Below are 230,686 nucleotides of genomic sequence, written 5' to 3'. Positions count from 1 at the left end.
TACCGATAGTCATACGACGATGATCAATGGTATCGGCGTACTCGGTTGGGGCGTGGGCGGTATTGAAGCCGAAGCTGCGATGCTGGGTCAACCGTCATCTATGCTCATCCCGCAAGTAGTCGGTTTTGAGATGACAGGTAAGCTCAATGAGGGCGTAACGGCGACAGATTTAGTACTGCGTGTCGTTGAGATGTTACGCGCACACGGCGTTGTCGGTAAGTTCGTTGAATTTTATGGCGAAGGCTTACATCAGATGCCGCTTGCAGATCGTGCGACGATTGCCAATATGTCGCCTGAGTATGGTGCAACTTGTGGTATCTTCCCAATTGACCAAATGGCGATTGATTATCTACGTCTATCAGGCCGCAGCGATGATCAAATTGAGCTGGTCGAAAAGTATGCCAAAGCCCAAGGCATGTGGCACGATGCTGACACGCCAGCGGCGACTTATTCGAGCAACTTGCACTTAGATCTATCCTCGGTGCAGCCTGCACTAGCTGGTCCTAACTTGCCACAGCAGCGTATCAATCTATCTGATATGCATGAAAAATTTGGCGAGACATTAGCGAAGATGACTAAAGATCGCAAATCAGAAGTCGAGGGCAAAGTACGCTTTGATCAAGAAGGCGGTGAGCAAGAGCAAGCTGATAGACTCTATGCTAAGCCTAATGTCTACTCTGACGTCAATATCAATGATAAAAAGCACAAATTACGTGACGGTTCAGTGGTTATCGCTGCGATTACCTCTTGTACCAACACCTCAAACCCTGCGGTTATGATTGGTGCAGGTCTTGTGGCCAAAAAGGCCGCTGCCAAAGGCTTAAAAGCTAAGCCGTGGGTCAAGACCTCATTAGCGCCAGGTTCAAAAGTGGTCACAGACTATTTAGAGAAATCTAAATTAATGGAAGAGCTAGAGAAAACAGGCTTTTACTTAGTAGGTTATGGTTGTACCACTTGTATTGGTAACTCAGGGCCACTTTTAGAGGCAATCGAGGACGGCATTGAAGAAAATGATCTCGTTGCCGCCGCCGTACTCTCTGGTAACCGTAACTTTGAAGGTCGTATCCACTCACACGTAAAGGCCAGCTACTTAGCATCACCACCGCTAGTTGTTGCTTATGCGCTGGCAGGTACGGTTGATATCGATCTAACGACGCAGCCGTTAGGACAAGATCAGGAAGGCGAAGACGTCTATCTAAAAGACATCTGGCCGACCTCTGATGAGATCAATGAGCTGATTGCCAATAACATCGATGCTGATATGTTCCGCAAAAACTACGGCGAAGTATTCGATGGTAGCAAAGCTTGGAACGCGATTAGCTCAGCCGATAGTCAGCTATATCCTTGGGATGAGGGTTCTACTTACATCAAAAACCCGCCGTTCTTTGATGGTATGACTATGGAGCCAGAAGGTATTCCTGATATCGAAGGCGCGCGCATCTTAGGTCTGTTCGGTGACTCTATTACTACCGATCATATCTCACCAGCCGGTAATATCGATCCTGACTCGCCAGCAGGCAAGTACTTGCAAGAGCGCGGCGTTATGGAAGCGGACTTCAACAGCTATGGCTCGCGCCGTGGTAATGATGCGGTCATGACTCGCGGTACCTTTGCCAATATCCGTATCAAAAACTCGATGATGGATGGCCGCGAGGGTGGCTATACTTACTACTTTAAAGACGACAAAGCGACACTTGCAGACGGCAAAGAGATGGCCATCTATGACGCCGCTATGAAGTATAAAGAAGATAAGCGTCCACTCGTTGTCCTTGGCGGCGCGGAGTATGGTTCAGGCTCTAGCCGTGACTGGGCTGCAAAGGGTACGATATTGCTGGGTGTAAAAGCCGTGTTAACCAGCTCGTTCGAGCGTATTCACCGCTCAAACCTAGTCGGCATGGGTGTATTGCCATTGACCTTTAAAGAGGGCGAGAACGCTGAGACCTTTAACCTTGACGGTTCAGAAGTGCTAAGCATTACTGGTCTGAACAATGGCGAGAGCAAAACTGCTCAAGTTACTGCAACTCGCGCTGATGGCTCAAACGAAACCTTTGAGGTAAACGTAGGCTTACAAACGCCAAAAGAGCGCGAATACGTGCGTCATGGCGGGGTATTGCATTATGTACTACGTCAACTCGCAAGCGATCACAAAGACGCTGCGTAATGATTGATTAGAGCTAGGATGAGAGAAAGCCCAATCGTTATGGTTGGGCTTTTTTGTGTTTGTTTGAAGATGGTTTCTAATTTAGATAGCGGTCTTTAATTTATCATTGCTCATAAACAAAAATTACTCGTTCTCAGTAAGCAATCTAACTCCCAAACCAATAAATACCGCACCGCTTATTTTATTCAACACAGACACAATCGCTGGGTTCTCTCGCAGTTTCTGACTAAATCGTGATGCCAGTAGCGCCAAACATACGCACCATATCAAACCCGTCAGCGCAAAAGTAAGCCCCAATACCAAAAAAGATAGCGTGCTATGTGCGTAACTAGGATCGATAAACTGCGGAAAAAACGCGAGGAAGAACAACGCAACTTTTGGGTTAAAGGTATTGGTCAGTACGCCTTGTTTGTATATTTGAGCGTAGTCCAAAGACTTAGCTTGAGCTTTGCTTTTATTATTAGGCAAATTGTCTGCTATGACGGCACTAGATTTGCTAGTTAGCATCTTAAAGCCTAGATAGCACAAATAACTAGCACCGATGTATTTTACGATAGTAAAGGCAAGTGGCGACTTGGCTAAAATGATCGATAATCCGAGTGCTGCCAATACGGTATGCACTAAGATGCCTGAAACGATACCGAGCACGGAATATAGCCCCGCTTTTTTGCCTTGAGAGACGCTGCGAGTAATGATATACATCGTGTCAATACCAGGGGTCACATTGAGCAAAATGGCTGCTAAGACAAATCCCAAATAGTTATCCACACCAAACATCGCTTGTATCCTCGTTGATAGCGCTTTTGTTGTTTTAGTAAAGAGTCTCATTATAAAGCGGCAGATAGCTTTGAGCGACCTATCAGTCTAAGCTTATTGTAGAGATTATCCAATGACGAATTCTGTACTTACTTGCTCTTATCAAAAATAGACTACAGACACACAAATAAACCCCTTTTAAAAGCAGCAACGCGGTATCATCACGATATTTTTAAGCGCAAAGCCTGCGATAGTTGATTATTGACTGATGGCTGAGCAAGTCACTATTAAATTGAGCCAACTATGAGCAGACGCGACCTTATTATCTTTATCAGCTTGTCCTTTATGTGGTCGTTATCCTTTATTTTTTATAGAGTAGGCGTGCCTGAGTTTGGCTCGATGTCATTTGCCAGCTTGCGGGTGATATTTGCAGGTCTCACTATGCTGGCCTTTTTGGCCTTTAACCCCACTCATCTAAAGATAGTGGGTAAGCATTGGAAGCTACTTACAGTAGTCGGTCTGGTTTCAACATCTATCCCCTTTGTACTATTCTCTTATGCTGCGCAGTCAGTGAACGCCGGCGTGCTTGCAGTACTCAACGCTTCTGTGCCGATGATGAGCGGTTTTATCGCCAGTACATTCTTTAATGATAAGCTCTCAAAAAAGCAAATGCTCGGCTTGATGATCGGCATTATAGGCGTTGTAATCTTGATGAGTGAGAGCTTGTTTGGCGGCGCAGCGTCGGGGTTGAGTTCAAGTCTTTTAGCTATGGGTTATGCTCTGCTCGGCTGTGTGGGCTATGCTATTGGCGCGAACGTGACCAAGAACTATCTACATGACACCTCACCTGTCGCCATTACTATTGGTGCTATGCTGATTGCAAGTGTCGTCATGCTGCCTGTCGCTATCTACGAGTTCCCTTATGGACAGAGTATCAGTCTAAAAGCTTGGGTCTCGGTGGTTTGTATTGGCGTATTCTCAACGGCGATTGCTTTTATCTTTATCAATGAGCTGATCAAAAGTATCGGTCCTATGCGCGCAACGAGTATTACCTTGGTCATACCTATATTTGCGATTATCTTTGGTTATATTTTATTAGGTGAGGCTTTAGATACCGCTGCTATTGTCGGTTCAGCGGTGATACTGGTAGGGACTTATTTATCCTTAAATTTGTCGTTAAAGAGTTTTACTGGGTCTCATTAATTATTCAATGGATAACAAACCCTAATAAAACTGAGCACAAAAAAAGCCTAATCGTTAAGACTAGGCTTTTTTATTACTTAACTTTTAGGGCAATAGATTAACGAACATTATCACCATAAGTAACAATTGGACGATCTAAGCGATGTTTAGTAGCGGCGCTTTTAGCACCAGCAATAGCGGCGACAAAAGTGAGTAGCGCACTGATTAACCAGAATAGACCACTGTACAAGGCTGCTTTACGAGCCACATCTTCAGCTTGTTGCAAGTTTTGGTCAACAGTCTGCTGTGCTTGAGCAATATATTGCTCCGTCTTCATTTTGTACTCATTGAATGATTGCGTGACCTCGGTACGTACTTCAAGCGCTTGAGCTTCAGTGAGTCCTTCAGCTTGCAGACGATTGATAAGCTCATCACTCTTTAAGGTTTGTTCTATAGATGCCATACGCTGCTTAGCGTAGTCATCGATGTTGCGCCATGTATCGATATTGGTAAAGTCCATATCAGCTACATCACCGCGAGTATTATTGATCATCTCTTCAATTACATTGGTGGTTGCTGCAATTTGCTCTTGGTTTAGACCTTGAGTGTTTTTGGCAACTAAAGCGTTCAAGTCCTCTTTACTAATGTTGCCTGAGACTGTTTGATAGGCTTCTTGAGCTCTTTGTTGGAGCTGCTCAATGGTGCTATCTGGCGCGGCAACGGCTGCCGTACCGACCGCCGAGGTTCCTGCTGCTGCAACGCCGCCTGCTGTCTTGGCTACGGTGCTGACCGTGCCGCCAATAGCGTTACCAGCAGATGCCAAGATACCAGTGGCACTACTTAGCGTAAAAAACGTTGTAAACAAGATGATAAGTGCTGCAGTTAACATACCTGTTAGGCTGGCATCCTTTGGATCAACATCAGTACCGTCACCAAATAGTGCTTCTGGTGCTGAGAATTTGATAGCAAAGTAACCTGCGATAAAGGCGCTGACTAAAGCAGTAATAGCGGCATATATACCGCCTGCGATACTTGTACCCTTTAAGTCAAAAGGGAGAAAAGAGCTGAGGACGAGCGCTAGGGCAATCATTGCCATAACGACAATCAATCCCATAACGAGACCAGCTAGAACGCCGCGCCACGATGGACGACGCTGAGATGAGTAAGTAGGGGTCATAATCATTCCTTTTAAGGATTACATATCAATTGTTATAGGCTAAATACTTCACTAATATTTGTGATATAAAAGTTACACGACACAAAGCTTAGTGAATATACGGCAAGCTTAGTCAAATGCATTTGATATTAGTAATACTATTAGGTAGAAAATAACAAGCATCTTGTATACAAGTGTTAACCTATGTCATCAAAACCTATAAATGTAAAATCATGTAAAGTTTAAAAGCTAGGTCATTGATAAAAAAGACAATTTATAGGATATGGTGGACGCTTGAGCAAAAGCTTATCGTGCTAAAATAAATAAGGATCTAAAGTGCAGACAACAAAAAGCCCAGTCACAAAATTGTGACTGGGCTTTTTGTTGTGCTTACTAGTCTTATCTCATGCAAAGCAGAAGAGCTAATAATTGACACCAAATAGTGGCGTCCCCAGGGGGATTCGAACCCCCGTTACCGCCGTGAAAGGGCGGTGTCCTAGGCCTCTAGACGATGGGGACGCATAGAGTGTCATATTCAATGAATATAACGGTACTTCACAATATCAGAGAACTTATTACAGATAACATAAAAAGTCTTGCCTAGGTGCTGATACTGCCTCTTAACTGTTTCATCTAAGATAAAAAATCCAACGATAAAAATATGGTGGAGCTAAACGGAGTCGAACCGTTGACCCCTTGCATGCCATGCAAGTGCTCTACCAACTGAGCTATAGCCCCTCGTTAAGAGTGAGCGTATTTTAGGGAATAGCTAGGAGGTTGTCAATAGGTAATTTGGGGAATCGTGATAAATAGTCTGGCATGAGCGTTATTAGTAGGGTGCGCCTCGCGCACCGATTATTACTTTTAACAATAACTATAATTCGCAGTTCAACATACGCTACTTTCACAATGTTAATTGATTATAGGAAATCCTATTTAAAGGACTTCCTTTGCAAGCCTAAAAGTGACAGGCAGCTTTTTAACGGTTCTCATCAGCCAACAAATCAGGCAAATCTGCTGCTGTTTTCTCTAACTTCTTTAGCTTTTTCTTACCCAAACCACCAAGCACATCGATGGCGTGACGCAAGCGGGTCATCGTCATGTCCGCACCGATAATCCACATGGAGTTCATCACTGGCGTGGATGAGGAGCTGCCTGCAATAGCGATAAAGAACGGGGCGATAAAGTCGCGCATCTTGATATCTAGCGCGGCTGCCATGCCTTTAACAATGGCATAAATGTTGTCTTCCGACCATTCTGGCAGTGCTTCTAATTGCCATAATGTCAGCTGCAAGATTTCCATGATTTGCTCAGGGGTAAGCGTTTTGTGCACAAAATCCTCGCTAGTGATTTCAGGTAAGTTTTGAAAGTAAAAACCGCCCCAATTAACTGCGTCAGAGAGTAGCTCAATACGAGGTTGTATCGCGGCTGCCATTGCCGTCAGCTTATCGCTATTATTGGCCCAGTCGAGGATTTTATTCTTTAATTCTTCAGGTGTCAGTGCGCGTAGCCACTCACTATTGAGCCAATACAGCTTTTCGATATCAAAGATAGGCCCGCCCAAAGACACGCGCTGGATATCGAAACTGGCTATCATCTCATCAAGAGTGAATTTTTCTTCGTCGTTGGGCATAGAGTAGCCCATACGCCCTAGATAATTGAGCAACGCCTCGGCTATTACGCCAGCGTCACGATAGTAGGTGATGGAAGTTGGATTTTTGCGTTTTGACAGCTTGGATTTGTCAGGGTTGCGCAGTAGCGGCATATGGCACAAAACGGGCATCTCCCAGCCGAAGTACTCGTATAATAATTGATGCTTGGGCGCGGAATTGAGCCATTCCTCACCGCGCATGACGTGCGTGATCTCCATCAAGTGGTCATCGACGACATTGGCGAGATGATAGGTTGGCAGGCCGTCAGTTTTGAGCAGCACTTGCATATCGACTTGTTCCCACGGAATCTCAACCGTACCACGTAGCATATCCTCAACCTTGCACACACCATCTTTAGGTACACGCATACGAATGACAAAAGGTTTGCCATCAGCGACCATTTTATCGGATTCAGGACGCGGCAAATCAGCATAGCGACCGTCATAGCGCGGCGTCTCACCGCGCGCCATTTGCTCCGCGCGCATAGCGTCTAATTCCTCAGGGGTACAAAAACAGCGAAAGGCATGATCTGCATCTAGCAGTTTTTGGGCATGATCTTTATAGATATCCGCGCGCTCGCTTTGACGATAAGGCGCATGGGGCCCGCCAACATCAGGACCCTCTGCCCAATCTAAACCCACCCAACGCAGCGCGTCCAAAATCATCTGCTCGGAAGCTTTGGTTGAGCGCGCTTGATCGGTGTCCTCAATACGCAAAATAAACTCACCACCGTTTGCCTTGGCAAAAGCCAGATTAAACAGGGCGATATAAGCGGTGCCGACATGCGGGAAGCCAGTAGGCGAGGGAGCGATACGGGTACGAACAGGGCGCTTGATGGATCTACTAGTCTGGGTCATAAGGGTCTCGGGATGTTGTTGCTGGTTAAAAAGTTGCCAGCTAAAAAATAGGCAATTAAAGAGTAGAAATAGCGTAAAATATAGCGCTAGTATAACAGAGCGTTTCGATATTTTTAACGAAAAGCCCTTCTAGCGCTTGACTCACCGTGTATCCTTGCGATAATAACGCAAGTTGTCTGATAACTTGTTTGTTTTTATACTATTACTGGCCGCCTAGGTCGTCATTTACTGAGTGATTTGTGTCTTTATTAGATTCTAAGCCCAACGCCGATCTCGATTCTGTATCAAGTGCCACGCAGACGCCAAAACACCATGAACCAGTATTTGTGCATGACGCCGTATTATTAAACGAAACGGTTGCCGCGGTGCTAGGCGTCAAGTCCTTGCCAAAAGCAGCTCGTTTGCAAGCGGGCGGTATCTATGTCGACGCAACCTTTGGACGCGGTGGTCATAGCCGCTTGCTGCTCTCGCACTTAGCTGATGATGCCAAGCTTACCGTCTTTGATAAAGACCCGACCGCGATTGCAGTCGCTCACGAATTGGCGGCGACAGACAGCCGCGTACAGGTTATTCATGATAGCTTTGCTACTTTGACGGGCAGCTTAAATGCTTTGGGTATCGCTAAAGTAGACGGACTTATGGCAGATCTGGGGATATCCTCGCCGCAGATCGATGATGGCACGCGCGGCTTTAGTTTTATGCGTGATGGCGTGGTCGATATGCGCATGGACACAACTCGCGGGCAGTCTGTTGGACAGTGGCTTGAGCAGGTCGATGATGAGACTCTTGCTAACGTACTCTATGAGTTCGGTGAAGAGCGTCATAGCCGCCGTATTGCCCGCGCCATCAAACAAATGGACAGTTATGAGTCGACACTTGAGTTGGCTGAAGTGATAAAAGTGGCGCACCCAAACTGGCAGCGCGGCAAGCATCCAGCGACCCAAAGCTTTCAGGCGATGCGTATCTTTATCAACAATGAGCTTGGCGATGTCGATAGCTTTTTGGCGCAAAGTATTGAGATGTTAAAAACAGGCGGGCAGCTTGCGGTGATTAGCTTTCACTCGTTAGAAGATCGCCGTATCAAGCAGTTTTTGCAGCGTCATAGTAAGGGTCAGTATCCAGAGGATGAAAACCTACCCATGCCGCCTAAACGCCCGCGGTACTTTAGTAAGCCCAGACGCATTGGACCTAGCAAGACTGAGATCGCTGATAATCCGCGCGCGCGTAGTGCGTGGCTACGCGCCGCGACTCGTAGTGACGTGATAGTTAGTACGAACTAACAGCCACTGCAAACTAACTGCACAAAAGCTTGATTTAACGATGCCAAGGCATGAATAGCTACGCGCCTGTTAAGAACCTGTAAATATTCTCTGTTAAGCTGCTTCACTTTTAGCAGTATTCTTTTTTATTTTTATTTTGAGAGCGTCATGGCACCTTCTGGCAAACCGACCAAGCAGCAGCATACTTCTACAGCTCATACAGATGTCGGTGAACTGTTTGCCAAACGTTTTAATGTGGTTAGTATTTATGTGGTGATACTGCTCTTATTAGCGGGCGCTATCATCTGGAGTGGTATCAAAACTGCCCAAAACGTGCAGCAATATCATCAGGACTACAAAACCTTGCAAGACATGAAAAAACAAGAGCGCAAATTGCAAATTGAGCACCAGCGTTTATTGATTGAGCAGCAAACTTTTAGCGCTACCCCGCAAATTGCCAGCCGCGCGGTTGCAGAGCTAGGTATGTACTCGCCTACGCTCAAAGACAAGCTCATCATTCAGCCAGGTGTTGCCGCTGTATTATCGAGTGCCGCGCCAAATCCGCAGAAACCCTTAGCTGAGCAAGAGTCCTTGAGCGATACGCTACTAGAGAACGCACCACAGGCGAGCACAGACGTATCGGAGGCGGCGCTATGAGTACTAAAAAACCTGACTCCAAAGCTAATAAGAATAAAAAACCTGCTAGCGGTAAGGTTATCAAACCCCTTCGCCGTGCTAGTACCGCCAAATCAGGTAGTGTTAATACTCGCAAAGCAAAATTATTTGGTCGCCTAAAGAAGAATGAGAGCGAGGGCGCTTACACCAGCGTCAAAAACCGTAAAAAACTTGCTTTTAATAAAGCCTCAGGCGCGTCCACTCGCGGCGGCTTTGAGGATGACAAAGACCGGTTTCGCATGATTTGGGGCATTGCCTTTGTTATCTTAATACTTTTAATCGCACGCGCCTACTATGTGCAAGTCATCAACGCACAGTTCTATCAAGCCAAAGGCGATGAGCTGATCACCAGCACTCGCACGCAAAAGTCTTATCGCGGTATGATTACTGATCGTAATGACTTACCGCTCGCCGTTAGTGCGCCACTTGCGACAGTCTCTTTTAGCCCGCATGATTATGCGCGCGAATACTACGAGATCAAGCGCATTATTCTGACCAATCCAAACAGCCCGCAACTGCGTGCACGGATGGAGCAGCGCCTAAAAGACATGGATCTAACTATTTTGGCTGCTGCTGCCAATATTCCTGTTACTGAATTACAAAAAGTGACGGCTATTGATGACAGTATTGACGTCACTGATCCTGATGCGGTGAAAGCGGCGCTACCCTCTGGTGCAGGCTCACACTATCTACCGCTACTGAACAAAGTCACCCCTGAGATTGCACAAAGTGTGAGCTCACTTGACTTTACTGCGGTATACGAAAAGAACTTCTTTCAGCGCTATTATCCGCAGCCCCAGCCCAACTCGCAGCTACTTGGCTTTATGGGTCAAAACTCCGCTGATCCTGAGGGCGGCTATGAGGGACGTGCGGGTATCGAGCGCCAGTATGAGACGATGCTCGCTGGTGATGATGGCAAAGTCTTAGTGCTAAAAGACGCCAAACAAAACAGTTTAAAAGAGATCAAGCAGCTTGAACCTGAGATTGCAGGTAAAGATGTGGCATTGACGATAGATTCGCGCTTGCAGTATTTATTATATAAAGAGCTAGAAAAGGCAGGACGCTTGCAGCGCGCGCGTTGGTCGACGGGTATGGTCGTTGATGTCCAGACAGGCGAGGTGCTTGCGCTCTCAACATGGCCCTCATTTAACTCCAATGATCTCAACGAGATGACGGGTGAAAACCAGCGTAACCGTGCGGTGCTTGATGTCTTTGAGCCAGGCTCGGTGATGAAGCCGTTTACCGTTGCTGCCGCTTTAGATTCAGGCAAGTACACCGCTAATTCTCTAATCGATACCAATCCTGGCTCCATTCGGGTGCGCGGCTATACCATTCGCGATCATAACAATTTGGGTATGATCAATATGGCAACGCTACTTCAAAAATCGAGCAACGTCGCCTCAACCAAGATTGCTTTATCCTTGCCGCCTGATGCCATTACCAATATGCAAAGACAGTTCGGCTTTGGGACCAAAACGCCCCTGCAGTTCCCAGGTGAGGGTAGTGGCCTTGTCGTTACGCCAAAAGAAAAAGAAACGGCAAGACGAGCCACGGTCAGTTATGGCTATGGTCTACAAGTGACGCTCGCGCAAGTGGCACAGGCTTATGCAGCGCTAGCGGCAGGCGGGGTTATGCATCCGCTTACCTTGATCAAAGATAACGAAGCAACGCCAAGTAAGCGCATTATGGAACACGAGCAAGCGATGGCTATTGTAAAAATGCTTGAGTCCGTGACTGAGGCTGGTGGTACGGCAAAAGCGGCAGCGATTGATGGCTACCGCGTCGCTGGCAAGACAGGAACCTCGCGCCGGATCAATCCTGATGGTGGCTACTATACGGATCAATACCGTAACGTATTCGCTGGTATGGCGCCTGCCTCTAATCCGAGACTGGTCGGTGTTATGCTAATCGAAGACCCGCGCGGTCAGATTTACGCCGGTTTGACGGTAGCGCCTGTTTTTCACAATGTGATGAAAGAGGCACTACGCTTGTATAATGTGCCTCTTGATAAACCTTTGCAGACCACAGAACCCTAAACAAAAATAAAACCCTGTGTTGTCTCTCATTTTCTTTAGGAGTTGTCCATGACTGAGTCAAATTATAACCTTGTTACTTTGCAGCAGTTGATGGACGGTTCTCAAAGCGGTGATAAGGATCAAGGTAGGTTACGTCAACACCTGCTAGATATGCTAGTACAAGACCAATCAGTCGCTGATATCGCATTCCACCAGTTTCAATTAGACAGCCGGCAAGTGGGTGCGCAGGATGTCTTTGTCCTGCTAAAAAGCCAAATACCGAACTGCCAAAAAAGCCGTCACTACATCGAACAAGCCGCGCAAAATGCAGCCTTCATCTTATCTGAGATTGACCCGCAAGCTTTGTTTGCTACTGCTCATGTTCCGCCGCACCGTCATATCCAACTCGGTAACCACCAAGATACTGACTTGGCTTTATCAGATCTGCCTTGTCCTGTTCTTTATGTGCCTGATATTCGGGATTTTTTGGGTGATTTGGTTCAGAGCCGTATGCAATATCAGCAGCCTACCGCTTTGCCTACAGTAGTCGCGGTGACAGGCACCAATGGCAAAACGACGATTAGTCAACTGGTCGCGCAGCTCACGCAATTGGTCGGTATGAGTAGTGCGGTGATGGGTACGGCAGGCAATGGACGCTTGGGCGCACTGGTACAAGCGAGTCATACCACAGGCGACGCGCTGGCGGTGCAGCAATTTTTATATAAAATGGGTCAAGAGCAAGCGCAGATATTGGCACTTGAGGCCAGCTCGCATGGACTTGATCAGCAGCGTTTGCAAGGCATACCTGTGAGCGTTGCTATCTATACCAATCTCTCTCGCGATCATCTAGATTATCATGCTGATATGAGCGAGTATGCACAGGCAAAAGCAAGATTGTTTGACAAAGCACACTTTCCAGCGCTGACTCATGCCATTATCAACAGCGATGATGAGCATGCGCAAATTATGATAGATACAGCGCAAGCGAGTGATCTTATTGTATGGACGTATAGCTTGCAGCCTGAAAAGTCAGCAACTTTTATGGCAACTCGCATTGAGCCTAGCCTTGAGGGTGTACAAATTGCCTTGCATAGCGAGTTTGGGGATATTACTATTATCAGCCCATTACTAGGGCTTTTTAATGTGGCCAATTTGCTTGCCGCTATTGCTGCCGCTGTCGCTTTAGGTGTGGATATCGAGCGTGTAGCTAGCGTCGTACCTAAGTTGCAAGGCGCTATCGGACGTATGCAGCGCGTACCGTCGACTGATGGCTGCTTTATCGTGGATTATGCGCATACTCCTGATGCGCTCAGCCAAGTGCTCGCTAGCCTAAGAACGCATTGCGACGGGCAGCTATGGGCAGTGTTTGGCTGCGGCGGTGACCGAGATGCGGGCAAGCGACCACTGATGGCGCAAGCAGGACTATCAGGTGCTGATAAAGTGATATTGACCGCTGACAATCCGCGCACCGAAGACCCGAGTGTCATATTGCAAGATATGCAATCAGGTATGACAGATGAGCAATACAAGCGCACGCACATAGAGCCTGCACGCCAGCGTGCTATTGACTATGCAGTGACCCACGCCAAGGCTGATGACATTGTGGTTATCGCAGGCAAAGGTCACGAAACGTACCAAGAGATTAATCATGTGCGCCATGACTTTGATGACAGTGTTGTTTTAGCGCAAGCCCTCAAAAAAGCGCAACGTCTCTGATTTTATAACCTTTAGATACGATAACTACTATTACGACAACCATTAGTAAGATAATGAAAGCCCTACAAGGTAACCCCTATGACAGCTGACAACGATAATACCCTTCAGTCGCAAGGACTCTACGTCTGGCAAGCGGACAATCTGCTCGCTGCTACCAATGCACTCGATGGTCATTGGCAGCTACCAGACTCTGATCAAGCAGATCAAACCCAAAGCCCTCAACTGACAAGTAATCGTATCGCTACCGATACGCGCACAATAAAGACGGGTGATATCTTTTTGGCGCTCAGCGGTGACAACTTTGATGGTCATGATTATATCAATCTAGCGGCCACTCAAGGCGCTGTCGCTGCTATCGTCTCACGTCCGATCTCAACCAGTATCCCGCAATTAGTCGTCACTGATACGCGCCTGACACTTGGGCATCTGGCCGCTCATCGTCGTCAGCAGCATACTGATTTAACGGTAATTGCTATTACAGGCTCTAGCGGCAAGACCACTTGTAAAGAGATGCTTGGTAGCATTTTTGGGCGCTTAGCGCCAACGCTGATCACGCGTGGCAACTTAAATAATGATTTGGGCGTACCCATGATGCTCCTTGAGCTGTCCGATCATCATCGTTATGCCATCATGGAGCTAGGCGCGAATCACATTGGCGAGATCGCTTATACCACCGAGATTGTCCGTCCTGATGTGGCTTGTATCTTAAATATCGGCACTGCGCATTTAGGCGAGTTTGGTAGCCGCGAGGGTATCTGTCAGACCAAAGCTGAGATTTATCACACTTTAAATGATACTCAGTTTGCCATTGTTCCAGACAAAGACGATTTTACCAACCAACTGCGCCGTATCGCTGAGACGCATACCTCCAATGTCATCGGTTTTGGTAATACTGATGTCAGCGCCAGTCACCTAGACGTCGAGCCTGAGCGCAGTGAGTTTAAATTGCATATCGGTACGCAGGTGCAGGATATCAATTTGCCATTAGCAGGCGAGCACAATGTCAAAAATGCCCTAGCTGCCGCCGCATGCGCTTATGCTTTAAACATTCCTATTGAAGACATCGTGACAGGCCTCGAAAATTCGCGCCCTGCTAAAGGTCGCCTTGATAGTCAAATGCTCGGCAACCACCGCTTGATCGATGACACTTATAATGCCAATCCGCATTCAGTACGTGCAGGCGCTAAGGTGCTCGCCGCGCAAACAGGGACGCAAATCATGGTGCTAGGCGATATCGGTGAGCTTGGCGATGCGGCGGTAAGTGAGCATCAAAGCCTTGGACGCACGATTGCCGCGACAGGTATCGATGTGCTGCTCTGCGTTGGTGAATACGCCCGCTATACTGTCGCTGGTGCCAAAGAAGTGAGTGATATCAATGCCCATGCTTTTGATGACAAAGACAGTCTGCTTAAGTATTTGCAATCGTTTTTACAAGCGCAGCAAGCACAGCCGTGTACCGTTTTATTCAAAGGGTCGCGCTTTATGGCGATGGAAACCCTTATCAATGCGCTAGTCGAGGAGTAGGCGGTGTTAGTTTGGTTGTTTGAATGGCTTAGCCAATATTACTCACCGTTTTCTGCGGTATCCTCTTTGACTTTGCGCGCGCTACTAGCGGTGGTAACTGCGCTTGGGCTTAGCTTAGCACTGGGTGGCCCTGTTATTCGCCATCTGCGTACCCTTAAATATGGTCAGGCGGTTCGTGATGATGGGCCGCAGTCACATATCATCAAGACAGGTACGCCGACGATGGGCGGGGTGCTGATACTTAGCACTATTGGGGTGTCGACCCTACTGTGGGCGCGTCTTGGTAACCCCTATATTTGGATTTTGCTCATCGTCATGATTATTTTTGGCGCGGTAGGCTGGGCGGATGATTGGCTCAAGATTAAGCACAAAAACCCAACAGGACTTATCGCTCGCAAAAAATACTTTTGGCTGTCTGTTGGCGCGATATTCGTTGGCGCCTCACTATACTATATTGCTACTTTGCAGCCAGATATAGCGACGACGCGCAGTATGGTAGATTTACTACTGCCTGTATTTAAAGACTGGGTTGTGCCTTTTTCAGTTGTGCCCTTTGGTATTGCTTTTATTATCTTTACCTATTTTGTGATCAATGGTGCCTCAAACGCGGTGAACTTGACCGATGGCCTAGATGGTTTAGCGATCTTGCCTGTCGTCTTAGTTGCCGCAGGTTTAGGCGCTATGGCCTATGTGTCAGGAGATATTCGATTCTCAGAGTATCTACATGTGCCTTATATTCCCTACAATTCAGAAGTGATTGTCGTTTGCGGGGCAATGGTGGGCGCAGGTCTTGGCTTTTTGTGGTTCAACGCTCATCCTGCGCAGGTGTTTATGGGCGATGTTGGCGCATTATCCTTAGGCGCTATGCTCGGCACTATCGCGGTTATGACCCGTCAAGAGATTGCCTTTGCTATTATGGGCGGTCTATTCGTCGCCGAAGCGGTGTCTGTTATCTTACAAGTAGGCTCGTATAAGCTACGCAAAAAACGTATCTTTCGTATGGCGCCGCTTCATCATCATTTTGAAGAGATTGGTTGGAAAGAGACGCAAGTGGTGGTCAGATTTTGGATTATCGCTATTTTGCTGGTGATACTGGGTCTTATGACACTAAAATTACGTTAGACTTCAATAGCAAAAAGGCCATCTTAGAGACGACTAAGGTGGCTTTTTTATCGGCTATCAATCACAAATTTTGTTAAGATAAGCGCCATATTGCGCCGATTTTGAGAACCCTGTGTCTTTATTTATTTGTCCTATCTGTCAGTCACCGCTAACATCTGCCGCAGATACTTGGCGCTGTGATGGCAGCTTGCACCAAAAGCAAGTCTCGCACCCGTTTGATGTTGCGCGTCAAGGCTACGTCAATCTATTGCCCGTACAACAAAAAAAGTCCAAGATGCCAGGGGACTCTCAGCACTCTATTGATGCCCGTAAGCGTTTTTTGCAAGCAGGCTATTATGAGCCGCTACAGACGCTTATTTGTGAGCAGATAAGCGCATTAAATCAAAAGACAAATAGCCAAGCAGGCAAGAGTCGCTGGTTAGATATTGGCTGCGGCGAGGGTTACTATACGCAGGCGATAGCGCAGACAGGGGTGGATACTTTGATAGCTGCTGATATTAGTAAGCCTGCTGTCATCCGCTTAGCAAAAGCGAGTAAAGTAGCAGGTCAACTCTGGTATCAGCAAGATAAAAACGCGCGTGTAGCGACTATCTACCCTATCGTTACCAGCGCTGCACATTTACCTTTAAGCGAGCAAAGTTTAACTGGTATTAGTAGTATTTTTAGTCCGATATTGCCAGCCGCTTTTGCCAAGGTATTGCAAAAAGACGGCTACCTTATCATTGCTAAGCCTGATATAGAGCATTTAGCCTCGATACGCGAAGCTTTATTCGATGAGGTGCGCGCTCATGATTCAGATAAGTTTTTGCTAGAGGTTGCGCCTTATTTCACCTTACTAAAAACGCATCAGATCAGTACCGATTTGCACTTATCGACATCTGCGCTCGATGATTTATTGACTATGACGCCCTATGCCTACCGCGCTCGCGTCCATAAGCGTCAAGCGCTGCTGGATATAAGCCAAGATCAGCCATTTGCGACCACGGCTAGATTTGTGGTGTATGTCTTGCAAAAACGTGTTGCTGGTTTAGAGTCATGATAATTCTGCTAGCAAATAAGTCGTTATATAGTCAGTCCAATATAAAAAAGAGACAGCGGGGCTGAAATGAATTTTTTGCAGCCTCTGTCTGCGTAGGCACAGCAAGCCAGAAAAATTTATACTAGTCCCGCGTTTTTGAATAACGTATCCATTTTATCTAGTGTTAACTATAGGACAGGCCCCATAGTCGCGACGATGTTGTTCCAAATTCTATATAGCAAAGACCAGTTCTCGACCTGTTCACGGGTAACCTCTTCAGAGTCTGCCAGATATTCATGCTGGCGCTCGATGATCTCAGCGCTCAAAGTTTTGTCGCTGAAGATGACGTTGTTCTCATAATTTAGATCAAAACTACGCAAGTCCAGATTGGTCGAGCCGATCAAGCTTATCTCGCCATCGACGGTCAAAGTCTTGGCATGCAATAGGCCTGGTTTGTACTCATAGATTTTGACGCCAGCTTCTAGTAATTCCCAATAGTAGCTGCGCGACGTGGCGGCAACGATAAAAGAGTCATTGTATTTAGGAAATATCATCGTGACATCAACGCCGCGATAGGCTGCGGCGCACAGACTACTGACCAAAGAGTAATCGGGAACAAAATAGGGCGTCGATATAATTAAGCTATGTTTGGCTTGACCAATAAGCGTCGTCAAAAACTGCGGCGTGGTGCCGCGTCGCTGCGTCGGCCCGTCCGAGAAGACTTGCGCGGCACAGGCATCATCCTTTGGCTCAGTGTAATAAGCAAAGCTCTCAAGCGCAGTATCAGGGTTCTTCATCAGCCAGTCGCTAGCAAATAGCATCTGATTCTGCGCGACGATAGGCCCCTCAAGTCGTAGCATGATATCGACCCACGGCGCGTATTTAGGCTTGACCCGAAACTCAGGGTCGGCGCAGTTACGGCTACCGCTATAGCCGATTTTGCCATCGATGACAGTAATCTTGCGGTGATTACGCAGGTCAATACGGCTAAAGAGTAGCACCTTGATAATATTGCTGATCGGCAACGCTACGCTGACCTCCACGCCAGCTTCCTTCATCTCGCGCCAAATTTTGGAGCGCACCATCTTGCGCGAACCCATACCATCGACCATCGCCCGACAAGTCACGCCGCGCCGTGCTGCTCGCATCAGCGCCTGCGCGGTATCGATACCCATACCATCGATAAGCCAAATATAGTACAGCACATGGATATGATCGGTTGCCGCATCAAAGTCTGCAATCATGCGCCGGCTAGTCTCAGCAGCGTCGCTCATCAGCTCAGCACGATTACCGACTGTGGTACAAAAGCCTGTGGCATTGGCAGAGTAGGCAAACGGCGCTTGGTATTCAGGGTCGATAGCGGCGCGCATCGTCTCCTCAGAGCCGAGTACTTCAGGGTTATTACGGTACAGCTCATTTTTGATGTGCTCGTAGTCTTGGGTAAATTTGCGCCCCAGATGAATCTCACCAAACAACCAGTAAATCACGACGCCGATATATGGCAGTATAAATAGGACAACTAGCCAAGCTAAGCGCGCAGGCGCTGTTAGATCATGACGAGCAAGCACCCGTAGCGAGATAAGCACTAGCAGTATAAAATGTAGCGTCAAGAGCACATCTAACAACATATAGGCATCCATGGTCACTAAAAATCGTATTTGTCTTAGTATACCTACTCCTATTTTGAGTGTATTGAGACATTATGTTGTACCTATCAGTGACAAAATAAAAAGCAATGGATAATCGACTCATTCTTATGAGATACTCAAACCATAGAACACAAAAGCACAGTAGGAGGAGGACATGAATAAGAATAATAGACTAAAGGCTTACATGTTCACTCTGGTGCTGTTGACAGGATGCACGCCTCAACAAGACCCCAACGTTACCTTATCTGAGCATCAGCAAGACCCAATAGAAGAGCTTGAGATCACAACGGACGTCGATCGTAGCCAGTTTGGTTATAAGCAAACCTTTTATGTGCCAATCTATTCTGACATCTATACCGATAGAGACAATCGCAAAGTGTTACTTTCGGCTACCTTAAGTATCCGCAATACGACACTCAAAAACTCACTTTTCATCAATAAAATCGACTATTACGATACCGATGGTGCTTTTGTAAAGTCCTATTTAGATAAGCCGATTGAGCTACCAGCGATGGGTACGCTCAACTATATCGTCGAAAAAGAAGAGGATAAAGGCGGCTCAGGTGCCAATTTTATTATCGAAGTCGAAGGCATGAATCAGACGGTCAGACCCGTTATAGAAGCGGTGATGATCGGTAATTTTAGCAATAAAGGTTTTGCATTTACGACGCAAGGAACGCCAGTTGCTCACGAATAAAGATCACCAAGCAATATCATCAATACTCACCCAACAGCCAACTGCTGACAAAGGCAAAATACTCACGAAACCATGCATTATATCGAATCGATAACGGCGTCGTACTCGCTACCGTTATCGGCTGCCTATAACCTTGATGGCGGGCAATGCTAGCCGCGCGAATAGTATGAAAGTCGCTGGTCACGATGGCGATAGGCTGCGAGAGGCAGACGCCTTTGGCAGCTAATAGCGGCTTGCTTAGACTTAAGTTCTCCTCAGTGCTAGTGCTCAGACCTTCTTGTATGATGCGCTTAAATGCAATGCCGTGCGCTTCACTAAGATAGGTCGCCATAATATCGGCTTCACTACGACTGCGCCCAAAACCAACACCGCCGCTAGTGATAGCGATAGCATCAGGCTGCGCTTTAATAACAGGGGCAGCCGCGTCTAAACGTTTGGCGAGGGTCGGCGTGGGCTCACCATCGACTGTTCCTGATCCTAATACGATGACGGCGGCGATATCTGGCAATGGCTGACGACTGCGCTCAATCTGCTGCTGTAAAGAACCGATAAACACCCCAAAGCTGACCAGCCATACTGCAAATGCGCCCCATAATGCGCCCCAAACTCGCTTATACAGACGTCTACGTCCAATAAATTCGCGAATGTGCCGCCAGTACAGACCATGAGCGACAAAGATGATGCCAATAGCAAACGGCACTACAGTACCAAAGTTAACTTTGCCCACCATCATAAGCGCTACGCAATCGACAATGATAACGATACCCATGACGGTTAATACAATACGAGCAGTGACTAAGACACGAGTAGGAACTAAGAGCTTGGGCATAGAGTTATGATTTAGCAAGGAAGTGATGGTATTAAAAGAATAAGTGCCGATTATCTACGTAAGAACCCACATGATAGATGAGTTCTATGTAGAAGATAAGACTTAACGACTGGTATAAGTAACAGTTTCGATACCATTGGCTGTAGGGATAGAGGCCGTAGCCTTGCTACTTAAGATATCGCCCTTAGCATCGATGTTATAGCATTCTACAGTACTGCTATCTGATACTGGAGACAACAGATTTTGTGAGGTACTAATACAGAACCAAGCGGTCGTTGGGCTGGCCTGCGTAAGCGACCATGACTGCTGGTAGCGGCTGATTTGATTGCGTTTGCTGCTATCGCTATAGACGTTTTCGGTAATCAATGTGCCTTTATCGCCAACGCGAGCGACTTTAGGTAGGTCAGCGGTTTGGGTCGCTACCGAATACGCGCCTGAGCTGTCGGTATAACCATAAAAACGCGCAGGGTTTAGGGTAAAGTAATTGATACTGGTCGAACGACTGACTACGTTACCGCCTACTTTAGTGACAGTGGCGTACTCAGCGCCTTGTACACGCTTGCCCTCAAATTCCATGATGCCTTTAGGAGTCACTTTGGTGTCAATAGTTCTATTTTGGGTACTATTGACCTCAGTGAGCGTCTCAGTGCGCGGCTGGGTATAGATATTGAGTAGAGCCGTCTCAACAGGGTACTGCGTGATGATAGGCTCGCCGCCCAGTGCTACCTCATTATTGGTTATTGTGACGCAAGCGCTTAGCATCGTTATCAGGCTCAGTCCCAAGCCCATTTTTAGTGTCTTCATAAAATACTCCTTTATTATCACATGAGAATGATCGCTATCTACTATAGTCGAATTTTTCATCAATAACATCTGTCTTATGACAAGAGCAGTACGATAGAGTAAGGGAGTAATTGACTTATATAAGGGTAGAGAATATTGTAGGAAAGGATAGAAGTATAATAGTCTAAAGTCATACAAGACTTTGCAAAAGCAGAGTTTTATCTTATAGAAATAATTCTTTATTAAGAAATCACATCATACTTAAACAGTAAAATCGCTACAGAAAAGCAAATTAATACGCTCAAAAATATATAGAACAAAACATGATTACTAGCTAGTTTTTTTCTAAAATCAGAATACCCTAGCGTATCAAAGGTAATATAGTCCTGATTAATACTGGAGTAATCAATGGTTTTTACAGTTTCAATAAAATGCTCAACGAACCAAGAAGGCCAGTGCTGTGGTTCAAACGGGGAGATATCAGTGAGCTGAGTACGAGCTGAAAATTTATCCCAATTGCTAGTACTTAGATTAAGACTGTGCATGCGCCAATCGGTAAAGCTATAACGGCTTACTCTTTGGGTAAAAACGACATCGACGTCTTTATGGTTGTTATCTTTAAAGATTCTTTGCATAAGCGCAAAGATCGTGCTCTTTGTGCCTTCTAGACACTGCAAAAAGTTTTGATTGTTATTGCACAAAAACCCCATAATATGATTATCTTTATTAAAGGATTTTGAATGATTCTGTATATGTTCAAATACAGAGCTTTCAGTCGTATTTATGCCGCTGACATATATCAACCTTATGAGAGAGTCTGCAGGAGTTTCTCTCATAGATTTCTCTAACATGTGGTGAGTGACTATATGGGTTTTGATAGTGATATTCCTAATATTATCTTTTGCTTCTTGTTAGCGTGCTAACGATTATCTTACCGTTTTTCTATATATTTATCCAAGTTTACCTTATGAAAAATACCTTTAAACGTCCATATTAAAAGGCACTTTATCAAAGTTAAGTAGTATCAAAGTTAAGTAGATAGTTTTTAAAAGAACACACACCAGTGAGTAAAACCCCGTATCATAACCGTTTAAATGATAAGTTGAGCTTACAACAGCAGTAGTCACGCATAAGGAGCATGTATGTCTGCCACCAAAGATGAGATCGTCGCCTTTATGGCGCAAGAGTTTCCGCAAGTTGGGTATCAGGTTGAACAAGTTAATGAGAAGGGCGCGATACTATCGCGTGAAATAGGGGTGAACGAGCTACGCCCTGGTGGCACGGTCTCTGGGCCTGTTATGATGAGTATTGCTGACGTCGCTATCTATGTAGCGATACTAGGTAGAATTGGCATCGTACCGCTCACTGTAACAACCAGCCTTAGCATTAATTTTTTGCGCAAACCGTCCAGTGACGCACGTATTATCGCAGATTGCACCTTAATGAAAGTAGGGCGCACGCTGATCATTGGTGAGGTGTCTCTGTACTCAGAAGGCTCTGATGATATGGTCGCTCATGTTGTCGGTACTTATTCTGTGCCGCCTGCATCTGTCACGCACGGACTCAGCAAAGCAACGACTTAGCAGTCGGTTTATAATCAAAAAGGTTTTGGAGGGGTGTGAATGCAAAGCTAGAGGCAATAACTAAGCTAATAGTATAGGCTAATAGTATAAGCTAAAAATAAATGGCGGTGACGGAGAGATTCGAACTCTCGATACGCTATGAACGTATACACACTTTCCAGGCGTGCGGTTTCAGCCACTCACCCACGTCACCTTTTTTGATACGCTAAAATTTGTTTAAAATAAAGCGCTCGTCTATTTCAGACGGCTTATTATAGCTCACGCGCACCCAGATGTCACTGGTAAATCAGTCTCTTATTACTTTTACTACTAGGTTTTGGCAGCTAAACTTTCTTTATCAGCGAGCGCCTGCTAGGATAGCGTACAAAGAGTTGCTAGCAAAAATGATAGGTAAACGATGAGCGCCACAGAATATTATCCTAGTTCTAAAGAGTGCCAAAAAAGGCATATTGCGCGCGCGATAAGCGGTTGGCTAGTAGTGATTGTCGCCTCAGTCACGCCCGCATATGCCGATGAGCTATCTAAGTGTAGCGAGTCCTTTTACGGTGGTATTTATCCTGAGTTTATCAATGATAAGCTAAGCCAAAAGACTCAGCCACTTTGTATGGATGGTTTTGGGGTCATGTACTCAGGCGTCTCGCGTACGCCGCTGTGGTCAGCTGAGTATCTGACGCGCGCGCGTCTTAATCAAGCCAAAGAGATCGATCGTGAGGACAGCTTTCACGAAGAGAGCCGCTTGCCTAAATCCGCTCGCGCCTCTTTAGATGACTATTCAGGCTCAGGCTATGATCGCGGGCATCTAGCGCCTAACGCGGACATGGCAACGCGCTCTCAGCAGTACGATAGCTTTAGCCTTGCCAATATCGCTCCACAGTCGCCGCGTAACAATCGCTATATCTGGCGCAATATTGAGTCCGCGACGCGTTACCTCACTCAGCAATATGGCGAAGTGTATACGCTTACAGGTGTCGCTTTTACAGACAAAAAAGCCAAACAGCTAAATGGACAAGTCCTTGTACCGAGCCACTTTTTTAAGGCCGTTTATATTCCCGCGATCAATCAAGCAGGTGTTTATTATGCGCCAAACGATGAGTCAGAGCGTATCGATATCATTAGTGTCGATGAGCTGGCGCAACAGACAGGTATCGATGTGCTACCTATGCTCGATTATCAAGTCAAAGCAGAGGCTATGGCATTACCGCTCAAGGCTGGGGAGAGTATAGATGAGTCAGAATTGCCGAGCGATGAGCCTATATGGATGCTATTTGTCTGGGCGATTATTGATTGGCTAGTCGCGCAATTGCAGGCCTAACCGATAGTTATCATCAGGAGATATTATGATTGAACCCTTTGCCAATAATCACCAAAGCATGCAAATTGGTGAGCTAGTTATTGAGAATCAAAAAGATAAAGTTATCATTTACGGTGACATAGATCTAAGACTTACCAAAATTGGACATGAGCAAGCGCTGAGACTACATGAGCTCACCACTCAGATTCTACAAGCGTTTGAGGACGATAATATCTACAGTAATAAAGAGGAAGAGTCAAAACAAATAAGTGACCAATCAGATAGAGATATAGACAATCCTTTTTTGTAACTATTTGATATAGTTCTGATTTTACAGCAATAATTATCTATAAAAAAATTACTATCCAAAGTTTTAAAAATGCTTATAATAAGCCAAGTCATCACTATGGTGCCGAATCTTTGATAAGTGATTTGAGAACAAAGTTCAAATCTAAAGATTTATAGCAAGGATAAGCACAAAACCATAGCGTTTTGAAACATCATCGTATGAAGGGAGTCGATATATGAAATTATTTACCAAAACTGCAATAGCAGCAGCTGGTCTCAGTATGGCAACTATGGCATTTGCCGCTGATCCATTGCACAACACTTCTTGGCAGACTTATGACGAAGGCAAACCAAAAGGCGTCGTCAAAATTACTGAATCTAACGGTGTGTTGACAGGTAAGCTTGTCAGCACAGTATCAGATAAAGGCCAAAAGCACGTTGGCAAAACCATCATTAAAGGCCTAAAAGCCGATGGCGGCGGCAAATATAGCGGTGGTACGATTACTGATCCTGAAAAAGGTAAAGACTATCGTATGACAGCCAATCTAAGTGGTAACACTTTAGATCTTAAAGGCTATATTGGACCGTTCTCACGTAGCCAAACGTGGAAAAAGAAATAAACTTATAGTTTATTGTTAGGTTCAAAAATCCCGCATTACTGAAAGGTTTTGCGGGATTTTTATTGGCTGTACTATAAACATTTTTGATTAAATAACAAATTCAGGATAGGCCTCCATACCGCATTCGGCGATATCAGCACCTTCATATTCTTCCTCTTCTGAGATGCGTAGACCTATAGTCGCCTTGATAATCACCCAAACGATGAGGCTTACGATGTAGACCCAAGCAAATATCGTTAGCGCACCGACCAGCTGACCGATAAAAGTCGCTGCAGAGTTGGTAATCGGTACGATAAGCAGTCCAAACAGACCGACTACACCGTGCACTGATATAGCTCCGACAGGATCATCAATCTTTATTCTATCTAATGCCAGTATCGAGATGACGACTATGAGACCGGCGATAAAACCAAAGAGTGTCGCTTGTAGCGCTGATGGCGTAGAGGGTTCGGCAGTAATAGCCACCAGACCTGCCAATGCACCATTTAAGAGCATGGTCAAATCTGCCTTACCAAATATCAAACGTGCTAATAGTAAAGAGCCAATAGCACCGCCGGCAGCAGCAGCATTGGTATTTAAAAACACCATAGCAACTGTATTGGCGCTAGCAATATCGCCTAGCTTGAGCACTGAGCCGCCATTAAAGCCAAACCAGCCCATCCAGAGGATCAAAGTACCAAGCGCTGCTAATGGCAGATTAGCACCAGGAATAGCTCGTATCTCACCACGGCTACCATATTTGCCTTTACGCGCACCTAGTAGTAATACCCCTGCCAATGCTGCTGCTGCCCCTGCCATGTGCACGATACCAGAACCTGCAAAATCAGAAAATCCAATTTCGCTCAAACTGTATAATCCAAAGACGTCTTGTCCGCCCCAAGTCCAGCTACCCTCCATTGGATAAATGAAGCCGGTCATAACCACCGCAAACAACAAGAACGCCCAGAGCTTCATGCGCTCAGCGACTGCGCCTGATACGATAGACATACAGGTAGCGACAAAGACAACTTGAAAGAAAAAGTCAGAGGCTTTGGAGTAGACTGAATCCCCACCAAAGCCGTTCTCGGTGGAAGCAGCTAGGGCATCTGTAACTAAGCGCTCACCGCCTGCGATACCGCTTAAAAATAGCTCATCACCATACATGATGGCGTAACCGCATACCATGTACATAATGCAAGCAACCGCAAAAAGTGAAATGTTCTTAGTTAATATCTCGACGGTATTCTTTGATCGTACTAGGCCTGCTTCCAACATCGTGAAGCCTGCTGCCATCCACATGACGAGCGCTCCACACATCAAAAAATAAAACGTGTCAATTGCGTACTGAAGCTCAAAAATTTGGCTTTGCATGTTAATTCCCCCTTGAATTTATGCAATATAGATCTTTATATCCTCTACAACTTTATGTTTGTAGGGTAGTCATGCGCTCTAAATAGCGTCAGGACCAGTCTCACCTGTGCGAATACGTATCACCTGCTCAAGGGCTGTGACAAATATCTTGCCATCACCAATTTTGCCTGTGCTTGCGATACGAGTAATGGCTTCGATAGCAGGCTCAACCATCTCGTCGATGACCGCTACTTCTACTTTAACCTTAGGTAAAAAGTCCACCACATATTCTGCGCCGCGATAGAGCTCGGTATGGCCTTTTTGACGACCAAAGCCTTTGACCTCAGTTACGGTGACACCTTTGACACCGATGTCAGAGAGTGCTTCACGCACATCGTCTAGCTTGAATGGTTTTAAAATCGCAGTGATTAGCTTCATAAAAAATTCCTTATATGAGTAATGCCGTCAGCTGATAGTGTTATAGCGTTACGCCATATCTATAATCTGTAAGTAGACATTCAAGAACCGTGCCAAGCCTACTCAAGGAGGAGGTAGGATTGTGGCTTAGTCTTATGAATAACCCTGTTATGACAAGATATAATGCTTGTATAGATAGCACCTGCGATACTATAACAAGCGTGATAAATACAAGCATAATGAATCAGATGCCGACGTAAAAAAAACGAGTCGTTTATTATAACCAACTTTTTGAACGCATGGGGAGGCTATCGAGTGACGATTTGCTAAAACATCACAGACCCTAACCTTATACATACGAGGGTAGAGATTGCTAGATAAGAGAATACGCTTAGCCAATAACCACAGCCACGATATCGCTATGACAGCGATAGGCTTTAGAGATTAGAGCTAAGCTTTAGGATAGAGGAGGTACGGGGTTTTGGTGCTAATAAGTAGCTTTTCGGTATCGCTACCGCGTAGCAATTCGCGCAGGCGCGATTGACCAAAGGCTCCGCTCATAAGCAAACCAATATCATGCTCGCTTTGATAGTAGTTCAAGGCGGCGCTGACATCTCGGCTATCTAGTAGGGCTTTTTTGCAGCTGATACCTGCTTGTTTTAGACGCGCGTAAGCTTCACGCAGCGCATCACAGTTGGTAGTGTTTTCTTTGCCGACCATAACGATATGGATAGTCAATGCGCGCACAAGTGGCGTTTTGCATAGCCAATCTAGTAATTTATGAGAGGTGGCGCGATTATCAAAAGCAAAAAGCGCGGTGGTAGGGGGCAAAAATGGTGCATGAGTCACCAAGATGGGGCAGTGACTGAGTCGAATCAGTTGACTAAGCGTTGATTTACACGTCACATGGTGACCGATGACGATCAATTGTGACTTTTCATCGACATAGTCAATACTTTGATTGAGGTTCTCGTGCCGATGCAGAGTATAAGTTTTACGCTTATGATGCTGCTGCTCACAATAAGCAGTAGCTTGATGCAAAAGAAGCTTGCCTTGTGCTTTGAGCTCGCAATTACTTAAGTGCTCGTGGCTTGTGAACTGATCGAGCATAGCGCTTTCATTGTCAATAGTTAAGCAGCCTGAGTAATTCACTGCCGCTTTTTGTTGCAAGGTTGGCGCGGCATGCAATAGACCAATAGGCGCTTGCATACGCGAGGACGCCCACATACTGGCGTCCAATACCGCTTGCACATGATCAGGACAATCTAGGCAAGCGATGACACTGTCAGGTTTCAAATTACTCATAAGACAACCACATCATTTTAATAAAATACGGTTAGGCTTCAGATATGTTTTGGATAGGCTCTAAGTACGTTTTAGGTTCTAATCGAGCAAGCCAATATCGCGTCTATCATGCACCGAGAAGCGATCAATTAGGGTGCGACTGGCATTGTTTAATCCAACTACTTTGACATCTATACCCTCGCGTTGCAAGCGCATCACTAGCTTATCTAAAGTATCGACCGCGCTAACATCCCAAAAATGCGCTTGGCTGACATCAATCTCGATATTATCGAGCGCCTCTTTGCTATCAAAGCTATCGATAAACTGCGTGGTTGAAGCAAAGAATACCTGTCCTTGAACATAATAGTAGCGAGTGTTACTAGAGTCATCGTACTCACTATATATGGTTAAGAATTGACCGATCTTGTTAGCAAAGGCAAGTGCAGATAACAGTACGCCAACACCGACCCCATAAGCTAAGTTATGAGTAAATACAGTCGTCAAAACTGTCGCTAACATCACAATATTAAAAGATATTGGATGAGTTTTGAACTCGCGGATAGACTGCCAGTTAAAGGTACCGATAGAGACCATAATCATAACCGCTACAAGTGCGGCCATCGGAATCAGACTGACCCAATCACTCAAAAACACCACCATAATCAGCAGCACAACACCTGCAATCAACGCCGATAGACGCGTACGTCCTCCTGACTTTACATTGATCACTGACTGCCCAATCATCGCACAGCCTGCCATACCGCCAAACGAGCCTGCTACGACGTTCGCAATACCTTGTCCACGGCACTCGCGGTTTTTATCACTTGGGGTATCTGTTAGCTCATCGACAATAGTCGCTGTCATCATAGACTCAAGCAGACCGACGATAGCTAAAGCGACAGAGTAAGGAGCAATAATAAGTAAAGTATTTAGGTTAAGTGGAATGTCAGGCAGCAAAAACATTGGCAGTGTATCGGGTAGATCGCCCATATCACCAACGTTACGAATATCAAGACCCATGTACATTGCCACTGCGGTTAGACCTACGATACAGATAAGCGGCGAGGGAATAATGCGACCAATCTTTGGAATCAGAGGAAATAAGTAAATGATAGCAAGGCCAGCTGCGGTCATCATATATACCGTCAAGCCGACGCGTTCGGTTGCAGGGTTTAGCTCTGGTATTTGCGCGGCAAAAATCAAAATCGCCAAAGCATTGACAAAGCCGATGACCACAGAGCGCGAGACAAAACGCATCAGATTACCCAGCTTTAAGATACCCATCACGATCTGAATCGCGCCGCATAATAACGTCGCTGCCAGTAAATATTGCAGGCCATGATCAGCAACCAGATCGACCATAAGTAGCGCCATTGCTCCTGTTGCTGCCGAAATCATTCCTGGTCGACCACCGACAAAACTGATGACCACCGCAATACAAAACGAGGCATACAACCCTACTTTGGGGTCAACGCCTGCGATGATAGAAAAAGCGATAGCTTCAGGAATCAATGCCAACGCCACCACTACACCTGATAGGATGTCGCCGCGAACGTTAGAGAACCATTCATCATGTACATTGGTATAAAAAGAGGTCATAGGTCAACTACATACATTTGGAGGTAAAAAAGCACTCATCGAGTCAGAGTGAGGCAGTTTAGGGATCAAAACAATAGCGCTCAAAATCAGCGTCAAAAGATGATTAGATAGTGTCTGAAAAAAGTTGTGATGTGCTAAGATAAGCGCCTAAGCTTTCGCCCCAAATAGTACATAGGGACGTCAATACAAAAAATATGCGCATAATAGCATAAAGTGATGACGTAGCTGTACCGAAATATGAACGACTGCGTTATCTCACCAAGCGTCGTTATAGACAAGGCGTTGTCTTCTAAGTGGTCAAATTATCGTTGTTAAACTACCTTTGTGAAATTACTTTTGTTAAATTACTCTTGTTAAATTATTGAGGATTCTCTATGAGCGCTGTTGCCGCCACCAAAAACTTACTTCATAAGGGCAGCGGCTTGCAAGTCGTCGTCGGTTTGGGACAGTCAGGATTATCCGCCGCGCGCTACCTAGCAGAGCAAGGCTATCAAGTGGCGGTGACCGATGCTCAAGCTACGCCTGCGCTTGCCGATCAGTTGCCTAAGACAATTGAGATACGTCAGTTTGGTGCGATCGATGGCGAGCTATTGCTACAAGCGGCACGTATTATTATTAGTCCAGGTATTGCTTTGGACATAGAGGCTGTTGCTGCCGCGCGCCGTGCCAATATCCCTGTGGTTAGTGATATTCAGCTGTTTTGTGAGGCGTGTAGCGTACCGATTGTGGCGATTACCGGCTCTAATGCCAAGAGCACTGTGACCACTTTGGTTGGACAAATGGCAAGTGATGCTGGCATCAATGTCGGCGTTGGCGGTAATATTGGTGTACCAGCACTTAGTTTGCTTAGCAATACAGATATGGCACTCGCTGTCCTTGAGCTCTCAAGCTTTCAACTAGAGACGGTCACCAACCTAAGCGCGCAAGTCGCTACGGTACTCAATATGTCACCTGATCATCTTGACCGTCACGGCGATATGCTGGGTTATCATCAGGCCAAGCACCGCATTTTTCAAGGCGCAAAGTCGGTGGTCATCAGCCGCGAAGATGCGCTCACTCGTCCGCTAGTAGCAGATAACTTGCCGCGTATTAGCACGGGTATTCATGCTCCTGACAAAGGCCAGTACGGTCTGATTACTGATCCTGATGGTCAAATTCATTTGGCGCGTGGCACTGAGCGCCTGTTACCTGCTGATAAATTACTCATCAAAGGTCGCCATAATTTACTCAACGCACAATCGGCTCTAGCACTCGGTGAGCTGGCAGGTATACCGTTAGAGAGTATGCTTAATACCTTGCAGCAATTTGGCGGCTTAGCGCATCGTTGTGAGTATATCGCTCAAGTTGCTGATATCGACTACTTTAACGATTCAAAGGGGACTAATATCGGCTCAACCATGGCAGCCATCGAAGGCTTGGGTGCAGTATATGCCACAAAAGATGGCAAACTGCTATTGATATTAGGCGGTCAAGGTAAGGGTCAGCAGTTCGGCGAATTACGTCCTTTAATTAACAAGTATGTCAGTCAAATACTCTTTATCGGAGAGGACGCGGCGCTTATCGAAAAAGATTTACGCGCTGCAGGCTTAAATGAGGGAGTTGCCTTGCATCAGTGCCAAACCTTAGCAGGGGCTTTTAAGTGTATAGAGCCGATTACCCAGAGTAGTTTGTCACAAGTCCAAGCGGTATTATTGTCGCCTGCCTGTGCTAGTTTTGATCAGTTTAGCGGTTATGCTGATCGCGGCGAGCAGTTTGTCCATCTGGTTCATGCACTAGATCACGGTCTTGTTTGAGTATGACTAATTGCGTATCGTTTAACGTCTTAGTGATTCATGCGATAAATAATTGTTTTGCCTGTAGATTATGTCTGCGGTCAGTTATAATCAAAAGCTTATAGCTAAGTTGTGTTTTTAATTGAGCTATGTTCCTAGTCTCAACGATGTTTTAATCTTATTGTTAAACGGTGGCGTGTCTTTGCGTCGTGTTTTTTGTTTGTTTGTGTACCCCAATATTATGGCGCTCTCTTTTCTCCCTCGATCAAACCGTCAATCATCAGCTACGCGCTCGGATGGTGTTTTATCTATGCCCTCAGCGGGAGCGATTTTGCTGGCAAGTGTCGGCTGTATGCTGGTGTTTAGTTTATTAATGGTCGCTTCAGCCTCTATTCCTTATGCACTCAGCCGCGGCATGACAGAACTTTACTTTTTTACCAATCAATTGACGTATATCGGTATCGGCTTAGTTGCCGCCGCTCTACCTTATTATCTTGTACCGCTCAAAACCTTGTACAAGACTGAGACGCAGTTTATGCTGCTTGCGATTACAGGTTTGTTGCTTTTAGCAACCTTATTTAGTACGCCTGTGAACGGCGCCAAACGCTGGCTGGATTTGGGTGTGATCAACTTTCAGGTCGCAGAGCTTGCCAAACTGGTGATGATTGTCTTTGTGTCAGATTTTGTAGTGCGTCGCTCCTTTGAAGTGCGCAACGGTTGGGATGGCTTTTTACGTATTATTTTAGTCGTTGGGATGATCACGATATTCTTGTTATTACAGCCAGATTTTGGCTCCTTTGTGGTTATTTTAGGCACAGTATTCGCGATTTTTTATATTGCAGGCGCGCCTTACAAGCAGTTTTTGGCGCTAGGGGCTGTCGCTGTTGGCGGTGTTATTTTGATGGTGACGACAGCTCAGTATCGTTTGGTACGGGTCATGTCGTTTCTTGATCCATTTGATGACGTGCAAGATACGGATTACCAATTGGCGCGTAGTTTGATCGCTTTTGGCCGTGGTCAGTTCACAGGGGTCGGCTACGGCGAAAGCGTGCAAAAGCTGTCGCATTTACCCGAAGCCCATACCGACTTTTTATTAGCCATTACGGGTGAGGAACTTGGTTTTGTTGGCGTTACAATGATTTTGTTGTTAGAGGCATTGATTATTGGTAGCGCGATGCGTATTAGCTACAATGCGCTTAAACGCAATCAGATGCGTATGAGTTATACGGCGTTCGGTATTGGGGTGGTGTTTATTGCGCAGACCATTATCAATGCGGCGATGAATATGGGCGCGATTCCAACCAAAGGTTTGACTATGCCATTTTTTAGTTATGGTGGCTCCTCTATGCTTATCAGCTTAGTGATGGTCGCTTTGTTGCTTAAAATTCATAGAGAAAGCCCGAATATCGAAAAGAGTCAGGGACGTTATTATTAAGCGCGATCAAATCACTAAGGTCAATCAAATATCGAGAAAGTCGCAATAAGCGACGTTTTTTGTTTAATAGTAGAGCAGTTATGATAAGTAAGACGTTCGGTCGGTGTGTAAAGGCAGAGCTATATGCTGCTGACCATGCAGGGCTGCATTGTCCCATTGAGCGATGGCTTGTTTAAGCATACGATCTGACGTATCGACGTCTACAGGTTGTTGCTTTAACAGCTGCAAGGCAAGTGTAATCAGAGCACTAGGATTGCGAGTGTCAATAGGCTGGGCAAGGTTTTGTTTGGAGAGTTTTTGTCCATCAGCATGACAGATTAGCGGCAGATGATACCACTGCTCGATAGCGGGCAGATTTGCTGCATTTAAAATACTAATTTGAGCACTCGTCATCGGTAGAATATCTAAGCCGCGCATAATATGAGTGACGCCTTGCAATCCATCATCGATACTCGCCGCCAAAATATAATTAATCATCCCATTCTGGCGCCGCGCTACCATATCTCCAAGCACCTGCTGCGGATTGGCCCACTGCATACCTTGAATACCATCTCTAAAGCCTATGGCATAATTAGGCAGTTGCAGGCGCAGCTTATGCTGATCGCGCGCAAGATTGGCAGTGATGCAGCACCGTGGGTAGCGTTGTCTATAATGCAGTTTGTCATTAGCATCAAAGTTATCATTTTGACTAGCTTGCTCTTTTAATGATATCTGCTCTTGCCAGTAGTGCTCTAATGTCTTACGAGAACACTGGCAACCGTAGGTGAGCGGCTTTAGCGACGAGGATAAGTAGTCGTTGTATATATCAATACGCTCAGATTGATAAACAATGTCACCGTCCCACAGCATTCCGAGCATTTCAAGATCCATGATAATCTGCTCACTAAACTGAGTAGAGCAGCGCGCAGTATCGGTATCTTCAATACGCAGCAGCCATTTGCCGCCTAGCGACTTAATATGGCAATAGCTGGCTAGTGCAGTCGTCAATGAACCTAAATGCAGCTCACCTGTTGGTGAGGGCGCAAAGCGTCCAATAGGGGGTATGGACGGTAAATCAAGCATAGTCAATACTCAAAATATAGAAGTGATTGTCTGATAAAGCAAAAGTAGAAGCATGCAGCGCAAACGAGCGACTAATCATATAGTCGCTCGCTCTTTAGGGTTTAGTTACTTTAGGGTTTGGATGCTATAAGAGAGTTAAACGCGTTACACGTGCCCCTGATTTTGGCGCTCTTTGATCTCTGAGAGCGTTTTGCAATCGATACACTGAGTCGCTGTCGGACGTGCCTCTAAGCGGCGCAGGCCAATCTCAACACCGCAGGTATCACAGAATCCATAATCGTCATTTTCGATTTCAGCCATGGATTTGTCTATTTTGCGAATCAGCTTGCGCTCACGGTCGCGAGTACGTAGCGCTAGGGCGAACTCCTCTTCTTGAGTGGCGCGATCGTTAATATCTGGCATAGCGCTTGACTCATCTTGGATATAAGTCTTAGTGCGATCCGCTTCACCGATAAGCTGGCTTTTCCAATCTAACAAAATAGCTTTAAAATGCTCTAACTGAGCATCGGACATGTATTCTTCATCTTTTGCAGGTACATAAGGGGTGAATTTTACATCACTTTGATCTGTGGGCAGAGTGGTCATATAAGTATCCTACTTATCCAAATTGATTCAATAAAACGGCTTGTCATACAAGGCGTTATAAACTTGCCAAACGTTATCTATCTTCCATTACAAAACGTTTTGTATCTATGCACAAGGTGCAAGAGTTAGCGGTATAAATGAGGCCTAATAATCAAGTCTCAATAGTGCTTTAACTTATTCTTTTTATTGAAGCTGTTTTATTTAAGCCGATTGTAACCAAAATACAGTAAGCGGCGGTGTTACTTTTTATAGTGTTTTTTAGACAAAATTATTGTCAGCAAATCAAGTATCTAATCTTTTCACCCAGCTTACAAGCCGCCCATTGTTATCAAGTTGCAACCAGCGATAACCAGGCATTGTCTGTGTATCATAAGCAAAATCATCATTGAATGGTTTGAACTGATAGCAAGTAGAGGGCGTACTATAAACAGTAACCTCTTGATGATAGCGAATCTGCTCTTGATGATTATGACCGCTAATAACAGCCTGTATGTGTCTAAAAGCAGCTAAGCTGTCCCAAAACGCCTTTGTGTTTTGTGCCATATGCGCGTCTATCCACTGAGATTGAATAGGCAGAACATGATGATGTACAGCAATAACTGCAGGCTTAGAACAACGAGCTAATTGCTCCGACACCCAAGCGATATCTGTATCATCAATATAACCCGCTACTTGACCGGGCACTGACGAGTCTAGTAGCAGTAGCTGCCAATATTCTGACTCGATTAAATGACGACTAAGTAGTCGTGGATCAGCAGGTTGAGCGATAAGTTTACGCTCATAAAAGGGCAGGTCATGACCGAGCTCATTGGTCACATCATGGTTGCCTGCGATGCACGCAAATGGAATATCAGTCGCTTGCAATACATCAAAGATATGATCGTATGTCGCCGTTTTGACTTCACTAACCAAATCGCCAGTCACCACAATCAAGTCGCAGCGTATCGCTTCACCAAGCGCCTGTTTGACAACGGCCTCAAAGCTTTGTTTACAAGTAAGATGACTTTTAGATGCGGTGTTTTGAACCTCAGTATTCGCTGTTGCAGAGACATCTGATAAATGTAGGTCAGTAATCTGCAGCACATTTAGAGTATCATCTGGGGTGCTGATCTTACGAGCAGGGTAGCTTGGCATAGCGTCAGTCCCATTGAGGATAAATATCATTTGTCTAAATAAAGGTCTATATTCTTTAAACAGAAATTTATAACATATCAGGCAATAAACCTCTAGTAGTATCTATCAAATAAAGTTGGTTACACTATACGCTTAGCTAAAATGAACTTATTCATAAACCATCTTATTACGACTTTGAAAGTGTAAACTTTGAGACAACTAACGCTAAAAAGAACAGGATCGCTAGTATCAAAACAATCGACAGTCCTGTCTGTATATCGAGCCATATGCTGCCCCAAACGCCCAGTGTAACGCCTACTTGCGCAATGATGAGTGACAAGATAACCATTTGCTTGGGCGTTGCTGACCATAGGCGCGCGGTTAATGCTGGCAATACCAATAAACCGCTAATTAACAGGCTACCGACCGCTTGCAAGGCAATAGCGCAAAACCCTGCTAATAATCCCATAAAGAATAAGCGCTGGCGAGTAGGGTTAATGCCTTGAATGCGAGCGAGTGCTTCGTGTGTTGCCAGCTTAATTTGGGCAGGCCAGATATAGCTAAGTAGCGCAAGTCCAATAACGACGCTACCGCCAATCACAGGTAAATCACGCCAATCAAGCTCCAGCAAATTACCAAATAAGAATCCTAATACATTGGCCTGCTGATCGGTCATTTGAGTCAGCGTCAGCAGCCCCAAGCATAGTAGCGATACTGCAACTACTGCTAGTACCGCATCCACTGGCAAGCGCTCATCATCAATGAGCACCAACCCTATAACGACTAGCACACTCACCAGAGCAATACCTACGCCCATAGGCAGCTGCCACAGCACCGCAAGCGCTACGCCAAGCAAGGTACCATGCGCTAAGGCATCAGCAAAGAATGCCATACGCCGCCATAGCACTAAGCAACCGAGCGGCGCTGACAAGAGCGCTAATATACTACCAGCAATCCAAGCAGGAGCAATAATGGCCAACCAAGCAGTCATAAGCGATGTCCATTAATAAGGGGTAAGTAGTTTTAAAAAGGTATTTTAAATACAAAAAACACTACATCTCATGCGGAGCGTGATGCTCACAAGCATGTGGTTTGTGCACATAAGGCTGCTCGTAATGATGACCAAAGAGTCTTTGAAATTCAGTAGTAACCGCAAGCTCGCTAGGCTGACCCTCACAGCAAATGTGCTTATTGAGGCAAATGACCCGCCTGCTGCCTTTCATTACCCAATGCAAATCATGCGAGACCACTAGCATAGCGCAGCGCAAAAAATCTGGCAGCTCATCGATAAATTGATAGAGCCAAACCTCTGTCTCTGGATCAAGACCTTGCATCGGCTCATCTAATATCAGCAAATTGGGCTTATCAAGCAAAGCGCGCGCCAATAATACGCGCTGAGTTTCGCCACCAGATAAATTACGCATCTGCCGCGTCAGCAAAGACGTCAAGGACAAATTATCAAAAATAAAGTCACGCTGCGTAGGTGTCAGGCGTTTTTTGTCAGCTTGTGCCAGCAGATCTTGTACCCGTAGCGGCAGTATAGGCGGCACTGAAAAACGCTGCGGCACATAGCTTAGCTGCAGCGGCTGATGCGCGGTAATATGACCATGAGTAGGCGTAATGAGACCCAAGATGAGCTTGACTAAGGTGGACTTGCCAGCGCCGTTAGGCCCGATCAAACTCACAGTTTCGTTCACGGCGATGTCGATAGTGATATCAGATAACAACCGCAGCTGATCGATATCGTAGCTGACGCTGTTTAAGCTTAATAGCTTTTGGTCACTCATAGGGGTTGTTGTCTTCTTATGATTGGGTTTATGAATAATTCAATAGTGATTATCACTGGCAATCTGAGCAGCGGCCACTGAGCTCAATGACGCTACGAGTGACGCTAAAGCCGACATCTTGCTCAGCAAAACTCATTATCTCTTGCACCGGCAAGCTGCTGCACTCTTGCACTCGCAGACAAGTATCACAAATCAAAAATGCGGCGGTATGCTGCGCTCGCGGATGACAACAAGGCACATAGGCATTAATAGAGGTTAACTGATGGATAAGACCTTGCTCAAGTAAAAACTCTAAACTGCGATAAACCGTAGGTGGTGCAACATTTTTACTTGTTGATGGGTTTTGATTGACTGAGGTATCAGACTCAGACGAGCGCCTATGCTGCAACTGAGTGATGAGATCATAAGCACCTACTGGTTTATTGGCTTGCAATACCAGCTCATATATCTGCTCACGCAGCGGCGTAAAGCGTACCGAGCGCTTGCGGCATTGCTCTTTAGCTGCATTTATGCGTGCTGCGATATCAGATACTGTAAAATCCTGTACATCGTGTGGATGCATGCAAGTTGTCACAATACCAACTCCTAAGTCAGTTTGATGTTTTAAGGTAGCGTTCTTTATTGTTATAGTATAACATAATGAAAATTAGAAGCTAATCGCTTTTTTGGCTGTCTTTGTGCTACTTAGTTTTTGATATAGTCAGTTCAAAGTAAAATTGTCATAAATTTAGACGAGCTACTGGTATAAATTTTACTGGCGTGCTATTACCTTTCAACGCTGCGCAACTTCACGTAAAAATAGCATCCCAGCAGCGCTATATCATTTTTAGAGTAAATCAACTATAGCTACTTTTGCGATAGCCCAGACTTTTATAGGATTGCAATATGAGTACGTTTTTTTTAACTATTAGACGGATTAATTTTTTCATTGTACATAAATCTTTAGCTAGTGTACTAAGAACGTTCTCTCAGCTGGCTAAGCGTTATTTTTTCGCTACCGCTATAATGATGCTTGGATTTATGGCAATAAGCGTACAAGCTGCTACAGTCGCAGTCAGTAATTATCCGCTATTTTTACTAAGCCAAGCGGTAACCGCAGGCGCGCCGCCTGCCAAGCAGCTGCTACAAGCAGGGGAGGTCGGTCATCACGGCAGTATCAGTCCGCGCGATATAAAAGCCATTCAAGACAGCAAATTTGTGGTTTGGTTTGGCGAGCCTCTAGAGAATAATTTGGCCAGCAGCTTAAATAGTGCACCCAATGCCATTGCGCTTTTTAAATTTGATGCTTTTAAGCGTTATCCGCTACGTGATGCGCAAGCCAAATCTATCCCTAATACTTTAGACCCCCATATTTGGCTTGATCCGCAAAATGCCAAAGCGATCACGCGCGCCTTAGCCGTCATACATAGCCACGCCAATCCGCAGTACAAGAATCTATATCAGGCCAATGCGCAAAAATTCGCTCAACGTATGGATAGGGCAGTGGCAAGCGTACAATCAGGCTCAAAAACCACTCAACCGTATTGGGCGTATCATGATGCATATCATTATATCGAGAATAGCTTAAACCTACAGCTCGTCGGTAGTCTAACAACCGATCATCACCTGTCACCAAAGGCCAGTCAGTTGCGTAAGTTGAACGAGCAGCGCCCTAACTCGACTATGTGCCTAGTCACTCAAAGCGATCCTGCCAAAGGCTTACTCGCCAAACTCCAACCAGTCAAAACGACGGTGCAAGCAGAAGACATGAGCAGCAGTACAGACTTTGTTATAGGTTGGCAACAAATGGCGGAGCAGATGCGCCGTTGTATTGATTAATTGCTGTAACGGCTTGATGGCCTAGCTGTTGTAGCAGTCAAACAGTGGAGCACAGCGTTTATCTTGCCAAAGTAACGCATGGTTATTACAATAAGCGGCTGATACAAGGCAAGTGATGTTTTATAGAAAAGTCATACCGTTTAAATAAGCACGATACTCTACTTAGTAAGACTCTACTTAGCAAGGTAACTAATGACCCAGCCTGCCAAACGCAATCAAAAAGATCAGATAGGGCGCCATATCAAACGTCAAGTTTGGATACTGCTGATTTTGATTATTCTAGCTTGGCTGTTAGATATCGTTTGGCTACGAAGCGATCTTTTGATCGTTCAAGGAGTAGCTCTTGGTGCAGTCCTAAGTTTTGCAACTCAAATGATCTTTACCTTGTTTGTGTTTAGGCATACTGGATTTCGTGCGCGTGAGCATATTGTTAGACAGCTTTACCGCGGTCAGGCGGTCAAATGGGTATTGACGGCCTTTGGCTTTGCTTTAATCTTTATACTTATAAAACCGTTGTCAGCGCCTGCACTATTTGCAGGCTTTATTGTTATGCAAATGAGCTACAATTGGATGCTGGTACGACTAAACTAACTAGTACGTTTGTACTGATAAGTTAATATCTAACGAGATACCAATTAGGCGCTAGATACTCGCAGTAATGTTGGTATTTATTTTGAAAATGTTGTAAAATCTAACAAATATTTAGCAGTTATAAAGTACTTACAAATAATATTTATCGCTTTATTATCGCTGTACCCTCACATTTATATACGTTCCCTATCACAATCAAGTATTTATCACAAACAAAAAGTTCACAATTTGCTTTACATGAATACAACGCTGCATTACTATATGCAGCTAAATATTTTGCTTAGGCGCATGTCTCTAATATAGACAAAGCAGACGCAAAATATCTATGTGTAGGTCTCAAGGGCTGGTAATGTTTACTCATAAGCCCTTTTTTGATAGCTAGAATTTATAAAACTGTATCAAAATCAGATATTTACATAGGTGCTACTTACTTAGGTGCTACGGGTTGGATGTTATCTGCTAAGTGATTTAAGTTGAACCTAAATCAAACCACTTAACAGATGACAACTATATTTTTGGTAGTTGATTAAATCGTTGATTAATAAGAAGCTTACATTATGGCATCCGAACAAACATCATCAGAATATATCTCTCACCATTTAACGCATTGGACGTATGGCTATCTGCCTGGGGAGGGCTGGAAAGTTGCTTACAGCGCAGAAGAAGCTGGGCAGATGGGCTTTAATGCCATTCATCTTGACTCTATGCTATGGTCAATCGGTCTAGGTATTTTGTTCTGTGTCATGTTTTGGATGGTGGCTAAAAAAGTCACCTCAGGTGTTCCTAGCAAAACTCAAGCAGCGGTTGAACTGATCGTTGAGTTTGTGGACAACAACGTTCGTGACTCTTATAGCGGTACCTCAAAACTGATTGCGCCACTGGCTTTGACTATCTTTGTCTGGATCTTTTTGATGAACTTGATGGACTTAGTGCCCATTGACTTTATCCCGTCTCTAGCAGGGCAAGTTGGTGCGGCGATGGGCTATGACCCACATCATGTCTTCTTCAAAATCGTACCAACAACTGATCCTAATATTACGCTAGGTATGTCATTTGCAGTCTTTGCTTTGATTATTTACTACAGTATTAAAGCCAAAGGCGTTGGCGGATTTATTGGTGAATTGACGCTACATCCCTTTAGTGCCAAAAACCCAATCGTACAAATTATTTTAATCCCAATCAACTTTATCCTCGAGTTTGTTACTTTGATTGCAAAGCCTGTGTCACTAGGTTTGCGACTCTTTGGTAACATGTATGCTGGTGAGTTGATCTTTATTCTGATTGCGCTGATGCCGTTTTGGATTCAGTGGGCGCTGTCAGTACCGTGGGCTATCTTCCACATCTTAATCATTACCCTTCAAGCGTTCGTATTTATGATGTTGACAATCGTTTATATGTCACTTGCATCATCAACTGAACATTAATTTTTCTATAGGTAAAAGAGGATACATCAATGGATCCAGTATTAGCAGTATTAAACGGCTACACGGTTATCGCAGTAGCACTTCTTATCGGTCTAGGTGCACTAGGTACAGGTATTGGCTTTGCAATTTTAGGTGGTAAGTTCCTAGAAGGCGTTGCCCGTCAGCCAGAGCTTGGTTCACAATTGCAAACTCGTATGTTCATCGTCGCAGGTCTACTTGATGCGATTCCAATGATCGGTGTTGGTATTGCTATGCTATTGTTATTTGCAAGCCCTCTAGCAGGTTAATCAGAAAGCTCAGTTGTAAATGTTTGGCTTTTGATATTGGTAAGCTCAGTAGATCGTCAAAACTAGTAGACTTATAAGAGCCAAACATGATCAATGAAACTGATTTTTCATTAACAAAGAGGTGATCACGTGAATATCAATTTTACTATCGTCGGTCAGGCTATCTCTTTTGCAATTTTTGTAATTTTCTGCATGAAGTTCGTATGGCCACCGCTTATCGGTGCTATCAACGAGCGACAACGCAAAATTGCTGATGGCTTAAATGCCGCAGAAAAAGCAAAAGCAGATTTGGCTTCCGCAGAGCAAGACGTCGAGCAAGAGCTTAATCTTGCAAAGACTAAAGCAGCTGCCTTGATAGAGCAAGCGAACAAAAGCGCCAACCAGCTCGTTGAAGATGCAAAAACACAAGCCCAAGTGGAAGGTGAGCGCATCCGTCAGCAAGCACAAGCGGCCATCGACCAAGAGATCAATCAGGCGCGTGAATCACTACGTGCTCAAGTGGCTGAACTTTCTGTACTTGGTGCCGAAAAGATTCTGCAAGATAGAGTCGATGCACAAAAACATGCCAGCATGTTAGAACAACTGGCGGCGAAGCTGTAACTGTGAGGATATAATGGCTGACTTATCAACCTTAGCACGACCCTACGCAAAAGCGGCGTTTGACTATGCCAATGATAACGGTGCGGTCAACGAGTGGGAAGACTTCCTGTTTGTTGCTAGCACCATTGTCCATGACAAATCGTTTCACGCCTTGCTAGAGAACCCAGCTGTTACGGCTGAGCACAAGTCAGCCGCTTTAATCGATCTTTACGATACACAAGTAGCTGGCGCAAGCGACTCTGCCCTAAAGCAATTACTAGGTGAGAGTAAAGGCACACGTTACGATAGCAGCACAAGCTACCCTAAAGTATCTCTCGCGCTTAGCAACTTTATAAATCAGTTAGCGCAGCAAGAGCGTCTGGCACTGCTTCCTGAAGTTTATGAGCACTATCGTCGCCATAAAGCACTCAGCTTAAAGCAACTTGACGCCTATGTGACTTCTGCCTACCCACTGACTGACGCGCAGCGTGAAATGTTCCAATCGCGCCTTGCAGCATCACTAAATGCAAGCGTAGTGATTCACGAAACGGTCGACCCTAGTCTCTTGGCAGGCGCTACAATCAAAGTCGGTGACAAGATTATCGACGATTCTATGCGCGGTAAGTTACAACAGTTAAAAACACAGCTAATGGCTTAGTATGTTTGTAGGTACCAACCGATTGAGTTTGGGCCTCAAGGGACGTATTTGAGTCAATAGGCGAGTTATCATAAATTAAAGGAAACAAGGCAATGCAACAATTGAATCCAGCGGAAATCAGTAATCTGATTAAGCAGCGTATTCAAGACCTTGATGCAGGTGCAACTGCAAAAAATGAAGGCACAATTGTCAAAGTATCTGACGGTATTGTGCAGATTCATGGTCTTGAAGATGCCATGTACGGCGAAATGATTGAGTTTGAAGGCGAAATCTACGGAATGGCGCTTAACTTAGAGCGTGATTCTGTTGGCGCAGTCGTGCTTGGTGACTTCCTAAAACTACAAGAAGGTCAAAAAGCCTATTGTACTGGTCGTATTTTAGAAGTACCAGTAGGTCCTGAGTTGCTCGGCCGTGTTGTTGATGCCTTGGGTAATCCTATTGATGGCAAAGGTCCTATCAATGCCAAGATGACGGATAAAGTCGAAAAAATCGCCCCAGGCGTTATCGACCGTCAATCCGTAGATCAGCCAGTAATGACCGGTTATAAAGCCGTTGACACCATGATTCCAATCGGTCGTGGTCAGCGTGAGCTTATCATTGGTGACCGTCAGACGGGTAAAACCGCGATGGCTATCGATGCGATCATCGCTCAGAAATCCTCTGGTATTAAGTGTGTCTATGTCGCTATCGGTCAAAAACGCTCGACGATTGCGAACGTTGTACGTAAGCTTGAGCAAACAGGCGCGCTAGAATATACCACGGTTGTTGTTGCATCAGCTTCAGAGCCTGCAGCGCTACAGTACATTGCGCCGTACTCAGGTTGTACGATGGGTGAGTACTTCCGTGACCGCGGTGAAGATGCACTGATTGTATTTGATGACTTATCAAAGCAGGCAGTCGCTTATCGTCAAATTTCACTACTATTACGTCGTCCACCAGGCCGCGAAGCCTATCCAGGTGATGTCTTCTATTTACATTCACGCCTGCTTGAGCGTGCATCACGCGTCAACGCGGATTATGTAGAGAAGTTCACCAATGGTGAAGTCGTTGGCAAAACTGGGTCTTTGACTGCTCTACCTATTATTGAAACCCAAGCCGGTGACGTCTCAGCATTCGTACCGACTAATGTGATTTCAATTACTGATGGTCAGATCTTCTTAGAGTCAAGCCTATTTAACTCAGGTATCCGTCCTGCAGTGAACGCTGGTATCTCGGTATCACGTGTTGGTGGCGCCGCTCAGACTAAGATCATTAAGAAACTCTCTGGTGGTATCCGTACCGCTCTTGCTCAGTATCGTGAACTTGCAGCCTTTGCTCAGTTTGCCTCTGATCTTGATGACGCCACACGCGAGCAGCTTGATCATGGTGAACGTGTTACAGAACTTATGAAGCAAAAGCAGTATCAGCCGATGTCAATCTCTGAGCAAGCGGCCGTTATCTATGCTTCTAACGAAGGATACTTATCGGATGTGCCTGTAGAGAAGATCGGTGCATTTGAAGAAGCTTACTTGCGTTATTTGCATGATGAGAAAAGTGACTTGATGAACGAAATTGATGACACTGCAAACTACAATGATGATATTGCTTCTCGCTTGAAGGTTGCAGTTGAGACTTTTAAACAAAACCACAGTTACTAATTAATTAGCGACTAAGTTAATAAAACTAAGTTAATAAAACTAAGTTAACGGGTTAGGCTGATTTGGTTGGTTGTATCAAGCGATGCAGCCAACTTCATATGACTATATTGTGCTACAAAATGCTAAGATACTGTTTATAAGTAACTTAATTATAAACATAGCATTGACGATATATCGTTATATTTGCTAATGCTTTTAACCCATTTATATTGGAATCATTATGGCAAGCTTAAAAGAAATACGTGCCAAAGTCACCAGTATTAAAAGCACCCAGAAGATTACTCGCGCCATGCAAATGGTCGCTGCAAGTAAGATGCGCCGTGCTCAAGAGCGCATGGACGTAGGTCGCCCGTATGCTGACAGTATGCGCCGGGTTATCTCACATTTAGTACATGCCTCATCAGATTACAAACACCCTTATATGGTCTCGCGTCCCGTTGAAAAAGTGGGATACATCGTCATTACCTCTGATCGTGGTCTTGCTGGTGGTTTGAACATTAACTTGTTCAAAGCGTTATCTAAAAGTATTCAAGAGTATCAAAATCAGTCTGTACAGGCCGAGTTTGCAGTCATTGGCGCAAAAGGCGTCAGTTTCTTCAAAAACTTTGGCGGTAAAGTAACTTCAGCGGTGACTGATTACGGTGACAAGCCTACTTTTGAGCAGATCAACTCTCCAGTACAAGCGATGCTTGATGATTATAGCAATGGCAAAATAGATCGCATTTATGTGGTTTATAATAAGTTTGTCAATGCGATGACGCAAAAGCCGACGATCAATCAACTGGTACCTCTACCAGAGGGCTCGTTTGGGGATGAAGAGAGCGGTATACAAACAGAGCTAAGCTGGGATTATATTTACGAGCCTGACATCAAAACTTTGATTGATGATCTGCTTGGTCGCTACATTGAGTCAATTGTTTATCAAGCAGTTATGGAAAACGTGGCCTCCGAGCAATCCTCACGTATGGTTGCGATGAAAGCGGCGACAGATAATGCTGGCGACTTAATTAACGATTTACAGTTGGTTTATAACAAGCTGCGTCAAGCGGCGATTACCCGAGAGATCTCGGAAATCGTTGGCGGTGCTGCCGCTGTTTCATAAGTGAAACCCTTTATAAAACCTACTATATACAGAAGTTCAAGGAGAACGCAATGAGTAGCGGTCGTATTGTACAGATTATTGGCGCGGTTCTCGACGTTGAGTTCAACCGTGACGAAGTACCCTCAATCTACGATGCTTTGCAAGTAGACGGTACTGAAACCACTTTAGAAGTCCAGCAGCAGCTGGGTGATGGTATCGTACGTACCATCGCAATGGGTTCAACCGAAGGCCTTAAGCGTAACTTGCCAGTGACAAACACTGGTGGTCCGATTGCTGTACCTGTAGGTATTGGTACTTTGGGCCGTATTATGGATGTTCTTGGTCGTCCTATCGATGAAGAAGGCCCAGTTGCAGCCGATGAGCGCTGGTCTATTCACCGTGAAGCGCCAAGCTATGCGGATCAGTCAAACAGTACTGAATTGCTAGAGACGGGTATCAAGGTTATTGATTTACTTTGCCCGTTTGCTAAAGGGGGTAAAGTTGGTCTGTTTGGTGGTGCCGGCGTTGGTAAAACGGTCAACATGATGGAGCTGATTAACAACATCGCTCTAAAGCATGAAGGTCTATCAGTATTTGCTGGTGTTGGTGAGCGTACTCGTGAAGGTAATGACTTTTATCACGAGATGCAAGAAGCGGGCGTTGTCAACGTTGAGGACTTTAGCAAATCTAAAGTTGCGATGGTATACGGTCAGATGAATGAGCCACCGGGTAACCGTCTACGTGTTGCACTGTCAGGCCTGACTATGGCTGAGTACTTCCGTGATACCAAAGATCCTGCTACTGGCAAAGGTCGTGACGTCTTATTGTTCGTTGATAATATCTACCGCTATACGCTAGCGGGTACAGAAGTCTCTGCACTACTAGGCCGTATGCCATCAGCGGTTGGTTATCAGCCAACACTTGCTGAAGAGATGGGTCTACTTCAAGAACGTATTACCTCAACGCAATCAGGTTCGATTACATCTGTTCAAGCCGTTTATGTTCCAGCGGATGACTTGACGGATCCTTCACCTGCAACGACATTTGCTCACTTAGATGCAACCGTCGTACTAAGCCGTGATATTGCCTCACAAGGTATCTATCCTGCTGTTGATCCACTAGATTCAACCTCGCGTCAGCTTGATCCACAAGTCATTGGTGAAGAGCATTATAATGTCGCTCGTGGCGTGCAGGAAGTCTTGCAGCGCTATAAAGAGCTCAAAGACATCATCGCTATCTTAGGTATGGATGAGCTATCAGAAGAAGATAAGCTAGTGGTTTACCGCGCTCGTAAGATTCAGCGCTTCTTATCACAGCCCTTCCACGTAGCTGAAGTCTTTACTGGTGCACCTGGTAAGTATGTTTCATTACGCGATACTATTGCGAGCTTTAAGGCTATTATCGCAGGTGAGTATGATGATCTTCCAGAGCAAGCCTTCTATATGGCTGGTGGTATCGATGAAGTAGTGGCAAAAGCTGAAAAAATGAAGTCTTCTGCTGCATAATCTACTTTAGACTATGAGTGAGTAGGGAGATTGACTACTCACTTATCAAGTAGCTACTTTTATAATAAGGAATTAGGTATGGCAACATTACAATGCCGCGTCGTAAGCGCTCGTGAAGAGTTATACTCAGGCGATATCAGTATGCTAATCGCAACGGGTATTGAAGGCGAGATTGGTGTATTGCCAGGTCATACGCCACTGATTACTTTATTAAAGCCAGGTCCGATGCGCGTACAAGCGGCAAATGGCGAAGAAGAAGTTATCTACGTCTCAGGCGGCGTACTTGAGATTCAGCCAAAAATGGTTACTGTACTAGCTGATACGGCTATGCGTGCAAATAACCTTGATGAGAGCAAAATCGTTGAAGCTCGCAAAAAGGCAGAGCAAATGCTAGTGAATCAATCTGATACGGTGCAAACCAATGCAGCTTTGGCATCATTAGCAGAATCAGTAGCACAGCTACAAACGATTCGTAAATTTAAGAATCGCGTCTAGTATTCTTATTAATAAAAAACAGTCCACTATGGGCTGTTTTTTTTGTCTAAAGTTTATGCAGCCTTGTCATAAAATAAAAGATATGGTTTGTACTGAATTTTTAATGACAACTATTAGTACAAAAATAGTTAAAATCATATTGAATCTGCCATTATATGAAGTGTCTTAAAGTCTTCACAAGTTATTGTCTTGTCGTAGGTATCAAGGTTTGTATCTGCGCATCACTAATAGTTAGATTATAAAATGATAAATAAGACAACAAGGCTCGCGCTAGGTTATAAATAAATTAATCTTGGACGTTAACTAAAATTTTAATAGGTATTATTTATAGGTTTTGTTAACGTCTATAAGCTATAGTATAGGAAGCTTAGAGTTTGGTAGTATACTGTGCTACCACACTTGCAATACTTAAACTAAGATAAGTCAAGCCGCTTTATTGGCATTTAATTTTGATCATTTACCATTTTTAATTTAGATGTATTAGAGGACACCAAAATGACCACGAATGAAGAAGACAACACCCCGCGAATTTTGATCGTTGAGGATGATGAGCGTCTGGCCATGCTGACCCAAGACTATTTGGTCAAAAATGGCTTGGAAGTCGCTATAGAAACAGACGGGAATCGCGCTATTCGCCGTATCGTCAATGAACAACCAGATCTAGTAGTACTCGATGTGATGCTACCAGGTAGTGATGGCTTGACGGTATGCCGTGAAGTACGTCCGCATTATCAAAATCCTATCTTGATGCTAACCGCTCGTACTGAGGATATGGATCAAGTATTGGGTCTTGAGATGGGCGCCGATGATTACGTTGCCAAACCTGCTCAGCCTCGTGTATTGCTTGCGCGTATTCGTGCGCTACTGCGCCGCTCAGAGAATGCGCCATCAGAGGATGTGCCGCAGCGCCTTGAGTTTGGTGAATTGGTTATAGACAATGGCGGACGTTCGGTTACCCTAAGTGATGAGTTGGTTGACTTTACTAGTGCTGAATATGATTTGCTATGGCTATTGGCTTCTAATGCAGGTCGTATCTTGTCTCGCGAGGATATCTTTGAGCGTCTGCGCGGTATTGAGTATGATGGTCAAGATAGATCTATCGATGTTCGCATCTCGCGTATTCGTCCAAAAATCGGCGATGATCCTGAAAACCCAAAACGTATCAAAACCGTTCGAAGCAAAGGCTATCTATTCGTAAAAGAAGGCAACTAGTTGGTTAAACTTATAGTAGCTTTCAACAAAAAACCAGCGTCAAGCTGGTTTTTTTATGGCACAGGTTTTAATTTTTAAACTTATTTATCTGATTATATGGTTTAATTAGCGATGATTGTGGGTAGTAGATCAGCATTTATCGTTTTGCTCCGTTATCTAAGTTTGATTGTCAGTAGTTGTATTGGTGTTTAACAGTTATTAGCGCCTTAGTATTTATCTCGATTTATAATGAGTGGTCATCGCACGTATGTCATTAGTTTCTTCTTTAAAGCATAGTATTTTTGTACGTATTTACGCCGGTCTTTTGATAGTCTGTTTGTGCGTGGCGTTATTTGCGCAGCTGCTCATGGATACTATTAATAAAGAGCGCGTACAGTCTTATCGCGAAGATATGGCAACAGGCGCTTTTTATCTTATTAGCGAAGGCATAGATCATCAAAAGGATGAGATACAACGAGACTATTGGCTCTCTGACGCCAGTAGTTTATTTGGCACTACTTTTAAAATAGTACCTATTGATACTATTGATTTTAATTCAAATGAGCTGCGCCGCCTCGATGATATTCAGACTATCGTGCGTTATAACAATCAACCGACTTATGCAGATATCTATCACAAGCTACCAGATGGTAGCGGTGTTTTGACCGCGAGGGTATCGCAAGTTACTGAGCAGCAAGTGCGTGCGATAGCAGTGTTTTTGTTAGATGATTTGTCTTATTACACGACTCTTTCTGAGAAGCGTGCGCGCCTAAACGTTTTGGAAGAAAAGTTTCCTTTTCCTTTGAGTTTTCAAGGTGTCAATGCGCTTGATTTAGATAGCGATCAGATGGCACGCCTTAGCCGTGATGAAGTCGTTATTTTATTGCAAGATACCAATAATAGCCAAAGTAACTCTTCAATCAAGATTGTTGTACCCTCTGAAATTAATGATATGGCGATTTTGATAGGGCCAGTACCGCTGTTTAATTGGTTCCCGCTCAATCTAATTGTTAGTATGGTTTTGATCAGTATGTTTTTGATAAGCCTTGGGGTCTATGCTCTAATTTTCCCACTTGAGCGCAAGTTGCAACTGATTCAAGTCGGGGTCAACGAGGTTAGTCAGGGCAACCTAGATATTCAAGTGCAAGTGATCGGTCAAGATGAGATTGCACGGCTATCAGCGACATTTAACGCGATGACTGAACATATCAAGCGTCTTATTGAATCACAACGGGAGTTGACTCGCGCCGTCTCTCATGAGCTGCGTACGCCTGTTGCACGTATTCGTTTTGCAGTCGATATGCTAGCTGATACCGAGGATGAAGATTCGCGGTTTATGCAGCGTGATTATATCGATGAAGACATTGAGTCTCTAAACGGCTTGATTGATGAGATTTTGACTTATGCAAAACTAGAGGAGGGCTCACCCAAACTAGATCTTGAACCTGTTAATCTCAAAGAGCTCGTAGAGCAGATCGTACGAGAGACCAATGCGCTGGGCAAAGACATCAAAGTCGTCGGGAATCCGCCGAGCAGTAAAATCACAGCTATTGCTGATCGCCGCTATTTACACCGCGTGATTCAAAACTTAGCAGGTAATGCCCTGCGTTATGCGGAGACAACGATTACCATCAGTGCAGGTGTCAAAAAAGGCGATGCTTTTGTCAGCGTCGAGGACGATGGACAAGGCATTCCAGAGGCCGATCGCGAAAAGGTGTTTATTCCTTTTGCACGCCTAGATGATAGCCGTACGCGCGCCTCAGGAGGCTATGGTTTGGGTCTATCTATCGTATCGCGCATTGCTTTTTGGTTTAGTGGTAGTATGAGTGTGGATGAAAGCCCAGAGCTTGGCGGCGCCCGCTTTGTGATGACTTGGCCAATCAAGCCACTCACTCAGACGATCGCCGCCGATCAAATCACGCAAGAAAAAAGCGACCGTACTTTTGAGAGCTAAATAAAACGCAAAGATTCATCTGAAACATTAAGGCTTGAACAACAAGGCTTGAACAACAAGGCTTGAAAATCGACGCTTGAACCTGAAGGCTTGGATAAAAAGGAGATTAACTATGCCTTATCTATTTGGTGGCTTGGTATTATTAAATGCGCTCACGCTCGGCTACTTTTTATTTGTCAAGCAGCCTACAACGACCCAAAGTTTGCAAGAGGCTCAGGCGCAGATTACGCAGCCTTTAGCCTTTACCAATAGCGCAAAATACATTCCACCGCCTATCGGCAGCAAAGAGTAGAGAGAATCTACTGCTAGTAGAGCTGTTTACTTTTAGAGCTATTTACTTTGTGTCCTCTGCTGTCTCAGTTGACGCGCGCTCATCCCCAGTAACTTTTGAGATGAGAGGTATACGTATACAGACCTGCAAGCCGCCCTCAGGATGATTGATGGCTTCAACCGTACCATGATGTAAGCGGGCGATTCGATTGACAATCGCCAAACCCAGTCCACTACCTTGAGTGGTACGCGCCGTTTCACCGCGCTCAAACGGCTGCATAATGCGCTCTAATTGATCCTCGGCCACGCCGTCGCCGCAGTCTCGTACGCATATTACCAGCTGCTCTTGGGCCTCTGTATTGATTTCGCTCTCACTGACAACATCCGCATCCTCTACTACAGCCGTCTCTATAAAGGTCGGCACGACTGTCGCTGAGAGGTATATAGGCGGCTTGCCATAACGTTTGGCGTTGTTGACCAGATTGATAACTAAGCGCTTGATAGAAAGAGGTCTGACCGGCACCTGCTTATGACATTGTGATTCATAGATAAAGCGCATAGGGGCGAATTGAACCATCACTTCATTAAATATCGTATCTAGATTCGTCAAACGCACAGGTTCATCAGAACCATCTTTCATATAAGAGATGAACTGCTCTAAGATAGCGTCCATATCCTCGACATCATAGATAAGACCTTCCCGAAAAAAGTCATCAGGTAGCATCTCAGCGGTCAGGCGCATACGGGTCAGCGGCGTGCGCAAGTCATGAGAGATGCCAGCTAGCATAATCGTACGCTCTTTTTGCGCTTGACTTAGAGTAGTAAACAGACGATTAAACGCTGTGTTGACCTGCCTGATTTCAGTAGGGCCAGTAGTTGTTGGCAAAGTAGTAGCGTGACCTAGACGAATGTAGTTAGTCGCGGCACGTTGCAAATAGCGCAGTGGCCGGTTGAGCTGCTGCACTAGTAAGATAATAGTCAGTAGGGTCAATATCGGCAGACCAATCAAAAATAGGATCAAAAGTGCAGGACTATATTGCGAATAGTAAACGACTGGCTCACGAATCCAAAAGCTCTTGTCGCCGCTGTCTTGCACCCAAAGCTGCGGTGTTGGTTTGAATTTAAAGTACACCTCTACAGGTCGACCCAATTGAGCACCAATCTCACTTGATAGAACATCGGTAAATAAGCCTACAAATATTTTGTCCTCAACCTCTGGAAAATCATTGGGGCTGTCAACCACTACGACGTGTGAGTGCTGATAGATCCATTGACGCACCCTAGGGTCATCTCGCCAGTCCTCACGCGCGCCATTCATAAGACGCAGCTCACTGGTCAAATAGCGGGCGTGGTTTTTAAGCTCTGGCAAATATAGACTACGCCAAAAAAACAAAATCGTCAGGCCAACACTAATGAGCACAATAAAGGCAACGACTAGGGTAGTCAGCCAACTGTTTGAATAAGAGCGTTCAAGCCAGCTTTTGCGGCGCGGCATAGGGGGTGTAGTCATAACCATTTTCGGCATTTTTGATAAGGATTATAAAGTATAGTGCAATAGCGCAAGTGACGCTACGAGAACCCTCTGCCATTGCCCCTAAAAAGAGTTTGCAAAGTCAAAGGTTACGATGATAAATCATATATAACAGGGCACAGATAAAGCGGTATAAACTACTGTTATTAAATAAAAATAGTTTATGTTTTCAACATACGAAGTCTATGATATAATTGTGCCCTTTTTGGTATACCTGCGAAAGAGAGAATTCACATGGTTGTTATTCGTTTAGCACGGGGCGGTGCCAAGAAACGCCCATTTTATCAAGTAGTCGTTGCTGATCAACGCCGCGCGCGTGATGGCCGCTACATTGAAAACATCGGCTTTTTTAACCCGCTCGCTAAAGAGTCAGAAGAAGCGGTACGTTTGAACATGGAAGCGTACAATGCTTGGATCGAAAAAGGTGCACAACCTTCAGATCGCGTGGCTTCTTTAGCAAAAGCTTACAACAAGTCTGCTAATACCGAAGCAACAGCTTAAGTTTTAGCTATTGTTTTGATTTAGTAATGGCTTAATTTTACCTTTGGGATAAATTAAGTAGCGCAGCTGGCATGACCAGTAAGCGCGATTAGTTGTTTATTATTGTTTTGTTTATTGGTTATAGCTACTGTCAGGTCAACCGTTATGTCTACGCCTACTGCTGATACGCTCATGAAAATCGGCCAACTCAAAAAGCCTTATGGCATTAAAGGCTGGCTTTGGGTATTTAGTGATACGGATGAACGTACGGCGATATTTGATATGCAGCCGTGGTGGATGAAAACAGCCGCTGGCATGAAGCCTTTGACCGTAAAAGCTTGGCGCGAACAGGGATCGGGGCTTGTGGCTCAGTTTGAGCAAGTCCCTGATCGCAATGTTGCTGAAACGATGAATGGTGTTACCCTTTGGGTTGAGCAAAATGTGTTGCCTGAGACGAGTGATGACGAGCATTACTGGTCAGATCTAGTTGGTTTAAGGGTAACTAACGAGCAGAACGAATATCTGGGTGATATCGCTGAGATGTTCGAAACTGGTGCTCATGACATCATGCGTGTTGCAGCAACATCGGCTAGCTTAGATAGTGAAGAGCGCTTGATACCTTGGCACAAACAGACGGTATTACAGGTCGATACGACTGCCAAAACCGTTGTTGTGGCTTGGCCAAGTGATTACTAACTCATGATTAGTGACGCCTAATGTATTTTGCTGTTATCAGTATTTTTCCTGAGATGTTCGCCGCGATTCGTGAGTTTGGAATTACGGGCCGAGCAGTCGCTGGGAATCAGGTGACTATAGAATGCATCAATCCGCGTGATTATACCACTGACAATTATCGCCGTATTGATGAGCGCCCCTTTGGTGGTGGTCCTGGTATGGTGATGATGGCAGAGCCTTTAGCGCAAGCTATCGAGGATGCCAAGTTGCGTGCTGCCAAGTACGGTTGCCGTATCGATAAAGCGCATTGTCCGGTGATTTATATGTCGCCGCAAGGACAAACGCTCAGTGAGAACAGTGTGGTCAGTATGGCTAAGTTTGACGGCATGATTCTGTTATGTGGTCGTTACGAAGGTATTGATGAGCGTCTGTTATCACAGTATGTCGATATGGAGGTGTCACTGGGTGATTATGTGCTCACAGGTGGTGAGCTACCAGCAATGGTAGTGATGGATAGTGTGATACGTCGTCTGCCTGATATCATGGGCGATGATAAGTCCGCCATACAAGACTCGTTCGTCGATGGCTTGCTGGACTGCCCGCACTATACTAAGCCGCATGAGTTCGCTGATATGAGGGTTCCTGAAGTACTACTCTCAGGGCATCATTCTAATATCGCCAAGTGGCGCTTTGGACAACAGGTTACTCGTACCCAAGCGCGTCGCCCAGATCTATGGCAAGCCTTTACGCCAACGTCTGAGCAAGCAAAATGGCTTAAGGCGCTGGCTAAAGAAAACAAAGCAAAATAGTAAGTAAGTAATCAGAGTAAAAATTTGAGAATGTGCTGTTTATTGATGGCCGTATCTTAACCCCTTTATGTTGTATCTTGTTGATGACTATCACTATTTTGATAGTTGCCGATATTAGATATGATCAATTATTACAAACAGGTAGTATGCGTAAAGCCTCTATTATCTAATGTGAGGAGATAACTCTCATGAGCAACAAGCATCCATTGGTTCAAAGCGTTGAAAATGCGCAGCTGGTAGAACGTCCAAGTTTTAGTCCTGGCGATACCGTTGTTGTACAAGTAAAAGTACGTGAAGGTGAGCGTGAGCGTTTGCAGGCATTTGAAGGCGTTGTTATCGCTAAGCGTAACCGCGGCTTGAACTCTGCATTTACGGTTCGCAAAATCTCAAGCGGCGTTGGTGTTGAGCGTGCATTCCAGTTGCATTCACCAATCATCGATAGTATCGAAGTCAAACGTCGCGGTGCAGTTCGCCGTGCGAAACTTTACTACTTACGTGAGCGTTCTGGTAAATCAGCACGTATCCGCGAGAAGCTTGGCGCACGTCCAGCAAAACAAGGCGCTCAGAAAAAGACTGACGCTGGTGTTCCTGATGCGGTTGAGACTGCACCTGGTATTTAATGGGTCAAATACGACGTATACGTATTTCACTTTTTAAATACTGAGTATAAGTATCTAAGCTCATATCGACGTTGATCTTTGAACCCATTGTTTTTAGATCAGCGTAAAGCCCTTATTCATAGGTTTTATTATAAATAAGTAGGCGTACCAAAAAAGACAAAACCCCAATCTAGCAGGTGTTAGATTGGGGTTTTTGTATGGGTGTCTTATTACCTTTATACATTATTCATAATATGCTTAAAAGCCTAATCAGGAATAGGCATGCGACTGCTTTGCTCATTAGACTTACTGTGCTTACGCAGACGGATATAGAGGTTTTTGGTCACGGTGGCAACCGTCTTTTGCTGCTCGTCAACGATATCTACGGTATATTCGCGAAATACCGCCTCCCCATCTTCAGTAAGACTACGGATAGTTGCAATCTCGCCTGCCGGTATTTTGATACGAGCAGTGACTTTGCTGTTGCCCGGCGCAACAAAATCAATATGTGAGCTTTTGTCCCAGACTACATACTTGCTACCCAATTGATGCATCAGCATAAGCATATAAAACGGATCTACCATGGAGTAGAGGCTACCACCAAACTGCGTGCCGACAATGTTCTTGTTCAAAGCGGTCAAGCCCATACTAACCACGCAAAGTCCTTGATCCAAATCCACGTAGTCAATTTTGATACCTGCACCGACATAAGGGGCGTAGGTATTGATACGTAATTTGAGCAGGTGCGGCGTAAGTAATGGTACGATATTTTTTTTGGTATTGCGTTTTAGAGTCTCAAATCGTTTGGGTAGCAGTCGCATGATGTTATCCTTTTAACCTATAGTGCTTTTTATCTTATCTACTGAGGGTGGTGCTATTGAGTGATATAAAAAGAAATCTATCATAATGAAAAGCGCTTGACACTACTAGCTTCAATCGGGAATAAAAGCTATTTTATGAATAAGCTGACCCCATCTCTTAACCATATAGGATATAGAACAAAAGGTATACTGCTATGCTGCAAAACGATGAGACTGATACGATAATACGCTGTGAGCTCTGTGGTCGTGATGAGTTGGTTTTAACGCGTCATCATCTAATACCAAGATCACGCCATAATAAATCGCGCACGCAGCGCCACTTTGATCGTGAAACGATGAAAACCGACATCGCTATGCTATGTCGTCCTTGTCACAGTCAAATTCATCATCTCTTTGACAATCACGAGCTCGCTAATTATTATCATACCATCGAACGCCTACAAGACCACAGCGAAGTACAAAAGTTTGTGAAATGGGTAAAAAAACGTCCTTCAGGTCTAAAAATAAGAGTAAAACGCTGATATATGTTGGTTAATATCCACACTAAGCTCGTATTATAAATGCTAATGTCCTACAATAGTCGCTTATTTTTTGGACGATTATGTTTGTCATAGCTTATATCGTCATTCTATCAAAATCTCAGAAAATGTGAGGAGATATGATGAATAATACGCAAATACCCGCGACTGAACCAACCAAGCAGCAACCACCTTCATCTGATCATGAGCACTCTGCAAAAAGCTACGTTGATCTTCACAAACCTAGTTCTAGTTTTAAAACCCGTAACGCTTATCTAGAACGTGAGCTACAGATCATGCAGCCCAAGCGTTGGGGTGTGAATTTACCTTTTCGCGATTATCGTTTTGAATACGAGGATACTATCCCAGCTATGGCGGCGATGATCGGCAAGGTGGTGATGGTAGGGGCTATTGCAGCTACTTTTGCAGGGCCACTGGGTTTAAGTGACGCTTTTATACTCGAAAACGTCCGTTACGAGCTGTTGATTGTTTCCTTCTTTGTTATCTTATTTTCAGGCTTTTTTTTACCGACGGCGAATTTGGCAGGTACTCATGGGCCGCTGATTCCACTGATTCCTATTGTGGTTGCCGCAGGTGGTCACCCGATGGCTTTTGGTCTGCTGATTGGTGCGTTTGGGTTATTATTAGCCATTAGTAAAGGCGGAAGTCTGCTGGCAAACTTGACCAGTAAAGGCGTGTGCGGGGGTCTGCTGCTATATTTGGGCTTTATTGGAACTACCTCGCAGGTCAAAAACCTATTTGCTTGGGCAGAGGGCATTGGTATGGCGCATATTGCCTTTACCGTGATCTTGCTCACGATTGTGCTATACGCGGTACTAGAGAATTACCAAAAGCGCTGGCTCGCTGTGCCACTGAGCTGTTTGCTTGGCGGCGGTGTCGCCTTTGCTATGGGCGCGCCGTTTACGTTCAAAACGCCGCCAGGTTTACCAAATATGAGTCCGATGTACTGGTGGGGCGAGAACACGGGCTGGATGTTGGGTCTACCTACTATTGAGAGTTTTATTGTAGTATTGCCGTTTGCTATTTTGGCAGTCGCAATGTGGTCGCCTGACTTTTTGGGTCATCAAGTGTTTCAAAAGATCAGCTACCCTGAGCGTACTGAACGGGTACAGATGAATATCGATGACACGATGGTCAGCGCATCAGTACGTCAAGTAGCAGGCTCGGTATTGGGCGGTGCTAATTTTGCCTCATCATGGGGTACTTATATCGTTCCCGCTGCTATTGCCAAACGTCCTATTCCGGCAGGCGCAGTATTGACAGGACTGTTTTGCTTGATAGCAGGGGTATGGGGCTATCCTATGGACTTAGCCATTTGGGAGCCTGTCATGTGCGTGGCCTTGATCGTAGGGGTGTTTATCCCGCTTCTTGAGGCGGGTATGGAGATGACGCGTGAAGGCAAAACCACCCAGTCGGCTGCGATTGTGGTGTTTGCCTCGGCACTAGTGAATCCAGCTTTTGGCTGGTCGATCACGCTAGTGCTTGATAATTTAGGATTGATTGGCTCAAAAGAGCGTAGTGCAAATTTATCCAAAATGAGTCGCTGGATAATACCAGTCGTGACTTTTATAATACTAACAGGTGTGATGGCTATGGTCGGGATGCTTCCAGGTATCCCAGCGCTAGCGCCAAGCTTTCGTCAGTGATTTTTTGGGATAAAAGTCAGCTCTGTGCTGGCTTTTTATGCTGGTAATCCCTTGATAATTATCCTGATAGTGTTTCTTGCAAAATGCCTGATATTGCCCCATCAATAAGCGTAACTTAGTATTTTATGAGTATGATTGTTTATGGACAAGGTCTCAGTCGTGGATATCACTGATAATAAATCAACAACCAGCAGCAAAGAAGACAAGCAGCTGCGTCTTAAGCATCTCATCAAGCGTCTGCCAAATCTGCCAGGCGTCTATAAGATGCTGGGTAAAAACGGCGACATCCTCTATGTTGGTAAGGCTAAATCCCTTAAAAGTCGGGTGAACAGCTACTTTGCCAAAACCATAGACCATCCCAAAACGCGCGCATTAGTTGCTCGTATCCATAATATCGAAACTATCATTACTCGTAGTGAGACCGAGGCACTGCTACTTGAGCAAAACCTCATCAAAGAGTATCGTCCGCCTTATAATGTGCTATTACGCGATGATAAGTCCTATTTGTATGTGTTTATCTCAGCGGACAAGCCTTATCCAAGATTGGCTTACGGACGCGGTAAAGGCAACCATCAAAAGGGACGCTTCTTTGGGCCGTTCCCGTCAGCGCATGCCGCAAAAGAGACGCTGGTACTGATGCAAAAGATGTTTCAGATGCGCCAATGCACTAATACCTTTTTTAAGCAGCGCAAACGCCCGTGTCTTGAGTATCAGATCAAGCGCTGCCGTGCGCCGTGCGTTGGTCTGGTATCCCCTGAAGAGTACGCTGAGGACGTCAACAACACGGTGCGGTTTTTAAAGGGTGATTCAAGCGATATTCATAGTGCACTGATCGATAAAATGGAGCATGCCGCAGAAGAATTAGACTTTGAAAAGGCGGTATTTTATCGTGATCAGCTCTCTATGCTGCGTGAAGTACAAGCGCGGCAAGCGGTCTATACGGTACAAGGCGAAGCTGATGTCATCGCGATATCAAGTCAAGCGGGCATGAGCTGCGTCAATGTGCTCACGGTACGCGGCGGGCGGGTACTTGGCGGTAAAAACTACTTCCCTGATGTCGATAGTAGTGAGCCACTAGCAGATAACTTATCTGCCTTTATTACCTCGTTTTATTTTCAGGTGACTGATGATCTACCAGCTGAGATTATTCTCAGTCATGAATTGCCCGATCAAGTAGCGGTAAGTGAAGCGCTAGCTACGCACTTTGGCAGTAAAGTGATTATCAAAACCAATGTACGTGAACATCGCTCAGAGTGGCTGGATTTGGCCAAACTAAACACCAATAATGCGCTCAAGACTAAGCTTGGTGATTATCTAGAATTGCATGCTCGCTTTGGCGCGCTAAAAGACGTCCTAGCTGATGTCACCGATCGCACGATTGACCGTATCGAATGCTTTGATATCTCTCATACTATGGGCGAGGCGACGATCGGTAGCTGCGTAGTGTTTGATCAAGGCGGTGCGCGCCGGCGTGACTATCGTCAATATGCGATTCACGACATTATCGGCGGTGATGATTATGCGGCGATGAAACAAGTACTCACGCGCCGTTATAAAAAACAGCCATTACCAGATTTGCTTCTTATTGATGGTGGCAAAGGTCAGCTAGGCATTGCAAAAGAGGTGCTGACGGAATTAGGTATTCTTGGCGATACTTTGCTAATCAGTGTGGCAAAAGGCGAGGGGCGAAAGGCGGGGCTTGAGGTATTACACTTTATCGATCATGAGCCGCTTGATTTGCCTATGGATAGTAAAGCACTACATTTACTGATGCATATTCGTGATGAGGCGCATCGATTTGCCATTACCGCGCACCGCAAAAAACGTGATAAGCGCCGCTCATCGTCAGTACTAGAAGTCATACCGGGACTGGGCGAAAAACGTCGCCGTGATCTGCTTAATCATTTTGGCGGTATACAAAAGCTACTTGGTGCCTCGCAGCAAGAGCTGGCAGGAGTTGCAGGCATCGGTCCGGTACTAGCAAAAACGATTTATAAAGTGTTGCACGAATAATCCGATTCATCATAAAAAATGCCAACAGCGATTGTGCTGTTGGCATTTTAAAATCAATAACATCTAGTTTTTAAACATTAAAAATCGAAGCATAATTGTTGATTTGGGTAACTGCGACAATGTTCGCAAACGCGCTCCCAACGATTAAGTCTATAACGCCAGTACCAACGAACATGCACAGCTTTGGGATAACGACAATACACTCTTGTCATTTGTTTCTCCATATTTGTTATGAAAATTTCACAACTATGGAGTACAGACATTTATTAGCATTTGCTATTATCAGCATTTACTATAAAATATATAAACCCTACCAAGGTAAATAAACTTTATTTATATGCTAACAATGGGGTCTAGCTCCATAGTTGTCTTATATAAAAGTTTTTTGAGCTCAGCAATTAATTTTGCTGAGCTTTTTTAATTTTCCATATTTGGTTCCTCCTATTCTTTAATAATTTGTAAACAGTTAGCATCATATATAACCGATTTAATCTGTTTTTCTCTTATAAGTCACAAAACGATAGTCCAGCTTGCTTTTATCATCGTGCATCTGCTCAGACTCTTGCGCTACTACAAAGTCATCAGGCAGCTCTGGATAAAAGGCATCACCGTCCTTAATGTCTGTATCGACATGGGTCAGCTCAATACGATCAGTGTACATCATCGCGTCTTTAAACACTTTCTCACCGCCAATAATCCAAATGGTCTCAAGATGCGCGCCATGTGCTAGGCTCGCCGCTTGCGTCAATGCATCGTCCAAATTGTGCATGACATAAGTATTCTCGTTATCTTTTAGACCCTTTTGCTCAGCATAGTCCATCTGCGTGCTGATAATAAAGTTAGCGCGTTTTGGCAAAGGCTTGCTGCCCATTGACTCAAAAGTTTTGCGGCCCATGATGACGATGCCTTGAATGTCATCGGCATCGCTTTGCTTAGTGGTCATCTGCTTAAAATGCTTAAGATCCGCTGAGATATGCCACGGCAGCGCATTGTCTTTTCCGATACAGCGATTACTGCTAATAGCAGCGATTTGGGCAACTTCGGTATGGGCATAACTCATGACTTATCCTTATGACATAAAAGTAGAAAATATTTATACGGCAACTTTGGCTTTGATAGCCGGATGCGACTCGTAACCTTCAACGCTAATGTCTTCGTATTTAAAAGCAAAAATATCATTAACATCACGACTCAGTGTTAATGTCGGCAACGGCAAAAGTGTCCGCGTTAATTGTAGCTCTGCTTGTTCGCGGTGGTTTTGGTAAATGTGACAATCGCCGCCTGTCCAGATAAACTCGCCAACCTCTAATCCGCACACTTGCGCGATCATATGGGTCAGTAGCGCATAACTAGCGATATTAAACGGTACGCCCAAGAACAGATCGGCTGAGCGCTGATAAAGCTGGCAGGAGAGCTTGTTGCCTGCGACAAAGAACTGAAATAGCGTATGACAAGGCGGCAGCGCCACTTGGTTGGCCTCTACAGGATTCCAGCCTGAGACGATTAAACGGCGTGAGTTGGGATTGGTCTTTATTTGCTCAACGACCTCGCTGATTTGATCGACGCCGTCATTATTGTATTGGCTTTGATGATTGTGCTGACTCTGCTTATTCGTCGCTATTTTAGCAGCGTCATCCTTCTTACTTGCGCCATAATTGCGCCACTGATGACCGTAGACTGGGCCTAGATCACCCGCAGGACGGTTGAAGCGCGCGGTCTGCTCGCCAGTTGCCCATTCATTCCAGATACGCACACCGTTTTGTTGCAGATACTCAACGTGAGTGCTACCACTCAAAAACCATAATAACTCATAGACGATGGACTTAAAGTGCACCTTTTTGGTCGTCAGTAGCGGAAAGCCATCAGCCAAATCAAAACGCAATTGCGCGCCAAAGTGACTAAGCGTACCTGTCCCCGTACGGTCGCCCTTTTCGGTGCCGTTGTCCAATACATACTGCAGTAAGTCGAGATAGGCTTGCTCGTTTTTGTTGTTACTAATCATAAGATGCTCTCTAGCGCTTTAATAATGAATTAATAAGCTTGCTTGCCCCAATCATAAACACTGCGTCTGTAAGCCAAGATAATGAGAACGATACCGATAATAATCATCGGCGCACTTAATATCTGCCCTTTGGTCACCCAGCCTAATAAGATAAAGCCTTGATCAGCGTCAGGCTGACGGAAGAACTCAGTGATAAAGCGGCTAAAGCCATAACCGAGCATGAACACGCCAGTTACCGCCATACGTGGGCGCGGTTTTGACGAATACCACCATAATAATAAGAAAAGAAGCAGGCCTTCAGTGAGCGCTTGATAGAGCTGCGAAGGATGACGCGGCAATAGGTACTGTCCATTAACCTCAGTCATTATCGTTTGTAGAGCTGGATTGTTCTGTAGCAGCTGCATATCGAACGCCGCTGCTTGCGGAAAGTAGGTGAGCCAATTATAGCCGCCATCAGAGACGCGTCCCCAAAGCTCGCCATTAATATAGTTTCCTATGCGCCCAAATAACAAGCCTGTCGGCACGCAAGGGACAATAAAATCGAGCACTTGAAACGGCGTCTTTTTGTATTTGCGGGCAAAGTACAACATCCCAAGTGCCACACCGATCAGGCCACCATGAAAGGACATACCGCCTTCCCAGACTTTGAGCAAGTAGGCGGGGTTTTGTAGTAGCTCGCCGAACTGATAAAATAACACGTAACCAATACGCCCGCCCAAGATGACGCCGAGTGCACCAAAGAACACTAGATCTGAGACCATATCTGTAGACCAAGCCTCACGCTTGGTGCTGCGATACCACGCCAGCCCGTAAGCGGCAGCAAAGGCCAGTAAATACATAAAGCCGTACCAGTGGACTTCAACAGGGCCAAGCGCTAAGGCAACAGGGTCATACTGGGGATGAATCATCATAAGGGCATCATACAATTGATAATAGAATGTGGCTCATAATAGCAAAAATAGCTCTTTAGGCATACCATCTTGCTCTAAGCAAAAACTGACTTGACATAAAAAGCAGCCTAACGCGCAAAGTTACGGAAACTTTGACTATTATCCAGTAACTCGTAACGCTATTATCTAGATAAAGCGCTTAAAACTCGCTAAGATGAAAGGCTAAATGCCTTTGCAAAAAATCTGCTAAATATTAAAGGTTAGGATAGTAAGAAAGCAATTTAAGGGATGACTATTTTAAAGGACTATTATGTTAAACCATTTTGTACAGACCTCTGAGCCATTATCTAGACGGTTATTAAGTAAAAGCGCTTTTTCACTTAGCTTAGCTAGTTTGGCATTTTTTAGTATAAATACGGCTCAATCAGCGCCAAGCAGTATTGAGAAAATCACTATTTATCAAGGCCTAGCAAGCGTGACTCGCGCGCTACCTACTAGTGGAGGCGGCGAGCAGACCCTAGTTTTTTCATGCTTATCACCTTTTATAGATCAAAATAGTCTGAGCGTACAAGCAAGTAGTGGCGTCAATATTGGTGAGATCAGTACCGAGACGCTCAGCGGCGAGCAGGCGGCGCAGTGTCAGTATCAAGCAGATGCCGCTGTCCAGACTAAGCAAAACAGCCTCGCTGAGATTACCGCGGAGCTAGAAGCGGCGCGCTTGGCAAAGGCATATCTTCAAAATCTTACCAAAGTCACTCAGATCAGTACTGATGGTACGCCATCGAGCAACGCACGCGATATCGAGGCTCAAGCGGCAGCAGTCAATAAAAGAATATTAGCCATACAGCAGCGCCAAGCATTGGCGCAAGACGAGCTCAATCAGCTGATGGCTGGCAGCGCAACCTCGACGGGTACGACAGTGACACAAGTAAGCGTGCGCACTGCCAGTCGCACGCCTGCTGCAGTCAAGCTGCACTATCAAGTACGCGGTGCCAGTTGGGAGCCCACCTATCAAGCGCGGCTAAATACCAATACTGAGCAGCTTAATATTACCGCCTCAGCGATTATTGCTCAGCAAACTGGCGAGAACTGGAGCAATGTGCCGCTGACCCTTAGTACCGTCAATCCCAATCAAAACACTAGCAGCCGATTGCCGCGTGTTAAGCGCTTGGGGTTATATGATGAGAGCCGAGGTAAAATCGCTAGGAGTGCGGCACCAGTCATGGAGGCTATGCCTGTAGTCGTCTCTGGCGAAGCAGATTATGCGGGTGCTGATCAGCCTAATAGAGCGCCGCTACCGAGCTTTACGGTGAGTAGTCAAAACAAAAACGGTATTATCGAGTACCGTCTGCCGCAACGCGTAAGTATTCCAAGTGATGGTAGACGCGTGCGCACTGTACTCGATGAGCAGTCAGGAGCAAGCAAGCTCTGGCTGCGTAGTACGCCAAGTATAGAAACCGCAGCGTACTGGTATGCCTCAGCACCATTTATTACCCCAGCTTGGGTAGATGGCTCATTGCAACTATATCGTGATGACAATTATGTTGGTCAGTCGCGTTACAGTTATCAGACGCTAAAAGAGCAAGGCATTGGCTTTGGAATTGATCCCAATATCCTCGTCAAGGAGATCAAAGACGATGACAAACAAGGCGATAAAGGCGTGTTTAATCGCACCCAAACACTGACCACCACCCAAGCCTATCAGTTTACCAATCAGCATAATAAGGCGCGCCAGCTACAAGTATTAGGCAGCGAGCCTGTCAGCCGCGATGATGATCTCAAGGTCACGGTAACCCATACGCCGCCTGTCACTGAGCGCAACTGGAATGATAATCAAGGTATGGTCGCTTGGGAGTTTACGCTACCTAGCAAGCAATCAGCAGTCATACAATCGACATCACAAGTGAGTTATCCTGCAGACAAAATATTGACGGGTAATTGATATCTGGTTTTAGCCATTTACGCTTTTATGAATAAAGGATAACTATGTGTATTGTCGCTATTGCTTGGCAGCTATTTGACGATCTGCCTTTGGTTTTACTCTCTAACCGTGATGAGTTTTTGGAGCGCCCGACCACGCCTGTCCATCAGTGGGATGATGCACCTATATATGCCGGACGAGATAATAGGAGTGGCGGCACTTGGCTTGGCATTCACCAAAACAAAGATGCTAACGGCATACAACAAAATGGGCGCTGGGCGGCCGTTTTGAACTTTCGTGATGGCGTGCAAGCACGAGAGGATGAGCGCTCGCGCGGTGAGCTGGTGACTGAATTTTTGCGCGGCACTCAAAGTCCGATGGAGTTTGCACGGCAGATTGAGTTGCAAGAGTACGCAGGGTTTAATCTTATCGTCGGGGATGCGCAGCAAGCTGTTGCCGTCAATAATCGTGGTCATGCCCCAACACCATTGTATGCAGGCTTGCACGTATTATCTAACGGACAGTTTGAGGACAAATGGTTTAAGACCCAAAGGCTACGTGGTCGCTTGCGTCAAGAAGTCTTGCCACTGATCGCTGAGGATAGTCATCCTGACTACTGGCAAGCGGCGGCGTTCAATGTCATGTCCGATGTAACGCCTGCGCCAGTAGGGCAATTACCAGAGACGGGAGTGGCGACAGATATCGAGCAAGCGCTATCCTCTATTTATATAGAGCCTGACAATATCTTGGCACTAACTAATGGCCTCATGCCAAGTTACGGCACGCGGACACAAAGCATCTTAACCTTGCATAATAAGCAGGATGAGTCAAAAATAAAGGTGCAATTGATTAGTCTTGAAACTGATAACCTTACTTCTAGGGTTTAAAGTAGTTCGGGAAATTTACGCTAATACTAATCTTTGTAGGCTGTGGCTTTAGCCCAGCTCAATACTTTGCAAAAGCAAAATGCTGGGCTAAAGCCACAGCCTACGCAAACATTGTTAAATAGTTGATGCTTTTTAGACCTATCACTTTTGATAAAGTTAATCGTAATTTCTAGGTTAGTATAAATTCAACAGACCCTAAACTATAAAATTTTTATTTTAAATAGATAGGTCAACATAAAAAATGCCCGCCATAATATCTGATTGTTTAGATATTACAGCGAGCATTTTTCGTTTGTGCAAGCGCTTATTCCATCAGCAAATGATTGTTCTGCTCAGGAATAATCAGCTCTTGCCTAAGGGGTAATTCGCGTGCTAGCTCCTGAAGTGCACGCCGATAAACCCCGCGTTTAAAGTGAATCACTTGTCCGAGTGGATACCAGTAGCTGACCCATTGCCAATGGTCAAACTCAGGTTTTCCTTCATCAAAGCGAATGTGTTGTGTATTTGGCTCATCTAAGCGTAGCAAAAACCATTTTTGTTTTTGCCCAATACATAAAGGATGCTGTCCGTGGCGCACGTAGCGCTTGGGTAGACGATAACGTAACCAATCTTGCGTTACCGCTAACAAATCGACATGACGTGGATGCAGTCCGACTTCTTCCCAAAGCTCACGATACATCGCGTCCATAGGAGTCTCGCCGCGATCGATACCGCCTTGCGGAAACTGCCAAGCGTTGTGACCTATACGTTTTGCCCACAGGACTTGTCCTTGTGTATTTGCCAAGATGATACCGACATTGGCGCGAAAGCCGTCTGCATCTATCATGACTAAACCTTTTAAATGTGATAAAAATAGCTCATTTTAAAAGTATAAACAGCCATCATAATTATTATAAGGTGATGGCTGTTTATACTGAGTCAAAATGAGATTCATTACCACCATTAAACCAAGAAACCGACAAAATGTGTAACGCTATTTTGCTATAAAATGTTTCACGAATTTAACCATTTAAAATCAGTGGCTTACGTGCGATATAAATTTAGAGTTACTCACTCAGTTTCATCACAAAAATAACCAAGTCATCTACTAAAAATCTATCCACTTCTAAAAGCTACTGCTTACTCTAAAGTCGATTGAATCATTAACGACATGTGACAATCACGTCATAAAATCTGGTTTTGGCTTGTGCTACACTAGCTAAATCGTAAATTTAGACTGGTATGTATAATTTTTAGGTAGCGATTAACAAAGGACGATAAATAATGTCAGAATCAAAAGCAAGCGTCACATGGCAAGGAAACAAAGCCTTTATGGGCGTGTCACCATCAGGACATAATGTACAAATCGACGCCGACAAAGAAAAAGGCGCAAGCCCTATGGAGCTGATACTATTGGGGCTTGGCGGCTGCGCCAGTTATGATGTGGTCGCTATTTTACAAAAGTCGCGCCAAGACGTCAGTGATGTGCGCTGCGAGCTGACCGCTCAGCGTGCCCAAACTGTACCTGCAGTTTATACGGCTATTCATATGCATTTTGTGGTCACAGGCAAAGACGTGTCTGATAAACAGATTGAGCGCGCTATTAAACTATCGGCTGAAAAATATTGTTCCGCGAGTCGAATGCTAGTGCAGGGCGGGGTAGATATCACTCACGATTTTGAAAATATCGCAGGTTAGGACAAACCCAATGAACATAATTTTTGGATTGATGTCTGATACTGCAGCTTCTGCAATATGGGCAATGGTGGTAGCTAGCCTGTTGCCTTTAATAATGGCGATAACTGCCAAAGCTTTTGGCGGTTTTGGACTTGCTGACAACGCACATCCGCGCAGATTTTTGCAAGATACGACTGGCCCTGCCGCCCGCGCAAATGCCGCCCAGCAAAACAGTTACGAGACATTGCCTGTGTTTTTGGCAGCAGTAATAGTCGCTATGCTGTTCTTTGTACCACAGTCTATTATCAATGTATTGGCATGGTTATATGTACTGATAAGGGTAGGTTACTGCGTCGCCTATATCACTAATTTGGCGACGTTTCGCTCGGTACTGTGGGTGCTATCGATGGTCTGCTCACTAATGCTGTTTTATTTAGCAATTAGGATGAGTACTTAAGAATTGAGTTATTAGCACAGAGTGAGGCAAATCTGTTACTAGGTACTCGCTCTTAATGTCTTAAAGTTTTAACGGCTTAAAGTTTTAATGTCTTGTAGTTTTACTGATAACTGCTTTGTTTTATCGCCTCAATGATAGCGTTTTTGTTCTTTTCACGTTTGATACTATTCCATAACGGCTGAGCCTCGCTATAGCCTTTGGTCAGCATACCAAGCCACTGTTTGTAGCGACCAACGAGCACGACATCATTCTTCGCTTGCCCCTGCAAAAATGCAATCTGATGACTGGTTAAATCCTGCCATGCCAGATGAGTATGGTCTGCGTTGTCTTCTTTAACATCAACTTGAGCAACCAGATCGGGACGCGTCACCGCACCGCGACCGAGCATCAAATGATTAGTCCCTGACTGCGTCATACAGTTTTGCGCCTGCGCGCTTGTCCATATCTCACCATTAGCAATGACTGGAATTGATAGCTCATTAAAGCTCTGTATTTTGTCCCAGTAGGCAGGCGGCTTATAGCCTTGAGTTTTGGTACGGGCATGAATGGTTAACCAATTTGCGCCACTAGCGTCGATCGCTCCGCGTATATCATCTATACGACTAGTATCGGTATAGCCGAGACGTATCTTCGCTGATACGGGAATATCAGCAGGCACCGCTTTTCTGACTGCGCTGATAATGTCGTACATGACTTCTGGTTCATCAAGCAGTACTGAGCCGCCGCGATGACTATTGACGGTCTTGGCAGGGCAACCAAAATTAATATCGATAGCGGGCGCGCCAAGCTCGCAAGCGAAAGCGGCGTTTTCTGCCATCAGATTTGCCTCACTACCGAGCAGTTGAATATGAATGGGCGTACCAGCAGTCGTCTTGGCATCCTGATGCAGCTCTGGCACGTATCTATAGAACACATGCGCTGGCAGCAAGTGCTGAGTGACGCGAATAAACTCACTAACGGACCAATCATAAGGACGGCCTAAATCTGTGGCAATTTGCGTCAAGATTTGCCGCATTAAAGGGTCAGTTAGGCCTTCCATTGGGGCTAGAAGGCGGACGGGATTGTTGAAAAGTTTTTGAATATGGTTCGGTTGTATTAGCAATAAGGTCTGCTGATTGTCGTTATTCATCGGTATGTATTCGTTGTTATCTATCGAAAGTATTTATAAGATTGGAAAACTAATGGCCACGTTTTTAACACTACTTTTAAAGTGACCAACGCTGCTTATTTACTCAAAATTACCTTTTTCCCCGACTGCAATCCTAATATCAAATCTTTAATATGATGAATATCTAAATTGGCTTGCGCGCGCGTACAAGCAACATACAACAAGCGCAATTCTTCAGGGCTAATCTTAATGCCGTTAGTGGTGACATCATAATAGAAGTCATCATCGAGCTGAACTTTGCCCCATTCTAGTCCTTTAGCTTTGTGCGCGGTAGAGATGACATAATCAGCATTCTCAATTCGTGTCAGACTATTAACTGCTTGGGTGAGTACATTGGTGCCATGATCATCGACCAGCTTGACTAAGGTTTTGAGATCGCTACCCTCATTGGTTTCTGAGTACTCTTGCACATCCGACCAATTGTAAAAGTAGGCAAGCTCTGGCACTCCATAAGCGGATTTACCATTTTTAAGGTTCTCAGCCGCCTGACAGAACTTTAGCATACGATCAGTATCTGCTTGCAAGGCTACGCGGTGTCCAAGTTTCAGTCCTGTCAGTAGCTGCGCCATGGCAGCTGCATTGGTTCGACAGAGTATCGCGTCCTTTTTACTATGTACTAACCCTTTTTCTGTAGAGGACTGCTTGGCAGGATTACCTTTTAACGGCACGTCCTCTTGCAAGGCTTTGAGCAAAGTATTGGCCACCTCAGCGATAGGTTCACCAAAGCGAAACGACTGCGTCAGTAGAGTTTGCGGCAGCGGTAGCTTTTTCATGGCGTTGACTGCGCCGCGCCACTCATATATCTGCTGATGAGCGTCGCCAACATAGATGACCTGCCGTGGTTGCTGGGTCAAAATCCCCATCATTAGTGGATCGGCGTCTTGCGCTTCATCAAACAAGATAAAGTCGGCAGGAATGCTAGGTTTTGAGAGTGCCCAAAGTTTGAGGTAAATGTCATGACCGATACCCGCAGGATGGCGGGCGTCAATCGATTGTAGCCAGCGCTGCTCGACAGCAGGGTAGAGCATCTCACGCAGCTGCTCGGCGTCTGACTCATCCAGCCAACTTGGAAACAGAATATGTCTTGGCGCAGGGTAGCTGGCATGAGTACTACAAAAGTTACTGACCGCATCGCTGACAAAACGTGCGAGGCGCGCTGGCGTCAAGGTAATGTATTTGTTGACACCATCCATTTGCCGACGCACTTGTACTGGCTGCAAGCCCAAATCATCGCCCAAGCGTTTGGGCGAGAACCTAGGCAAGGACAATTTGGCGGTGATATCACGCGCCACGTGCCGATACGCCAATGAGTGAAAAGTACGGCAATCAACGTGTGGGGGGAATTTCGCTCGCGCATCGTTAGCGATTGCTTTGTTAAAAGCTAAGTACAAACCGCGCCCGCGCAAGCGCTCCCCGATAAGCTTAAGCGTTGTAGTTTTACCCGCACCTGCATAGGCCACTACTTTAAATGACTTTTGATCCATCGCCATATTAAGTGCATTTAGCTGCTCATCGGTGGGGTCGGTCATATAAGCGGGCATAGATGCAGACATAAAGGTTACCTAAGGTATGAAAGCTTATTTGCTCAAGCTAAAGTATTGGAATATGGGCAAAACAGCAGGGGCAAAAAAAGCCACTGTATTGGCAATGGCTGAGGTGCAATTAAAGGTAAAAATAAGCAAAAGCAAACGGGTGAAAAGCTAAGCTATAGTAGCAGATTGCGCGCCCTACTTTAAGTCAAAAAACTCCTAAATTCACCTACTTATCTAATTTAACGGCTGCTGTCGAATCAGCATTAGGTTCTTTTTTTATCAAAATTTTTGCCAAAAATAGTCCCAGCTCAAACAATAACCACATCGGAAACGCGAGCATTAGCATAGAGACGCCATCAGGTGGCGTGACTACCGCTGCAATCGCAAAACAGCCGACGATGATATAGCGGCGTTTATCTTCTAAGCTGTCAATGGAGACAATACCAGCTAATATCAACAACAAGGTCACTACTGGAATCTCAAAGGTTACGCCAAAGACCATAAATAGCTTTAGAGCAAAGCTTAAATAACTATCGATATCTGTCATTGGCAGCACATTTTGCGGTGCAAACACGATAAAGAATTTGAGCACGCCTTTGAGTACCACAAAATAGGCAAAAGCTACGCCTGCATAGAACAAAACAATAGAAGAAAATAGAACGGGGATAGCGACTTTTTTCTCTTTTTTATACAGTCCTGGGGCGACAAAAGACCAGATTTGATACAAGATATAGGGCATCGCAAAGAACGCGGCGACAAATATGGTCAAGCGTATCGGCGCCATAAAGTTTGAGGTAATGTCAGTTGCGATCATCGTCGAGTTGGCAGGTAGCTGCGCCACTAGCGGATCTGACAAAAAATCATACAGCTCACGGGAGAACCCAACCAGCGCCAAAAAGATAATCAAGATAGCCGCGCAAATCTTTATCAGATGCGCTCGCAGTTCAATCAAATGCTCAGTAATAGGCATATCGGCAAACGCGCCTGACAAGTTACCTGTTGAGGTGAGCTCCTCATCAGTTGCTATTTTTTCTTGGCGACTTTTTTGCCGCTTAAATAGCTTCATCAGTCAGCCTCCGAGATATTTTTAGAGGCGTAGGTATCGTTATTAAAATGAGAGGTTTTGTTCAAATCAACGTGTAATAAGACGTCCGCTTGATAGTTAGGCAAATAGGGTGGGGTAGGCAGTCGCCGCGCCTTATCATAAGCTCCGAGCCGAAACCACATGTTCTCCCACGGACGCGTAATGATAGGTTGAGCGTTTTGTTCGGTGTTATGACTTGCTAGCGCTTCTTGATCTTGCGAGTGGTAGCTGTAATCAGCTTGGTTAGGTACAGACGGCTTGATGTCGTCTGTAACACCGTCATCTACTTCATCGTCTTTGCCGCTCATATCTTTATTCTGTGACGATTCAAACTCTTTCATGCTACCGCGCATCTCTGCCATCTCGCGGCGCATATCCGCTTCTGTCTCACGGATTTTAGCCAGCTCTTTTTGCATCAGTTGCCGCGTTTCAGCCAGATCAAGCTCCGCTTCAATCTCTGATTGCAGCGTCGATATCGTACGGCGCAATTTGCCATACCATTGACCTGCCGTGCGCGCCGCTTGTGGCAATTTTTCTGGCCCCAAAACAATCAAAGCAATCACGCCAAATAAGAGTAGTTCAGAGAATCCAATATCAAACATAGTCGTTAAGCATAGTAATCAAGCATCACAGGTTGAAGGCAAGTGTTAGCACAAGCAAGCCTTTTATACTTTAGGGTTCTTACACTTTGGGGTTCTCGTTATCAGTACTAATAGGAGTCGCCACTTCGTCTACTCTCGTTCCCACATTTGCGCTATCATTCTGTTGCGTGCTGGCGTCATGATCAAGGACACGGTGCTTTTTTTGATGCTCGATATCTTCATCTTTGACCGCTTCTTTGAAGCCTTTGACCGCCCCGCCTAAATCTTTGCCTGCATTTCTAAGTTTGGAGGTGCCAAATACAATCACCACCACGACTAACAAAATAAGCCAATGCGTAATAGAAAAACTGCCCATAGTCGTATCCTTATGTCCTAATAAAACGTGTTTGCATTATAGCATCTAAAGTATTTAGTTATGCTGAGGTTATCATTATCCAGGTTAGCGCGACGCTTTTTCGTCAATACCAGATAAGCCAAAGCGGCGTCCTAGCTCAGAGAGTACAGCCTTGGATTCTATATCGAACCAAGATAGCCCAATCAAAGTATGAAACCAGACATCAGCCACCTCATATACAAGCTCATTATGCGCTTTATCGTATGCTGATGAGTCGAGGCTTTTATCGCAGTGCGCCAAATCTTTGGCAGCGATGATCGCTTCTATCGCTTCTTCCCCAACTTTTTCTAAGATTTTATTTAATCCTTTAGCATGCAGACTGGCAACATAAGAGTGCTCTGCGCTTGCACTTTTACGCTCAGCCAAGACCTGATCTAGTTGCGTTAAGATGGTGTTTTGTTGCAAATTACTATCATCTTTATCATTTGCGACAATTGTTTTAGAGTCAGTAGAATGAGCAGACGTTGTACTATAGATAGCAGCGGGATCTTTGATGACTTTGTCCACGCTTTGCCATTTAGGCTCTGCTCCTGACATATCTAAACGCTGATAAAAACATGACTCGCGCCCCGTATGACAGGCGATACCACCGATCTGGGTGACGCTGAGGACAATGACGTCTGCATCGCAATCTAGGCGAATATCGTGTACGAGCTGCGTATGACCTGAGGTCTCGCCTTTATGCCACAGTTTGGCACGTGAGCGTGAGTAGTACACAGCCGTTTGTGTTTGCGCCGTCAATTGCAATGCCTCAGAGTTCATCCACGCCATCATCAAAATACGTCCTGAGGTGTGATCTTGAGCAATCGCAGGAATTAGGCCTGCGCTATTGAAGGTTATGGCGTCAAGCCAAGCAGGTGAGGTCATAGTCTAAGGTCTTATTATAAACAGCAAAGGGAAGGTGCTAAATGAGCAAAGGTTTGAATAATAGATACTTATTACATTTATCTTTGTCGCTTTAGTATTTTAGAGAAGTTTTACCAAAGTGCAAATGCTAAAGTGTCAAAGGATAGCGAAGATAAGAGTTGTTATTTATAAGTAGGTCAAGATAAGAGGTGCTTTGGTACAAGTGATTGTTTGAGCACATCGTTGATGGTAGTAAGCTTTTGCAAACGGTAATCATAGTTGACAAAATGCTGGCGAGAATTAGCGATCAAGGAGTTATCAGACATACGAGTCACTCGTATGGCTATACTGCCGCCTTCATCATCTATTTGCTCAATACCCACTTCAAAAAGTAGAGCTTCACGTACTCGTGCACGGCTAATAATGTGTACTTGCAATTTGTCAACGACCAAGCCTTGATTGTTTTCGCTGATCTCTTTAATACCTTTGAAATGCAAAAACTGTTCTCTAGCTTCCACCATCAACGCGGTTAAAGACTCAAGAGTCAGATATTGATTTGTATTGACCTCAATAGCTCGCACATGTAGCAAGGTTTCAAAAACGAATACTCTGCTATCAAATATCAGCGGTTGGCTTGACACCATTTTCTCCTAAGTATGGTTTGAGGTAGGTACTTTTATAAACGGGTACTTATATACAAGCATTTATATAAACAAGGTAGATTTAGTTGCTATTGTAGATACTAAAAAACGATGCTTAAAAAAACAATAATAAGTACAAGCGTATCGTTTTTAATGATAAAAAATTAAGTATACCTGATACAAAGTTTGCACGATGATTAAATATGAATAAAAGCTTAGATTTATCTTGAATTAATCACTCTATACTCTTTCGTTATGACTCTCAAAATTTCTTTGGCAAAACAGCGTACTATCTGCTAAAATAGCGCCTCCCACCTCGAGGCAAATAGCAGTTTAGTGATTATGAATATAATCACTGGGCATTACTCACTATTTGACGACCAGGTTCTAACACAGAAAAAGAGGCACATCATCATGAAAGTTAAGATGAAAACCAGAAGCGGTGCAGCAAAACGCTTCAAAAAAACAGCGAACGGCTTTAAGCGTAAGCAAGCCTTCAAAAGCCATATCTTGACCAAGAAATCACCTAAGCGTATTCGCCAGTTACGTGGTCTTAAGTTGGTAAGCAAATCTGACGAAGCAGCAGTTCGTCGTATGTGCCCCTACATCTAATAGATCTTTGTAACTCGATACAGCTTATTTTATCTTAAAATTCTTGGAGTAATTTATGGCCCGTGTAAAACGTGGTGTACAGGCAAATCGCCGTCACAAAAAAATCTTAAAGCGTGCAAAAGGCTACTACGGTGCCCGTTCACGTGTTTATCGCGTAGCGGTACAGGCAGTGACCAAAGCAGGTCAATATGCTTATCGTGACCGTCGCAACAAAAAACGCTCTTTCCGTCGTCTTTGGATTGCCCGTATCAATGCTGGTGCACGCTTAAACGGTTTAAGCTATAGCCGCTTTATCAATGGCATGAAAAAAGCCAACATCGCAATCGATCGTCGCGTTTTAGCTGACATCGCTATGCATGATGCTGCGACTTTTACAGCTTTGGTCGAAAAAGCAAAAGCGGAACTAGCATAACTATTAGTCTGTCTTTAGAGGCTTATATGCTAAGCATCTATTAGATAAGAGTAATATGCGTTATTAATAAAAGCTACCGCTGGTCGGTGGCTTTTTTTATATCAGATCATCTACTGGGGTAGAGCGTTTGCAAAATTTGCTCAAACCCCTACAATGACTTACCACTAATCATTTGTCTTAATCAGGAATAACACGTCTTATGACTAGCCCTGCTGCCACCCCCGATTTGTCGGCGCTACCGACCCTGTCCCCAGAGCTGAGTGAACTCAATGAGTCTCAGCTTAATGAGTTTGCTAGCGCCGCTGAAGCTTTAGTAGTGCAAGTCACTGATGTGCGTATTTTACAAGATTTGCGCGTACAATTGACGGGCAAAAAAAGTGCGTTAACGGGCTTCTCAAAGCAGATGGGTAAACTTAGTAGCGACGACAAAAAAACCTACGGCGGCTGGTTGCACGGGGTGCGTAGCCGTATTCAAGAGGCATTGACCAATCAGCAGCAAAAGCTGGAAGTGGCAGCATTAAATGCCAAGCTGGCAAGCGAGAGCATCGATATCACTTTGCCAGCTCGCGGTGCTCAAAAAGGCCATCTGCATCCGGTGACGATGATTACTCAGCGTATGCAGCAGTATTTTGTACAAGCGGGATTCAATGTGGCTACAGGCCCTGAAGTTGAGAGCGATTATTATAACTTTGAAGCACTCAATATTCCCTCGCATCATCCAGCGCGCGCCATGCACGATACGTTTTATTTTGACGCACACTATCTATTACGTACGCATACCAGTCCGGTGCAAATTCGTACGATGGAGCAGACAGCGCCGCCGATTCGGATTATCTGCCCAGGCCGCGTATACCGCAATGACTCAGACCAAACTCACTCGCCGATGTTCCATCAGTTAGAAGGCCTTATGGTCACCGAGTCAAGTACCTTCGCTGAGCTAAAAGGCTTGATTAGTGAGTTCTTAGAGGCATTTTTTGCTAAAGAATTGACTGTGCGTTTTCGTCCGTCATTCTTCCCATTTACTGAGCCTTCAGCTGAAGTCGATATCTTAGATGATAATGGCAAATGGCTTGAAGTTATGGGCTGCGGCATGGTGCATCCACAAGTGCTGACCAACTGCGGTATTGATAGCGACAAATATACTGGCTTTGCTTTTGGCATGGGTATTGAGCGCTTTGCCATGTTGTATTACGGCATCGATGATTTGCGCCTATTTTTCCAAAACGATGTACGCTTTTTAAAACAGTTTGGCTAATGTTGATATGACAGGTACTCCTTGGTTATAAAACAAGGTAATGTGCCAACCTTTAATTCAAAATCTTTATTATAAATTGCAATCCGAGATATTTATGAAAATTAGCGAACAGTGGCTACGTCAGTGGGTAAACCCCAACAATAGCAGTGAGCAATTGGCCGAACAACTCACTATGGCAGGGCTTGAGATTGATGATCGTTTTGCGGTTGCCCGTGCCTTTTCAGGCGTTGTCGTTGGCGAAGTTATCAGTATCCGTCCACATCCTGATGCTGATAAATTGCGCGTCACGCAGGTCAATATTGGCGGTGCTAAGCCGCTACAGATCGTCTGCGGTGCGGCCAATGTCACTGTCGGTATGAAAGCGCCTGTCGCAACCGTTGGTGCCATACTGCCAAGCGATGACGCCAGTAATGGTAAAGCAGGCTTTAAAATTAAAAATGGCAACTTACGTGGTGTCGATTCTAACGGTATGCTATGCGGTGCATCTGAAATTGATTTGGTTAACGATATTGACGGTTTGCTTGAGCTACCAGCTGATGCGCCGATTGGCATGGATATCCGTGAATACTTAGGTTTAGACAATCAAATCTTCGATATCTCTATCACGCCAAACCGCGGTGATTGCTTTAGCGTACGTGGTATTGCACGCGAGATATCAGTCATTAATGACTTGCCTATGCAGCAGCTAGAGATTCCTGCTAATAGCGCATTGACGGATAACGATACTGATCATACTACGCCAGCCGTAACGGTGAGCGCAGTTGAGGCGTGCCCACGCTATCTCTTACAATCAATTAGTAACATTGATCGTAGCATCGACACACCGAAATGGATGACTGATGCGCTCGTACAGTCGGGATTACGCTCGCATAACTTCTTGGTTGATGTGACCAATTATGTATTGATGGAACTCGGTCAACCGCTACATGCGTTTGATGCTGATAAGATAGAAGGCGATATTGTGGTACGTTTAGCACAGCCACAAGAGACGATTACCTTACTCAATGAACAAACCATTACTTTAACCGGTGATGAGCTGCTTATTGCGGATGATAAAGGCGCGCTTGCACTCGCGGGTATCATGGGCGGTCAGCGTAGTAGTGTCACTGATAGCACCACCAATATTGTCCTAGAAAGTGCCTTTTTTAATCCATTAGCCATCGCTGCACGCGCGCGCCGTTTTGGTTTGCATACCGATGCCTCACAACGCTTTGAGCGCGGTGTCGATTTTGAATTGCCAGCGCTTGCTTTGGCACGTGCTACTGATTTGATTACCAGTGTCACGGGCTCTCAAGCAGGACACATCGTAAAAGCAGAAAGTAGCGACAACCTGCCAGCACGTGCGCCCATCTCTTTGCCAATTAATAAAGTACGTGATGTCATCGGTATTGAGATTGAGCCTGCGGTCATGGTGCGTATCCTGACCCAATTAGGGTTTGAGGTAGAGCAGCAAGCAGATGCTCTAATCTGCACGCCGCCCTCGTATCGTTTTGATATGAGTATCCGCGAGGATTTAATCGAAGAGATCGCTCGTATCTATGGTTATGATAATATTCCAAGCGTCTTGCCGCACTTACAAGTGAGTATGGATTATGACGATACCGCAGATCTTACGCATGAGATGAAGCTGGCACTCGTTAATAATGGCTACATGGAAGCGATTAGCTTTAGCTTTAGTGATGCAAAATTAGAAGCGGTGCTTGATGATGAAGCATTAGGAGAAGTGTTGGCTCTTGCTAACCCGATCTCTAGCGACTTAGCCGTCATGCGCCGTACTTTGCTGTCCAGCTTATTACCTTGTGTGCAATATAACCTCAATCGTCAGCAGCCACGTGTACGTTTTTTTGAGACGGGTTTAAGTTTTGTCGGTCAAAGTGTTAGCGATTTGGTTCAAACGCCAAGTATTGCTCTGGTGGCTGTAGGTGATGTTTGGGATGAGCAAGCGTATCAAAACCGTGCTTTAGACTTTTATGATATCAAATACGATATTGAGCAGTTATTGCCAGCGCAAATTGACAGAGCGCGCATTCGCTATGAGCGCAGTCAGCTATCCTTTTTGCATCCAGGACAAAGCGCTAAGCTGTATATCGATGATAAATACATCGGCTGGATAGGCCAGATACATCCCAATACCGCAAAGCAGCTAGATCTACCTGCGACTTGGGTCGCGCAATTGTCACTAGCACCGTTATTGACACTTGCTCGGGAGCAACATGCCATTGATACCCCTAGCAAATTTCCGCAGGTACGACGCGATATCGCTATTTTGGTAGATAGCGATATCAGTTTACAAACACTAGAGTCAACGATACGCGCCGCTGCAGGTGAGCTATTGAGTGATATGTGGCTGTTTGATGTCTATCAAGGCGACAAAGTACCAGCAAATCAGCGCTCACTCGCTTTTGCTTTAATATGGCAAGATAGCATGCAAACGTTATCTGATGAGGACGTAAAAACGACGACTGACAAAGTTGTGCAAGCGCTCACTGAGCAGCACGCTGTCCAGCTACGCGATAGTTAAGAGTCAACTATCCGTTTTAATCATCAAAAATAGCTAACTATTTATTAATAAAGGATTTTATTAAAAAGCCAACTAAAATCCTTTATAATAGTAGGTAATAGACAATATTTTGACCACCCCATTAGCGCTAACATAGGAGCTATATTGTGAGTACCCTGACAAAATCTGACATGATTGAGCATTTGATGAGTCATATGAACCTAACACGTCAAGAAGGGCGCTGCTTAGTAGAGAATTTCTTTGATGAGCTGGCTGACAACTTAATTGAGGGACGTGAAGTCAAGCTCTCAGGCTTTGGCAATTTTGAGCTAAAAGACAAAAACAGTCGACCAGGGCGCAATCCTAAGACAGGAGAGCCTGTTGCTGTCTCAGCCCGCCGAGTAGTTACCTTTAAGACAGGGCAAAAATTTCGTCAAAAAGTCGATGAGCATTTACTCGAAGTCTAGTCATCCGTTGACTTATAGCGTTGTTTGACAATATTAGTACTCTGCGCACACCTTCTATCATACTCTTTTGACCTCTCATACTTATAAAAGTAGCCTACATTAAGTCTTTAGTGTAGGTTGCTTTTTTTTATGCTACTTTAATAATAATTATAATTATTCATTTTAAGTTTGTTTTAAAGCTATTAAATCTTGTAGTTTGATTTAAATACAATAGCTATTTGTCTTTATGGTTTTAAATTTAAAATTCGCCTTTGGCTAATGAACGCCTGAGACACAAAAGTTGGCACGTATTGTGCTCTGTAGTTTACAGTTTAGTTTAAACAGCGTTTTGATATAACAACGCTGCTCTTAACATTGATATTGGATGTATAAAATGAAATATGGTGATGTTTTTCAAAAAAGTGAAATAGGTCGCGATGAAATCAAAAATCATAGCATAGGGGTATTGCCGCGAGAGGCTAGAACTTTGCTGATTATGATTGATGGCAAAAGAACCTATCAAAACTACTTAGATACTTTAGATCAAAGCAAAATGTTTGCAAGTTTTGGCGGCGTAACCCCATTATTTGAGCTACTTTTGGAGTTTGATTGTATCGAAGTTGCTGGCGCCGCAAAAAATGCAGCGTCTACTGGCGTACAAGAAGTCTCAAGACCTTCTCCTATTGCTAGACCAAATATACAAAATAGCGAAGCTGAGTTTGAGCGAACGTTTAATACTCAAAATCCAGATGATCTGACCGCTATAGGCAATGCGCCTAAGCCTAAAGCGTTAGATGCCAATTATGATATGTTGAAATCAGATTTAGCTACCTATATCGAAAAAAACGCGCCGCCACAAGAAGCCTGGGGTTATCTGTTGAATTTAGAGCAATGCGATGATACCGCGCAATTGATGGCTTTAGCTCAAGACATCAAAAGCTCAAGTAGTGAAAAATTAGCACGAGGTATGGATGATTTTATCAAAAAAATGAGACGCTAATTATTAGGCAAAAGTCCTGGCATCTAAATTGCAGTTATGTGTGACGCTGCTGTAACACCCAAACAAATATGATCGAATGAACTGGAGTACTTTATGGAATTGGCTGAGCTTTCACAAGCGCAAAACGCACAAAGGCTACACGGTGAGCACATTATTTTGCGCCTCACTTATATTAGTCGCTACAACAATCATAACGAAAATGGTGAGGTGACGCGTATTTTAGCGCAAGCACAGCAGAATAATGAGCGCAATGGTATTACGGGCGCATTGGTTTTTAATCACAATTATTTTTTGCAAAGTATTGAAGGCTCAAGACCCGTAATCAATGAATTATTGAGAAAATTGGTCAAAGATGATCGTCATTTTTCGTTGCAGATCATTGAATGCTCCGAGGTTGAACAACGACGCTGGAATAAGTGGTCGATGAAATACCTCATTCCAAGTGATGAAAATAAAAGCTTAGCGCTCAAATATTCTACAGGAACGCAGTTTAATCCGTATCTGATGAGCACTAATCAAATTATGTTATTGATCGATACATTATCAGCACTTGATGAACAAGAACAAGAGGCGCTAAATGCACCGAAAAAGAAAAAATCTTGGTTCTCAATCAGCTAACTAAATTTTATAATCTATAAGAGGACAACCCATGGCTCAATCTACTTCAGATGCTCATATTCTGGTGAGCATGACTTATGCTAGCCGCGCAAATCCTGATGTCTCAGCTAAAGACTTCAACGAGATATTGCAGCAAGCGCAGCAAAATAATGCTGCTAATGGTATCACTGGTATGCTTATCTTTAATAAGAATTACTTTTTGCAGACTATTGAGGGACCAAGAGCGCAGATCAATCGGTTGCTGTATAGTTTGATGGCAGATCAACGCCACCATGATTTGCAAGTTCTTGAAACTCATGAGCTCAAACATAGAGAGTGGGCCCAGTGGTCAATGAACTATGCATCACCTACGCAAGACAATGCTGCTATTTATCTCAAGTACTCAACGACTATAGATTTTAATCCGTATCTTTTGAGTGCAGAGGCTGCAAGTGATCTGATGCGTGATCTTAATGCGCAAAAAGTTTAAAAACATTCAGGCATAAAAAAAGAGAGCTTTCGCTCTCTTTTTTCGTAGTTATCATTGCAACAATTAGCAATAACGACTATTACTCAACAACAACAACTTCGTCAGAAGCAGCAACGGCTGGATCAGTTTCGCTAGCGACGTCCATGCTAGTAGTCGTACCGTCTACAGGTACTTCAGCATCCATCTCGTCAGTAGCAGTAGCAGCTTGAGCTTCAGCGATGTCAGCTTCAGCAGCGACAACAGCAGCTTCAGCATCAGCAGGTACAACTTCGCCATCAGCAGCAGCTTCGTTTAGCTCTTCTTGAGCGTCTTGTACTTCTTCTTGTGCGTCAGATAAATCTTCAGCAGCGTTTTCAGTATTGCTATCACAAGCAGTTAAGCCCATAGCAGCAGTCATAACACCAGCAAGTGCAAGTAATTTAAGGTTCATAGGGTATTCTCCAGAAAAATGAAATGTTTAATAGCAACAATAAAAAGTTGAATATTCGAAATATCGAATATCAACTACTCTTAGTTGCAGCTACTCAGCTTTCACGCATTCTATATCTTTTCTATCTAAATAGGAATAGGCTTTACAATTAAGTAACAATAAAATAAGTGGTAATATTTGCTACTTACTGCCTATACTATTAAAGGCTTATCGGCTCATATTAAGCAAGTGAGTTTCTACGAAAGTGAAATAATATATTGATTTGATTTATTGTATGATCTACTACTATTAACCTCTTCACTATAAGTATAAAAAACATCAAATAATAATACCAGCGACTGTAGTATAAAGAGTTATCAATTGACAGTTGCCCCTATCTTTTATTTAAGGACACAATTATGAAATGGCAAAATAGGCGTGGCAGCTCAAATGTTCGCAGTAGTCGCGGCGGCGGCAAGATGATAGGCGGCGGTATAGGAGGTATTATTATCGCTGGAATCTTGTGGCTAGTATTTGGGGTCAATCCTATGACCGCGCTACAAACGGGGCAAGTAGTCACAGGTGGCGGTAATAGCACCTCTACTGAACCTGCGACAAGTACCGACCGAGATACTCAGTTTGTCAAAGTAGTATTAGCAGATACAGAAGCCGTATGGCATCAGATATTTAACGAGGCGGGTAGTACCTACAAAGAGCCTTCGTTAACCCTATTTGAAGGTCAAGTAAGCTCGGCTTGCGGTAGTGCCACCTCAGCCACAGGGCCCTTTTACTGTCCAGGGGATCAAACTATTTATCTAGATACCTCGTTTTTTGTAGAGATGCGTCGCAATTTAGGTATTAGTGGCGATCAGCAAGGTTCAGGGGATACTGATAACCAAGGTAAAGCGGGCGACTTTGCGCAAGCTTATGTCATCTCGCATGAGGTGGGTCACCATGTGCAGACGCTTTTGGGTATCTCGCAACAAGTCAATGAGGCTCGCCGTCAGGTCACAACAGCACAGGCCAATCAGTTATCTGTACTACAAGAGCTACAAGCCGACTGCTTCGCTGGCGTTTGGGCCAATCGTAATCAGCAGCGCGTACAGTTTTTGGAGCCAGGGGACATTGACGAGGCTATGAATGCAGCCAGTCAAATCGGTGATGATCGCCTAGCACAAGCGAGTGGCGGGGCAGTAGTTCCTGACAACTTTACTCATGGCAGCAGTCAACAGCGGGTTAGCTGGTTTACTCGTGGTCTTGAATCAGGCAATATTCAATCTTGTGATACCTTTAGTGGTGGATTATAGCGCAATCATTGTTATCTCTATCATTGACCTCTCTATAGACGTTATCCATAAAAAAGCCTGCAATATATTGCAGGCTTTTTATAGTTATTTAAATACTAATCATTTAAACATCAAGTGTTTAAATCTTAGTTGTTATCAAGAATATAACCACCAGCACCGCCAATAGCTGCGCCAGCTAGTGCGCCGCGAGCGATATCTTTGCTATCGCCTTTGCTTCTGATAAGAGCACCAGCTGCCGCGCCAGCAGTCGCGCCTTTAGCGGTGTTGCTTGCATTACCAAAAGGACCTGAGTTACAGCCCGTCATGACGAGTGCTGAGCTGACCATTGCTGTCATTGCCATAGATTTAGCGAATTTCATAATATTACCTCTCAAAGTATCAAAATTAAAGTACAAAGCTTATCATGATAATAAGCTTGTATTCACTATAGCCAATAGTAGCTGCTAACCTTCTCTTTAGTCGTAGTAAAAACGCTACTCTTTGCTAATAGGCTGTAAGTGTTGTTTCCAGTATGTGTCGCATGCAGGTAGCCTAAACTTAAAAAAAGGACTGCAGCAAGCAATCCTTTTTAGTTACGCTTTGATGCATAGACGTAGCCACTTAGCTTTGTGGTTTACGCTTCATCTTGTCAAAGAACTCATCGTTGGTTTTGACTTCTTTTAGGCGATCTAATAAGAACTCAGTCGCTTGCACGCCGTCCATAGGTTGGAGTAGTTTGCGTAATATCCAAACCTTGCGCAGCATGTCCTCATCCATCAAGCGCTCTTCGCGGCGGGTGCCTGATTTTTTGATATTAATCGCTGGGAAGACACGTTTTTCAGCCAAATCACGCTCAAGGGTAATCTCTTGGTTACCCGTACCCTTAAACTCCTCAAAGATAACACTGTCCATCTTGCTACCCGTATCGATAAGAGCAGTTGAGATGATAGTCAAGCTGCCGCCTTCTTCGATATTTCGCGCTGCACCAAAAAAGCGTTTTGGGCGCTCAAGCGCATTGGCATCAAGACCACCAGTGAGCACTTTGCCTGATGACGGAATAACGGTGTTATAAGCGCGGGCCAGACGAGTAATCGAATCGAGCAAAATGACTACGTCTTGTTTGTGCTCAACCAAACGTTTGGCTTTTTCGATGACCATATCAGCGACTTGAACGTGGCGCTGTGGCGGCTCATCAAAGGTTGATGCCACAACTTCACCGCGTACTGTACGCTCCATCTCTGTCACTTCCTCCGGACGTTCATCGATTAAGAGTACGATCAAATAGCATTCAGGATTGTTGCGTGTGATGGATTGGGCGATAGATTGTAACAGTACCGTTTTACCCGCTTTTGGTGGGGCGACGATAATAGAGCGCTGGCCTTTACCAATAGGGGCGATTAGATCAATCATACGACCGGTCAGATCTTCGGTAGTACCATTACCAAGCTCAAGCTTGAGCTGCTCGGTTGGAAATAGTGGGGTTAAATTCTCAAAGATAAGCTTGTGACGTGAGCGATCTGGAGTATCAAAGTTGATTTCGCCGACTTTTAATAAGGCAAAATAACGCTCAGAATCCTTTGGTGGACGAATAGTACCTGCGATACTATCACCAGTCTTTAGACTGAATCTGCGGATCTGGCTAGGGCTGACATAAATATCATCAGGTCCTGCCAAATAAGAGCCCTCAGAGGAGCGCAAAAAGCCAAAACCGTCTGGAAGCACTTCTAAAACGCCATCACCATAAATGGCTTCGCCGTTTCTAGCATGAGTCTTTAAGATAGCAAAGATAATGTCTTGTTTGCGGCTACGCGCCATATTATCAAGACCCATCTCTTTGGCGATAGCCAACAGCTCGGCGATTGATTTTTTCTTTAATTCAGTTAAATTCATAGAGAGGTCATTAGCAGTTTATCGAGCGGGAGGGCCAGATGTGGCGTAGTCCGCAAAGTTGATTAAAGCAAGAGTAGTATAGCGATATCATGCACAAAATAAGCGTTTGGGGCTATAGCATATAAGAAGTATTAGAGTACAGCGTATAAAAGCTAGGCAATAGAAAATAGATGAGAGTCTATAGCAGAGCTCAATTGTCGTCGTAGGTATTATTTTGTATTGATTGCTGGTCATAAAGACAGCGGTGTTTTGTGGTAACAACACGAAGAGAATAACGATAAGGAACCTAGAAAAACGGCTGCGTTTCTCTTGTCAGCAGACTATACGGTTAATGGCAGGGTATTGTCAATTATTTTTGCTAAAAAAGTCTTATAATCCATTTTTTTGTATAAAAGACAACCAAAAAGCCATTATCTATGACAGATAATGGCTTTTTTATAAATTAACGATGCAGCTAATAATAAGATTATAGATGCTTGTCTAATACTTTGGCCAGCTCGCCTTTAGGCTGCAGACCCATCACTGAGTCTACTTTTTCGCCGTCTTTAAAGACAAATAGCGTTGGAATGTTGCGAATACCAAAACGGCTCGCCGCTTGTGGGTTATTATCAACATCCACCTTAACGATTTTGACTTTGCCTTCGTATTCGCTTGCCAAGTCTTCTAAGATAGGGGCGATCGCTTTACAAGGACCGCACCAAGTGGCCCAAAAATCAACAAGTACAGGGACGTCGGCTTGCAATACATCTTGATCAAAATTGGCATCGGTAGTGTTTACGATTAGGTCTGACATAATATTCTCTCTTATTTTATTATCGGTAAAATCATCTAAGATGGTGATTAAGTAATCAGTAGAGTGATGACTTATAATATGTAATAGGCTAGTTATATTAGCATGTTTGCACATTCTTGACAGACACAAGTAGGTTGAATTGGCTAACAATTACTATTGATACAATAAATCGAAACACAAAAGTACAGGTTGTATGCTGTCTGTCACGCATTGCCTTATCTTTTATATTAATTCTCAAATATCATGTACTTTATATTATCTTTAATCTCTCAATACAAGTAACTGACCTTTATGTTTTTCTCTGATGCTAGTATCGCTGCGCTTAATGCGCAAGAAATCGCCTATCCGCCTGAATTTTTTCAACAATTTGCCAATGACGTTACTGTCTATGAGGACGATGATATTTGGGTAGTGGACAAGCCCGCTGGACTATTGAGTGTCGATGGTAAGACATTAAAGGTGAGTTTGCTTGCCAGACTTGAGCGCGCCAATCCTGCGGTAAAGCTCATTCATAGACTAGATATGGATACCTCAGGTCTACTGATATTTGCCAAAAACGCGGCTGCGCAGACGCATATTAGTAAGCAGTTTATTGAGCGCTTACCGCAAAAAAAGTATCAAGCTAGGGTGTTTGGCAAGTGGCAAGAGGTCGGTGCAAAAGGCGAGATATCAGCGCCTGTTCGCTATGAGCCAACGCTCAAGCCGCGCCATATCGTCGATCGTGACTGGCCAAAACATGCGCTGACCCTATATGAGGTGTTGGATTTTGAGGTATGTCAGGGGCAGACAGTCACTCGAGTCGCACTCAAACCCGTGACAGGTCGCAGTCATCAGTTGCGCGTGCATATGGTGCATGTCGGTCACGTCATTATCGGTGATCCTATCTATGCCGAAGGCTCAGCGCTAACTGTTGCGCCAAGGCTCAATCTTCATGCCGAGCATCTGCGCCTAAAGCATCCTGTCCTAGGCGCTTGGATGGATTGGGAGAGTCCAAGTCCTTTTTAAAGTGTTGCATGCAGATACTCTTTATCTGTAATTACAAAGACTATGCCAAAAACAACAATAAGGTTTAAACGATGACAGCGATATTTAAAAGAATAAAGAATCAAAAAAAGGCAGCGCTAGCAGCAGATTATGATGTACTGATCATTGGCGCTGGCATCGCAGGTATCGATATGGCTTGCCGCTTACAGCAAGCGAAAAATAAACCTCTGTTTCGCCCAAAGTCTACAAAAAAGAGCAAGCAGCAAGCAAAGGTAACACAGCGCTTTATAGTGTTAGAAAAGCGCGCTGATCTAGGCGGGACGTGGGATTTATTTACTTACCCAGGTATCCGCTCCGACTCTGATGCGCTAACCTTTGGCTATAGTTTTCGGCCTTGGCTGGATCATAGAGTACTGGCTAAGGGCCGTGATATTAAAGCGTATCTAGCCAGAACGGCACGCGAGTTCAATGTCACCGAGCACATCCGCTATCAACACGAGGTCAGACAATTATCTTGGTCAAGTGAGGATCAACTGTGGTCTGTCATTATTAAGAACCATGTGGACGGTAACGTATTTACTTTGAGCGCAAAGTTCGTCGTCGGTGCTACAGGCTACTATGATTATGAGCAGGGATATCGACCACACTTCAAAAATGAAGAGGACTTCAAAGGTCAAATCGTACATCCGCAGCACTGGCAAGATACTGATTATGACGATAAGAAAATCGTTATCATCGGTAGCGGGGCGACGGCGATGACGTTGCTACCTGCGCTAGTGGACGAAAATAGTGCGCAAAGCGCGCGTCATGTCACTATGCTACAGCGCTCGCCAACTTATGTGGCAAGTGTGCCAGGGGATGATCATGGTATTGATTGGCTATCTGGTAGATTCTCACCGCTCTCAAAGGAGCAGGCTTATAAAGTACTGCGCACGCGTAATATCGTCAGGCAGCGCAGCCTATATGAGCTGGCTGTTCGCGCGCCTGAATTTATGAAATCACTGCTAAAAAAGGGCGCGCAAAAAGAGCTAGAAGGTAGCGATGTCGATATTGCGCATTTTATGCCCAAATATAATCCGTGGGATGAGCGCCTATGTGCGGTGCCAGACGGTGATTTGTTTCAAGCGCTGCGCCGTGATAGCGCCACTATCGTCACCGACCAAATCAGCCACTTTACCCAGACAGGTATTGCACTGCTATCAGGTGAGCACTTAGATGCTGATATTATCATTACAGCAACAGGACTAAATCTACAAGTATTGGGCGGGGCGGCGCTATATATCGATGGGCAAGTGGTTGATGTCGGCTCGCGCATGACGTACAAAGCGGTGATGTTAGAGGGGATACCCAATATGGCAGTGATGTTCGGCTATACCAATGCGTCGTGGACGCTTAAGATAGATTTGGCCTGCCAGTATGTTATTAGGCTGCTCAGTTATATGAGTCGTCATCGCTATCAAGTCGTCTGTGCTCAGGCAGATAGCAAAGTAAAAATACAGCCTGATACCGTACTTGGCTCTCTCTTAGCAGGCTACGTCAAGCGCGCCAAAGACAAGCTACCCAAACAAGGGAATCGTTATCCTTGGCGCGTGACTAATAATTATGTAACCGATCGGGTGATGCTAAAATATCGTCGTATCAAGGATGACTGGTTACACTTTAATCGCTAATATTCTTCGATAAAATCAGCGACTTGTTTACTCAAAATTTGCCACAGCATCTTTTGTGCGCTCTCGCTGCCCCAAGCGTTATGCGGGCTAAAGATCACGCGTGGGTGCTCGCTTAGACCTAGTAGCGGATCATTATCGGCGATAGGCTCCTCTTCGAACACATCGCTTGCATAACCGATAATTTGCTCATTATTAATGGCAGTAGCGAGGGCCTGACTGTCGACAATACCGCCGCGCGCTACATTAACGAGTAGGGGCTTGCGGGTCATTTTTGTGAGTGTATCTGCATTGATCAAATGCTGGGTGTCTTCGTTTAATGGACAATGCAAACTAATCACGTCAGCTCTAGCTAAAACATCATCAAAAGCCGTATATTCCTGACTTCGAGGCGTGCGCCCTTGATGCTCAGCCCACAGCACGGTCATTCCAAAGGCGCGAGCAATCTCACTCACGCGTTTGCCGATAGTACCAACGCCAATGATACCTAGTGTTTTATCTTCTAAATCGATAAGCGGTATATCGAGCAGACAAAAATTACCGTCATCACGCCATGTGCCATCAGCGACTTTTTGATGATAATGAAGACTTGCACGCATAGCGTTTAGCATCAGCATAAAGGTGTGTTCAGGTACGCTTTTGACTGCGTAACCGGCGACATTATAAAGCGTCACGTTATGGGTATCACAAGCGTCTTGATCGACGTTATTCATACCCGTAGCCGTCAGTTGAATGAGCTTTAGGTGAGATAAACGACTAATAACCTCAGCATTGATTTGCACCTTGTTGGTTAAGATAATGTCCGCATCTTGGCAGCGCTCAATGATGATAGAGGCGTCCGCTGGCGTATTGTCATAAGTAATATAGTCGCTGACGCCTGTCGGTGCGGGCAAGTCGATACCTTCAGAGAAGGTACCTTTGTCTAAAAAAACAGCTTTCATACAGGTTCCTTATTTATTATTAATTTATCATTATTAAGCTTGGTTTAGTAGGCCTTAATGTAGCATGGCTGACATAAAACGAAAAATTCAAAATCGTATAGCTATAGAGATTTTATAGTAGTAGATTGTCTAAAAAGCTATTTAACCGACCAGTAATACTCCTTATAGATATGCTCTTGAAAACGCAATACTGCGCACTCATCTAGCCGCTAACGCTATATAATGATGAGCCATTTTGACACAAGCAAATATTTCATTTTTTACCTTATAAGTCTTGTTCGCAAAAATAGCCGCCATCATCTACTATTTATTACTCAAGTACAAAAGATACCGCCTTATGACTATGACGACCGCTGCATTACACAGTACCGAATTTGCCGTTGGCCAACGCTACCTATCTGATACCGAGTCTGAGCTTGGGTTAGGGGTGGTCATCGACCTCGATGATCGCTGCGTGCATATCTTGTTTCCACAAAGCGAGGAGACGCGCGTCTATGCCAAAAACTCTGCACCGCTATCGCGCGTGGTGTTTAAAGTCGGCGATAGTATCTGCGATCAAGACGGCAAAACCTATACGGTAAATCGTGTGGATGAAGTGATGGGCGTGCTCAAATATGGTGTTGAGGATAATAGCGAGGGCGCAATCAAGCCTATTATGGAAACCCGTCTTGCCGCCAATATCACTCTTGCTAAGCCCCTTGAGCGTCTGCTCGCAGGGCGCATTGAGCGCGGAGATTGGTACGAGCTGCGCCAAGATATCTTGCGTATGCAAGCGGCGCTGGCAGGTCACCCGCTCAAAGGCTTGATGGGGGCGCGCGTCGACATTATTGAGCATCAGCTTTACATCGCGCACGAAGTCGGCAAACGTATCGCGCCGCGTGTCCTGCTCGCTGATGAGGTGGGACTGGGTAAAACCATTGAAGCGGGACTCATCATCCATCAGCAGCTGCTCACAGGAAAAGCTGAGCGCGTGCTCATCCTTGTGCCTGATAGTTTGCAGTATCAGTGGATGATTGAGCTGCGCCGCCGCTTTAACTTGAACTTTGCGCTGTTTGATTTGGTGCGTACGGCGGCGATTAAAGAGCATGACCCTGAGCAAAACGTCTTTGCTACCGAGCAATGTATTATCGCGGGTATGGATCTGCTACTAGATCACCCTGACTTGTATGATCAAGCGATGGAAGCTGGGTTTGACCTATTGGTCGTTGATGAGGCGCATCACTTGCACTGGGACGAGACGCAGGGTGGCAATGAAAAATACGACCTAATCGCAGATTTCGCCGAAGAGACGCCTGGGGTGATGTTACTCACCGCCACGCCTGAGCAATTGGGCGCGCAGAGTCACTTTGCCCGTTTGCGTCTGCTTGATCCTGATCGTTTTGATGATCTAGACGAGTTTATCGCAAGTCAAAGCGCTTTTGCTCAAACAGCTGCCGTTGCTGGCGTGCTCATAGAAGATAAGCCGCTAAGTGATAATCAAATTACTGCGCTGAGTCAGTTATTAGATATCAGTCTCGATGAGCTTGCGCCTATTAACGACGATGATAAGCTGCGCACGCACGCACTAAATGAGCTATTAGATCGTCACGGTACAGGGCGTATTTTGTTTCGCAATACTCGTGAAAGCGTTAAAGGCTTTCATGGTCGTAGCAGCCAAGCACATCCGCTGCCACTGCCTGAGGCTTGGGTGGATAGCTACCAGACGACTGGTAAGTTACGTGAGCAGCTGTGGGGCGAGGAAAATCAGCCCGATGGCGGCTGGCTTGAGGATGATCCGCGTGTGCCGTGGCTTATTGATATTTTAAAAGGTGCGCTCAAACAACAAAAAGTGCTCCTTATCGCCCGTAGCGGTGCTACCGTCGAGAGCTTAGAGGCCGTATTGCGCCTGCATGCCGGTATCAAGACGGCTATCTTTACTGAGCAGATGACGCTACTTGAGCGCGATCAAGCCGCTGCCTTCTTCGCTGATAGCGAGGGCGCGCAGATACTCCTGTGCTCTGAGATTGGCTCCGAGGGACGTAACTTTCAGTTTGCAAGTGATTTGATCTTATGGGACTTACCCGCCAATCCAGATACGCTCGAGCAGCGCATTGGTCGCTTGGATCGTATTGGACAAACACAGCAAATCATGCTGCATATCCCTTATGTAGAGGGCACCGCGCAAGAGCGTTTGTATCAGTGGTATAACGACGCGCTCAATATGTTTAGCCAGATATCACCGACAGCACAAAGCGTACAAGAGCAATATATAGCTCAGCTTAAACCGCTGTTAGAAGGGGCGGATACTGCGGACAACCGCGCCAGACTGCAAACGCTTATTACCGATGCTAAGCAGCTGCGCCTGGGACTTGAGGCGCAATTACAGGCGGGTCGTGATCGCTTGCTTGAGTACAACTCGTGCCGTCCTCGCGTTGCTGGGCGTATCGCAAGCGCCATGCATGAGTTTGATGGACATAATCTATTGCCGCAATTTATCGAGCGCTTCTTTGCCTCAGCTAATATCGATCATAATATTCAGCGCGATGGCTCGTGGGTGATTGCGCCTATCGATAGCACTGAGATCAGTGACTATATCGATGGTCTACCGCTTGGTGATGAAGACGGTATGAGCTTGACCTTTGAGCGTGAGCAGGCGCTTGTGCGTGAAGATATCGAATTTATCACTCATGAGCATCCACTCATGCAAGCCATCTATGAGCTGGCGAGCACCAGCACCTTTGGTAATACCACGGTTGCGATGCTAAAAAGCAATGCTATGCCGCAAGGTATGGTAATGCTGGAGGTTAACTTTCGCGTAGAGGCGATTGCGCCCAAACTATTGAACTTGCCGGCGACATTGACCACGCAAAACATTCGTGTATTTATCAGTGAACAAGGCAGTGATCTATCCGCGCGTATCAGTAGTGATATGATCATGCCGCATATTGAGCGTTTGGACAAAAACCGCGCCCGCCAAGTCATCAAGGTACGCGGCGATATCATTGAGCAGCGCTATTATGAAGCTGAAGAGATTGCACGTAATCAGCTCGGGGAGATCGGCGCGCAGGCAAGTGCACGTTTTAGCCAGCAGTGGACGCGTGAGATCAAACGCCTAAAACACCTACAAACCATCAATCCAAATGTGCGACCAAGCGAAATCGAGCGCCTAGAGCAACTCCAAGCGCAAGGTGAGCAAGCACTGGCAAACTTGTCTTTGGTGCCTGATTCTATTCGCGTACTAGTCGCAGTCAAACCTTAAGTAGAAGATAGAGAATATTAAAAACGATACTATTGTTACCAAAATAAGAACACGGCCTAGTCAGGTTTATACTAATGACTAGTCTTTTAGTCAGTGGTCAAATCCATTAGTATTGGTTACTATACTTGGTTTTGACGGACTAGCAGTAGGTAGTGCTGGCGTCGCAGTATTCTCGAAGGCCGATAGTGGTCAGCAGAAAAAAAGGAAATGTATCGTCATGCCTGATCATGCAAAACTTATAGATGAGTTGCTAGAGACTGTCGCCTTAACTGAGGTCAGTCCTGATGTATTTGAAGGTAAAAGCCACGATTATGTTGGCTCTCGTATTTTTGGCGGGCAAGTGCTCGCGCAGGCGATTATGGCGGCCGCGCATACCTTAGGCGAAGACAAGCCTTGTCACTCATTGCATGGGTATTTTTTGCGTGGCGGTGATATCAATCAGTCGGTCATCTATCAAGTGCGCCGTCTGCGTGATGGTCGCAGTCTATCTGCGCGTGAAGTCACCGCTATTCAGTACAAAGAGGTCAAAGGCCGTGCGCCTGTTGAGCAAGTTATCTTTTCGATGATTGCCTCGTTCTCACCGATGGAGGGAGGGCTTGAGTATCAAGAGGATATGCCTGTGTATCCGCCGCCTGAGGATTTGCTCTCGGAGCAAGATCTCAAAGAAGAATACGTCGGCAAAGTGCCAGAGGCGCTCAAAGCGCGTTTTATGCGTCGTCGTCATGTCGAGATTAAACAAGTCAAACCGCGTGATCCTATCAACCCTGAACCGTCCAAACCCAAACAAGCAAACTGGCTACGTATCCGCGAGCTTGGTAATCAGCCTATTGCGATTCAGCAGGCACTACTCGCATTCTCATCAGATTTTTATCTGGTAGGTACCGGGCTCATGTCGCATGGCGTCAGCTTTATGACTAAAGGCTTGCAAGCGGCTAGTATTGATCACTCCATGCATTTTCACCGTCCGTTTGATCTCAATAATTGGCTGCTTTATGACATGTGGAGTGATACCACCTCTAATGCTAAAGGTCTCAATCACGGTCAGTTCTGGCAAGATGGCAGTCTCATTGCCACCGTTCAGCAAGAAGGACTCATGCGTCTGCGAGTACCAAAGTCCTAAAGGCTTTATGTATAGTAAATACTAAATAAAACAGATAAATTTAATTTTAACGCGCAACTGATATCAATTTTCCTTGCGTGCTGTGTCTACGCTGCTCGATGCTGCGCAAAATTAATATCAGTTACGCCGTATTGTTTTTACAATGGACTGACTATACTCCAATAATTTTAGAGTGTGGGCTGGATTTTTTAGACTAGCTTAGTCCTTCATAATCTTTATCATAGCGCGCGGTAGTCCTAGACTATCTTGCGCTTTTTGTTTATCTAGCCACTTAAAGTCTATATTTGCTGCACTAAGTTTATCGTTTAAATCGATGATTTGCGTCAGGTTGATGTCAAGTTTTTGCGGCTGTAAATACCAGTGAAAATGGGTCAAAGAGTGTTTAATTGGCGCGTCATCTAATAAGGTATTACTCACTGATTGCGCTGCTAAGTCATTCTCTGCTAGCCATTCATTAACAATTTGCTCGGCGGTGGTAAATTCAGTCTCGTACAATTTTTCATTGCTACGCACATCTATTTTTGGCGATTGATCTTCTAACGACTTAGCTAAGTTGCTAGCCTCAACCTTCTCTACAAACTGTAGCGGTAAGCTCCACAGTCCGCCCCAAATCCCATTATCAGGGCGTTGTAGCCATAATATCTCGCCATTCTCGTTTTTAATCAATAACGCATTACTAAACTTGCTGGGTTTGGGCTGTTTTTTGGCTTTGACCGGATAATCCGTTTCGCGACCTTGAGCGTGCGCGATACAGTCCGTCTTTAACGGGCATAACGAGCAAGCAGGACTACGGCGCACGCATAACGTTGCGCCCATATCCATCATCGCTTGCGCAAAGAGACCTGACTCCTCCTTTGGCGTTAAGCGCATCGCTAAAGCCCACAGCTCTTTGGTGGTGGCGGATTTGGTAATATCACCGTCTATACCAGCCCAGCGCGTCAGTACCCGTTTGACATTACCATCACAGATCACACCATATTTATGGAGTCCCATCGCCATAATCGCGCCAGCCGTTGACGGACCAACCCCTGATATTGCCTCCCAACCCTCTAGAGTTTGCGGATAACTGCCAGTCTTATCGATAACCTCAACCAATTGCTTCGCGCCTTTGTGCAAATTACGCGCGCGTGCATAGTAGCCCATACCTGCCCAATGCTCAGCGATCACCTCCCAGTCCGCTGCCGCTAAATCATGTACTGTCGGAAACGAGTCCATAAAACGCGCAAAGTAAGGCAGGACAGTCTTCACTTGCGTTTGCTGGAGCATGACTTCTGATAGCCAAACGATATAAGGATTGGGCGTGTCGGTTTGATGCTGTTGCCAAGGCAAGTCGTGGCGACCGTTGGTTTCAAACCAATTGAGTAGGCGCGGCGCGAAGGTGTTTAGAGCGGTAACAGGCTGAGAGAAGGGAGTAGGCAAGCGTATTCCTTGTAAAGCAAAATAGTATTTTGTAGGTGATGACTAAGGTCATTTATGGGGTTTAGGAAGGATTGCTACAAGGATGCATTAGATGGAACAGACGGATGAAATTTGCCTACTTTAGTGCTCTAATATATTATTTTATAAAGTATCATTAATGCTTATAAATACGACTTCATCTATAAATAACTTGAGGCACAATATGACATTATTTAAAATCTCCTTACTACAAAAATTTATTGTTTTTCTAGTAACAGCAATGTTGTCTTTATCAGCTATGGCGTTAGATTTTGACAAAACTCAACGATTAGCCAATCAAGGAGACGCGATTGCTCAAAATGATTTGGGCATTATGTACGAGAGTGGCGAAGGTATACGCCAAGATTATGCTAAAGCTGCTAAATGGTATGAGCAAGCAGCTAATCAAGGTGATGCTTATGCTCAAAATAATTTGGGTTTTATGTACGAACATGGCAAAGGTGTACGACAAAACTATTCAAGAGCAATTAAGTTATATCAGAAAGCTGCTAATCAAGATAATGCTCTTGCTCAATACAACTTAGGCTTTATGTATGAAAATGGTAAGGGCGTGCGTCAAAACTATGTGAAGGCAGTCGAATGGTATCAAAAAGCGGCTAGTCAAGGAGATTCTCTTGCACAGAATAATTTAGGTTTTATGTATGGAACTAGCAAAGGGGTTCAACAGGATTACACTAGGGCCTTTGATTGGTATGAAAAAGCGGCTATTCAAAATCATCCTAATGCTCAATACAATTTAGGTATGATGTATGAAAATGGTAGAGGTGTGCGTCAAGATTATACAAAAGCTGTTAAATGGTATCAAAAATCAGCTAATCAAGGAGCCGCTCTTGCGCAAAATAACTTAGGATTTATGTATGACAAGGGTAAAGGAGTACGGCAAGATCATAGTATAGCTAAAGAATGGTTTGGTAAAGCTTGTGATAATGGTGAACAGATGGGTTGCGATAACTATCGAATATTAAATGAGAGATAGTAGACGCTAGTACCCTGTATTAACTATAAATACAATCATTAGTGCACTTATACGGCAAAAATTGAGAACATATTCATAGTAAATGACGAAGTAGCACGCTACATTTACGGTCGATAGTGAAAAAATTGCGATGTCACCGCTAGCCCCGATTGGAGCGGATATACTGACGGTTTGGGTGAGCTGCAATAGCTAGGTTTTGAGGAGGCTACGCGGAGCAAGAGACACATCAAACCTAAGCTAGTGCCTCACACAGACTGGCAGATAGTAGTGAAAAGCGGGAGTGGCTACTTTGTTAAAATTATCCTTTAAAGCTACTTCCGATTCTTGCGCGCACGCTTCTTACGTAAACGCTTTTCTTCTAGTTTGGCTTCTTTTTTCGCTTCTGCTTGTGCGCGTAACTCCTCTACTAATAATAGCTCCGCCTCGCGCATTTTTGGGGTCTCAAGCGTAATATGGCCCAGCGTGCCACTGCGCAGCTCATTGACCAAAATCTCAGACATACGGTAAGTATCAACGATGCCGCCTTTTTTTAGTAGACCTCGGTTGTGTCCTGCAACCTCAAAAAACTCCCAATCGGTTTGCGGTAAATCCTCAATCTTATAGCGCTCTTTGAGCAGATCAGGATAGGCTTTGAGCAAATACTCAGCGGTGTAACCTGCCACATCAGCGAAGTCAAACGCGGTATCCTTGATGCCGCCTGTAGCTGCCAAGCGATAGCCTGAATTTGGGTTTTCAATCTTTGGCCAGAGCATGCCGGGCGTATCATAGAGCATGATGTCGTCATCGATTTTGATGAGCTGCTGCGACTTGGTAACAGCAGGTTCATCGCCCGTTTTGGCAATGCTGCGCCCCGCAAGAGCGTTAATCAGTGTCGATTTACCCACGTTGGGTATGCCCATAATAAGCACCTTGATTTGCCTGCCTGTGCCTGCTTTATTGGGCATTAATTGCTTACATAGCTGTACGATGCGTTTGACTTCGCTAGATTTGTTATCGTCACAAGCGATGGCTTTGACTTGATCTTGACTCTCTAAATACTCAATCCATGCTTGCGTCTGATTGGGGTCGGCAAGGTCGGCTTTATTCAGGATTTTGATGACCGGTTTTTGTCCCCGTAGCGCTGCTACCATTGGGTTTTCGCTACTGTAAGGAATGCGCGCGTCGATGACCTCGATGACCACATCCATCTCTGGCATGATCTCTTTGATCTCGTTACGGGCTTTGTTCATGTGTCCTGGGAACCACTGAATGCTTGGGTTATTCATCGAGACAACAGCCTTGTAGTTAATATTTTTAAAGACGTTTAGTTTACTACATCGCGCACATCATGTTGCTCTAAATCAAGGCGCTAGAGTATTCTCACTCTCATCAGGTGGCAGCGGCGCAAGATAACCGATAAGCAGTATCAAACTGCCTGCGCCGATAAAGGAGATAACGCGCCAAATCGCCTCGGTCTGCGATAGATCGACGAGGACGAGTTTGAGCACCACAACGCCTAACAAGCCAATACCCATAAACCAAAGCGTACGATGCCAGCCGCGACTGGCGATAATAGTGGCAAGTAGGGCAAGGAGCGTCCAAAGAATGGTCAAGCCCGTTTGTACTTGCTCGCTTTGCCACGCGCCTATAGGCTGATAATCCCAAAGCGGCGTACCGATAAAGGCGTGTAGCGTTCTGATGAGCATACTAGAGATGACCGAAAAGCTAATAAGTCCCAAAATCACGAGTAACGGTCTGCTCATAAAAGGGGTGATAGAAGAGTTATCAGCGTTTTGTGGATAATCGTTTTGACTTAAATAATAAGCCAGCCCGCTATAAGCTAAGATAAGCCATAACGTTACATCGTATAAATTAAACAGCGGTACATAAGGCAGATTCCAAATTACCCCGTCGTAAGAGAGGTTAGTTATGATGACCCAAAGCAAGGTTAACGGTGCAAATATCACCGCGCAGCCTATCAAAGCGTCATGCCAATCAAACCAATAAATAGGCGCTACTATTTTATCACCACGGTTTTTACTACTCTGTAAGGCGACTATTATCAGCGCAGTCATCAGACCAATCGGCACTAGTAAAGTGATAACGCCGTGCGAGCTGGGCAGATAATAATGAACAGCAGCGGTTAGTACCAAAATACCGGTACCCAGCCAACTGGCATCATGATAAGGCGAGCGTTGAGTGATAGCTGTGCTCTGATGATTATCGGTTGCATCATCATGCCACGTCTTTAACCATAGCTGCCCCGCAACTAGCCAACCTATGAGTAATAAGGCAAAAATGAGCCAATGCGGCGGCGTCCAAACAGTATTAAACTCAAACTTTTGCGGCAGTTGCAAAATAAGCATCGCATAAAACACGATTAGCAGTCCGTGAGTGAGCTGCCTAATCTCTCGCCACCCGTGATAACGGTTGACGAGCCAATAAACGCTCAGGCTAAATAACGCCGAGAGCGCAATGATAGTCGTCGTCGCCAATGACCAGTCGCCAAGCCATTGATCAATATCAAGCATCAATACATAAAGTGCCCAGATAACGGCAGTCAGCGTCAAAAACCGTATCAGTAGCGGACTGCGCCACACCAGATTAAAGGCTATGCTTTGGCTATTGATAGTGCTCAGCCATTGACTAGCGGCCTGAGTGCTGATGCCGATCCGCCGCGCGTATGTCGATGCCAAATCAAAATCAGTATTGCCAGTTGTGTTATCGCCAGTAGGCGCTATAGCACTATCCAAAATGGCAGGCGAGTTGCTAGCGCGTAGGATAAATACACTAGCTAGATAACTCATCGCAGAGATGCTCAGCGCTAAAGCAGGGTAGTCTTGAGATGAAAAAAATAGGTTCGTAATCAGCATGCCGATACTGATGAGCTGCAATAGTAGACCAAACAATACCGACCATGCCCGCAGGGAGCGCCGCCCAAACCATACGAGAGCCAGCCCTTGTACTGACCAGCCAAACGCAATCCACTGGGCATCTAATGCCAGCGGAATCACTAAGGCTAAAAAGCCAAACCCTAATGCCAGCATGCCCTCGGTAATGAGTGTATAACCTTGGCTACCTCGAATAAATAACCAACCTAATACGAGATAAACTGCTGCGAGGATGGCACTGGTAATCGTCAAAGCGTGTTCGATATCACCAAGCAAAGCGGCAAATAATCCAAAGGCTAATAGGGGTACACAGAACAATAATCCAGTATCTATTGAAAATAAATAATTGCCATTGAGGTTGCTGTTATTAATGTTGCTATTATCGGCACGGCTAGAGCTATCGTTATAAAGCGCTTGTTCGCTATTGGCGTTATAGCGGATGATTTGCTGCGCGTAGCGGATAACAACAAACAAGTAAAGCAATACATGCAGAGCAACTAGTAGCACCAGTGACCAGCGCTGCGTCTCGATAGTGGTGCTTAAATTCTCACTGATGCCCCAATAGCTAATACCCAAATAGTAGGCCAGCCCAAAGGTCACAATGACGCCAAACAAGTTAAGGGCTTTCCACGTGCGGTAGTGAGCAATGATGGCAATTGTCACGTTGAGCAGTAGATAGTAGCTGAATAAAGTAGTCAGACTACCCGTGTCGTTACTGGTCAAAATAGGCGCAAAAAACCCGCCAGACAAGGCGAGTAGCGCTAACGGAAAGGCGTTTTGACGTACGGCTAACAGGATGGTGATAGCGGATAATAGCCCAAGCCCGATAAAGCTTGGCAAACTTGGCAGCACGAGATAGACGCTATAGGCAAAAAAGGTCGTTAAGTACGCAATAGCCAGCCCTGCGCCTTGTAACGTAATACCATAAGCAAAACGGTTCTTCGCCAGTTTAAGCCCCAATCCTGCTAATCCTAACCCTATCACTCCGATCGCTAGGAGTTTGGACTCAATAGAGATTTCGATATAGTCACTGAGCAAGCGTAGTAGCAGTACCACGCCAACGAGCAGCACCAAAACTCCGACACGCACGACTAAATTACCACCAAAGAACCAGTTTTTAATCGAATGAAATAAGGAGGTGACAATAGGCAACGATTGCTCGTCTGGGTCTGTAACCTTTGGCGTTTTGATGAAAGTAGGGTCAGTGTGATCGTATTGAGTATCAGGATCAGATAACAGCGCGACTTGTTCGAACAACGCATCAGTTGAAGGCTCATCATTTAAATTATTAGAGTCAGTGGCTGATTGTGAAGGAGATAAAGCAGATTGCGGTAACGGTGGAGGTACGCTAGTAGCACTCAAATTGTTATCAAGGGTAGTACTTGGCGGTAAATGGCCAGCAGTATTTTTTTGCTTATTGAGCTCTATTTGCAGACGCGAGATGTCACCGCGCAATTCAAGCAGTTGCTTATTTAACTTGTTATGCAGCACAACGATGATAAGCAGCAAAATAGTAAAGCCAAACCAACCTAGCATTGCGATTACCTTTTTTGATAATAAACTAATGATGACGCTATTTTAAGATAAACACAACTTGGTAAATTTCCTTGAACTCGTTTATATACAAAATGCTGTGACACATAAAAAAACAGAGCAGGATAACCCTGCTCTGTCTTAAGAAAATGAAACCCTAGCAATTCACTTACGACAAATTAGCTTTCATAAAGTCCATCATTTTATCCCAGCTCTCATTCGCCGCTTTTTCGTTATAGCCCAAATCGATATCGTTTTTGGCAGCGCGCTCGTCCGCATGTGGGTTGGTAAAACCATGCTTGGCATTGTCATAGACATCGACAGTGTAATCGGTGCCTGCGTTGTCCATCTCTTTTTTAAAGTCCGCTACCGCATCCATAGAGATCATAGAGTCCTCTGCGCCATGAGCGACGAGTACTTTTGCGCTAAAGTTATTGTCCGCAGGTTGCTTGGGTGCCAAATTACCGTGGAAACTAGCAACGGCCTTTAATGGCATGCCTTCGCGCGCCATATCGAGGACGACTTTACCGCCAAAACAAAAGCCAATTGCGCCTAGATTGTTACCATCGACAGCCAATTGATCGCTAAAGTCATTTAAGATCAGGCGGCAACGTGACATAAGCATGTCTTGATCTGCAAGTACTTGCTCCATCCACATATTGGCCATAGCAGCATCGCCTGTCAATTTGCCTTCGCCGTATACATCCATGACCACAGCCGCATAGCCTGCTTTTGCTAAACGCTCAGCTACAGATTTTGGATGATCGACCACGCCCCACCATTCTGGCGCGACCATGATACCTGCAACTGGGTTGTCATCTGTGGCGCTCTCTGGGAGTGCTACATAGCTAATAAGCTCGACGTTGTTTTCGGTAGTGCTGATTAACTCAAAAGTCTTAATTGACATTTTATTATCCTTTTTTGTGTTATAACATTTTTAATTAAAAATCATCATTGGTTTGACCCGTACTACCTTAGCGCCCATCTCACTCAAAAACAGCTATAATACTGTAACGCTCTTTATCAAAATGCTACTACAATTTTATGACTATCAATTTACTAAGTAAAAATGCTGTGAGCTTACCTGCGCACTCAGAACCCAAGACTGAGATTTTGCGCCCACAGTTTTGGTCAACCTATAGGCTTGATGAGCTAAATCACAGCGAATGGGAGGCGCTGTGTGATGGCTGTGGTAGCTGCTGCTTGATTAAGTTTATGGACAACGGCGATGACGAAGAAGAGGTTGAGTATACCGATGTCGCTTGTAAGCTCATGGACTGCGCCACAGGCTACTGTCAGCACTACGCCACACGCCAGCATTATGTGCCTGACTGTATTCAACTCACGCCCGATAAGGTGCCGACGATGATGTGGCTGCCTGAGCACTGCGCGTATAAAAGGCTATATAAAGGGCAGGCGCTACCAGAATGGCATCTACTTCTGACCCACGATGCGGTCGCAACCCAGCAGCAAATGCGCGCGGCCAACGTGGGCGTAGCAGGGCGCTGCGTATCTGAAACGGGCATCTTGGATGAAGAGATGGAGGATCGCGTGGTAACTTGGGTGACGCCTTAGGTTTTTATTTAGTCTCGTCTAATATTTTAGTTTTAAAGACGATTTTTACTCCTGTGACGCCATCGCCGCCGATTTTGCTTTAGTTTCAGCTTCTATTTGCGTGTCAGCCAGAGGCGGAATAGGAATACCTTGGCGGATTTGAGCTGAAAAGTCACTACTTTGATCATCTGTTACGCGCTCGATCCGATTATCAAACCCTTGAACTTTGGGATTGATATGAGTGCGCTCATACCAGGTATCCATTGACCAAGGCTGACCGCTGTTATCGGGGTTGGCATCAAGCATACCGACGTCAAATAGATAGTTCGGCAACCAGCCTGAGACCCAGATCCGATAGTCCCATGGTAGACGATCTCCACTGACGACACGCGCCATATAAAAGATAATATTGGTGCAGTTACTCACCAAAGTGTTGTACCAAGCAGGCTTGGCATTAAGCTCATCTGCAGCAGTCAAATAAGACTCAAAAAGAGCTTGGACTTCATGCCGTTGCAAATGGCTAATAGGAAACAGATACACCTGCTCGCCGCGCGCGTTGCTACGAGTATAGATGATATCACGCTCCTCAGAGGCAATAAGGCTTAGCTCATAACGACGAAAAAATCCAGCCAGCGCTGAGAACGACTCGTCTTCTTCTTTACGAATCTCAAATGAAAACGATAGCGGCTTGTCATCCTCAAAGCGAAAACTGACCAAAGTATGGGCGATCAGTGGCCCCATCCAATAAGAGTTGGATACATCGATACCAGATAGTTTAGACATATCGACCACTCGCGTCTCCCAGCGCTCGGCGGCATCGACATCGGTGTGCCAATCAAAGTTACGTACGTTATAAAAGGTAATAAGGTTAGGGTTATTGATATCACGCTCATAGGTGACCCTTTGGCTCACCTCAGGCATCCAGTCGCGCTCTTGTTTGGGTTCAATAGAAAAAAACCAACTCAGACCGATTATCCATACTACGCCATAGCTAACAGCGAGTAGTCTTCTGGTTTTTTTGGGATCTATAGAGTGCTCGCCAGCTTGATTCGTCACCTTGTTAATGAGCTTTGATAAGTACTTTACGGACAGCAGAGGTATGAGTAAGCCCAAGGTGATGGCAGTTGTAATCCAAGTGATTGGATGGTACGCGCCGAACTGATACCAGATCGCGAGCAGTAACCAAACGGCAGATAGGATAAGCGTCAGTGCAATCAAAACCCGTACCAGATAGTGCCACCATCTCAGGTTTGAGCGTCTATTATCCGGCCTCTTGTTAGACATAGAGCTGTCAGTGGTGCGATATGATAATAGACGAGTAAAAAAAGAGCGTAGTGACATAAGCGTTGAGTAACTCGGTAAAGGGGTGATGATACGTTATGAAGTTTATAACACACTGACAATACAATTTGGATAAATTTGTCGTTGAATGTCGGTGAGCCTTACGATAAAGTGAAGCTAATTTCAAAACGTCATTTGTTTACAGTTATACACATAAAATCCTTTAATTCGTTGTAATGACATCCTTTAGGTCCCATTGCTAAAGGCTGCTAAGTTAAAGACGATTTATTTTAAGATCATCAACCAAGAGGTTAAATCACATCACCATGTCTGACGACACACCTAGCCCGAGTAGTTGGTCGATGCGCGGCTTAAAACGCTGGCTATCGACCGCCCCTGAAACCCGTGACGAATTGATTGGCTTGGTTCAGCAATCGCGTCAATTCTTAGAGCCTGATACAGTAGATATGTTAGAGGGCGTTTTGGATCTACCTGCCACTCAAGTGCGCGAGATTATGACGCCGCGCCCGCAGGTTGTTGGTCTCCATGAGAGTACGAGTCTAGCTGAGGTGATGGATATCATTCTCGAGACGACTCACTCGCGCTATCCGGTGTTCGATAGTCAAGATGATGATGCGGTCATTGGTATATTACTTGCCAAAGATCTAATTCCTATTTTGGTGCATATGTTACGCGACCAAGATGACAAAATTGATAGTAAACGTTTAAAGGACTTAGTGCGCCAGCCGCTATATATCAGCGAAAATGCTCGCTCTGATACCTTGCTGCGCTCCTTACAAAGTACGCAGGTGCATATGGCGATTGTAGTTGATGAGTTTGGCAACTTTGGCGGCGTGGTCACGATGGAGGATTTATTAGAGGAAATCGTCGGCGACATTGTTGATGAGCACGATGACTTTGATGAAGATAGTGATATCAATAATATCGTCCTTGATCCTAACAAGCCCAATACTTGGCGAGTACAAGCCTCGACTGTGATAGAGGATTGTAACGACGAGCTCGGTACTCAGTTTGATGATACTGATGTCGATACGATGGGTGGCCTTGTGATGCAGACTTTGGGCTATGTCGGTGATCTTCAAGGTGAAAGCGTCAAAATAGACGACTGGCAAATCACCATCACCGATGTTGAAGGGCGCTTTATTCAAAATTTAGAGCTGACCAAAGTCGGCGGCGAGCAAAAGATATTGATTGGTAGTCATTGAGAACAATGTTAATAATTAAAAAAACACGATTGCGATCGTGTTTTTTTTGCATTTTAAAAAGGCATGTTATTGCTTATTTGTTGTACGACTGCGCTTATGTCTTTATTGCTTCATTCGAGGTATTATCTGCTATGATAGGCGGATTTGATTATCGCCATTTTTAGGGTTCGGATGCTTGTATGCGCTTATCTACCACTGATTTACAAAAACGCTTAAATCCAGCTAAGACTAAAGGATTGCCGCTTGCATTAGCGCTTATCCTTGCTTGGCTGGCAGGTGCTATGTTTACCTTAGCGCTTGCGCCTTATGGCGTCTGGCCACTCGCCGTAGTATCGCCTGCGATTTTGTATGCGCTACTTATGCCGCAGATGAGCACTCGCCGTGCTTTTATCATCGGCGAAGCGTACGGGATGGGACTGTGGTGCGTGGGGGCGTTTTGGCTGTATACCTCTATTCATGTCTATGGCAACACGCCTATGTGGCTCGCGCTAATTTTGATTGCGATTATGGGCCTTGGTATGGGGCTTTTTCATGGGTTTTTAGCGCTGATATTTAACCGATTTGTCGGTCGCCAGCCGTTTTCCTTTGCCGCGCTTTGGATATTACAAGAGTGGCTAAAAACGTGGCTGTTTACTGGTTTTCCTTGGTTATTTGTCGGGTACGCCTTTACTGAGCAGTATTGGCTCTCATCCTTAGCGCCTGTTGGCGGTGTGTTTGCTGTATCCTTTGTCGCTGTGCTATTGGCAGCGAGTATAGTTGAGTTACTGCGTCGCCGCGGCGGTTATATGGTCGCATCGATAGTGCTCTTGGTTATTAGTACCTCACTGTGGCTGATGAATCCGCAGTGGACTAAGCCTAAGGGCACTCCTGATCTATCGGTGTCTTTAATTCAAGGTAATATTCCACAAGATCTAAAGTGGCTCACTGAGTTTCAGGTAGAGACGCTCAAAATCTATGCGACATTGACGCGCAGCGAGTGGGGACGCGACATTGTTTTGTGGCCTGAGTCCTCCATTCCTATGTTTCAAACAGAGGCGGTGCCCTTTATCAATGAGATGGTCAAGATGGCCAATGAGACCGATACCACTTGGGTTACTGGTATCCCTTACAAAGATGAAGCGGCGTTTGATCCCGCTACGGATAAATACGCCCCCTTTTATAACAGCGTCATTGCATTAGGTAGCGAGGCTGAGGGCATGTACAAAAAGCAGCGCCTAGTACCATTTGGCGAGTACATTCCGTTTGAGGGTATGCTCGATATCCTGCCTGATCTGGCAGGTAGCCAAGATATTTTGAGCTATAGCGAGGGTAGCGATCAGCAGGCACCGCTACGCGTACGCGGTCATAATCTAGGTGCCGCCATCTGTTACGAGGTCGCTTATCCTGATACCACGCGCAAAAATGCCATCGGTACTGACTTTTTATTGACCATCTCTAACGACGCTTGGTTTGGCACCTCAGCAGGACCCTTGCAGCATCTACAAATGGTGCAGATGCGTGCACTTGAGAATGGGCGCTGGTTTATGCGAGCGACCAATACGGGAGTGACGGCTATTATCGATCATAAAGGCCGTATTGTAGAGCGCGCGCCACAGTTTGAGCGCACCGTATTACGCGGTGATATTCAAGCGCGAGTCGGCAACACGCCATTTATGCGTTTCGGTCATTATCCTATTTTAATTATTATCGCTATATTACTGTTACTGAGCTACGTAAGCCGTCGCAGCAGTACTCGCACCCAAGCACAGCCCCCTAGCAAAAGATAACAAGGGTTAGCTTATTACTGCCAAAGACAGTTGCGGGCTAAATTTTTACGAATAAGTCCTTTAAATAGGTAAGGGCTTTCACAAATCGGTAAAAATTGCGATATAATAGGTCAAATTTAAAATATTTTTTGTCCAAGGTGGATAAGGTATGTCAGAAGATATCATCAACAACAATCCAAAAAAAGAGTTCATGTTCGCCCTAGTTGGCGTAGGTATGTTCTTAGCCATCGTTTTACTTATTGGTATATCTGCTTTTTTGCGTCCAGCAGGCGAGCATATCACTGCCGAGGCAACTGAGGAGTCGGTTGCGGCTGAAAACGCAGAAGCTATCGTTGCTGAAGATACGGCTGTCGTTGAGCCTGCGGCTACTGATGGCGCAGAAGATACGGATTTGGGCGCTGGAGAATCAGCGGCACTAGAGGATCAAACAATAGGCGCTGCAACAGTGACACCAGATCCAAGTACGGGTGACTCTATCGTTGCAACTCAAGCAGCTGAGGCCACAGCAGACGGTGTTGTTAATCAAGAAGCCGTCGCCGAAACTGACTTGGTTGGACCTTCTGATCAAGTCGCAGGTACGGTTAATCCACCAGTAGCTGCGCAATAGGTTTTTGAGTCAAAAGTATCATTTAGACGTTGTTTCTAAGCCTTAGCACCATAAAAACTCGCCTTCATATTATGATGGCGAGTTTTTTGTTGTCTCGTTTTATAATAAAGAGTGCTTACAAATAATCAGTGTTTATAAATAGGCGCTCATCCCCAGATAAGCACTATAGCCAGATAATCATTATAAACAGATACTATCGCTATCTCATTATGACAATGTTACTAATAAAAAAGAGGTTCTATGTCCACTCAAGCCCTAACATCCAAAGCCAGTATTCAGCAGCGTATTAGCGAAGTACAAGCTACTCTTAAAGCGCAAGATCTCTCTGCGCTTATCGTCCCAACCGCTGATCCGCATTTATCTGAGTACTTGCCTGAGTATTGGCAGGCACGCGTATGGCTATCAGGGTTTACAGGCTCCTCTGGTACATTGGTCGTGACCGCTGATTTTGCAGGCCTGTGGACAGACAGTCGTTATTGGGTACATGCCGCGAGCGAGCTTGCAGATACAGGTATTGAGTTAAAAAAGCTGGCTTTGGGTGAGCCTAATCATGTTGAATGGTTAGCCGATCAGTTGCAAGATGGCGATAGCGTGACAGTTGATGGCAGCGTGCTCTCTATCAGCGAGCAGGATAAACTATTGGACGCTTTTGCTGGTCAAGACATCACTTTAATCACTGATCGAGATGTCCTTAGTCAAGTGTGGACAGATCGTCCTACGCTACCTACAGCTCAGCTATATCAGCATGAGGCGCCGTTTGTCTCGCAGTCTGCGGCGTCGAAAATAGCAGCCATTCGCGCAGGCATGACAGATGCAGGCGCGACTCATCATCTGCTATCTAGCCTAGATGATATTGCTTGGCTCACTAACTTACGCGGCTCTGATGTCGACTACAATCCTGTCTTTTTATCACATATGCTCATCAGCGCAGACAAAGCAACGTTGTTTATTGATACTCATAAAGTCAGCAGTGATATTGAACATTCTCTCAAAGAGAGCGGTATTGCCTTAGCAGATTACAAGGATATCAAAGATGCACTAGGACAATTGACTCCTGATGATTTGCTGCTATTAGATCCAAGCAAAGTGGCGGTCGGTACCTTGTCTCAGATTGTTGATAACGTGGGTTTCATTGAACAAACAGCACCGAGTACTATGCTCAAATCTATCAAGTCTGAGGCTGATATCGAGCATATCCGCGAAGCTATGCGTCAAGATGGCGCGGCGCTTTGTACGTTCTTTAGCGACTTTGAAGCGCGACTAGATAAAGGTGAGCGTTTGAGCGAATTGGACGTTGATCGTATGCTCATTGAGGTGCGCAGTCAGCAGCCAAATTACGTCTCACCGAGCTTTCCGACGATTGCAGGCTTTAATGAAAATGGCGCTTTGCCGCATTACCGCGCTACACCAGAGAGTTTTAGCTATTTGGAAGGCGAGGGTGGCTTGCTACTTATCGATTCAGGTGCTCAATATCAAAACGGCACTACCGATATTACCCGTGTCGTCGGCATTGGCGCTGTTACTAGTGCACATAAACGCGACTTTACGCTAGTGCTCAAATCGCATATTGCGCTTGCGCGTGCAAAATTCCCTGAAGGCATCAGCTCGCCTGCTATCGATGCGATTTGCCGTGCGCCATTGTGGCAAGCGCAAATGGACTACGGTCACGGTACAGGACACGGCGTAGGTTATTTTTTGAACGTGCACGAGGGCCCGCAAGGCATCTCTTATAATGCCAGTAACACCAAAGAGCGGGCGATGCGGACAGGTATGATCACTAGTAACGAGCCAGGATTGTACCGTGAGGGCAAATGGGGTATTCGTATTGAAAATTTAGTAGTCAATACGCCAGTATCTGAGCCCAGCGAGTTCGGTCAGTTTTTGCAGTTTGAGACAGTAACCTATTGTCCAATAGATACGCGTTTAATTGATAAGTCACTGCTAGATCGAGTAGAAATCGATTGGTTAAATGACTATCACAGTCAAGTCTACAATGAGCTACAAGATCGTATTGAGGGAGCAGCTCTAGAGTGGCTTACCCAGCGTACGCAAGCTATTTGACCTTTAGATTTATCAAAAAAGGCGCTGTCGTTTAGATGACAGCGCCTTTTTATTACTAGCAGTCTAAGTAGTATTTAGATTATTCTTTATTATCTGTATCACTAAGAGGCGCTTTGTCTGGAATATTTCCATCGTTTTGCGTATTTGCTTGATCGGCGCTAGCCAAGCGCTGGGTCACCTCAGCTCGCATCCAAGATTTGAGATTCTCAGAGATTTGCATCATTTGCTCGCTAACATAGTCGTCAATACTCGTTTCAAGCTCACGAATCAGGCTTTCGTGATCAGCATTTAGTTTACTGTCATTTAAAGACAAATGAATAGCGGTATGCGTGCGCGCATTTTGGGTTATTGCGCTTATGCTGTTGTCATTTGTCGCTATATTCTGACCATCTGAAACGTTTGTTTTTCTATCGGCGTTACCAATATCAGCATTAACATTAATATTAGCATCGGTACCCGCGGTGTCATTGTCTATCGTGTCTTCAACTATAGATTCACGCGCCCTAGCCTCTTGCTCATCTGCCTCCTCTTGTCGTTTGCGCTTGTTGTCCGCTTCTTTTGCCTCCAAAGCTTTTTCTTCTTCTTGCGCTTTTTTAGCCTCTATCTCTTCTTGTTCTTTTAAACGTAAGGCATCGGCAGCTTGCTTATCGGCAATGGCTTTAGCGATGGCTTGTTCTGCATGATGATTTTCGTATAATTCATCAAGATGGGCGTCCAAATCATGCGTGTCAAAGACAAAATCTTCAAATGAAGTCTCAGGCTGGAGTAAGGTTGTGATATCAGTGAGCTCTTGAATAATAGCTGCGCGTATCAGCTCAGGCGCATATGTCCAGCGCTGGTAGAATTGTTGAGAGAATGAATAGCTTGACATGATATCTTCCATAAAGTGCTAAAAATTACCCCTTATCATACGCAAGTCGGATAAGGGGCTGCAAGAGGACAAACGTAGTAATCTAACGCGAGCATTGCGCTAAGACAAATCAAGCACCAATCTAAGCGTTTAAATCAGGTCCAACGCGCAAAGAGTAAAGAGCCGTTAGTACCACCAAAGCCAAAGCTATTGGACACCGCATACTTTAGATTATCGACTTTGCGTGAGGTATTGGCGACGTAATCTAAATTACAGTTATCCTCGATATCATCTAAATTAATCGTTGGTGGAATGTGCTGATGCTGTAGCGCTAAGACGGTAAATATCGCCTCGATACCGCCTGCTGCACCTAGCAAGTGACCGGTCATGGATTTGGTTGAGCTGACGAGTATGCTATCTTTGATATCGGCAAATACTGTCTCAATCGCTAATGATTCTGCAACATCACCTGCAGGAGTACTGGTACCGTGAGCATTGACATAACCCACAGCGGACGGCTCGATGCCAGCGTCGTTGAGCGCATTTTGCATGGCTCGAGCAGCGCCGTTACCGTCTTCGGGAGGCGCGGTAATGTGACTGGCATCATCACTCATACCGAAACCGACCAGTTCTGCTAAAATATTGGCGCCGCGAGCTTTAGCGTGAGCGAGGCTTTCGAGCACCATGACTCCTGCGCCGTCCCCTAAGACAAACCCGTCACGCCCTTTATCAAACGGACGCGAAGCTTTTGTTGGCTCGTCGTTGCGCGTAGAGAGCGCATGCATTGCGCCGAACCCTGCGATACCTAATGGACTTGAGCCTTTTTCGCTCCCGCCTGCCAGCATGACGTCGGCATCGCCATGAGCTATGAGTCGTGCGGCCAGTCCGATAGCGTGCGTCGCTGTCGTACAGGCGGTGGATGTCGCTAAGTTTGGACCTTTTAAGGTATGTTTGATAGCCACAAGACCTGCTGCCATATTGACGATAGAGCCTGGAATAATAAAGGGCGAGACCTTTTTTGCGCCTTTATCTCGTAGCATATCACGGCTGTTTTCAATAGTTTGAATACCGCCAATACCTGAACCCAAAATCACCCCAAAGCGCTCTTGATCGACATCTTTGACCGGGCTGTCAGCAGCGCTTATCTCATCAATGTAGCCTGCATTGTGTAGTGCCATAGAAGTGGCCGCTACCGCATAATGCATAAACTCATCGTAGCGGCGTGCGTCTTTAGGATTCATGTAGTGCTTGGCGTCAAAGTCTTTAACCGTACCAGCGATTTGCGCGCGGTACTCTTCAGGATCAAAATGGGTGATAGGCGTAATACCACTCTCACCATTTAGCAGTCTTGTCCAAGTGCTCTCAACGTCTAGTCCTAAAGGTGTTATCGCGCCCATACCCGTTACAACGACGCGCATCTCATCAGAGCGTTCATGATGCGCAGCTTTACGGCGTTTTTGGTAGGTGGATTGATCTTGATTCGAGGTGGCTTGGCTCATATATATCGTCCTATACTTGCAGTTTAAAAATGGGTTTTGTACAGCGCACATGTGTGTTGCTGTACTGAGCGCTTGTCTTCCCTGACTGTAGGGCGCTCATCGATCGTATTGTTCATAAATTATAGCAACTATTATAAAACACATCAGTTTACGCGTGTAAACTTAAATAAGACGAGCCAGTTCGCCATGCAAAATTAATGTAGATAACCTTTTAAAAGTGTTTGAATTTTTTATTCACAATGAGATCTAGTCTACTCTAAGCAAAACATACCTGACCTAATACCACGCTTTTATTAGCACCTGTTACCGCAGGCAGATTGCCCGTCTCACCCATTAACGTTTGACGCGCAAGCCAAGCAAAGGCCACAGCTTCAACCCAAGTTGGCGCAAGACCTAGAACCTCAGTCGTCTGCACACTAGTATGCGGCAAATGCGCTTGCAACCTCGTTATCAGATAACTATTTAGCGCACCGCCGCCGCAGACATACACAATGCTGTCATCATGAGATTGGATAAATTGATTGATCTGGTCGCTAGCACTCATAGCAGTCAGCTCGGTCAAAGTTGCTTGCACATCAGCGGATGAGTAGCGAATATGAGCCGATGCTTGATCGAATTTTTGTAGCTCATCTTGTAGCCATTCTAGATTAAAGTCCTCGCGCCCTGTGCTTTTAGGATAAGTTTTTGCAAAAAATGGATGCTCTATCAGCTGATTAAGTAGCGGCTCAACAACTTGCCCAGACTGCGCCCAAGCGCCATCGGCATCGTAGTCCCGACCAGTATGAAGCGCGGTCCAAGCGTCCATCAATACATTAGCAGGACCAGTATCATAGCCAGTCACCTTATCTGAGCCAGCAGGCAAGACGGTGATATTAGCAATACCGCCTAAATTTAGCAGGATACGCGTCGTGTGTGCATCTGAGAATAGAGCATGATGAAAGGCAGGTACTAGCGGCGCACCTTGCCCGCCAACTGCCATATCGCGGCGGCGAAAATCACTGACCACGCTGATACCTGTGCGCTCAGCGATAATATTGGCGTCAAGTAATTGCAACGTATAGCCCATCTGCGGGCGATGACGTACCGTTTGCCCATGACAGCCAATAGCTAGCACGGACTCTGCCTCGATATTGGCTCGTTGCAACAAGGTATTGACCGCATCACTTGCAAACTCGCCATATGCTTTGCTGGCCCAGCCAAACCAGTCTAATTCGCTATTGGGCTCGCTCTCTACTGGCGTTAAGGCTTGCACGCCATTAGGCTGACACAAGGCAAGCAGCACTTCTCGCAGACGCGGCGGGAAGTCTCGGCTATAGCTTGCCAATAATTGCATAGGTGCGGCGCTAGAGTCCGCCGTGAACTGACACAATACCGCGTCCATACCGTCCAAACTCGTCCCTGACATCATGCCGATATATAGACCATCATTGAAGTTCTCGAACAGGGTTTGCTCTAGGGTATCGACAAGCGACATATCCTCGCCATCGCTTAGATCTACGTTGGGGTTTTGATTATCAATAACAGACACAGGCTTACTCATGGCAATTTACCTCAAAAAACGCTAGTATATCTCTCAAATTCTACCATCTTTTACAGGCTACAAGATTCTAATTGGCCCAAACGCGTAAGCCTTTTCATAATGACAATAAAGAGATTCTCATGACCACTCAAACCCATACCTTAGAAGACCAACTTGCCCTAATTGAACGCGGTACGCAAGAGGTGTTATCCAGAGACGATTTAATCGCTAAACTCAAGCTAGATCGTCCGCTACGTATCAAGGCAGGCTTTGATCCTACCGCGCCTGATTTGCATTTAGGTCATACGGTACTTATCAATAAGCTCAAGCATTTTCAAGATCTGGGCCATGAGATTTATTTTTTGATTGGCGATTACACGGCCAAGATTGGCGATCCTTCAGGCAAAAATAGCACGCGTCCGCCGTTGACCGACGAGCAAATCAAAGTCAATGCTGAGACGTACGCCGAGCAAGTGTTTAAAATTTTGGATAAAGATAAAACCCGTATTGTCTTCAACTCTGAATGGTTCAAAGATATGTCAGCGGGCGATATGATTCAACTCTCAAGCCAGCTGACGGTTTCGCGCATGCTAGAGCGTGATGATTTCTCCAAACGCTACGCCGCGCAAACGCCTATTGCCATTCATGAGTTTCTCTATCCATTAGTACAAGGCTATGATTCTATCGCGCTTGAGGCGGACGTTGAGCTTGGCGGTACCGATCAAACCTTTAATATTTTGATGGGACGAACCCTCCAAGGTCGCTATGGTCAAGAGCCGCAAGTTTGTATCACGGTGCCAATCTTAGAAGGCTTAGACGGCGTCAATAAAATGTCTAAATCTTTGAACAATTACGTCGGTATTTATGATGCGCCAGGCACCATGTACCAAAAGCTTTTATCCATGCCAGATACGCTTATCCGTCGCTACTTTGAGTTTTTGAGCTTTAAGCCGATGGATGAAATTGAAAGCTTGATGGCGGAGATGGATAACGGTCGTAATCCACAAGAGATCAAACGCATTTTAGCCGAAGAGTTAATCGAGCGCTTCCATGATAGCAATGCGGCTGCTAATGCGCACAAATCTGCTGGTAATGTGCTAGCAGATGGCGAGTTGCCTGTCGATCTGCCAGAGATTACATTGGATTTAGAAGGTGCAGATGCATTATTTATCACTCAAATCCTAAACCAAGCACAGCTTGCCAAAAACAACTCAGCCGCTAAAGATATGGTCAAACGCGGCGCGGTAAAAGTCGATGACGAAGTGGTTGATGCTGGATTTAGCTTAACCTCAGGACAGACGGCAGTCATTCAGGCAGGTAAAAAGGGCTATGCTAAGGTAACGGTGGCATAAAGCGCGTAAGGTTAAAGGTAAATAAAAAAAGGCAAGAGGCATGAAGCAAAAATATCAATCCATACCCCAAGGCATCTACCGTCATTACAAAGGCAATCTATATCAAGTCTTGCATACCGCGCAGCATTCTGAAACCGAAGAGTCGCTAGTGGTTTATCGTTGTCTTTACGGAGAATACAGCGTGTGGGTGCGACCGCTTGCGATGTTTGCTGAGACGGTTATGATAGATGACAAAGAAGTACCACGCTTTGAGTTGATTAAAACTCTAGCGGATTGATGATCAAAATACCTTTTTAACATCCCAAAAAAAGCGACCCTATAAAGGTCGCTTTTTTTCTTTAAGTAAAAGTATAACGCCAATTAGCTACCCAAAAACTTAATAAGCGCTTCGTTAAACTCTTTAGCATGCGTGACATTAATGCCATGTGGGCCACCTTCAACGATATGCAATTGACTATCAGCGATCATCTCATGCGAGCGCTCACCACTGACTTCAAAGGGTACGATTTGGTCGGCATCACCATGGATCACTAAAGTGGGTACATCGAATTTCTTTAAATCATCACGAAAGTCAGTGTACGCAAAGGATTTAACACAGTCATAAGTGGCTTTAGCAGACGCGTATGACGCGATATCGCGGTTATACAAGCGCATGGGCTTACTGACCAACAGTTTGCCGTCTTTTGGCGTAAAAAAGTTCTTAGTGAAGTCATTTAAAAAGGCAATACGGTCACCGCTGACCCCATCCAAAAACTCTTGTACATCCGCCTCTTCTAAGCCGCCATCAGGATTATCATCTGCCTTGAATAAATAAGGCGGCACTGCTGAGGCCAGCACGGCTTTACTCACACGCTCAGATCCATAGTTGCCAAGGTAGCGCGCCACTTCACCACCGCCCATAGAGAACCCAACGATAGTAGCATCTTGCAAATCAAGCTCATCCATCAGTGCCTTTAAATCTTGAGCTAAGGTGTCGTAGTCATAAGCTTCCCAAGGCTGGGAGGATCGACCAAAGCCGCGTCTATCGTAAGTGATGACTTGATATCCAGCTTCGACTAAAGCCATAAGCTGTGACTCCCACGCGCGTCCACTTAGCGGCCAGCCATGAATGAGTACCACAGGTTTGCCGCTGCCTTGAACTTCGTAATATAGATTAACGGGTTGATTGTCTTGAGTATCGACTTTTATATAGGGCATATTCATATCCTTTTGAATGATTATTTTTTTGGTGGCGTTATGTATGATTATCTTTTTATAAGGCATCACAGTGGTACGCCAACTCTTAAGTATAAGAGCTGGTTATGTTATTTGCTGTGAGAGGTTGTGATAAATATAGTGTGGTTGTGTGAGCAGGGGTCGTCTCTAAAAATCATTTTAAAAGAATGCTTTAAGCACTTTATAAAACCTAACGGGCTCATCAAGTGGTACGGCATGACCTGAGTGCGGTAAAACGATTTCAGTGGCATTGGGCAGCATCTGCGTCACCTTTTGTTGCCACTTAGGATCGTAGAGCTTTGAGCGTCCGCCAATCAGATTGACGACAGGAATAGTCACTTTTTCTAACGCTCCGCGAAAGTCATAGGGCAGCTCCAAATAAGCTTGCAAGCATTGTCTTTTATGATTCCAGATACTATGCTCATAAAGCGCAAGCTTAGGATCGTTTTTGTAGGTTGTCGCTTGCACGAACGCTTTTGAGCGTGTGCGATTAACTGACAGGAGTGAAAACAACCGCTCGACATCGGTAGCATGGCGTTTGAGGGCAAAGGGTAGATGCGTAAAGCTGCCACTATCGGCATAAGGCAAGGTTTTGTCGATGACCTCTTGAAAGATATCGAACACTTCTTGCTGGCGCGTACCAAATAGGCCGCCTTGCCAGTCGGGCTGATTATGAATAGCAGGGTTTTGATCGATATTCAAAAATTGGCTAACTCTATCCACGCCAAAACGTTCGAAATAGGCCCACATGACCTGCGCGCCCATAGAGATTGCCGCAATAGGCAGAGACTCTACTTCTCTGAGCGTACAGATATGCTCAACCATATCATTCATATCCTCAGCGTATTGACGGATAAAATCAAACTGAGTCAAAGCAATCTCTTTGGCCTCACCAAAGCCTCTAAAGTGCGGCAAATAAAAGGTGTGTTTGCCAAGGAGCGGCGTTATAAACGGCAAAAACTCACGCGCATCCATACCATAGGCGTGCAGCAGTAATACAGCTGGCCCTTTTCCAATTACTGAAACAGGTAGCCGCGTGCCGTCAGCTGCTGTGATATTTATGGTCTGTAACTGATATGGCGTGAGCAAGTTTTTTATCATAGCGTGTTTTATAGTTTCCTAAAAATGTTGTGGATAGCAGTGTCATTTAAATGTTTATTGCCACAATTTAGCGTACTCGTCGTCACTGATAGTAGCGATATCTAACTCATTTAGCATAGTACGTAGTGCTGACCAACGCTCTTTGTTAAGCTCAATAGGAGTAATCAGGCGACTTAGCGTATCGGTGATAATGTCATCCATTAACGCTGAGGGCTCATCTGCTGTGTAGCCGTAATAAATCTCGCGCGCTTTTTCAGGCTGACTAGTGCATAGTTCAGCCATTTTCATCGTCACTTTGACAAAGTGCTCCATAGCGTCTTTTTTGTTGTCCCACAGACTATGCGTGGTCATCATCTCTAGCGCTGAAAAGTTTGGATAAGGCGATAAGTGCTGATCAATAAAGGTGTATTCAAGTCCGATGTGATTGGCCTCGATGCCTTCAAAGTTATAAAAGCACAGCCAAGCCCCATCGAATTCGCCAATTGCATCGCCTTCTTGCAAGTTCTTTAGATGTTGAAAGTCGGTTTCTACAAATTCAACACTCGCGCGATCCAAATCAAAGCCATTTTGCTTTGCATAACGACGTAGTATCTCAAAACCGATTTTGTTGGTAATAGGATTAGCAGAGGGCGTCGTAATACGAATGGGCTGATTTTGTGTAAACTTATCCATACCGCTTTGCTTCATCATAACCCCGCCGTCAGTCACAAAAAAACAGCCAAGCGCTTTTAAATCAGTGAAGTAATGCTCAAACAAATGAATCGGCTCATTAACATGAAAGTCGATATTACCTGCTTGTAGCTCGGCAAAACCATCATAGTGTTCAGTCGGCTCAATCATCGTAATATCGAGCCCAGCTTCTTTGTATGCACCAGTATGAATACCGGCGATAAAGGGTAGATGATCAGGATTCAAAAACCATTCTAGTGTCAAAGTGAGCGATGTGTTCGCCATTATATATCCTTATCGTATCGGTTAAAGGTTCAGTGATAACACCTTTTATAACAAAAGCTACGGTAATAGAGGTTAAAAACCGTCAAACTGACCATAGCACAAAAATGTTTTTATAATAAAAATACTTAGTATTGATACATCATAAAAGGGATATAGGTTTATGAGCAGATCGATGTTGTCCGCATTAGATACGAGTCTATATCCGCAAGTTTGGGGGCAGCAGACGGTTATAGATCCGCAAAACTTGCTTATGGCGCTTTTGACAGGTGATATCGAGATTGACCCAAAAGAATTTACTAAGCTATTACTAAAAGACACCGTGTACCAAGAATGGATCAACGCGACTGTATTTGGGCGCTATATTCAGCGCAGCTTTACCGCTTTTTATCGTCAGACCGAAGATAGCTTTAACATGGATATGCCCGCATTGTTTCGCCGTGAGCTCATGCGCCATGCGCAGTTTTTACCTATTGCCCAGACGTTATTTTTCGCAGGAGATATTCCCAAAAGCGCGCGACTCGACAAGCTTTTCACCACAACGGTCAATCCAGTAACCGCCCTCAGTGATGCACAAAAAATAAGCCAAAACGCAGTGAAATCTGGACGATTACTCTCTCAAGAGATTATTATTAATAAAATAAAAGTGGCTGGCAAACAAGTCGTGGGCTTTCCCATACGTCATAATAAGCGTACGAGTGAACGCACACGTAACGAGGTGCTCATCTTAGATTTCAATGACTTGCGTTTGGTTAGCGAAGAGGTTGTAGAAGCAAGCGCTATTAAAAAAAGCAATACAGCCGAGACCATATTGCTTCGATATTATGAATTACGCTGATAGTGTTATCAACAATAGCAGCTTAACTTTTAAGACTAGTCTTTAGCAATCGTTAACCCATTAAAGGTTTGCGCGACTGGCATGACCTCCAAGCGATTGACATTGATATGCGCAGGCGATTCAATAAGCCAGAGCAAGATATCGCCGATATCTTCACCCGTCATGGTCTTGAAGCCATCATAAACCTTTGCTGCTTTGTCATCATCGCCGTGATAGCGCACGTTTGAAAATTCTGTACCCGCTACATTACCAGGCTCGAGATTGGTCACGCGTACTTGCGTACCGAGCAAATCTGCACGCAAATTTAAGCTAAACTGCTTTACAAAGGCCTTAGTCGCACCATAAACGTTACCACCATAATAGGGCCAAGTGCCCGCGATAGAACCGACGTTGATAATGTAACCGCTATCACGCTCAACCATTACTGGCAGGACGGCATGAGTTAAGGCCATCAATCCTTTGACATTGGTATCGACCATTTGCATCCAGTCATCAAGCGCGGCACTCTGGGCAGGCTCCGTACCGAGCGCGAGTCCAGCATTATTAACGAGCACATCGATCTGACTAAAATCGCTTGGCAAGTCTTTGATAATTTGTGCAATAGAGTCGGTATCGCTGACATCCATAACCACGGGCAAAAACAATTCACCTAATTCGTCAGCCATAGCATTTAGTTTGTCTAAGCGACGAGCACAGCCAATAACGCGGTGGCCTTTAGCGATTAATTTTTCAGCCAGCGCTTTACCGAATCCAGCGCTAGCCCCTGTAATCAATATATTCATTATCTGCCCCTCTGCGATGTCAATGTTTATTGTTTACCAAAGATTTTATCGCCCGCATCACCTAGACCTGGAATGATGTAGCCGTCTTCATTTAGATGACTGTCGAGCGCTGCGGTATATATCTTTACATCAGGATGTGCTTCATTGACTAGGCGTACCCCTTCAGGAGCGGCGACCAGCACCAAGGCTTTTATATTTTGACAGCCATGTCTTTTTAGCATGTCAATAGTGGCGACCATAGAGCCGCCGGTGGCGAGCATAGGATCGATGACCAGTGCAGGACGCTTATCCATGTGGCTGACGAACTTCTCAAAGAAGGGTACAGGCTGCAAGGTTTCTTCATCACGTTGCAAACCGACAACTGAGATTTTTGCTGTGGGAATCAAGTCGAGCACGCCGTCCAGCATGCCCAAACCTGCACGCAAAATAGGCACAACCGTTGCAGTCTTGCCGACAATTTGCTCACCATCGATCTCGCCGCACCAGCTCTCCATTGGAAAGGTTTCAATTTCAAAATCATGACTTGCTTCATATGCCATCAGGCGCGCAAGCTCTTTGGTCAGTGTGCGAAACTTATAGGTACTACAGTCCTTTTCGCGCATAAGACTCAGCTTATGACGCACCAAGGGATGATCGATGACCGTAATGTTTAGCTCACTCATAACTACTCTCTTATTAGATAGATTAGGCGCTAGTAGGTTTAACACTAGCTCTTTGTTCTTAATATTGGGTTCTTGATAGTGGATGATGCTCGTATGCTATGATAACAAAAAAACCGCTTTTCTAATGAAGAATGTTATGACCAAACCATCCTCAAAAGCTCAGATCGACAAAGACGATTCTACTAATAACTTAGATAAGGCAAAAACTGCTAGTCCAGAAATAGAAGATCATCCCTTTAAACCTGTATTGCCGCCCAATGCCACCGTTATGATGATGGGCAGCTTCCCGCCGACCTCTGACAAATGGGCGATGCGCTTTCATTACCCCAACTTTTATAATGACATGTGGCGTATTTATGGCGGCGTCTTCTTTGACGATGTAAACCACTTTAGGGTAGGGGATGACAAACGTTTTGATCCTGATCAGATACGCGAATTCTTATTTGAGCGCGGGATCGCTTCTTGTCCGACAGTCAGACAAGCAATACGAGAAACGGGGAATGCATCGGATAAAAACCTTGCCGTAGTCACCCCGGTTGATTTGGATCTGATCTTACCGCAAGTGCCAAAAGTAGAAGCATTATTTACCACAGGCGGTAAGGCAACAGAGGTTTTGATTGAGCTATTAGATATCTCCTTACCCAAGTCCAAATACCCAAAAACCAATCAAAGCATGGCTTATCCTTATAAGTGGCAAAGCGATGATCCAGAACTAATAGATCAAAAAGTAAATAAGTTAACTCTATATAGATTGCCGTCTACCTCACGCGCATATCCTCTAGGATTAGATAAAAAGATAGCGGCTTACAAAGGATTTTTTGAAAAGATGGGTAAGCTATAAAAAGAATGGTAGCGTAGGGTGAAGTTAGTGAAGCATAATCCTCTACTCTAAACTCTTGATAAACAGGCACAATTAAATTCTCAGCGGATTAAATTAGAATAAACCTAAAACAGAGGTTGACGCCTAACCGAAAGCGCGTATAATGCCACCCAGTCGAAAGGGAAGGCGGATTGAGAATGAGTTATCATTCTAACCAACCAGCCAATAGCGAGAAATTTCAAACTAACTACTTTAGTAATTAAAAATGAAATTTCAAACTAAATAAAAATACTTCTTGACTTACTAATTAAAGCGTCTATAATACGCACCTCAATAAGACAAGCGGTCTGATAACTTAGTAAAATAAACACTAAGAAATCAACGAACTACCTTAGTGAAACGAATGATAAAGTAGTAAATAAAAGCTTGACAAACATACCTAACATGATAAGATAGTCGGCTCGCTAGATAGCAAAGACCTTAAGGGTTTGAAGCGAATTTAGCAAATAGATATTGACATACTTACTGACTGGACGACAGCAGTGAGACACTATTTAAAAGCAAAACTAAAGAACAACTTGTGTGGATTTTTGCTGAGATTAGAATGCTAAAAATAAAGTTGGTTTTGATTTCTTTTCGGAATCAGTTCTAACTATAAAAATTATCATTTAATCAGCAGAAAAACTCAAAGTTAATTCATTACGAACATAATTTAAAGCGATTTTGCCAGATTAGATGAGCCAAAGATTAGAAGTCGTCTTACTATTTTATAGTGAAAGACTTCATAGTTAGATTAAACTGAAGAGTTTGATCATGGCTCAGATTGAACGCTGGCGGCAGGCTTAACACATGCAAGTCGAGCGGTAACATTTCTAGCTTGCTAGAAGATGACGAGCGGCGGACGGGTGAGTAACACTTAGGAATCTACCTAGTAGTGGGGGATAGCACGGGGAAACTCGTATTAATACCGCATACGACCTACGGGAGAAAGGGGGCATCTTGATGCTCTCGCTATTAGATGAGCCTAAGTCGGATTAGCTAGATGGTGGGGTAAAGGCCTACCATGGCGACGATCTGTAGCTGGTCTGAGAGGATGATCAGCCACACCGGAACTGAGACACGGTCCGGACTCCTACGGGAGGCAGCAGTGGGGAATATTGGACAATGGGGGCAACCCTGATCCAGCCATGCCGCGTGTGTGAAGAAGGCCTTTTGGTTGTAAAGCACTTTAAGCAGTGAAGAAGACTCAATGGTTAATACCCATTGACGATGACATTAGCTGCAGAATAAGCACCGGCTAACTCTGTGCCAGCAGCCGCGGTAATACAGAGGGTGCAAGCGTTAATCGGAATTACTGGGCGTAAAGCGAGCGTAGGTGGCTTGATAAGTCAGATGTGAAATCCCCGGGCTTAACCTGGGAACTGCATCTGATACTGTTAGGCTAGAATAGGTGAGAGGAAGGTAGAATTCCAGGTGTAGCGGTGAAATGCGTAGAGATCTGGAGGAATACCGATGGCGAAGGCAGCCTTCTGGCATCATATTGACACTGAGGTTCGAAAGCGTGGGTAGCAAACAGGATTAGATACCCTGGTAGTCCACGCCGTAAACGATGTCTACTAGTCGTTGGGTTCCTTGAGGACTTAGTGACGCAGCTAACGCAATAAGTAGACCGCCTGGGGAGTACGGCCGCAAGGTTAAAACTCAAATGAATTGACGGGGGCCCGCACAAGCGGTGGAGCATGTGGTTTAATTCGATGCAACGCGAAGAACCTTACCTGGTCTTGACATATCTAGAATCCTGCAGAGATGCGGGAGTGCCTTCGGGAATTAGAATACAGGTGCTGCATGGCTGTCGTCAGCTCGTGTCGTGAGATGTTGGGTTAAGTCCCGCAACGAGCGCAACCCTTGTCCTTAGTTACCAGCGGTTTGGCCGGGAACTCTAAGGATACTGCCAGTGACAAACTGGAGGAAGGCGGGGACGACGTCAAGTCATCATGGCCCTTACGACCAGGGCTACACACGTGCTACAATGGTAGGTACAGAGGGCAGCTACACAGCGATGTGATGCGAATCTCAAAAAGCCTATCGTAGTCCGGATTGGAGTCTGCAACTCGACTCCATGAAGTAGGAATCGCTAGTAATCGCGGATCAGAATGCCGCGGTGAATACGTTCCCGGGCCTTGTACACACCGCCCGTCACACCATGGGAGTTGATTGCACCAGAAGTGGGTAGCCTAACCTTTTAGGATGGCGCTCACCACGGTGTGGTTGATGACTGGGGTGAAGTCGTAACAAGGTAGCCGTAGGGGAACCTGCGGCTGGATCACCTCCTTATAGACGGCATTCTTCTTGGCAAGAATTCACAACAAGTTGTTCTTTAGTTTAGTTTGTTTATAAGCCTTAGGCGTAAGCAAGTAACAGCAAATCCCCTTTAAGGGATTTACTCAAGCTTAAGAAGGAAGTAGGGTAATTTGAAATTTCTATTTAAAGAAATTTCCTTGCGCTCGGGTCAAAGCAGTGCTTTGACAGCATCCTCGCTCAGGCCTGTAGCTCAGCTGGTTAGAGCACCGTGTTGATAACGCGGGGGTCGGCAGTTCAAGTCTGCCCAGGCCTACCATTATTTAGGTACAGTGCTTAAAACAGTTAGAAACGCTCAAGCGTTAGCAAGACTTATAGAAAATTGCCTTTAAGCAATTTTCTCTTGCGAGCCTAGCGAAGTAAAAGGCTTTAAGGTTTAAGAAGGGTTAGGGCTATCAGCAAATCCCCTTTAAGGGATTTACTCTTGCGCTCGGATCAAAGCGGTGCTTTGATTGTATCCTCGCTCAGGGGCCATAGCTCAGTTGGTAGAGCGCCTGCCTTGCACGCAGGAGGTCAACGGTTCGACTCCGTTTGGCTCCACCATTATATAAACAGCGCGATTAGATAGAATATAAAAAGAGCATAAACAGAAACAAGTGATTACCTTATCAAGTGATAAGACACCGATTACTTCTTTCTGTTTTATACAGAACCTAATACCTGACGAAGGATTAGGAACTATTTAAAAACATAGATATGAGTCTGGGTTAGTTGATACGTGTTCACGCGTAGCAACTAACCTTAATAACTCACCTCTTAACGACATCAGTTGTTATCCCAGGGGTGGGTTATTAAAAAAGTAAAGAGAACTGAATCAAGCGTATAAACATAGGTGATATCGTTATAATTGCTGACAAATAGACCCTTTGGGGTTGTATGGTCAAGTAATTAAGCGCACATGGTGGATGCCTTGGCAGTCAGAGGCGATGAAAGACGTGACAGCCTGCGATAAGCTTCGGGGAGGCGGCAATATCCTGTGATCCGGAGATTTCTGAATGGGGAAACCCACCTAGCATAAGCTAGGTATCCTAATTTATTAGGAAGCGAACGAGGGGAAGTGAAACATCTCAGTACCCTTAGGAATAGACATCAAATGAGATTCCCCAAGTAGCGGCGAGCGAACGGGGAGAAGCCGATTGATATTAGAATAGAAGAACAGCGTGGGAAAGCTGACCGTAGTAGGTGATAGTCCTGTATTTTAAATTCTAGTATTGACATATTAAGTAGAGCGGGGCACGAGAAATCCTGTTTGAAGATGGGGGGACCATCCTCCAAGGCTAAATACTCCTGACTGACCGATAGTGAACCAGTACCGTGAGGGAAAGGCGAAAAGAACCCCTGTGAGGGGAGTGAAATAGAACCTGAAACCGTGTGCGTACAAGCAGTGGGAGCCTTAATTTATTAGGGTGACCGCGTACCTTTTGTATAATGGGTCAGCGACTTATATTCTGTAGCAAGGTTAACCGTTAGGGGAGCCGTAGGGAAACCGAGTCTTAATAGGGCGTCATAGTTGCAGGGTATAGACCCGAAACCGAGTGATCTATCCATGAGCAGGTTGAAAGTGCCGTAACAGGCACCGGAGGACCGAACCCACTGTCGTTGAAAAGCCAGGGGATGACTTGTGGATAGGGGTGAAAGGCTAATCAAACTCGGTGATAGCTGGTTCTCCCCGAAAGCTATTTAGGTAGCGCCTCGGACGAACACCATTGGGGGTAGAGCACTGTTTCGGCTAGGGGGTCATACCGACTTACCAAACCGATGCAAACTCCGAATACCGATGAGTGATATCCGGGAGACACACAGTGGGTGCTAACGTCCATTGTGGAGAGGGAAACAACCCAGACCGCCAGCTAAGGCCCCAAATTCCTAGTTAAGTGGGAAACGAGGTGGGAAGGCATAGACAGCTAGGAGGTTGGCTTAGAAGCAGCCATCCTTTAAAGAAAGCGTAATAGCTCACTAGTCGAGTCGGCCCGCGCGGAAGATGTAACGGGGCTCAAACTAGGAGCCGAAGCTGCGGATTTGAATTTGTTTTCAAGTGGTAGGGGAGCGTTGTGTAAGCCTGTGAAGGTGCATTGTAAAGTGTGCTGGAGGTATCACAAGAGCGAATGCTGACGTGAGTAACGATAATGGGTGTGAAAAGCATCCACGCCGGAAGATCAAGGGTTCCAGTCCAACGTTAATCGGGGCTGGGTGAGTCGACCCCTAAGGCGAGGCCGAAAGGCGTAGTCGATGGGAAATCGGTTAATATTCCGATACTTGTTTATAATGCGATGGAGGGACGGAGAAGGTTATGTCAGCCTGGCGTTGGTTGTCCAGGTGAAAGGATGTAGGCTTGTGGCTTAGGTAAATCCGGGCTGCAATATGGTCGAGATCTGATAGCAAGTCCTACTTGTAGGACGAAGTGGCAAATACCATGCTTCCAGGAAAAGCTTCTAAGCAATAGTTATAAACGAATCGTACCCTAAACCGACACAGGTGATCAGGTAGAGAATACCAAGGCGCTTGAGAGAACTCTGCTGAAGGAACTAGGCAAAATGGTACCGTAACTTCGGGAGAAGGTACGCTGCTGATGGTGATAGGACAAGCTCCTTGAGCTGTTGGCAGTCGCAGATACCAGGCTGCTGCAACTGTTTATTAAAAACACAGCACTCTGCAAACACGAAAGTGGACGTATAGGGTGTGATGTCTGCCCGGTGCTGGAAGGTTAATTGATGGGGTTAGCGTAAGCGAAGCTCTTGATCGAAGCCCCAGTAAACGGCGGCCGTAACTATAACGGTCCTAAGGTAGCGAAATTCCTTGTCGGGTAAGTTCCGACCTGCACGAATGACATAATGATGGCAGCGCTGTCTCCAGCAGAGACTCAGTGAAATCGAAATCGCAGTGAAGATGCTGTGTACCCGCGGCTAGACGGAAAGACCCCGTGAACCTTTACTACAGCTTTACATTGAACTTTGACCTGACTTGTGCAGGATAGGTGGGAGGCTTTGAAGCCGAGACGCTAGTCTTGGTGGAGCCAATCTTGAAATACCACCCTGGTCATGTTGGGGTTCTAACTCAGGTATAACAGTACCGAGGACAATGTATGGTGGGTAGTTTGACTGGGGCGGTCTCCTCCTAAAGAGTAACGGAGGAGTACGAAGGTGCGCTCAGACCGGTCGGAAATCGGTCGTAGAGTATAAAGGCAAAAGCGCGCTTAACTGCGAGACCCACAAGTCGAGCAGGTACGAAAGTAGGTCTTAGTGATCCGGTGGTTCTGTATGGAAGGGCCATCGCTCAACGGATAAAAGGTACTCTGGGGATAACAGGCTGATACCGCCCAAGAGTTCATATCGACGGCGGTGTTTGGCACCTCGATGTCGGCTCATCTCATCCTAGGGCTGAAGCAGGTCCTAAGGGTATGGCTGTTCGCCATTTAAAGAGGTACGCGAGCTGGGTTTAGAACGTCGTGAGACAGTTCGGTCCCTATCTACCGTGGGCGTTGGAAATTTGAGAGGAGCTGCTCCTAGTACGAGAGGACCAGAGTGGACGAACCACTGGTGTTCGGGTTGTCATGCCAATGGCATTGCCCGGTAGCTACGTTCGGATGGGATAACCGCTGAAAGCATCTAAGCGGGAAGCCCACCTCAAGATAAGATTTCCCTAAAGAGCCGTTCAAGACTAGGACGTTGATAGGCAGGGTGTGGAAGCACAGCGATGTGTGTAGCTAACCTGTACTAATTGCTCGTTTGGCTTGACCATACAACACCCAAGTGGTTTGTAATTATCTATTGAGTGACAATTATGCGTCTGTCACGCACCTTCAATGACTTGAAGGTCCCTTGACAGATAAAACGCACAATGGTTATTCATAGAATGGTAAGCATTATATCGATATCACCTTTATCCTTGATTCAGTTAGGATAGTGATACTTAGTCAATTAAGTAAAACCAACAGACTCATATCTAACCCCCTTTGCTGACGACAATAGCACGATGGCACCACCTGATCCCTTCCCGAACTCAGAAGTGAAACATCGTCGCGCCAATGGTAGTGTGGCTCCGGCCATGTGAGAGTAGGTCATCGTCAGCTCTCTATTCCAAAAACCCCCGACATTAAGTTGTTGGGGGTTTTTTTATGGCTGATACTTAGTAATTACTGAATATTAGTGTATACTTCGTTTACACTCCAGACATATTGTGACACTTGATAGACAAATCAGATTGTGCTTATATTTTGCTAAAATGATTTGACTTATATCATTATAATTGATATTTTTGTTTGGTGTTTTTTAAGTCTGCAACTTATATCTACTTTTAAGACTAGTAGATAAATCGTAGACATCAAATGAAGTGAACACTCACTTTTTCTATTAATTATCAAAAGGAATTGGTAATGAGACTTGCCCCTCTCTTTTCAATCGGTGCTCTAGCTGCAATGAGCTTATTAGGTTGTTCTAATCAGTCCGATACAGCGGGTGACGACACTGCTGCAACGACTGAAACTGCCTCTCAAGAAACAACCACTCTACGTTTTTCACATTTTTGGCCTGCCACCTCTAACATCAGCAAAGAAGTCTTTGAGCCTTGGGCTAAAAAAATCGAAGATGAGTCTGGCGGTCGCTTAAAAGTTGAGCTTTATCCTTCGGCGACACTAAGTAAAGCCGATGTTACCTACGAAGCTGCGGTTAAGGGTACTATTGATATTGGCTCACAAGTCCAAGGTTACACTGCTGGACGTTTTCCGCTAACTCAAATCACTGAATTGCCAGGTTTATCTAACTCTGCTACTCAGATGGGCTGCATGATGCAGACGCTGTATGATGACGGTACTATCGCTGGTGAATACGAAGACTCACACGTATTGTTCATGTATGGTGTTGGCCCTGGTGCCTTGCATACTACTGATAAGCTAATCCGTACTCCATCTGACATGGAAGGTCTGCGTATCCGCCGTCCGTCAGCGGTCGCTGGTGACATTATCGAGAGTATGGGCGCATCTCCTGTTGGTCTACCTGCTAATGATATGTATACCTCTCTACAGCGCGGTGTTGTTGATGGTTTGAGTTTCCCATGGGAAGCGGTTACAACCTTCAAAATTGATGAGCTAACTAAATATCACACCAACCTTCCGCTATATACCTCTGGTCTTATGGTTACTATGAACCAAGACACTTATGATGGTTTGTCTGACGATCTCAAAAAGATCATCGATGACAATTCAGGTATGGCAATGGCTAAAGAAGTCGGTCAGATGTTCGACAAATACGACCAAGTTGCTATTCAAGCTGCCAGAGATAATGGTGATGAAATGGTTGATATCCCTGATCCATTAAATGATCCTGATTGGAAAGGTCCTCTTGAAGCAGGTACACAAAAGTATCTAGATGACGTCAATGCTCTAGGTTTAGATGCAGATGGTGTCTATGAAAAAGCTAAGGCTGCTAGTGCTGCTTGTGCAACCTAATTAACTTGAGGCAATGACAACATGGCATTTTTGGTTAGAATCAGCACTCTTATCTCTAGGTTATGCCAATTAATAGGTGGTATTAGTCTCGTAGTCATCGTTCTTGTCACTATTGCAGACGTAGTAGCACGCTACGTCTTCAAAATGACAGGCGGTGAGTTTGGTTTTACGGTCAAAGGTAGCGTTGAGATTGTCTCTTACTTCATGCTATTTTCCCTGTTGGCCGCTTTTGCAGCTTATGTTGAGCGGTCTCAAATTATCGTTGATGTTTTCACTCAAAAAATGTCCAAGGCTATGAAAGGCTATATGATGGGCGTTTTCATGATCGGCTTTTTCTTCATTGGTCTGGTGTTTACTTGGGGACTATATGAGAGCGTTCATGATGCTATAGAGTTTGGTAAGGTCACTCAAGATCTTAGAATCTCTATGGTACCTATCTACGCGCTGAGTTCATTTTTGAGTTTTTTACTGGCTATTCGCTCGCTAATTGAAGCCATCAACATATTTAGAACAGGCGAATTCTATGACGCCGAGGAGACAGGCGCATGAGTCCAGAAATTATCGGTGCAATTGGTTTAATATGCATGATTCTGCTGGTAGTCGTAAGAGTACCTGTTGCACTTGCAATGTTAGGCGTCGGTTTGGTTGGATTTGGTGCAGTTACCAGTCCTAGTGGCGCTCTACAAATGCTTAAAGACATTCCTGTTGATGTATTAGCAAAATATGACTTTAGCGCTATTCCACTGTTTATTTTGATGGGTGTTTTTGCGACCCATTCAGGTATGGCAAGTAAGTTATTTGACTCTACTAGAGTAATATTCGGTGGTGTACGCGGTAGCCTTGGGATTGCCGGTATTGGATCTTCTGGTATTTTTGCTTCTATATCAGGATCGTCTTTAGCCACAGCCTCTACTATGACTCGCGTGGCTTTGCCGCAAATGGAGAAGTACGGTTATCAGCCTGGTTTTGCTTGCGGTATTTTAGCTGCTGGCGGTACGCTTGGTATTATGATTCCACCAAGTATTGCACTACTGGTCTATGCTATTTTAACCGAGCAATCGGTTGGCGATATGTTTATCGCCGGCTTCTTGCCTGGTATTTTAGGCATGGTGATGTACTCAATAACGGTCATGATTATGGTGCGTTGGAAGCCGCATTTAGCTCAGCGCGGTGAGCGTACGTCATGGAAGGAAAAAATCCTTTCTTTGACAGGTCTTATTCCGTTTGGATTTATATTTGTTGTTATTATTTTTGGTATCTTCTTTGGGTTATTTACACCTACTGAAGGTGCAGCTGTCGGTGCTTTTGTATCTTGGCTCTATGCTGCTGCCAAAGGCATGCGTTTTAAAGGCCTTAAGCAGTCCTTAATTGAGACACTCGCGTTATCAGCCGTTGTGTTCTTTATGCTACTCGGTGCTGAGGCACTTGGGTATTTTATCTCAGTATCGCGATTGTCTTATACCTTAGCGTCTTGGATTGGCGGTTTATCAGTTAGTCCTATGATCGTTCTAATTTGTATTTTGATTATGTACTTCTTGCTAGGCTTATTTATGGACGCCTTAGCAATGCTAGTCATTACTATTCCAGTCGTTTATCCCATTATTTTAGCACTTGGGTTTGATCCGGTATGGTTTGGTATTATTGCGGTATTAACAGTAGAGCTTGGATTGATTACGCCGCCAATGGGTATGAATATCTTTGTGATTAAAGCAGTTGCCCCGCATATCAAGCTTGGTGATATGTTTAAGGGAGTAGCGCCTTTTATTGTCTCAGACGTGATACGTTTGGTGATTTTGGTCGCTTTCCCTGCTATATCCTTAGTCTTACTCAGCTAAAACAGTGATAGCTAAAGCAGTCTAAGGAGAGCCACATCGTTATTATGACGATGTGGCTTTTTTGTGTATGGTGTTTTTGTTGTTTATTGATACAAATTTATAGCGACCTAACAGTAATAGATTTACCAAAAACTTTTACTAATCAAAGTGGCGGATATAGTAGACTGAGCAAAGTTTATGTTTTATCTCTCCCCAAAAGCTGACGAGTAAAGTTATGGCTGTTGATTTTAGTAAAACCTTAATCGTTGCAATATCAGCAACGGCTTTGTTCGATTTGTCAGAGTCTGAGAATCACCTAGCTGATTTATTGCAGCAGTCCCCTAAGAGTGCTATCAGTAAATTTCGCAGCTATATGGCAGCACGCGAGAACAATGATCTGAGTAGAGGGGCAGGATACCCTTTGATTAAAGCGTTACTTAATCTAAATGCATATTGCGATACTGATGCTTTGGTAGATAAGACAATCGAAGCGCCTTTAGTCGAAGTGGTCATCGTATCCAAGAGTAGTCCAGACACGGGAATTCAGGTATTACATGCCATACGTGCACACAAGTTAAATATCTCGCGATCTGCATTTATATCAGGAAGTCCTGTTGCGCCTTATGTTGATGACTTTAAGGTTGATTTATTTTTGACGACCAATCGCGATGATGCGCAGCAAGTGACAGATGCCAATATCTGCGCTTGTGCCATATTAGATGCCACGCCTGTCAATACTTATGAGCTTGATACTGAGCAGTTGCGTATCGCCTTTGATGGGGATGCGGTGTTGTTCGATGATTCAGGCGAGCTATTATACAAACAAAAAGGTCTACGCGCCTTTCATGATCGCGAAGCTAAAATGAGTGATATGCCGATTGAAAAAGGGCCTTATGCTGAGCTACTCATTAAGCTCTCAAAATTACAATCTCGATTGCCTACATTGTTAGAGCATAGCCCTGTAAAAATTGCGCTAGTCACAGCGCGTAATGCGCCTGCCGATCTGCGCGCTATAAAGACGCTAAGAGAGTGGGGTGTCAATGTCGATATGGCGTTTTTTTTGGGTGGATTAAATAAAACTGCTATTCTTAAAACCTTTGCTCCACACATATTTTTTGATGATTCAATCAAGCATATTGATGCCGCGCGGCAGTTTGTACCAACTGCCTTAGTGCCTTATCATTCAAGCTCACTCTTACATAATAATAATTATCTAAAAGAAGTTAGGGATGCATCATCATTACTATTTGAGCCTGTACAACAATCTGTTATGGCAGTTACTCAATAAGTTCTTGTACTATTAAGTTCTTGTACTATTTATGGCAGTAATATTTTGCAAAAGCCTACAAGCAGTAAAGGGGGTTATATGCTCATCACCAGAGAATATATATGAATTGGTCAGCTTTATTTGATTTAATCATTGAAAGACTAAAGCAAGTTTTTGGTCTTTATGCTTTTGTGCTTGTCCCTATGTGGGGTATGTTTTTTTTGAATGAAGTGTTCTTATTTGGATTGTGGAATATCTTTGGTATCGTCCCACGCGCGTTAGATGTCGGTAGTATGATAGGGGTGTTTGCATCATGGACTATGCATGGCAATTTTGCGCATCTACTTGGCAACAGCATAACCTTGCTACAGATTCTGTTCTTATTTGAATTGTTCGAAAATAATGCTTATCGCACGACGATAAAACTCATTATCGCATCAGGAGCTGTGACTTGGATAATAGGATCGCCGTTATCTATCCATATCGGCGCATCAGGACTGTGCTTTGCTATGCTTGGGTACATGATAGGCGGCGCACTGTTTGCACGGCGCTGGGGTTATTTGATAGCTTGTATTGTGATGGGAGCTGGATATTGGCTGACTATAAAACAAGGATTGATGCCGCAAGAGGGCATCTCGTTTGCTGCGCACTTTGGTGGTCTGTGCGCAGGCTTATTGATAGGGGCAAACTCAAAACACGATTATACCGCGTTGACTAGAAGACGCTGATGATCAAAATATTTGCAAAAGAGCCTTCTTACGATATGTATAGGACTATCGACTAGCACCACTATGACATCTCTCTAGCCTTTATTCGTACAGACATTAATGTATAGCAGATCATCGGTTGCAAGCTCTCGCCATGCTGTGGTTTGCTCGACGTATTCTCTTACATCAAGAGTATTACCTTTTTCTGGAATGATATAGTCTGCTCGTGCAGGCGCTGCACAATCAATCACTTGTGGAATCTGTTGTACGCTTCTGCGCCTCTCAAACAAATACAAGTTAACCAAATATATATCTGGATCGTCCACTTGAGCGACAGCATTGCCACTATCTGCTGCTATAAAACGCAGAATATGAGGTTTGATGTAAGACCAGGGACGAAACCATTCTGTACTCTCAGCAGTTTTGACTACCGTCACGCCATCAGGTAGCTTAGCAACTTGCTGCGGATACCAGTTGTACTCTTGGTTTATCTGAAAAGCAAACATACCAATAGCGGCAAATAAAGGAATAAGCCATTTAGGGGCGCGCTTGCCTGCCAGCTTACTCAAGTGAGTTATAATCAGTGCCAACCCAGCCATACCAAAGGCAGCAGCTATGGTAGCAATAAACTCAAAAAGCATAGAATTTCCTTAATACGATAAATAGAATTGTACAATAGCTATAGGCTAAAAAAATCACTCACAAGCAGCTGCTGCCTGTGAGTGATCGTTAGTGTAGCAAATATAGGTCACTGACGTGATGTATACCTAGCGGCTTAGTGGTCAATTGCTCCGCCAGCACCGCGTGGTGAACGTACGCTTTCAACCAATTCTTGGATATGAGCTGGTGGCGGCGCTGTTGCGTAAGAGACTGCAAAGGCTACTGCAAAGTTAATCAATGCACCAATCGCACCAAATGATAGTGGTGAGATACCAAATAACCAGTATTCAGCGGTATCTGGGAAGTTGGCAGTACCGCTAACAAAGAACCAGCCTTTGAATACAAAGATATAGACTAAGGTGCTAATTAGACCTGCAAGCATACCAAAGATTGCGCCTAGGTTATTAATGCGCTTAGAGAAAATACCCATCATAAGTGCTGGGAACAGTGACGCTCCTGCAATACCAAAGGCTAGAGCAACAACTTGAGCGGCAAATCCTGGTGGATTGAGACCGAGCCACGTTGCGACAACAATAGCAACACCCATCGAGATACGTGCAGCTAGTAGCTCACCTTTATCCGTGATGTTTGGATTAAGGTTACGCTTAATCAAATCATGACTGATGGCTGATGAGATAGCAAGCAATAGACCTGCGGCTGTTGATAGTGCTGCAGCCAAACCACCTGCTGCGATAAGACCAATAACCCATGGTGGAAGCTGCGCAATTTCAGGGTTAGCTAGTACTAAGATATCAGCGTTAACGTCAAGCTCATTACCTTCCCAGCCTGCGTCAGTGAAGCGTCCGTCGAGTGCTGCATCTTGTGCGGCGCGAGCGGTATCGACAGCTGCTGTTGCTGCGACTACGTCGCCACCATCAGTCTCTGCTGCAGTCAATGCAAGCTGAGCTGCACCAAGACCGCTATCGTTATAAAGCTGGATACGACCATCGTTGTTAAGATCATTGTACTTGATAAGACCCGTATCTTCCCACGTTTTCATCCAATCAGGACGCTGCTCATAAGTAAGTGCTGGCTGATCTACACCTTGTGGATAAACAGTATCAATGAGGTTCAAACGTGCCATAGCACCAACAGCAGGCGCTGTGAAGTACAAGAGAGAGATAAAGACTAGAGTCCAACCGGCTGTCCAACGTGCATCAGCAACTTTAGGAACCGTGAAGAAGCGAATGATAACGTGCGGTAGACCTGCTGTACCGATCATAAGTGATAAGGTAAATAGCACCATGTTAAGCTTGTTTGGTACATCAGCAGTATAAGCAGTAAATCCAAGGTCAGTGACGACCTGGTTAAGCTTAGTCAAAATAGGCACACCTGATTCAACATGGTTTGAGAACAAACCTAAGCCTGGAATCGGATTGCCAGTCAATTCAAGTGAGATAAAGACTGCTGGGATAGTATAAGCAATCATTAGAACCACATACTGCGCAACCTGCGTGTAGGTAATCCCTTTCATACCACCAAGTACCGCGTAGAAGAAAACAACGACAGCTGCGATAAGTAGACCAGTTGTGTTTTCAACTTCCAAAAAGCGTGAGAAGGCAACACCGGCACCAGTCATCTGACCGATAACGTAAGTGGTTGATGCGACAATCAAACAAACCACGGCAATCATAGCCGCTGTTTTTGAGTAGAAGCGATCGGCGATAAAATCAGGAACCGTAAACTTACCGAACTTACGTAAGTAAGGCGCTAATAGCATAGCGAGTAGAACGTAACCGCCTGTCCAACCCATTAAGTAAGTTGAGGCGCCATAGCCACCTGCAGCAATCAAGCCTGCCATTGAAATAAACGACGCAGCACTCATCCAATCCGCGGCGGTTGCCATACCGTTGACGACAGGGTGAACACCACCGCCTGCAACGTAGAATTCACTGGTCGTTCCAGCACGTGCCCAAATTGCGATACCGAAGTATAGCGCAAAGGATAGGCCTACAAAAATAATGTTAATCGTAAATTGACTCATGCTCTATTCCTCGTCTACGCCATATTGTTTATCTAGCTTATTCATACGCCAAGCGTAAAAGAAAATTAAGATGATAAAGACGCCAATGGATCCTTGTTGAGCAAACCAAAAGCCTAGGTCAGTACCACCAATTTTGATACCAGCCAATAATGGACGTAAAAGAATAGCGAAGCCATAAGATACTAAGGCCCATATAAATAGGCTACCTAGAATAAGACGGACATTGGCACGCCAATAACCCGATGAATCGTTGTGGTTCTCCATAGGACAACTCCTTTTGCCTAACATAAAAACAAGATGTTTGATTAAAAGCTAACCAGTCATTGTGATTTAACATTTATCGCCGCAAGCGATCTGATATTGTCTACATCAAAGCTTTGAGACCTTGTACAGACTGCTAAATCATAATGACCCGAAATACTGCCAATCAATTGTATCAGTGGGGTGAGTAATATTGATACTCTCTATCAGCTCAAAATCACGCTATAAAGAGTATTGATTATAATAGCGGTTAATATACTGCTACTAGTATCGGATAATGTTCCAAATCCAATGTGGATTTCACTATTGGAACAGCAGCCCATCTACTCGCTTGTTAATGACTATACTGGACAGTCATAAACCTATTAGGAATATATACAAAATTGGGTCAATTAACAATAAGTAATTTAAAATTACTTTAACGTAACGAAGTACGTAGTCTGTAAATATACACGGCATAAGAAGCGAAGTATCTGCTCAAAGACCGCTGTACTGTGCTATCAGCTCTAAAGCTATAAAATTAGCTGGCTAAAAATTTTGCAAAAACTGAAATAAATGTTTGTTATTTATTTGGTGAATACTTATACAAATGTAGCCTTTGACAAAAATCTAGCTAGATTTAATGATTTAGCAGAATCTTGTTCTGACTAGATTTATAACGTGCCATGTGTTATGCAGATTACATGTTATTAGTGAATGAATACTTTAAATGAACCATAAAAAAACCGCCCTTAGCATGAAGAGCGGTTTTTTGGTGTTATATAGAGCTAAGATTACATGTTCGGATAGTTTGGACCACCACCGCCTTCAGGTGTTACCCAAGTGATGTTTTGTGACGGATCTTTGATATCGCAAGTCTTACAATGCACGCAGTTTTGCGCATTGATTACGAATTTAGCCCCTTCAGCATCCTTGACTACTTCGTAAACACCAGCTGGACAATATAAACGAGCAGGCTCGGCATACAGAGGTAGATTGATAGAGATAGGCACTGTAGGATCGGTCAGTTTTAAGTGCGCAGGTTGATCTTCAGCGTGGTTAGTATTGGAGATAAATACTGATGATAACTTATCAAATATCAGCTTGCCGTCTGGTTTGGGATACTCTGGCTGGTAAGCATGCGCTGCACGCTCTAGATGGTGATAATCATGCGTGTTATCACGAATAGTCAATGGCATCTTGCCGCGCAAAACGTTCTGATCAATAAAGTTAAACGCGCCGCCCATCCATTGCCCCATACGGTGCATAGCAGGTGAGAAGTTACGCGCTTCATAGTTGTCTTGATAGAGCCATGACTCTTTGTACATAGTGCTATAAGCCACTACTTCATCATGTTGACGACCCTCTTGCACTGCTGCATAGACAGCTTCGGCAGCGAGCATACCTGATTTCATCGAGGTATGGGTACCCTTGATCTTGGCAGGATTCAAGAATCCAGCATCATCACCTGCAAGTACGCCACCTGGGAAGGTAAACTTAGGTAATGAATTCAAACCACCTTTAGTCAAGGCGCGTGCACCATAAGAGATGCGCTCACCGCCTTCTAAAATATTACGTATAAGCGGATGCAGTTTTAGCCGTTGCATCTCATCAAACGGTGACATGTAAGGGTTTGAATACGACAAATCAATGACCATACCGAAGCTGACTTGATTGTTTTCGGCAAAGTACAACCACCAACCACCAGAGGAACCCGTATCATTGAGCGGCCAACCTGAACCATGCAATACAACGCCCTCTTCGTGCTTGTCAGGTTTGATACCCCAAAGCTCTTTGAGACCTATACCATAATGCTGCGGATCAGACTCGTTATCGAGACCAAAACGGCTAATGAGGCGCTTGCCTAAATGACCACGGCTGCCTTCGCTAAAGATAGTGTACTTAGCAAGTAGCTCATAACCAGGCTCAAAGCTTGGTTTGGCCTCGCCATCAGCAGCGACGCCCATATCGCCCGTTAAGATACCTTTAACAGAACCATCATCGTTATACAAAATCTCAGAGGCAGGGAACCCTGGGAACATCATAACTTCAAGCTCTTCTGCTTGCTCAGCGAGCCAGCGCACAACGTTAGCTAATGAGACAATGTAGTTGCCATGATTATGCATACTCGCAGGTACGATAGCGTCAGGCAGCTTGGTTGCTCGCGTGGCAGAACCGAGCATATATACTCGATCTTCAATCGCTGGGACGTTGAGCGGTGCGCCTTTTTCTTTCCAATCAGGGATCAGTTCATCTAAAGCACGCGGTTCGATAACCGCACCTGACAGAATATGTGCGCCAAACTCAGACCCTTTTTCGACGACACAGACCATAAACTCATCATTACCTGCTGCAATGGCTTGCTGACGCAATCGAATAGCGGCTGACAGACCCGCAGGGCCACCGCCGACGACGATGACATCAAACTCCATCGACTCACGTTCAATCTCAGGCTCTTCTTCGATGACTGGCTCTTCAGCAATAGGGTCTTCGACAATGGGCTCAGGCTCTACAGCGACGGGCTCTTCGACAACTTTGTCTTCTACAATGGGTTCTTCATTGACAGCGGGCTCTTTAACATCAGTAATTGGTTCTTCAACAGTTGGCTCAGACGCTGCTTCAACAGGCGCCTGTGCACCTGTTTGTGTCTCCGAAGTCGTCTGTGTATCGACGGCTTCAGCGCTATCCACTTTAGTAGTGTCAAGCGTGGTTGCCTCTGGTGCTTGTGTGTCTATAGTCGCAGGCTGGTCAGTATTGACAGTCTCGGTATCCACAACTGGCGTTTGCTTATCTTGTTCTTGCATAGCTACTCCTGAGTTCTTAATGGCTTATCTATGGACATTACGAGCGTCGCAATTAAATAATAAAGCTTGCAGCACTGTTTAAAGCTGCCCGATAAAAAGGGTCTTTGGGTATCAAGGGACAATCTTATGATCTTAATACTTATCGTTTAAATATCACTATCTAAATAAGAGCGTCCAAAACTAAAATTGGCTTTGAGTTAGTATCCTAGCATCTAAAGATATGCCAATACATGTGACCTAATAAAAACGTTACTCATTATAAAAGAAAAGTCGTACAAACACGATACGCATTTATAACTATCAGTGTTATGGTGAAGTTATTCAATTGGACATCGAGCTGTGCTGTAGCTGTATCATAGCTGAAACTAAAATTGATGACAGCAATACCTATAGCAAACTTTAACGAATTATTAGGAATCTTTGACATGAATAATAATACTAGTGACAACAACACTGACACTGTTAACGGCACTCAGACCATGCAGGATAACGCCTCTAACCTAAATAATATGGAGGCGTTAAGCCAGTATTTAAAGTCAGAAGCAGGAACTCGGCAAGGTAGGGGTATACCGCCACTTGAGAAGTGGCATCCTGAGCAAACGGTCGATATGGACTTAACAATTAAAGCCAATGGAGAGTGGTGGCACGAGGGTGGTCATGTGACCCGAGAGTCATTGGTGAGCTTGTTTGCTACGATTTTATGGGTAGAAGAAAAAGACGGTGATCTAGCTTATTATTTAAAGACACCTGTGCAAAAAATGCGTATTACAGTAGAAGACGTACCGTTATTTATCAATGACATTGGTATTGTTAATGAAGACGGTGAGCAGTGGATTGAATTTGCTACCACAACGGGTGATGTGGTTAGGTTAGACGATGCACATCTGATTACACTTCGTCATTATGAGAGTCAAGATGATGATAGGGCAAATGAGTCAAAGGTGCGTCCTTATATGCCGGTGAGAAATGGCTTGGAGGCGCTCATTGGTCGTAATGCTTTTTATCATCTCGTCGAGATTGGCACTCTGAGTGAGCAAAACGGTGAGACTATCTTAACACTGCAAAGCGGCGGTAAATCCTATGAGCTATCTATGCCATCTGATTAAAGCGACTTGTGAATAAGGCGGTTTGTGATTGGCTATTGGTTAAATGCCGAGGTGATTATATAATTGTCCCTACGTTTATACTTGGTAACTATAACTATGATGACATCATGAGTACTGCTAAACACAAAGAGGCCAGTGCGCCAATCGGCTTGTTCGATTCAGGTATTGGTGGTCTATCCGTCTACTTACATTTGGCTGAGCAACTGCCAAACGAGCGTTATATCTACTACGCTGATACCTTGCATGTGCCTTATGGCAATCGTGATAGCCAAGATATTGAAGCTTTGACACTGACAGCGGTGAAATGGCTGCATCAGCAAGGCTGCAAATTGATCGTTATCGCTTGCAATAGCGCTTCTGCTCATGCCTTGCAAACCGCTCGCTTGCATTACCCAAACCTACCTATTGTCGGTCTTGTGCCAGCGCTTAAGCCTGCAGTTCTAGCCAGCAAAAGTGCTCATGTCGCAGTACTAGCGACCAAAGCGACGCTAGATGGCACTTTACTCAATCAAGTTATTAGTGATATCGCTCTACCTAATCAAACCAAAGTCACTAAGTATTTTGACCCCAATCTCGTCCCTTGGGTTGAGGCTGGCATGCCAGAGGATAGCGTCACCGCTGAGCATTTACGCCATCAGCTTGACGTGTTTGCAGAGCAAGGCGTGGATCAACTGGTCTTAGGCTGCACGCACTATCCGTTTTTTAGAACCTACTTGCAACAGCAAATTGCAGAGCAAAATCTGTCTATACAAATTGTTGACTCAGGGCACGCTGTCGCTGAACGGGTCAAGCAGCTGCTGGCAAGTCATCACCTACTTGCGCCGTCTGCTAGCGTTTTAGCGCCCCAATCATTGAGGGAAGTCGTAGAGTCCTGTCCTATAGACGTTCATACTCAGCGACCCCTTATTTTTTATGCGAGTAAATACGATGACAAGCTTGGGCAACTGATTCAGCGTCTATTAGGCACGCGCGTATTCAAACTGTCACCGCTCATGACGTATCAAGAGCAAAATTTTACTACTATTGATAGTAAATCCAAGGCATCAACCCTAATTTAGTTAAGATAGAGTCTTTAAAGTGACAGTGACGATGATTTTGGCGATAATAAAATTCACACTCAAAAGCGAGTTGTGCTAGGCTACTTACATTCAAAATTGAATATAGTGATGTTAAATGAGCGGTGGTGCCATCGCTGCTAAATATTAGAGGGTATTGTGCCAAATTACCGCTATCACATTCATGTTATACATGCTGACAACGATCAGTCTTTGATTTTAGATAGTGTAGCAATAGCTTTTCAAGAGCGTGCTTTTTTGACTTATGATGTCTCAAGTAAACTGCCAAAAGCCTCTTTATATGGGCGTCAATGCATTGAGGCTTGTGATTATGCGTTAATCATCATCGGTGACAGTTATGGCACCACGCAGCGTACTGGCATCAGTCAGATGCATCTAAGTTATCTAAGCGCCGAGGCTAAGCTAAAGCCGCTACTGATCGTTATAAAGACGCATCATCACGTTATCAGCCTTGAGCCCTCTTTAACAGAGTTTATCCGTACCGTCGAAAAACATGCAAAGTATGTTTATTACTATGATGAAAGTACTTATATTGAGCCGCTGCTGGTACAGGCGCATAATGATATTGTGAATAATCACAAGATCATGGGCAGCTGGACAAAGGCGCGCACGCAATCGCTACCTGAGTATGAGTCTGATATGCAAGCGCCGCGTAAAAGCTCAGTATCTACCAAAAACCAAGACGTTCGCTCTACTACTATCTCCTCTGCAACCGGCCTGAGCCGGCCTATCGTACTGACTGATATTTTTAGTTTTCAGTACAGCGCTCATGCGTATGAAGGCGGTAATCTGACAGAGGTGACCATGCCTATGGCTTTGATGTGGTCTGATATACTCCAAGCCCTTATCAAAATATCGCCAACCTTTTCAAGCTATGGTCTACAAAGCAGTATTAATCGTCTTATTGCTCACAGAGCTGAAAACGATGTCCAGCAGCTTATGCCCAAAGTCCACGCGGTAACTCGCTGTCAAATGACGCAAAATGATCTCAATAGGTTACAGCGGCAATTAGTCGCCGCCAACTGGATTGAGCTGACGACCTTTGGTACCAGGGTCAAGCAAGAGCTTTGGAAGCTTACCTTTTATGCCAAAAGCTTATCTAAAGATCAGCAAGAGCTTGATCACAATCTATAGTGAGTAGCTAAGACTACGTTTTGTAATACAAAGCATACGAGCTAATGTTATCAATTTTGTAGTGAGTGATAGATAATATAAATAATGATTAATGACTAAAAAACACAAACCTATCAAGGAGAACATAATGACTGATTCTAAAAGAGATGATTTGAGAAAAAATATCGACAATCTAGAAAACCAGATGCATGACGCGGATCAGTTTCGCACGTTAGAAGAACAAGTGGCTGATATGAAGCGCCGCGGTATCGATCCTAGTGCAGCCTACAAAGATCTAGACAGAAAAGAAGAAGATGACGATTGGGGCGATGCCACTTGGAGAGAAAACGGTAAATGGGAGCCCAAAACTCCAAATGATCTCGATGATAAAGCTCGTGAGAATTGGGATGGCGACAATGGTGAACCTAATCCACCGCCTATCGTATAATTTTAAATTCTGACTTATTAAAACCAGTATAAAAAGAGCCACACTATTATTAATAGCGTGGCTTTTTCTTATCTTCGATTTATAAAATCGGCGTTTTAATCAATGCGTACTAAGCGCGTTACCCCATCACCGCCAACAACGCGGCGGTAGCGAACGGTATTCGCTGGCGCGGGTGATGAATATGAGGGCGCACTTGGCGCAATCGTCGTCTGCCGTTGAATCAACTGACCCATACGATCAGCTGGTGCTGGGGTTAGTGGACGTGCGCCTGCTGGTTGCCCATATTGATTAGTGTACTGCGTGCGGCTTGGCGCGGTGCTACCGACGATAGTACGATAGAATCTTTGCCCTGCGCGGCCATCAGCGGGGAAGATACCGCGGCTGGTCTGATACTGGACAATAGCGCTGCGAGTATTGTCCCCGATGATGCCATCAACGCCGCCAATATCATAACCTGCATCCAACAGTGCTTGCTGAATGTCTTTGGCTTGCTGACGGCTAATACCAGGGTCATTGGTCGGCCATGCCGTGACAAAGTCGGTTTTACTACTGTCTTCGCGTGTAATCAAATCAGATAAATGCGCGATAGCTAAAGCGTAGTTTTCTGAAGCATTATAAGAATAAAAAGTATCGAAGTTTTTGCCGACTAAGAACGCAGGGCCATCAATGCCTGCTGGTAATAGCAATCCTGCGCTATTTAAATCATAAGGCAAAGAGCCACCGTTGGCTAACGTCAAGCCTTGATTACGCCAGTGGCTTATAGATTTTTTGTTTTTGCGGTCTGATGCTGCCCAGTAGCCATCAGGGAGCTTGACCTCATAACCCCAAGGCTCGCCGCTACGATAACCGCGATTGTCCAAAAAGTTAGCAGTGGAGGCGAGAGCATCAGGCACACTATTGACCAAATCACGACGACCATCACCATCAAAATCCACTGCCAATTCCAAAAAGGTACTTGGCATAAACTGCGTCTGCCCAAATGCCCCAGCCCATGAGCCTGTCATATCACTTGGCGCAATATCACCGCGCTGTACGATCTTTAGCGCATTGGCATACTCGCCTTGAAAGTAGCTTTGACGACGATCAAAGCAAGACAAGGTGGCTAGAGATTCAAACAAAGGCTTTTTACCCAGAGTCTGCCCAAAGTTGGACTCTACGCCCCATACGCCTAAAACATGCTCAGGCTTAACGCCATAACGCGACTCGATTTGGCGCAGGGTGTCGCCCCATTGGCGTTTGGCACGGATACCGTCTTCGACGCGCTCTTTATCCACTAGCGCCGATAAATAATCCCAAACGTCTTTTTGAAATTCAGGCTGATAGTTCAGCGATTGAATCACGCTTGGATCTGGCTCATTTGGGCGGTAGTTATTAAAGGTGAAGCTATCGACTCCGCGAAACTTGCTAGAGTTTTTGAGTCCATCCAAGCACTGCTGAAACTCACTATTAGACAAATCAGGTGCAGGCGGACGAGCGGCCTGTGCGGTGCTAGTAAGGCTAAGACCAATAGCAGCGGTCAATAGAGAGAGGGTGGAGAGCTGAGTCAAACGCATGGAGATATCCTGTAAAGGTGAAAAACAGAGCATAAAATCAAAGATTGATTTAGAGTAACCAATATCGATAATAAAGAAAAGTACTAGCATGGCTTGGTTACGATAAGCTGACGTATGAGTGAGGTTAGGAGATAGTAGAGGTTTTATGTTTGATTAAAAAGTTAACGTCATTTACTGTCGCCTGAACAGCCGAAAAAGTCGCACTATCTATAGCGCTATTGCTATACTGTTTCATTCTTAATTTTAATACTGTCCTTTCACGAATCCTGTAGCCGCAACTATGAGTAATCCGATACATCCTACCAGTCAAACTCCTCAAGATATAACTCTTGCACAGCTCAAGCAGATAATGCCAGAAGCGTTCAGTGAAGGTCAGCTTGATATCCGTAAGCTCACCGCGCTGCTGTCTGAGCAAGATATCGCACCCGCGCAAGAGGCGTATGGGCTAAGCTGGGCGGGCAAGCACCAAGTGTATCGTGAGCTAAAAACGCCAACCAGTCAGACGCTAGTGCCCGCGCCTGATGAATCGGTCGATTTTGATACGTCGCAAAATCTATTTATAGAGGGCGATAATCTAGCGGTGCTGAAGATATTACAAAAGAGCTATCACAGCCGTATCAAGATGATATATATCGATCCGCCATACAATACGGGCAATGACCGCTTTGTCTATGCTGACGATTTTAGCGAGAGTATTGCGGACTATAAAGCGCGGGCAGGGCAAACCGATGAAGACGGTAATCTGACCCATAGCGATGGGATGCAAGCAAATCGAAAAGAAAACGGTCAGTATCATAGCAATTGGCTGAATATGATGTATCCAAGATTGGCGCTGGCAAAGAGCTTACTGCGTGATGATGGCGTTATCTTTGTATCGATAGATGATAATGAAGTAGCAAATTTGCGCTTGCTGATGGATGAGATATTTGGCGAGGAGAATTTTGTTGGTCAAATAATTTGGAAAAATGTCACCGATAATAACCCTACAAACATAGCTACAGAGCATGAATATATCGTTGTCTATTCGAGGAATAAAGCCGAGTTAGAAGGAGTTTGGAAAAGTAGTATTAGTGCTTCTAAAACTATTCTTCTTGAAAAAGAAAAAGAGCTTTTAGAAAGCTTTGAAGGAGACCAGCTTGAAGAAGAATATAGAAAGTGGTTTAAAGAGAACAAGAGTCAACTTGGTAATTTAGATAGATATAGATACATAGATGAAGGTGGTATTTATATAGGCAGTCAAAGTGTACATAACCCCGGTAAAGAAGGTTATCGTTATGATGTTATTCACCCAGTTACTGGTAAACCTTGTAAAGAACCTCTCATGGGATATCGTTTTCCACAAGAAACTATGGATAAACTGCTTCAATCGGACAAGATAATATTCGGAGAAGACGAAAATAAAATTATAGAATTAAAAGTGTATGTCAAAGATTTTTTAGAGAAACTTTCGAGTGTGGAAACTACAGATGGTAGAAGCGGAGCCTATGATATTAGAACGCTATTTGACGATGTAAAAGTTTTTAATAATCCAAAACCTATAAGTTTATTAGAAAAATATTTTAGCTTTATTTTAAAAGATAACGACATAATATTAGATTTTTTTGCAGGCTCAGCTTCAACTGCCCATGCAATTATGGCTCTAAATGCGGAAGCTATAAAAAACAGTGAGAACCACAAGTTTGGCAATCGTAAGTTTATTATGGTACAGATTCCAGAAGATATTGATCCAGAAAGTAAAGACTACAAAAGTGCTTATGAGTTTTGTGTCAATAATAATATGCCGCCCAATATCGCTGAGATATCAAAAGAGCGTATTCGCCGTGCTGCGGCTCATATCACCTCCGAGCTGCCTGAATCCGTCGATAGCAAGGCGCTTGATTTTGGGTTTAAGGCGTACAAACTTGCCGACAGTAACTTTATCCCGTGGCAACAGCCCGCCAGTTACGATGCCGACAGCCTGATGGCGCAGCTCGAGCAGCACCTTGATCCTATCGTGGACACTGCCACCACTGACGGTATCATCACCGAGCTGATGCTCAAAGAAGGCTATACTTTGACCGCCATTGTCAGCGAAGGTGACGGCTATTATCTGGTCACCCAAAACGATGCGCTACATTATAGTAATGATAATGCTGACAGTTCTGAGAGCGCAGGCATATCAATGAGCCTAGCGATAGTCCTAGACGATATGACCACTAGCAAAGCCACGCAAATTATCACCACCGCGCCGAATAAAACTTTGATTATGGATAGAGCCTTTAGCGATGACGCCAATAAGGCCAATATCGTCTTGCAGTTTGAGGATGCTGGGCTGGTAGTTGGGTGTGTTTAAAATATTTTTTTAAGAGATTGAGGATTCATTAGATGACAGTTAAATTATTTATTAGTTATGCTCATAAAGATGAAAATTTTAAAGAAAATTTAGAGGAGCATTTGTCCTCACTTAAACGGCAAGGTGTTATTGAAGCATGGAATGATAGAGATATAACTGCTGGCCAAAAGTGGGAAGATGAAATAGATAATAATATTTCAAATGCGGATCTCATTTTGCTATTAATCAGTGCAAGCTTTAATAACTCTGATTACTGTTCGAGTAAAGAAGTTCAGCAGGCTATCCAACAACACAACCAAGGTGATTCTGTTGTAATACCAGTAATTTTAAGACCTTGTGATTGGCATGATCTTCCTTTTTCAAAGTTTCAAGGTCTTCCTAAAGATGGAATGCCCATTGCTAAATGGGGAGATGAAGATGAAGCATGGTTGAATGTAATTGAGGGTTTGAAAAAGGCTATAAAAGACTTTAATAGTAAAAAAAAAGCAATTAAAGTCCTCGAGAGTGTTAAAGAAACGGCTTTGAATAAAAGTACAATCACATGGTTGGAAGATACGGAAGTACAGTTAAACCATAGGAAAGGAGATATAGTAAGACTTTCAGATATATATATACCACCTGACTTAGAAGAATATGAAAGTAAATCTGCCAATTTTATCAATAATGCAGACGCTTCGAAGTTTATTGATAGCGATAAGAATCTTGTAATTTTTGGTGATAGTCAGATGGGTAAGACGTCTCTACTAAAGTTCTACTATAAAAAACTTTTTTATGCTAAAAAGGTTATTTACATCGATTTAAGTTTAGATGTAAATGCTATTTCAGATTATAAGAAAACGCTACAGAGGGCTATTGAGCAACAGTATAACAATTTGATGTTTGATGACTTAAAAGGACAAAGGAATCTCATACTTATTGATAATTTCGATAAAACTAAATTAAACAAAAGGTCTGCTACTAACTTTATAAATTTTATAGAAGATTTAGGCTTAAGGATTATTATTACATCGAATGAAGAGTATGGCTGTATTATAGATGAATACTCTATATTTGATTCGTTCAAAAAGTTAAAAATTATGGGCTTAGGTAATAAGAAAAGGGACGATTTAATTACTAAATGGGTGAGTTTGGGACAAGAAACAACTATCAGTGAGAGTAACCTTTATCAGCAAGTTGATTATATTACTGATAATATTAATAAAGTGCTTAAGAAAAATGTCGTACCATCTCGACCTATTTATATAATAATGGTTCTTCAAATGTTTGAGGCTCAAACAAAAATGGATATTGAACTTACATCCTATGGGCATTGCTATCAGCAATTAATTTATAATTCATTAGAGAGTATAAAAATAAAACCAAAAGACTATGGTTTATACTTAAATATTCTAACTGAACTAGCTTGGTGGGCTTTTACTAAATCTAAATCTATAGCATTTACAGAAACTGATAATTTTTTCTCCAAATACAACAGTGATTATATTGCGGATTTCAACAGGGTAGAGGTTTTAGATAAATTAGTTAAGTGTGGAATTTTATCTAAGGATGTAAATGGATATAATTTTAGATATCCTTATTTGTTTTATTTTTTTGTAGCAAAAAAAATCGCTGATAATTGTAACGATAGTGAAGAATATGAGAATTATATAGATGAATTGATTAAGAAACTTCATAGGGAGGATTATGCAAATATTTTGATTTTTGTTACTCACCATAGTAGTAGTAAGATTGTTTTGAAAAAGATTGAAGGGTGCTTAAATAGTCAGTACTCAGGTCTTAAACAAGCTACTTTTGGTAAAGAAAATCTTAGTTTCATAAATAATTTTATAACTAGTATACCAAAACTAGTAATTGAACAGAGAGAGATTCAGTCGGAAAGAGATAAACATAACAAAAATTTAGATAGATTAGACGCCTTGGAAGACAACACTGAAATGGATGTAAACGATGAGATTCTTTCAGATATAAATCGAGTATTTAAGTCTATAGAAATTAGTGGCCAGATTATAAAAAGTCGACATTATAATCTCAAAAAAAATGAATTAAGCGATTTAGCTGTATTTAGTATAGATGCAGGATTAAGGTTTGCAAGTTATTTTTTAGATATATCTGAATCTGCTAAGGAGTCAGTTATAAATCTAATCGCGGAAAATATATCTAACGATCCTGAATCGAGTAACGAGGTAATTAGAAAGTATGCTGAAAAGTCATACCTTTTTCTAACCTACAGTGTGCTTAGTATGGTTATACAAAAAATTTCAAACTCTATCGGTGCTAAAGAAGTTAATGAGATATATGAACAAATATCTAAAGAAAAAGGCACTCCAGCATATAACCTAATAAAATTATCAATTGATTTGCACTTTGGCAAAAAAATAGATATTAACTTTATTAAAGATATGAGAAGTTCCTTTAAAGATAATGTAGTTTGTTTGAGATTGATGAAAGAGTTTTTAATTCATCATATTTATATGTTTCCGGTTGAATATCAAGTTAAACAGCAACTTTCAGACATCCTTGATATACCAATAGACAAACAGAGCAGATTAGAACAAGTTTCAAAAAATAAAAGTGCATTAAACTTTCAAGAATTTAAAAGGGTTGAATAACCACCATGATAACCCTCACCTTTGAACCAAACCTTGAACACCAAAGCCATGCTATCAATGCCGTGGTTGATATCTTTCGTGGGCAGCCCTCCATGCTCGATACAAATGCTGCGTTTGATAACTTTGCCTTAGCCCAGCCAATTGATGTTGCAGGAAGTAAGACCCTCATTAATCAGCAAATGATTAGCCAGCAAATCACCAGTCAAGCCATAGCCAATCAGCGCATTATTAGCGATGAGCAAGTGCTGGATAATATCCAAGCCGTGCAGCGTGAACATAATATCGAGCCGTCAACCGCACTTTATGATGATGATAAAAACCTTGCCCAATATGGACTGAACGCCTCGATTGAGATGGAGACGGGCACCGGCAAGACTTACGTCTATCTGCGTAGCATCTACGAGCTGTATCAGACTTATGGCATGCGTAAATTTGTGATTGTCGTACCGTCAGTAGCGATTCGTGAAGGCGTAATGAAATCTATCGAGATGACCAAAGCGCATTTTTCCGCCCTGTATGACAATACTCGCGTGGACGCGCGTATATACGATAGCAAAAACCTAAATAGGCTACGCGACTTTGCCACCAGTCATAACATCCAAATCTTAGTCATGAACATTGACGCCTTTGCCAAAGACGAAAACATCATCAACCAAGTCCGTGAACAAGGCGTTGCCCCAATTGAATATATCCAAGCGACCCATCCTATCGTCATCGTCGATGAACCGCAAAATATGGAGACCGCTAAGCGCTTGGACGCTATTGCCAGTTTGCAGCCGCTGATAACCTTGCGCTATTCAGCGACGCACAAGTACAGCCGTCATCTGCTTTATAGCCTAAATCCGGTCAAAGCCTATGATGCAGGTCTGGTCAAGCAAATCGAAGTCGATTCCGTCATGAGCGATGATGCCTTTAATGAGGCTTATATCGAACTGCTCGACATCACCGCTAAAAAGACCAAAATCACCGCCAAGGTGAGCATCTATGCCAACGTCAAAGGCGTGGTCAAAAAGAAAACCATCAGCATCAGCGACAATGATGATTTGTATAAAAAGACCGAGCGTGAAATATATGCCAATGGCTATATCGTCAGCGGCATTAACGCTGTGGAGGGCTACATTGAGTTTGATAATGGCGTGACCATTAATAAAGGTCAGCAAACTGGCGGTATGACCGATAGCGTCATGCGTTATCAAATTGAGCGCACTATTGAGGCGCATCTGGATAAGCAGCGTAAGCTCTTGCCGCAAGGGATTAAAGTATTGTCCTTGCTGTTTATTGACCGTGTCGATAACTATCTTATTAATAATGAGCGGGTTAACCAAACAGACGGCTATACGCGCTCAGGTAAATTTGCCCAGTGGTTTGAAGAGATATATCAGACGTTATTAGATAAGCCTAAATATCGTGATTTAAAGCAGCAATTAGCAACGCATTATCAGGCTGGGGTCAGCGATATTCATAACGGTTATTTTTCTGTCGATAAAAAGGGACGCGCCAAAGACACCTCTGGCACCACCAAAGGCGACGATGATACTTATAGCTTGATTATGAAAGATAAAGAAAAGCTGCTGAATCTAAATAATCCGCTGCAGTTTATCTTTAGCCATTCGGCATTGCGTGAAGGCTGGGACAATCCCAATGTATTCCAGATATGTACCCTCAACGAGACCAAATCCACCCTAAAAAAACGTCAAGAAATTGGTCGTGGTCTACGTCTATGTGTCGGTGCAGATGGTCATCGGGTTTATGATAAGCAGATTAATATTCTGACTGTTGTCGCCAATGAAAGCTATGATGACTTTGCTAAGAGTTTGCAAAATGAGATTGCAGAGGACTGCGGTGTGAGCTTCGCAGGGCGGGTAAAAAATCAAGCGCACAAGCAAGCGGTTAAGTATCGTAAAGGCTTTATGCTCGATGACAATTTCAAAGCCATTTGGGATAAGATTAAACAAAAGACTCAATATCAAGTCTGCTTTGATACTGATGAATTAATCACTACCGTTATCGAATTGATAGCCGATATGGAAGAGATAGTCGCGCCACAAATTGCAGCCAATAAAGTACGCTTGACCATGAGTAATGACGGCGTGGAGAGTCGCTTATTAGCCGTCAATAGCCAACGTCAGCATTATGCTACGGATAATAGCGATAACAGTGGCAACGCTGATACTGATAACGATATTAATCAATCGACCATTAATCAATCGTCTGTCAATCAGCGCGTATGGCAACTGCCTGACATTTTGGCTTATCTGGCACGTCATACTAAATTAACCCGCGTAACCTTGATGGAGATACTGCGCCAAAGCGGGCGTATCGATGAGATGCTGATCAATCCGCAAGTCTTTCTAGAGCGCTTGGTAGCGATTATTAAACAAGCCCAGACTGACCTCATGGTAAAAGGCATTGAGTATCAAAAAAACGGTCAAGTTTATGCCCAGCGATTATTAGAGAAGCTAGAGGCTCAGCCAACGGACGTCTATGCCAGCGATTATCATTTCGATGTTACCAATACAGATAAGACGATTTTTGACAACCTAATACCGCTGGACTCAAATACTGAGCATCAATTTGCAAACGATTGTGAGAGTATGGAGAGCGTGCGCTTTTATTTTAAACTGCCTAATTGGTTTAAGATTAATACGCCGCTTGGCAGCTATAATCCTGATTGGGCGGTTATTAAAGAGGACAATGAGGAAGTGAGTCAGCTGTACTTCGTTGCCGAAACCAAGAATACAGGCGGCAAAAGTGCAACAGGACACGCGGTAGATATCGCTAAACTGCCGCTACCGCAACAACAAAAGATTCGCTGCGGTAAGGCGCATTTCAAAGCATTAGATAATGAGCTGAGTTTTAAGGTGGTGGAGAGGGTGGCGCAGTTGTGAGGTTTATAAAACCCCCTCCAACTCCTTAACGAAGTCACGAATACGATCGGCATTTTTACCCAAGTCACTGCCACCTATACGTGATTTACTACGGATATCGAGCAGACGCTCATCACCTTGGTCTGTGACGCGTACGATAACATCATCTTGAAAGCCGAACCAAACCGTCGTGTCTGTGGCTTCAACGATACCTGTACTCGTATCCGTATTGACCAAATCCCAGCCCAAATTATTTACTGCTTGTTCGCTAGCTTCTATCAATTCATTCTGCGATTGTGAGTAAGTAAGGGTTTGAATATCAGGGTACGCGTCGCGCTGTTGCTCGGCGCTCTCGCTACCCGCGTATTCAACAGGGTTTGGTGCGTCAGCACGTAGCGGGGCGATAGCGACAAACTGCGGCGGATTGATCATATCAGTTGAGATGTCGTGAATGGGAGGAACGCTTTTGGCGGTGCTAAGCATACCAAGGGGGATGATGATGGCAATCAAAGACAGAGTGACCGCTAGCAGGACACTAGAGATAGTCAGCGTCTCTCGCTTAAACAAAGCTTGAATAGTCAGCATAATCAGCGCGATACCACCTGCTAGCATGCTAAAAGTAAAGCCTGCAAAAGCGCTCCCTAAATCGACAATGCCAAACTTGTACAGGGGGCCTGGAAGTAGCACTAATAAAAAAGCAATCACGCTTATGAGACTGACGATAATTTTCATAAGGCTTCTCTTTGATTGATTCGTGGATCGCTTAACAGCCAAACGTGTTCAGTGACGCTAAGAGAGGCATTAGCATTTAGCGTCGAAGCATTATTTTCAAGCTCTGTGATGTGATAATCATTACTATAATACTGCTGTACTTGCTCACGGCTGACAGAAAATGGCGGGCCGTCTTTTTGGTTTTGATCATAAGAAAGGGTAATCAATAGTTGCGTCGCGTTAGCACTCATCTGACGGATCTGCTCGCTATATTTTGGTCGCATATCAGCTGGCATAGCGATTAGCGCGGCTCTGTCATAGACCGCATTAATATGACCGATATCATCAGCCGTTAAGGCAAAGATATCAGCGACCCATAAAGTAATCATTTGATTTGCAAGCTTCCCTTGATAATATTTAATAGCGGAATTATCTGCATGCTGATGTACAGTTGGCGAGATATTCTGCTCAGCGAAGAAGGCTTGCACCGCGGATTCGACCAGCTCAATACCGACGACTTCATAACCTTGCTGCGCCAGCCAAGTCATATCCAACGATTTACCGCTTAAAGGTACTAATATTCGGCTACCTTTTTTCAGTTTTAGGGCCGTAAAATATTTAAGCAACAACGGATTGACCTCAGACTTATGAAAGCCAATACGACCCTGACCCCAACGCGCTTGCCAAAATTCTGCATTCATACCGTTTTTCCTAATCCTAAATCCTTCATCAGCGATTATCATACCGCTAAACGCAACAAAAAAGCCAAGCGTATTAACCCTTGGCTTTATCAATCATTAACAGTTTTAAGCGTTTATGCGACCATGTATTGACTAAACTCTTTGCGTAATTTGGCAAGCTTGGGCGGAATCGAGAAGTTACAATACGCCTGATTAGGATTTCTATTGAAGAAATCTTGATGCTCATCTTCAGCGGCGTAGAACTCAACAGCAGGATGTACTTCGGTGACGATGCCCAGACCCATGTCACGCAATTTGTTGATCGTGCGATCAACAGTAGGCTTTTGATCTTCGTCCGTATAGAACACCGCACTACGATATTGGCTACCGACATCGTTGCCTTGGCGATCCATTGTAGTAGGATCATGAGTGGCAAAAAACACATCAAGGATCACTTCTAACGGTACGACAGACTCATCATACTCTACTTTGATGACTTCAATATGACCACTATTGCCGCCGCAAACCGCGCGATAATTGGCCGTAGCCGCATCCCCGCCCATATAACCTGAGACGACAGACTGCACGCCTTTTACCGATAAAAATACGGATTCGGTGCACCAAAAACAGCCACCGCCTAATACGATCGTTTGCATAATTTTTCCTTTTATTATTAATGTGCGCTAGGGTCTTTATATGGTTGCAAATGTTTGATTTTTCAATACTTCATTGCCCAAGCAATACCCATTTAGCTTAGCAGGCGTGCCAAACGTAATAAGTAACAAACAGTAATGTTATAATGAGCTTTTACTACCTCTACTGTCTGCAATGCGTACCAAGCAACGATACTGTCATAACGAGCCGTCTTATGAGCCAAGCCAAGCCTACTAGCAAACACGATACGATCTTTGATAAACCCTTTACCACGCCGCTGGATAAAGCGGCGCGCTTCTCCTTTGATGAGCAAGTCGTCGCCTGCTTCCCCGATATGATTCGCCGCAGCGTCCCAGGTTACGGTCAAGTGCTCGCTATGCTACCGATATTCGCCCGTCGTCATTGCAAATATCGTCAGCAAAACGATAACGGGCAAAGAGTTAGCCGCATCTATGATTTGGGCTGCTCACTTGGTGGGGCAACAATGACGCTGGCAGGTGAATTTGCGCCACATGACTTGCAAATCAAAGCGGTTGATATCTCTCCAGCGATGACGACAGAGGCCAAAACTTTGCTAAGTGATAATTATCCTGAGCATGACATTGAAGTGATTACCGCTGATATTCGCGATATCGAGCTTGAGCCTTGCGATATGGTCATTTTAAACCTCACATTACAGTTCTTACCCGCAGCGGATAGGGTAGTGGTATTAGAAAATATTTATAATGCGCTAGAGGAGGGTGGCATACTGGTGCTGACCGAAAAGACCCATGCGCTTGATGAGCAGTATGATGCATGGCTGGTCGAGCGTTATTATGATTTTAAACGCGCTAATGGCTATAGCGAGATGGAGATTAGCGGCAAACGTAATGCGTTAGAAAATGTCCTTATTACCGATACCTTAGATGAGCATCATCAGCGCCTACATCACGTCGGTTTTAAGCGCCATCTGACTTGGTTTCAGTTTTTAAATTTTTTGTCTATTGTGGCGTTTAAGTAGTGTTTGAATGTCTTGAATGATTTGGGGGAGCTAATCTCGCTTTTCGCTATTATCTGCTAGCTGGTATGAGGCGAGAGGCTAAGGTTTGGCGCGTCTCTTGCTCCGCGAGCCGCCCCAAACCTGGCCCTCGCAACTCATCCAACACAGCAGGATAACCGCTACAATCGAGGCTAGCGTTGACATCGTTTTTTTTGCGACTATTTAGCGTGGTTTGGGTTATTTTTTTTGTAGGCTGCTTTCGAATCACCTATTAAAGAGATATGTACTTTATCGGTGCGTGGAACGCACCCTACGGAAACTACAATTTTGGATAATACTTTATGACAACACCGACACGAGATGCAAGCCATCGAACCAATAAAGGTTTTGTTAAAGGAACATCAGTCAGAGTAGAGGGGCCAAATAGATTTAGCTACAAACCGATACAAGATATCGAGGTGGGTGATAAGGTGCTATCAGCACCTGAAAATGGCATCGGGGAGCCTGTTTTCAAACGAGTGACCAAGACCTTTAAGTTTGAAAACAAAGAGATATGGTACGTTGGATATATCGATATCACTAGACCCGCTCTAACAGATATAGATGATATTCATTATGCAATGTTACCAAACCATGTTGGCGTCACGCCAAACCACCCCTTTATGGTCGTGGGTAAAGGATATCATACTGATCGAGATCGTTCACTTATTGGACCGCCAAAGGATTTAGTGTTACTTGATACACCTGAATGGAGACGTGCAGACCAGCTCACATTTGGAGACGTATTATTGAACCCAAAAAAAGGTACTTATTATGCAGTAGTCGCCGCTAAACCTTTATACCAGTATGGGAGTGGTCATGGCGATAATATGGCATGGATGCACGCCACACCTTACTATGTCCATGACTATGAGGATATGGAGGAAAGTCTAGATAAAGGCACGTTGTTTGATATGGATGATGTTGATAAGTATTCTGGTGCTTTCCAGTTTACGCGCATTGCCTGTGATAACTTTAATGTCATGACTCACGATGACGGTACAAAGTCTTATATTCCTTATACTACCACAGTATATAACCTTGAAGTTGAGGACTATCACACCTACTGTGTTGGTGGTGTTGATCAAATTATGGTTCACAATACCAACTGTGGCGGTGATAATCTTGAAAATTTCTTACTTGAATATATTGCGCCTAAGCATATGCTTAGTTTGTAGGGTGCGCCCCGCGCACCAGAAAAAGTCAAAAAGTTATATTACAGTTTTAGTTTTGCAAGGAAAATACTTTAAATAAAGTTTTTTACTGTAGGAATTCTATAAAATTAATTTACTTATTACACAAATGACCCTACGCTAGGCTACTTACAAATATACTTCTGATTTTGAAATCTCATTCTTAAATGGTGCGCGGGGCGCACCCTACGTCAAGCTTTGCTAATGAACGGTTTTTACCCAATCCTTAAAAATAAATAATCCATGCCCCGCAGATTTCACGACTCTTAAAGAACGCTAAGCTCAAGGCCACTCTTTTTGTCTTTATTGTTCCTCTTATAACGCTTATCTATCTAATCATAACTTAACGAAAATTGAAATTTTTATGACCAATCAAACCATTGCTAATGCCGAACGCGAACTATATCTAACCTTGCTAGCACTGGCGCAGCAGCAGCCGAGCGCTTATGAGTGGCTCAAGCACTTACCAACGTGGCTAGGTGATATAAAAGACAAAAGCCGCTACGCACACGCGCCAGCGTATCAAGCGGCCGTGGCGCGTTTGCCAGAGTTAACCGTCAATAGTGTCGATTTGGGTAGCGATACGTTAAAGATTGAGGCGAATCTTAGTGACTCTCAGCGCAAACAAACAACGGCACTACTCAAGCAGCTGATGCCGTGGCGTAAAGGGCCTTTTCAAATTGGGGGTCAAATTGGCGATGATGAGTCAGGTATCAAGATAGATACCGAGTGGCATAGTGATTGGAAATGGCAGCGAGTAGCGCCGCATTTGAGTGCGCTGAAAAATAGACGTATCTTAGATGTGGGCGGCGGCTCGGGTTATCACGGTTGGCGTATGGCAGGGGCGGGCGCGGATACGGTGATTATTGTTGATCCGTCGTGCCTGTTTTATCATCAGTTTATGGCGATACGGCACTTTGTAGGCGTAGCGGATAACTATCGTACCCATTATATTCCTGTGCCATTAGAAGCTTTGCCTGAGCACAGCCAATTGTTCGATACCGTATTTAGTATGGGCGTGCTGTATCATCGCCAGTCCCCTTTTGAGCATTTGCAGCAGCTTAAAGGGCAGCTAATTAAAGGTGGCGAGCTGGTACTTGAAACGCTAGTGATTGACGGTGATGCCAATACGGTATTGGTGCCGCATGAGCGTTATGCGCAAATGAATAACGTGTATTTTTTGCCCTCGGTTGAAGCACTTATTGGCTGGCTTAAAAAGGTCGGATTTCGTGAGGTGCGCTGTGTCGATGTCGATGTGACGACCACTGAGGAACAGCGAGCAACGGAGTGGATGACCTATCAATCACTGGCAGACTTTTTAGATCCTAATAATCATAGCAAAACCATTGAAGGCTATCCCGCACCGAAGCGTGCGACCCTCATTGCCAAAAAATAATACTAATAAGCTATGCCCAATCACAAATCACAGACTCTCTTATAATTGTGCTGACTGCTCATTGCTCAGTTGCAAGGACGCCCTATGGCAAGCTTACTAAAGACTTTGAAGAATGACTGGTCGCTGTCCGCTTCGGTCGCAGGCTTCTTAGCCGTGCTTATCGCTTATGCTGGGCCGCTAGTGATATTTTTTCAGGCGGCTCAAGCTGCACAAGTGTCCGATGCGATGATGGCGTCTTGGATTTGGGGTATCTCCATCGGCGCGGTGATACCGGGTATTTATCTATCGATTACATACAAAACGCCTATCGTTGCCGGCTGGTCAGCACCCGGTACAGCGCTACTGGTGACTTTGTTCCCGCAAATGAGTATCAACGAGGCAGTCGCGGCTTATATCATCTGCGCTATCGTAGTGTTCTTAGTTGGGATCACAGGGTCATTCGATAAGCTATTGCGCTTGATTCCTAATGGTATCGCAGCTGGCATGATGGCAGGTATCTTGTTTCAGTTTGGGCTAGATTTGTTTGTGGCGACGGATACTATGCCCGTCATTGTCTTTAGTATGCTGGCGTGTTATTTGTTTGCTAAGCGCTACACGCCGCGCTATACCATGATTTGGGTGTTATCCTGCGGCGTCGTCTTAAGCCTGCTGTTTGGCAAAATGAATCCTGTCGATATCGATTTGGCAATTACAATACCGACCTTTATCGCCCCTGAGTGGACATGGCGCTCGGTATTTAATTTGGCCATTCCGCTGATTCTGGTCAGCCTAAGCGGTCAGTTCTTGCCAGGCATGGCGATCTTGAGATTAAGTGGCTATGAGATACCAGCAAAGCCTATTGTCAGCAGCTTTGGTATTGCCTCATTAGCAGTCGCCTGCGTTGGCGGTATCACTGTGACCTTGGGCGCTATTACCGCCGCTTTGGGCACGGGCAAGGACGCCCATGAAGACAAGGGCAAGCGCTATATCGCAGGTATCGCTAATAGCTTGTTTTATTTACTCGGTGGGCTGTTTGCGGGCAGTATCGTCGCGGTATTTAGCTTATTGCCCAAAGAGCTTATCGCAGCGCTGGCGGGCCTTGCGCTCATTGGTGCCATCTCTGCCAATATCCATATCGCTATGAGGGATGAGGCGCAAAGGGATTCGGCGTTGATTACTTTTATGGCGACCGCCTCTGGCATGCAGTTCTTAGGATTAAGCTCAGTATTTTGGGGCGTGGTTATCGGTATGATTGCACATTATGTACTGACCAAAAAACGCCTGCTGCCTATGTTTGTAAAGCCATAAACCAATAAAAATAAAACTGATTTCGACCAGTAGCTGTAATAAGATAACAATGAATGCTCTTAAAAGTGAGTCTATGATGAGTCAGCTATCAAAACGATTCGTTGTACAAAATCAGCTTGTCAAAGCGCTTAGTGCTAGTGTATTAGGCTTAATGCTGAATAACGCGTACGGGGCTTACGGCGATCCTTTTGAGGGCAGTGGTTTTGTCAGCGGTGACTGGCATGTGGTCTGCGACAATACCTTGACTTGCAGCGCGGCGGGGTATACGCAGGAAACTGCCGAATGGCGCGGCAGTATTATGATGACTGTAGCGGCAGGCGAGAAAATACCCAACACACAGGTAGTATTAAACTACTGGGAGTCATCAAATGAAATCATCGCTCAAATTGAGGGACAAAACCACCCTATTGAGTTATGGCTCGATGATCAATACTTCGGTAAGGTGGACTTAAATACTGACGAGATGGGCCGGGGCAGATTGACGACCGCTCAAACTAAGCAGCTTATTGATAAGGCTCGTAAGCATACAAAAATAGTATTTAAGAGGGGTGAGTATCAATGGCAAATATCAGATAAAGGCATGAGCGCAGTATTATTGAAGTTGGATGAAACCCAAGGAAGAGTCGGGAAGCCGATCGCTTTGGTGAGTAAACAGCACTCCAAACAGCAGATACCAAAAAAGGCTATAGCCAAACCTGTGATCAAAAAAGCGTTTGCTTATTCAGATAAAGATAACCAGCCGATCTCTACCTCAAGGCTAACCTACCTACAAAACAATATTAGCAAATGGGTCGATATTGATGCCGAGTCACTAATGGGCTCAGAGCAGGTTATGGGTGATTGCGAGCTTGTCAATCCAAAAACGCAAGTCTATCAAAGCAGACAAGAATATAGCTCAAGCCTGCTTGGCTGGGAGTTTGTACCCGTGGATGATAGCCATACGTTAGCGGTTCATAGTTGCTGGACTGGCGCTTATAATTTTGGTGCAGGGTATTGGCTGATTGATCATCGTAAGCCTAGCAATCCTAAGCTTATTACGACCGCAGGCAGCGACTACTATGGTGGTAAAATAATTGCTGCGCACAAAGGGCGAGGTTTGGGCGATTGTTGGTCGATGACGAATTGGCTTTGGGACGGCAAAACGTTTGCCAAAACCCGTGAGATGACTACAGGTCTGTGCCGACTCATAGAAGCAGGCGGCGCATGGCAGATGCCGACTTATGTCAGTGAAGTCATTAAACCTAACCAATAAACCATTTATCAAAAGCAACTTCTAATAATAATTTGAGTAAAAAGCCTACAAACCCTGCACCTAAAGCCAAGAAAATCCAAAAGGTGCCTGCGCGTCCTGCATCCGACTTTTTGGAGATATCCCACATAATAAAGAACAAAAATGCGATAAAGATCGGTAGTAAAACGTAAAGTCCCCAACTGGTGACGGTGCTAGCAGCGATAGCAAACATAGTTATATCCTATATCAGGCAAAATTATCAAAACGCATTATAGCGTGTAACCTTACTGATATGCGTCTAACCGTGCTTTGATACAATACAAACGCGACAAACTATACGACTAATGGGTCATCTACAGAGGTGTTTTATTCGATGCAAAGTAGCGACGCCTTTTGTAGTTGCCAGCCTGAACCAAGAAATAAAATGTGACGCTATTTTTTGTATTAAAGATGCAATCGATCCTAAAGGTTGTTATATTTACCAGTTATCCATATTTCGCGCCCTTTTTGCGCCTTTTATTTATTTGAGTTACTAGTCCTATGTCACAAGCCCAAATCGACACCTTAGCCCAATTGTTTGATACTGCTGCGCAAACGCTAAAAGATCAAGGCATCTTGCCTGCTGATTGGCAAAACAATAGCCAAATTACTCGTACTAAAGACACCGCTCATGGCGACTTTGCCAGTAATGTTGCCTTAAGTGCGGCAAAAGCGGCTAAAAAAAACCCGCGCGAATTGGCGCAAAGCATCGTCGATGCATTGCCTGATAATCAAGACATTCGCCAAGTAGATATCGCAGGGCCTGGTTTTATCAATGTGTTTTTAAATAGCGATGCTAAATTTGCCGTATTAAACGACATCTTCGATAAAGGCGCACGCTTTGGTCTTAGCGATCAGTTTGAGGGTCAAAAGGTGCAAGTAGAGTTTGTCTCTGCCAATCCAACCTCGAGTCTGCATGTTGGTCATGGGCGTGGGGCGGCATTTGGTATGAGCGTTGCCAACCTGCTAGAGGCCGTCGGTTATGACGTCACGCGCGAGTATTATGTCAATGACGCGGGTCGTCAAATGGACATCTTGGCAACCAGTACTTATTTGCGTTACTTACAAGCCAATAATGAAACGGTTGTATTTCCATCGAACGCTTATGTGGGTGATTATGTCCGCGATATTGCAGAGACGATAAAAGCAGAACAGGGTGATAAATACGTGCAGCGCTTTGCCGATATCGTCATAGGCGTGCCCGCAGACGCGCATTATCAAACCAACGCGGCAGGTGAGCAGGAATTGATATCTGGTGATAAAGAGGCGCATATCGATGGTTTGATTGCTAATAGCAAAGCATTGCTTGGTGATGACTATGCGCTGTTTTTGGATGCGGCTCTAAATGGTATTTTGGCGGATATCAAAGATGATCTCAACGACTTTGGCGTGCGCTATGAGTGTTGGTTCCATGAGCGCTCTATCGATGCTGATATCGAGCCTGTGCTACAAATCTTAGAGGATAAAGGCTATCTATATGAGAAAGACGGCAATATCTGGTTTAAATCCACAGACTTTGGCGATGAAAAAGATCGGGTAGTACGCCGCGCTAATGGTCAAACCACTTATTTTGCCTCAGATATTGCGTATCACAAAAATAAATTCGATCGCGGCTTTGATAAAGTCATTAACGTCTGGGGCGCTGACCACCACGGTTACATTCCGCGCGTGAGAGCGGCGCTACTCGCCTTAGGAATCGATGCCAATCGCCTTGATGTAGTACTAGTGCAGTTCGTTGCCCTATGGCGCGGCGATGAAAAAGTGCCCATGTCATCGCGTAAGGGCGAGTTTGTGACCTTGCGTGAGCTGCGAGGCGAGGTCGGTAATGATGCGGCGCGTTTTTATTATGTGGCGCGCAAACCTGAGGTGCATGTGGACTTTGATTTAGAGCTTGCTAAGTCGCAAAGTAAAGACAACCAGGTCTACTATATTCAATATGCTCATGCGCGTATTTATCGCGTGCTCCAAAAGCTAGAAGATAATGGTCTAAGCGTAGATGATACTATCGGCGTACAGCAGCAGCATCTGCTGACCTCTCCTAGCGAAGAGGAGTTGATTAAACTGCTTGGGGCTTATCCGGCAACGCTACTACGCGCAGCAACGGGTTATGAGCCGCACATACTTACCAATTACCTCAAAGAGTTGGCAGCGCTGTTTCATGGCTGGTATGACCGTGATCGTATCCTGCCATTGAGCCTGACATCAGGGGCAACGCCAAATCAGGAGGAGCTTGATATGATGCAAGCGCGCCTGCATCTATCCAAAGCGGTCAGGCAGGTACTGGCTAATGGCTTGGGTCTGCTTGGACTATCAGCACCGACTAGCATGTAGCCCTGCTATAGACCCAAATCCATGAATAATTCAGCAAGTGCGCTTGTACTTGTTGATATAATGCCCTGATGTTAAAGGCTCTTTGTTAGAAAATCGCTCAGGAGAAAGATCCATGCTCGCCAAAAAACCAAGAGGCGCCACCCAAAAGCGCAAATCAAGTAGCGTATCAGGCTTATTGTGGATGCTCGTTGGCGCAATACTAACGCTGATGATCGGGGTGTTTTTGTACTTATCGCCTTTGTTTGATTTTAGTCCCGCAGGTAGCGGCGCAGAATCCGATCCTGATCGGCAGGTACAGCCGCGTGTGGATACCGATACCGACAATAGCGACTATGAGTTCTATGACATCTTGCCCAATCAAGAGATGGCGACTATACCAGACGAGGACTTGGGAGAGTTTGACGATCAGATTGGCAGTATCAACGACTTTGAGCCAGACGTCGTAGTCAACCAGACTGAGGATACCTCAAGTCCTACGGATACGGGCAATTTTGGTATCGCTGAGAGTACAACGATAGAGCCTGCTCGCGGCAATAGCAATGCTGCTAATAGCGACAATGATATCGTTATCGTTGAAGAAAATACGACTTACGATGGGTCGCCTCCTGCTAATAATACGACCTCTAATAGAGCAACTGAGACAGGGACGGCAAGTGTACAAAGAGCGGCCCCTGCAGCTACTTATATTTTGCAGATCAATAGCTTTGGTAATGCGGACGAGGCCGATCGCCGCCGCGCGCAGGTGTTGATGGCAGGCGTGGATGCTAGAGTGGTCAAAAATACTACAGGTAACGGCTTGCCTATCTATCAAGTCATCTCACGACCTATGAATAACAGACAAGCGGTCGCAAGCGCTCAGCAGCGCCTACAAAATAACGGTATTGACTCTATCATCGTCGAGCAGCGCCGCTGAACTACAGCAGTTCTTTTAAAAGCGTCAATAGGGCGCTTTTTTTAGCTTCTTTTTTTGACTTATTTCTTTCTTAAGAGTATGAGTATAACTATGACGTCATCACCTTTAGCTGCGCCTCCTAGCGCTATCAAAGCTTTTTTTCAAAAGTACTTTATCGATGCTTTTACCGGTATGGCGCTTGGGCTATTTGTGACCCTTATAGCAGGATTGATTATCTCGCAGATCGGTGGCTGGCTTAACTTACCCTCGCTAGTGGCTGTCGGCAAATTGGCCTCTATTTTAATGGGTGCAGGTATTGGTGTTGGAATCGCTTACTATCTTAAAGCACCGACACTGGTTATGCTGAGCTGCCTAGTCGCTGGTATGCTAGGCGCGCATTCTGAAGCGCTAATGGCAGGGACTTTATTTACCCCGCAAGTTGGCGGGCCTGCTACTTTTATCGCCCTGCCTGGCAATCCAATAGGCGCTTATCTGGCTTCCGTCTTCGCTTACCGCGGCGGCACTTGGATTGCAGGCAAGACCAAGCTAGATATTTTATTAGTGCCGTTATTGGTATGCGCAGTTGCCCTCGCGGTCTGTGCGCTACTTAATCCGCCTGTTGTCGCAGCGGTCAATGCTATTGGGCAGGGCATTCAAGCGGCGACAGAGCTGCAGCCACTACTGATGGGAATTGTGATAGCAGTCGTCGTCGGTATCTTACTGACACTGCCGACATCTAGTGCAGCGATTTGTATTGCCATTGGACTGGGCGGTTTAGCAGGCGGGGCGGCGGTCGTTGGCTGCGCGGCACATATGATTGGCTTTGCGGTCGCCAGCTTTAAGGACAATGGGTTTAGCGGTGTTATCTCACAAGGTTTGGGTACGAGTATGCTACAGATCCCTAATGTCCTCAAAAAGCCTTTAATCTTATTGCCTGCCGTTATCGCTAGCGCTATCGTTGGCCCTATCGCAACGGTCGTCTTTGAGCTGGCTTGTACAGCGACAGGGGCGGGTATGGGTACAGCTGGATTGGTCGGCGTGTTTGGGGTAATTGAAGCCTCAAAAGAAATTATGAGCACAAGTCAGATGTGGACGGCTATTATCCTATTGATGTTTGTGTTGCCTGCTGTTATCGCAGGACTCGTCGCTTATGGAATGCGCCGTATGGGCTGGCTGGTTGCTGGTGATATGAAACTGCCTTAATTGTATAAGTCTAGAAGCACTCAAAAATAAAACCCCAGCCATATCTAATGGCTGGGGTTTTCGTATAAAAATTCATACCTAAAAGGTTTTTATCCAAAAAATTTAAGCTTGGTGCGTTTTGGCAGGTCTTTTACCTTTTAATCTACGCGATAATTTATTGACATCATTTAACACTTGACTATAACGCGCAGGGAATACCCGTTGTAGCGCGTCTATCACTTTGGCATCGTTACCGATTAAGCAGCGCGGCTGATTGGTTGCCGCTGCCTGCAAAATAATCCAAGCCGCTTGGCTGGCATCAAACTTTAAAAATTTATTGAACTTTTTGATAGCATCATTGCTAAGACCGATATCAATAATACTGTCGTTACCGCGCGCACTATTAGCAATATTGGTCTTGATACCACCTGGATGAATACAAGTCGCTGACACGCCGCTTTGCTGAATATCTAACTCTTGACGCAAGCTCTCAGTAAAACCGCGCACCGCAAATTTGCTGGCGTTATAAGCAGATTGTGAAGGCTGCGCAGTTAAGCCAAACAGGCTTGAGATGTTAATAATATGACCATGCTCTTTGAATTGTCGTGAGCTTTTGTTTTGATTATTAGCTTTGCTACTACTGTCAATCGCGCTAGCTTTGACGCTGTTTTTTATCAAAGGTAAAAACGCCTTAGTACCATAGACGACGCCCCAAAAGTTGATATCCATGACCCACTCAAGCTCACTAATACTACTGCCTTCAACCGTTGAGTACAGTGCTACTCCTGCATTGTTAAAGATAAAATTTACCTTACCATGATCGCTCATGACCTCATCCGCCCAAGCTTCAACCGCCTTGTTATCTGAGACATCCAGCATCGTAGTCGTGACTTTTATATCATAACCAACCAGTAGATCCTTGGTTTGCGCCAGTTGCTCGGCATTGATGTCTGATAATGCTAGATGACAGCCCATCTGCGCTAAATGAAGCGCCAGCTCGCGACCCATACCGGAGCCGGCTCCTGTGATAGCAGCGACATGATCGCGGTAATAAGAGTCAATATCTTGATCTTGATGGGACGAAAAGGGCAGTTGCTGACGCAGCGAGCTTGCCACAGCGGTAACGTTATTAAGCATGATGAACAATCCTTTGTGTAATAACCTTTGTGTGATAAATGACAATCGTATACGACTTTAATAAATAATAGAACAAAAGTGGTGATTGTAGATTAGCATAGTTTACGATTAGGGCTGACAAGGATTGATAAACGCCACTGTCATTTTATAAATGTCATTATGCCAAGTAAAACAAAAACAGCGCGCCATAAAAAAGCGCCTAGCTAGTGCTAAGCGCTTGTTAATACTAATAACGACATCTACAAGTATAATAACCAGTTAAGCAATTTTAGGTATTTTACCTTCGTTAATCACTTCTTCATCTACCATAACCGTCTTGGCATTTTTCATCGATGGCAGCTCATACATAGTCTCAAGCAGAGCATTCTCAACGATAGAGCGCAGACCACGAGCACCTGTTTTACGCTCCATGGCTTTTTTGGCGATAGCGTCAAGCGCTTCATTGGTAAAGCTAATGTCAGCGCCTTCCATATCGAATAGATACTTATACTGCTTAACTAGAGCGTTCTTAGGCTCAGTTAAGATCTGTACCAGTGCTTCTTCATCCAGCTCTTTTAGCGCCGCGAGTACCGGCAGACGACCAATCAATTCTGGAATTAGACCAAACTTAATCAGATCCTCAGGCTCAACTTGTTGTAGCAAATCTGAGCTGCGCGCGCTGTCATCTTTTGAGCTGACATCGGCGTTAAAACCGATACCGCCTTTTTCAGTACGCTGCTGAATGACTTTATCGAGACCGGCAAACGCGCCACCAACGATGATAAGGATATTGCTAGTATCGACTTGGATCAGCTCTTGCTGTGGATGCTTACGACCACCGTGTGGCGGGATAGCAGCAACCGTACCTTCGATAAGTTTAAGCAGGGCTTGTTGTACGCCCTCACCTGACACATCACGGGTGATAGACGGGTTATCGCCTTTTTTACTGATCTTGTCGATCTCATCGATATAGATGATACCTTGTTCGGCTTTACCTACGTCATAGTCTGAGGCTTGTAATAACTTTTGTACGATGTTTTCAACATCTTCACCAACATAACCGGCTTCGGTCAATGTCGTGGCATCTGCCATCGCAAAGGGCACATCAAGCAGACGAGCCAAGGTTTGCGCGAGCAATGTCTTACCAGAGCCTGTTGGACCGATCAGTAAGATATTACTCTTAGCCAACTCGACCATCGCATCATCAGCGCCGATCTTAGCTTTTTTACTATCGCGTGCTAAAGTTTGGCTCACTTTAAGACGCTTATAGTGATTATAAACTGCTACAGATAGCGCTTTTTTGGCAGCGTCTTGTCCGATAACGTATTCATCGAGCTTGGCGCGTAGCTCTTTTGGCGTCGGTAATTTTTTATTGACCCACGAGGTATCAATCTCGCTATCATCGTCAGTATCGACATCACTATCGGCGATCAGGTCGGTGCACAGCTCAATACATTCATTACAGATATTGGCATCGTCAGCGGCAATCAGCTGCTTGACATCACTTTTGGCTTTACCGCAAAACGAGCAGTGCGGGGTTTTGTCATCTGCCATATACAGGCGCTCCTAAAATTTAGTCTTGTATTGCGTAACTAGGCTTTTGATAAGTAAAAAAAGCGTCAGTCTTTATAATGAGTCAGGGCGGCGCTCTAATACTTCGTCAACCAAACCGTACTCTTTGGCTTCTTTTGCGTCTAACCAGTAATCACGCTCGACGTCTTTTTCGATTTTCTCGACCGGTTGACCGGTACGCTCTGCCAAAATCTGGTTGAGACGGTCGCGAGTTTTTAGGATTTCACGCGCATTAATCTCGATATCAGTCGCCTGACCTTGCGCGCCGCCTGAGGGCTGGTGAATCATAACGCGAGAGTTAGCTAGCGCATAACGCTTGCCGCGTTCGCCCGCCGCGAGTAAGAATGAACCCATGCTATAAGCGCCGCCCATACAGATGGTCGACACCTCAGGCTTAATAAAGTTCATAGTATCAAAGATAGCAAGGCCTGCACTTACCGAACCGCCTGGCGAGTTAATATACAGATGGATATCTTTGTCAGGGTTTTCAGCTTCTAAGAATAAAAGCTGCGCCACGATTAGGTTGGCCATGTGATCTTCAACTTGACCGGTCAAAAAGATAACACGCTCACGCAATAGACGTGAGAAGATATCAAACGAGCGTTCGCCGCGCGCTGATTGCTCAACGACCATAGGGACGAGGGCGGCTTGAGGGCTGCTTTGGATGTGCTTCGCTTCGTTGTGAGCACTCATCAGCATATCAAAATGGGGGTTGGCAGTGATGCGATCATAATCTGTCATAAAAGATCCTATTTATAAGTCTAAAAACATGAGCACTACGATGAATGAAAGTATCATAACTTTTTTATATTCATAATAGTGGAGTAATCCTGTGAAAAAGTAAAATGGTTCCCTATTAATAGGGCGCGTATGCTCAGTTATCAAGGGCACAGACGACAAGATCGTTAATAAAAATGCCCTAACAGCAAGTGTCAGGGCATTTTTATTACTTCGAGCATTTATAACAAACTGCTCAATTACATTGCTTGCTGCTGCTGTTGCTGGGCCGCTAGCAAGTCTTGGTAGCTGACTTCTTTATCAGTGACTTTACCTTGCTCAATCAAATAGTCAACCACTTGGTCTTCTAACACGACTGATTCGATATTTGCGCGTTGCTGCTTGTCATTAGTGTAGTACTCGATGACCTCAGCTGGATCTTCGTAGTTTTCAGCAGCTTCTTTGATGAAAGTCTCGACGCGATCTTGATCGACTTCGATACCCTGAGTATCGATGAGGCGAGCGACGATGATACCTAGACGCGCGGCACGTAGTGCTTGCTCTTCAAACAGCTCATTTGGCAGCATATCTTTATCAAAGCTATCAGCGCTTGAGCCGAACTGCTGAGCGAAACGCTGCATCATCATGCTGCGCTGACGATCAATCTCTTGCTCTAGCATCGCGCTTGGCACATCAAATTCGTTTTTCTCTAGTAGCGCATCAAAAGTCGCTTGCTTCACTTGGCTACGCGCGGCGTTCTTGATTTCGCGTTCCATATTTTTGCGGACGTCATCTTTTAGTTTGTCTACGCCGCCTTCAGTCACGCCGAACAGCTCAAGGAACTCTTCGTTGATTTCAGGTAGCTTAGATTTTTCAACCAATTTTACGTTGATTTTGAACTGAGCTTCTTTACCAGCTAGGTTTTCAGCTTGGTAATCTTCTGGGAAAGTGACGTCGATGGTCTTTTCTTCGCCCGCTTTCATGCCTTTGATACCCTCTTCAAAACCTGGGATCATCTGACCACTACCGATAACCAGTTTGAAGTCCTCGCTTGAGCCGCCTTCGAATTTTTCGCCATCGATTGAGCCTTCAAAGTCAAAGGTCACTTGATTGTCTTTTGCCGCTTTGCCTTTTTTCTCAACGAACTCCTGGCGCTGCTTTTGTAAGTTTTCAATCATCGTATCGACGTCTGCGTCAGCGACGCTTGCGGTATGACGCTCCACTTCGATCTCATCGATACCTTGCACGTCAACTTCTGGGAAGATCTCAACAGTGGCTTGGTATACTAAAAAATCATCTTCTAGTTTGACATCATCGATGTTTGGCATACCAACGGCGCGGATGTCTTCAGATTTGATCGCTTCAAAGACAGTATCACGGATGACATCGTTGATAACTTCTTGCTGAATGCCCGCGCCATACTGTGAGCGGATGTGCGACATCGGCACGTTACCTTTACGAAAACCATCAATCTTGGCAGTTTTTGCCACTTGACGGATACGGCCTTCGACTTTGTTTTGAATCTTTTCGACCGGGACTTTGACCGTGAGCTGCGTTTCTTTATTAGACAGCTTGTTGGTTGTGACTTGTAAATCTGTAGCCATGTTCATTACACCTTTAGGATTAAAATAAGAGTGGACAATCACGCCTCAAAAATCGATAGCCCTGATTGCCGTTGAAATCAAAAATAATAGGGGATAGCAGTTACCAAATGGGTATCACTATCAGATAACGCTTATTACCCGCTGATTGGCTGTATAATAAAACCTTTTGCTCTATTACCAGCACCAACAGCGTCTTTAAACAAAATTTAAAAGTAGAACAGTATAATCTATCTGCTAATTAAAGTAAAAGTTATCTGTTTTTAGAGTCAAACTGAGCTTATACTGAGTTTATTACGAGGGTAATTGCGTTAATAGCTGACGGATAGCTTGACCACGATGGCTGATTTGATTCTTGGTAGCCGCGTCCAAACTTGCTGCACTCGCTTGCAACTTGGGTAGCCAAAACAGCGGATCATAACCGAAACCGCCCTCGCCGAGTGGCGCCTCCAATATCTCACCTTGCCACACTCCCTGCGCGATAATTGGCAATGGATCATCCGCGTGACGCACGAGTGCTAATACGCAAACGAACTGAGCTTTTATAGCAGTATCTGGACTTTGCGCCCGTATAGGCTGCAAATCGGCAATGAGCTTGGCGTTGTTTTTGGCATCATTACCATGCTCGCCTGCAAAGCGCGCAGAGTGAATACCTGGCGCGTTGCCGAGCACCGGCACGCATAGTCCTGAATCATCAGCAATGGCAGGCAGGCCACTAATACGGCTGGCATGACGCGCTTTTATAATGGCGTTCTCTATAAAACTCAGTCCATCCTCAATCGCATCTTTAATACTTAGCTCACCTTGCGTAATAATAGTGATATCTAAATTCGCTGCGGCAAATAGCCTATTAAATTCAGCCAATTTGCCTTTGTTATTACTAGCGAGAATCCACTTGTCTTGAGTATGAGCCGTTGAGTGGTGCGGCAAGCTTAAGTTTGGCATAAAGGCAGTCGTCCATATTCTGTTTATAAGTTAATAAGTTGGGCTACAAACTGGAGTCTATAACAATCGGTAACGGATATTCGCTCTAGCAGTTGTTATACTAGCCGCCAAGCTACAGTGAATCTTAGCTTATAACTGCTGATTTAAGTACAACGCTTAAATCCTCTGGTTTTGATTACATTATGTTTAGAGTGCTTTGTTTAGTACATAAAAGCATTTTCTAAATTTATAATTTTGAGCGAAAATTCATTACAATAAACTCAGCCAATTTAGCCTCTCCTCTTTATATACGGTGTTAATCAGCTTTATATATGAGCGGCTAGAAATAGCAAGGATAAAATAATTATGTCAAATATTACCCTACCAGACCTACCGTATGCAAAAGACGCACTAGAGCCACATATCAGCGCAGAGACGCTAGAGTATCATCATGACAAGCATCATGCTGCTTATGTTAATAAGTTAAAAGATTTGCTACCAGGTTCTGGTTATGAAGACAAAACATTGCCAGAAATCATCGAAGGCACTGCCAAAGATGAGAGCAAGCAGACGATGTTTAACCAAGCCGCGCAAGTATGGAACCATACGTTTTACTGGAACTGCATGACGCCTGACAACGGCGGCGGCGAACCTACTGGTGATCTAAAAGGTAAAATCGAAGAAGATTTCGGTAGCTATGATAAGTTCCGTGAAGAGTTCAAGAACGCAGCAACCTCACAGTTCGGTTCAGGTTGGGCGTGGCTCGTCACTGATAAAGTCGGTGGTAAGCTGTCAATCATGAAAACAAGCGATGCTGACAACCCTTTAGCGCATGACAAAATCGCGGTATTGACTTGTGATGTGTGGGAGCATGCATACTATATCGATTATCGTAACCGTCGTCCTGATTATGTCGATACGTTCTTAGACAAGCTAGTAAACTGGGACTACGCCAACGCAAAATATAAAGGTCAAGAAGCAGGTAACGAAGGTCGCTCATAGGACTTAAGTACTTGATTGATAAAAAAGAGGACGCCGTTTGGTGTCCTTTTTTTGGTTTAGTTTTTTAGATAGTTGTAGGGTATGGTTAGCGCAGCGTAACCCACCATTGAAAGTTAATTCAAATCTCAAAATTTTTGTAGGGTGCGCCCCGCGCACCAAGCCATAAACATTAAAGAATAGATTGAACACAGTTATCTATAATAATTTTGCTACTTCAATTTTTTAAAAACAGTACTTTTGACTCTAAGATTTGGTTCTTGAATGGTGCGCGGCGCTCCCTATATAAATAAAATCATAACTTACTCAAAGTTTCCTAGTTCTAGTGAAATATGTTTTTTAAAATTAAGAATGATTTTAAGTTGATCGACCCTCTCCGAAAATAGCCAAACCTTCATCCAATTTACACCAATTAGCTTTATAGTCAGTATATATTTGAGCATCAATGGTTACTGGAATATCATCATCGAACAAGGCGATGGCTAATTCTATCTGTTCTAGTGAAGCACCTTTAACACGAAAGCCCAAGCTTGAGCCACACTGACTACAGAAGCTGCGAGTCGTGCCATTTGCAGCGACAAATTCTTTAAGTAATGATTCTCCTGACAGCCATTTTAATCCTTGGACACTCACTAAAGTGCCAAATGCTGCGCCATGAAATTTACGGCACATTGAGCAATGACAGTTTGCAGCTTGATTGCTAAAACCCGTCACAGAAAATTGGATACCTTCACATAAGCAAGATCCTTTATACTCTTTATTCATAATATTCTCTTTCCTTCATCAATCAGTTTTTGTAGGGTGCGCCCCGCGCACCAACGCATCAGTATTAAAAGATAGATTGAATACAATCATCTATGTCAATTTTTGCTACTTCCAAATTATTCAAAAACAATGCTTTTAACTTCAAAATCTGGTTCTTAAATGGTGCGTGGAACGCACCCTACGCAAAATCTCGTAAATTTTATTTTTCATCAACCAAAAGCCAACCATCCTCATCAACGACCGATTCATCAAATACTCTTATAAGGCCTTGTTTAACGAGTTCAAGGCGCGATACTTCAGGCCCGTTTTTATCGCTAACAATAGGCGCGTCTATTGGCTTCATCGCTTGCCATTGATTATCGTCATCCTTATTCGCCAATACAAAACTAAAAAACGCGGTATCGCCTGCCATCATGCGCAGATCATCAACGACTAGTTGCATGCTTTGCTCTTCGCCGTTATCGATAGGTGTTTGTGTTCGATACCCTGTCCAATCTCCAGAGAACCAATCAAGCCGATTGGCATAATGCTGGCTAGCGGCTGGCAGGTTTGTACGTAGCGCTGGCGAATTATCATATTGCGTCAGATAACGATACTCAGGTAAACGGCTATCTAGGACACTACCGCGTATTTCAATCAATCTATGTTGCTCATCTTCAGCGACGGATCGAAACATCAGAATCGTTGGCAGCATAGGCATGGTTTTGATACGAGTGATATTATCTATTTTAGCCGCTGCTAGCGTTTGCTTAGCTTTGTCTTGAGCATAATATTTTAAACCTAGCGATAATAATAAATAGCTACTACTGACAACGAGCATCCACAGCGCAAAACGCTGACAATTTGCGAGTAAACCTTTTTTAAAAATACCAAGATTACGCCCCTTTATGATTCCAATAATCATGGCGATAAGCAGCGGCAAAGTATAAAGCGGATCGATAATAAAAATGGAGGCAATGCTAAAAGGGGTAAGTGCTAACGACTCTTGCAACGGCCACAACAATTGCGTGCCATAAACGGTAAAGCTGTCTAAGATCGGATGGGTCGTCAGTGCTAAAGTCATCGCCAGCGCTAAGCGCTTACCCGAGTAAGGCAGTGGCATATCGCGCCATTGATGATAGCGAGTAATCAACCATGAGCCGATTAATCCGATAGCAGTTAGGACAATGAGCGAATGACTAAAGCCGCGATGATAAGTCATATTGCTAATCGGATCACCGTAGCGGATAAGTACGTCCAAATCAGGCAGTGTGCCGAGCATTGCACCGTATAGATAGGCTTTGCGACCTTGGTAGTTACCAAGGAGTGCGCCTTGGACGCTCGCACCTAGGACGATTTGACTGAGTGAATCCATTGGTTTTGGCTGGCTCTTTTATAATTAATTTTGAGACGGTGGGTTATTCTGCGCTAACCACACCCTACGGCCTACGCATTAAGTTCTATTAATGAATTCAAAGAACTTTAAAATCATGCCCGCTCAAAGCTTCTCGTAGCATCGCAATATTATAATAAGCATGCGCATTGACGGTGTTTTGAAAGAAGATATATAACGTATCGAAATGCTGGCGCTGATTGGCGATCGCTTGCGCCCAGTCACTCATTTCCGCCTTGGTATAGCGATAATCGTGACGGTCGCTCGCACTCATCGCATTCCACCAGCCCGTATTATTGCCATGCATCCGCAGATAACCGATGCGCTCGGTAAATATCAACCTTGATGGCGGTAGACCATTGACCTTAGGGTAGTCGACGCTACACCAAATGAGACCTTGCTCTGTAAAGCTATCGACCACTTGCGGGGTGTGCCAGCCATTATGACGAAACTCGACCGCTAGCGGATACCCGCCAAACCAGCTGACGAGATTGGCAAGATACAGCCTATGCTCGCGCGTACGATCAAAGCCATGCGGGAATTGCAATAATAATGGCGCTAAGCAATCGGCTTCTATTAGCGGCGTTAAGGCGGTGAGAAAAGCCCCAGCATGTTCCGCTGTGCCGCGTCTAGCATGAGTGAAGTCTTGATGCAATTTGACTGCAAATTTAAGCTCACTATCTGCTTGCACATAAGCTTTGTTAACCATGCCCGCAAAAGCCTTTTGCCCGATAGGCGCATAAAAGGTGCTGTTAATCTCCACCGCGCCGTATTGCTTGGCGTACTCCCGCAAAAAGTCAGTCTTTTTGGTGCCTTGAGGATAAAGTGTGCCTAGCAAGTCCGTATCGCTATAGCCGCCAGTGCCAAGATAAATGGTAGGAGTAGAGCGCTTGTCCATGTTAACCACTCTTCGATGATTTAGTTTTTTTGACATTTATAAGGCTATTTTTTTCTAGCCCACAACCATTCTATAAGGGCTAACAGGGCGTTACTGTTATCGTCTATTAGCTCACGAGTAATGGCGCTGCGCCCGTTATCGAAGAGCGATTGCGCGTAGTCTTTGGCAGCGTCTACGCCCATGAGTTTGACGTAGGTGGATTTGTCTAGTTTTTCATCGCTGCCAGCAGGTTTGCCCAAATCATTAGTATTGCCAGTCACATCCAAAATATCATCTTGCACTTGAAAGGCCAGCCCAATGTGCTGCGCGCAGTCTTGTAGTGCCATACGCTCTTGCGCGGTCGCACCGGCACAGATACCACCCATGAGCATAGCGGCTTCTATCAGCGCACCTGTCTTGTCACGGTGAATGGCTTCTAACTCACTTTGGGTGATACTAGCGCGGGCTTCGGCATTGAGATCAAGCATTTGTCCTGACACCATACGCCGCGCACGCGGCGCAAATACTGCTGACATCATGCTGGCAAGTGTCGCATCAAAGGGTGCAAAGGTTGGTATTTCAGCGCTTAACACTTCAAAAGCTAGCGTTTGGAGTACATCGCCTGCTAATAGTGCGGTGGCTTCATCAAAGACAATATGAGCGGTGGGCTGACCACGGCGCAGCTCGTCATCATCCATACAAGGCAAATCATCATGTACTAAGGAGTAGGTATGCAACAGCTCAACTGCTAGCGCAGCCCGCCTACACATATCATAGCGCGAGTCATAATCTAGGATATTTTCTAAGCCGCTGTTTTTTGAGTCATCGCTTGCCAAACCGCCATCCATCGAATCAATATTTATCAAATCAGCGCCGACTACATTCTCATCATCCTTTGTGCCACCCTCATAAATATTGGCAAAACTACTAGCGACCAACAGTGGGCGCACAAGCTTTCCCTGACCTGTCATGACATAGCGACAAGCGTCATTAAGCGAACTTGGCAGCTTAGCATAGGCAAATAAGGTATCAATATCTTGCGCCAAATGCGCGCGCACCGCGTTATGAAAATCATCAAAATTACTAAAGGGAACAAATTGAGGTGCTAAGGATGGTATAGAGGACATAGGTAAATTCAACCACTAAATAGAGAGATAAAAAGCTGTCGCTGCTAGTGTAACATGATAGATATAAGGGCAAGTATAAGCGCTTTGATAACGTCAGATTTTGGATATTGTATTTCGCTTTATAAGGTACGCGCGAGAGCTAACTTTGGTTACGTATTATCGATTTAAATTGTCATGTAAATGTGTTCTGATAAGGGGTCGCCTGTTGGTAAGAGCCAAGCACATTACGAGTATTATTAAATTAATTTCAGTGTACAATTATTCACATAAAGGATATCGCTGATCGAGTAAACGGCTCGTCTTATTTAAGAGTGACTTACGAGTGCGGTTTTAGCTTGTGACAGTTAGGGGCACAATCCCCTACACTAATTGACGGTACAAGCCAGTCAAGAGCACTAATTGACGATACAAGACCGCCGAGGGCACACGTTAGCGATACAAGCTAATCAACAGCAACAGCTGCTCTAAATTTTTGTGCGTTAAATAATAAAAGATAATCACGTTGTACGCCAAATATCCCATTTATAAGTATAAGTGGGTTTTATGGCTGTATTATTACTCTAATCACCAATAAGTCGCGGATGACTATTACCGTGTTTATTAGGTGACTTTCATCACACCGCTTTAAACGTAGCAAGGAGTTTCAAATGGTATACCAAGGAAATCGCATTACGGTCAGCATGACTGAGGACGGCATTGCTAATATGCAATTCAACGCTGAAGGTGAGAGCGTTAATAAGTTCGATACCGAGACCAACAAACAATTTGGCGAAGCAATCACTGCGCTTGAGAATTCAGACGATGTTAAAGGTTTGATTGTCACTTCAAGCAAAGGCGTGTTTATCGCAGGCGCTGATATTACAGAATTCGTCGCTTCATTCAAAAACCCAGAAGAAGATATCAAAGCTTGGGGCATCAAAATCAACGGTGATTTCAACCGTTTTGAAGATCTGCCTTTCCCAAAAGTTGCTGCTATCAATGGCGCCGCACTTGGTGGCGGTTGTGAGATGACACTGGTTTGTGAATACCGCGTCATGAGCGAAAAAGCCATCATCGGTCTACCAGAAACTCAGCTAGGTATTTTCCCAGGATTCGGTGGTACCGTGCGTAGTACGCGCGTCATCGGTATCGATAATGCACTAGAATTAATTGCAACGGGTAGCCCCAAAAAACCAGTTGACGCCTTAAAACTTGGTCTCGTTGACGCGGTCGTTAGCGCTGATGACTTGCAAGATGCGGCCACTGACTTGGTCAAAAAATGCATCTCAGGTGAGATTGATTGGCAAGCCAAGCGTGAAGAGAAGCTAAACCCTGTTAAGCTCAATCAACTTGAGCAAGCGATGGCGTTTAATAGCGCTAAAGCAATGATCTTTGCCAAAGCTAATCCTAAGCAGTATCCTGCGCCAGCACTTGCTATCGAAGCGATTGAAAAGCATGTGAACTTGCCACGCGACGAAGCCATTGAGGTCGAAGCCACTTACTTTGCAAAAGCGGCGAAAACTCCGCAAGCTGAGAGCTTAGTCGGTCTATTTTTAAGTGATCAATTGGTCAAAAAACTTGCCAAAAAGCACAGCAAGCTGGCACACGATATCTCTGAGGCTGCCGTATTAGGCGCAGGTATTATGGGCGGCGGTATTGCTTATCAAGCGGCGAGCAAGGGTTTGCCAATCATCATGAAAGATATCAAATCTGAGCAATTAGATTTGGGCATGGGTGAGGCCAGCAAACTGCTTGGCAAAATGGTCGAACGCAAAAAGATGACTCCAGCGAAGATGGGTGAAACGCTTAGCCGTATCCGTCCTACGCTAAACTACGGTGATTTTGGTGATACTGATATCGTTATCGAAGCCGTCGTCGAAAACCCTAAAATCAAGCGCTCAGTACTAAAAGAGGTCGAAGGCTTAGTTAAAGAAGACGCGATTATCGCCTCTAACACCTCAACCATCTCTATTACTTACTTAGCAGAAGCACTGGATCGTCCAGAAAACTTCGTTGGTATGCATTTTTTCAATCCAGTAAATCGCATGCCGCTCGTAGAAGTTATTCGCGGCGAAAAGTCCTCTGAAGAAGCGATTTCAACGACCGTTGCCTTGGCGACAAAAATGGGTAAAGTGCCAGTTGTGGTCAATGATTGCCCAGGTTTCTTGGTCAACCGTGTCCTGTTCCCATATTTCGGTGCGTTTGACTTACTACTTAAGCAAGGCGCGGACTTTGTCCATGTGGATAAAGTCATGGAAAAATTCGGCTGGCCTATGGGTCCGGCCTACTTAATCGACGTCGTTGGTTTGGACACAGGTGTCCACGGCGCAGAGGTTATGGCAGAAGGGTTCCCTGATCGCATGAAGCCTGATTATAAAGGCGCTATCGAGCATCTTTATGAGAACAAACGCTTGGGTCAAAAGAACGGCGTTGGCTTTTATAAATACGAGATGGACAAGCGCGGCAAGCCGAAAAAGAGCGCTGATGATGCCACTTATGAGCTTCTAAAAACTACGACTGATAGCGACAAACAAGAGTTTGATGATCAAACCATCATTGACCGTACTATGCTTGCTTTTTGTAACGAGACGGTACGCTGCTTAGAAGACAATATCGTAAGCACGCCATCAGAGGCCGATATGGCGATGATTATGGGCGTTGGTTTCCCGCCATTTCGCGGTGGCCCTTGCCGTTATATAGACCAGATGGGTCTAGATAACTACTTGGCACTATGTGAAAAATACGCGCACCTTGGCAAAGCTTATGAAGCCCCGCAAAAGATTCGCGATATGGCCGCTGCAGGCGAAACGTTTTACGCCACTGCATAGTCTCTATTTGAGATAACGTATTAGGATAAGTGCCGTAAGTCTGTTCATTTATAAAAAATAGATCCTTACGGCCACTCACAACATTAAAAAGGAAAGTAGTATGACAACTTTAAGTCCAAATGACGTGGTCATCGTAGACGGCGTGCGTTCAGCCATGGGTAGAACCAAAAACGGTATGTTTCGCCACGTTCGCGCTGATACGATTTCAGCTGAGCTGGTTCGTGCTTTAGTAGAGCGCAATGACTTCGATACCAATGACGTCGAAGACATTATCTGGGGCTGTGTCAACCAAACCCTAGAACAAGGCATGAATATTGGTCGTAATATTGGTCTGCTCGCTGGTATTCCAAAGACCACTGGTGGTCAGACGGTCAACCGTTTATGCGGCTCATCAATGCAAGCTTTGCATACAGCAGCGGCGCAAATTATGACGGGTCAAGGTGATACCTTCATCATTGGCGGCGTTGAGCACATGGGTCACGTCGGTATGATGCATGGCATCGATCTAAACCCAGCGGCCTCTAAGCATTATGCAAAAGCCTCAAACATGATGGGTTTGACTGCTGAGATGTTAGGTCGTATGAATGGCATTAGCCGCGAGCAGCAAGACGCCTTTGGTCTTGAGTCGCATCGCCGCGCTTGGGAAGCGACGACTGAAGGGCGTTTTGACAATGAAATCATCGGTATTGAAGGCCATGATGAGCAAGGTCGCTTGCAATTATGCACGGTCGATGAAGTGATTCGTCCAGACGCCACCATAGAGCAAATGCAAAAACTGCGTCCCGCCTTTGATCCTAAAGGGGGTACGGTCACAGCAGCAACCTCATCAGCACTCTCTGATGGTGCTTCAGCGATGCTCGTCATGAGCGCGCAAAAGGCCAAAGACTTAGGTCTCAAGCCACGTGCGCGTATCCGTAGTATGGCAATCGCGGGTTGTGACGCGGCGATCATGGGCTATGGCCCTGTACCTGCCACCCAAAAAGCACTAAAGCGCGCTGGTTTAGAGATCAATGATATGCAGACTATCGAGCTCAACGAAGCTTTTGCTGCGCAAGGTTTATCAGTACTAAAAAACCTTAACTTGCTAGATAAGCAAGACATCATCAACGTCAATGGTGGTGCGATTGCTCTTGGTCATCCGCTAGGTTGTTCAGGTGCGCGTATCACCGTTACACTACTCAACGCAATGGAGCAGATGGATACCGAAGTCGGTCTTGCGACCATGTGTATCGGTCTAGGTCAAGGTATCTCTACTATCATTGAGCGTGTGTAAGCTTTTAAGTCAGTTATAATAGTCTATTAAGAACCCCTAGTCCTTCTGGCTAGGGGTTTTTTTATTGAGCTTTTTTATATACAGGCGTGAGTGACAAGTTGTTAATCGCGATTATCATCATTGACCCTATCAACAAAATATGACTAAATAAGAGGACGCATAATTATTATTTAAAATAGCTCAAAAACCGCTTGGCTGGTCGCGCACTGCTACCGCCGTACAAGGAGTGTACTATGTCCACTATGATTACCGATCGCACTTATCGTATCGCTCGCGAAAATACGCAGGCTATGATTATCGATGTACAAGAGCGTCTAACGCCGCACATCTATGATCATGAAAACATCGTCAAAAAGACGGTAACTTTAATTAAAGGCTTACAAGCATTAAACATTCCGATCATGCTCAATGAGCAATATAAAAAAGGACTGGGTGAGACGCTACCTGAAGTTAAAGAAGTATTAGAAGGCAGTAATGCTAAGGGCTTTGAAAAGGTCACCTTTAGTGCTTGTGATAACGATGATTCTTGGCATCATCTTGCGCAGCAAAATCGTAGTATTGTCTTACTGTTTGGCGTCGAAGCTCATGTTTGCGTCCTACAGACGGCGCTTGATCTGCTCGATAACGGTATGCAGCCGGTCATCATCGGGGACGCCGTCGGTTCGCGCTATCCTTATGATAAAAAACAAGCTATTCGCCGTATTCGCCGTGCTGGTGGAGTAATTACTACCGTTGAGACTATTTTGTTTGAGCTGTGCCGTAGTAGTCAAGATCCGGCGTTTAAAACCATTAGCAATTTAATTAAGTAGAGGCTTTACCTAAATTCATCGCTAAAAGCTTGAGAATACTTATGTCATTAGCAACACCAACACTTGCCTCAACTTCTACTGTCGATGAGATAACAGAGTTTTTATTAGAATTAGATGCCCTAAAACGAGTCGACCGCCGCAGTTACGTGACAGGTACGACGCGCCGCGAAAACTCAGCTGAGCACTCTTGGCATTTAGCCATAGCGTGTTGGTCAATTGCAGAGACGTTTGAGTTAGCTGTTAATCATGAGCAGCTACTCAAAATGGCATTGGTACATGATTTGGGCGAGATTGATGCGGGCGATACTTTTTTGTACGCTGACACTCGTAGTCAGGCGCACATCGATGAGCGTACTGGTATTGCGCGTTTGCAAAGCGAGCCTGGCAATGGTATCGCCAATTTAAGTGAGGTGTGGGAGGCGCAAGAAACGGGCAGTAGCAAAGAGGCTCAGCTTCTCAAGGTGGTCGATCGGCTATTGCCGTTTTTACTCAATCTAAATACTGAGGGCCAAACTTGGCTTGAGCTTGGTGTCAGTCGTTCGCAGGTTGCTAATGCTCATGCATTTATTGAAAATAGCTTCCCGATGATTCACGACTGGCTATCCAAACAAATTGATTATGCAACTGAGCAAGGCTGGCTGCTTGATCAATAAAAGGCTGATTATCTATAACATAGGTCGCGGCACGAGGGAGGAAAATATCCTTTTTGCTTATCCTATGCATAAACACTTTCGCTATTAGCTTGGCTCTATTTTAGTGCTACTGACGGACTTAGATAGCTAGCATCAAAGCTTAGTTGTAGTTTGTTGCACGATCTGTTGTACTTGTACAAAATCAGCATGGCGCACGTCTTTGCCGCTGGTACAAAATATCACTAATTCAGCGATATTGCGCGCATGATCGCCCACGCGCTCTAGCGCTCGCAGTACCCATAATATATTGATGACCTTGGACACATGACGGCTGTCCTCCATGATATAAGTCATCAAGGCGCGAGTGGCTGATTGATATTCTTCATTGACCGCATCATCGCTTTGTAATACCGAAAACGCTTGCTGAGGATTCATCTGTGTAAAGGCACCCAAAGCATCAAGTAGCATAAGGCGCACCTGATTGGAGAGATGTTGCACCTCCAAATAGCCTCTAGGTGAAGCGCCGTTTTCGATCAATTGACACGCCATGCGCGCAATCTTGCTAGCCTCATCGCCCACCCGTTCTAGATCGACCACGCCTTTACTAAGCGCCATGACCAGACGTAAGTCATTGGCTGCTGGTTGGCGCTTGGCAACCAAGAGTAGGATTTGCTCATCTATCGTAATCTCTAACTGATTGATGCGCTGATCATCAGCGATGACTTTTTTCGCTACTGGCTCATCCGCTTCTATTAACGCTCGCGTAGCTATGGTGACTTGCTCGGCAGCCAGATGTCCCATCTGCATAAACAAATCGACCACGTCATGTAATTCATTATCAAAGCTTTTGGATAGATGTTTTTCAGTGATTGGCATAATGGCTCTCTGAGTCATATAGATTGTCGACAATGGAAATACGAGCAAAAACTAGCTTTGCTAGCAATAACGATTAATTTAACCATAACGACCAGTAATATAGTCCTCGGTCGCTTTTTGCGCAGGAGTGGTAAATATCTGATCCGTCGCACCCATCTCTACCATATCACCTAGATACATATAGGCAGTATAATCTGAAACACGCGCCGCTTGTTGCATGTTATGGGTGACGATAGCGATGGTATAGTCGTTTTTTAGATCGGTAATCAGCTCTTCAATAGCCCCTGTCGAGATGGGATCAAGCGCGGAGGTTGGCTCATCTAATAGCAGGACTTCAGGCTTGGTGGCGACCCCACGTGCAATACAAAGCCGTTGCTGCTGTCCACCCGACAGCGATAATCCTGAGGCTTTGAGCTTGTCTTTGACCTCCGTCCATAGCGCCGCCTTTTTTAGTGCCCACTCAACGCGTTCATTCATCTCTGACTTGCTCAGCTCCTCATACAGACGCACGCCAAAAGCGACGTTATCATAAATGGACATAGGGAAAGGGGTTGGCTTTTGAAACACCATACCGACGCGCGCCCGCAATAGATTAACGTCTAAATCTTTATCTAAGATATTTTTACCATCAAGACTAATTTGACCCTCTGCATGCATATTTGGATATAAGTCATACATACGATTAAAGGTGCGTAGTAACGTTGATTTGCCGCAGCCTGAGGGGCCAATGAACGCTGTGACCTTTTTTTCTGGAATGTCAATATTGATATTTTTTAATGCTTGAAAGTCACCATAATAAAAGCTTAAGTCACGAATAGCTATTTTGGCCGCTGGCATGTTATCAGGCATATCCGCTATCGTTTGCTGCGTGAAGCTTGCTTTATCTGGCTGCTGCTGTTGACTTTTGGTCATCGACGGCGTTAGCAGATTGCGTGTGCTGACAGTCTCTGTTTGCTTTGCTTTTTTTCTTTCCAATACATCAGTCATCGTGTCATCTCTTTATTTTCTTAAATCAAAAGAAGGGTGTGGTACGTTTTAACGTGTTTTAGTGCGTTTCAATGTACTTCAAAGCGCCTTACCGTACCTTAACGTTATGCGCTATCGAGTATGGTCTCTGCCACCGATTGAGCGTGCGACAATATTTAAGGTTAATACCGTACCCGTAATCAGTAGTGCCGCTGACCAAGCCAGTGCATGCCAATTGTCGTACGGACTCATCGCAAATTGATAAATGGTGTTAGGCAGGTTAGCCATGGGTCCTGTCATATCAGTACTAAAATACTGGTTGTTCAGCGCAGTAAATAGTAGGGGCGCGGTCTCACCTGTGATGCGCGCAAAAGCTAAGAGCACGCCTGTGGTCAGACCCGCTTTAGCCGCTTTTAGCGTGACCGTACTGACCAGCTTCCATTTCGGTGTGCCTAGGGCATACGCCGCTTCGCGTAGGGTATTGGGTACGAGATTGAGCATGTTTTCAGTAGTGCGTACAACGACAGGAATCACAATCAGCGCTAATGCCACCGCACCTGCCCAACCCGAGAAGCTTTGCCCCTTAACCATCAGCGCATAGACAAACAGACCGATAACGATGGAAGGCGCTGATAGTAAAATATCATTCAAAAAGCGCGTGACCTTACCTAGCATGCTGCCGTGTGAGAATTCGGCTAAATAAATGCCTGCCATCATACCTATCGGCGCACCGATTGCGAGTCCTGAAAAGGCGAGCATCATAGAGCCGACGATAGCGTTGCGCAGACCACCTGCGCCCATAGGCGGCGGCGTATCTGCCGTAAATATGGGCATAGTGAGCAGACCTTGAACACCCTCGGTGACAAGCGTTAGCAAAATCCACGAGAGCCAAAATAAACCAAAGCCCATAGCCAATAGCGCAAATCCAAGCCCTAGTTTGTTAATCAAGCGGCGCTTGTTATATAAACGCTGGTCATAGCGAGCGTCAAAGCTTGGAGCAGGCTTAGTAGTCACAGGCGTTGAGGTCATAAGGCGATTCTCCTTTTTGGGTTTAATAGTGGCTTTGTTCTAAAACATTATCGGCTGTAGCGCTTATGCATTTAACTCAATTGCCCGCTTTTTGATCAATACGCATCAGCATTAATTTGGATATTGAGAGCACGATAAAGGTAATGACAAACAGAATCAGTCCTAAATGTAACAAGGATGCTAAGTGCAACTCGCTTGATGCTTCGGCGAACTCATTGGCGAGTGCTGAGGTGATGGTAACCCCAGAGGTGAATAGACTAGGGCTGATATTAAAGGCATTACCGATCAAAAAGGTGACGGCCATGGTCTCGCCTAAGGCACGACCCAAACCCAAAATCACTCCGCCGACTACGCCCGTTTTGGTATAAGGTAGAATGATTTTGAACATGACCTCCCACGTGGTAGCGCCCATGCCGTACGCCGATTCTTTGAGCAAGTCAGGCACGACCAAGAACACATCACGCATGGTCGCCGCGATAAAGGGAATAATCATAATGGCGAGCACTAAAGAGGCGGTAAACATACCTAGTCCCATTGGTGCACCCTCAAACAGCTTGCCAATGATAGGCAGCGGCCCGATATGTTCGATGAACCAAGGCTGAATATGATCGCCAAAGAAAGGCGCGAAGACAAACAAACCCCACATACCATAGATGATAGAAGGGATGCCTGCTAATAATTCAATGGCAATACCTAACGGCCTCTTTAAAAAGGTAGGGCATAGCTCAGTCAAAAAAATAGCAATACCAAAACTTACAGGCACCGCAATACAGATAGCGATAAAGGAGGTGACCAGCGTGCCATAAATGGGCGCAAGTGCACCGTACTGATCGCCGACCGTATCCCAATTATTACTGGTATAAAACCCCAAGCCAAACTCGCTGATACTGGGCCATGCGCCTACCACGAGCGAAAGCATAATACCGCCAAGCGATAACAGCACCAAGATAGCAAAGGCTTTGGTCGCAGTGACAAAAATCGCGTCCAAGCGTTTTTGTTTTGCCAGTTGGGATTTTAGATCTGCCATAACAGTCTCAATATTTTAATAAGTTTAACAATAGAGATGACTAGGTGTTCGTCTAAAGGTTTGAGGTGTAAACAGGCTGGCCTTCGCTATCGACAACCTCACTCCATTTCGCTTTGAACAACGTCACGGCGTTATCAGAGAAGGGCACATAATCAAGCGCTAACGCATCCTCATCACCTTGGCTATACGCCCAGTCAAAGAAGGCCAAGACGCCTGCCACTTGCTGTGCATCTTTTGGTTGCTTGTGCACTAAAATAAAAGTCGCCGCGGCGATAGGCCATGCTTGTGCGGTCTCAGAATTGGTAATGACTTTGTAAAAGCCTTCTTGTTGTGACCAGTCGATGTCACCTGCTGCGGCAAAGGTGTCGATAGAAGGCTGTACGACATTACCCGCGGCATTTTTGAGCGCGACGTGTGACATGCCGTTTTGCTTGGCATAGGCATATTCAACGTAGCCGATTGAGTTATTCATACGCGTCACATAGCTGGCGACGCCTTCGTTACCTTTACCGCCTGCGCCCGTAGCTGAGGTTGGCCATTTGACAGTCTTATCCACGCCAACATTGTTATTCCAGTCGCTAGATACCTTGGCCAAGTAATCGGTAAAGTTAAAGGTCGTGCCTGAACCGTCCGAGCGAAACACAGTAGTGATTGCTGCATCAGGCAGCGCCAAATCTGGGTTCATGGCTTTGATAGCAAGGTCATTCCAGTTGCTAATTTTGCCCAGATAGATATCAGCTAAAGTGTCACCATCTAATTTTAATTGACCAGGCGCTATGCCTTTAATATTAACCACAGGAACGACGCCACCGATCACTGTTGGGAATTGAATTAGACCAGCTGCATTTAGCTCCTCTGGTGTCATAGGGGCATCGGACGCCCCAAAATCGACCGTATTGGCAATGATTTGCTTGATACCGCCCGACGAGCCAATCGACTGATAGTTGACTTGACCACCCGTCGATTGGTTATAAGCGTCTGACCACTTGGCGTAGATAGGCTGCGGAAATGAGGCACCCGCTCCAGTGATACTCATAGATACGTTTTCGCTAGCGCCAGCAGCATTATTGCTCTGAGCGGCAACCGTATCATTCGTTGACTGACTACAAGCGCTTAAGCTAAGTACGCTGGCGAGGGCGACGACTAAAAATGAGTAACGCATAACGGCTCCTAAAAATGACTGGTTTATGAGTGATTATCTTTTATCAAAAAAACGTGATGAATATGCTTGGCATGATGTGTGAATCAATAAGCACATCATGCCAAGCAAATATGACAATTTGATGACATTGATAATATTTAAGCAAAAGAGAGTTAAAAATTGACAGAAGTTAGGGCATGTCCCTTATCTAGAAAAGTAAGTTCAACACGCTCTAGAGTTTCTATACAAGCCTGAAAAGTTGCCAGCGCCAAAGGCAATACTAGGATCGATATAATCTTTAAATGATGCCAAATAAAAAAGGCACTTATTTATGCATTTGTTTAAAGAGATTTAGATTTAAAGGGATTTAGATGAGTGAGTAGGGCTGAATTTGGAGGAGGGCGCAGTTTACGAGAAGGCAAGAGCAGCTAACAAAGTCTAAATACAAGCCCATTACTTTGTTAGCTTATATAGTGAATATAAGTTTAAAGATTTGCTTATGGACGGCTATAGCTATTATCATATCAACGCAGTATTTTAAAAAGAAGACAATACCCTAAATCGGAGAAAACAATGATTACCCATGTCCCTGATGTGACTTTTAAAACTCGTGTTCGTGATGACTCTATTGGAGGAGATAACCCATTTACTTGGTATGACCTAACCACAGATGAGCTATTTGCCAATAAAAAAGTGGTGGTGTTCTCACTACCCGGTGCCTTTACACCCACGTGTTCGACCAGCCATCTGCCTCGTTATGAAGCGCTTTACGATGAGTTTAAGGCGTTAGGCGTAGATGAAATCGTTTGCGTTTCTGTCAATGATGCGTTCGTCATGTATCAATGGGGTCTCAAGCAAAACCGCGAAAACGTTTTTTTGCTGCCTGATGGTAATGGTGAGTTCACTCGCAAAATGGGCATGCTCGTTGATAAGAGTAATCTGGGCTTTGGTATGCGCTCATGGCGTTATTCGATGCTTGTCGACAATAAAGCCATCAAAAAAGTGTTTAAGGAACCTGATTTTGGCGACAATTGCCCAATAGATCCGTTTGAAGTATCAGATGCAGACACTATGCTTGAGTATTTAAAAAGTAATGCTTAAATACTAGTCTCAAATATCAGTCCTCAAACACAAGAAAAAAAACTGCGTCGTCCTTAAATATAAGGGCTACGCAGTTTTTTATGGTTTTTAAGACTGTCTATCGCTGATTCGAGCTAGCCTAGGAGGGATCATGCTACATTAGAAATAGCATATATACTTAGGTAGCTACACTTAGGTAGCACGCCTCACTAGTATCATATTTCAGACTTTCCTAGCAATTGCCCCATTTGTACGGTTGAGCCATGTTTCATGGTATTTTGCCAAGCCGTTTTTGCGCCTTTTGGTAGTACCACGATAGCGGTTGAGCCCAAATAAAAACGCCCAAGCTCCTCACCTTTTGCCAGATTAATATTATGCTGGGCTTCTTGAATGTTATCAGTGCGAGTGATTTTACCCGTGGCAACGGTTTCGATACCCGCGACGATCATTGCACCGACCATAACGACGGCAGCTTTGCCGTATTGGGTATCAAACAGACACACCAAACGCTCATTACGCGCAAATAGGTCAGGTACATTGGCGGCCGTGGTATTATTGACCGAAAATAATGTGCCCGGTACATAGCGGGTCGCTATCAGTTTGCCATCAAAAGGCATGTGCACACGGTGATAGTTACTTGGCGCAAGATACACCGTCGCAAAGCTACCGCCCGCAAAATACTCGCCATCCGCGCTATTGGTGAGCAGTTGACCGATATCGTAGTCGCGACCTTTGGCTTGTAATAGTTTATGATCTCTGATTTGACCGAGCTGCGATATCACACCATCAGCAGGACTCACGATTCCGTTGTTAGTGGCATCAATGACACGCGCATCATCTTTGAGCTCACGGGTAAAAAAGTCATTAAAGCTCTCATAAGCATTGAAGTTATCACGCTCATACTCATCAAGTGTGACATGATAGGCTTTAGCGAAGCTGCGGATAAAAGCACGTTTGACCATAGGGTGACGGCTTGAGGCCAAGCGCCCAGCAACTTCGCTTAATTGCTGCTGCGGGACAAACTGTTGGATCGTGGCGAATAAATTCATAATAAAGCTACCAAAGTATTTTGTATAAGAGCGGTGTTTGTATAAGTACATGAATGGCGGTATTTTATCACGATAAAGCGGATGCTGTGTGTGCATAAGTTATCGGTTTACGACTGTTTTATTTAGCCCTTTTACTAAAACGTGCAAGCTATAGTCGATATCAAATAAAACAGATAAGTCATATTGTAGCGCGAGATTGAAATAGTTTTTTCTTGCGTGCTGTGCCTACGCCGCTCGATGCTGCAAAAAAACTATTTCAACCTCGCTGTTTTTTTTATATTAGACTGATTATAGTATCAATCAAAACAAAGGAGTCAGAATGAAGGCACTCATTCAGCGGGTTCATAATGCCAGTGTCACGGTCGGCGCAGAGACTGTTGGCGCTATAGAGCAGGGCGTATTAGCTTATATTGGGCTTGGACACGAGGATACGATAGATCATGGCAAGCGTATGATCGATAAAATATTAACCTACCGTATTTTTGAAAATGAGAGCAATAAGCTTGACCGAAACGTGCAACAAGTGAATGGCGGTGTATTGTTAGTATCGCAATTTACCCTCATGGCAAAAACCAATAAAGGTCGGCGTCCCGACTTTGGCGGCGCAATGGCTCCTGATAAAGCGCAGGCACTATTTTCTGAGATGGTCGCTTACGCCCAGTCTAAGCATGCAAACGTTGCCACAGGTCAGTTTGGCGCTAATATGCAGGTTGCAAGTATTAATGATGGACCACTTAACTTTATATTAGAAGTGTTATAGCGCTAAATGTTATAAATTATAGAACCTAATGTTATAGAGCTAAGTGTCATCAAACCGTCACAATTTAAGTGTTTAATAAGTAGTCAGTAAGCATCGACTTTATATGTTAATTACTCAAAGTTTTATAACAAGGCTTGTATATGCAAAGTGAGCAGATTTTGATTGTCGAGGATGAGCTTGCGATTCGCGAAATGGTAGTGATGACCCTTGAGAGCGCAGGGTTTGAGAGTTTGCAAGCGGCGGACGCGTTTGAGGCACACCAGCAAGTGGTGGATCATAGGCCAGCGCTGATTTTGCTAGACTGGATGTTGCCCGGTGATAAAAGCGGTATTGATTTTTGTCGCATGCTAAAGAGTGATGAGTTGCTGCGCGAGATACCGGTCATTATGCTCACGGCAAAAGGAGAGGAAGATAACAAGGTTCATGGTCTCGATGCCGGCGCGGACGATTATATGACCAAGCCGTTCTCGACGCGTGAGCTGATCTCAAGAATCAAGGCAGTGCTACGCCGTAGTAGCGCACTTAGTAGTAATACACCGATAACAATAGGCGCGCTTAGTTTAGATAATCAAAGCCAGCGGGTGAGTGCTAATGGACAGTTTATCGATATAGGTCCGACAGAATATCGCTTACTGGCATTTTTTATGAGTCGTCCAGAGCGCGCTTATACGCGCTCGCAGCTATTAGATCAGGTTTGGGGCGGCAACGTCTATATCGAAGAGCGAACAGTCGATGTACACATTCGGCGCTTACGTAAATTACTACGTCCTTATGGCTGTGATACCTTGATTCAAACGGTTCGCGGCACCGGTTATCGCATGTCTAGTTTGATTGAAAAAAAGCAGTAAACGTAACCACTAAACACAGTCTCGCTACGAGAAAGGATGAGAGTAGTCATGTCGATTGACCACCACAAGCCAAATACGTCTGAGCAAGCTGATCGATTTGATAATAAAACAGTAATGACAAAGATGAACCGTGCTTGGGAAGCGCTAAAAGATGCCGTGGTTTTAATAGACGGTGACGATCGCTTGACGTGGTGGAATCTGGCAGCGGCGCAGCTATTATCATTGCAAGACAAAGATCAGGGCAAAAGCATTTTTGACTATATTCAGGCGCCTGAGTTTCACGAGTATTATCAAGAGGTCACAGCCCATCACGATCTGCACAAAGATGTCCATAATGATGGTGTGCACATGGCCTCATGGCGTGATCCCAAGCGTTATTTAAAGTGTGAGATGACAGCTTTTGATAAGGATAAGCTGTTGATGATCTATGATGTGACGCGATTGCAGCATTTAGAGCAAATGCGCCGCGATTTTGTAGCCAATGTCTCTCACGAGCTACGAACGCCATTGACCGTATTGATGGGCTACCTAGAGAACTACTCAGACCAATCCGACATACCACCAAAGTGGCAACGTGGGCTTGAGCTGATGACTCAACAGACCGCGCGTATGAATAGAATCGTAAATGATTTGCTACTGTTGTCCAAAATCGAAATCGAAGAGACGTATGAGCTTGGTTATATCGATATGACCAAATTGCTCACGCATGTGTACGATGATGCGCAGGCTTACAATCAGGACTATGGACATACCATTCATTTGCAAATAGACACTTATGACGGGCTGTATGGTTCAGAGATGTACTTAAACAGCGCGCTATCGAACCTAGTGATCAATGCTATCAAGTACACGCCAAAAGGCGGCAATATCGAGATTAGCTGGGTTAAAACCTCTCAGGGTTGCCAGTTCTCTGTGACAGATAATGGTATCGGTATTGACACCTCGCATATCACGCGTCTAACAGAGCGTTTTTACCGTGTTGATAGCGGTCGTAGCCGTGCTACAGGAGGCACGGGACTGGGGCTAGCTATCGTTAAACACGTATTGCATCAATACAATACTAGCTTACAAATCGAGTCGGAATTAGGCATAGGTTCAACATTTAGTGCGACTTTTGCTAGCAGTTATGTACGCTCACTATCTTAAAGGATTGTCTAACCATACGCATCGTATTGGATCAATGTATGAGGTACCTAAGTCGTGATCATTCAGGTTTTATAAGTAAAGGATAAGGATTCACCGCGCTACCCTTGATATAGATGCCGTAATGCACATGAGGCGGCGTGCCTTTGGCGTTACCACTATCGCCCACATAGCCGATGATGTCGCCACTATCCACCCAATCGTTAGCCTCTATATCTGCGTAATCTTCCATATGCGCGTAATAATGTCCTGCGCCGCCAGGCCCAACGACGACAACCACGCGCCCTCCCAAAGTATTCTCGCCAACTTTGCTAACCACTCCTTGCGTAGTAGCGTGTATCGGTGTGCCACGCTCCGCGAAAATATCGATACCTTCATGAGAGCGCCCTTGACTACGCGCCGCGCCCCACGTATCAGTCAAATGCTGCCCAGGTAGCGGATTTGGAAGACTATTCTCTACTGGCAAGGGTTGTTGCAACAGATTGACCTGCTTCCACTTCGCCACAACAAAGTCCTGCGTCTGCCATTTAAGCGTAGGGAGGACTTTATCAACGATAAATAACAGTGCAAACAATACTATAGCTCTGATCAGCACCCTTAATAAACGAGTAAACAGGCTTGGCTTAGGGGGCTTAGGGGACTTAGGCAGAGGCGGCGGCTGAACTGGTGGCATCATTGTCTCTTGTGAGCTGATGAGTGGTATAATACAGTTCTTACAAATTTTAGCTGTATTATGAAGGGTTTAAGGCTCTTTGACGAGTAGCGATAACTACAATAACTCCTGATGATTGATCTCTATTATGACTGAACCTAGTACTGCGCTTATTATCGATACCGAAACCGATCAAGGTAGTGACCCGCGTCCTATTCAAGTGGCGACCATCAATGTGGCGACTGGCTTTGAGTGGATGAAATACTTCAATAGTGGCCGCACCATCTCACCTATCGTCATCAAGGTACATGGCATTACTGATGAGGATGTTGCCGAGTGTGAGCGCTTCGATTTGGAGCAATTTGAGCTGCCAGAGTACTTAATCGGTCACAATGTACGCTTTGACTGGCGAGTGATAGGGAAACCCTCGGCTAAGCTGATATGTACGGTTAGGCTGGCCCGCGCCGCCTTTCCAGAGTGGCGCTACTACGGTCAGTCCAAATGTATTGAGCAATTGATTGGCAAAGATCAGGCTAGTCATATGACCGTTGCCGCGCATGATGCGTTAGGCGATGCACGGATGTGTTATCTGCTCTACAAAGCTTGCTGTGAGCGTTTGGATATTGCGCCCACTGACTTTGCAGCGGCGCATACCATCTCAAATACCGCAAGTCCCGTCGGCAAAATGCCCTTTGGTAAGCATAAGGGCAAACTCATAAAAGACGTGCCTATGAGCTATGTTAAGTGGATGCTAGGTAATATCCACAATATGCAGCCCTCATTGCATTCTGCCTTGACCAAGCGCGTAGAGGAGCAAAATGCAGCAGATAAAATATAGTAAAGAGCTTACTCTCCCTCATTTAACCAATCGACCGCCATTTGCCATAGTTGCGGCGCTTTGGCATGAGTCTTACCACTAAAATAGCGCATATGTCCGATATGACTGACACCTAAATCTTTAGGATTCAAATAATGCTTTTCTACTGGCATATTTGGGAACACACGTATCATATCGTCTATATTTTCACTATTGGCAATCTCATCATCGCTAAAACCAAGCCATAGCGCTGGCATAGCGATTTTATTATAAAAATGATTATGAATCGTTTTGTCTAAAGCGGTTTTGATGTAACCCGCACCATTACACCACTCGCGCCATTGACGCGCCACGCCGCGCGGTAGCGGCTGACCCATACCAATCTTGTCGGCTGGCGTATAGCCTAGCACTAAGTTACTCAGCGGAATAAAAGCGTCCATAAAACCCATTGCTTTGAGCTTATAGGGCATATCCATGTTTTTGATTTGTCCTGAGGAGCAAGCGACATTGAATACTGAGCTGATAGCCTCGTAGTTTGGCATGAGACCGATCAGCTGACCGCCTGCGCTATGACCGATTAAATGGAAAGCTGCATCTGGAAATTCATCTTGTAGGGCGTCAAGCACCGCTGGCATATCATGACGACCCCAACTAATAAGTGAGGCATCACATTTTGCCAAACTGCCTGCGAGTGATTCACCAATTCCTTCGTTATCAAAAGTAATCACCCCAAAGCCGTTCTCTGCCAAATAGCTGGCAAAATTATGATAAAACTGACGCTTGATACCCGTGGCAGGTGCCATCATTACCGCTGCTTTGACATCAACTTTAGGACGATAAACGGTCGCTGCCAAAGCCTGATTGCGCTCAGTCATGATGGTCAACAGGTAAGTCTCAAAAGTAGAATCGCTCTCAACATCAGAGATGATAATGTCATCTGATTGATTTAGAGCCTCATCATTGAGCATAGCGGCATCCTAAAAAGTATATTATGGTTGTTAGCGAATCGAGAAAATTAAAACATAAGATGAAACAAAACATAGAGTACGACTATCAATAGCAGTCGGTATGGTAAGTGCGTACTGATAAGTGCTGGTTACAGGTTAGTAACTTGGCTTATGTTAAGATAAATAGGAATGTATTCCAATAGACAACTGAAGACTTACCATTCAAATAAAACGCTAAGGGCAAAAGTAATGCAAATGAAAATCAATAATGACACTTATGAAGTGATTACCAGTCAAGATATTACCCACATCGAAAAAGCCGTAGATAAATCAACGTTAACCATGCCGCTTGTCGCCGTATATTGTGGTTCGCGCTTAGGTAACAGCGAGATATACGAGCAAGCCGCGCGCGATTTGGGTCAAGCGCTTGCCAAAAATGGCATGGGATTGGTATACGGCGGCGCGAGTATTGGCCTGATGGGTGCAGTCGCAGATGAGGTCATCAACAGTGGCGCCCAAGCAGTCGGCGTCATTCCAACCTTTATGCTCAAGCATGAAATCGCTCATCAAGGGCTGACGCGCCTGCACCTGACTGATACCATGCACACGCGCAAAACGGTTATGGCAGAGTACGCAGACGCTTTTATTACTCTACCAGGTGGCCTTGGGACGCTTGAGGAAATCATGGAGATTGCCACTTGGCGTCAGCTGTATCAGCATGAAAAGCCTATGATTATTCTTAATATTAACGGGTTTTATGATCGGATGATTGAGCATCTTAAATATACGACAGAGCAGGGCTTTATGAAGCAGCAAGACCTTGATCGCTTAGTTGTGTGCAATAGCATCGATGAAGCAATTGATCTGTTATTGACTGTCGTCACTCTCAATGGCGGCGTCGATACTGATAAGATGGTTGGGCAGTAAATGACTACTTAGAAAATCAAAATTAAGAACCGCAAAAGGGAGTCGCTCGCTAATCGATAGCAGGCTACTCCCTTTTTTGTAGATAATATTTAACCCTGATACGAAATCTATGCGATAGCAAGATCGTTTGATACGTCATCTATCACGCTATCTATAGTACGATTAACGCCTGCCATTGCGATTGGAAAATTTCTTTGTAGTGCAATATCTTGTGCTAAATGATGAATATCCTCACTATCATGGCGCGTAAGATAAGCCCAATTGTGAGCGTAACGACTACAATTGGCAGTAGTATCCTTATCAACTAACCCTAGAGCAGTTAACTCATCAACGATCTGGTCGGCGGCAATTAGCGTCGAAGAGGCTTTGACGTTTTCAGCGCGTGCGTAGCGGATGTTTGAGTACAAGCTCACATCAGCAACTCGCAGCGTATCATCTTTTCCTGGTATTTGTTGACCGCCAAAGAGGGCATTACCAACGGTACGCGCACTATTGAAGGTCGGCACAAACTCAGCTACATATTCAATGGCTTGCTGACCACGCGCTTGCAACGGCGCTTTATCCCAACCATCTTCAATATAATGCACGTATTTTTCAGGAAGTTTGGGCTGCGCGCTGATCTCATTTGAGGCGACTAGTCCATCATTGAACAAAGTGATGAATTTACTCATACCATGTATCTGAAAATAACCGCCTGGATATGGCGTAAGCTGCGCCATGCCCTCTGGTGTACCGCGGCTACCATAGATAATAATCTCAGGTATCTGTCCACCTGCATCATCCCAATGAGTAATATAAGAGGATTTGAACTCGACCATACGCGTGACTTCAACACCGACCATGTCATCGATAACACCGGTACGAAATCCGCAAGCATTGACTAAGTAATCCACTTCAACAGACTCGGTTTCAGATTGACTGTTTTGCTGATAGTCAATACGCCATTTAGTCACATGATGATCAGCATTAGTACAATTTTCACAATCAACTGCTGTCACTTTCTTGACCTGCGTATCGGTAAAGACACGAGCGTTGTCATAACCCTCTAACGCTAATTGCGCTGAAGCTGCCAGACGAAAGATATTCCAGCCGTATTCTTGTACGACAATCACTGGGAATTTAATCTTATTCAAATCCAAGTGTTTAGCGGCAGGTATTACCCATTCATCTACCGTGCTAGGCGCAAGAACCTGCTCACGCTTAGATAAAGCGATAAGATCTTCATGGCTATAGAGCTGATAGTAATCTTCAGGCTCTCCTAGAACTTTATTCTTAGGGTCTTGCTCAATAAGCTTACGATAAGCCTCAGTCAAGATGTCCAAACGCGGCAGCAAATCTTCAGGCTGACCTTCATCACGATTAGGCACAGCAAAGACAGTAGGGCGCACATCCATCGTATGCGGGTACAGGCGCAATATATCGATACATTGCTCAAGTAGCGCTACGCAGTCCTCGTCTGGAATTTCACGGTACAAATTACCACCTGCATGCAGATGACACATGGGCGGGCCATCAATAAGTGAGGTCTTTTTTTCAAACAAATGAGTCTCAATGCCAAGCGCAGCCAGGCGAATAGCAATAGTGGCACCTGCAGTACCACCGCCGAGTATACCTACGCGTTTTGCTTGACCATAACGGGTACTAGGCGTCGTAATTTTGAGGTCTTTGTACCGGTCGTCTATAGTAATTGAATTCATCAGCGTTGTTTTATCCTTGCTGGCATCGGCTCATCATATTACATGCCGCTATACCTAAAATTTCAGTGTATTTATCAGATGTTATCTAGCAATCTGATTTTTAAGTTAAGTCGTCAATGACTAAAGAGAGTGCTACTTAAGTGAAGCGTAGTTAAATAGTGCTATATAGACTATATAAGCGTGATACCTACTGATTTCAATGTCTGATCTGTATCTTGTGAGTCATTGTTAGTATTAAATAATCATTAGCCTATGATATAAAAAAAAGCAAATTTATTTGGGATATATGCGTAAAAACATGCACTGTTTTTGTCAGTAGATAACACAAAGTGTGTATAAAGCTAGAGGGAATTTACATAAATAAGAGATATGAATATCTAAGCAGAAAGATGTTTAATTTTTTATGTGTGATATAAAATTTTTGATCTCTACACTACAGATAATAGGCGTGTGGTAATTATATGAGGAAATCGCTTTTGAGATAGTTTTGTAATTTTATAAGCGTACATAATTGATTGACTAAACAGACATGCTATATTTACTTGGCAAAAACACGTAACTTTAAAATAAGTAACTTCAAAAAAAGGAGTGCTACTAAGTACTCCTTGTGAGGGTGTTAGACAGAGCACTATATGGATATTCAAATCAAATTTTAGATCACAAGGATATAACAATGAAAAATATTATAATGTTGTCAGCGTTAACAGGTGTGCTTACCTTGACTGGTTGTACGACACTTAAAAGTGTCATTGGCAATGATGACTCAGGTATGCACGAAGTAAAAGCCACTAGCAGCAACATGGCGCCTGTAACCAGTAGAGGCGGTATGTTGGTCGATTCAAAAGACTACATGACTTTGTATACTTATGATAAAGATACGATGGCAAACAAATCAGAATGTGGCTCTGTCTGCATGGTCGCTTGGCCGGCCCTTATGGCACCTAGTAATGCTAAAGCTTCTGGTCAATTTGCAGCATTTCAGCGCGAAGACGGCAGTTATCAGTGGGCCATGAATGGCAAACCCTTGTATTTCTACGCCAACGACACTAAAGTCGGCGATAAAGATGGCGATAATAAAGGCGGCGTCTGGCACATTGTCCGCACTAAGTAATCCTTATTTAAATACAGTCTGAGTCTATTTATAAACATAAAAAAGCAGCCAATATATTGGCTGCTTTTTTGCTGATACGAGTAGTTATGCAACCTCAGCCATATCTTCTTCGACTACTTCAGCGACCTCTTCAACAGGTTGTACTTTCTGAGCAGCAACTTGTCGATATAAAGGAAAAAAGTCTGAATCAAGCTCGCTATTATCAAACCCAGCGCCATCTACCAAATCGTCGTATTTATCTTGGTTAATCACTAATCTGTAGGTTTTAAATAGCAACGATTGAGAGCTAAATCCTTTTTTATATTCATACAAAGTATCTAGGTTGCTACCAACACCGCCGCCTAAATGCAGTATCTTATAGTTATTTTGGCGACCCCACTCGCGTGCCACGTGAGTGATAAGTTTAGAGGGTTGTAAATGTCGATATTCACTAACAGTGCCACCTAAATGAAACTGCATAATGCCCGACTCTTTACAGCAAGTATAAATGGATGAGGCAATGGCGTGACCATCTTTATAAGCTGTGATCAATAATAGTCTATGACCAAGGTTTTTTGATAAACCATCAAAGTAACTATCATCAAAGAAATAATACTCATCTGCATTAACATGTGTCATTGTTTCTTTATATATCTTTGAGAAGGTATCAATATTTCTATCATCTAACTGCTCAATTTTAGTAGTTACATCCATCTTCAACGCCTTTTTAATGCCTCTACGATGTTGGTTTTGAGTCTCTGCCCAATGTTCAGCTTCAGTCTTCGTCAGGTCGGACATGAGCGTCACACCGTGAGTAAAGGAGCTACCAATAGAAGGGGTCCATTTTTGGCTGATCACTGGATGCAATCTCATAAATAGGGAGACGCATCCTACTTTGTATAAGAACTGTTTGACCTCTTTTAAAATCATGTTCGTTTCGACATCAGTTAAAGTGTCATCAATTAAGGGACAGCAATAGCCATATGTAGAAGTGGCATCCCAATATTCACTGTCAATGTTTCTAATAATAATAGGTAAAAAAAGCTTTTTGTTCTTGTATTCAGCAACAATCCCTTGAGCCTGCCCGCCATCCATAGATGCCGAATTATTAATCCAACCAGACAAATGGTAAATATCAAATCTATAATTTAAAATATCTTGGTCCCATTTTTCATCAATATCTCTAAAACTAACTACTATTTTGTTCATTTCGTTATCTCCCTTAGAGCTAAGCAATGCAATATGTCATTAATACTTATATATTCTAATTAACGAATATATAATATATCAATAAACGAATATATACACAAGCTTCAGAGAAATGTTTGTTTTGAATTGATGATTGTTTGAGTTGTATTTGTGGTTAGAAAAGAAAAATTATCCAAAAGCATGTTTTATTTACGAGGTTAAACAAGTACGTTTTTCATTATCAGAACATAATTTTATTCTCTACGGAGCGAATCTAACAGATGTAGTTTTTCAGCAGTACCTTGCAAAGAATGGCAAAAACCGTTAAAATCGCTGCTTCATTTTCCCGCTGGGGATAGGCTAAGAGAGCTGTGATGTGGTGTTGGGTGCTGGAATAAGCCAGTGACACAATTGCCAGCATTACCAATGTGCTTAGTGCCTCAGTTACGTATGTAGCGCTTTTATAGCAACAGCTTATACATACATCGGACCTAGAGAGTTTATTATGCGTGCAGATATCCATCCCAATTACCAAGAAGTACTGTTTCATGACACTAATGCCGACGTGTATTTTTTGACCCGTTCTACGGCGAAGACTAAAACCACGCGCGAGTATGAGGGTGTAGAATACCCATACTACCCACTTGATATCTCAAGTGCATCACATCCGTTCTATACAGGCGAGCAGCGTAAAAGCTCAACTGAAGGTCGTGTTGCTAGCTTTAACAAGCGTTTTGGTGCATTCGGTGGCCGTGCTAAAAAAGCTGATGCTGCTGAGTAATTTTGATTTAATATCCAAAACAAAAAAACCGCTGAATATTCAGCGGTTTTTTTATGCTTGTTTATTTAACACTATCACTTTAACGCCTGCCTAAGTCTTTGAATCGTTAAGCAACTCACTGATCAGATCGCTTAACTGTAGCGCCCAGTAACCATATGTTAGGCTGCTAGGATGAAAGCCGTCGCTTGCAAACATAGCTTTGCTATCTATAGGTTTGCCGTTGCCATACTCTTTAGCCATACGAGCAAAGTCTGCTGCCATATAGTGCACATCGCTATGCTTGTCGCATACTTGCTGTAATATCCGATCGAGCTTGTCAGATTTTGCACCGACATAGCCGTTGAGTGGCATAGGCAGGGCAGGCATCTTTGCCATCGGTGGTAGGCTTGAGAATATCAAAGTCTGCACGCCAAATTTACGCTGAGCAATAGCGATGATCTCCTCGAGTTGCTGTTGCCACTTGTGCTCAGAGATGTTGGATGTGGTGTCATTAACGCCGACACTTAATACCATGACGTCTACAGACTGGCTTGGAGTCGGCAGGACATACAACCTACGCAAAATATCAAAGCTGGTATGTCCTGTGGTAGCTTGCACTGCCCAATTAAGTACACCGAACATGGCTTGGATTATTGATTGGTCTTGCAACGCTGGTGTTAGTTTACCTATTAAGGCATCCGCTTGCGTTTGGCTACCGACGCCTGCGGCAGCAGAGTCACCAACGAGCATGAGATTGAGCTCAGGCAACACGCTATCCTCAATACTATGTAGTGAAACAGATCCATGACGCTCACCTTCAGGTTCTGGTAAACGCACCGTATCGCGCTTTACTTTACTGCCTTGGTATAGATAGATTGGCGCAAGCAGCACATCTTTTGCGGCGGCAGTGATTTTGCCAGTCGTTTTTTTATTGATAGAGGCTACCATCCTGTACGTCCTCGAATAGTGACTAGAGTATCATCGATTAATAGTTGACCATCGACGAATACATCCTGGAGTAGGTTATCAGCAGAATTTGCCAAGGCATCTTCTTTAATAGTGGTAAGCTGAGCATTATCACCCTTTATCAGAGCCAAACGACCTTTTTTGGAGCGTTTTGAGCGACTGGTAATTGGATCTTTAAAGATATCCATCCACGCGCCGTCAATACAGATTGCACTGGCTTTCATCGCCCAGCTCATAGTATCGCGGGTGACTTGTTGTAGCAGACCGCCGCCCATGCCAAAAGTAACATTGTCCGCGCTAAAGCCCGCTTCCATTATCGTACCCAATATCTTGCCAAGGCTTTGCGGGTTGATACCATCGCCTTGAATGAGGCGCACATAGTCAGGCAGCACTTTATAGCCTTTGCTATTAGTCGTCGTACCGAATTTTATCGCCAAGCGCTCCAAGGCTTCGCGCACGACTTTGGCAGGGTCGCCGCTGTCAGGACGTATAACCAAAGTGCCGCCCATGGTCTCGACTTTATCTTTGAGCGCGACACCCCAGATATTATCGATGGCATTCCACAGATCATAACTATCAGAGACGACAGCGACTAAGTTACCGTCTCCACCGAACTGCTCTAGCATATTCTTATAAGCCTGCGTTTCGCGCTCGCGTCCCCAAGCGGTCATCGTACTGTGCTCAGCGGCAGGAATAGAGAAAGCGGGCATATCTTTGTCCATACCGTACCAGCGGCTAGCTGCAACCAACGCGGTCATGCTATCAGTACCTGAAAAGTTCACTAAATTGGCAAGGCTACCTAACGCGACTGTCTCCATGCTGGACGCCCCGCGCGCACCGAAGTCATGTAGCTTAAACGGCAGACCCTCTATGCTATCGGCGGAATTTTCCAGCGCTGATTTGATAATGTTCTTACAATAATAAGATAAGCTGGCGACGGTTGAAGGGTACCAAATCGCGCGTAGCAGTGCAGTCTCAAGATAGCTCGGTAACCAATAGAACTCGGGGTCAGTATTGACGATTTGGCAGACGACGTTAGACACAGGTACGATACTGCCTTCAGGGACGGCTTGAATACGTATCGGTAGTCGTCCATCGTGCTTGTCAACCAAACGCTCCCAACCTGATCGGTTAAAAGGTAAGCCATGGGCTTTAATCACCAATTCAGCGTCATCGATATGAGCGGTGGTAATAGGCGTTTGCAAGTACTCTTTAATAAAGGCTTGCAAACCAAAGAACACGACATCGTAATCGCCACTACGCGCTTCGACATAGCTTGACATGTACTCGCTACCGGGCGGATATTGTAGCCAGTGTGAGGTTTTGTAGCTGTCTGAATTTAAGATTAAATTATTAAAATTACTGGTGTACATCACAGAACTCCTCTGCTTTAAAATGCCGCAGCGTTGCGGCGATTAACCTTTGCCGTCTATCGGCGCAGGCGGTGAAACTGGTTACGTCTTATACAAGTTATGTAGACCAATATCACAAAAATAAGGGCATACTTTGAACCTAACCTTCTATATTTCTAATAAAGCGTCAAAGCCCAACCATCTTGGTGATAATGGCATAGTGATCTTCAAACATCATTTGCGCGTCAAGCTCAGCTAATGGTAGCCAAAATGCGGCAGCGGCATCATCGCTACCTTTTACTTTGGGTAAGCCTTTGGCATCGTTTTTGAGCTGTAAATAAAAGGCTTGGGTGATGGTGCGACCGCGTGCTGAGCGATACGGATCATCAAAGGTATGCTGACTGTGAAAAGAGCCGCGCAGTACTGGTTCTGGCACTTTGAGCCGCGTCTCTTCGCGCAGCTCACGTATACAGGCATCAAATAGCGTCTCTTTGGGGTTCAAAAACCCACCCGGCAATGCCCACAGTCCGCGCCCTGGCATACTACGGCGCTCAACGAGTAGGATATGTCCAGATTGCACGACCAACGCATCTGCGGTCATAAAGGTCGGCGGGTACGGCGCAGATTCCCACTGTTTTTTATACTTATCAATAAAGCCTGCTTCTTCATGTAAGCGCTCATATTCAGCCGTGTTTTTAAACTGGCTTAATACCCCGCGTGTGGCATCAGGGGTACGCTCAGGCGTTGGCATAGCGCCCATTAGATAGCTATCACGGATAGGTGTCGCTGATAGATTATGGTAATTGGGTACAGAGACCGACGCCCAATTGGGGAATAGTGACAAGTAATAAGAAGAGCTGTCTTTTGAATGACCAATCAAGCCAATATCCGCGTTCAAGTCATGGGTGACTGAGCGCACGCCCGCTTGTACATATTTGAGCCAGCGTGTGTCATTGTATAGCGCATCGTCCAAGGCTACGCAGTGAATGCGCGCAGCATCCTTGTCAGAGTATGCGCCCTTGATCATAGCGGTACGCTCGCTCACCGAAAACGGGTTACGCAGGCTACGCGGCAAATTAGCAGAACCAATAAGCATGATGACGTTATTTGCGCGTTTGAGCGCCTCATCAACGACGGCTTTATGTCCGCAATGAAAGGGCTGGAAGCGTCCGATAAAGACTAGATATTTATAATGCTTATTATTCTTGTTGTCTGTACTGTCTGCTAACGATGCACTCATAAACGCCAATTCCCTACGACAAACGATTTTGGTATGTACCTGCAATGACGCTAATACTGACACAAGCGCTTAGGGGCTGACAAGTATAAAGATGTTTTGTGACGCTGACGACATTGGATTTTCACTATAAACAAAAAAAAGCCTTCTTTAACTTAATAAAGAAGGCTTATGAATTTGCTTAAAATAACATAACTTATAGCGACCCAATCTTATCTAAGCCTTGCTGCTCGATGACAGCGCTCAAACCTTCGTCTGACTCCATACGTTTGATAAACCCGTTTAGATTGCTGTACTTAGATAGATCAATCTCAAACTTCTTCGCCCACGTTAGCGTCACGTATAGATAAACATCCGCAGTGGTTTTGGTGCCCGTTAAATAATCGTGTTTACCCAATTGCTCGTTTGGCAATCTCATAAGATGGACAATCTTCTCTTTTGCATTTTTCTTTAGATCCTCTTGCGCCAAGTTGCCTTCAACGAAGCCATCAGGTCCAAAGAGTGGCGCAAAGGCTTTGTGCACATCAGCATTCACAAATGCTAGCCACTGCATCACTTTTGCCCTACTAATAGCTGAAGCATCTGTACCAAAGATATTAGCTTTGGGATAATTGGCATCAATGTAGACTTGGGTGGCAATGTTTTGGGTGACAATGATTTCAGAGCCATCGCTACTGCTATCAACGATTGCAGGAACAGTCCCTTGTGGATTGATACGCAAATATTCTGCTGACTTGGAGGAGTCGTGATCTAATAGCTCAAGCTCGTAATCTGCGCCCGTCCATTCAAGTGCGGTATGGGGTACGACAGCGCAAGTACCTGGTATGACATATAACTTCATAATTTACTCCGTCAAGTCAATAGATAATGCTATTGAGTGTAACCAGCGCACAAACTTAGTTCAGTTATATTATGTGAAGTTAGTTTGAGGAGATGTACAGTGTGAAGTTGCGCTGTGTGTTTCAATCCAAGTCGCTACCGTTGGCCAAATCTCTTTGGCTGCATTGCGGCTTATAATGATGCGGCTATGCGTGTAATCTTCCAAATCACCGCTGTGCGTTGAATACTCCCGAAATACATTCTTATCATGACCAAAGTCATCTAACAGCAATTTACAGCCTCGACTTGGGGCAATAAAGCGATCGCCACTACCGCTGATGGCATAGATAGGTATGGTGATTTTAGACATATGCTTTTTATAATTAAAACAGTCATCAAGAGCGTCGGTAGCGCCTAATGCGCTGCCGTTTTGTTTGAGCAGACTGCTTTTAAAGTTTTTATGCAAGTTCCAGTCATACCATTGCACCATCGTGTAATAGCTCTCGTTGACGGGACCTAATTTAAATGTTTTGGCAGGGATATAGCCATAGAGTCGATTGATTATTTTGGCGCTCATGACTTTTATGTAACTTATAGGGTTAAGAGCCGCGCCATATCCTTGGCAGGCAAATATAGTAGCGCTGCTTACCTTGTCGATGTACTGCTGATTTTGAATCAAAAACATGGTCAAACACAGCCCGCCGCCGCTATGAGTAACCGTGTGCACATGATCTAATTTTAGCGCTTTAAATAAATAATCAAAGCTCGCTTTATAATCATAAAGGGCGATAGTTTCGAACTTATACTTATGCTGCGGCGTAGGACTATGACCATGTCCGCGCCACTCCATGATGTAGCACGTATGACCTAAAGCAGCAAGATAACTGGCAATACCCATACACACGCCTTTATCTGAAAAAGTGCCATGCGTCAAAAACACATTTTGCCGCTTTGAGACATAGTGTTCAGGATTATCGTCAGTCACAGTCCAAAGTGCGGTTTGCTCATTATCAGACGTAGGAATTAGAGTTAAGTGCTTTGTTATCATGGAGAAGGCTCACTTGAAATAAGGCGTTTATTGTTATTTTTATAGGGTATAAAATATTTGACTTGCCGCCCTCATCTTTGCAAATAAAGAGTTGTTGCAAATATAAAGTAGCGCTTGATAATTGACTAAAGCGTCTTAATATAAAGGTCAATAGTGATTGTAGTTCCCTTTATAAAAATTTTCGACACATTTAAACCCTAGTGGCACAGTCGGAATTATCTTTTAAATACGGTATACTAGGTAACATCAATTGACAACTTTTTATAGATAAACAACAGCGCTACACAGATTTGATATCCAGCATACTTTTACAATGATGACTAGATGCGCTAAAACAGCGTCTGCTTTAATTAATAGGAAGCATTATGAGCGAATACAACCCAAACGAAACTGCTCCAACAAGCCAAGATTCTGCTGAGTTTGAATCAGCATTAGATACTGAGCAAACTGAAACTAAGAGCAATATTACTATTACTGAAGCGGCGCAAGGTTACTTAGCGGATTTATTAGCTAAGCAAGATACTGACGGCATTGGTGTGCGTATCTTCGTTGAGCATCCAGGTACGCCGCGTGCTGAATGTTGTATGGCATACAACCAGCCAGGTGAAGAGGACAGCGCAGATTTAAAGTTCAGTTATGATAGTTTTGCCGCCTTTATTGATGCCGCGTCCGTTCCGTATTTAGAAGATGCGGTCATCGATTATAATAAAGACCGCTTTGGTGGTCAGTTAACATTTCGCGCGCCAAATTCAAAAGTGCCAAAAGTCGGCGCGGATGCCAGTGTCGAGGAGCGTATCAACTATGTCTTGCAGTCTGAGATTAACCCAAGCCTAGCGGCGCACGGTGGTGACGTCCAGTTGCTTGAGCTGATCGAAGAAGAGGGCGTTGGCCTTACCGCGGTACTCAAATTCGGCGGTGGGTGTCAGGGCTGCTCGGCGGTCGATATGACCTTGCGTCAGGGCGTTGAGGTGCAGCTTAAGCAGCAAATACCTGAGCTGACTCAAGTCGTTGATGAGACTGATCATACGCTGACAGAAAACGCCTATTATAAGTAGATATTCCTTATTGGAATTAGCAAAGCAAAGACTTATGGTTCTTTTCATAAAAAAGCTGGGTTATCATAAACTCAGCTTTTTTTATGTACAACTTTTAAGAGTGCGTTTAACCAACCCTAATAATGATCAAGGAATGTATTATGAGTGATGACCAAACAGCCCCAGCCCAACGTCTAGAAACCCTCGCTATCCATGCAGGCTACAGTGTTGAACCGACGACCAAAGCGGTCGCTGTCCCTATTTATCACACCAGCTCTTATGCGTTTGATGATACCCAGCACGGCGCTGACTTGTTTGATTTAAAAGTGGCGGGCAATATCTATACGCGTATCATGAACCCGACTAACGCCGTTTTAGAAGAGCGCGTCGCCGCATTAGAGGGCGGTATAGGCGGTCTGGCGGTAGCGTCAGGCATGGCTGCGATTACTTATGCGGTGCAGACGATTTGTGAGATGGGCGATAACATCGTGGCGGTATCAACCTTGTACGGCGGTACCTATAATCTATTTGCGCACACTTTGCCGCGCCAAGGGATCGAAGTGCGCTTCTTTGACCACAATAACCCTGAGTCTATTCGCGACTTAATCGATGACAAAACCAAAATGGTCTTTGCCGAGAGTATCGGTAATCCACTAGGTAATATCATCGATATTCAAGCGGTCAGTGATATCGCGCATGAGTACGGCGTTCCTGTTTTTATTGATAACACCGTAGCTACGCCTGCGCTATGCCGTCCTTTTGAATTTGGCGCAGATATCGTCATTCATTCTTTGACCAAATATATGAGCGGTACGGGCACTTCAATCGGCGGCGCTATTATAGATAGTGGCAACTTTGCTTGGGGAGATTATCCAGAGCGTTTCCCGCTACTAAACACACCAGATGTGAGCTACCACGGCGTTAACTTCGTCAAAGACGTCGGCGCAGCGGCTTTTATTGCGCGTGCTCGCGTGGCTCCGCTACGCAATACCGGTGCCGCGCTCAGTCCGCTTAATGCCTTTAGTATCTTGCAAGGGATAGAGACGCTGAGCCTGCGTATGGAGCGTCATGTACAAAACGCACAAGCGGTCGCTGAATATCTACGTGACCATGACAAGGTCGCTTGGATTAAATATGCAGGTCTAGCAGATCACCCCGATCATGAATTGGCTCAGAAGTACATGAAAGGTACACCATCTGCGATCTTAACTTTTGGCGTCCGAAGTGATAAAGAAGGGGGAGGTCGTGAAGCGGGCGCACGCTTTATCGATGCCCTGCAACTCATCACCCGCCTAGTTAATATCGGTGATGCCAAATCTTTGGCAAGTCATCCTGCAACGACCACTCATCGTCAGCTTAATGGTCAAGAGCTTGAGCAAGCTGGCGTGAGCGAGGATATGGTACGTTTATCAATTGGTATTGAACATATCGAAGATATCAAGGCTGATTTGGAGCAGGCGTTGGCATCAGCATAAACTAAATAGTGCTAAAAAAGCCCGTATATTTCTGGATACGGGCTTTTGTTTTGGAGTGCTGTGGTTTTAAGATAACGTAAAGCAAAGTTGTCGCATTTAAACCGTTAAGACGCGCTTAGCAATGTCTTTATAATCTTGTGAGCTAAGACGCGGCCCAAATTGTTGAATCACCTGCGCGGATATTTCACTCGCCAAACGACCACATTCAGGCAGGCTGTAATGCTGCGATAACGCGTATAAAAACGCACCCGAGTAATTATCACCCGCGCCATTGGTATCAATGACATTACTTACCGCAGGCGTGGGTACTTCATGGATAATAATATCGGTCTGGTTATCGCCACTTTGTGCGCTGCCAGCTTGCGCAATAATAGTATCATTGGCACTATCGGTCACTACCGCAATTTGGCAGTACTCAAGTAGCGCACGCGCCGCTGCTTTGGTCTGTTTTTTGTCAGTAAAGGCTTTGGCCTCTTCGCTATTGCAAAATATCACCTCAACCTTGTTGCCGAGCATATTAAGCAGACCGTCTTTGGCGAACTGCACCACAGCAGGGTCGGCAAAACTGACCGCAATCTTGGCGCCGTTGATGCCCGCTTGTTGGCGCAACTGGGTCATCGCAGGTTGAATACCCTCAGACATCGCTAGGTAGCCTTCTAGATACAACCAATCCGCTTGAGTCAAGGCATCAAAATTAACGTTGTCTGCGGTAATCTCGCTTGAGGTGCCAAGATAGGTCTGCATAGTACGCTCGCCATCTTCGGTCACTGCCACGACGCAGGAGCCTGTTACCCCGCCTGCGTGTATCGACTGCTTTGAGGTGGCAACGCCTGCCTCATGCAAGTCCTGCAAATAAAACTGTCCCGGCGTGTCATCGCCTACGCGGCAGGCATAAAACGGCTTGCCGCCTAAACTTGCAAACACGTACATGCTATTGGCAGCTGAGCCACCGCCTGCTTGCTTGGAGGGCGCTATATCAGCGAGTTCAAAAAACGCCAATAGCTTTTGTTGCTCATCAAGATCGGCCAGCGTCATCTGACCTTTGATAAGGTCAGTGTCCTCTAGTGCTGCATCACTTAGCACATATTCATGATCCACCAAAGCATTACCTATCGCCATTACGTCATACATCGCTTTACTCTCCTATACCTTTATCTGTATTAAATTTTTGATTTTGTTTAATGCCTACTTCTCTTGTAATGCTAGCAACCGCTGATACAAAGCGTTCTTTTTGACGCCCGTGATATCAGATGCCAGCGCTGCTGCTTTTTTTACCGATAGATCCAGCAATAATCGCTGTAGCAAAGTATCATGAATACTCATATCGTCATCATCAGTTGCAGTGTTATTGCCTGCTACCACCAACACGATCTCACCGCGCTGCTGATTATCATCTGCTTTGACAAAATCAATCAGCGCCCCAAGCGTTGACTTGTATACCGTCTCAAAGGTTTTGGTCAGCTCACGGCAAAAGGTCACCGCGCGGTCGTGACCAAACACCGTTGCCATATCTGTCAGGCTGGCAAGAATACGGTGCGGCGCTTCATAGAATATCAATGTCTCAGTGCGCGCGCTCAATGCCTCAAGCTGTTTTTGTCGGCCGTGGGTCTTGGCAGGCAAAAACCCAATGAAGCTAAATCGATCCGAGGGCAGTCCTGCGACCGATAGCGCGCCAATAGCGGCGCAAGCACCAACGATAGGGGAGACGCTAACGCCCGCTGCGTGCGCAGCTTGCACCAACTGGTAGCCGGGGTCACTGACCAGTGGCGTACCTGCATCGCTAATCAGCGCGACTGAATGTCCTTGCTGGATCATCTCGATAATTTTGGGCGTTTGAATGGCATGATTGTGCTCGTGATACGCCCACAATTTGTTATGTCCACGGTCAGTATCTGTAGCGTTTTTTGTCTCTTTGTCTGATGCATTTGCCTTGCTTTGGATGTCATCAGATTTATTTTTGGTATTGATGCCAAAGTGTGAGAGCAATTTGCCAGAGGTGCGCGTGTCCTCGCAGGCGATAATAGCCACTTGCTTGAGGGTGTCGATAGCGTGCGGCGTCATGTCACTTAAGTTACCGATAGGGGTGGCGATGATATAAAGACAGGCTGGCATCGCGGTGACAGTAGACATGAAGACCTCAAGATAGTTGGACGATAAATGAGATAAAAAAGTGCTAAAACATAAATGCAGGGTATTAAGATGGCTAGTTTAGCATGTTGTGCTATGATAATTATGAAATGTTCAGGCAAGGAAGTCAGCGTTATGGCTGATCTAAGTACCAGTGATACTAGCGAGCGAAGTAGCACCAATATTGCCAAGCGTCCGCTACAATTGACCTCACCCAAACAGCGCCAAGGCGGCTATTTTGAGCAGCAAGCTTGCTCGTTTTTGCAGATACAAGGCTTAACGCTTATCGCTCATAATTGGCAACAGCCTAAAGTCGGTGAGCTCGATTTAGTCATGATAGAGGCAGGCGTAGCATGGCCAATTTTAGTTTTTATTGAAGTGCGTCAGCGTAAGCGTTCAGGTTTTGGTAGTGCTGCGATGAGCGTAACCCAAGCTAAACAAAAAAAGATTATTAAGACAGCTAAGTGCTTTTTGCAGCAGCATCCAAAGTACGCCGATTATGAATGCCGTTTTGATGTATTAGCTTATGATGTTGTGCCTTCTACTACAACTTTGTTTGATAGTGAAGTACCTGAGTGGCTCAAAGGCGCCTTTGTCACTACTGCTTGGTAAGTCGTCGCTACCATTTAACAAGTTTCAAATGGCAAGAAGATACACTATAAATAAAACGTATAAATAAAGAATGACATCACGTAGTAAAGATTATATTTTAAGCGATCACAAAAAATCTAACAGAAATAATTTGTCCTAAAACAAGCCAATAACTTTATGGAGTAAACCATGACACGGACGTATGCAACTGCTGCCAAACCTTTATCTTACAAAGCGATAGTAAGCCTAGCATTTGCCACTAGTATAGCGATGACAGGTTGTACGACGAACTATTTGACCAATAGTACTGAGGGTACATACGGCGTGCCAGTCACTGAACGTACTATACCGCAGCGCCTTCTTGATCGCAGTATTGAACATACCGCCAAGATAAATGTCTATGGTCTACAAGAGAATCTGCAGCAAACCAGCCGAATGAGTATCGACAGCTTTAATAGTGAAGTTTTGCTCACAGGCGAAGTACCTACCGAGACGTTAAAGACCCAAGTTGAAAAGGTCATCAGCTCCATGCCAGATGTACGAGCTGTCTACAACGAGCTTAACGTCGGCGTGGCTCGCGGTTACAGCTCAACTGTGCAAGATGGTTATATCACCTCAAAACTCGTGGCAAAGGCCGCCGCTAATGACGGCGTCAAAGCCTCACAAATCAAAGCGGTCAGCAATAATGGCGTGGTCTACCTAATGGGACGCCTGACCCCAACGCAGCAAAGCCACTTGATCGACATTGCCAATGGTACCGTTGGCGTGACAGAACTGGTGCTCCTAACGACTGTGGTCGATGATAGAGGTATCAAGATTAGCCGTGATGACATTATGTACGAGGCTAATTTGGCCACCGATGCGACAAGTCAGATGCCAGCTCAGCCTATTGTCAGACAGTTAGATACTGCCAATCGCGTCAATGCACCTGTCGGGTCAGTAAATACAAGCCCTGTACCTTCTACCAACCAAACCCCAGTCATCACTCAAAGCCCAAGTACGCAAAGTCCAGAGACACAAAGCCCGACCTCCTATCAAAACTCATCAAGTCCTTATATCGATCTGTACAAGGATCAATAACTTAAAATAAAGAACGCTCAAAAAAGGTATGAGCAGTTAGTGCAACGTGAATGACAATAACCCTAAACAGACATAACAGGAAAAGCACGATAACTAAAGCGATAGCCATTACACTATAACCAGTAAAATTAAGGGAGTAGTCAACGCAATGCCTACAACGTTGTACTTATAATGCAGCATTTAAGTTGTTGACTGACACAAAAATAAAATAGGGACAATACAGGGTAGGAATAATGGCTATGAACGATGAAAAGTTAAATATCAATATTGAGTCAGGTAAAACTAAATCACGTAAAACTGGGTCAGGTAAGACTGAGTCACGTAAGACTGAGTCACGCAAATTTAATTTGGGTACGGTAGGCATCAGCACCGCTGTCGCGATAGGCGGTATTGCGCTTGCAACGCAGCAAGCACAAGCCTTGTCAGCATTGGCTATCGTCAATGGCATCACCGCAAGTGGCGGCGTTGGCGTTAGCAAGGATATTTTGTACGGTGATGAGCCTTTGCAAGATTTGGATGTTTATTATCCAAAACCATTAGCACAAGCTATGAAGTCGCAGCAGGTCATTAGCGATACTTATCCTATGGTGGTGTTCGTACACGGCGGCTCTTGGGAAAGCGGGAACAAAGAAGAGTATGCGTTCGTCGGTCAAAGCCTAGCGCAGGCAGGCTATATCACAGCGGTCATCAATTATCGTAAAGCGCCTGAATACGCTTATCCTGATTATGTCGAAGATACGGCAAAAGCGATCGCTTGGAGCTATGACAATGCCCAAAACTACTATGGCGACCCTGAGCGTTTTGCGGTTATTGGACATTCAGCAGGTGCGTTCAATGCCGTGGCCGCGGTCTCTAACGAAGACTTTTTAGCGCCATATGGGATTAAGCCTGATGATATTAGCGCAGTCATTGGTATTGCAGGCCCATATAGTTATGACTTTCGTAAATTCAGCAGCGCCAGTGCCTTTGGTGACAATGCAACGCCAGATGAGGTAATGCCAGATAGACAGATCAAAGGGCCACAGCCACCATATCTGTTACTGACTGCTGAGAATGACAAAATTGTCCATGATCAAAACACCATTAAAATGACGCAAGCACTAAAAGACAAAGGCGTCACCGTTGAGACAGGCGTTATCAAAGGCGCTAGTCACGCCACTAGCATTGGGGCCATGGCGCCGCCACTACGCTGGGTCAATGATGTGCGCGCGCAAGTGGTCAACTATTTGGATTCAAAAGTCAAATAGCTTTACTGTAATGCAGTAGTCTTGTGTGATAAGCGAGCAGGTCAGACAGTGCTGTAAGATAGTCAAACTCTTGTTATAATGTCGCCATTCAAAAATCATTTTATAATTAAAGACAGGATATCTTATGAGCATGAACGCTGACGATCTTATTGCATTTTTACAGCAGCATTACCCAGACGCCTTTATACAAGCGGCTAATCAAGGCAACAAGTTTGACGTACGCGTCGTTGATGCCAGCTTTGAGGGCAAACGTACCGTTCAGCGTCAGCAAGCTATTTATGCCTTGGTCAATGACAAGATTGCAAGCGGTGATATACATGCGCTCAATATTCAAGCCTTGACGCCAAGCGAGTGGGAAGCACAGTCCAAAGGCTAATGGCTTTTGTATTTGATCAAAATCTGAAGTGAACTCATTTAGCACTTTTATCTTTGTTCTTTTTCTATTTATTCGCCTGCATACTTTTATTTGCAAGCACAGCTAGGTTGTTACCTTTATGGATCAGTTTTTAATCACCGGTAGTAGTCGTATCGCAGGGGAAGTTACTATTTCAGGGGCCAAGAACGCAGCATTACCGCTGCTTGCAGCGATGATACTAGCTGAGAGTCCGACGACTTTGCACAATGTCCCTTCACTACAAGACGTGCGAACCTTGATTAAGCTGATCGGTGGTATGGGTATCGACATTCAAAAGCAAGAGGATACTGTTACTTGCGATACCAAAAATATCGACAGCTTTTACGCGCCTTACGATTTAGTCAAAACTATGCGCGCCTCCATCTTGGTGCTTGGGCCTTTGCTGGCGCGTTTTGGTGAGGCCGAAGTCTCCTTGCCAGGCGGCTGTGCTATTGGCTCACGTCCTGTGGATCAACATCTCAAAGCTTTTGAAGCGATGGGCGCACAGATCTCGGTTGAGAATGGCTACGTCAAAGCGCAAGCACCTAAAGGTGGCAAACTGCTAGGCTGTCATTTTTCTTTTGATATGGTGACTGTTGGCGGTACTGAAAACGTCATTATGGCAGCCGCTCTTGCCAAAGGTACGACAGTACTAGGTAACTGCGCGCTTGAGCCAGAAGTCGTTGATTTGGCGAATATGCTAGTTGCGATGGGTGCCAAGATAAGCGGTATCGGTACTTCAATCATGACCATCGAAGGCGTTGAGCGCTTGCATGGCTGCGAGTATTCAGTCGTTCCTGATCGTATTGAGACCGGCTCTTATTTGGCTGGCGCTTTAATGACGCACGGTGATGTACTCGCTAAAAACACTTCAGCACTACTATTAACGCCGGTGCTAGAGAAGTTTGAAGACATGGGCGCAGTCATTACCACAGGTGATGATTGGATTCGCGCCCAAATGAGTGGTCGTCCTTTGCCTGTCGATATTCGCACCCAGCCGCACCCAGGATTCCCAACTGATATGCAAGCGCAAGTGATGGCGATTGCCTGTTTGGCTGATGGTACTAGCACTTTTATAGAAAACATTTTTGAAAACCGTTATATGCATGTGCCTGAGCTTAATCGTCTCGGCGCCTCTATTCAGGTCGATGGTCACACTGCAGTCGTCAGAGGGGTTGAGAGATTCACTGCTGCTCCCGTAATGGCGACTGATCTGCGCGCCTCTATGTCACTCGTTATGGCAGCGGCAGCGGCTGAAGGCGAGAGCCTCATCGATCGCATTTATCATATTGATCGCGGTTATGAGGACGTCGAAAACAAGCTACGCGCGTTAGGCGTGAATATTGAGCGCGTCAATACTAATGATTAGTAGTCATCAAGCACTAAGAACAAAATTAATATCAATACCGATTTCAATTAGACTATAAATAGCAAATGGACACTGTGTCATTATGACCGAAGCAACCAAGCACGACTCAAATAGTGGCTTACTAAACGAAGTAAACGATGAGTTTTCAGGTTTAACCTTAGCGTTATCTAAAGGGCGTATCTTAGAGGAGACTATGCCGCTACTCCAAGCGGCTGGTGTTGACTTATTAGAAGACCCAGAGGCCTCGCGTAAACTTATTTTTCCGACATCTAATCCCAACGTGCGCGTACTAATCCTGCGCGCAAGTGATGTACCGACTTACGTAGAGCACGGTGCGGCTGATTTTGGCGTAGCGGGTAAAGATGTCTTGCTTGAGCATGGGGCCAATCATGTGTACGAGCTGCTTGATCTACGTATTGCCCAGTGTAAGCTGATGACCGCAGGCATCAAGGGAGCCGCGCTTCCTAACCGCCGTCTGCGTATTGCGACTAAATACGTCAACGTTGCCCGTGCTTACTTTGCCAGTCAAGGTCAGCAAGTGGATGTGATTAAGCTGTACGGTTCGATGGAGCTTGCGCCTTTAGTCGGTTTGGGCGATTTGATCGTTGATGTGGTCGATACAGGCAATACCCTGCGTGCTAACGGACTTGAGCCGCGCGATCATATCTGTGATGTGTCTTCGCGCTTAATCGTTAATCAAGTCAGCTATAAGCGTAAATTTGCTTTGCTTGAGCCTATTTTAAACAGCTTTAAAGACAGTATTGCTGCCACAGCCTAGCTTATCTCTAATGATAACGTTAGCTGTCAGTACTGATAGTAAGCATAAAATTAAACACAGTTATACAGATTATAAAACCAGTTGAGCGCTATAAAAGGAATATGGCATGCTAAACTGGTTTTGTTGTGTCTACGGTTAGGCCGCCCTCATTATTTTTAGTCAAATAGATAGAATATAGGACAAATTATGCGCCAGTTAAGCACTTTGGATACTGATTTTGATAGTCAATTGACGCAGTTGTTAGCTTTTGAGACCGTCAACGATGCCAAATTACTAAGCACCGTTGATGACATCATCGCGCAAGTTCGCGCTGATGGCGACGATGTGGTACTGGCGTTGACGCAGAAGTTTGATCAGCATCCAGCAACATCAATGAGTGAGCTTGAATTATCCAAAGAGGCATTAGCTAAAGCTTTCGATAGCCTTGACGATGAAGTTCGTGACGCTTTGACTACGGCGGCGACCCGAGTTCAGAGTTTCCATGAGCGCCAAGTACAAGAGACTTGGCAGTACGAGGATGAGCTGGGTAACCGTTTAGGACAAAAAGTCACGCCACTCGATCGCGTTGGTATCTACGTGCCAGGTGGTCTAGCGTCTTATCCTTCCTCAGTACTCATGAACGCGATTCCTGCAAAAGTTGCAGGCGTAACTGAAATCATCATGGTCGTACCTGCGCCCAAAGGGGTGCTTAATCCTTTAGTATTGGCCGCCGCTCATCTGGCTCAAGTGGACCGTGTCTTTACTATTGGTGGCGCGCAAGCCGTCGCAGCACTGGCTTACGGTACTAAAACGATTCCAGCGGTTGATAAAATAACAGGGCCTGGTAACAAATACGTAGCGGCTGCCAAGCGTGCGGTATTTGGTAAAGTCGGCATCGATATGATCGCAGGCCCATCCGAGGTCTTGGTTTATGCTGAGGGCGAAGCGGCGGATCGCGCTGACTGGCTGGCAATGGATCTACTCTCACAAGCCGAGCATGACCGTATTGCGCAAGCTATCTTTGTAACGACCAGTGCGTCACAGCTTAAAGAAGTGGCGATAGAGATCGAAAAAGCGTTGGCTGAGTTACCAAAAGCGGATATTGCACGTGACTCTCTTGAGAACCGCGGCGCGTTAATACTGGTCAGAGATAGAGCCGAGGGCATGGCACTGATTAACCGTATTGCGCCTGAGCATTTAGAATTATCCGTGGATGATCCTGATATCTTACTTAACGATATTCGTCATGCAGGTGCGATATTTATGGGTCGTCATACGCCAGAGGCTATCGGTGACTACTGCGCAGGCCCCAACCACGTACTGCCAACTTCAGGTACTGCAAGGTTCTCATCACCGCTTGGGGTTTATGATTTTCAAAAAAAATCTTCAATAATTTATTGTACGCAAAGCGGCAGTCAAGCGCTGGCAAGAACGGCAGATATCCTCGCGCAGCACGAAGATCTAGAGGCACACGCCAGATCAGCGCGTTATCGCTATCAGTAATCAGTTGATGTTGACGCTGATTAAATAGACAAAACAGTAGAAATAAAGCACCATTGATGAGCAGTATTCGATTATGCTCTTGACATAGAAATGTCATAAATGATGCGATAAATAGTTATCGATTAGCTTTAGGATAAATTATGAGCGAGCAAAGAATAGACAACAGATTATGGTCAGCTAAAGCGCGTAACTTATCACCTTATGTGCCAGGTGAGCAGCCCCAGCACGATAATTTGTGCAAATTAAATACCAATGAAAATCCCTTCCCGCCGTCACCGAAAGTCGGCGAGGCAATCACGCACATGCTCGCGCAGCAAGCGGACAATTTGCGCCTTTATCCTGATCCTGAGTCTGATGAGCTACGCACAGCACTAGCAGAGTATTATGACCTTGAGCGTGATCAAGTGTTTGTCGGTAATGGTTCTGATGAGGTATTGGCCCTAGTCTTTGCCAGCTTTTTTATGAAAGAGCGCCCTGTGCTTGCACCTGATATCAGCTATAGTTTTTATCCAGTATATGCACAAACCTTTGGCGTGGAGCTGGTGCAGATAGCGCTAGAGTCTGACTTTAGTATTGATCCTGACGCCTATCGCCAGCCTTGTAGCGGGATTATCATCGCCAATCCTAATGCGCCAACAGGGCTGCTTTTATCACTAGCTGATATTAGCAAGCTTGCCAGCGAGCACACTAATGCTGTGATTGTTATCGATGAAGCTTATATTGATTTTGCAGAAGATGAGGATGTTTCAGCAATTAGTCTCATCAATGAATTTGATAATTTGCTAGTGACGCAGACCTTTTCAAAATCGCGCTCACTTGCAGGCTTGCGGGTAGGGATGGCCTTTGGCAACCTCTCGCTCATTGAAGCGCTAACGCGTATGAAAAACAGCTTTAATAGCTACCCGCTCGATAAGCTGGCGCAAGCAGGGGCAAAGGCTAGTGTTTTAGATAGCGACTACTTTAAGCAAACTTGCCAGCGAGTTATAGGTTTGCGTCAGTCACTAACGGCTAGTTTGAGCGTGCTTGGTTATGAGGTGCTACCGTCCCACGCCAATTTTGTATTTGCGCGTCCGCCTTTGGGCAATGCGCAAGAAATCGCAAGCCAATTGCGTGAGCAGGGCATTATCGTACGTCATTTTGATAAGGCGCGGATTAATGAATATGTGCGCATCACAGTTGGTACGCCTGATCAGCACAAACGTCTAATCGACGCTCTAACGGTGCTCCATGATAAGATAGATCAAAATCAGGACGCCTTGTCTTCTTGATACTAGCTTGCTGTCTTGTCTTTGTTTTGGTGCAATACAGCAAGTAAATTACCGACTTTATCGAGGCATTCTTGATACTCATCGGAGCAGTCAGACGCCACTGTTATCCCGCCACCTGCCCACAAGCTCACTTGGCTATCACTATTATTTTTAGGGTTATGCTGAGCTTGTAGCGTGCGAATCAATACATTCCACTGACCACTACCATCAAAATTCATGTAGCCCATGGTGCCGCAGTAGGCACCGCGTGGCACGGTTTCTAGTTCTGCGATAATCTCAACCGCACGTTTTTTTGGTGTGCCTGTGATCGAGCCTGCAGGCAAACTGCCAAATAATACGCTCAGAGGATGCGTCTCAGATCGTAGCTCAGCGGTAATGGTGCTCACCATATGATGCACGTTACTAAAGCTCTCAATATCAAATAACTGCGGCACCTTAACGCTACCTATCTTGGCATATTTGCCCAAGTCATTACGCAGCAAATCCACAATCATTACGTTTTCAGAGCGATCCTTAGCGCTATCAATGAGTTGCTGTTTGAGCCTTTTATCTTGCTCAGCAGTTGCGCCGCGCGGCTGCGTGCCTTTGATAGGTTTGGTACGGATATAATGCGTACTAGTTTTGCTATCACTGATAAAAGTAAAGAACAACTCAGGCGAGCAGCTTAGTAATTCAAAATGCGCCTTCTGTCTATCTATCTGGCTATGTTGAATAGAGGGAGTCACACTCATATATCCAGCAAACGGCGCTTGGGTACTGCGATGCAGAGCAGGCAAGTAATCAAGAAGCTGCGTCGCTGATTTATCATTAAAACCCGCATCAGCATCAAAACCACCAAGCCACGCTTGCGTCAAGTTGATCTGATAGCAGTCGCCTTGCTGTAGATAATTCTGAGTTTGAATAAAGGCTTGCTGGTAATCGCTCTTTTGCCATTTTGCTGTAAGCACTAAAGGCTTGGTTGCCGATTTAAAAGTGTTTGTCATCGCTAATTGGCTATTTAATACATCTAAATAAGTTATCAGCTTTTTTATGAGCGCCGCCTTTGAGTCTTGAGGTAAAGCACTATTATCTGATTTTACCTGTAGTGTCCACTGCGTTTGATCTTTATCAGCACTTAAATAAATATCGTAGTGCCCAAGTACCGCGCAGGGTTGATGCGCTTGCTTGATATTTGAGTTTGGACTTAAGTGATGCGCGGCAATATCGTAGCCGATAAAACCCATTAGCCCATGATGATATTTAGGTGCATCAGTTAGAGCTGAGTGGTTATTATCACTTTTATAGTCTTCGCTATAGGTGATGAGCTCATTTTGCCAAGCATGATAAGTCATTATTTTAGTGCAGGTTTTATCGTTACTTGTTTTATCGCTATTTGAGCCAGTATCACGGCAGTGTTTAATAATTTGATAAGTCGCGCTGTTATCGATGTCATTTTGATAAGAGCTATCAGGATAAACCTGCCAGCTGACCTTAGGTAGTAGACCGATAACAGGCTGATCCTTATTATTGAGCCAGATCAGTTGCCATCTCGCCTTTTGGTCTTGCGCCAATAGATGCCGCTGCAATATCGGCAATAAATCAGCTGCTGCCAAATCACCAAAACGCCAGCTATTACTTTGAATAACTGGCGTTGTTAGAGGATATGGGTTTTTTGATAATCTCATAAAGGTATTGTCTAAGGAGTGAATTTTTTGATGATCAAAGTCGCATTAGTACCACCAAAACCAAAGCTATTGCTCATCAAAGTATTGAGATCAACATCACGCTTTTGGGTGACGATATCGAAACCTTTCGCCGCAGGATCTAGCTGCTCAACATTGATACTAGGCGCAATAAAGCCCTCTTGTAGCATAAGTAAGCAATAAATCAGCTCTTGCGCGCCAACCGCACCCAAGCTATGACCCGTCATAGATTTAGTAGAGCTAATAGCAGGGACTTGACTGATATCATCTCCGAACACTTTGGCGATGGCTTTGAGCTCAGTGATATCACCAAGCGGGGTACTGGTACCATGACTATTGATATAATCGACAGTGTCAAGTCCCGCCTCGCTCAAGGCCTGTTTCATGCAGCGTACAGCGCCTTCACCACTTGGGGCGACCATCTCGGCACCATCTGAGCTGGCACCGTAACCGACGATTTCAGCCAAGATATTTGCGCCGCGTGCCTCGGCATGCTCTAAGCTTTCGACCACGACCATTGCGCCGCCTGCAGCAATCACAAAGCCATCGCGGTCTTTATCATAGGCTCTTGATGCCTGCATTGGGGTGTCATTGTACTGGGTGCTGACCGCGCCCATCGCATCGAACATACAAGACTGCGTCCAATGTTCCGCCTCACTGCCGCCTGCGAGCACCACATCCGCTTTGCCCAATTGTATGAGCTCTGCGGCATGTCCGATACAGTGAGTAGAGGTCGCACAAGCAGAGGCAAGAGAGTAGGAGACGCCTTGAATTTTAAGACCCGTCGCCAGCGCGGCTGAAACCGAGCTGCCCATAGTTTTTGGCACAGCCATAGCGCCAACGCCGCGTAGACCTTTGTCTCGCATAGCGTCTACCGCATTGACGATATTCTCAGTAGAGGCACCACCTGAGCTTGCCACTAGTGCCACTCGCGGGTTGTTATTGATGGTTTCAAGAGATAAGCTGGCGTGCTCAATAGCGTTTAAGGCACTGACATAAGCATAGAGGCTGGCATCACTAAAAAAACGCTTGAGCTTACGGTCGATACCGGCTGTATCTAGCTCTTCTTTGTTGATACTGCCGCTTATCTGCGACTTAAATCCGTGCTCAGCGTAGGACTCGTTGAAGGTAATACCAGACTGGCCTTGTTTTAGCGCTGTAGTCACAGCGTCCAAATCGTGTCCGATACAAGAGACGATCCCTGCTCCTGTAATAACAACTCGGCGCATATTCTACTCCTTATAATAGCGGTGTTTGACTCTAAATTTTTATACCTATAATAAGTAGCATTATGGCACAAGTGAGGCTTTTGCCATAACCCTACTATTAACATTTGTAGCCAACCAAAACTTTGATACAAATTTATATGAGCAATAACATTGTTGGCACTGACAAAGCCTGCGCAATTTGAGTAAACTGATAGGCTGAATTTAAGCGGTAAAGCAGTTAGACTTTGAGTTTAAGTGTTTCTATTAAAATAATATCTCATCAAAACTATATTAAGGATAGCATTATGGCAAAGCAGAACCCTTTGAACAAAGGCATCAGTTTAGTAGGTCATTTTACGCGTAACAATCTTGAACGTATGGGCTCGCTTATCGATGGGGTCAATGCCAAGGCGGGCAAACCGCGTCAATACAAAGCGGTAAACCTAGGCGATGACGATTACCAGCAAGACCTGTTTCGTGAGCAAACGCTAAAAGCAACCCAGCAGCTCATAGGTACGCGCTTTGCCACTTACGGTAAGTATGCCAAAAAGGTTGTGCCAAATAGCCTATTTCAAAACACGGTAGATGGTGCATTTGCACAAGTGGCTAAACTTGCCGCTACTTGGAGCCAGATTGACTTACCAAACGAGCACCGTTTTGCGGACATCACTGATTTAGATGACGAACAGCGCTATGCGTTAGCCACTGATATCGCCAATCAAAACCGCGCTCTAGCGACTTTAGGCGGTATTACAGGTCTCGCTGGATTGCCAGGACTGCTCGCCGATACGCTTTGGTTATTACTGGTGTCGTTACGTACGGTTTATCAACTAGCAGCAGTATACGATAAGCCACTGACAGGTAAGCAAGGGATCAAGATGGCTTATGAGCTACTCTCGAGCGCCGATTTAAGTAAAATGCAAGAAAAACAGGCACTGCTAGCAGGTCTAGGCGTTGGTAAAGGCTTACTAGATAACGCACAAAGCAGTGGTCTACACAGCGAGCTTAAGAACCTAGGTCTAAAAAATCAAAACGTCAACTACTACGCTGAGCAAGTCGACAGTATCGCAAGTCAAGTCGGCATAGACCTTGATAATATCAACCTTGCTTGGTTACGCCGCTTCTTACCTGTAACTGCGGTCGCTATCGGTATGAGCTATAATAGCCGCCTGATTGATGAAGTGATTGGTGTTGCCAAAGCGACCTTTGGTCCAGAGCCAAAGCTTGCCAGTCCTGCTATTACTGATGACAGCGCTAGTGAAGCCAAGGTGGACGTTGATGCTGATGCCAAAAAAGATGATGATAAAGTAGAGGATGCAGAAAAGGAAGAACAAGACAACTCTGCTGCTGATAGCAAGTCTGATGACGAACAAGAGAGTAGCGATAAGGAAGAAAAAACAGCGGATAGTGAAAAGGCCGCTAGTAGCAAATAATCTTTAGCCAGAACAATTTCTTATTTGAATGACGCTATTACTCAATAAGCTCTTGAAAAATAGACTAATAGCGCCATTTACTTATTCTTAAAGACACTACTGGCTAACGCTTATACGTCAAAAGCGTCTGTCTGTAGAGAAGTACTTGCTTCTCAAAGACGATATCAAGGTGCCCGTTTTGCAGTGATAGCGAAAAGTTAGCCCGCTTATAAGTAGTTGAAATAACAGTAACAAGTCTTTATAATACATTGTCCTAAAAATGGGTGCCACAAAATGTTGTTTTTGACAAGATTTTGCCGGATTGACCCATTTTTTTGTTTTATACCCAACGGGAGAAGGATGCCTTATGGCAACAACTAACCAATTGATTCGTAAGGGTCGCAAAACCATCAAGGAAAAGTCAAAAGTTCCTGCGTTGCAAGCGTGCCCACAGCGCCGTGGTGTATGTACTCGTGTATATACAACTACGCCAAAAAAACCTAACTCTGCCATGCGTAAAGTATGCCGTGTACGCTTAACTTCAGGTTATGAAGTATCAAGCTACATCGGCGGCGAAGGTCATAACTTACAAGAGCACAGTGTTGTTCTTATCCGCGGCGGTCGTGTAAAAGACTTGCCAGGTGTACGTTATCACACCGTTCGCGGTGCATTAGATTGCGCAGGCGTAAAAGACCGTAAGCAAGGTCGCTCTAAATATGGTGCTAAGAAGCCTAAAGTTTAATCATTGATAATCAGTTATTAAATAAGCTTTTAGACTCATTAAGCTTTTAAACTTAACTTACCTTAAGCTTTTAAACTTAAAAAGTTAGTACTACCCCCATTAACTGTGCATAGGCTTGGTGTTGTATAAATAACATACCACTATGCAGTAAGGCTGACTGACAACTTTATCATTCCTGCTAAGCAGTGAGATGTTGTGAATGTCAGACATTCCTGAAGACAAGGACTATATTATGCCAAGACGTCGCGTCGTCGCTACCCGTGAGATCCTACCGGATCCTAAGTTTGGTAGCCAAACCATCGCCAAATTCATCAACCACATCATGAGTGATGGCAAAAAATCTACCGCTGAGCGTATCGTTTACGGTGCTCTTGAGACTATCGGTGAAAAACGTAACGTTGAAGATCCTGTTGCGTTCTTTGAAGACGTACTAGAAAACGTTCGCCCTATGGTAGAAGTAAAAGCTCGCCGCGTCGGCGGTGCAACCTATCAAGTACCTATGGAAGTACGTCCCTCCCGTCGTACTGCTTTGGCTATGAGATGGCTTGCTGAAGCGGCTGCTAAGCGTTCTGAAAAATCTATGGCTCTACGCCTTGCAGGCGAGCTTGGAGATGCATCAGAAGGCAAAGGTAATGCTATGAAAAAGCGTGATGAAGTTCACCGTATGGCTGATGCGAACAAAGCGTTCTCACATTACCGCTTCTAGGCACATTGCCTGTTTTAAATCACAAGTTTTGCTGTGATGGTTTGACGTTTATTTATTCTACTGATTGCCGCCATCGTTTAGATTGCTTATGTTTTAAGTTTAAATTATAAGCATGTAGATGGCGGACATCTATCCTGATACTGTTTTGAGCGCGTTGTTTTATAGTTAGTGCTTTAGCAGTATTCCAAATTCGATGCCTCCATATTTTCGTATTATCTCTTTTTATTGACCTATCGCTTTTTATGTTTTGCAAAAGCTGAGCGTTTAAAAGCTTCAGGTATAAAAGCTGAAAATATAAAAGCTAAAAGTATAAAAGCCGATTGCTTTTATCTAGATAGCGCTTTTATTGAGATTGTGAGGTAGAGCACCACCCTATATTAATACATTCACGACTTTTCTTAGGAAAATACTATGGCTCGTAAAACTCCCCTAAAACGCTATCGCAATATTGGTATCTCAGCACACATTGATGCTGGTAAGACCACTACTACTGAGCGTGTTTTATTTTATACTGGCGTTAGCCACAAGCTTGGTGAAGTCCATGACGGCGCAGCTACCATGGATTGGATGGAGCAAGAGCAAGAGCGTGGTATTACTATCACCTCAGCGGCAACGACTTGCTTTTGGTCAGGTATGGCTAAGCAGTTTGATGAGCATCGCATCAATATTATTGACACCCCAGGTCACGTTGACTTCACGATCGAAGTTGAACGTTCTATGCGTGTCCTTGACGGCGCGTGTATGGTTTATTGTGCTGTTGGTGGCGTACAGCCACAGTCTGAAACCGTATGGCGTCAGGCGAACAAGTACAAAGTACCTCGCTTAGCATTCGTTAACAAAATGGATCGCGTTGGTGCTGATTTTTACCGCGTCATTGAGCAGATCAAAACTCGCCTAGGCGGCAAGCCTGTGCCTTTGGTTATTCCAATTGGCAAAGAAGACGATTTTGAAGGCGTTGTTGATCTTGTGACTATGAAAGCTCTATATTGGGATGAAGCGTCTCAAGGTATGGAGTTTGAAGAGCGTGAAATCCCAAGCGAGCTGCAAGATAAAGCAGAAGAGTATCGTGAATATCTTGTTGAAAGCGCGGCTGAAGCATCAGAAGAGCTTATGGATGCTTACCTAGAGAATGGCGAATTGTCTGTTGATCAAATCAACGATGCTATTCGTAAGCTCACTATCGATAACGAAATCATCCCACTTCTTTGTGGTACTGCCTTTAAAAACAAAGGGGTACAAAAGATGTTGGACGCTGTTATTCAGTATCTTCCAGCACCTATGGATGTACCGGCTATTCGCGGTATCTTAAACGACAAAGACGAATCTGAAGGTACTCGTGAAGCGTCGGATGAAGGCCCGTTCTCAGCACTAGCATTTAAAATCATGAATGACAAGTTCGTTGGTAACTTAACCTTCGTTCGTGTTTATTCTGGTGTACTTAAGCAAGGTAGCAGCGTCTATAACCCAGTTAAGATGAAGCGTGAGCGTGTTGGCCGTATCGTACAGATGATGGCAAACTCGCAAGAAGAGTTGAGCGAGATTCGTACTGGTGATATCGCAGCTTTGGTTGGTATGAAAGATGTGACAACTGGTGACACCTTGTGTGATGAAGACAACGTCATCACGCTAGAGCGTATGGAATTCCCAGATCCAGTTATCAGCCTAGCGGTTGAGCCTAAGACTAAAGCGGATCAAGAAAAAATGTCTATTGCGCTTGGCCGTTTGGCAAAAGAAGATCCCTCATTCCGTGTACATACGGATGAAGAGTCTGGTCAGACGATCATCAGTGGTATGGGCGAGCTGCATCTTGAGATCTTGGTTGATCGCATGAAGCGTGAGTTCAGTGTTGATGCTAACATCGGCGCGCCGCAGGTTGCTTATCGCGAAACTATCCGCGAAACCGTTGAGCAAGAAGGCAAGTTTGTCCGTCAGACTGGTGGTCGTGGTAAATTCGGTCACGTCTGGTTACGCCTTGAGCCACTCGATCCAGCAGGCGACACAGAATATGAGTTCGCTGAAGAAGTTGTTGGTGGTACGGTACCAAAAGAGTTCCACGGTGCGGTCGACAAAGGTATCCAAGAGCGCATGAAAAATGGCGTACTTGCAGGCTACCCAGTTGTCGGTGTCAAAGCGACTTTGTATGATGGTTCTTACCATGACGTTGACTCGGATGAGTTGTCATTTAAGATGGCAGGTTCTATGGCCTTTAGAAAAGGTTTCTTAGCAGCCAATCCTGCGCTACTTGAGCCTGTCATGAAGGTTGAAGTTGAAACGCCAGAAGATTACATGGGCGATATCATGGGCGATCTTAACCGTCGCCGCGGTATGGTACAAGGCATGGAAGACTTACCTGGTGGAACTAAACAGATCCGCGCTGAAGTACCACTAGCAGAGATGTTTGGTTATGCCACGCAAATGCGCTCTATGTCGCAAGGACGTGCTACTTACTCAATGGAATTCCAAAAGTACGCTGAGATTCCAAAGTCAGTATCTGCTGAGATCATCGCTAAGTTCAACTCAAAAGATGACGACGAGTAAATTTATTTGCTCGCTATAATTTGATTAAACAAGGGCAATACAGGCTTTATTTCTGTATTGCCACTATAGAATACGCCAATAATTGGTTAAAAGACTTGTTATTGGTCGTAATTTTCTTATAATATCTGCACACTAAAAGTGCAACCCTTACTCATTATCTTAAGGGCTCAGCTTGTTTTAACCCTTACTCTTATCTTCTATAAGATTACAGGCTAAAGGCTGACTCCACATAAAAAGGAAAACCTCATGGCAAAGGCCAAGTTTGAACGCGTAAAGCCCCACGTTAACGTCGGCACCATCGGACACGTTGACCATGGTAAAACCACACTAACCGCAGCTATCGCAACCGTAGCGGCAAAAACCTCAGGCGGCGAAGCCAAAGACTATGCGTCTATTGACTCAGCACCTGAAGAAAAAGCACGTGGCATTACCATCAACACCTCACACATCGAATATGACACCGAAGCTCGTCATTACGCCCACGTTGATTGCCCAGGTCACGCCGATTATGTTAAAAACATGATCACAGGTGCCGCCCAAATGGACGGCGCCATCCTAGTCGTCTCAGCCACAGACGGCCCAATGCCACAAACGCGTGAGCACATCTTGCTCTCTCGTCAGGTAGGCGTACCCTACATCATCGTCTTCATGAACAAATGTGACATGGTTGACGACGAAGAACTACTAGAGCTCGTCGAAATGGAAGTACGTGAACTCCTTTCTGACTACGACTTCCCAGGCGACGACACCCCAATCGTAAAAGGTAGTGCCACAGAAGCCCTAAAAGGCTCAGAAGACAAATACGGCGAACCAGCTGTTGTCGAACTACTAGAGATTCTAGACACCTACATCCCAGAGCCTGAGCGTGACGTCGACAAAGCATTCCTAATGCCAATCGAAGACGTCTTCTCAATCTCAGGTCGTGGTACTGTAGTAACAGGCCGTGTTGAGTCTGGTATCGTCCGCGTAGGCGACGAGATCGAAATCGTCGGTATCCGTGACACCCAAAAAACCACCTGTACTGGTGTAGAGATGTTCCGTAAACTGCTTGACGAAGGTCGTGCTGGTGAGAACTGTGGCGTACTACTACGTGGTACCAAGCGTGAAGACGTACAACGTGGCCAAGTACTAGCCAAGCCAGGTTCAATCACCCCGCATACCAAGTTTGACGCCGAAGTATACGTACTGTCAAAAGAAGAGGGTGGTCGTCACACACCATTCCTAAACGGCTATCGTCCACAGTTCTACTTCCGTACCACTGACGTCACTGGCGCAATCCAATTACAAGACGGTACTGAAATGGTTATGCCTGGCGACAACGTTGAGATGGGCGTAGAGCTTATCCATCCAATCGCTATGGACAAAGGTCTACGCTTCGCTATTCGTGAAGGCGGCCGTACGGTAGGCGCTGGTGTTGTTGCTTCAGTTAAGGACTAATCATTAGATTAGCTTTTACTTGTTAGACTTAGCGTCTAACTGCTAGATGAAGAAAAGCCATCCGCTAGGGTGGCTTTTTTGTGGGTGGTATTGGTAGGTTGTCAAAAGACCAAAAGTAGTGAATTTCTTTTAGCTATATCAGAGCTGGTAAGTAATAGTTAAGTAAATAATAATAAAAATAAGTATAAACAAGTGTAAGATATTGATTGTAAATAGTATACAATCGCGTAATGTTCGCAATTATTAGAGACAAAAATGTCATTACTCAACACTTCAAAATCTCTAGCTGTTTTCGTCGCTAAGTTACTCGCTGTAAGTGGTATTAGTTGCCAAGTATATGCACAGACCGACATAAATCAAATTGAACAACAGCAATTCAATCAATATCAGCAACGTGTTGAAAACATAGAGGACAGAATTGCTCAGCCTTTTGTGAATTTAGATCAATCCACACAAACTGACGACCTATTACGTGTACCTATTAACGAAACCCCTTGCTTTACTATTTATAAAGTTGAATTAGCGCTGCCTGATGACTCTTCTATAAAGCGGCAGTTCGCGACTATTTTGGGTCCAATTAAGTATGGACGCGGCTCAATCTTAGGCAAATGTATCGGTCAGCAAGGTTTGAGCTATGCGGTACGCAATGTACAAAACGAGCTGATTAACCAAGGTTTTATCACTACACAAGCGAGTTTGCTTGCTCAAGACTTAACTAGCGGCACGCTTAAGATTACGATTACGCCGGGTCGACTTGATAAAGTATGGCGGGGCGAAGATAGTCATCCCAATGTTAATGTCAGCAATGCTCTTGCTTTGGATAAAGACGATGTTATCAATTTAAGAGATATCGAAACTAGCCTAGAGAACTTTAGGTTACCGCAGTCGCAGCTCACTACGATTGATATTATTCCAAGCATCAGCGCGTCAGACAATGAGCAATACGGTAGTAGCGACTTAGTGGTGACTCAAAAGCGTGCGAATCGCATACAGTGGCAATTAGGTATCGATGATTCTGGCAATAAAGATACCGGTCAGTATCAAGGTACTATTAGCGCTACCATCGATAGACCTCTAGCATCAAACGATGTGCTCAATTTATCTTACACACATACGATTGATCCTTGGAACAATGTCGATAGCTTATCGAATAACGAAAGCATCTACGCCAACTACCGCTACCCTTACAAGAATTGGCAGCTGCAACTAACGCATAGTGACTATGGTTTTGATCAAACCTTAGCAGGGCTTAATGACGACATTATCTATAAAGGAAGATCTGACAATAGCGCTGTTGATGTGCAGAGAATTATTCATAGAGATAGCGTGTCTAAGACGATCGCTACCGTAGGCGGTTATCAAGGCAATTCAAAAAACTTTTTTGATGATATCGAGATTGAAGTACAACGGCGTCGCTTCGCAGGTTGGAAGGCGGGTATTACTCATCAGCGTCAGACTATGCTAGGAGAGTTTAATGCCAGTATGCAATATCAAAGAGGGACTGGAGCTTTTTCAGCGATAGCAGCACCAGAGAGCTTTATTAGTGAAGCGGAATCACAGCCCAGTATTCTAGAGGCCCAATTGAGCCTTAGAAGTCCGTTTCAGGTGTCTGATGGCTCTTATAAATATAATCTGCAATGGCGCGGCCAATATAGTCCAGATATCTTAATACCTCAAGACAGATTCATCATTGGCGGTCGCTATACTCTCAAAGGATCAAGTGAAGAACAAAGCCTATCAGGAGAGAAAGGCATGTTATTACAGCAAGAGATTGCACGAATACTACCTCTAGCGAATCAGATAACGCTTATGCCCTATGTGACGATAGATCAAGGCTGGGTTGATGGAGATAGTACTCAGTTCTTGGCAGGAAAATACTTAGTAAGTACAAGTCTTGGCGCTAGACTCTACTCGAGTAATATCAGTATAGACGGTTTTATAGGCAAGAGTCTCCAAGCGCCTAACTCATTCGATAAAGATACCGTCGGAGGATTCAGAGTGACGGTTTATAACTAGAGACTATATTTCTGTACTTGCACAAAAATCTATTACTATGACGATATCCATCACGTATTTAATGAATTTTAGATTTGGGTCTTGACTTTAACACTATGTCCAAAACCACCATTTAAAAGCTTACAAATAAGTAGGCTTTTTTTGTACGTATAAAATAATTTACAGTACCTTCAAGTCTTTGAAATGGCTGTTTATATAGGGTTGCTCATCCTGCTACAAAATAAATAAAAATAGACGAAAATAAAGATAGTATTTACAATAGTTCAGAGATACAATCAGCAAAAATAGACAACATTTGGTAACAACCATTAACTGCTGAGAGTGATTACTGACATGAATAAACAATGTTTTCGAGTAGTTTTTAATAAAGCCCGTGGCATGATGATGGTCGTTAGTGAAGTTACTAAGAGTGATAGTAAGACTGCGGGTGATGGTAGCCGCAATAACGCCTCAAACAAAAAGGTAGTGTCTCACAAACCAAACTCTCTATCCCGTCTCACCATTGCTATTTTATGCTGCCAAAGCATGGTTTATACGCAAGTACAAGCAGCGACCTCTGCCATACAAAATACAGCAAGTAACATCCCTATTGATCAACGCGCAGCGCTACTAAAAGCTGCGAATGGCGCACCAATCGTCAATATCCGCACCCCCAACAGTAATGGCCTATCGCACAACACTTATAATCAATTCGATATTGGCTCTAATGGCGCAGTATTGAATAACAGTATGGGCGGTGTAAATACTCAGCTAGCAGGTGCTATCGCTGGTAACCAATACCTTGCTCTTGGTGCGGCTAATACTATCTTAAATGAAGTACGTAGTAGTGCACCTGTTAAATTTGAAGGAAACTTAGAGGTGGGAGGACAGCGAGCTGATGTCATCATCGCTAGTCCCTCAGGTCTACAAATACAAGGTGGCGGTTTTATTAATGCCAACCGTGCGACGTTGACCACAGGTACACCAAAGATTGATAGTGCGGGTAACCTGACAGGCTTCGATGTCAAGCAAGGTCAAGTTCAATTTGATAACGATGCTACAGGTAACGCCTTAGGTGGCACCCTTTATGACACTAAGAATAAGAACCAAGCCAACTATGTTGACGTATTAGCCAGAGCTGTCGTTATCAATGGTCAAATCAATGCTACTCAAGATGTTGATATGGTCATCGGTAGTAATACGGTAGATTATGACACAGGCGCTGCGACTAAGATCACGGGTACAGGCGTTGCACCAACGCTCGCGGTAGATGTCAGTGCGCTTGGTGGTATTTACGCAAACTCTATCAACCTAATCGGCACAGAGAGTGGCTTAGGGGTTAGAAACGCAGGTAACATCAAAGCCACTCAGCAAATTGTACTCACCAACTCAGGCAAGATTGAGAATACAGGTAGTATAGAAACTACCAAAGCTCAAACCAGTTTAGTTAGTATAGACGCTACTGGCACGACAGGGAGTATTGCGCATAGCGGTACGATTAGCAGCTATGGCATGATCGATATCCAAGCGGATAAAGATATTACTATTGACACTGGCATTGTCAAAAAGAACAGTGCAGGCAAAGCGGTACAGCTGATGCCTGATATTGTACGTATCGATGCAGGTAATGATTTAAAGATATCTAATAGTTCTGAAGTGCGTAACCTAAGTATTGATGATCAAGCAAATATCTATTTAGATGCAAGGCGAGATGCTTTTATCGATAGTCAAAGCATTGTAGCCTCAAATGGTGGTGTGTCTATAGATACGGGTCACTATGTACGTGTGCTTAGTGGTAGTAACATCCTTGCAGGCGATGCAGTACTAAATATTAATTCTAGAAGTGGCACATTAGTTGACAATGCGACGGTTACTGGACGTGGTGATGTCGCTATTACTACTCGTGTCTATGAAACTACTGTTAGCAACAACAGTCAAATAAGCGCAGAAAAAGCGTTGAATATAAGTGCAGGACGTGATGCTACCATCAAATCAGGTAGTAACATTGTCAAAGCAGACAAACTTACTATAGCAGCTGGTCGTAATGCGGTCATTGACAAGGCTGGTAGCATTAAAGTCACAAATGATGCCGCTATAGAAGCAGGAGAGCTAGTAAATCTAAAATACAACAGCCAACCAATTACTGTAGGTAAGCAATTAACTATTGAAGGCAAACAGGCAACAGTCTTAAACAGCACTGCTAATGCAAATGATGGCATCTACATCAGTAGCCAAGACAAAGATATTACTATTACTAATAGCATTTTAAACAGTGAAAAAGGTGCAGTTACGGCGATAGCGAATCAAGCAGCGCTCACCGTTAATAAGCTCACAACCAACGCTAATAGCACTATTTTGGCTGCGGGTAGTAACGTCGGTATCACAACCAGTAGTTTTAACACTGATAACATAGTCGTTGAGTCAGGAGCGACGACGACTATCAATGGACTGACGACTGCTGCGAAAGATACAACGCAGATAGGCGGGACCAGCATCTCGTCAAAAGAAAATACTAGCGTCAGCAATAGTACGTTAAATAGCACTGGTAATACGGTCATGCGCAGTGATTTAGGCCTTGCCCTAGCCAATACTGACATTCAAGCTCAAGGCATTGCGCTAAAGACCAATACTGCCAAAACGCTTAAAGATGACAAAG

The 230,686-nt window shown here is 44.8% G+C and carries 199 protein-coding genes, 5 tRNA genes and 3 rRNA genes (2 of these 207 only partly in view); 119 read left to right on the top strand and 88 right to left on the bottom strand.

The window, feature by feature from the left end:
• On the top strand, positions 1 to 2,161 hold the 3' portion of the coding sequence (gene acnA, locus ACR64J_RS11880) for an aconitate hydratase AcnA (protein WP_435949833.1). 626 nt of this gene lie to the left of the window's left edge; 2,161 of the gene's 2,787 nt are visible here — the last part of the coding sequence; the start codon falls outside the window, past its left edge; its stop codon occupies positions 2,159 to 2,161.
• Between the two features lie 123 nt (positions 2,162 to 2,284).
• On the opposite strand, the gene ACR64J_RS11875 is transcribed toward acnA, so the two are convergent.
• Positions 2,285 to 2,938 (bottom strand): LysE family translocator, encoded by a 654-nt coding sequence (locus ACR64J_RS11875; RefSeq protein WP_435949832.1) that lies wholly within the window; start codon positions 2,936 to 2,938, stop codon positions 2,285 to 2,287.
• Between the two features lie 282 nt (positions 2,939 to 3,220).
• Between ACR64J_RS11875 and ACR64J_RS11870 the strand changes: the two genes are divergently transcribed.
• Complete coding sequence (locus ACR64J_RS11870) at positions 3,221 to 4,120, top strand: DMT family transporter (protein ID WP_435949831.1); 900 nt, start codon at positions 3,221 to 3,223, stop codon at positions 4,118 to 4,120.
• 97 nt (positions 4,121 to 4,217) lie between these two features.
• Here ACR64J_RS11870 and ACR64J_RS11865 read toward each other — a convergent pair whose 3' ends face one another.
• The 4 genes from ACR64J_RS11865 to gltX form a co-directional block, all read right to left on the bottom strand.
• Positions 4,218 to 5,276, bottom strand: coding sequence for a hypothetical protein (locus ACR64J_RS11865; RefSeq protein WP_435949830.1), 1,059 nt, complete (start codon positions 5,274 to 5,276; stop codon positions 4,218 to 4,220).
• A gap of 422 nt (positions 5,277 to 5,698) precedes the next feature.
• Positions 5,699 to 5,774, bottom strand: a tRNA-Glu gene (locus tag ACR64J_RS11860).
• Positions 5,775 to 5,917: 143 nt separating this feature from the next.
• Positions 5,918 to 5,993, bottom strand: a tRNA-Ala gene (locus tag ACR64J_RS11855).
• 241 nt (positions 5,994 to 6,234) lie between these two features.
• Positions 6,235 to 7,764 (bottom strand): glutamate--tRNA ligase, encoded by a 1,530-nt coding sequence (gene gltX, locus ACR64J_RS11850; protein ID WP_435949829.1) that lies wholly within the window; start codon positions 7,762 to 7,764, stop codon positions 6,235 to 6,237.
• Between the two features lie 326 nt (positions 7,765 to 8,090).
• Here gltX and rsmH point away from each other — a divergent pair, with 326 nt between their 5' ends.
• The 7 genes from rsmH to ACR64J_RS11815 all read left to right on the top strand — a co-directional run bounded on the left by rsmH (position 8,091) and on the right by ACR64J_RS11815 (position 17,114).
• Positions 8,091 to 9,044, top strand: a complete 954-nt coding sequence (gene rsmH, locus ACR64J_RS11845) for a 16S rRNA (cytosine(1402)-N(4))-methyltransferase RsmH (RefSeq protein ID WP_435951075.1) — start codon at positions 8,091 to 8,093, stop codon at positions 9,042 to 9,044.
• Between the two features lie 147 nt (positions 9,045 to 9,191).
• Positions 9,192 to 9,680, top strand: coding sequence for a cell division protein FtsL (gene ftsL, locus ACR64J_RS11840; protein WP_435949828.1), 489 nt, complete (start codon positions 9,192 to 9,194; stop codon positions 9,678 to 9,680).
• A complete protein-coding gene (locus tag ACR64J_RS11835; protein ID WP_317200012.1) occupies positions 9,677 to 11,734 on the top strand; it encodes a penicillin-binding protein 2 in 2,058 nt (685 codons plus the stop codon). The genes ftsL and ACR64J_RS11835 overlap by 4 nt, the downstream gene beginning before the upstream one ends.
• A gap of 48 nt (positions 11,735 to 11,782) precedes the next feature.
• Positions 11,783 to 13,429: a UDP-N-acetylmuramoyl-L-alanyl-D-glutamate--2,6-diaminopimelate ligase gene (locus ACR64J_RS11830; protein ID WP_435949827.1), complete on the top strand. Its 1,647-nt coding sequence runs from the start codon at positions 11,783 to 11,785 to the stop codon at positions 13,427 to 13,429.
• Between the two features lie 78 nt (positions 13,430 to 13,507).
• Positions 13,508 to 14,953, top strand: coding sequence for a UDP-N-acetylmuramoyl-tripeptide--D-alanyl-D-alanine ligase (locus ACR64J_RS11825; protein WP_317200014.1), 1,446 nt, complete (start codon positions 13,508 to 13,510; stop codon positions 14,951 to 14,953).
• 3 nt (positions 14,954 to 14,956) lie between these two features.
• Entirely contained in the window at positions 14,957 to 16,075 is a 1,119-nt protein-coding gene (gene mraY, locus ACR64J_RS11820; RefSeq protein WP_317200015.1) for a phospho-N-acetylmuramoyl-pentapeptide-transferase, read from the top strand.
• 112 nt (positions 16,076 to 16,187) lie between these two features.
• On the top strand, positions 16,188 to 17,114 hold the full coding sequence (locus ACR64J_RS11815; protein ID WP_435949826.1) for a putative RNA methyltransferase: 927 nt from the start codon (positions 16,188 to 16,190) through the stop codon (positions 17,112 to 17,114).
• A gap of 167 nt (positions 17,115 to 17,281) precedes the next feature.
• On the opposite strand, the gene cls is transcribed toward ACR64J_RS11815, so the two are convergent.
• A complete protein-coding gene (gene cls, locus ACR64J_RS11810; RefSeq protein ID WP_435949825.1) occupies positions 17,282 to 18,721 on the bottom strand; it encodes a cardiolipin synthase in 1,440 nt (479 codons plus the stop codon).
• 175 nt (positions 18,722 to 18,896) lie between these two features.
• Between cls and ACR64J_RS11805 the strand changes: the two genes are divergently transcribed.
• Positions 18,897 to 19,439 carry a DUF3124 domain-containing protein gene (locus tag ACR64J_RS11805; RefSeq protein WP_435949824.1) on the top strand — a complete coding sequence of 181 codons (543 nt, stop codon included), beginning with the start codon at positions 18,897 to 18,899 and terminating at the stop codon, positions 19,437 to 19,439.
• 19 nt (positions 19,440 to 19,458) lie between these two features.
• Here ACR64J_RS11805 and ACR64J_RS11800 read toward each other — a convergent pair whose 3' ends face one another.
• The 3 genes from ACR64J_RS11800 to ACR64J_RS11790 all read right to left on the bottom strand — a co-directional run bounded on the left by ACR64J_RS11800 (position 19,459) and on the right by ACR64J_RS11790 (position 21,887).
• Positions 19,459 to 20,268, bottom strand: a complete 810-nt coding sequence (locus ACR64J_RS11800) for a YdcF family protein (RefSeq protein WP_435949823.1) — start codon at positions 20,266 to 20,268, stop codon at positions 19,459 to 19,461.
• Positions 20,269 to 20,370: 102 nt separating this feature from the next.
• Entirely contained in the window at positions 20,371 to 21,072 is a 702-nt protein-coding gene (locus ACR64J_RS11795; protein WP_435949822.1) for a hypothetical protein, read from the bottom strand.
• A gap of 221 nt (positions 21,073 to 21,293) precedes the next feature.
• Positions 21,294 to 21,887, bottom strand: coding sequence for a BLUF domain-containing protein (locus ACR64J_RS11790; protein WP_435949821.1), 594 nt, complete (start codon positions 21,885 to 21,887; stop codon positions 21,294 to 21,296).
• A gap of 306 nt (positions 21,888 to 22,193) precedes the next feature.
• Between ACR64J_RS11790 and ACR64J_RS11785 the strand changes: the two genes are divergently transcribed.
• Positions 22,194 to 22,634 carry a PaaI family thioesterase gene (locus tag ACR64J_RS11785; RefSeq protein WP_435949820.1) on the top strand — a complete coding sequence of 147 codons (441 nt, stop codon included), beginning with the start codon at positions 22,194 to 22,196 and terminating at the stop codon, positions 22,632 to 22,634.
• 102 nt (positions 22,635 to 22,736) lie between these two features.
• Here ACR64J_RS11785 and ACR64J_RS11780 read toward each other — a convergent pair.
• A tRNA-Ser gene (locus ACR64J_RS11780) sits at positions 22,737 to 22,827 on the bottom strand.
• Positions 22,828 to 23,031: 204 nt separating this feature from the next.
• Here ACR64J_RS11780 and ACR64J_RS11775 point away from each other — a divergent pair.
• The 3 genes from ACR64J_RS11775 (at position 23,032) to ACR64J_RS11765 (ending at position 24,833) form a co-directional block, all read left to right on the top strand.
• Positions 23,032 to 23,946 (top strand): DNA/RNA non-specific endonuclease, encoded by a 915-nt coding sequence (locus ACR64J_RS11775; RefSeq protein ID WP_435949819.1) that lies wholly within the window; start codon positions 23,032 to 23,034, stop codon positions 23,944 to 23,946.
• Positions 23,947 to 23,971: 25 nt separating this feature from the next.
• Positions 23,972 to 24,235, top strand: a complete 264-nt coding sequence (locus tag ACR64J_RS11770; protein WP_435949818.1) for a hypothetical protein — start codon at positions 23,972 to 23,974, stop codon at positions 24,233 to 24,235.
• 214 nt (positions 24,236 to 24,449) lie between these two features.
• On the top strand, positions 24,450 to 24,833 hold the full coding sequence (locus tag ACR64J_RS11765) for a DUF2147 domain-containing protein (RefSeq protein ID WP_435949817.1): 384 nt from the start codon (positions 24,450 to 24,452) through the stop codon (positions 24,831 to 24,833).
• 87 nt (positions 24,834 to 24,920) lie between these two features.
• On the opposite strand, the gene ACR64J_RS11760 is transcribed toward ACR64J_RS11765, so the two are convergent.
• The 4 genes from ACR64J_RS11760 to ACR64J_RS11745 all read right to left on the bottom strand — a co-directional run bounded on the left by ACR64J_RS11760 (position 24,921) and on the right by ACR64J_RS11745 (position 29,462).
• Positions 24,921 to 26,183 (bottom strand): ammonium transporter, encoded by a 1,263-nt coding sequence (locus ACR64J_RS11760; RefSeq protein ID WP_435949816.1) that lies wholly within the window; start codon positions 26,181 to 26,183, stop codon positions 24,921 to 24,923.
• A gap of 78 nt (positions 26,184 to 26,261) precedes the next feature.
• On the bottom strand, positions 26,262 to 26,600 hold the full coding sequence (locus ACR64J_RS11755; protein WP_010197981.1) for a P-II family nitrogen regulator: 339 nt from the start codon (positions 26,598 to 26,600) through the stop codon (positions 26,262 to 26,264).
• 429 nt (positions 26,601 to 27,029) lie between these two features.
• Complete coding sequence (locus tag ACR64J_RS11750) at positions 27,030 to 27,884, bottom strand: universal stress protein (RefSeq protein WP_317200027.1); 855 nt, start codon at positions 27,882 to 27,884, stop codon at positions 27,030 to 27,032.
• Between the two features lie 78 nt (positions 27,885 to 27,962).
• Complete coding sequence (locus tag ACR64J_RS11745) at positions 27,963 to 29,462, bottom strand: SulP family inorganic anion transporter (RefSeq protein ID WP_435949815.1); 1,500 nt, start codon at positions 29,460 to 29,462, stop codon at positions 27,963 to 27,965.
• Between the two features lie 374 nt (positions 29,463 to 29,836).
• Between ACR64J_RS11745 and murD the strand changes: the two genes are divergently transcribed.
• Positions 29,837 to 31,255 carry a UDP-N-acetylmuramoyl-L-alanine--D-glutamate ligase gene (gene murD / locus ACR64J_RS11740; protein WP_435949814.1) on the top strand — a complete coding sequence of 473 codons (1,419 nt, stop codon included), beginning with the start codon at positions 29,837 to 29,839 and terminating at the stop codon, positions 31,253 to 31,255.
• A 289-nt stretch (positions 31,256 to 31,544) separates the two neighbouring features.
• The gene (gene ftsW / locus ACR64J_RS11735; RefSeq protein WP_435949813.1) at positions 31,545 to 32,669 is read left to right on the top strand and encodes a putative lipid II flippase FtsW; all 1,125 of its coding nucleotides are present in this window, start codon (positions 31,545 to 31,547) and stop codon (positions 32,667 to 32,669) included.
• Positions 32,670 to 32,747: 78 nt separating this feature from the next.
• Here ftsW and gluQRS read toward each other — a convergent pair whose 3' ends face one another.
• The 6 genes from gluQRS to ACR64J_RS11705 form a co-directional block, all read right to left on the bottom strand.
• Positions 32,748 to 33,731 carry a tRNA glutamyl-Q(34) synthetase GluQRS gene (gene gluQRS / locus ACR64J_RS11730; protein WP_435949812.1) on the bottom strand — a complete coding sequence of 328 codons (984 nt, stop codon included), beginning with the start codon at positions 33,729 to 33,731 and terminating at the stop codon, positions 32,748 to 32,750.
• 144 nt (positions 33,732 to 33,875) lie between these two features.
• Positions 33,876 to 34,316: an RNA polymerase-binding protein DksA gene (gene dksA / locus ACR64J_RS11725; RefSeq protein WP_317200032.1), complete on the bottom strand. Its 441-nt coding sequence runs from the start codon at positions 34,314 to 34,316 to the stop codon at positions 33,876 to 33,878.
• Between the two features lie 282 nt (positions 34,317 to 34,598).
• Positions 34,599 to 35,450, bottom strand: coding sequence for a metallophosphoesterase (locus ACR64J_RS11720; protein ID WP_435949811.1), 852 nt, complete (start codon positions 35,448 to 35,450; stop codon positions 34,599 to 34,601).
• A gap of 166 nt (positions 35,451 to 35,616) precedes the next feature.
• On the bottom strand, positions 35,617 to 36,420 hold the full coding sequence (locus ACR64J_RS11715) for a metal ABC transporter permease (RefSeq protein ID WP_435949810.1): 804 nt from the start codon (positions 36,418 to 36,420) through the stop codon (positions 35,617 to 35,619).
• A gap of 61 nt (positions 36,421 to 36,481) precedes the next feature.
• Positions 36,482 to 37,216 carry a metal ABC transporter ATP-binding protein gene (locus ACR64J_RS11710; protein ID WP_435949809.1) on the bottom strand — a complete coding sequence of 245 codons (735 nt, stop codon included), beginning with the start codon at positions 37,214 to 37,216 and terminating at the stop codon, positions 36,482 to 36,484.
• A gap of 52 nt (positions 37,217 to 37,268) precedes the next feature.
• The gene (locus ACR64J_RS11705; RefSeq protein ID WP_435951074.1) at positions 37,269 to 37,778 is read right to left on the bottom strand and encodes a transcriptional repressor; all 510 of its coding nucleotides are present in this window, start codon (positions 37,776 to 37,778) and stop codon (positions 37,269 to 37,271) included.
• 458 nt (positions 37,779 to 38,236) lie between these two features.
• Here ACR64J_RS11705 and ACR64J_RS11700 point away from each other — a divergent pair, with 458 nt between their 5' ends.
• The 13 genes from ACR64J_RS11700 (at position 38,237) to ACR64J_RS11640 (ending at position 50,728) form a co-directional block, all read left to right on the top strand.
• Positions 38,237 to 39,034 (top strand): metal ABC transporter solute-binding protein, Zn/Mn family, encoded by a 798-nt coding sequence (locus ACR64J_RS11700; protein ID WP_435949808.1) that lies wholly within the window; start codon positions 38,237 to 38,239, stop codon positions 39,032 to 39,034.
• Between the two features lie 192 nt (positions 39,035 to 39,226).
• The gene (locus ACR64J_RS11695) at positions 39,227 to 39,625 is read left to right on the top strand and encodes an ATP synthase subunit I (protein ID WP_435949807.1); all 399 of its coding nucleotides are present in this window, start codon (positions 39,227 to 39,229) and stop codon (positions 39,623 to 39,625) included.
• A 557-nt stretch (positions 39,626 to 40,182) separates the two neighbouring features.
• Positions 40,183 to 41,049: a F0F1 ATP synthase subunit A gene (atpB, locus tag ACR64J_RS11690; RefSeq protein ID WP_317200038.1), complete on the top strand. Its 867-nt coding sequence runs from the start codon at positions 40,183 to 40,185 to the stop codon at positions 41,047 to 41,049.
• Between the two features lie 29 nt (positions 41,050 to 41,078).
• Positions 41,079 to 41,336 (top strand): F0F1 ATP synthase subunit C, encoded by a 258-nt coding sequence (atpE, locus tag ACR64J_RS11685; protein WP_317200039.1) that lies wholly within the window; start codon positions 41,079 to 41,081, stop codon positions 41,334 to 41,336.
• Between the two features lie 129 nt (positions 41,337 to 41,465).
• On the top strand, positions 41,466 to 41,936 hold the full coding sequence (locus ACR64J_RS11680; RefSeq protein ID WP_317200040.1) for a F0F1 ATP synthase subunit B: 471 nt from the start codon (positions 41,466 to 41,468) through the stop codon (positions 41,934 to 41,936).
• Between the two features lie 13 nt (positions 41,937 to 41,949).
• Positions 41,950 to 42,573 (top strand): F0F1 ATP synthase subunit delta, encoded by a 624-nt coding sequence (locus ACR64J_RS11675; RefSeq protein ID WP_435949806.1) that lies wholly within the window; start codon positions 41,950 to 41,952, stop codon positions 42,571 to 42,573.
• 92 nt (positions 42,574 to 42,665) lie between these two features.
• Positions 42,666 to 44,210, top strand: a complete 1,545-nt coding sequence (gene atpA, locus ACR64J_RS11670; protein WP_317200042.1) for a F0F1 ATP synthase subunit alpha — start codon at positions 42,666 to 42,668, stop codon at positions 44,208 to 44,210.
• A 220-nt stretch (positions 44,211 to 44,430) separates the two neighbouring features.
• A complete protein-coding gene (gene atpG / locus ACR64J_RS11665; RefSeq protein ID WP_317200043.1) occupies positions 44,431 to 45,312 on the top strand; it encodes a F0F1 ATP synthase subunit gamma in 882 nt (293 codons plus the stop codon).
• Between the two features lie 50 nt (positions 45,313 to 45,362).
• Positions 45,363 to 46,796 (top strand): F0F1 ATP synthase subunit beta, encoded by a 1,434-nt coding sequence (gene atpD / locus ACR64J_RS11660; protein ID WP_317200044.1) that lies wholly within the window; start codon positions 45,363 to 45,365, stop codon positions 46,794 to 46,796.
• Between the two features lie 78 nt (positions 46,797 to 46,874).
• Entirely contained in the window at positions 46,875 to 47,291 is a 417-nt protein-coding gene (locus ACR64J_RS11655; RefSeq protein WP_435949805.1) for a F0F1 ATP synthase subunit epsilon, read from the top strand.
• Positions 47,292 to 47,786: 495 nt separating this feature from the next.
• Positions 47,787 to 48,503 (top strand): response regulator, encoded by a 717-nt coding sequence (locus ACR64J_RS11650; RefSeq protein ID WP_317200046.1) that lies wholly within the window; start codon positions 47,787 to 47,789, stop codon positions 48,501 to 48,503.
• A 247-nt stretch (positions 48,504 to 48,750) separates the two neighbouring features.
• Positions 48,751 to 50,436, top strand: a complete 1,686-nt coding sequence (locus tag ACR64J_RS11645; protein WP_317200047.1) for an ATP-binding protein — start codon at positions 48,751 to 48,753, stop codon at positions 50,434 to 50,436.
• 112 nt (positions 50,437 to 50,548) lie between these two features.
• Positions 50,549 to 50,728 carry a hypothetical protein gene (locus ACR64J_RS11640; protein WP_435949804.1) on the top strand — a complete coding sequence of 60 codons (180 nt, stop codon included), beginning with the start codon at positions 50,549 to 50,551 and terminating at the stop codon, positions 50,726 to 50,728.
• A gap of 42 nt (positions 50,729 to 50,770) precedes the next feature.
• On the opposite strand, the gene ACR64J_RS11635 is transcribed toward ACR64J_RS11640, so the two are convergent.
• Entirely contained in the window at positions 50,771 to 52,216 is a 1,446-nt protein-coding gene (locus tag ACR64J_RS11635) for an ATP-binding protein (protein ID WP_317200049.1), read from the bottom strand.
• Between the two features lie 255 nt (positions 52,217 to 52,471).
• Here ACR64J_RS11635 and rpsP point away from each other — a divergent pair, with 255 nt between their 5' ends.
• The 4 genes from rpsP (at position 52,472) to rplS (ending at position 54,821) form a co-directional block, all read left to right on the top strand.
• A complete protein-coding gene (rpsP, locus tag ACR64J_RS11630; RefSeq protein WP_317200050.1) occupies positions 52,472 to 52,738 on the top strand; it encodes a 30S ribosomal protein S16 in 267 nt (88 codons plus the stop codon).
• Between the two features lie 144 nt (positions 52,739 to 52,882).
• A complete protein-coding gene (rimM, locus tag ACR64J_RS11625; protein ID WP_317200051.1) occupies positions 52,883 to 53,413 on the top strand; it encodes a ribosome maturation factor RimM in 531 nt (176 codons plus the stop codon).
• Between the two features lie 20 nt (positions 53,414 to 53,433).
• Entirely contained in the window at positions 53,434 to 54,201 is a 768-nt protein-coding gene (gene trmD / locus ACR64J_RS11620) for a tRNA (guanosine(37)-N1)-methyltransferase TrmD (protein ID WP_317200052.1), read from the top strand.
• Positions 54,202 to 54,389: 188 nt separating this feature from the next.
• Positions 54,390 to 54,821: a 50S ribosomal protein L19 gene (gene rplS, locus ACR64J_RS11615; RefSeq protein ID WP_317200053.1), complete on the top strand. Its 432-nt coding sequence runs from the start codon at positions 54,390 to 54,392 to the stop codon at positions 54,819 to 54,821.
• Positions 54,822 to 55,066: 245 nt separating this feature from the next.
• Here rplS and ACR64J_RS11610 read toward each other — a convergent pair whose 3' ends face one another.
• Positions 55,067 to 55,621: a DUF4442 domain-containing protein gene (locus tag ACR64J_RS11610; protein WP_317200054.1), complete on the bottom strand. Its 555-nt coding sequence runs from the start codon at positions 55,619 to 55,621 to the stop codon at positions 55,067 to 55,069.
• Between the two features lie 194 nt (positions 55,622 to 55,815).
• Here ACR64J_RS11610 and ACR64J_RS11605 point away from each other — a divergent pair, with 194 nt between their 5' ends.
• The 3 genes from ACR64J_RS11605 to uvrC all read left to right on the top strand — a co-directional run bounded on the left by ACR64J_RS11605 (position 55,816) and on the right by uvrC (position 59,819).
• Positions 55,816 to 56,142: an HNH endonuclease gene (locus ACR64J_RS11605; RefSeq protein WP_317200055.1), complete on the top strand. Its 327-nt coding sequence runs from the start codon at positions 55,816 to 55,818 to the stop codon at positions 56,140 to 56,142.
• A 140-nt stretch (positions 56,143 to 56,282) separates the two neighbouring features.
• Complete coding sequence (locus tag ACR64J_RS11600; RefSeq protein ID WP_435951073.1) at positions 56,283 to 57,806, top strand: DUF3360 family protein; 1,524 nt, start codon at positions 56,283 to 56,285, stop codon at positions 57,804 to 57,806.
• Between the two features lie 141 nt (positions 57,807 to 57,947).
• Positions 57,948 to 59,819, top strand: a complete 1,872-nt coding sequence (gene uvrC, locus ACR64J_RS11595) for an excinuclease ABC subunit UvrC (RefSeq protein ID WP_435949803.1) — start codon at positions 57,948 to 57,950, stop codon at positions 59,817 to 59,819.
• 487 nt (positions 59,820 to 60,306) lie between these two features.
• On the opposite strand, the gene ACR64J_RS11590 is transcribed toward uvrC, so the two are convergent.
• The 3 genes from ACR64J_RS11590 to lgt are packed head-to-tail and all read right to left on the bottom strand — an operon-like array spanning position 60,307 to position 62,732.
• Positions 60,307 to 60,879: a dihydrofolate reductase gene (locus ACR64J_RS11590; RefSeq protein ID WP_435949802.1), complete on the bottom strand. Its 573-nt coding sequence runs from the start codon at positions 60,877 to 60,879 to the stop codon at positions 60,307 to 60,309.
• Between the two features lie 33 nt (positions 60,880 to 60,912).
• A complete protein-coding gene (locus ACR64J_RS11585) occupies positions 60,913 to 61,821 on the bottom strand; it encodes a thymidylate synthase (protein WP_435949801.1) in 909 nt (302 codons plus the stop codon).
• Between the two features lie 29 nt (positions 61,822 to 61,850).
• Positions 61,851 to 62,732 carry a prolipoprotein diacylglyceryl transferase gene (gene lgt / locus ACR64J_RS11580; RefSeq protein WP_435949800.1) on the bottom strand — a complete coding sequence of 294 codons (882 nt, stop codon included), beginning with the start codon at positions 62,730 to 62,732 and terminating at the stop codon, positions 61,851 to 61,853.
• A 289-nt stretch (positions 62,733 to 63,021) separates the two neighbouring features.
• Between lgt and ACR64J_RS11575 the strand changes: the two genes are divergently transcribed.
• Positions 63,022 to 64,653: a DUF4139 domain-containing protein gene (locus tag ACR64J_RS11575; RefSeq protein WP_435949799.1), complete on the top strand. Its 1,632-nt coding sequence runs from the start codon at positions 63,022 to 63,024 to the stop codon at positions 64,651 to 64,653.
• 44 nt (positions 64,654 to 64,697) lie between these two features.
• Positions 64,698 to 65,519, top strand: coding sequence for an NRDE family protein (locus tag ACR64J_RS11570; RefSeq protein WP_435949798.1), 822 nt, complete (start codon positions 64,698 to 64,700; stop codon positions 65,517 to 65,519).
• A 304-nt stretch (positions 65,520 to 65,823) separates the two neighbouring features.
• Here ACR64J_RS11570 and ACR64J_RS11565 read toward each other — a convergent pair whose 3' ends face one another.
• A complete protein-coding gene (locus tag ACR64J_RS11565) occupies positions 65,824 to 66,345 on the bottom strand; it encodes an RNA pyrophosphohydrolase (RefSeq protein ID WP_317200062.1) in 522 nt (173 codons plus the stop codon).
• Positions 66,346 to 66,782: 437 nt separating this feature from the next.
• Between ACR64J_RS11565 and ACR64J_RS11560 the strand changes: the two genes are divergently transcribed.
• Both ACR64J_RS11560 and ACR64J_RS11555 read left to right on the top strand, forming a co-directional pair.
• Positions 66,783 to 67,196, top strand: coding sequence for an OsmC family protein (locus tag ACR64J_RS11560; protein ID WP_435949797.1), 414 nt, complete (start codon positions 66,783 to 66,785; stop codon positions 67,194 to 67,196).
• Between the two features lie 10 nt (positions 67,197 to 67,206).
• Positions 67,207 to 67,632, top strand: coding sequence for an MAPEG family protein (locus ACR64J_RS11555; RefSeq protein WP_435949796.1), 426 nt, complete (start codon positions 67,207 to 67,209; stop codon positions 67,630 to 67,632).
• A 100-nt stretch (positions 67,633 to 67,732) separates the two neighbouring features.
• Here ACR64J_RS11555 and ACR64J_RS11550 read toward each other — a convergent pair whose 3' ends face one another.
• Both ACR64J_RS11550 and ACR64J_RS11545 read right to left on the bottom strand, forming a co-directional pair.
• Complete coding sequence (locus ACR64J_RS11550) at positions 67,733 to 68,761, bottom strand: tRNA dihydrouridine synthase (protein ID WP_435949795.1); 1,029 nt, start codon at positions 68,759 to 68,761, stop codon at positions 67,733 to 67,735.
• A 95-nt stretch (positions 68,762 to 68,856) separates the two neighbouring features.
• Positions 68,857 to 70,353, bottom strand: a complete 1,497-nt coding sequence (locus ACR64J_RS11545; RefSeq protein WP_317200066.1) for a UvrD-helicase domain-containing protein — start codon at positions 70,351 to 70,353, stop codon at positions 68,857 to 68,859.
• A gap of 16 nt (positions 70,354 to 70,369) precedes the next feature.
• Between ACR64J_RS11545 and ACR64J_RS11540 the strand changes: the two genes are divergently transcribed.
• The gene (locus tag ACR64J_RS11540; RefSeq protein ID WP_435949794.1) at positions 70,370 to 70,504 is read left to right on the top strand and encodes a hypothetical protein; all 135 of its coding nucleotides are present in this window, start codon (positions 70,370 to 70,372) and stop codon (positions 70,502 to 70,504) included.
• Positions 70,505 to 70,558: 54 nt separating this feature from the next.
• On the opposite strand, the gene tatC is transcribed toward ACR64J_RS11540, so the two are convergent.
• From tatC to ACR64J_RS11515, 5 genes are all read right to left on the bottom strand, one after another.
• On the bottom strand, positions 70,559 to 71,398 hold the full coding sequence (gene tatC, locus ACR64J_RS11535; protein WP_435949793.1) for a twin-arginine translocase subunit TatC: 840 nt from the start codon (positions 71,396 to 71,398) through the stop codon (positions 70,559 to 70,561).
• Positions 71,398 to 72,018, bottom strand: coding sequence for a Sec-independent protein translocase protein TatB (tatB, locus tag ACR64J_RS11530; RefSeq protein ID WP_435949792.1), 621 nt, complete (start codon positions 72,016 to 72,018; stop codon positions 71,398 to 71,400). The genes tatC and tatB overlap by 1 nt, the downstream gene beginning before the upstream one ends.
• Before the next feature lie 79 nt (positions 72,019 to 72,097).
• Positions 72,098 to 72,373 (bottom strand): Sec-independent protein translocase subunit TatA, encoded by a 276-nt coding sequence (gene tatA, locus ACR64J_RS11525; protein WP_435949791.1) that lies wholly within the window; start codon positions 72,371 to 72,373, stop codon positions 72,098 to 72,100.
• Between the two features lie 84 nt (positions 72,374 to 72,457).
• Positions 72,458 to 73,279, bottom strand: a complete 822-nt coding sequence (gene hisIE / locus ACR64J_RS11520; protein ID WP_435949790.1) for a bifunctional phosphoribosyl-AMP cyclohydrolase/phosphoribosyl-ATP diphosphatase HisIE — start codon at positions 73,277 to 73,279, stop codon at positions 72,458 to 72,460.
• A 176-nt stretch (positions 73,280 to 73,455) separates the two neighbouring features.
• Positions 73,456 to 73,902: a thioesterase family protein gene (locus ACR64J_RS11515; RefSeq protein ID WP_317200072.1), complete on the bottom strand. Its 447-nt coding sequence runs from the start codon at positions 73,900 to 73,902 to the stop codon at positions 73,456 to 73,458.
• A 411-nt stretch (positions 73,903 to 74,313) separates the two neighbouring features.
• Here ACR64J_RS11515 and rpmI point away from each other — a divergent pair, with 411 nt between their 5' ends.
• The 8 genes from rpmI (at position 74,314) to ACR64J_RS11475 (ending at position 81,211) form a co-directional block, all read left to right on the top strand.
• Positions 74,314 to 74,511, top strand: coding sequence for a 50S ribosomal protein L35 (rpmI, locus tag ACR64J_RS11510; protein ID WP_317200073.1), 198 nt, complete (start codon positions 74,314 to 74,316; stop codon positions 74,509 to 74,511).
• A 55-nt stretch (positions 74,512 to 74,566) separates the two neighbouring features.
• Entirely contained in the window at positions 74,567 to 74,923 is a 357-nt protein-coding gene (rplT, locus tag ACR64J_RS11505; protein WP_317200074.1) for a 50S ribosomal protein L20, read from the top strand.
• Between the two features lie 199 nt (positions 74,924 to 75,122).
• On the top strand, positions 75,123 to 76,178 hold the full coding sequence (gene pheS, locus ACR64J_RS11500) for a phenylalanine--tRNA ligase subunit alpha (RefSeq protein ID WP_317200075.1): 1,056 nt from the start codon (positions 75,123 to 75,125) through the stop codon (positions 76,176 to 76,178).
• Between the two features lie 94 nt (positions 76,179 to 76,272).
• Positions 76,273 to 78,699, top strand: coding sequence for a phenylalanine--tRNA ligase subunit beta (pheT, locus tag ACR64J_RS11495; protein ID WP_435949789.1), 2,427 nt, complete (start codon positions 76,273 to 76,275; stop codon positions 78,697 to 78,699).
• A gap of 146 nt (positions 78,700 to 78,845) precedes the next feature.
• Positions 78,846 to 79,145, top strand: a complete 300-nt coding sequence (locus tag ACR64J_RS11490) for an integration host factor subunit alpha (RefSeq protein ID WP_435949788.1) — start codon at positions 78,846 to 78,848, stop codon at positions 79,143 to 79,145.
• 373 nt (positions 79,146 to 79,518) lie between these two features.
• Complete coding sequence (locus ACR64J_RS11485; RefSeq protein WP_435949787.1) at positions 79,519 to 80,124, top strand: hypothetical protein; 606 nt, start codon at positions 79,519 to 79,521, stop codon at positions 80,122 to 80,124.
• 93 nt (positions 80,125 to 80,217) lie between these two features.
• Positions 80,218 to 80,742 (top strand): BLUF domain-containing protein, encoded by a 525-nt coding sequence (locus ACR64J_RS11480; protein WP_317200079.1) that lies wholly within the window; start codon positions 80,218 to 80,220, stop codon positions 80,740 to 80,742.
• A 31-nt stretch (positions 80,743 to 80,773) separates the two neighbouring features.
• Entirely contained in the window at positions 80,774 to 81,211 is a 438-nt protein-coding gene (locus ACR64J_RS11475; RefSeq protein WP_435949786.1) for a BLUF domain-containing protein, read from the top strand.
• 79 nt (positions 81,212 to 81,290) lie between these two features.
• On the opposite strand, the gene ACR64J_RS11470 is transcribed toward ACR64J_RS11475, so the two are convergent.
• Positions 81,291 to 81,641: a hypothetical protein gene (locus tag ACR64J_RS11470; protein ID WP_435949785.1), complete on the bottom strand. Its 351-nt coding sequence runs from the start codon at positions 81,639 to 81,641 to the stop codon at positions 81,291 to 81,293.
• 398 nt (positions 81,642 to 82,039) lie between these two features.
• Here ACR64J_RS11470 and ypfJ point away from each other — a divergent pair, with 398 nt between their 5' ends.
• Positions 82,040 to 82,927: a KPN_02809 family neutral zinc metallopeptidase gene (ypfJ, locus tag ACR64J_RS11465; protein WP_317200082.1), complete on the top strand. Its 888-nt coding sequence runs from the start codon at positions 82,040 to 82,042 to the stop codon at positions 82,925 to 82,927.
• Between the two features lie 125 nt (positions 82,928 to 83,052).
• Here ypfJ and ACR64J_RS11460 read toward each other — a convergent pair whose 3' ends face one another.
• From ACR64J_RS11460 to trxA, 3 genes are all read right to left on the bottom strand, one after another.
• A complete protein-coding gene (locus ACR64J_RS11460) occupies positions 83,053 to 83,286 on the bottom strand; it encodes a hypothetical protein (RefSeq protein ID WP_317200083.1) in 234 nt (77 codons plus the stop codon).
• A 241-nt stretch (positions 83,287 to 83,527) separates the two neighbouring features.
• On the bottom strand, positions 83,528 to 84,796 hold the full coding sequence (rho, locus tag ACR64J_RS11455) for a transcription termination factor Rho (protein ID WP_317200084.1): 1,269 nt from the start codon (positions 84,794 to 84,796) through the stop codon (positions 83,528 to 83,530).
• A gap of 466 nt (positions 84,797 to 85,262) precedes the next feature.
• Complete coding sequence (trxA, locus tag ACR64J_RS11450) at positions 85,263 to 85,589, bottom strand: thioredoxin (protein ID WP_317200085.1); 327 nt, start codon at positions 85,587 to 85,589, stop codon at positions 85,263 to 85,265.
• A 291-nt stretch (positions 85,590 to 85,880) separates the two neighbouring features.
• On the opposite strand from trxA, the gene ACR64J_RS11445 reads away from it, so the two are divergent.
• Together ACR64J_RS11445 and ACR64J_RS11440 are read left to right on the top strand one after the other, a co-directional pair.
• Complete coding sequence (locus ACR64J_RS11445; RefSeq protein WP_435949784.1) at positions 85,881 to 86,594, top strand: RluA family pseudouridine synthase; 714 nt, start codon at positions 85,881 to 85,883, stop codon at positions 86,592 to 86,594.
• Positions 86,595 to 86,665: 71 nt separating this feature from the next.
• A complete protein-coding gene (locus ACR64J_RS11440) occupies positions 86,666 to 88,243 on the top strand; it encodes a flavin-containing monooxygenase (protein ID WP_435949783.1) in 1,578 nt (525 codons plus the stop codon).
• On the opposite strand, the gene ACR64J_RS11435 is transcribed toward ACR64J_RS11440, so the two are convergent.
• Positions 88,240 to 89,181 carry a D-2-hydroxyacid dehydrogenase gene (locus ACR64J_RS11435; RefSeq protein ID WP_435949782.1) on the bottom strand — a complete coding sequence of 314 codons (942 nt, stop codon included), beginning with the start codon at positions 89,179 to 89,181 and terminating at the stop codon, positions 88,240 to 88,242. The two genes, ACR64J_RS11440 and ACR64J_RS11435, sit on opposite strands and share 4 nt — an antisense overlap.
• A gap of 343 nt (positions 89,182 to 89,524) precedes the next feature.
• Between ACR64J_RS11435 and rapA the strand changes: the two genes are divergently transcribed.
• Together rapA and ACR64J_RS11425 are read left to right on the top strand one after the other, a co-directional pair.
• Entirely contained in the window at positions 89,525 to 92,419 is a 2,895-nt protein-coding gene (rapA, locus tag ACR64J_RS11430) for an RNA polymerase-associated protein RapA (RefSeq protein WP_435951072.1), read from the top strand.
• A gap of 217 nt (positions 92,420 to 92,636) precedes the next feature.
• A complete protein-coding gene (locus ACR64J_RS11425) occupies positions 92,637 to 93,539 on the top strand; it encodes an acyl-CoA thioesterase (protein ID WP_435949781.1) in 903 nt (300 codons plus the stop codon).
• A 198-nt stretch (positions 93,540 to 93,737) separates the two neighbouring features.
• Here ACR64J_RS11425 and mutY read toward each other — a convergent pair whose 3' ends face one another.
• Positions 93,738 to 94,958, bottom strand: a complete 1,221-nt coding sequence (gene mutY / locus ACR64J_RS11420) for an A/G-specific adenine glycosylase (protein ID WP_435949780.1) — start codon at positions 94,956 to 94,958, stop codon at positions 93,738 to 93,740.
• 202 nt (positions 94,959 to 95,160) lie between these two features.
• Here mutY and ACR64J_RS11415 point away from each other — a divergent pair, with 202 nt between their 5' ends.
• Complete coding sequence (locus tag ACR64J_RS11415; protein WP_435949779.1) at positions 95,161 to 95,973, top strand: tetratricopeptide repeat protein; 813 nt, start codon at positions 95,161 to 95,163, stop codon at positions 95,971 to 95,973.
• Between the two features lie 311 nt (positions 95,974 to 96,284).
• On the opposite strand, the gene ylqF is transcribed toward ACR64J_RS11415, so the two are convergent.
• The 3 genes from ylqF to ACR64J_RS11400 form a co-directional block, all read right to left on the bottom strand.
• Entirely contained in the window at positions 96,285 to 97,238 is a 954-nt protein-coding gene (gene ylqF, locus ACR64J_RS11410; protein WP_435949778.1) for a ribosome biogenesis GTPase YlqF, read from the bottom strand.
• Positions 97,239 to 97,313: 75 nt separating this feature from the next.
• Positions 97,314 to 100,379, bottom strand: a complete 3,066-nt coding sequence (locus tag ACR64J_RS11405) for a DUF2339 domain-containing protein (RefSeq protein ID WP_435949777.1) — start codon at positions 100,377 to 100,379, stop codon at positions 97,314 to 97,316.
• Positions 100,380 to 100,545: 166 nt separating this feature from the next.
• Positions 100,546 to 101,283, bottom strand: coding sequence for a dienelactone hydrolase family protein (locus ACR64J_RS11400; RefSeq protein ID WP_435949776.1), 738 nt, complete (start codon positions 101,281 to 101,283; stop codon positions 100,546 to 100,548).
• A gap of 137 nt (positions 101,284 to 101,420) precedes the next feature.
• On the opposite strand from ACR64J_RS11400, the gene ACR64J_RS11395 reads away from it, so the two are divergent.
• Positions 101,421 to 101,951 (top strand): YcgN family cysteine cluster protein, encoded by a 531-nt coding sequence (locus tag ACR64J_RS11395; protein ID WP_435949775.1) that lies wholly within the window; start codon positions 101,421 to 101,423, stop codon positions 101,949 to 101,951.
• A 45-nt stretch (positions 101,952 to 101,996) separates the two neighbouring features.
• Here ACR64J_RS11395 and ACR64J_RS11390 read toward each other — a convergent pair whose 3' ends face one another.
• The gene (locus ACR64J_RS11390) at positions 101,997 to 103,214 is read right to left on the bottom strand and encodes an Lnb N-terminal periplasmic domain-containing protein (RefSeq protein WP_435949774.1); all 1,218 of its coding nucleotides are present in this window, start codon (positions 103,212 to 103,214) and stop codon (positions 101,997 to 101,999) included.
• A 323-nt stretch (positions 103,215 to 103,537) separates the two neighbouring features.
• Between ACR64J_RS11390 and ACR64J_RS11385 the strand changes: the two genes are divergently transcribed.
• The 4 genes from ACR64J_RS11385 to ACR64J_RS11370 all read left to right on the top strand — a co-directional run bounded on the left by ACR64J_RS11385 (position 103,538) and on the right by ACR64J_RS11370 (position 108,871).
• Positions 103,538 to 104,437: a transporter associated domain-containing protein gene (locus tag ACR64J_RS11385; protein ID WP_435949773.1), complete on the top strand. Its 900-nt coding sequence runs from the start codon at positions 103,538 to 103,540 to the stop codon at positions 104,435 to 104,437.
• 179 nt (positions 104,438 to 104,616) lie between these two features.
• Positions 104,617 to 106,203, top strand: coding sequence for an apolipoprotein N-acyltransferase (gene lnt / locus ACR64J_RS11380; protein WP_435949772.1), 1,587 nt, complete (start codon positions 104,617 to 104,619; stop codon positions 106,201 to 106,203).
• 148 nt (positions 106,204 to 106,351) lie between these two features.
• Complete coding sequence (locus ACR64J_RS11375) at positions 106,352 to 106,810, top strand: hypothetical protein (RefSeq protein WP_435949771.1); 459 nt, start codon at positions 106,352 to 106,354, stop codon at positions 106,808 to 106,810.
• A gap of 240 nt (positions 106,811 to 107,050) precedes the next feature.
• Positions 107,051 to 108,871, top strand: a complete 1,821-nt coding sequence (locus ACR64J_RS11370; RefSeq protein ID WP_435949770.1) for an aminopeptidase P family protein — start codon at positions 107,051 to 107,053, stop codon at positions 108,869 to 108,871.
• A 79-nt stretch (positions 108,872 to 108,950) separates the two neighbouring features.
• On the opposite strand, the gene ACR64J_RS11365 is transcribed toward ACR64J_RS11370, so the two are convergent.
• From ACR64J_RS11365 to ACR64J_RS11355, 3 genes are all read right to left on the bottom strand, one after another.
• Positions 108,951 to 109,742: a hypothetical protein gene (locus ACR64J_RS11365; RefSeq protein WP_435949769.1), complete on the bottom strand. Its 792-nt coding sequence runs from the start codon at positions 109,740 to 109,742 to the stop codon at positions 108,951 to 108,953.
• 134 nt (positions 109,743 to 109,876) lie between these two features.
• On the bottom strand, positions 109,877 to 111,220 hold the full coding sequence (fabF, locus tag ACR64J_RS11360) for a beta-ketoacyl-ACP synthase II (RefSeq protein ID WP_435949768.1): 1,344 nt from the start codon (positions 111,218 to 111,220) through the stop codon (positions 109,877 to 109,879).
• Positions 111,221 to 111,476: 256 nt separating this feature from the next.
• Positions 111,477 to 112,760, bottom strand: a complete 1,284-nt coding sequence (locus ACR64J_RS11355) for an anhydro-N-acetylmuramic acid kinase (protein WP_435949767.1) — start codon at positions 112,758 to 112,760, stop codon at positions 111,477 to 111,479.
• Between the two features lie 119 nt (positions 112,761 to 112,879).
• Between ACR64J_RS11355 and tyrS the strand changes: the two genes are divergently transcribed.
• Both tyrS and ACR64J_RS11345 read left to right on the top strand, forming a co-directional pair.
• On the top strand, positions 112,880 to 114,091 hold the full coding sequence (gene tyrS, locus ACR64J_RS11350; protein WP_435949766.1) for a tyrosine--tRNA ligase: 1,212 nt from the start codon (positions 112,880 to 112,882) through the stop codon (positions 114,089 to 114,091).
• 40 nt (positions 114,092 to 114,131) lie between these two features.
• Positions 114,132 to 114,368: a DUF1653 domain-containing protein gene (locus tag ACR64J_RS11345; protein WP_435949765.1), complete on the top strand. Its 237-nt coding sequence runs from the start codon at positions 114,132 to 114,134 to the stop codon at positions 114,366 to 114,368.
• An 83-nt stretch (positions 114,369 to 114,451) separates the two neighbouring features.
• Here the strand turns inward: ACR64J_RS11345 and ACR64J_RS11340 are convergent, their stop codons facing one another.
• The 3 genes from ACR64J_RS11340 to ACR64J_RS11330 form a co-directional block, all read right to left on the bottom strand.
• Positions 114,452 to 115,288 carry an alpha/beta fold hydrolase gene (locus ACR64J_RS11340; RefSeq protein ID WP_435949764.1) on the bottom strand — a complete coding sequence of 279 codons (837 nt, stop codon included), beginning with the start codon at positions 115,286 to 115,288 and terminating at the stop codon, positions 114,452 to 114,454.
• A gap of 177 nt (positions 115,289 to 115,465) precedes the next feature.
• Positions 115,466 to 116,395, bottom strand: a complete 930-nt coding sequence (locus ACR64J_RS11335; protein WP_435949763.1) for an alpha/beta fold hydrolase — start codon at positions 116,393 to 116,395, stop codon at positions 115,466 to 115,468.
• A 66-nt stretch (positions 116,396 to 116,461) separates the two neighbouring features.
• Positions 116,462 to 117,361 (bottom strand): ABC transporter substrate-binding protein, encoded by a 900-nt coding sequence (locus ACR64J_RS11330; RefSeq protein ID WP_435949762.1) that lies wholly within the window; start codon positions 117,359 to 117,361, stop codon positions 116,462 to 116,464.
• Positions 117,362 to 117,521: 160 nt separating this feature from the next.
• Between ACR64J_RS11330 and ACR64J_RS11325 the strand changes: the two genes are divergently transcribed.
• Positions 117,522 to 118,196 carry a hypothetical protein gene (locus tag ACR64J_RS11325; protein ID WP_435949761.1) on the top strand — a complete coding sequence of 225 codons (675 nt, stop codon included), beginning with the start codon at positions 117,522 to 117,524 and terminating at the stop codon, positions 118,194 to 118,196.
• A gap of 35 nt (positions 118,197 to 118,231) precedes the next feature.
• Here the strand turns inward: ACR64J_RS11325 and ACR64J_RS11320 are convergent, their stop codons facing one another.
• Positions 118,232 to 118,978 (bottom strand): SDR family NAD(P)-dependent oxidoreductase, encoded by a 747-nt coding sequence (locus ACR64J_RS11320; RefSeq protein ID WP_435949760.1) that lies wholly within the window; start codon positions 118,976 to 118,978, stop codon positions 118,232 to 118,234.
• Between the two features lie 26 nt (positions 118,979 to 119,004).
• A complete protein-coding gene (upp, locus tag ACR64J_RS11315) occupies positions 119,005 to 119,640 on the bottom strand; it encodes a uracil phosphoribosyltransferase (RefSeq protein ID WP_435949759.1) in 636 nt (211 codons plus the stop codon).
• Between the two features lie 136 nt (positions 119,641 to 119,776).
• Here upp and ACR64J_RS11310 point away from each other — a divergent pair, with 136 nt between their 5' ends.
• From ACR64J_RS11310 to ACR64J_RS11260, 11 genes are all read left to right on the top strand, one after another.
• Entirely contained in the window at positions 119,777 to 120,481 is a 705-nt protein-coding gene (locus ACR64J_RS11310) for a DNA glycosylase (protein WP_435949758.1), read from the top strand.
• Positions 120,482 to 121,255: 774 nt separating this feature from the next.
• Positions 121,256 to 122,794, top strand: a 16S ribosomal RNA gene (locus tag ACR64J_RS11305).
• Positions 122,795 to 123,000: 206 nt separating this feature from the next.
• Positions 123,001 to 123,077: transfer RNA gene (locus ACR64J_RS11300), tRNA-Ile, on the top strand.
• Positions 123,078 to 123,285: 208 nt separating this feature from the next.
• Positions 123,286 to 123,361 (top strand) — tRNA-Ala (locus ACR64J_RS11295).
• A gap of 335 nt (positions 123,362 to 123,696) precedes the next feature.
• Positions 123,697 to 126,556 (top strand): 23S ribosomal RNA (locus ACR64J_RS11290).
• A gap of 216 nt (positions 126,557 to 126,772) precedes the next feature.
• Positions 126,773 to 126,887: ribosomal RNA gene (gene rrf / locus ACR64J_RS11285) — 5S ribosomal RNA — on the top strand.
• Together the 16S, 23S and 5S rRNA genes with 2 tRNA genes alongside form the textbook arrangement of a ribosomal RNA operon.
• A gap of 303 nt (positions 126,888 to 127,190) precedes the next feature.
• Positions 127,191 to 128,261, top strand: coding sequence for a TRAP transporter substrate-binding protein (locus ACR64J_RS11280; protein ID WP_435949757.1), 1,071 nt, complete (start codon positions 127,191 to 127,193; stop codon positions 128,259 to 128,261).
• Positions 128,262 to 128,282: 21 nt separating this feature from the next.
• Complete coding sequence (locus ACR64J_RS11275; RefSeq protein ID WP_317200511.1) at positions 128,283 to 128,810, top strand: TRAP transporter small permease; 528 nt, start codon at positions 128,283 to 128,285, stop codon at positions 128,808 to 128,810.
• Positions 128,807 to 130,096, top strand: coding sequence for a TRAP transporter large permease (locus ACR64J_RS11270; RefSeq protein WP_435949756.1), 1,290 nt, complete (start codon positions 128,807 to 128,809; stop codon positions 130,094 to 130,096). Before ACR64J_RS11275 ends, ACR64J_RS11270 begins: the two co-directional genes overlap by 4 nt.
• A gap of 214 nt (positions 130,097 to 130,310) precedes the next feature.
• Positions 130,311 to 131,363 (top strand): 5'-nucleotidase, encoded by a 1,053-nt coding sequence (locus ACR64J_RS11265; protein ID WP_435949755.1) that lies wholly within the window; start codon positions 130,311 to 130,313, stop codon positions 131,361 to 131,363.
• Between the two features lie 101 nt (positions 131,364 to 131,464).
• Positions 131,465 to 132,070 (top strand): rhomboid family intramembrane serine protease, encoded by a 606-nt coding sequence (locus tag ACR64J_RS11260; protein ID WP_435949754.1) that lies wholly within the window; start codon positions 131,465 to 131,467, stop codon positions 132,068 to 132,070.
• A 74-nt stretch (positions 132,071 to 132,144) separates the two neighbouring features.
• Here the strand turns inward: ACR64J_RS11260 and ACR64J_RS11255 are convergent, their stop codons facing one another.
• The 4 genes from ACR64J_RS11255 to ACR64J_RS11240 form a co-directional block, all read right to left on the bottom strand.
• A complete protein-coding gene (locus ACR64J_RS11255) occupies positions 132,145 to 132,690 on the bottom strand; it encodes a hypothetical protein (protein WP_317200515.1) in 546 nt (181 codons plus the stop codon).
• A 134-nt stretch (positions 132,691 to 132,824) separates the two neighbouring features.
• Positions 132,825 to 134,693 carry a sodium:solute symporter family protein gene (locus ACR64J_RS11250; RefSeq protein WP_435949753.1) on the bottom strand — a complete coding sequence of 623 codons (1,869 nt, stop codon included), beginning with the start codon at positions 134,691 to 134,693 and terminating at the stop codon, positions 132,825 to 132,827.
• Positions 134,694 to 134,696: 3 nt separating this feature from the next.
• On the bottom strand, positions 134,697 to 134,957 hold the full coding sequence (locus tag ACR64J_RS11245; RefSeq protein WP_317200517.1) for a DUF4212 domain-containing protein: 261 nt from the start codon (positions 134,955 to 134,957) through the stop codon (positions 134,697 to 134,699).
• 770 nt (positions 134,958 to 135,727) lie between these two features.
• On the bottom strand, positions 135,728 to 137,365 hold the full coding sequence (locus tag ACR64J_RS11240) for an electron transfer flavoprotein-ubiquinone oxidoreductase (RefSeq protein WP_435951071.1): 1,638 nt from the start codon (positions 137,363 to 137,365) through the stop codon (positions 135,728 to 135,730).
• Between the two features lie 797 nt (positions 137,366 to 138,162).
• Here ACR64J_RS11240 and ACR64J_RS11235 point away from each other — a divergent pair.
• From ACR64J_RS11235 to ACR64J_RS11220, 4 genes are all read left to right on the top strand, one after another.
• Positions 138,163 to 138,843, top strand: a complete 681-nt coding sequence (locus ACR64J_RS11235) for a DUF1285 domain-containing protein (RefSeq protein ID WP_435949752.1) — start codon at positions 138,163 to 138,165, stop codon at positions 138,841 to 138,843.
• Positions 138,844 to 138,950: 107 nt separating this feature from the next.
• Positions 138,951 to 139,901: a glutamate racemase gene (gene murI, locus ACR64J_RS11230; protein WP_317200519.1), complete on the top strand. Its 951-nt coding sequence runs from the start codon at positions 138,951 to 138,953 to the stop codon at positions 139,899 to 139,901.
• Positions 139,902 to 140,057: 156 nt separating this feature from the next.
• Entirely contained in the window at positions 140,058 to 141,053 is a 996-nt protein-coding gene (locus ACR64J_RS11225; protein ID WP_435949751.1) for a DUF4062 domain-containing protein, read from the top strand.
• Positions 141,054 to 141,180: 127 nt separating this feature from the next.
• Complete coding sequence (locus ACR64J_RS11220) at positions 141,181 to 141,480, top strand: hypothetical protein (RefSeq protein ID WP_435949750.1); 300 nt, start codon at positions 141,181 to 141,183, stop codon at positions 141,478 to 141,480.
• 95 nt (positions 141,481 to 141,575) lie between these two features.
• On the opposite strand, the gene ACR64J_RS11215 is transcribed toward ACR64J_RS11220, so the two are convergent.
• The gene (locus ACR64J_RS11215) at positions 141,576 to 143,033 is read right to left on the bottom strand and encodes a lytic murein transglycosylase (protein WP_435949749.1); all 1,458 of its coding nucleotides are present in this window, start codon (positions 143,031 to 143,033) and stop codon (positions 141,576 to 141,578) included.
• A gap of 280 nt (positions 143,034 to 143,313) precedes the next feature.
• On the opposite strand from ACR64J_RS11215, the gene ACR64J_RS11210 reads away from it, so the two are divergent.
• The 3 genes from ACR64J_RS11210 to ACR64J_RS11200 are packed head-to-tail and all read left to right on the top strand — an operon-like array spanning position 143,314 to position 150,862.
• A complete protein-coding gene (locus ACR64J_RS11210) occupies positions 143,314 to 145,365 on the top strand; it encodes a site-specific DNA-methyltransferase (RefSeq protein ID WP_435949748.1) in 2,052 nt (683 codons plus the stop codon).
• Positions 145,366 to 145,397: 32 nt separating this feature from the next.
• Positions 145,398 to 147,974, top strand: coding sequence for a TIR domain-containing protein (locus ACR64J_RS11205; RefSeq protein WP_435949747.1), 2,577 nt, complete (start codon positions 145,398 to 145,400; stop codon positions 147,972 to 147,974).
• 5 nt (positions 147,975 to 147,979) lie between these two features.
• Positions 147,980 to 150,862, top strand: coding sequence for a DEAD/DEAH box helicase family protein (locus ACR64J_RS11200; protein WP_435949746.1), 2,883 nt, complete (start codon positions 147,980 to 147,982; stop codon positions 150,860 to 150,862).
• A gap of 3 nt (positions 150,863 to 150,865) precedes the next feature.
• Here the strand turns inward: ACR64J_RS11200 and ACR64J_RS11195 are convergent, their stop codons facing one another.
• The 3 genes from ACR64J_RS11195 to msrA all read right to left on the bottom strand — a co-directional run bounded on the left by ACR64J_RS11195 (position 150,866) and on the right by msrA (position 152,888).
• A complete protein-coding gene (locus ACR64J_RS11195) occupies positions 150,866 to 151,573 on the bottom strand; it encodes a DUF1499 domain-containing protein (RefSeq protein ID WP_435949745.1) in 708 nt (235 codons plus the stop codon).
• A complete protein-coding gene (tmpT, locus tag ACR64J_RS11190; RefSeq protein WP_435949744.1) occupies positions 151,570 to 152,253 on the bottom strand; it encodes a thiopurine S-methyltransferase in 684 nt (227 codons plus the stop codon). Before tmpT ends, ACR64J_RS11195 begins: the two co-directional genes overlap by 4 nt.
• A gap of 113 nt (positions 152,254 to 152,366) precedes the next feature.
• Positions 152,367 to 152,888 (bottom strand): peptide-methionine (S)-S-oxide reductase MsrA, encoded by a 522-nt coding sequence (gene msrA, locus ACR64J_RS11185; RefSeq protein WP_435949743.1) that lies wholly within the window; start codon positions 152,886 to 152,888, stop codon positions 152,367 to 152,369.
• Positions 152,889 to 153,100: 212 nt separating this feature from the next.
• Here msrA and cmoA point away from each other — a divergent pair, with 212 nt between their 5' ends.
• From cmoA to ACR64J_RS11160, 5 genes are all read left to right on the top strand, one after another.
• Complete coding sequence (gene cmoA / locus ACR64J_RS11180) at positions 153,101 to 153,886, top strand: carboxy-S-adenosyl-L-methionine synthase CmoA (protein ID WP_435949742.1); 786 nt, start codon at positions 153,101 to 153,103, stop codon at positions 153,884 to 153,886.
• A gap of 320 nt (positions 153,887 to 154,206) precedes the next feature.
• Entirely contained in the window at positions 154,207 to 155,082 is an 876-nt protein-coding gene (locus tag ACR64J_RS11175; protein WP_435949741.1) for a hypothetical protein, read from the top strand.
• A 379-nt stretch (positions 155,083 to 155,461) separates the two neighbouring features.
• Positions 155,462 to 156,493, top strand: a complete 1,032-nt coding sequence (gene cmoB / locus ACR64J_RS11170) for a tRNA 5-methoxyuridine(34)/uridine 5-oxyacetic acid(34) synthase CmoB (RefSeq protein WP_435949740.1) — start codon at positions 155,462 to 155,464, stop codon at positions 156,491 to 156,493.
• A gap of 84 nt (positions 156,494 to 156,577) precedes the next feature.
• Positions 156,578 to 157,780, top strand: coding sequence for a benzoate/H(+) symporter BenE (gene benE / locus ACR64J_RS11165; RefSeq protein ID WP_435949739.1), 1,203 nt, complete (start codon positions 156,578 to 156,580; stop codon positions 157,778 to 157,780).
• A gap of 49 nt (positions 157,781 to 157,829) precedes the next feature.
• Positions 157,830 to 159,032 carry a DUF1176 domain-containing protein gene (locus ACR64J_RS11160; protein WP_435949738.1) on the top strand — a complete coding sequence of 401 codons (1,203 nt, stop codon included), beginning with the start codon at positions 157,830 to 157,832 and terminating at the stop codon, positions 159,030 to 159,032.
• Here the strand turns inward: ACR64J_RS11160 and ACR64J_RS11155 are convergent.
• Positions 159,022 to 159,243, bottom strand: a complete 222-nt coding sequence (locus ACR64J_RS11155; protein WP_435949737.1) for a DUF2788 domain-containing protein — start codon at positions 159,241 to 159,243, stop codon at positions 159,022 to 159,024. The genes ACR64J_RS11160 and ACR64J_RS11155 overlap by 11 nt on opposite strands.
• 308 nt (positions 159,244 to 159,551) lie before the next feature.
• On the opposite strand from ACR64J_RS11155, the gene argS reads away from it, so the two are divergent.
• The 3 genes from argS (at position 159,552) to ACR64J_RS11140 (ending at position 163,476) form a co-directional block, all read left to right on the top strand.
• A complete protein-coding gene (argS, locus tag ACR64J_RS11150) occupies positions 159,552 to 161,381 on the top strand; it encodes an arginine--tRNA ligase (RefSeq protein ID WP_435949736.1) in 1,830 nt (609 codons plus the stop codon).
• A gap of 112 nt (positions 161,382 to 161,493) precedes the next feature.
• Entirely contained in the window at positions 161,494 to 162,294 is an 801-nt protein-coding gene (locus ACR64J_RS11145) for an SPOR domain-containing protein (RefSeq protein ID WP_317200535.1), read from the top strand.
• A gap of 90 nt (positions 162,295 to 162,384) precedes the next feature.
• Entirely contained in the window at positions 162,385 to 163,476 is a 1,092-nt protein-coding gene (locus ACR64J_RS11140) for a PTS transporter subunit IIC (protein ID WP_435949735.1), read from the top strand.
• 102 nt (positions 163,477 to 163,578) lie between these two features.
• On the opposite strand, the gene ACR64J_RS11135 is transcribed toward ACR64J_RS11140, so the two are convergent.
• The 5 genes from ACR64J_RS11135 to rdgB form a co-directional block, all read right to left on the bottom strand.
• Positions 163,579 to 164,463, bottom strand: coding sequence for an SDR family NAD(P)-dependent oxidoreductase (locus ACR64J_RS11135; protein ID WP_435951070.1), 885 nt, complete (start codon positions 164,461 to 164,463; stop codon positions 163,579 to 163,581).
• 387 nt (positions 164,464 to 164,850) lie between these two features.
• The gene (gene clpX, locus ACR64J_RS11130; protein WP_435949734.1) at positions 164,851 to 166,125 is read right to left on the bottom strand and encodes an ATP-dependent protease ATP-binding subunit ClpX; all 1,275 of its coding nucleotides are present in this window, start codon (positions 166,123 to 166,125) and stop codon (positions 164,851 to 164,853) included.
• Between the two features lie 72 nt (positions 166,126 to 166,197).
• The gene (gene clpP, locus ACR64J_RS11125; protein WP_435949733.1) at positions 166,198 to 166,884 is read right to left on the bottom strand and encodes an ATP-dependent Clp endopeptidase proteolytic subunit ClpP; all 687 of its coding nucleotides are present in this window, start codon (positions 166,882 to 166,884) and stop codon (positions 166,198 to 166,200) included.
• A 236-nt stretch (positions 166,885 to 167,120) separates the two neighbouring features.
• Positions 167,121 to 168,464, bottom strand: a complete 1,344-nt coding sequence (tig, locus tag ACR64J_RS11120; RefSeq protein WP_435949732.1) for a trigger factor — start codon at positions 168,462 to 168,464, stop codon at positions 167,121 to 167,123.
• A 291-nt stretch (positions 168,465 to 168,755) separates the two neighbouring features.
• A complete protein-coding gene (rdgB, locus tag ACR64J_RS11115) occupies positions 168,756 to 169,406 on the bottom strand; it encodes an RdgB/HAM1 family non-canonical purine NTP pyrophosphatase (protein ID WP_435949731.1) in 651 nt (216 codons plus the stop codon).
• Between the two features lie 345 nt (positions 169,407 to 169,751).
• On the opposite strand from rdgB, the gene ACR64J_RS11110 reads away from it, so the two are divergent.
• Positions 169,752 to 170,387 carry a superoxide dismutase gene (locus tag ACR64J_RS11110; RefSeq protein ID WP_317200541.1) on the top strand — a complete coding sequence of 212 codons (636 nt, stop codon included), beginning with the start codon at positions 169,752 to 169,754 and terminating at the stop codon, positions 170,385 to 170,387.
• 354 nt (positions 170,388 to 170,741) lie between these two features.
• Here the strand turns inward: ACR64J_RS11110 and ACR64J_RS11105 are convergent, their stop codons facing one another.
• The 4 genes from ACR64J_RS11105 to ACR64J_RS11090 form a co-directional block, all read right to left on the bottom strand.
• The gene (locus ACR64J_RS11105; protein WP_317200542.1) at positions 170,742 to 171,149 is read right to left on the bottom strand and encodes a GFA family protein; all 408 of its coding nucleotides are present in this window, start codon (positions 171,147 to 171,149) and stop codon (positions 170,742 to 170,744) included.
• Positions 171,150 to 171,348: 199 nt separating this feature from the next.
• On the bottom strand, positions 171,349 to 172,503 hold the full coding sequence (locus tag ACR64J_RS11100) for a metal-dependent hydrolase (protein WP_435949730.1): 1,155 nt from the start codon (positions 172,501 to 172,503) through the stop codon (positions 171,349 to 171,351).
• 97 nt (positions 172,504 to 172,600) lie between these two features.
• Positions 172,601 to 173,419 (bottom strand): DUF72 domain-containing protein, encoded by an 819-nt coding sequence (locus tag ACR64J_RS11095; RefSeq protein WP_435949729.1) that lies wholly within the window; start codon positions 173,417 to 173,419, stop codon positions 172,601 to 172,603.
• Positions 173,420 to 173,463: 44 nt separating this feature from the next.
• Entirely contained in the window at positions 173,464 to 174,525 is a 1,062-nt protein-coding gene (locus ACR64J_RS11090) for a polyprenyl synthetase family protein (RefSeq protein ID WP_435949728.1), read from the bottom strand.
• Between the two features lie 647 nt (positions 174,526 to 175,172).
• On the opposite strand from ACR64J_RS11090, the gene fadB reads away from it, so the two are divergent.
• The 4 genes from fadB (at position 175,173) to ACR64J_RS11070 (ending at position 180,067) form a co-directional block, all read left to right on the top strand.
• The gene (gene fadB, locus ACR64J_RS11085; protein WP_435949727.1) at positions 175,173 to 177,332 is read left to right on the top strand and encodes a fatty acid oxidation complex subunit alpha FadB; all 2,160 of its coding nucleotides are present in this window, start codon (positions 175,173 to 175,175) and stop codon (positions 177,330 to 177,332) included.
• A gap of 100 nt (positions 177,333 to 177,432) precedes the next feature.
• Complete coding sequence (gene fadA, locus ACR64J_RS11080; protein WP_317200547.1) at positions 177,433 to 178,605, top strand: acetyl-CoA C-acyltransferase FadA; 1,173 nt, start codon at positions 177,433 to 177,435, stop codon at positions 178,603 to 178,605.
• A 233-nt stretch (positions 178,606 to 178,838) separates the two neighbouring features.
• Positions 178,839 to 179,414, top strand: coding sequence for an isochorismatase family protein (locus ACR64J_RS11075; protein WP_317200548.1), 576 nt, complete (start codon positions 178,839 to 178,841; stop codon positions 179,412 to 179,414).
• A 41-nt stretch (positions 179,415 to 179,455) separates the two neighbouring features.
• Positions 179,456 to 180,067 (top strand): HD domain-containing protein, encoded by a 612-nt coding sequence (locus ACR64J_RS11070; RefSeq protein ID WP_435949726.1) that lies wholly within the window; start codon positions 179,456 to 179,458, stop codon positions 180,065 to 180,067.
• A 132-nt stretch (positions 180,068 to 180,199) separates the two neighbouring features.
• On the opposite strand, the gene phoU is transcribed toward ACR64J_RS11070, so the two are convergent.
• From phoU to pstS, 5 genes are all read right to left on the bottom strand, one after another.
• Positions 180,200 to 180,922, bottom strand: a complete 723-nt coding sequence (gene phoU / locus ACR64J_RS11065) for a phosphate signaling complex protein PhoU (RefSeq protein WP_435949725.1) — start codon at positions 180,920 to 180,922, stop codon at positions 180,200 to 180,202.
• A gap of 78 nt (positions 180,923 to 181,000) precedes the next feature.
• Entirely contained in the window at positions 181,001 to 181,909 is a 909-nt protein-coding gene (gene pstB, locus ACR64J_RS11060; protein WP_435949724.1) for a phosphate ABC transporter ATP-binding protein PstB, read from the bottom strand.
• 111 nt (positions 181,910 to 182,020) lie between these two features.
• Positions 182,021 to 182,917, bottom strand: coding sequence for a phosphate ABC transporter permease PstA (gene pstA, locus ACR64J_RS11055; protein ID WP_435949723.1), 897 nt, complete (start codon positions 182,915 to 182,917; stop codon positions 182,021 to 182,023).
• 76 nt (positions 182,918 to 182,993) lie between these two features.
• Complete coding sequence (pstC, locus tag ACR64J_RS11050) at positions 182,994 to 183,944, bottom strand: phosphate ABC transporter permease subunit PstC (protein WP_435949722.1); 951 nt, start codon at positions 183,942 to 183,944, stop codon at positions 182,994 to 182,996.
• Positions 183,945 to 183,996: 52 nt separating this feature from the next.
• The gene (pstS, locus tag ACR64J_RS11045; protein WP_435949721.1) at positions 183,997 to 185,106 is read right to left on the bottom strand and encodes a phosphate ABC transporter substrate-binding protein PstS; all 1,110 of its coding nucleotides are present in this window, start codon (positions 185,104 to 185,106) and stop codon (positions 183,997 to 183,999) included.
• Between the two features lie 552 nt (positions 185,107 to 185,658).
• On the opposite strand from pstS, the gene ACR64J_RS11040 reads away from it, so the two are divergent.
• Positions 185,659 to 186,186 carry a peroxiredoxin gene (locus ACR64J_RS11040; RefSeq protein WP_435949720.1) on the top strand — a complete coding sequence of 176 codons (528 nt, stop codon included), beginning with the start codon at positions 185,659 to 185,661 and terminating at the stop codon, positions 186,184 to 186,186.
• Between the two features lie 194 nt (positions 186,187 to 186,380).
• Here the strand turns inward: ACR64J_RS11040 and asd are convergent, their stop codons facing one another.
• Positions 186,381 to 187,214 carry an archaetidylserine decarboxylase gene (gene asd / locus ACR64J_RS11035; RefSeq protein ID WP_435949719.1) on the bottom strand — a complete coding sequence of 278 codons (834 nt, stop codon included), beginning with the start codon at positions 187,212 to 187,214 and terminating at the stop codon, positions 186,381 to 186,383.
• A gap of 319 nt (positions 187,215 to 187,533) precedes the next feature.
• Here asd and dtd point away from each other — a divergent pair, with 319 nt between their 5' ends.
• From dtd to phoR, 3 genes are all read left to right on the top strand, one after another.
• The gene (gene dtd, locus ACR64J_RS11030; RefSeq protein ID WP_435949718.1) at positions 187,534 to 187,974 is read left to right on the top strand and encodes a D-aminoacyl-tRNA deacylase; all 441 of its coding nucleotides are present in this window, start codon (positions 187,534 to 187,536) and stop codon (positions 187,972 to 187,974) included.
• A gap of 140 nt (positions 187,975 to 188,114) precedes the next feature.
• On the top strand, positions 188,115 to 188,822 hold the full coding sequence (gene phoB / locus ACR64J_RS11025; RefSeq protein WP_435949717.1) for a phosphate regulon transcriptional regulator PhoB: 708 nt from the start codon (positions 188,115 to 188,117) through the stop codon (positions 188,820 to 188,822).
• A 48-nt stretch (positions 188,823 to 188,870) separates the two neighbouring features.
• Positions 188,871 to 189,968, top strand: a complete 1,098-nt coding sequence (gene phoR / locus ACR64J_RS11020) for a phosphate regulon sensor histidine kinase PhoR (RefSeq protein ID WP_435949716.1) — start codon at positions 188,871 to 188,873, stop codon at positions 189,966 to 189,968.
• Between the two features lie 58 nt (positions 189,969 to 190,026).
• On the opposite strand, the gene ACR64J_RS11015 is transcribed toward phoR, so the two are convergent.
• Entirely contained in the window at positions 190,027 to 190,641 is a 615-nt protein-coding gene (locus tag ACR64J_RS11015; protein ID WP_435949715.1) for a M23 family metallopeptidase, read from the bottom strand.
• Between the two features lie 124 nt (positions 190,642 to 190,765).
• On the opposite strand from ACR64J_RS11015, the gene ACR64J_RS11010 reads away from it, so the two are divergent.
• Entirely contained in the window at positions 190,766 to 191,455 is a 690-nt protein-coding gene (locus ACR64J_RS11010; RefSeq protein ID WP_435949714.1) for a putative quorum-sensing-regulated virulence factor, read from the top strand.
• 8 nt (positions 191,456 to 191,463) lie between these two features.
• Here ACR64J_RS11010 and ACR64J_RS11005 read toward each other — a convergent pair whose 3' ends face one another.
• Entirely contained in the window at positions 191,464 to 192,402 is a 939-nt protein-coding gene (locus ACR64J_RS11005; protein ID WP_435949713.1) for an alpha/beta hydrolase family protein, read from the bottom strand.
• Positions 192,403 to 192,630: 228 nt separating this feature from the next.
• Between ACR64J_RS11005 and ACR64J_RS11000 the strand changes: the two genes are divergently transcribed.
• The gene (locus ACR64J_RS11000; RefSeq protein ID WP_435949712.1) at positions 192,631 to 193,308 is read left to right on the top strand and encodes a TIGR00730 family Rossman fold protein; all 678 of its coding nucleotides are present in this window, start codon (positions 192,631 to 192,633) and stop codon (positions 193,306 to 193,308) included.
• Between the two features lie 107 nt (positions 193,309 to 193,415).
• Here ACR64J_RS11000 and ACR64J_RS10995 read toward each other — a convergent pair whose 3' ends face one another.
• Positions 193,416 to 195,005 (bottom strand): FAD-dependent oxidoreductase, encoded by a 1,590-nt coding sequence (locus ACR64J_RS10995; protein ID WP_435949711.1) that lies wholly within the window; start codon positions 195,003 to 195,005, stop codon positions 193,416 to 193,418.
• 673 nt (positions 195,006 to 195,678) lie between these two features.
• Here ACR64J_RS10995 and ACR64J_RS10990 point away from each other — a divergent pair.
• Positions 195,679 to 196,116, top strand: coding sequence for a hypothetical protein (locus ACR64J_RS10990; RefSeq protein ID WP_317200564.1), 438 nt, complete (start codon positions 195,679 to 195,681; stop codon positions 196,114 to 196,116).
• An 84-nt stretch (positions 196,117 to 196,200) separates the two neighbouring features.
• Here the strand turns inward: ACR64J_RS10990 and ACR64J_RS10985 are convergent, their stop codons facing one another.
• Positions 196,201 to 197,304, bottom strand: a complete 1,104-nt coding sequence (locus tag ACR64J_RS10985) for a GNAT family N-acetyltransferase (protein WP_317200565.1) — start codon at positions 197,302 to 197,304, stop codon at positions 196,201 to 196,203.
• A 484-nt stretch (positions 197,305 to 197,788) separates the two neighbouring features.
• Between ACR64J_RS10985 and ACR64J_RS10980 the strand changes: the two genes are divergently transcribed.
• Positions 197,789 to 198,064 (top strand): type B 50S ribosomal protein L31, encoded by a 276-nt coding sequence (locus tag ACR64J_RS10980; RefSeq protein ID WP_317200566.1) that lies wholly within the window; start codon positions 197,789 to 197,791, stop codon positions 198,062 to 198,064.
• A gap of 90 nt (positions 198,065 to 198,154) precedes the next feature.
• Here ACR64J_RS10980 and ACR64J_RS10975 read toward each other — a convergent pair whose 3' ends face one another.
• The 5 genes from ACR64J_RS10975 to ACR64J_RS10955 all read right to left on the bottom strand — a co-directional run bounded on the left by ACR64J_RS10975 (position 198,155) and on the right by ACR64J_RS10955 (position 203,465).
• Positions 198,155 to 198,991, bottom strand: a complete 837-nt coding sequence (locus ACR64J_RS10975; protein ID WP_435949710.1) for an SGNH/GDSL hydrolase family protein — start codon at positions 198,989 to 198,991, stop codon at positions 198,155 to 198,157.
• Positions 198,985 to 200,382: a nicotinate phosphoribosyltransferase gene (locus ACR64J_RS10970; protein ID WP_435949709.1), complete on the bottom strand. Its 1,398-nt coding sequence runs from the start codon at positions 200,380 to 200,382 to the stop codon at positions 198,985 to 198,987. Before ACR64J_RS10970 ends, ACR64J_RS10975 begins: the two co-directional genes overlap by 7 nt.
• Before the next feature lie 166 nt (positions 200,383 to 200,548).
• Positions 200,549 to 201,601 carry a bifunctional nicotinamide-nucleotide adenylyltransferase/Nudix hydroxylase gene (locus ACR64J_RS10965; RefSeq protein ID WP_435949708.1) on the bottom strand — a complete coding sequence of 351 codons (1,053 nt, stop codon included), beginning with the start codon at positions 201,599 to 201,601 and terminating at the stop codon, positions 200,549 to 200,551.
• A gap of 193 nt (positions 201,602 to 201,794) precedes the next feature.
• The gene (locus tag ACR64J_RS10960; protein ID WP_435949707.1) at positions 201,795 to 202,439 is read right to left on the bottom strand and encodes a glutathione S-transferase family protein; all 645 of its coding nucleotides are present in this window, start codon (positions 202,437 to 202,439) and stop codon (positions 201,795 to 201,797) included.
• Between the two features lie 69 nt (positions 202,440 to 202,508).
• Positions 202,509 to 203,465 carry an alpha/beta fold hydrolase gene (locus ACR64J_RS10955; RefSeq protein ID WP_435949706.1) on the bottom strand — a complete coding sequence of 319 codons (957 nt, stop codon included), beginning with the start codon at positions 203,463 to 203,465 and terminating at the stop codon, positions 202,509 to 202,511.
• A 365-nt stretch (positions 203,466 to 203,830) separates the two neighbouring features.
• Here ACR64J_RS10955 and nfuA point away from each other — a divergent pair, with 365 nt between their 5' ends.
• Both nfuA and ACR64J_RS10945 read left to right on the top strand, forming a co-directional pair.
• Complete coding sequence (gene nfuA / locus ACR64J_RS10950; RefSeq protein ID WP_317200572.1) at positions 203,831 to 204,520, top strand: Fe-S biogenesis protein NfuA; 690 nt, start codon at positions 203,831 to 203,833, stop codon at positions 204,518 to 204,520.
• A 140-nt stretch (positions 204,521 to 204,660) separates the two neighbouring features.
• Positions 204,661 to 205,974 carry an O-acetylhomoserine aminocarboxypropyltransferase/cysteine synthase family protein gene (locus ACR64J_RS10945; RefSeq protein ID WP_317200573.1) on the top strand — a complete coding sequence of 438 codons (1,314 nt, stop codon included), beginning with the start codon at positions 204,661 to 204,663 and terminating at the stop codon, positions 205,972 to 205,974.
• A 96-nt stretch (positions 205,975 to 206,070) separates the two neighbouring features.
• Here ACR64J_RS10945 and ACR64J_RS10940 read toward each other — a convergent pair whose 3' ends face one another.
• Positions 206,071 to 207,105: an adenosine kinase gene (locus ACR64J_RS10940; protein WP_435949705.1), complete on the bottom strand. Its 1,035-nt coding sequence runs from the start codon at positions 207,103 to 207,105 to the stop codon at positions 206,071 to 206,073.
• Between the two features lie 54 nt (positions 207,106 to 207,159).
• Positions 207,160 to 208,104, bottom strand: coding sequence for a 16S rRNA (cytidine(1402)-2'-O)-methyltransferase (gene rsmI, locus ACR64J_RS10935; RefSeq protein WP_435949704.1), 945 nt, complete (start codon positions 208,102 to 208,104; stop codon positions 207,160 to 207,162).
• A 132-nt stretch (positions 208,105 to 208,236) separates the two neighbouring features.
• Between rsmI and ACR64J_RS10930 the strand changes: the two genes are divergently transcribed.
• From ACR64J_RS10930 to hisC, 8 genes are all read left to right on the top strand, one after another.
• Positions 208,237 to 208,713, top strand: a complete 477-nt coding sequence (locus tag ACR64J_RS10930) for a YraN family protein (RefSeq protein WP_317200576.1) — start codon at positions 208,237 to 208,239, stop codon at positions 208,711 to 208,713.
• A 168-nt stretch (positions 208,714 to 208,881) separates the two neighbouring features.
• Positions 208,882 to 209,772 carry a BON domain-containing protein gene (locus tag ACR64J_RS10925; RefSeq protein WP_317200577.1) on the top strand — a complete coding sequence of 297 codons (891 nt, stop codon included), beginning with the start codon at positions 208,882 to 208,884 and terminating at the stop codon, positions 209,770 to 209,772.
• A 239-nt stretch (positions 209,773 to 210,011) separates the two neighbouring features.
• The gene (locus ACR64J_RS10920; protein ID WP_435949703.1) at positions 210,012 to 211,019 is read left to right on the top strand and encodes an alpha/beta hydrolase; all 1,008 of its coding nucleotides are present in this window, start codon (positions 210,012 to 210,014) and stop codon (positions 211,017 to 211,019) included.
• 124 nt (positions 211,020 to 211,143) lie between these two features.
• Entirely contained in the window at positions 211,144 to 211,395 is a 252-nt protein-coding gene (locus ACR64J_RS10915; protein ID WP_201559085.1) for a BolA family protein, read from the top strand.
• A gap of 118 nt (positions 211,396 to 211,513) precedes the next feature.
• The gene (murA, locus tag ACR64J_RS10910) at positions 211,514 to 212,782 is read left to right on the top strand and encodes a UDP-N-acetylglucosamine 1-carboxyvinyltransferase (RefSeq protein ID WP_435949702.1); all 1,269 of its coding nucleotides are present in this window, start codon (positions 211,514 to 211,516) and stop codon (positions 212,780 to 212,782) included.
• An 82-nt stretch (positions 212,783 to 212,864) separates the two neighbouring features.
• A complete protein-coding gene (gene hisG / locus ACR64J_RS10905) occupies positions 212,865 to 213,560 on the top strand; it encodes an ATP phosphoribosyltransferase (protein WP_435949701.1) in 696 nt (231 codons plus the stop codon).
• A 186-nt stretch (positions 213,561 to 213,746) separates the two neighbouring features.
• Positions 213,747 to 215,042 carry a histidinol dehydrogenase gene (hisD, locus tag ACR64J_RS10900; protein WP_435949700.1) on the top strand — a complete coding sequence of 432 codons (1,296 nt, stop codon included), beginning with the start codon at positions 213,747 to 213,749 and terminating at the stop codon, positions 215,040 to 215,042.
• Positions 215,043 to 215,182: 140 nt separating this feature from the next.
• Positions 215,183 to 216,310 carry a histidinol-phosphate transaminase gene (gene hisC, locus ACR64J_RS10895; RefSeq protein WP_435949699.1) on the top strand — a complete coding sequence of 376 codons (1,128 nt, stop codon included), beginning with the start codon at positions 215,183 to 215,185 and terminating at the stop codon, positions 216,308 to 216,310.
• Between the two features lie 2 nt (positions 216,311 to 216,312).
• Here the strand turns inward: hisC and ACR64J_RS10890 are convergent, their stop codons facing one another.
• A complete protein-coding gene (locus ACR64J_RS10890) occupies positions 216,313 to 217,974 on the bottom strand; it encodes an anthranilate synthase component I family protein (protein WP_435949698.1) in 1,662 nt (553 codons plus the stop codon).
• Positions 217,975 to 217,985: 11 nt separating this feature from the next.
• Positions 217,986 to 219,221 carry a beta-ketoacyl-ACP synthase II gene (locus ACR64J_RS10885; RefSeq protein ID WP_317200585.1) on the bottom strand — a complete coding sequence of 412 codons (1,236 nt, stop codon included), beginning with the start codon at positions 219,219 to 219,221 and terminating at the stop codon, positions 217,986 to 217,988.
• Between the two features lie 284 nt (positions 219,222 to 219,505).
• On the opposite strand from ACR64J_RS10885, the gene ACR64J_RS10880 reads away from it, so the two are divergent.
• The 7 genes from ACR64J_RS10880 to ACR64J_RS10850 form a co-directional block, all read left to right on the top strand.
• Complete coding sequence (locus ACR64J_RS10880) at positions 219,506 to 220,633, top strand: EcsC family protein (protein ID WP_435949697.1); 1,128 nt, start codon at positions 219,506 to 219,508, stop codon at positions 220,631 to 220,633.
• 346 nt (positions 220,634 to 220,979) lie between these two features.
• On the top strand, positions 220,980 to 221,354 hold the full coding sequence (rpsL, locus tag ACR64J_RS10875) for a 30S ribosomal protein S12 (protein WP_201557636.1): 375 nt from the start codon (positions 220,980 to 220,982) through the stop codon (positions 221,352 to 221,354).
• 232 nt (positions 221,355 to 221,586) lie between these two features.
• The gene (rpsG, locus tag ACR64J_RS10870; RefSeq protein WP_317200587.1) at positions 221,587 to 222,060 is read left to right on the top strand and encodes a 30S ribosomal protein S7; all 474 of its coding nucleotides are present in this window, start codon (positions 221,587 to 221,589) and stop codon (positions 222,058 to 222,060) included.
• A gap of 411 nt (positions 222,061 to 222,471) precedes the next feature.
• Positions 222,472 to 224,598 (top strand): elongation factor G, encoded by a 2,127-nt coding sequence (fusA, locus tag ACR64J_RS10865; protein ID WP_317200588.1) that lies wholly within the window; start codon positions 222,472 to 222,474, stop codon positions 224,596 to 224,598.
• A gap of 246 nt (positions 224,599 to 224,844) precedes the next feature.
• Complete coding sequence (tuf, locus tag ACR64J_RS10860; RefSeq protein ID WP_435949696.1) at positions 224,845 to 226,035, top strand: elongation factor Tu; 1,191 nt, start codon at positions 224,845 to 224,847, stop codon at positions 226,033 to 226,035.
• A gap of 255 nt (positions 226,036 to 226,290) precedes the next feature.
• Positions 226,291 to 228,051, top strand: a complete 1,761-nt coding sequence (locus ACR64J_RS10855) for a ShlB/FhaC/HecB family hemolysin secretion/activation protein (RefSeq protein WP_435949695.1) — start codon at positions 226,291 to 226,293, stop codon at positions 228,049 to 228,051.
• A gap of 333 nt (positions 228,052 to 228,384) precedes the next feature.
• A protein-coding gene (locus tag ACR64J_RS10850) for a DUF637 domain-containing protein (protein ID WP_435949694.1) crosses the window boundary here: on the top strand, positions 228,385 to 230,686 show its 5' end (the start). 4,193 nt of this gene lie beyond the right edge of the window; only the first 2,302 of its 6,495 coding nucleotides appear in the window; the start codon lies at positions 228,385 to 228,387; its stop codon lies beyond the right edge, outside the window.

The sequence above is a fragment of the Psychrobacter sp. DM8 genome (genome assembly GCF_051307025.1).
Lineage (GTDB): Bacteria > Pseudomonadota > Gammaproteobacteria > Pseudomonadales > Moraxellaceae > Psychrobacter.
The sequence above is the reverse complement of the archived record's forward strand: the minus strand, read 5'-3'. Positions and strand labels throughout refer to the sequence as shown.

Coding starts and splice junctions, on each gene's coding strand:
- ACR64J_RS11795 (WP_435949822.1), bottom strand. CDS start 21,072: ATGAAGACACTAAAAATGGGCTTGGGACTGAGCCTGATAACGATGCTA.
- clpX (WP_435949734.1), bottom strand. CDS start 166,125: ATGGCAGATGACAAAACCCCGCACTGCTCGTTTTGCGGTAAAGCCAAA.
- ftsW (WP_435949813.1), top strand. CDS start 31,545: ATGCCCTCAGCGGGAGCGATTTTGCTGGCAAGTGTCGGCTGTATGCTG.
- ACR64J_RS11540 (WP_435949794.1), top strand. CDS start 70,370: ATGAAAGCTTATTTGCTCAAGCTAAAGTATTGGAATATGGGCAAAACA.
- ACR64J_RS10915 (WP_201559085.1), top strand. CDS start 211,144: ATGAGCATGAACGCTGACGATCTTATTGCATTTTTACAGCAGCATTAC.
- ACR64J_RS11385 (WP_435949773.1), top strand. CDS start 103,538: ATGTCTGACGACACACCTAGCCCGAGTAGTTGGTCGATGCGCGGCTTA.
- ACR64J_RS11745 (WP_435949815.1), bottom strand. CDS start 29,462: ATGACCTCTTTTTATACCAATGTACATGATGAATGGTTCTCTAACGTT.
- ACR64J_RS11240 (WP_435951071.1), bottom strand. CDS start 137,365: ATGGAGTTTGATGTCATCGTCGTCGGCGGTGGCCCTGCGGGTCTGTCA.
- trmD (WP_317200052.1), top strand. CDS start 53,434: ATGTATTTTGCTGTTATCAGTATTTTTCCTGAGATGTTCGCCGCGATT.
- ACR64J_RS11585 (WP_435949801.1), bottom strand. CDS start 61,821: ATGATTAGTAACAACAAAAACGAGCAAGCCTATCTCGACTTACTGCAG.
- ACR64J_RS11750 (WP_317200027.1), bottom strand. CDS start 27,884: ATGAGTAATTTGAAACCTGACAGTGTCATCGCTTGCCTAGATTGTCCT.
- atpB (WP_317200038.1), top strand. CDS start 40,183: ATGGCATCCGAACAAACATCATCAGAATATATCTCTCACCATTTAACG.
- ACR64J_RS11070 (WP_435949726.1), top strand. CDS start 179,456: ATGTCATTAGCAACACCAACACTTGCCTCAACTTCTACTGTCGATGAG.
- murD (WP_435949814.1), top strand. CDS start 29,837: ATGAGCGCTGTTGCCGCCACCAAAAACTTACTTCATAAGGGCAGCGGC.
- ACR64J_RS11010 (WP_435949714.1), top strand. CDS start 190,766: ATGACTGAACCTAGTACTGCGCTTATTATCGATACCGAAACCGATCAA.
- ACR64J_RS11355 (WP_435949767.1), bottom strand. CDS start 112,760: ATGAGTAAGCCTGTGTCTGTTATTGATAATCAAAACCCCAACGTAGAT.
- rpsP (WP_317200050.1), top strand. CDS start 52,472: ATGGTTGTTATTCGTTTAGCACGGGGCGGTGCCAAGAAACGCCCATTT.
- ACR64J_RS11695 (WP_435949807.1), top strand. CDS start 39,227: ATGACCCAGCCTGCCAAACGCAATCAAAAAGATCAGATAGGGCGCCAT.
- phoU (WP_435949725.1), bottom strand. CDS start 180,922: ATGCCAATCACTGAAAAACATCTATCCAAAAGCTTTGATAATGAATTA.
- ACR64J_RS11870 (WP_435949831.1), top strand. CDS start 3,221: ATGAGCAGACGCGACCTTATTATCTTTATCAGCTTGTCCTTTATGTGG.
- gluQRS (WP_435949812.1), bottom strand. CDS start 33,731: ATGCTTGATTTACCGTCCATACCCCCTATTGGACGCTTTGCGCCCTCA.
- ACR64J_RS11590 (WP_435949802.1), bottom strand. CDS start 60,879: ATGAGTTATGCCCATACCGAAGTTGCCCAAATCGCTGCTATTAGCAGT.
- ACR64J_RS11110 (WP_317200541.1), top strand. CDS start 169,752: ATGTCAAATATTACCCTACCAGACCTACCGTATGCAAAAGACGCACTA.
- ACR64J_RS11245 (WP_317200517.1), bottom strand. CDS start 134,957: ATGGAGAACCACAACGATTCATCGGGTTATTGGCGTGCCAATGTCCGT.
- pheS (WP_317200075.1), top strand. CDS start 75,123: ATGACTAGCCCTGCTGCCACCCCCGATTTGTCGGCGCTACCGACCCTG.
- ACR64J_RS11090 (WP_435949728.1), bottom strand. CDS start 174,525: ATGTCCTCTATACCATCCTTAGCACCTCAATTTGTTCCCTTTAGTAAT.
- cls (WP_435949825.1), bottom strand. CDS start 18,721: ATGTTGTTAGATGTGCTCTTGACGCTACATTTTATACTGCTAGTGCTT.
- ACR64J_RS11545 (WP_317200066.1), bottom strand. CDS start 70,353: ATGTCTGCATCTATGCCCGCTTATATGACCGACCCCACCGATGAGCAG.
- cmoA (WP_435949742.1), top strand. CDS start 153,101: ATGAGCCAAGCCAAGCCTACTAGCAAACACGATACGATCTTTGATAAA.
- ACR64J_RS10995 (WP_435949711.1), bottom strand. CDS start 195,005: ATGAATTCAATTACTATAGACGACCGGTACAAAGACCTCAAAATTACG.
- ACR64J_RS11550 (WP_435949795.1), bottom strand. CDS start 68,761: ATGAATAACGACAATCAGCAGACCTTATTGCTAATACAACCGAACCAT.
- ACR64J_RS11600 (WP_435951073.1), top strand. CDS start 56,283: ATGAATAATACGCAAATACCCGCGACTGAACCAACCAAGCAGCAACCA.
- ACR64J_RS11370 (WP_435949770.1), top strand. CDS start 107,051: ATGTCCACTCAAGCCCTAACATCCAAAGCCAGTATTCAGCAGCGTATT.
- ACR64J_RS10880 (WP_435949697.1), top strand. CDS start 219,506: ATGGCAAAGCAGAACCCTTTGAACAAAGGCATCAGTTTAGTAGGTCAT.
- pstA (WP_435949723.1), bottom strand. CDS start 182,917: ATGACCTCAACGCCTGTGACTACTAAGCCTGCTCCAAGCTTTGACGCT.
- ACR64J_RS11415 (WP_435949779.1), top strand. CDS start 95,161: ATGACATTATTTAAAATCTCCTTACTACAAAAATTTATTGTTTTTCTA.
- ACR64J_RS11800 (WP_435949823.1), bottom strand. CDS start 20,268: ATGCCCAAGCTCTTAGTTCCTACTCGTGTCTTAGTCACTGCTCGTATT.
- ACR64J_RS11095 (WP_435949729.1), bottom strand. CDS start 173,419: ATGGACAAGCGCTCTACTCCTACCATTTATCTTGGCACTGGCGGCTAT.
- ylqF (WP_435949778.1), bottom strand. CDS start 97,238: ATGAATAACCCAAGCATTCAGTGGTTCCCAGGACACATGAACAAAGCC.
- ACR64J_RS11715 (WP_435949810.1), bottom strand. CDS start 36,420: ATGACTGCTTGGTTGGCCATTATTGCTCCTGCTTGGATTGCTGGTAGT.
- ACR64J_RS11425 (WP_435949781.1), top strand. CDS start 92,637: ATGCCTGATCATGCAAAACTTATAGATGAGTTGCTAGAGACTGTCGCC.
- rsmI (WP_435949704.1), bottom strand. CDS start 208,104: ATGTCTACTGTCACCGCGATGCCAGCCTGTCTTTATATCATCGCCACC.
- ACR64J_RS11155 (WP_435949737.1), bottom strand. CDS start 159,243: ATGTTTGCTATCGCTGCTAGCACCGTCACCAGTTGGGGACTTTACGTT.
- ACR64J_RS11460 (WP_317200083.1), bottom strand. CDS start 83,286: ATGAAATTCGCTAAATCTATGGCAATGACAGCAATGGTCAGCTCAGCA.
- ACR64J_RS10945 (WP_317200573.1), top strand. CDS start 204,661: ATGAGTGATGACCAAACAGCCCCAGCCCAACGTCTAGAAACCCTCGCT.
- ACR64J_RS11325 (WP_435949761.1), top strand. CDS start 117,522: ATGAGCAGATCGATGTTGTCCGCATTAGATACGAGTCTATATCCGCAA.
- ACR64J_RS11440 (WP_435949783.1), top strand. CDS start 86,666: ATGACAGCGATATTTAAAAGAATAAAGAATCAAAAAAAGGCAGCGCTA.
- ACR64J_RS11640 (WP_435949804.1), top strand. CDS start 50,549: ATGCCTTATCTATTTGGTGGCTTGGTATTATTAAATGCGCTCACGCTC.
- murA (WP_435949702.1), top strand. CDS start 211,514: ATGGATCAGTTTTTAATCACCGGTAGTAGTCGTATCGCAGGGGAAGTT.
- ACR64J_RS11515 (WP_317200072.1), bottom strand. CDS start 73,902: ATGGTGTCAAGCCAACCGCTGATATTTGATAGCAGAGTATTCGTTTTT.
- ACR64J_RS11340 (WP_435949764.1), bottom strand. CDS start 115,288: ATGCCCTATATAAAAGTCGATACTCAAGACAATCAACCCGTTAATCTA.
- ACR64J_RS10925 (WP_317200577.1), top strand. CDS start 208,882: ATGACACGGACGTATGCAACTGCTGCCAAACCTTTATCTTACAAAGCG.
- fadA (WP_317200547.1), top strand. CDS start 177,433: ATGACAACTTTAAGTCCAAATGACGTGGTCATCGTAGACGGCGTGCGT.
- tatB (WP_435949792.1), bottom strand. CDS start 72,018: ATGTTTGATATTGGATTCTCTGAACTACTCTTATTTGGCGTGATTGCT.
- atpD (WP_317200044.1), top strand. CDS start 45,363: ATGAGTAGCGGTCGTATTGTACAGATTATTGGCGCGGTTCTCGACGTT.
- argS (WP_435949736.1), top strand. CDS start 159,552: ATGTCACAAGCCCAAATCGACACCTTAGCCCAATTGTTTGATACTGCT.
- ACR64J_RS11210 (WP_435949748.1), top strand. CDS start 143,314: ATGAGTAATCCGATACATCCTACCAGTCAAACTCCTCAAGATATAACT.
- ACR64J_RS11345 (WP_435949765.1), top strand. CDS start 114,132: ATGAAGCAAAAATATCAATCCATACCCCAAGGCATCTACCGTCATTAC.
- ACR64J_RS11000 (WP_435949712.1), top strand. CDS start 192,631: ATGCAAATGAAAATCAATAATGACACTTATGAAGTGATTACCAGTCAA.
- hisG (WP_435949701.1), top strand. CDS start 212,865: ATGACCGAAGCAACCAAGCACGACTCAAATAGTGGCTTACTAAACGAA.
- ACR64J_RS11320 (WP_435949760.1), bottom strand. CDS start 118,978: ATGAATATATTGATTACAGGGGCTAGCGCTGGATTCGGTAAAGCGCTG.
- ACR64J_RS11275 (WP_317200511.1), top strand. CDS start 128,283: ATGGCATTTTTGGTTAGAATCAGCACTCTTATCTCTAGGTTATGCCAA.
- ACR64J_RS11255 (WP_317200515.1), bottom strand. CDS start 132,690: ATGCTTTTTGAGTTTATTGCTACCATAGCTGCTGCCTTTGGTATGGCT.
- clpP (WP_435949733.1), bottom strand. CDS start 166,884: ATGACAGATTATGATCGCATCACTGCCAACCCCCATTTTGATATGCTG.
- ACR64J_RS11470 (WP_435949785.1), bottom strand. CDS start 81,641: ATGAACCTTAAATTACTTGCACTTGCTGGTGTTATGACTGCTGCTATG.
- ACR64J_RS11555 (WP_435949796.1), top strand. CDS start 67,207: ATGAACATAATTTTTGGATTGATGTCTGATACTGCAGCTTCTGCAATA.
- hisIE (WP_435949790.1), bottom strand. CDS start 73,279: ATGACCTCACCTGCTTGGCTTGACGCCATAACCTTCAATAGCGCAGGC.
- pstC (WP_435949722.1), bottom strand. CDS start 183,944: ATGGCAGATCTAAAATCCCAACTGGCAAAACAAAAACGCTTGGACGCG.
- ACR64J_RS11565 (WP_317200062.1), bottom strand. CDS start 66,345: ATGATAGATGCAGACGGCTTTCGCGCCAATGTCGGTATCATCTTGGCA.
- ACR64J_RS11280 (WP_435949757.1), top strand. CDS start 127,191: ATGAGACTTGCCCCTCTCTTTTCAATCGGTGCTCTAGCTGCAATGAGC.
- msrA (WP_435949743.1), bottom strand. CDS start 152,888: ATGCAAACGATCGTATTAGGCGGTGGCTGTTTTTGGTGCACCGAATCC.
- ACR64J_RS11575 (WP_435949799.1), top strand. CDS start 63,022: ATGTTAAACCATTTTGTACAGACCTCTGAGCCATTATCTAGACGGTTA.
- ACR64J_RS11205 (WP_435949747.1), top strand. CDS start 145,398: ATGACAGTTAAATTATTTATTAGTTATGCTCATAAAGATGAAAATTTT.
- pheT (WP_435949789.1), top strand. CDS start 76,273: ATGAAAATTAGCGAACAGTGGCTACGTCAGTGGGTAAACCCCAACAAT.
- ACR64J_RS11775 (WP_435949819.1), top strand. CDS start 23,032: ATGAGCGCCACAGAATATTATCCTAGTTCTAAAGAGTGCCAAAAAAGG.
- ACR64J_RS11390 (WP_435949774.1), bottom strand. CDS start 103,214: ATGTCTAACAAGAGGCCGGATAATAGACGCTCAAACCTGAGATGGTGG.
- ACR64J_RS10990 (WP_317200564.1), top strand. CDS start 195,679: ATGAAAAATATTATAATGTTGTCAGCGTTAACAGGTGTGCTTACCTTG.
- gltX (WP_435949829.1), bottom strand. CDS start 7,764: ATGACCCAGACTAGTAGATCCATCAAGCGCCCTGTTCGTACCCGTATC.
- ACR64J_RS10955 (WP_435949706.1), bottom strand. CDS start 203,465: ATGATAACAAAGCACTTAACTCTAATTCCTACGTCTGATAATGAGCAA.
- ACR64J_RS10920 (WP_435949703.1), top strand. CDS start 210,012: ATGAACGATGAAAAGTTAAATATCAATATTGAGTCAGGTAAAACTAAA.
- nfuA (WP_317200572.1), top strand. CDS start 203,831: ATGAGCGAATACAACCCAAACGAAACTGCTCCAACAAGCCAAGATTCT.
- ACR64J_RS11770 (WP_435949818.1), top strand. CDS start 23,972: ATGATTGAACCCTTTGCCAATAATCACCAAAGCATGCAAATTGGTGAG.
- lnt (WP_435949772.1), top strand. CDS start 104,617: ATGCGCTTATCTACCACTGATTTACAAAAACGCTTAAATCCAGCTAAG.
- pstB (WP_435949724.1), bottom strand. CDS start 181,909: ATGACTGATGTATTGGAAAGAAAAAAAGCAAAGCAAACAGAGACTGTC.
- ACR64J_RS11330 (WP_435949762.1), bottom strand. CDS start 117,361: ATGGCGAACACATCGCTCACTTTGACACTAGAATGGTTTTTGAATCCT.
- tyrS (WP_435949766.1), top strand. CDS start 112,880: ATGACCACTCAAACCCATACCTTAGAAGACCAACTTGCCCTAATTGAA.
- ACR64J_RS10940 (WP_435949705.1), bottom strand. CDS start 207,105: ATGTATGACGTAATGGCGATAGGTAATGCTTTGGTGGATCATGAATAT.
- atpE (WP_317200039.1), top strand. CDS start 41,079: ATGGATCCAGTATTAGCAGTATTAAACGGCTACACGGTTATCGCAGTA.
- ACR64J_RS11785 (WP_435949820.1), top strand. CDS start 22,194: ATGTCTGCCACCAAAGATGAGATCGTCGCCTTTATGGCGCAAGAGTTT.
- fabF (WP_435949768.1), bottom strand. CDS start 111,220: ATGAGCCAAGCCACCTCGAATCAAGATCAATCCACCTACCAAAAACGC.
- upp (WP_435949759.1), bottom strand. CDS start 119,640: ATGAGTGAGCTAAACATTACGGTCATCGATCATCCCTTGGTGCGTCAT.
- ACR64J_RS11405 (WP_435949777.1), bottom strand. CDS start 100,379: ATGCTAGGTTGGTTTGGCTTTACTATTTTGCTGCTTATCATCGTTGTG.
- phoR (WP_435949716.1), top strand. CDS start 188,871: ATGTCGATTGACCACCACAAGCCAAATACGTCTGAGCAAGCTGATCGA.
- ACR64J_RS10890 (WP_435949698.1), bottom strand. CDS start 217,974: ATGAGATTATCAAAAAACCCATATCCTCTAACAACGCCAGTTATTCAA.
- ACR64J_RS11075 (WP_317200548.1), top strand. CDS start 178,839: ATGTCCACTATGATTACCGATCGCACTTATCGTATCGCTCGCGAAAAT.
- pstS (WP_435949721.1), bottom strand. CDS start 185,106: ATGCGTTACTCATTTTTAGTCGTCGCCCTCGCCAGCGTACTTAGCTTA.
- rpsG (WP_317200587.1), top strand. CDS start 221,587: ATGCCAAGACGTCGCGTCGTCGCTACCCGTGAGATCCTACCGGATCCT.
- rplS (WP_317200053.1), top strand. CDS start 54,390: ATGAGCAACAAGCATCCATTGGTTCAAAGCGTTGAAAATGCGCAGCTG.
- ACR64J_RS11835 (WP_317200012.1), top strand. CDS start 9,677: ATGAGTACTAAAAAACCTGACTCCAAAGCTAATAAGAATAAAAAACCT.
- ACR64J_RS11865 (WP_435949830.1), bottom strand. CDS start 5,276: ATGACCCCTACTTACTCATCTCAGCGTCGTCCATCGTGGCGCGGCGTT.
- fadB (WP_435949727.1), top strand. CDS start 175,173: ATGGTATACCAAGGAAATCGCATTACGGTCAGCATGACTGAGGACGGC.
- rplT (WP_317200074.1), top strand. CDS start 74,567: ATGGCCCGTGTAAAACGTGGTGTACAGGCAAATCGCCGTCACAAAAAA.
- ACR64J_RS10975 (WP_435949710.1), bottom strand. CDS start 198,991: ATGGTAGCCTCTATCAATAAAAAAACGACTGGCAAAATCACTGCCGCC.
- ACR64J_RS11635 (WP_317200049.1), bottom strand. CDS start 52,216: ATGACTACACCCCCTATGCCGCGCCGCAAAAGCTGGCTTGAACGCTCT.
- ACR64J_RS11005 (WP_435949713.1), bottom strand. CDS start 192,402: ATGCTCAATGATGAGGCTCTAAATCAATCAGATGACATTATCATCTCT.
- ACR64J_RS11105 (WP_317200542.1), bottom strand. CDS start 171,149: ATGAATAAAGAGTATAAAGGATCTTGCTTATGTGAAGGTATCCAATTT.
- ACR64J_RS11610 (WP_317200054.1), bottom strand. CDS start 55,621: ATGCGACTGCTACCCAAACGATTTGAGACTCTAAAACGCAATACCAAA.
- rdgB (WP_435949731.1), bottom strand. CDS start 169,406: ATGCCAAACTTAAGCTTGCCGCACCACTCAACGGCTCATACTCAAGAC.
- ACR64J_RS11480 (WP_317200079.1), top strand. CDS start 80,218: ATGGAATTGGCTGAGCTTTCACAAGCGCAAAACGCACAAAGGCTACAC.
- ACR64J_RS11755 (WP_010197981.1), bottom strand. CDS start 26,600: ATGAAGCTAATCACTGCGATTTTAAAACCATTCAAGCTAGACGATGTG.
- ACR64J_RS11760 (WP_435949816.1), bottom strand. CDS start 26,183: ATGCAAAGCCAAATTTTTGAGCTTCAGTACGCAATTGACACGTTTTAT.
- phoB (WP_435949717.1), top strand. CDS start 188,115: ATGCAAAGTGAGCAGATTTTGATTGTCGAGGATGAGCTTGCGATTCGC.
- tatC (WP_435949793.1), bottom strand. CDS start 71,398: ATGAAGCTATTTAAGCGGCAAAAAAGTCGCCAAGAAAAAATAGCAACT.
- rpmI (WP_317200073.1), top strand. CDS start 74,314: ATGAAAGTTAAGATGAAAACCAGAAGCGGTGCAGCAAAACGCTTCAAA.
- lgt (WP_435949800.1), bottom strand. CDS start 62,732: ATGATGATTCATCCCCAGTATGACCCTGTTGCCTTAGCGCTTGGCCCT.
- ACR64J_RS11475 (WP_435949786.1), top strand. CDS start 80,774: ATGGCTCAATCTACTTCAGATGCTCATATTCTGGTGAGCATGACTTAT.
- ypfJ (WP_317200082.1), top strand. CDS start 82,040: ATGAAATGGCAAAATAGGCGTGGCAGCTCAAATGTTCGCAGTAGTCGC.
- ACR64J_RS11655 (WP_435949805.1), top strand. CDS start 46,875: ATGGCAACATTACAATGCCGCGTCGTAAGCGCTCGTGAAGAGTTATAC.
- ACR64J_RS11765 (WP_435949817.1), top strand. CDS start 24,450: ATGAAATTATTTACCAAAACTGCAATAGCAGCAGCTGGTCTCAGTATG.
- ACR64J_RS11235 (WP_435949752.1), top strand. CDS start 138,163: ATGAATAATAATACTAGTGACAACAACACTGACACTGTTAACGGCACT.
- ACR64J_RS11200 (WP_435949746.1), top strand. CDS start 147,980: ATGATAACCCTCACCTTTGAACCAAACCTTGAACACCAAAGCCATGCT.
- cmoB (WP_435949740.1), top strand. CDS start 155,462: ATGACCAATCAAACCATTGCTAATGCCGAACGCGAACTATATCTAACC.
- tmpT (WP_435949744.1), bottom strand. CDS start 152,253: ATGAATGCAGAATTTTGGCAAGCGCGTTGGGGTCAGGGTCGTATTGGC.
- ACR64J_RS11805 (WP_435949824.1), top strand. CDS start 18,897: ATGAATAAGAATAATAGACTAAAGGCTTACATGTTCACTCTGGTGCTG.
- rpsL (WP_201557636.1), top strand. CDS start 220,980: ATGGCAACAACTAACCAATTGATTCGTAAGGGTCGCAAAACCATCAAG.
- ACR64J_RS11365 (WP_435949769.1), bottom strand. CDS start 109,742: ATGTCAAGCTATTCATTCTCTCAACAATTCTACCAGCGCTGGACATAT.
- ACR64J_RS11265 (WP_435949755.1), top strand. CDS start 130,311: ATGGCTGTTGATTTTAGTAAAACCTTAATCGTTGCAATATCAGCAACG.
- ACR64J_RS11830 (WP_435949827.1), top strand. CDS start 11,783: ATGACTGAGTCAAATTATAACCTTGTTACTTTGCAGCAGTTGATGGAC.
- ACR64J_RS11220 (WP_435949750.1), top strand. CDS start 141,181: ATGACTGATTCTAAAAGAGATGATTTGAGAAAAAATATCGACAATCTA.
- rho (WP_317200084.1), bottom strand. CDS start 84,796: ATGAATTTAACTGAATTAAAGAAAAAATCAATCGCCGAGCTGTTGGCT.
- atpA (WP_317200042.1), top strand. CDS start 42,666: ATGCAACAATTGAATCCAGCGGAAATCAGTAATCTGATTAAGCAGCGT.
- ACR64J_RS11195 (WP_435949745.1), bottom strand. CDS start 151,573: ATGAAAATTATCGTCAGTCTCATAAGCGTGATTGCTTTTTTATTAGTG.
- uvrC (WP_435949803.1), top strand. CDS start 57,948: ATGGACAAGGTCTCAGTCGTGGATATCACTGATAATAAATCAACAACC.
- ACR64J_RS11485 (WP_435949787.1), top strand. CDS start 79,519: ATGAAATATGGTGATGTTTTTCAAAAAAGTGAAATAGGTCGCGATGAA.
- dksA (WP_317200032.1), bottom strand. CDS start 34,316: ATGACCACTCTGCCCACAGATCAAAGTGATGTAAAATTCACCCCTTAT.
- ACR64J_RS11650 (WP_317200046.1), top strand. CDS start 47,787: ATGACCACGAATGAAGAAGACAACACCCCGCGAATTTTGATCGTTGAG.
- ACR64J_RS11720 (WP_435949811.1), bottom strand. CDS start 35,450: ATGCCAAGCTACCCTGCTCGTAAGATCAGCACCCCAGATGATACTCTA.
- ACR64J_RS11270 (WP_435949756.1), top strand. CDS start 128,807: ATGAGTCCAGAAATTATCGGTGCAATTGGTTTAATATGCATGATTCTG.
- ACR64J_RS11375 (WP_435949771.1), top strand. CDS start 106,352: ATGTCAGAAGATATCATCAACAACAATCCAAAAAAAGAGTTCATGTTC.
- ACR64J_RS11570 (WP_435949798.1), top strand. CDS start 64,698: ATGTGTATTGTCGCTATTGCTTGGCAGCTATTTGACGATCTGCCTTTG.
- tuf (WP_435949696.1), top strand. CDS start 224,845: ATGGCAAAGGCCAAGTTTGAACGCGTAAAGCCCCACGTTAACGTCGGC.
- ACR64J_RS11605 (WP_317200055.1), top strand. CDS start 55,816: ATGCTGCAAAACGATGAGACTGATACGATAATACGCTGTGAGCTCTGT.
- atpG (WP_317200043.1), top strand. CDS start 44,431: ATGGCAAGCTTAAAAGAAATACGTGCCAAAGTCACCAGTATTAAAAGC.
- murI (WP_317200519.1), top strand. CDS start 138,951: ATGAGTACTGCTAAACACAAAGAGGCCAGTGCGCCAATCGGCTTGTTC.
- ACR64J_RS11015 (WP_435949715.1), bottom strand. CDS start 190,641: ATGATGCCACCAGTTCAGCCGCCGCCTCTGCCTAAGTCCCCTAAGCCC.
- ACR64J_RS10965 (WP_435949708.1), bottom strand. CDS start 201,601: ATGAGTGCATCGTTAGCAGACAGTACAGACAACAAGAATAATAAGCAT.
- ACR64J_RS11260 (WP_435949754.1), top strand. CDS start 131,465: ATGAATTGGTCAGCTTTATTTGATTTAATCATTGAAAGACTAAAGCAA.
- ACR64J_RS11140 (WP_435949735.1), top strand. CDS start 162,385: ATGACGTCATCACCTTTAGCTGCGCCTCCTAGCGCTATCAAAGCTTTT.
- ACR64J_RS10960 (WP_435949707.1), bottom strand. CDS start 202,439: ATGAAGTTATATGTCATACCAGGTACTTGCGCTGTCGTACCCCATACC.
- ACR64J_RS11215 (WP_435949749.1), bottom strand. CDS start 143,033: ATGCGTTTGACTCAGCTCTCCACCCTCTCTCTATTGACCGCTGCTATT.
- ACR64J_RS10985 (WP_317200565.1), bottom strand. CDS start 197,304: ATGAACAAAATAGTAGTTAGTTTTAGAGATATTGATGAAAAATGGGAC.
- hisC (WP_435949699.1), top strand. CDS start 215,183: ATGAGCGAGCAAAGAATAGACAACAGATTATGGTCAGCTAAAGCGCGT.
- ACR64J_RS11705 (WP_435951074.1), bottom strand. CDS start 37,778: ATGCATCCACACGATGTACAGGATTTTACAGTATCTGATATCGCAGCA.
- ACR64J_RS11145 (WP_317200535.1), top strand. CDS start 161,494: ATGCTCGCCAAAAAACCAAGAGGCGCCACCCAAAAGCGCAAATCAAGT.
- ACR64J_RS11710 (WP_435949809.1), bottom strand. CDS start 37,216: ATGAGTGACCAAAAGCTATTAAGCTTAAACAGCGTCAGCTACGATATC.
- ACR64J_RS10930 (WP_317200576.1), top strand. CDS start 208,237: ATGGCTGATCTAAGTACCAGTGATACTAGCGAGCGAAGTAGCACCAAT.
- tig (WP_435949732.1), bottom strand. CDS start 168,464: ATGGCTACAGATTTACAAGTCACAACCAACAAGCTGTCTAATAAAGAA.
- ACR64J_RS11435 (WP_435949782.1), bottom strand. CDS start 89,181: ATGAAAGCTGTTTTTTTAGACAAAGGTACCTTCTCTGAAGGTATCGAC.
- asd (WP_435949719.1), bottom strand. CDS start 187,214: ATGAATTTATTCGCCACGATCCAACAGTTTGTCCCGCAGCAGCAATTA.
- ACR64J_RS11445 (WP_435949784.1), top strand. CDS start 85,881: ATGTTTTTCTCTGATGCTAGTATCGCTGCGCTTAATGCGCAAGAAATC.
- ACR64J_RS11400 (WP_435949776.1), bottom strand. CDS start 101,283: ATGTCAATTAAGACTTTTGAGTTAATCAGCACTACCGAAAACAACGTC.
- tatA (WP_435949791.1), bottom strand. CDS start 72,373: ATGGGCAGTTTTTCTATTACGCATTGGCTTATTTTGTTAGTCGTGGTG.
- ACR64J_RS11175 (WP_435949741.1), top strand. CDS start 154,207: ATGACAACACCGACACGAGATGCAAGCCATCGAACCAATAAAGGTTTT.
- trxA (WP_317200085.1), bottom strand. CDS start 85,589: ATGTCAGACCTAATCGTAAACACTACCGATGCCAATTTTGATCAAGAT.
- ACR64J_RS11250 (WP_435949753.1), bottom strand. CDS start 134,693: ATGAGTCAATTTACGATTAACATTATTTTTGTAGGCCTATCCTTTGCG.
- benE (WP_435949739.1), top strand. CDS start 156,578: ATGGCAAGCTTACTAAAGACTTTGAAGAATGACTGGTCGCTGTCCGCT.
- ACR64J_RS11135 (WP_435951070.1), bottom strand. CDS start 164,463: ATGGGTCGCGAGCTGGCGCTTCATTTAGCGCAGATGGGCTGTCATCTA.
- ACR64J_RS11560 (WP_435949797.1), top strand. CDS start 66,783: ATGTCAGAATCAAAAGCAAGCGTCACATGGCAAGGAAACAAAGCCTTT.
- ACR64J_RS11160 (WP_435949738.1), top strand. CDS start 157,830: ATGAATGCTCTTAAAAGTGAGTCTATGATGAGTCAGCTATCAAAACGA.
- ACR64J_RS10885 (WP_317200585.1), bottom strand. CDS start 219,221: ATGCGCCGAGTTGTTATTACAGGAGCAGGGATCGTCTCTTGTATCGGA.
- ACR64J_RS10855 (WP_435949695.1), top strand. CDS start 226,291: ATGTCATTACTCAACACTTCAAAATCTCTAGCTGTTTTCGTCGCTAAG.
- ACR64J_RS10980 (WP_317200566.1), top strand. CDS start 197,789: ATGCGTGCAGATATCCATCCCAATTACCAAGAAGTACTGTTTCATGAC.
- ACR64J_RS11675 (WP_435949806.1), top strand. CDS start 41,950: ATGGCTGACTTATCAACCTTAGCACGACCCTACGCAAAAGCGGCGTTT.
- ACR64J_RS11825 (WP_317200014.1), top strand. CDS start 13,508: ATGACAGCTGACAACGATAATACCCTTCAGTCGCAAGGACTCTACGTC.
- ACR64J_RS11395 (WP_435949775.1), top strand. CDS start 101,421: ATGACTATCAATTTACTAAGTAAAAATGCTGTGAGCTTACCTGCGCAC.
- rimM (WP_317200051.1), top strand. CDS start 52,883: ATGTCTACGCCTACTGCTGATACGCTCATGAAAATCGGCCAACTCAAA.
- ACR64J_RS11040 (WP_435949720.1), top strand. CDS start 185,659: ATGATTACCCATGTCCCTGATGTGACTTTTAAAACTCGTGTTCGTGAT.
- ftsL (WP_435949828.1), top strand. CDS start 9,192: ATGGCACCTTCTGGCAAACCGACCAAGCAGCAGCATACTTCTACAGCT.
- ACR64J_RS11310 (WP_435949758.1), top strand. CDS start 119,777: ATGACCAAACCATCCTCAAAAGCTCAGATCGACAAAGACGATTCTACT.
- ACR64J_RS11875 (WP_435949832.1), bottom strand. CDS start 2,938: ATGTTTGGTGTGGATAACTATTTGGGATTTGTCTTAGCAGCCATTTTG.
- rapA (WP_435951072.1), top strand. CDS start 89,525: ATGACGACCGCTGCATTACACAGTACCGAATTTGCCGTTGGCCAACGC.
- fusA (WP_317200588.1), top strand. CDS start 222,472: ATGGCTCGTAAAACTCCCCTAAAACGCTATCGCAATATTGGTATCTCA.
- ACR64J_RS11100 (WP_435949730.1), bottom strand. CDS start 172,503: ATGGATTCACTCAGTCAAATCGTCCTAGGTGCGAGCGTCCAAGGCGCA.
- ACR64J_RS11645 (WP_317200047.1), top strand. CDS start 48,751: ATGTCATTAGTTTCTTCTTTAAAGCATAGTATTTTTGTACGTATTTAC.
- ACR64J_RS11790 (WP_435949821.1), bottom strand. CDS start 21,887: ATGAGAGAAACTCCTGCAGACTCTCTCATAAGGTTGATATATGTCAGC.
- hisD (WP_435949700.1), top strand. CDS start 213,747: ATGCGCCAGTTAAGCACTTTGGATACTGATTTTGATAGTCAATTGACG.
- dtd (WP_435949718.1), top strand. CDS start 187,534: ATGAAGGCACTCATTCAGCGGGTTCATAATGCCAGTGTCACGGTCGGC.
- ACR64J_RS10970 (WP_435949709.1), bottom strand. CDS start 200,382: ATGTACACCAGTAATTTTAATAATTTAATCTTAAATTCAGACAGCTAC.
- ACR64J_RS11700 (WP_435949808.1), top strand. CDS start 38,237: ATGGCAATAAGCGTACAAGCTGCTACAGTCGCAGTCAGTAATTATCCG.